Here is a 230686-nt window from a genome sequence, read left to right on the forward strand (position 1 = left end):
TACAGAGTCATCCCCCCCCAGAGCCCGTGACTGAAGGGATTGTTCCATGGGCCGCCAGCGTCTCCGCAGGACGGCATTCTGAAACGATCAGTTAGCCCGTCGAACGCCCGCGTGTACTCCCGAACATGATGCTCTCCCTCCAGGTAGACGGCGTCGGTGATGCCGTCCCGGTACACCAGGTCCGGCGCTTCCTGTGCCGGGAAGCCCAGCATGGTGAAGGACCCCGTGACCGGATAGGTGCCCGAGTCGAACGGCAGGACCTGCAGAGTCACCGTCGGCAACTCGGCTGATTCCAAGACGCGTTCGAGCTGACTTCGCATCAGGGCCCGATCCCCGATGACGTGGCGCAGCGCGGCTTCGTTCACGATGAACCAAGCGTCGGGGGCTTCAGCCTGCGACAACATGGTCTGGCGCTCCGCACGCACTCGTACGGCCCTGTCGATGTCCTCGACGGACATGTGGGCGCCGGTCGTGTGGAGTTCGCGAATGTACGGCTCGATCTGCATCAGGCCCGGGATCAACTCGCTCTGGTACTGCCGGAACGTGGAAGCGTCCTGCTCCAGGCCGATGTAGATGTTGAACCACTCGGGCACCCCGGCGCCGTGCACTTGCCACCAACCGCGCGTATTGGCCTGCCGGGCCAGTGACTTGAGGAACTCGCGAAGTTCATCGGTGGTGGCGTAGAAGCGGCACAGCGCGTCGATGTCGGACGGTTGGACCCTGCCGGTCCCCGTCTCCATCCGGTTCACCTTGGACCCACTCCAGTCCAAGGACTCGCCGACCTGCGCGCACGTCAGTGCGCTGCTCTCGCGGAGCTTCTTCAGCTCGATCGAGAGACGACGACGGCGCGCCGTCGGTGAACCGGACATCTCAACCATCCCTTGAGTAGTGGGTGTTCAGTCTCGCGCCAAGGCCTGGGCCTGCCAATCACTCGTAAGTGGGAATCCCGTCCTGCACATTGCATGACGGGATACGCGCGCGCCACTCTGATCCACGACGCAACTCACCGTGAGAATGCGTGACGCTCCGCTGGCCATGCGGAGATGGCATGCGACGAGAGGGGTCTTCGTGATCCAGGAAGCGTGTATGTCACGGAAGCCGTGGGACCTGGACTTCACCGCGGAACCCGAGGAAGTGGCCGCCTTGCGCCGCATCATCCGGCTGCACTTGGGCGTCTGGGGCCTGCACGAGGTCAACGACGCGGCCCAACTCTGTGTGAGCGAGTTGGTGTCCAACATCATCACGCACGTCGGCGCGGGCACCCCGGCCACGCTCGGCGTCTCGATGAACGGCACCCGTCTGCGTATCGAGATGCACGACCCGGACACGCGCGCTCTTCCCACCCTCGTCGCCGCGGGCTCCGACGCCGAGACCGGGCGAGGCATGGCCATCGTCGATGCGATCGCCGACCGTTGGGGTGTCCTGTTGCACGCCGACCGAAAAGTGACCTGGTGCGAGTTGGCGACGGGACTGAACACGCCGAACGGTCACGTGGACGGAACGGGGGTCGCGAGGGCCGAAGCACTGATGGGTCTCCGCGAGGCCACCGGACTGTTTTGCGAGGCGAGCCCGAACAGGCTGAGCAGGACGATCGCGGCAGAAGCCGCGAGCGACGTCATCGTCGACCTGCTCCACTGGCTACGTGCACACGGCTGCGACGAGGAGGAGGTCCTGGACAGATCGCAAACTCGCTTCGAGGCGCAGATCACCGAAGCCCCAGGCCGGCCTTGCCAGGTTCCGCGATGAGGAAGGCCGGTGAGTCGTGCGGGGTGCAGGCGAGGGCTGCTTCGAGGCTCTGATCGTGCACTCGAAGCAGCCTGACGCACCCACTTCGGCTGAAGCATCGGTGGCACAGGACCGCCGATCGCCGCCGAAGTCCGTCTGTCGGTCGGTATCAGTGGGCCACTATGTCTGCGAAGAAGCCCAGACGAGGATCATCCGGGGTGCCGACGAGCAGCGCGCGGTCCAACAGGATGTTGTTGTGCTCGCAGCTCGTCTCAGGAAGCATCACGCAGGCGTGGCAGGCGGCGAGGTTGGTGCCGCCGGTGCCGGACGCCTCGGACTCGACACACAGCGGGTCCGAGGAACACCACTCGGCGCGACGAACGGCCGAGCGGATCGTCCGGGCGAGGCGGTCCGGTTCCCCTTGGGCTACGAGCCCACCGAGGCTGCCCGCCGAGTCGCTCGTCGCGGTGTAGACGAGGATCCCCGCCATGTCGTCGTCGGCGTAGAGACGCTCGCGAAGCGCGGCGGCGGGGTAGCCGGCGTCGAGGCTCCATTCGTTGATGAGGACATGGGCCAGGGTGTGAAGCAGCACCATTCGGGGGCTCGCAGGAGAGGGCGGGACCCGGGTCGGGTCGGCTGCCCGCTGCTCCATGACCCTGTGGTGCGCGGTGCGCATCCGCTCGGCGCGCGCCGCCACGGCGGTCATGCGTTCCCAGGCGTCGAGTCGTTCGTCGTCCAGCCGGAGGAAGACGCCCTCGCCGCGGACCTCCATTGCGGGGAGCCAGGTCAGTTCCGAGGCGGAGAGCGCGGCCTCGTTGCCCTCGTTGCTCGAGTCGGGGTCAGCGAGCCGGGTGAACGCCTTGAGGGCGCGGACCTCGCGGAGCTTCTTCACCAACATGGGGCCCGTGACACCCAGAGGGCCGAGGGGGGCCGAGTCGCCGAGTGGGGTCTCGCAGATGAACTGTTCATCGCGGGAACGCTTGCTCTCGTCGTTGCCCGAGCGGAGGCGCTCGTATTCCTTGTTGCGCAGGGCGCGGTAGCGGTGGTCGAAGGCGGGGGCCTCGTCGCCGGTGGGGTCCTCCTCGCGTTCGGCATCGAGGAGTGCCATCACCTCGTCGACCGGTACCGGGCTCTCGCCCTTGAACGCGAACTTGAGGCACATCTCGACCTCCGCGCGACTGTTCAGCTTGCGGAGCTCGTCCCAGTGCTCGGCGAGCGGATCGGCACGTCCGTCGCTCCACGGCGGGATGGAGAGCGCCGACTTCAGCACCGGTTGCCACACGGTGGAGGAACCGCGCTGGAGGGTGCGGGGGGTCAGGCCGCAGGACTGGGCTGGGACGGAGGTGCCGAGCCACGGGCGCGTGCCGCGGCAGCGCAGGCCGAGATCCTTCAGGGCGTGCTTGCGGAAAGAGCCCTCCATCGAGACCTCGGAGACCCCACAGGTGCACGAGACGATGATCGAGCGGAGGGAGGAGCTGCGCCCGGAGGTGCGCAGCTTGAGAGTCCCGCCGCACTGGCCCGCGGTGGTCGTCCCGCTGCCGGTCGCGCGATGGACCCAGTGCCAGTACGGGAACTCGTCGAGGTGCCCGACCTCACAGGCGATGACGAAACGGGAGGGGACAAGGTCGGCCTCACACGTGCCGCAGACGCTCCTGCCGGGCGGCGGGGTGAAGTCGCGGTGTCGACGCAGCTCGCTGCATTCGGGGCAGGAGTGCATGACCGGGAAGCGGCGGACCCGGACACCGTCCTTGCTGCTGTCGTCGGAGGCAGGAGGCAGTCGGAAGTGCTGGACGCCCAGGAGACGGGCAAGGCGGCGTTCGTGGATCCTGGGGGATTCGTCGGCGCTCCACTGCGTGTCGGCCCCGTCCAGGCCGGAGACCACGAAGGACTCGTGGTCGACGGCGATGAGTGAGCCGACGCCGTACGTGGTGATCATCTGCGCGCGGCGGATCGCGCCCCGGCGGAGCAGGTTGTGGGCGGGAACCTGACGGTTCGTGCCGGTGCGGCGGGAGCGCGCGGGGGACGGGGTCATCGGGATGCCTCCATGAACAGGGCGGACTCGGCGTCGACGTCGCGCAGACTCCACAGGGTGGACCACGCCTCGGCCTCGGACTCGTCGTCGTACGACTTCAGGAGCGAAGGGGTGCGCTTGCCGTTGCGAGGCTCGAAGAGCAGACCGCTGTGCAGGTCGGCCTCCGCGCACCACCAGTCGACGAATTCGTCGAAGGCACGGGAGACGGCGTCGGTCTCCTCCTTGGTGACGCTGCCGACGCGATCGAGGAGGACGGGTTTGATGTCCTGGCGGAGCTGGTGCTCGTAGGAGTCGACCCGGCCCGCGGCCTCGTTGGGCCGGGCCGCCGGAATCAGGATGCGGGCCAGCGCGACGATCACCGCGTGCAGGCCGCGTTCGCGGGCGCGGGCGGAGAACGGGGTGACGGAGGTGGACTCCACCTCGCGGTAGAGGGCGGAGTGGAAGTGCTGGAAGCTCTCGTAATGGGAGCGGTCGCGGGAGCGGGTCGCGTTGAGCATCACGGCGACCAGCCCGGGGTGGGAGCGGCCGACGCGACTGGTGGCCTGGATGTACTCGGCGGTGGTCTGCGGCTGGCCCATCACGGCCATCAGACCGAGCCGGTCCACGTCGACGCCGACCGCGATCATGTTGGTGGCGAGGAGGACGTCCACTGTGTCCTCGTCGGGGAGCTTCCTCTCGATGCCCTTGAGACGGGTCGGGATCTCACTGGCGTCGATCCGGCTCGTCAGCTCCGAGTAGTTGGCGACGGAGCGGACGGCCACTCCTTCACGCTCGGCGAGCAATTCCAGGTAGGCCACCACGTCGTCGTGGACCTGAAGTTCCGCGGCGGACAGCAGCCGCAGGCTGTTGAAGTAACCGACGAGACTCCAGTACGCGTCGCGCACCTCGTCCCCGGTCCGCGCGTGCTTCGCCCGGTGCAGCAAGGTGGCGTAGGTACGGATGAGGAGGGTGGACTGACTGGTGCCTGGAGCCAGGAGGCCGACGTAGCGGCGGCTCGCCTTCTCCTCGCGAGGGGTCTCCACGGCGAACCACGAGTCCCGGGAGTCCAGGCCGGCCGGCGGGAACTGGCGCACGTCACGGTCGAAGAGGCTGCGCCCCTGGGAAGCGGCACGCCGGATGGTCGCCGTGGACGCGATGACCTTGGGGCGGCCCGCGAGCGCGTCCACGGCGGTCTCGTAGAGGCCGGTCAGCGTCCCCAACGGGCCTGATATCAGGTGGAGTTCGTCCTGGACGATGAGCTCCGGGGGCGGAGTGCCGTCGGCCGGGTTGTCGCGATTGAAGAGGGCGGCGGTGGCCGGACGCCACGGCATCGAGGCGAACTTGTCGACAGTGGCGATCACCAGGGTCGGGCGAGCGGCGTACACCGCCTCGTCGATCAGGTGGACCGGCAGGCCGTCGGCGAAGGCGCAGTCGACGCCGGGACAGCGGACGTGCATCCGCTTGTCGTCCAGGTCGACCTCGTAGGCGCGGGCGTCGAGGCGGGTGCCGCACCAGGGGCAGGCGTGCAGTTGGACCGGGTTCTCGGTGGCGAGGCGCTTCGTGAGGTCCCCGCGGAGCTCGGTGAGCTTCCGTTCCGCCTCCTCCAAGGTGTTGGGGGTGGCCGAGCGGCCGACCCACATGCCGAGGGAGAACTCCTCGAGGCCCAGCTCCGTCTGTGCGTCGCGCCGCATCCGCTCCATCGCGCAGAGCAGGATCGCGGCGCGCTCGAACTGTTGGAGGGTGAGCAGTCGCAGGGTGTAGCGCATGAGGACGGTGACGCCACCACCTCCCGCGCCACGCCGGATCCGTCGTAGGAAGGCGGTGAGGGCGATGAGACCGAGGTACGCCTCGGTCTTGCCACCACCGGTGGGGAACCACAGCAGATCGGAGATACCGCGGTCGGTGTGCTTCGGGTCGTCGATGCCGGCCAGGCAGAGCAGCACGAACGCGATCTGGAAGGGACGCCACTCGCCGCGCGCCGGGTCCGGGGCGCCAACCCGACCGCCCTTCACCCAGGCGCTGCGTGCCCGCTGATCGGCCATGGCCCGGTTGGCGAGCCGGAAGGCTCGCATCAAGTCGGGTTTGGCGGCCAGTAGTTCGATGCCCTCGCGAATGCGGCCGAGGGCCTCTCGGCAGGCCGCTACCTGGTGGCGGGCGGGCTCCTGGTGCGCGGCGTCGGCCAAGGCTTGTGCCTCCGCCTCCTTGCGGTCGATCCAGCGCTCGTAGCCCGTCGCCAGCGCTCTCAGAGCGGCCAGAACCTGGGTGTCGGTGTCTTCCGCCAGGCCGAGCATGGACAGGGCGGAACTGTCGATCTCCGGGTTGGAGTCGGTGAGCAGCACCTCGACGGTGGGCACGAACTCGCTGCGCACCTCGGTGACCGCGGCCGTCCTGGAGTCGGTCATGCCGATCGGCGGTGGCGTCCAGTCCCACTCGGCCGCGCAGCCGTGGCCGACGGCGAAGGTCGGGGCGTGGCGGTGGAGCAGGCGACTGGTGGCGACCTCGGGGTCGTGGGCGGCGGTCGGGGCAGGACGTTCGACGAAGGCGCTGGAGCCGTTGACCGCGCGAACCGCGAGTCCGCACTGGAACAGGGAGAAGGCGTCCTGGAGTTCCCGCTCGCCGACCTGTCGGGTGTTGACGAGCGTGATCGTCACGGTGACCGTGCCGGTGACCGCGTCGGGGCGGCGGACGTTGACGCGCAGCGCGGCTCCGGAACCGAGGTCCACCTTTCTGTCCGGATCGGGTGTGGTGACGTCGACCGTGGTGTCCGGGAGCGTGAGTTCCTTGCGTCGCCACTGTTCCCGCTGGTCGGAGGTGGTGCGAGCCTCGGCGCGGCGGGCCGGGACCGGCTTGCCCTCCGCATCGGTGGGCTCGTAGACGGCGGCGCGCGCCGAGACCACGATCGTGTCGCTTATGTCCGGGGCGACCGCGAAGGTGAGGCCCATCGACGAGGGGCGGCGGGAGCCGGCGGCTCCGACCTCCTGCGCCGTGCCCGACTCCTCGACGTTGTCGCGGGTGCGCAACAGGGCTGCGTCTGGGTCCTTGTGCTCTTCCTCGTCCTCACGGACCCTCTCCTCCGCGGCCGCGTCCGCCGGCCTCGGGTAGAGGACGCCGGTCAGGTAGCGGTCGATCGGTGCGTCCTGGGTGAGCACCTCGGCCCGGTCGTCCGGCGCGGCGTCGGGGACGGGACCGAGGAGCTCGCGGCGGAGGCCCACCAGGAGTTCCTCGTCCCGGACCCGGTAGTGCTCGGAGTGTCGGCCTTCCACGTGCGTCATGCGAGCTGCTCCTCATCGTCGTCGGCCCGCCGGTATCTCCCGATGCCGGTGATCCGGGGTGCGATCCACACACCCCGGTCACCGAGACCGGCATTGGCTCCGGCGGCGGCGCTGCCGGTCACGGTCTCCAGAGTGTCGATCCGTATGCCGCGGATCTCCTCGGGCCACCGGGGATCCCACGTCCGATTCACTTTCTGTACCTGGAAGAACTCCTCGCGGAACCGTTCCGACGCCTCACCGATCTCCCGCCCGTCGTGCGTCAGGGCGTACGGAGGGCTCTGGAACTCGCCCATCGGCAGGTCGTGCTGCTTGCGCCACACCACTTCCTGCCCAGGGCGGACCCGCTCCAGGAGATACGCCTGGGTCGCCAGGGCGTCGGCCTCGCGGCCGGGCGGGTTCTCCCGACAGACGTCGTCGGCCTCGGCCACGACCCCGTACCTGTCGTACGACCGCCACCCGCCCACGTACCGGCGGCCGTTCTTCCTACCACCAGCTCTTCTGAGAATCGGTACCTCGGGGGAGACCGCGTGGTAGAGATCCTGGCGGGCGCGCGTCATCGCCACGTACAGGGCCCGGGCCTCGGCCGGGAGGTCCAATTCGTCCTTGTACCGCTTGTGGAGCTCGGCGACGCTCGGCGGGGCCAGGACGATCACCCGGTCGAACTCCAGTCCCTTGGCGCGATGCACGGTGGAGACCACGATCCGGGCTGTCTCCGGGTCGGCCGCCTCGTCGGGGAATCTGCCGTCGGCGACCGAGCGGCGCAACCGCTCCAGATCGAGCACATTGCGCGCGGTCCCGCGTGCGGCCCGACGCAGCACTGTCCACAGGGCGGTCGGATTCGGCTCGTACCGCAGAGGGATCTCCGCGAGCAGAGAGCGGAACCGGTCCTCGGTGAGGCCGGTCGCCTCGGTGCGGCGCAGCAACTCGGCTACCCAGTACGGCACCGGACGTTCTTCGAGGGGGCGCCGCAGCCGGTGCTCGATGCCGTGCGCGTGCAGCAGACCGGAGACCACGAGTGCCTCCCGGTTGTCCCGGGTGAGAACGGCACACGTGTCCGAGAGGTCCCGCAGGCCGTCCAGGGTGAATCCGTCGCTGAGGTCGCCCATTGCGTTCGCCGGGTCCAGGAGGAGGTCGCGCAGTTCGTCGTAGAGCGTTGCCGCCTCGTCCGGATCGCTGAGCTGCTGGAGGCGTGAGCCGTGCGCCAGCGCGATCCGGGCCTCGGGGGTGACGGCGCGGAAGTTCCGGGTGAGACGCAGTTCCACGAGATCGTCGGGGTACGAGCAGCGCAGCCAGTCGAAGAACCGGCCGGTCTCGTCGGCGCGTTCGGTCAGGTTCTCGATCTGGAAGCCGTAGACGGACTGGGCGGCGTCGCCGACGACGGTGAAGCCGCAGCTGTCCTGGTACCGGTCGAGAAGCGTCTCCACCAGCTCGCGACGCCCGCCCAGCAGGTCCTGCACCTCGTCGATCACGACATGCGCGGGCGGAACGGCGTCGCCGGCCTCCAATGCCCCCTTCTCGATCGCCCGGGTCGCGGCGGCGATCCGTTCGTCGAAGCCGACCGCGTTCCAATCGCTGTCGGGATACGCCTGGACCAACACTCCGTACGCCCAGGCGTCGAAGGTCTGGGCGCGCACCCTCCGGGCCCGCTCGCCGTGCCCGGCGATGCGCTCGCGCAACTCGCGAGCGGCGGCCCGGGAGAAGGTGAGTACCAGGATGTCGGCGGCCTCCAGTGCCTCTTCGGGGTCCTCATGACCACACAGCGCGTCGAGCCGACGCACCAGGGTGTGCGTCTTTCCGGCTCCGGCACCGGCGGTGACCAGGACGCGCGCGTCCCAGGGTTGTTCGACCACGGTCCGCTGCTCGTCGGTGAGCAGGGGACTGTCGAGGTAGGCGTCGGTCACTTCCTGCTCCAGAGGTGCTCGAACTGGGTGAAGGCCAGCTGCGTGTCGAAGTTCGCGACGTTGTCGCTGACGTTGAGGATCAGACAGGTGTCCTCGCCGCCGTTCTTGGGGCCGCGCAGCCCGCGGCCGATCATCTGCTGGTAGACGTTGGCGCTGTAGACCGGGCGGGCCACCACCACGGCACGCGTGGAGGGAGCGTCGAACCCTTGTGTCAGGACGCCGTAGTTGGTGAGGACCTGGATGCGTCCCGCGCGGAAGTCCTCGACGCGTCGCCGGCGGTCCTGGCTGCTGGTGGTCGAGTCCACGGCGGCGGCCCGGATCCCGCGGTCGTTGAGCATGGCCGCGAGGTACTTGGCGTGATCCACGGAGGTGGCGAAGAGCAGCGTCGGCCAGCCCTCCGGAAGGTCGGTCACCGCGTCGACGATGCGGCGACTGCGTGCGTGGTCGTCGGCAAGTCGCTGCTCGGCGGCGCTGGAGAGCGTCGCCATCCGGACCGCCTGCGCCTTCTCCTCGGGCTTCAGCACGATCTGGCCGCCCTCCAGGGTGCGATGCTCCACCTGCGCCAGCATTCCCCACTCCTGGAGATCCCGGTACGGATCACCGGACGGGAAGACGCCCTCGTCGAGACGCCGGTTGCCGAACCGCGTGGCCAGTCGACGCGTCTCGTCCTCGTTGGTGTTGCGGAACGGAGTGGCTGTCAGGCCGAGCAGGTGTCGTCCGGTCTCGTACTGGGTGAGTCCCAACCGCGTCAGGATCTCGGTGTACCGCTTGGAGATGGCGGTGTGGGCCTCGTCCACGATCACCAGCGCGGCCTGCCGCAGCCAGGCGTACTGGTCGGTGCCCAGACACCGCTCCAGTTTGGCGTCCGTGGCCACCACCAGGTGCGGGTGCTCGACGACGTTCCCCACCTCGTTGCTGTTCCACAGCCGGCTGATGGTGAGCGGTCGCTCCGCGCCCACCTTGCTCCACACGAACCTCCAGCTCTGCACGGCTTGTTCGCACAGCTCCTCGGTCTGAGCGATCCACAGCAGCGGGCCTCCCAGGTCTCCCACCCGCTTCACCCAGCGGATCACGGCCTCGGACGTGACCCGTGTCTTGCCCGCGCCGGTGGGCAGCGACAACATGGCGCGCTGCGGGGCCAGTCGGTCGAGCAGCGTGGTGATGTTGCGGACCAGGTCCTCCTGGTAGTCGTGGAGCCGGGGGAAGTCCCGGGGTCCGTCCACCGTCTCGAAGGCGGGCGGCGAAGGGGTCCTGGAGCCGGCGAAGGCCACCGGCAGCTTCAGGTCCGACACGAACACGACGGCGGCCGACGAACCTCCGTAGGCCACGGGTGCGTTGGGGAATCGGGCCTGAATGTCGCGGGCGTGCTGATGGAGGACTCCGTCGCCGTGCGAGTTGAAGGCCATCTGCGCGATCCGATGCCCGGAGGGCTCGAGGCCGTCGGTCTCCTGGAGCTCGGCCTCCATCAGTTTGTCGGGCAGCCCGGTGCGCAGGGCGTCCGCACCGATCAGCAGCTCGATCTTGGCGACCACGTCCTCGGCGTCGCGCACGGCCGTCAGAGCCGCCTTCGCCTCGCTGTCCCGCGCCATGCGCTCCTGATGCGCGAGCACCGCCGCGCAGCCGTCCCGGCCGAGGCCGAGCGCCAGCTCGCGATCGATCAGCCGCAGCATCGGCTCAGGGTCCAGAGGCACGCTGACCTTGATCGTGCCGCCCTGGCGCACGGCGTCCAGGGGACGGGCCTTCGCGCCGTTCTCGGTCCGGGTCACCACTTCCAGCTCGGTGCACAGCTGCACCATCGTGTTCCGGTTGCCGCTGTTCAGTCGCTGACGCAGGGCGGGATACAGCTCCACGAGCGGAACCGGTGCACCGTCCGGGACCTCGCGGGTCTCCAGGGTTATGGCGTCGGCATAACGCTTCATGGCCCACTTGTCGACCATCAGCTCGGCGTCCGCCGGGGTCGCCACCAGCAGCGCGGGGAGCTGTTCAGCGCGCAGGGCCCGGTACTCGGTCGCGCCGACCGCGACGGTGATCTCCTCGTCGGGCCTGGTGCCCCAGGTGTCGCCGATCCTGCAGCGGGTCAGTGAGTCCTCGGGGAACTCCGCGCCGACTCGGGTCAGCATCACGTAGGTGTTGCCGACGAAGGCGTCGTCCTCGCTCCGGGCCACCTGTGCGAGGAAGGCCTTCCAACGTTCGGGAGGAACCTCGTCGGCCGTGGTCGGCAGGCGTAGCTTGCGGGCCTTCTCCGGGGAGATGTCGGCGACTGCCAGCACATCGCGGTAGGCGCCGAGCTGGGGCCCGACGGCCTCTCCCAGCGACTTGATGCCCTGGGAGGTGGCGACCGTCCCGTAGTTCCTGAGCATCCAGCGGATCGGCGATTCCACGGCCCGCCGGGTGTTCGCCTGGACGCCGATCTGTCGCGTCCAGCTGTCCACCACAGCCTCGTCCGGGAGCGCTTTCAGGAACGCCGCGCGGGACTCCTCCGAGAGCGATCGGAAGAGGTGCAGCGGACCCCCGATCGGGGACCCCTCCACCTTCATCCTGTTGAGAGTGGTCCGGGGAGCGCTCTGGCTCAGACCGCGCAGATAGGACGCGTGCACGGCCTGCCGGTACTCCTCGAACCAGGCCTCGCCCTCCGGAGGCGTCGAGGTCGAAGGCCGTTCCCGCAGGCCGATGTCGCGGAAGAAGGCGAGGTCGTCGGAGTGGAACCTGGTGTCGACGGCGATGCTGGGGTCACGTGCCGCGTCGACCACCGCGCCCGGCAGCATGCAGTCGCGCACCGGGCGGAACCTCCCGTCCGCCGTCCGCACATGCAGGGTCTCGCGGGCATTCGGCACGCTCTGGAGCACCGTGTGCGTCAGACGGCGTCCGCCGGCCTGGCGGAACAGGTCCCAGAAGCGCTTCCATTCGGCGTCGGCGTAGCCGTCGAAGCCCTGGTCGAGCACGCTGATGAACCGGCCTTCGACATCGGCCTCGCGGATGCCGAGGAGGTTGAGCGCGGAGGCGAGTCTCGGGTCCTGCGCGATCTCGCCGACGACGTACGTCAGGGACTCGCGGAGCCCGTCCTCGTCGGCGCGTCGGAAGACCTGACCGGGTACGGGTCTGACCAGGCCGTGCTCCTCGGTGAGCACGATCTTCGCCTTGCGTGCCTCCTCCGCGTACGGCGACCTGTTCTCGACCATGTCTGCGAGGATGCGGATCGCCGTGGCGGACGCCTCGGCCGTGCCGCTTTCGACCAGTGCCTCCAGCCACTCGCGCACGTCGGCCCGCCTGTGCCCGGCCGCACCGAGAATGTGCTCGACCTTGCCCGATCGCAACGTGTCGGCATCGGCGTTCGGGTGCAGCCAGTTCGACGGGCGGCCGGGGGACTCGTGCCACATCCGCAGCCAGCCGGCCATCCGCTCCTTGTCGAGACGCGGAGGGACGCGCAACTCGGTCGGGACGCGCAGTACGCCCTCCTGGTCGGGCAGCGACGGACGGAGAGCCGCCCGCTCCCAGATCTCTCGGGTCAGGAACTCGTCCGCCCAACTGATCGCCTCCTTCACCCGGCCGGGCAGCAACGGGAGGTACGCGGCCGGGTCCTCGGTGGGGGCCAGGCCGGGGAGGGAGTCGACGACCAACGCCGCCGAGACCTTGACCATCTCCTCGTTGAACGCCGACGAGTCGAGCAGGTTCTGCCGGTCCTCGTTGGTCTTCCAGGCGCCGTTGAGGATGCCGCTCAGGGACATCTCGTACTTGGTCGGGAAGAACGACCAGAAGCGACCTCGGCCCCGTGACTGCGGGCTGACGTGGAGTCCGCTCTTCTCGTCCTTCTCCAGCGCGGGCACTGCCCAGGCGAGGTCCAGGGTGAGCCGGTCGTGCAGTTCACCGGCGTCGGCCCGGGCAGCCGGCCCGGGTTCGTGCCTGGTGGAGAAGACCCGCCAGCCCGCGCTGACGGTCTGCCTCCCCGTCCGCTCCTCCACCACGGTGTGCAGATCCCCGGACTGCTTGTTGGTCAGCACGCGGCGGACGGCCGGGCGGGGCCGACGGTCCTCCAGGACGACCTTCGCCACGTGAGGGGAGAGGAGTTGGAACCCGAGCGGGAACTCTTCGCGGGCCGAACCGGCGGCTGTCCGCCCGCCGTGCATGTCCAGCGCCAACCTGCCGGCGGCGCCGTCGAGCAGCGGCAGACGGACGACGGTCGTGGCCCAACCCAACAACTCGTCGAGGACGGGATCCTGCGCGCGTTCGGCGGCCTCGTCGAGCGGGCGCGCCATGCGCAGCACCGGTGCCTCGAACCGCTCGCCCAGGCGCTCCCGCACACCAGGCACCGAACGGATCTTCTCGAGTGCCCATTCGCGGTCGAATCCGAAAGCGCCGGAGCTGCTGAAGAACTGCGGAGCGTCGGTGACGACCAGAACGGATTTCACACCCACGCCGAAACGGCCGATCTGGCCACCTCGCTTGCGCGACATGCTCATTCGGAGAATGGTCTCCGCGCCTTCCGGAGACACCGGTGCGCCCTCGTTTGCGCAGTAGAGATGCTTGTCGGTGAGGATGACCTGGACGGAACCCCCGGGCTCGCCGGTGATCTCGTCAGCCGCGTTCTGTACGAGTTCGAAGAGCTGACGGTCGCCGTACCCTCCCTGGGTGATGCGGCGTTCTCCGTTGGCGTGTTCCGGGACGAGACCAGGATCGACCTCGTACGTCTGCAGGACGCGAGAGGACTGTTCGATGACGGTGGGAGTGACCGGTGGCGGGGAAGCGGACATTGCTTCTTCACGGCTCCTGCGATGGGTGGCATGACGTAAGGGACGACGGAGTCGAGCGTGGTGCGGTCTTATCCCGTTTGACCTGCGGTGATGTTGCTTGACGCCGGGACACCGGCCGTCGTGGGGTCAGTCGTCTTCGGGCTCGATGAATCCGGAACTGTGGCCGAAGTGCTCGTCGAATTCCTCGATCGTCATACCGAGCGAGTCGAGGATCTGCTTTCTTTCCGTTTCGGAGCTGGCTAACGAAAGCTCTAAGGATACGGAGCTGATTTCGCGCGCCGAATGAGGGATGTCGTGGTACGGAGATTCACCCTCCCCGGGAGGGTCTTCCATGGGATTTTCGCGTCCTCCGGTTCTTGTCGAAAGATCCCCGTACCATCAGTACGTTCGGGGTTGTGTGAGCGAAAAATGGTACAACTCACCCGATGCCACACGGGAGTTCCCGAGTGGGGCGGACACTGCCGCCGTTGACGATCCTAGGGTGCGTCACCCGTTCGTGTCACTCCCAATTCCCTGACGAATTCCTGGAGTTGACGGCTCCGATTTGCAACAAGCGTTTGCGTTCGAGATTTTCAGGGTCGCCCCGCGGGTGACCCGTCCCTCATGGGCATTCTTCCCTTATGGTCACCGATCGGATGTATCGGGAAAAGTGGACAGTTGACCGTCGATGAGATGGATCCAGGTTGTGTCAAGCGGCAGTTGACGTTCGTGTCGGCGTCAAATTAGCCTGTGCTGACCGTGGACACAACGAAATACGGCGAGGTCTGGGAGGCCACATGGAGGTCGGTGAGGAGTTCGGGCCCTGGCTGTCCCGTCAACTCAAGCTCGCGGGCAGGACGCAGGCGGAACTGGCCGATGAGCTGGGGCTGACCAGGGCCGCGGTCTCGGCGTGGATCACCCGGCGTTCCGTCCCGCGCCCGACCGTCATGGGGGAGATCGCCAAGGCGCTCGGCACGGACCTGGGCACCGTGCACACCCGGACCACCGACACCCAGGCCGGCCTCCCGATCACCTGGTACCACCGGCCCGGTTACCAGGACGGAGGGCGTGACGGCGGAAACGCCGCGGCCTTCGCCTTCGACGCGGACGTCCAGGTGCTCGCTCGGGAGACCTGCCAGAACAGTCTCGACGAGCGACTCGTGGAGAACGGTCGTCCGGTCCGTGTGCGGTACACGATCCACGAGCTCACCGGCGAGACGCTGGACGCGTTCCGCGCCGCCGTCCTCTGGGACGAGCTCCAGCCGCACTACACGGCGGTCTCCGCGTCCGCCGCCGATCAGAAGGTCGGACGCGTCGTGGACGCCGGCGTGCGCGACATGTTCGAGAAGGGCCGCCTCGTCCTTCTCCGGATCGACGACTACAACGCCTCCGGTCTCACCGGCGACGACTACGACGACGGCAAGTTCGCGGCCGTCGTCCGACGGCAGCTCGAGAGCCTCAAGTCGGGTCGCGGCGCTGGCGGTTCCTACGGCCTCGGCAAGGCGACGCTCTGGGCGACCAGCGCGCTCGGCATGGTGCTGATCAACTCCATGCTCTCCGTCCCTCACGAAGGACGTACCGAGCGCCGTGTCATCGGACGGCTGGAGCTGCCCTGGCGTTCCGTCGACGGCAACTCGTACGCGGGCCCCGCCTGGCTGGGCCGCCCCGACCCCGAGACGACCGGCGCCGAAGTGGTCCGTTCCTGGTGGGCGGACGAGGAGACAGTCGAACGTCTGCACCTCACCCGGGACAGCGACGAGCCGGGCACCTCCTTCCTGATCGTCGGCGCCCATGATGTGGCGAGCCTCGAGCAGGGCGGTTCGGACACGACCGACGACGAGGACGAGAACGGGAGCGACGACGACGGGACCCGCGACATCCGCGCAATGCACCGACGCCTGGTCGAGGCGCTGGGGCGGGACTTCTGGGCGGCCATGACCGGCGGCGGCAGTAGGCTCCCGCTGTTGGAGACCTCGGTCCGCACGTTGCGCAACGGCGAAGTCGTCATCGAGGAGGAGAAGGTCGATCCCACCGGCACGCAGCCCTCGCGGACTCGGGCGCTGCGGGCCTTCTACGACGGGACCACCGTGGACCGACTCACCGAGGCCGGGCAGGTGGCACTCCGTACCGTCCCGCTCCGGCTGCCCCTGTCCGGAGGGCGGCGTGGCACGCTCGGCACGCACCAAGGGGTGCTCCTGGTCACGGAGGCGGAGGACAAGGACGGCACGCCGAACCAGGTCCACTCGCTGCGCGGCAACCGGATGACCATCAAGGAGTCGAGCGTCAACGGGCTTCCACTGGGCGTCAATTCCTTTCAGGCGGTTCTCCTGGTGGGGCACGCGGCAGGCGAGTCGGCGCCCTTCGCCGACGAGGCCGAGGAGTTCCTGCGTGCCGCCGAACCGCCCGAACACGACCGCTGGGGCCAGACCGAGGAACTGACCCTCCGTTGGTCACACAGCGCGCACCACCGCGTCTCCAGGTTGACCACCGAGGTCAACTCGGCGGTGAAGGACCTGGTCGTCCGGCCGAAGAGCACCGGTTCACAGGAGAGTGCCAAGCTGCGCAAGAAGCTCACCGTCCCGCGCAAGGGCGCCGCGCCCAAGCGTGTCTCCGGGCCGGCTCTGCCGGAACTGGACGGACTGGAGGGCGAGATCGGCGCTGGCGGGGAGTGGCGGATCACCGCCGAGGTGAAACTGCCACGGGCCGACGAACTGCCCGCCATGACACCGGTGGTCCTCCTCGACGTCCGGTCGGGCAGCCGACCCAGGCTCGACTGGGCGGATCTCGTCGGCCTGGAGGGCTGCGAGGTCGAGGACGGTGTGCTCCGCTTCACGCCGGGCGCGCGCCGAGCCGTCTTCCGGGGTTCCACCGACGCAACCAGCCATCCGGTTCGCACCGAACTCACGCGGCTCGTTCTCGAACTCCGTGCCGGGACAGGGGAGTGAGTCATGAAGTTCTATCCGTACAAACGACTCAACCGCCCGATCACACTGAGAGTGACCTCGGCCTCCCTGAAGCTGCCCGACGGTACTCGCGATCACCTGGACACCTCCGCGTACTCCACCCCTCAGCGGACGGTGGCCCTGGGCGTGGCGCAGCATGAGGAGTGGGTCTCGGCCAGGATCGGCCTGTCCGCCACCCTGCCTCCCGGCGCCACCGATCCCGACGGCCCGTGGAGCGATCTGAGGGTCCTGGCTGTCCTCACCGAAGGTGCCACCAATGTGCGTACCTCCATCGAACTGCGCCAGGACGCTCCGGACAGCAAGGAGTGGTCCGGTGAGATCGAGATGTTCCGGGGCGACCATGTGGGCCGTGCCTCGCTGGCCGTCTACGCGGTCGCCGAGGTCGGGGACGTGCCGGGCCGAGCGATCACGGAGACGGACAGCGACTGGACCGTCGACGTCACCGCCGAGGAGCCGCTCGGCGGCCTGCGCCTGGACGTGAAACAGGCGAGCTTCTCCAAGAGCGCGCGGGAATGGTTGCGACCCTACGCCGACGTGCCCTGGGTGATCGACGCCTCCGGCAGGGTGCCGTTGGTGATGATCAACACCGATATCGAGGGTTTCTCCGACCTCCTCGGCGGTGAGAGTGGGGGGATCGAGAACAAGGTCCACGAACTGTTGATCTCCCAGATGGCCACCGACGTGTGGACCGCCGTGTTCCACAGTGCCGTGGGTGACCTGGAGGTCGAACCCGACGGCTCGCCCGTCTTCCCCACCGACTGGCGAGGGGAAGTGCTGCGGGAGATGCTCCCCGACGTCGTGCCGGGTCTTCATGTCGAGGAGGCGCTCCGGCAGGTCCACCGTCGTCGGACCGGCGACGCGGGATGGGTGGAGCTCCAGACCCGTGTCCACTACGCCGCGGTGCGCCGCGCCGGCGCGAGCAAGGCGGTCGCCAACGCCCTGCGCGCGTTGCAGCAGATGAACAGAGAGGACAGCGCGTGATCGAGAAGCCGCATCACGTTCCCGAGCGGCTCGGCCTGCTCTCCGCGACGGCTGCCGACCCCTTCCTCACCGAGGACCTTCTCAAGGGTCTCCAGGGGCACGGAGGAGTCGACCTGGCCAAAGTCGTCGAAACCCTGCCGGAGGACGATGCCCGGTGGGCGGTCGAGCCGCTCAGGGACCTCATGGACGACGCGATCTACCAGTTCAAGGACAATCGGACGGAGGCCGACGGCTGGTTGGCGCCCCGGCTGCACGCGACACTGCGTCTCACCCGGCGCGAGGCGGCGGACCAGAGGTTGTGGAACCATCTCGCGCTGGCTGTCGCTCCGGATTATGTGGCTTTCCGGCATCCCCCGGTGCCCTCGACGCGCGGCGGCGGGGCGCCGCGTATCAACAGAGACCGTTTCAAAGGCCCGGCGGATCGACAGGCCTTCTCGCGTCTGTGGTGGGCGGCGGAAATGTTTCGCAATGGTGGGGACTACGCACCGGTGGTGGGCGCCTGTGCCAACCAGGACCTGATCCACAACGCACTGCGCCTGGACCTGCTCGACCACAGGCCCACCGCCCAGGCACTGGTACGTGTCCTGGAACGAAAGGTCGTCGGCAGCGGCCGCGAGATCAACGGTCTGATGGCGGCGATCAACACCGCCGGCGCCACCCTGGTCTACGACGCGTTGGCCCCGGACGAGGTGCGTGATCCCGAGGCGCTCCGCCGGTGGATCGCGGAGGCCGAATCGGCGCCGCCGGTGCCGCGCCATGACCTGCCGACCGGGCCCGACGAGGAGCCCGTCCCGGAGTACTCGGTGGCCGCGCTCACCGAGTACTTCACGGAACTCTTCGAGACGGCCCCGGTGAGGGGACGGGTACCCCAGGCCTGAACGGGCAGGGTCATCTGCCGGTGAGCGGGTGACCTTTCAAGTGCCTGTGCTCGCACACATCCACGGGCTCGCCGGGCTGCCAGGCCTCCAGATTCGCGACGGCCTGTTCCAGCCTGGCGTGGGCCTGTTCATCGTCCAGTTCCGGTTCGAGGACCTGCCGTAGCACGTGCAGGGCCAGCCGGGGCGGTACGGCGTTGCCGATCTGCTGTGAGATGTCGTTGCCGGTCCAGGGGTACGCGACGGGGAACGTCTGGAGCACCCCTGCCTCCGCTTTGGAGAAGCGATCGAGGTTCTCGTCGGTGCCCTTCTTGACTACGCGATTCCGTGACACCTTCCCCGTGATCGTGGCGGAAGGCACGTCGTGGTCGCGTCGGCCGCGCGCCTCGGGGTCACCTCCGGTCCCATAGTTCGAGATGACGGTAAAAGCAGGACGACGGGGGAGATCCATCCGGATCATCCGTGCTTGTTCGAGTGCCTTCTCCATGGAGACCCAATCCTCCCGTTGCCTGCCCTCGACCGTCTTCTCGGGCTCCAAGGGGAGGGTCTCGGCCTGACCTGCCCTCGGCGTCAGGGTTCCAGGCTGGTAGCGCTTGTGGGTTTCGGGCACCTCTGCCAGGGGTTCGGGGCGGAGCCTGTTCTCCTGAGCGGCATGATCGAGACGGGCCATCAATACCGCGCGCCGTCGGGTCTGTGGAACGCCGAAGGCCTCGGTGTGCATCAACTGTCGCTTGGTCCGGTATCCGAGGGAGGCGAGAACCTTGGCGTACTCCGTCCATACAGGCATCACTGCGGGAACCTGCTCCAGGACGACGGCTTCGTAGGGCTTCGAGCCGGGCCGCTTGCTTCGCTCGATCACCCACCACAGAGGTTGCAGGACCAACCCCGTGCGCTCGTCGCCCAACTCCTCGAGTTTGGCCTTCAACTTGTCGAGCCGGCCGTTCAGATCACCGAACTGCTTGAGCAGGTCCTCGAGCTCGTCGTCCGAGACGTCGAGATTCTGCGGAGCCTTGAGTTTCTTCAGGAACTTCGTGACTTCGTCCGTCGAGTTCCCGAGCTGCTCCAGTCTGTTCCTCATGGCCTTGCGCGTCGCGATCCTGAGCTCGTCGACCTCGCGCTTCTCGGCCTTGACCTCCTTGGCCTCGAGCTCCCTCAGCCTGAGCTCCTCGGAGATCTTTCGCCAGGTTCGGAAGATCTGCTTCCAGTCCTGGTCGTTCTCGGGGTGTACGGCCTGGTGCAAGCGCTCGATGTACTGGATCACCTTGTCCAGCGCCCTGCGGCCCGCTCCGTGTCCCGCGACGGTGAAGGTCTGGCAAGGAGGCCCACCGGTCAGCACGTCGGCATGGGGGAAGAAAGCCGCGCGGTACTTGCGGACGTCGCCTTGGAAGGTGTCCATCCCCGCCATGCTGCGGGTGGCGCACGCTCCCGCGTCCCATTCGATGCCGGTGACCTGGTGCCCCAGGACGTCTGCCGCCACATCCAGCCCACCCGGCCCCGCGAACAGGTCCAAGATACGGAAAACCGCAGGTGAGGGCGGTGCGTTTTCGATGTGGCTCATGGGCTTGAAGTGTAGCCGGCGATCGGGGGTGGCATTCCCGTCTTGCCTATGGACGGGCGGGCGACCGTAGAGCCGCGGCGATGGCCTCGCCCAGCGCGTTGCCCACCGGCGGAGGGGTGGCGTGACCGATCTGTCGGTACTTGGCGGTCTTCTGGCCCGTGATCCGCCATTCCGGAGGGATCGACTGCAGCACGGCCGCCTGGTCCACCGTGATCTTCAGCATCTGCGCCGCGTCGTCCGAACGCGGCCACTGGTAGTCCGGCCCCGGCACCTCGTCGGCGAACGCGCCACCGTTCACCCCCATCCGCGCCCAAGCCCGTTTCGTACCGGTCGGGCCGAGGTCCGCGCCGCCCCGGTTGTCCGAGCCCCCGACGAGGGTCGGAGCCACGGCCCGTGCCTGGTCCGCCCAGGCATCGGCCTCGGGCCAGCCCCGCATGCCCATCGAACGACGCAGCGCCCGACCGACCGAGATGTGCTCGCTCACCGTCGGCTCCGGCGGAACGAAGGCCTGGAACCACGGTTCTTTGAGCGCCACGAGAATGCCGTGCAGCCGCTCCTGCGGAACGCCGAAGTCCGCCGCGTTCAGCACGAACCAGCGGAACCGGTATCCGAGATGCGTCAGTTCGGCCTCGACGAACTCCCGGACCTCCGCGTATGCGGGCGAGTCGACGAGAGCGGGCAGGTTCTCCAGGAGCAGGGCGCGCGGCTGGATCGCGTGGACCAGGTAGACCGTGGCGGTGAGCAGACGCAGTTCGGGCTCGCTGTCCGACCGCCTCACCGCGGCCGAGGACTTCACCCGGGGCAGGCCCGCCGAGAGCAGATCGACGTCCAGGCTCTCCGGGTGCTCCTCCGGCAGGAAATCGATGAGATCGTCGCAGACGACCTTCCACTGCGGCCGGTTGGCCAGGATCGTCTCGCACGCCTGAGGCTTGTTGTCGAGCAGGAGCACCGGCGAGAAGCCCGCGCTCTCCAGTCCGGACGCCAAGCCGCCCGCACCGGAACAGACGTCCACGAAACCGAGTCGATCAGCCATGCGCTCCCCCTCGACCCTTCGGGCGGCCTTGCTCGCGTGCCCTCCGCGTGCGTCTGTCCCGATCCTGCTTTTTCCGGTCCACGGCAGCACCCACGGTCGCCGCGACCTCTTCCGCCGGCATGTGCTCCCAGAACCGCAGCACCGTCCACCCCTGCGCCATCAGGTGCTCCGTGGTCTCCCGATCACGCGCCATGTTCCGGTCCAGCTTCTCGCGCCACCACTCCGCGTTGGACTTCGGTTGCGTCGCGTGCAGCGGGCACCCGTGCCAGAAGCACCCGTCGATCAGGACGGCCACCTTGGCCCGGGTGAAGGCCACGTCGATCCGTCGTCGCGCCATGCCCGGCACCGGGTATTCCACGCGATAGCGCAGGCCGGCCGCATGCAGGAGGCGTCGCACGGCCAGCTCGGCGTTCGTGTCCTTGCTGGCCTGTCGGGACATGCGAGCGGAGACGTCGGGAGAGGAGGGCCTCACGTTGTTCAATGCTCTCGCGCCTCAAGAACGTACGTCGTCGCGGTCGATGACGATGGCATCCTGCCGGCTCGAGTCGATGGCACGGAACCGGACCAGCGGGCGCTCCGATCCCACCGACGACTTCGGGGCGACGAAGGAGAAGGCCATCACCAGGTCACCGGGGTCCAAGGTCCCGTCGGAGCCGAGTCGCGGCTCGGACTCGACCACGGGGTAGAGCAGCAATGCGCCTCGGCGCGGGCGGACGTGCTGCTCGACCGCCGTGTTCCCGGCCGTCTCGACGGCGCCCGCGACGCGCAGGGCGGCGGCGCGGTGCTTGGGCTCACTGAGCGCGCCGAAGAGGGAGCCCCGCCGGCGGGTACGGCGGGCCGGGGTGAACGGGCCGTGCCCCAGGATGCGAGCCTCGACACGCCTCGCGGAGGTCTGCAACGGAGTGATCACGAGCCAGTCGTCGATCGTCGTCTCCTGCTGCCCCGTCTCCAGCAGGAACTCCAGATGCGGCGAGAACTGGCTCGGGATCGACCACCGCAGGTCGCACAGCACCCTGGTCAGCGTTTCGTGCGAGACCGTCCCCACTCGCGCCTCGTACTCGGGGCCGTCCCCGACGGACAGACGCACCGGGTCCTGACCCAGCGCGGCGAGCACCGGCTCCCAGCAGTCGGTGTTGTGGGCCAACCCCGCTGGGGTGTCCGGGTAGGCGGTCGGTTCCACCCAGGTTCCGGGCGACCGCACCTCCACCAACTCTGTGTTGAACATTTTGTTCCGAGCCGACGGCTTCACCCACGGCAGGTGTTGGGTCACCAGGGGTGGGATCTGGGCGGGGGTGACCTGGGGCCGGCCGTCCACCAAGGGGGCGTAGCGGGCCAGTTCGGCGCGGAATAGTTCCTCGTCGCGGCAGATAGCCTCGAAGGCCTCGTACAGGTCGACGGTCTTGGCCTTGCGGCCGCGGCCGAGGGTCTCCTCGCGGCCGATGTACAGCCGCACCAGGTCCCGGTAGCCGGGGCGGAAGCCGAACCAGCGGCCCATCTGCATCAGGGTGTCGGCCTGCTGCGTCGTGCGGCGGTAGTACGTGATCGTCAGGCCCTCGACCGTGAAGCCCCGGGACAGCTTGGTGCCGCCGACGAGGATCTTCCAGACGTTCGGGGTGCGGTCGAAGTCCAGGTCGGGCTGGGCGTAGTCGCGCTCGCTCTCGCCGTTGACGACGATGATGGGGGTGCCGCCCCTGTTGATGCGTTGACGGGCCTCGAAGACGTACGGCTTGAGGTCCTCGTACGTGGCGGGAGTGGGCAGGGAGCCGTCCGCGTAGGTGTGGAAGTCCTTTTCGAAGAGGGACGCCAGACGAGTGCGGCCCTCCGGGCCTGTGTACGCGGAGTTGTCCCACAGGGCGTTGATGCGCTTGGCGAGCGCGGCGTGTTCGGCCATGCGGACCGATTCGTGCACGAGCATCGTGTGGTGCCGGAACGGGGCGGAGGGAACGCCGTGGTCCTTGCGGTAGAGCTTCAGAGCGCCCGTGAGGACGAAGGCGTCCAAGGCCTCCTGGAGACGGTCGCCCGTGGACTCCGCCTCCATGAGGGGGTCGCCCGTGTAGTCGCAGATGCTCCGGACATGCTTCCTCTCGGCCTCGCCCTCACCTTCGTCGAAGGCGTCGAGGTCGTGGAAGTCCTGGACACCCATGTAGTCGGTGGGCCGGGGGAGGGAGATCAGGAAGTCGCGCGGGAACAGGTCTTCCTCGTCGCTCGGGTCGACGAACACATTGGCGAACGGGGTCGCGGTGTAGCCGACGTACTGCGCACGGGGAAGCAGCTTGAGCAGGGCGCTTATCTGGCCGTTGATCGCGGTGCGGGTGACCTTGCCGTCCTCCCACTTCTTCGGGTCCGTCGTGTTCACCGAAGCCTGGTCCGACTCGTCGTCGATGATCAGGGTCGGTATCTCGCCGAGGATGGCACCCATCTTCTTGAGGTCCTTGACCAGCTTTTCCAGAACCGACTTGTTCTTCTTCACGACCATGACCCGTGCGCGGGCCGCATGCAGGTTCGCCGGGTCGTACAGGGGGCGGGCACGGTCCGGCTTTTCGAACTCCAGGGCGCTGATGCCGCGTTCCAGCGACATGTAGTCGCGGTCGCGCGAGGTCAGACGCTCGATGTCGAAGGCGCCGAGCAGGGAGGGGCGGGCACCGAACGAGACGAACTTCGCGGGCCAGTCCTCGTCGTCCTGGTAGTCGATGCCGACCAGGGCGTCCGGGTCCGTCGGGTCGGCGGCGCCCAGGATGTTCTCCTGGCCGATCAGCTCCATGTCGAGACGGCGCTGGGTCTGGCCGCGCAGCAGGTTCAGGGTGCCGCCCAGGACGATGACCAGGCGGTAGCCCGCGTCGATGGCCTTGGCGGTGACGCCGGTGAAGTTGGCGGTCTTGCCGGACTGTACGTAGCCGACGACCAGCCCGCGCGCGCCGTAGGGGTCGTCACGGGTCGGGTCGGCGAGCCGCTCGACGACCGCATGGGCGGATTCGTCGAGGCCGGAGACCGCCGCGTCGCTCCAGCCCTTGCGGCGCAACAGAGCCTCGTACGAAGCCCAGTAGAAGGAGCGGTTCGCCGCCTGCTCCCGGGTGTACCAGGCCTGGAACTCGCGGCTGATGGTGACAGGACCCGGTTCCACGTGGACCGGGACGGCCACGTCGAGCGCTTTACGGAGATCCGCGTTGAGCGCCAGTTTGTCGTGCACCTCGGCGCGGCGCTCCGGGGTGCGAGGCGCGGTGGTCGACCACGTGGGCGACTGTTCGAAGTCCCATGCGGTGAGCTTGCGGCGCCACAGGGCCAGCAGCTCGTCGCCGGGGGCCGCGGCCAGAATGCGGTCGTGGAAGCCGGTCACGTCCGTGTCCGCCGGTTCGTCGGCCTCGGCGAGCGCGAAGGCCAGCTTGGCGAAGTGCCTGGGGCCGCGCCGGCTCATCGCGTCGAGGATCTCGCCGTGGAGGTCGGTGAGGTGGTCGGGGGAGGGGGTGTTCTCGGCGGTCACGGCGGTCGGGTGGCCTCTCTGACGTACGGGTGGATGCTGAGGGGAGGGGGGTGGACTAACCCTCGACGCGGGCGAGTTCGGCCCGTACCGCGGTGACGAGCACGCTGTTCCACAGGGCGACCTTGTCGGTCTGATTGGCCCAGACCCGTTCCTTCTGGAAGATCTCGTTGAGCATCAGATAGAGAAGGCTCTTGAGGACCGGGGCGTCGTTCGAGCCCCCGCGTCGACCGCCGTTGAAGGCGTGCCGGTAGTCCTTGTTGAGGACGACCAGGCGCTCCTTGTGGTCGATCGTGAAGAGCAGCTCGGCGGAGTCGGTGCCGGGCGGCACGTCGAGCCTGGCCCAGCTGAAGGTGATGGGGTCATCGCCTTCCAGCTGCGGAAGTTCGTCCCTCAGCGTCCGCTTGAGCTTCGGGTCGATTCCCTTGCCGGGCGGGATGACGGCCGTGCGCTTGACCTCGGTACGCCGCTTGGCGGCTTCGCGATAGGTCGTCTCCGCATCACGGGTGTATTCGGTGAAGGTGTGGCCACTGGTGGTAGCTGCCGCCTTCTCCAGACCTCGGGCGAACGCGGGGGTGACCTGGACGCCGTCCTTCTTTACGGTCAGGGCGAACACGTCGTTGGGCTCGGGCGGCAGGTCCACGGCGATCCTGGCGAGGGCGAGATGGCCCTCCGCGCTGCGGGTGTCGTTCCAGCCGCCGGCCTGGACGAGTCGGTCGTTGCGGTAGAGGTAGAAGCCCTGGCGCTCGGCGAGCGGGCCGATGCCCCGGTACGCGACCAGCGGGGACTTGGGCGGCCATATGTGCGCGGTGAGCGCGACGTCGCCGACGCCCTCGACAGGGGCGACGTACGTACGGGGATATCCGGGGCGGCCCGGGACCCGATAGCCGAACGGGTCTATGTGCTCCACGCTCCGGTGGTCCAGTTCCTCCCGGGTGTGGACGTCCTCGACGACGATGTCCACGTGGAAGCCGTCGCGGGCGAGGAATCGGTGGAGGTAGAGGCCGAGGTGGGTCTCGAGTCGTTCGATCGCGTCATTGAGGTAGCGGTCGGTCTGACCGTCGGTGATGGTCTCGAACGCGCGGACCTGGTCCCAACGGACGATCGTCCCGTGCCAGTCGATGATCCCGTCGTAACGGTCGACCAGGTTCTGGCAGTACGTCGCGTCGACGATGTCGCAGGTGAAGTCGGCCTGCGCGCGGGCGGTGAGCCAGCGGCGGCCGGTCGACGGGCTGCGCTTGGTCCGGCTGATCACGGTGAGCGCGTCGGCGTGCGAGAGGGAGGCGGCCTTCAGCCCGGCACCGAAGTGTCCGAGGGCGCCGGCGGCGTACTTCGCGCGCCCGCCGACGGTCATCGCCGTGTCCAGGTCCGTCTCGTCCATGCCATGGCCGTCGTCGATGACGAGCAGACCGACGAGGCGGTCTCGTCCGCCGCGCTCACCCGTGTCCCGCAGGAAACTCACGACGACGTTGTGGGCTCCCGCGTCGATCGAGTTGTCGATCAGGTCGGCGATGGCCGCCTCGAAGCCGTAGCCCTGGTGCGCGAGCGATTCGAACGACCTGGCGGCCGGGGGGAGCCGCTTGCTTCCGCTGGTGGGTACGTCGAACTGCCAGTCCGAAGACGGCTGGTAGGGCGGCATACGTGTTCCTCGCGCAGGGACATGCCCGGGACGCGTGCGGGCAGGCCAATCAGCTGGTCACGTGTGACGTTAGCGTGCGCGAGTTGTGAAGGAATAGTGGGATCGGAATATATGTGTGCGACGCCCCCCGGACAAGTTCCGGGGGGCGAACCTCAAGGGCGGGACACCGTCTGCCTCAAGCCCCCGTGATCCCGTGGCATTCCTGGTACTGCCCGTCCGACCCGCACCAGCACTCGCTCCCCCGCTGCGGCGGCCAAGCCACCGCCAACCCCCGGGCCGCCAGCGTCGTCGCGTACTGGGGGAGCAGGATCGTGTCGGCCGGGGATGCGGCCTCTGAGGCGGCGAAGGCTTCGTAGGAGGGGACCGTGGCCGTCACGATGCCGAGGTTCGGGGTGCCGGAGGCGGCCAGTTCGCGGAGGGACGCCTCTATCGTGGCGAGGTGCTCCTCGTGGGAGGGGTACTCGGTGGTGAGGTCCGGGTACGCGGCGGTCAGTTCCGCGAGTTCGGGGGCCGACCAGTGCAGGACCGCCACCGGGAACGGGCGGGAGAGGGCCTCGCGGTAGGTGCCCAGTTCGGCCTGGAGGCGGCTGATCTCGGCCTGGAGTTCCGCCGGGTTGTCCGAGCCCAGGGACCAGACCCGCTTCGGGTCGTGGAGTTCGTCCAGGGAGATCGGGGACGAGTGCAGGGTGTCGGCCAGAGCGTCCCACTCGTCGTGGGCCGCGCCCAGCATGCGGCGCACGCGGTGGCGGCCGAACAGGAGCGGGAGCGTGGTGTACGGGGGCTCGGGTACGTCCGTCAGGAGCAGGACCGTTCCCTGCGTGAACGTGTCCTGCGCCGCTTCCAGCTCGTCGTGCGACTCCAGGGCCTCGGCCACGATCACCCAGGGGGCCGGGTCGCGGGGGGCCGCGGCCCTGACGCCGTCGATGATCGCGCGGGCCTCGGCCTCGTGGTCGTACTCCCACAGGTTCGACGCCTTGAGGGCGCGTACCAGATACGGCTTCTCCAGGGGAGCGTCCGAGGCGAGCAGGCGGTCGTAGAGAGTGGTGGCGCCGGGGCGGTCGCCGGACAGTTCGAGGTGGGCCGCGGCCTGCAGGAGCAGGTGCTCGGCGTCCTCCGGATACAGGCCGGCGGTCCGCTCCAGGCGAGCCGCTTCGGCGGTGTGGTCGACGTTCTCGGCAGGCGTGTCGGGGCGCATGGGGGACACCGTACTGCCGTCGGGCCGCCAAGGAGAGAGACCTGCAGGCCAGAGACGCGGGAGTCCCCGACGGCATATTCCGGAACGTGTCATCGGGGCATCGCGTCGGCCGAGCGCCCGGTCGGCCGACCCATCGGCCGACCGGGCCGTGGTGGCTTGTGCCGCCGCGACCCCTCAGGCCCGCCTCACACCACCACCCCGTCCACCTGCAACGTCTGTACCGCCCCCGCCGCGAACGGCACCGCGAGGGACTTGCCGCTGAGGTAGGTGTCCGAGTGGGACGCGTAGAGGTCGCCGCCGCCGGACGTCAGGGTGTTCCAGCGGGGGACCAGGCCGCCCGTGCCGCCGGAGACCGTGGTGAAGCGGGAGAGGTCGAAGGTCAGGGTCTGGGCGGACGTCGCCTTGTTCGCCGCGACGATCACCAGGCGCTTGGCCGTCGCGTCGTACGCCGCCGCCGCGTAGTCCACGCCCGTGTCCACGATCGTCATGCCCGGGCGGATGTGGCGGCTGAACTGGGCCATCACATAGAGCTTCGTCTCGACCGCGCCGGCTGTCAGGGTGCTCGCGTCGTACTTGACCATGCCCCAGCCCGCCGTCGGGTCCATCACCTGCCAGTAGACCCAGGCGGTCGGGTGCAGCCAGCGGAAGTCGAGGAGGAGGTTGCTCGCCAGGGTGAGGCCGGTGCCGTCGCCGTCGCCGTACTCGGAGTTCCACAGCGCCTTGCCGGAGGACGTCACGGCATCCGTGTAGAGAAGGTCCCGGCGGCCGCCCGAACCCTGGTAGCCGTGCACGTTGACCCGGTTGACCAGGCCCTTGGTCGTCGAGCTGAAGGAGCCCCACGTCGTACGGGCCAGGTCGTAACTCGTCTCGTCCGACGCGGAGATCTTGGTGGACGTCAAGCCCCGGGCGTTCAACTCGCTGCGCAGATACGGAAGTACGGCCGACTGGACGGAGGCGTCCATGTGGCAGCCCTCCTGGGTGCCGGTGGACGTCCACCAGTTGGAGGAGGGCTCGTTGAACGCCTCCACGGTGGCGAAGTTCACGCCCCAGTTCGTCTTGGCGTAGAGGGCGACCGCGGCGAGGTGGGAGGCGTGCTGGCGGTAGTTCCAGGACTGGAGGTTGTTGCCGCCGCCCGAGGCACCCGACGGATTGTGGTTCAGGCACATCCACCACATCGGAGAGTTGGCGAACAGCTCGCTCGTCGCACCGCGCGCCGTCGCCTTGGTGAGGGCGGCGCGCTGGGTGGCGTCCGCCGTCCACTTCCAGGCCGACGACGTCGGGTCCTCGTTGTTCCAGTCCTGCCAGTAGCCCTCGATCTGCTTGAACGAGGGGATGTTGGCGGAGGCGGCCATGCTCTCGCCGCCCACGCTGTTCCAGCTGCACGCGCCGAGGTTGTAGCGGGCGATGGTCAGTCCCAGACCTGGACGCGAAGCACCGTTGTACGTCGTCGACTTGGTGGTGAAGAAGAGATCGGCGAAGTCGTCGCGGGCGCCGAAGACGTTGGCCCACCACGCCAGTGAGGTGCCCCAGCCCTCCCATTTCCCGTACGTCGTGGCGGGGTTGACGGCGATCGTCGCGTCCGCGCGGGCGGTGCCCGTCGCCAGGGCGCCGCCGAGGACCGTACCGCCCGCGGCGGCCAGAAGTGTTCTGCGTCGGATCATGGCTGGCTTCTCCGTCCGTCTCCGCACAACTGCCGGTCGTCCCACCGGAGTTGGCCGTCGATTTCGACTCGACTTCGAACTCGGTCGCCGGCTCGTCCCCACCGGCGCTTGCCTGTCCCACTGATGCCATCAGGAAGCATCGGGTGTGGCGTGTGGGGTTGTCGAGAGTTGTGACAGCCCTTTCTAAAACCGGTGGAGGAAGCCCCGGTCGGCGCGAGCGGCGGTGGACGTGGCGGGTGCGCTGTCGGTGCGCCGAGGGGACTCGGTGCGTACGGGAGCCGCGCGGGGCTGGCGAGTTGGCGGGGCGGCGCTTATCGTGCGCCCGGCGAAGGGGGCGTACGGATGCGGGCTCCGGGGATCGTGCACCACGGCACGCGGCGACGTCGGGCCGCGTACCGGCGCGCGGTCTGGAGCGGCGCCGAGGTGCTCGTCACCGTCGGAGTGGTGCTGCTCCTGCTGGTCGTGCACCAGCTGTGGTGGACCAACCGCCAGGCGCAGCACGGCGCGGAGCGCAAGGTGCAGGCCTTGGAACGGGAGTGGGGGACCCCGGCCCCGGGTGCCGCCCCCGACGCGAGCACCGCCGAGGGCGCGAGCGCTGGTCCCGGCGCCGGGAGGCCCGGCGACGGCGAGACTGATGCCGGGGGCGCCGGAGGGTCCGCCGGACAGCCCTCCTCGTCCGGCGCCGACAGTGGTCAGGTGCGGCCCCGGTGGTCCCAGGCCTACGCCGTCCTCAGCATTCCCCGGCTCTCCCTCCGGGTGCCCGTCGCCGAGGGCGTCAGCAAGGCGGACGTCCTCAACAAGGGCTACGTCGGCCACTACAAGGGCACCCAACAGCCGGGCCAGGCAGGCAACTTCGCGCTCGCCGGACACCGGAACACGCACGGCGAGCCCTTCCGGTACCTTCCGAGGCTCCGGCGCGGCGACACGATCACCGTCGAGACGAGGACCGCCGTCTACACGTACACCGTCGACCGGACGCTTCCGCGGACCTCCCCGCGGGACGGCGGGGTGATCCGTCCGGTGCCGCACAGCACCGTCCGGCCGTCGTACGGGTACAGCGAACCGGGGTACTACATCACGCTCACCACGTGCACTCCCGAGTACACCTCCCGGTACCGCATGGCGGTGTGGGGGAAGCTCACCGCCATGCGGCCCCGCTGACTCGCGCCCTGCTCCGCGCCCTGCGCCCGCCGGGCCCCTTGCCGCGCCGCCGACCCGGCGGCTCACGGCGACCCGGCGGGCTCCCGCCCGATCCGCCAGGCTCACGCCCGGTCCCACAGCCTCACGCCCGGTCCCACAGGCTCACCTGTGGCGGTCTCGCAGGCTCACGCCCGGTCCCGCAGCACCAGGACGCTCGCGGCGGCCAGTGCGGCGAGCACCGCCGAGACGATGATCGCGATGTCCGAGCCACGCGCCGGACCGCCGGTGGAGGTGACCAGGGCGATCGTGAGGGCGACCCCGGCGCACGAACCGATGTAGCGGAAGGTCTGCTGGGCGCCGGAGCCCATCGCGGCGCGGGTCGCGGGCACGGACTCGACGGCGAGCAGCGGCAGCGCCGCGTTGAGCAGGCCGCTGCCCACCCCGGAGATCACGAAGCCCGGGAGCAGGCGGGGCCAGGAGCCGGCGCCGATCGCGCCGAGCATCGTCAGGACGCCGGCCGCGTGCAGGGCGAAACCGATGGCGAGCTGGTGGCGGTGGGAGACCCGGCCGGCGAGACGTCGGGCCTGGAGGGCGACCGTGAAGGAGAGGCCGGACCACAGCAGGAACAGCCACGCGGTGTCGATGGCGGACAGCCCGAGCGTCCGCTGGAGCAGCGCGGGAAGGAAGCTGAACAGGCCGATCACCGCGAGGCCCATGAAGAGCCCGCCCGCCGACGAGGCGAGGAAACGGCGGTGCCGGAGCAGTCCGAGGTCGATCATCGGCGTCCCGGTACGGCGTTCCACGGCGACGAACACGGCCATCAGGACGAGGAACGCCGCCAGCAGCAGCCCCACCGGCGCGCGCAGCCAGCCGTCGCGGCCGAGCGTCAGCGCGGCCACCAGCGAGACCAGCGCGAGGCCGAAGGTCAACGCTCCCGCGAGGTCGGGCCGGCCGCCGCGGGGTGCGCGGGACTCGGTCAGGGCGCGGGTGCCGAGGAGGGCGACGATCAGGGCGGCGGCGCCCAGGACGGCGTACGCCATCCGCCAGTTCCAGCCGGCTATGGCCCCCGCGAGGAGCGGGCCCGCCGCGATGCCGCCGCTGACGAACGCGCCCCACACCCCCGTCGCGTGCAGTCGCCCGCGTGGTGTGGGGAAGGCGTGCACGATCAGCCCCAGGCTGCTCGCGAGGATCGCCGCGCTCGCCGCGCCCTGCGCGATACGGGTCAGGGTGAACAGCCAGGTCGAGCCCGCGAGCGCGCCCAGGGCGGTGGTGACGCCGAGGGCGACGGTGCCGGCCATGAAGATCCGGCGGCGGCCGTAGTCGTCCGCGAGACTGCCCGCGACCAGGAGCAGCGCGGCCAGGCCCAGTGGGGTGCCGTTGAGCAGCCAGGCCTGGGCGGAGACCGAGGTGTGCAGCGCGGCCGCGGTGTCGGGGAGCGTGACCATCGGCGCCGTGTACGTCATCAGGGCCACGGCGGTGGCGGCACTGGTCAGGGCGAGGGTCGGGGTGGCCCGCGGGGCGCTCTCCGCCGGGGAGGCCGAGGGTGCCGAGGGTGCCGGGGAGGCCGGGGAGGCCGGGGAGGTCCTGGCGGCCGCCGGGACCCCGGGGACCGGTGGGGCGGAGGAAGGCGCGCGGGGCGAACCGGCCGGGGAGGCCGACGTCACAGCGCCCCCGGAGGGTGCGGTGGTGTGCGCGGGCTGCGTGCTGGTGTCGGTCGGGTCGAGCCGGGTCATGGCCTGCCTCTTCATTTCGTGAGTCGGTTCGGTCATTGAACCTTGCCTCGACCAGATCGTAACACCCTAGGTTCGTTCACTGAACCAACGTGTCGAAAAGTCGCTACAGTGGAGTCATGGCTCTGGGCAAGGACTACGCGACGCAGGAGTGCTCGATCGCCCGCGCGCTGGAGATCGTCGGCGAACGCTGGACGCTCCTGGTCGTCCGCGACGCGCTCTACGGCGTACGGCGCTACAACGACTTCCTCGTGCACCTCGGTATCCCGCGCGCCGTGCTCGCGGCCCGTCTCCAGGCGCTCACCGCCGAGGGCATCCTCGAAAAGCGCCGTTACCAGGAGTCGCCGCCACGTGACGAGTACGTCCTGACCGACCGCGGTATCGCCCTGTGGCCCACCCTGCGCTCGCTCGGCCTGTGGGGCCGCGAGCACTTCTCCGAAAGCCGTCTGCGTTACTTCCGTCACGCCGCCTGCGGCACGGAACTCGGCCCGTACGGCGAATGCCCCGCCTGCGCGATTGTCGTGCCCGTCCCGGACGTCGAGATGACACCGGGCCCCGGACTCGACCGGGACCCGGCGGACCCGGTCAGCCGCGCCCTGCTCGGGCCGAGGCGGCTGCTGGAGCCGGTCGACACGGGCGCCCAGAAGCCGACGGGGGCCGGGTCCCGCGAGCCGATCGGGGCGGACTCCCGAAAGGGCGCCGGGACGGCTGCCGGCGAGGACGCCGGGACGGATTCACGGGTGGATCCCGGGCGGTCGGTCGAGAAGCATCCTGTATAACGAACGGAAGGACACGCGCACCCTGTACGAGGGGCGCACCACGTACGAGAGGAGGGGCAGTCGATGATCCGGACCTGGGCCAACGCCCGCCCCGCCGCCGTACTGCTGCTCCTGCTCCTCGAGGTCGCCCTGCTCGACACCGGCAGCCTCACCGCCACCGTCGCGTTCGCCGCGACCGCCGCGGCCGGGTCCGCCTTTGCCGCCTGCTCCCTCATCGTGGCGCGCTGCGCGCCCGTCGTGCCGCCCACCCGGGTGCGTACGGCCATCCGCGACCGCGCCCGCCGCACGGCCTTCCTGCCGCAACGCGATCCGGACGCCAGTGGACGGCCGCGGCCCAGGGCACCCGGATACGCCCTCCCGGCGACCGCGTAGGGCACCCTTCACTCCTCCACCCCCGGTGACACTTCAGCCCGGGTGGCTCTTTCTCCCCGGTGACCTGCGCGGGTCGTCATGCCGCATTCCGTACTCCCGGCACGACGAGACCCCCGGAGGGCTCACCCATGTCCACGTTCATGTCCGTGTTCGCACACCTGGTCGAGCAGATCGCCGACCTGCTCCAGCCGCTGTTCCACGCCTCGGCGGCCGCTGCCGCGATCGTCCTGTTCACCGCGCTCGTACGACTGCTCGTGCATCCCCTGTCGCGGGCGGCGGCGCGCGGGCAGCGGGCGCGCGCGGCCCTTCAGCCGCAGATCACCGAGCTGAAGAAGAAGCACGGGAAGGACCGCGAGAAGTTCCAGAAGGCGCTGATGGAACTGCACGCCGAGGAGAAGGTGTCGCCGCTCTCCGGATGTCTGCCCAGCCTGTTCCAGATGCCGGCCTTCTTCCTGCTCTACCACCTGTTCTCCAGCTCGACGATCGGCGGCGGGGCCAACACCCTGCTCGGGCACAAGCTGTTCGCCGCGCCGCTCGGGGGCCGGTGGGCGGACGCGCTCGGCGACGGCGGGCTCTTCGGGCCGGCCGGTCTCGTCTACCTGGTCCTCTTCGCCGTCGTCGCGGTCGTGGCCGGCTTCAACTACGTGCGCACGAAGCGGATGACCGCCGCCGCGCCGCCGGTGGGCGAAGGCGAGCAGGCGGCCGCCCTCGCGTCGGTCGCCAAACTCATGCCGTTCATGTCGTTCTTCACGCTGTTCACCGTGGCCGTGGTGCCGCTGGCGGCCGCGCTGTACGTGGTGACCAGTACGGCGTGGAGCGCGGTGGAGCGAGCGGCGCTCTACCGGGACATGCCGGGGGCGGCGCCCGCGGCTATGGCTCTCGCCTGACGGCGGCCTGTCCCGCGGAGGCCCCGCGTCCGGTGCGGAAACCGGGCGCGGGCCGGTCCAGTCCGTGAACGGGGTCTTGCGGACTGGACGGCGAGCTTGGAGGATCGGCCGGTCCTCCGATGGCCGCACCCGTCGGTCGACGGCCCGCGATCGAGGGAGATGGTGACCATGAAGCTGCTGCGAGTCGGTACGGCGGGGTCGGAGCGGCCCGCGCTGCTCGACGCCGAGGGGACCCTGCGGGATCTGTCGGGCGTCGTCGCGGACATCGACGGGGCGCTGCTCGCCGACGACGCGGCGCTCGGCCGGATCCGGGCCGCCGTAGCGGCCGGTGAGCTGCCCGCGCTGGACGCGGCCGGACTGCGCGTCGGACCGCCGCTGGCCCGGATCGGCAAGGTCGTGTGCATCGGGCTGAACTACCACGACCACGCCCGGGAGACCGGAGCCGAGCCGCCCGCCGAGCCGGTGATCTTCTTCAAGGCGGCGGACACCGTGGTCGGGCCGAACGACACGGTGCTCGTCCCGCGCGGGTCGGAGAAGACCGACTGGGAGGTCGAGCTGGCGGTCGTCATCGGCCGTACCGCCCGCTACCTGGAGTCCGCGGAGGAGGCGCTCGCGCATGTCGCCGGGTACGCGGTGGCGCACGACGTCTCCGAGCGCGAGTTCCAGATCGAGCGCGGCGGCACGTGGGACAAGGGCAAGAACTGCGAGACGTTCAACCCGCTGGGCCCGTGGCTGGTGACGGCGGACGAGGTCCCGGACCCGCAGGCGCTGTCGCTGAAGCTCTGGGTGAACGGGGAGCTCAAGCAGGACGGTACGACGGCCGAGCAGATCTTCCCGGTCGCCGAGGTCGTCCGGTACGTCAGCCGGTTCATGACGCTGTACCCCGGCGATGTCATCAACACCGGGACGCCGGCCGGGGTGGCCCTCGGTCAGCCCGAGCCGAAGCCGTATCTGCGGGCGGGGGATGTCGTCGAGCTGGAGATCGCGGGGCTGGGGCGGCAGCGGCAGGAACTCAAGAACGCGTAGGCGCTCCGCTTGGTTCGCGGTTGGGGTCCGCTGGGGCTGGGGTGAGTCCTTTGCCGCGGGTGCGTTGTGGCTGGTCGCGCCGTTCCTCGCGCCCCTGATGGGGCCCTCCTGTCCGTCGTTCGCTGCGGGCCCTTTGTGGCTGGTCGCGCCGTTCCCCGCGCCGCTTTTGGGGCGCGGGGAAACGGCTTGCTAGGCGGAGAGGAGCTTCTCCAGGGCCTCCACCACCATCTTGTGGTCCTCGACCTGGGGCAGGCCCGACACCACTACCGTGCCGATGACGCCCGCGCCCGTGACGGCGATGGGGAACGCGCCCCCGTGGGCCGCGTACGCGTCGGGGTCGAGGCGCGAGGACTCCTCGAAGGTCGTGCCCTTGGCGCGGAAGCGCGAGCCGACCAGCAGCGAGGAGCAGCCGTACCGCTCGACGACGCGGCGCTTGCGGTCGATCCAGGCGTCGTTGTCCGGGGTGGAACCGGGCAGCGCCGCGTGGAAGAGCTGCTGGCCACCGCGGCGGATGTCGACGGCGACCGGCGCGCCCCGCTCGCGGGCGAGCTCGACGAGGAGCGTGCCGAGGGTCCAGGCGTCTTCGTGGGTGAAGCGGGGGAGCGTCAGACGGCGCTCCTGCTCCTCCAGCTCGGTGATCAGCTCGGCGATCTCCGGTTCGACGGGCGCGGTCACAGGGACACCACTACTCCCTCGTGGGCGGAGCGGCGGGCGGCTTCCAGGACGTCGAGGGCGGCCGCGGCCTCGTGGGCGCTGACCGGGTTGGGGCCGCCGTCACGGATGGCGGCGGCGACGGCCGCGTAGTACGCGGGGTACGCGCCCGGGACCGTCGGCTCGGGTCGGCCGCCGCCGGTCAGCGGGGACTCGCCGGAGCCGACGCGGCCCCACAGGGCCTCCGGCTCGATGCCCCACTCGGTCGTGACGCCGGGCCGCTTGCCGTCGCGCAGGTCGGCCTCCTGCGGGTCGAGGCCGTACTTGACGTAACCCGCCTGCGAGCCGAGGACGCGGAAGCGCGGGCCGAGCTGGGCGGTCGTCGCGGAGGCGAAGAGGTGGGAGCGGACCCCGCTCTCGTGCGTGATCGCGATGAGCGTGTCGTCGTCGGTCAGCGCGCCCGGACGGCGGATGTCCGACTCGGCGTACACCGAGGCCGCGGGGCCGAAGAGGACGAGCGCCTGGTCGACGAGGTGGCTGCCGAGGTCGTAGAGGAGACCCCCGATCTCCGCCGGGTCGCCGGACTCGCGCCAGCCGCCCTTCGGCTGCGGGCGCCAGCGCTCGAAACGGGACTCGAAACGCCAGACGTCGCCCAGCTCACCCTCGGCGAACAGCTTGCGCAGGGTCAGGAAGTCGTTGTCCCAGCGGCGGTTCTGGAAGACGGAGAGCAGCAGGCCGCGCTCGTCCGCCAGGGCGGCCAGCTCGCGGGCTTCCGCCGCCGTACCGGCGATGGGCTTGTCCACGACCACGGGGAGGCCCGCCTTCAGGGCGGCTGTCGCGATCGGGACGTGGGTCTTGTTCGGGGACGCGATGACGACCAGGTCGAGTTCGTCGGCGCGTGCCAGCAGTTCGTCGGGCGTGGCGGCGAACCGGAGTCCGTCGCCGAACTCGGCGCGGGCCTGCGCCTGACGCTCCGGATGGGTGGTGACGACCGTGTCGAGGGCGAGCCCCTCGGTCGTGGCGATCAGCGGGGCGTGGAAAACGGAACCCGCGAGGCCGTAGCCGACGAGACCCACGCGAAGGGGCGTACCAGTACCAGTCATGCCTGTCATGGGTCCTACTTTCGCAACGCTGTTGCCAAAGTGCAAGCGCGGGGGACAATGGGTGGTGTGAACAGGACCAATGTGGGTGGGGGCGGGATGCCGGGGACGCCTGGGAATCCAGGTGTACCCGGGACCTCCGGTGTTTTCGCGGATCAGGGTGGACCCGGGGCGTCCGGCGTTTTCACGAACCAGGGTGTGGTCGGGACCTACGGCGCCTTCGGGAATCAGGGTGTGTCCGGGACTCCCGGAACCGGCGCGGGTGCCGGGGTGAACCTGCCCGCCCTGCGCAGTCACAACGCCGCTCTGGTGCTCGATCTGCTGCGCACGGCGGGGGCGGCCGGCATCAGCCGCCTGGAACTCGCCGAGCGGACCGGACTGACCCCGCAGGCCGTCAGCAAGATCACCGCGCGGCTGAGGGCGGACGGTCTCGCGACGGAGGCGGGGCGCCGCGCGTCCACGGGCGGCAAGCCCCGTACGGTCCTGCGGCTCGTGCCCGAGGCGGGGCACGCGGTGGGGCTGCACCTCGACCGGGACGAGCTGACCGTGGTGCTCTGCGATCTCACCGGGGCCGTGGTGGCCGAGCGGCGCACGCCGCTGGACCTGGGGGCCGGGGCCGACGCGGTGGTCGAGGGGGCGGCCGGGGAGGTGTCGGCCCTGCTCGGCGGGGTGTCACCGCTGGGCGTGGGGGTCGCGCTGCCGGGGCCCCTCGATCACACCCTGGGGGTGCTGCACCGGGTCACGGGTTTCCCCGAGTGGGACGGGTTCGCGCTGCGGGACGCGCTGGCCGGGCGGCTCGGGCTGCCGGTGGTCGTGGACAAGGACACCAACGCGGCGGCGCTCGGGATCGCGGTGGGGACCGGCGCTCCGTCCGGCTCCGGCTTCGCGGGCGGCGGATCGTTCGCGTATCTGCATCTCGGTACGGGACTGGGAGCCGGGCTCGTGATCGGCGGGGTCGTGCACCGGGGGGCCCGTACCGGGGCCGGGGAGTTCGGACATCAGGTCATCCAGCTGGACGGGCCGCTGTGCGAGTGCGGGAACCGCGGGTGCATCGAGGTGCTCTGTCTGGACGCGGTGGGCCGGGGCACCCTGGCCGAGGCGGCCCGGGTGCTCGGGGCCGGTGCGGCGAATCTGGTGGGGCTGCTCGACATCGACCTCGTGCTGCTGGGCGGGCGTACGGTCGCCGCTCACGAGGAGGTTTTCGTACGAGGCGTCGGGGCCGTCCTGGAGGAACGGGCCCGGCGTGAAGGGGGCGGCGCCCCGGTGCCGGTTCGGGTGGCCCCCGGCGGAGCACGGGGAGTGGCCGAGGGCGCGGCCCAACTGCTGCTGGCCCCGCTGTTCGGGCGGGGAGAGGGCTGAACGAAGGGAGCGCCTGCTCGGCGAGGAACGCCCGCCGAGCTGGGGGAGTGCCCGCCGGGGGGAGGAGTGTGGGCCGGGGTGTGGTGTGCGGGCCAGGTGGGGGGAATTGGGGGGCCGAACGGGGGTGACTTCACGGGTGGCGGTCCGTCGGTGGGGGTGACGCGTGGCAGGGTCGCGAGGCCATTGCCCGGTACCGACTGACGCTTTCGATCCTCCCGATCCCCGCCCCCTCCCGATCGGCCAAAGGCTCCTCATGCGACTGCGTACGGCCCATCCGCTCGCTCCGACCGCCCTCGCCCCGACCGCTCTCGCCCTGTGCGTGACGCTCACGCCGACCCCGGCGTACGCGCTGGACCCCCGCCCCGCCTGTGTCTCGTCCGACACCCGTGACTTCCCGATCAAGACCCGTATCCACGGTGGTCCCGACGCCTACCAGGCCGGCGGCGACTTCGGGACCTGGTACATCGACCTCACCAACACCACGGCGCACCCCTGCGGCGCGATCCACCCGGTCGTCGTCCTCGTGGACGAGAAGCGGACGCTGCGGCCGGGGCAGGCGCGGCTGGAGTTCTACGAGGGGGAGCGGGCCCACACGGTGAAGTTCGAGCGGAGCGACGAGGCCGAGAACGTCGGGCCGTTCGACGACGGCTTCCCCGGGTTCACCGTGGCCCCCGGCCGCACCCTCACCGTGAAGGTGCGGCTGTCCCTGACCTCCGACGCGACCGCTCCGAACGCCGTCGTCGCGAACGCGGCCGTCGTACAGAAGCACGACGACGACGGCGACTGGGTGGGGGAGTCGAACCCTTACCGGTTCCGTGTCGAGGGCGATGCCAAGGACAAGGGCAAGTCCGCGGAGACGGGCGAGGACCAGGGCGGCACCGTGGACACAGGGACCGACGCCGACGCGAGTCCCGGTGCGAGTGCCGACCCCGGTGTGAGCGCGCGTGCCAGTGCCGGTACGGGCGCGGCGAGTGGGACGACCAGTGTCGGCGGCACCGCCGGGACCGGTATGGCGGCGCCCTCCGCGGACCAGTTGGCCAGCACCGGGCCCGGCAGGCCGAACCGGCTGGGACTGGCCGCGCTCGCGCTCGCGCTGGTCGCCGCCGGAGCCGGACTGCTCGCCCTGTCACGGCGGGTGCGCCCGCGCCGGCGCTGACACCTGGAAGCCGTGGCGGGAACGCCGTCTGCGACGATCGTTTCCGTGGACTATCCGAACGACCAGGCCCCCGGCGCCCCCGTGCGCTCCGGTATTCCGGAGCACGGCCGCATCCCGAAGTACTACGCGGTCAAGGCGCACATCGCCCGGCTCGTCGAGGAGCTGGGCGAAGGAGGGCTCCTGCCCACCGAACGCGATCTGTCCGAGAAGTACGAGGTCGCCCGCGAGACGGTGCGTCAGGCGCTTCGCGAGCTGCTGCTCGAAGGGAAGCTGCGGCGGCAGGGCCGCGGCACGGTGGTCGCCGGTCCCAAGCTGGAGCAGCCGCTCTCGCTGGCGAGCTACACCGAGGGCGTTCGGCGGCAGGGGCGCACCCCCGGTCGTACGCTCATCTCTCTCGACCGCTTCCCCTGTCCTGAATCACTCGCCACCGAGGCGGGGCTCCAACGCGGTGAGCCCGTCTGGCACATGGAGCGGGTGCTGCTCGCGGACGACGAACGGGTCGGCCTGGAGAGCACCTACGTGGCGGTGGGCCGGGTCCCGGACCTCGACCGCGACTTCGACCCCGACTCCTCGTTCTACGCGTACCTCCACGAGCGGCTCGGTGTCGCGTTCGGCGACGCCGACGAGCGGATCGAGACCGTGCTGGCCACTCCCCGCGAGGCGCTGCTCATCGGAACGCCGCCCGCGCTGCCGATGCTGCTGATCCACCGGGTCTCGCGGGACACGCAGGGGCGGCCGCTGGAGCGGGTGCGGACGCTGTACCGGGGGGACCGGTTCTCGTTCACCGCGCACCTCGGCGATTGATCCGGGCGATCGATTTCCAGCCAGGTCGAGGCGGGCTGGGCGGGCTTCGGTCCGCCCTCTTTTTGTAACGTATAGATAACGGGTCTAGCCCAAACGTGATGGGCAGTTCATCATCCGGTTGCTGTCCGGACCCTTCCGATTCCCCCGTCCCGAGGAGCGTTGCCGTCGTGAGAGTGATAGTCGTCGGAGCCGGCGTGGTGGGCACCCTGCACGCCTGGCATGCAATGGAGCGCGGCCACGAGGTCGTACAGATCGAGCGTGAGGCGGAGGCCCGTGGGGCCTCGCTGCGCAACTTCGGGCAGATCTGGGTCAGTGGTCGCGCCGGAGGAGAGGAGCTCGAAACCGCGCTGCGGGCGCGGGAGTTGTGGGAGGAGATCGGGACACGCGTCCCCGGTCTCGGCTTCCGGGCATGCGGATCGCTGACCCCGGTGCGCAACCGGCGCGAACTCGCCGTCGCCGAGGCAGCCCTGGCCCGCGATGACGCCGCGGCCCGCGGCTACAAACTGCTCACCGCGGGTGAGGCACGTGCGGTGAACCCCGCGCTGCGCGGCGCCTTCGAGGCGGCCCTGTACTGCGAGCGCGACGCGGCCGTCGAGCCGCGCACCGCCCAACTCGCCCTCCGTGCCGAACTGTTGAAATCCCCGAACTACACGTTCCGGCCGGGCCGCGAGGTCCGTGAGGTGATCGGCGAGCACGCTGTCCGCGACGACCACGGTGACATCCACAGCGGTGACGCCGTGGTGCTGTGCACGGGCGCCTGGCTCGGCGGTCTCGTACGGGAACTGGCGGGCCCCGAACTGCCCGTGCGGCGCGTACGGCTCCAGATGATGCAGACCGACCCGCTGGGTGAGCCGCTCACCACCTCCGTCGCCGACGCGGACAGTTTCCGCTACTACCCCGCGTACCGGAGCGGGGCGCTCGACGAACTCAACTCCGGTCAGCCGCAAGCGCCGATCGCCGCCGAACACCGTATGCAGCTGCTCATGGTGCAGCGCGCCGACGGCGGGCTGACCATCGGCGACACCCACGAGTACGAGCACCCCTTCGCCTTCGACACCCTCGAAGACCCCTACGACCACCTCACCGAGGTCGTCGAATCCTTCCTCGGCCGCCCGCTGCCGAAGATCCGGCGCCGCTGGGCCGGGGTGTACGCGCAGTGCACCGACGCGAGCCGGGTCGTGCACCGCCAGCGTGTGCGGGACGGGGTGTGGCTGGTCACCGGGCCCGGCGGGCGCGGCATGACCTGCTCACCCGCCATAGCCGAGACGACCGCCGACGAACTGGGATGGTGAACGAGTTGAACGACATACGCGACCTGCGACTTGTGGTGCTCGACATGGCCGGCACCACCGTCGCCGACGGCGGCCTCGTGGAGCGGGCCTTCGCCGTGGCCGCCGGGGAGCTGGGCGTCGAGCCCGGTTCCGCGGACCACGACAAGAAGCTCGACCACGTCCGCGCCACCATGGGCGAGTCCAAGATCTCCGTCTTCCGGCACCTGTTCGGCGAGGAGGCCCTCGCCCGGCGCGCCAACGCCACCTTCGAGAAGGCGTACGGGGAACTCGTCGACGGCGGGAGCCTCGCGCCCGTCGCCGGGGCCCGCGAGGCGATCGAGGAACTCCAGGGCGGCGGCCGGACCGTCGTCCTGACCACCGGCTTCGCCCGCGTCACCCAGGACGCCATCCTCGACGCCCTCGGCTGGCGGGACCTGGTGCCGCTCACGCTGTGCCCGGCCGACGCCGGAGGCCGCGGGCGCCCCTACCCCGACATGGTGCTGGAGGCGTTCCTGCGGACCGGGGCCGCGGACGGGGTCCGCCAGATCGCCGTCGTCGGCGACACCTCGTACGACATGCTCAGTGGTGTACGCGCCGGGGCGGGTGTCGTCGTCGGTGTACTCACCGGGGCGCACGGAGACGAGGCGCTGCGCGCCGCCGGGGCCGGTCACGTACTCGGCTCGGTGGCCGAACTGCCCGCGCTGCTCGGCGAATTCGCCGCCGGAGTCGGGCGATGAGCAGCGGCGTCCGCTTCGAGAGGGTGTCCGTCGCCTACGGCGGCACCACGGTTCTCGACTCCTTCGACCTGACCGTCGAACCCGGCGAGGTGATGGCCCTGCTCGGGCCGTCCGGGTCGGGGAAGACCACCGCGCTGCGGGCCGTCGCCGGATTCGTGCGGCCCGCCGCCGGACGGGTGTTCATCGGCGACCGCGACGTGACCGACCTGCCGCCCCACCGGCGAGGGATCGGCATGGTCGTCCAGCAGTACGCGCTCTTCCCGCACCTGCGGGTCGAGGACAACGTCGCCTTCGGGCTCAAGGCGCGGAAGGCGCCCAAGGGCGAGATCCGCGGGCGGGTGGCCGAGGCGCTGGAGATGACCGGGATGGCGGCGTACGCGCGACGCTACCCGCGCGAGCTGTCCGGCGGACAGCAGCAGCGCGTCGCCATCGCGCGGGCGCTCGCCATCCGGCCCGGGGTCCTCCTGCTCGACGAGCCCCTGTCCGCGCTCGACGCCCGGCTGCGCTCCGGAATGCTCGCCGAACTCGCTCGGCTGCACCGGGAGTTGCCGGACGTGTCGATCCTGTACGTCACCCACGACCAGGTCGAGGCACTGACCCTGGCCGACCGGATCGCCGTCATGGACAAGGCCCGGCTGCGGGACGTCGGCACACCGCGCGAGCTGTACCGGACGCCGAGCACCGAGTTCACCGCGGCCTTCGTGGGCGAGGCGAACCTGCTGCCGGTGAAGGTGCGGGCGGACGGAGTCACCTTCGCCGGGGCCGAGTTGAAGGTGCCGACGGGGGATGCCGCCGAGGGCGCGAGCGCCACCCTGTGCGTACGGCCGCACCTCGTCGGACTCGGCGAGGGGCCCAACGCCGTCAAAGGGGTGGTCGCCGAGGTGCAGTGGCGCGGTGCGACCCACCGGCTCCACGTCGACGTGGGCGGCCATCGGGTGATGGCCGACCTGCGTGAGCTGCGCACGACTCCGGCGCCGGGGGACTCGGTGGACCTGCACTTCGCGCCGGAGGACGCGGTGCTGCTCCCGGCGGGAGTCACCGCCGAGCGGGCGGCCGAGATCACCGGAGCGCGGACGGCCGAAATCAACGCCGAGCGGCCGGCCGGAGTCGCCGACAGGCAGACCGCAGGGATGGCCGAAGGGGTGACCCGGGATGGCTAGCGCCGCGGTCACCGCGCCCGCGAACACGGTCACCAAGTCCTGCACGGGAATGCCGTCCTGGGCGTGGGCCCTGCCGCCCGTCGCCGTTCTCGGCCTCGTCTTCCTCTACCCGCTCGCCCTCGTCGTCCAGCAGTCGTTCCGGCCGGACAGCGGCGGCACCTCGGCGCAGGCCTACGGGGACGTGTTCGCCTCCACGGCCTTCCGGGAGGCGCTCGGCACCACCGTGTGGCTCGCGGTGGGCTCCACGGCCGGATGCCTGGTCCTCGGATTCGTGCTCGCCCTGGTCATCGCCTTCGTGCCGTTCCCCGGCGCGAAGGCGGTCGCCCGGTTCATCGACGTCTTCCTGTCCTTCCCGTCCTTCCTGATCACACTCGCGCTGCTGTTCGCCTACGGGACCGTCGGCATGGCCAACGGACTCTGGACGGGCGCGACCGGGGCCACAGAGGGCCCGTTCCAGTTCCTGACCACGCCGTGGGGAGTGCTCCTCGCCGAGGTCACCTACTTCACCCCGTTCGTGATGCGGCCGCTGCTCGCCGCCTTCTCGGGGATCGACACCGGTCAGTTGGAGGTGGCGTCCTCGCTCGGTGCGCGGCCCGCGCGGATCGTGCGGCAGGTGATCCTGCCCGAGGCGCTGCCCGCGCTCGCGGCCGGCGGCAGCCTGGTCCTGGTGCTCTGCCTGAACGAGTTCGGGATCGTCCTGTTCACCGGGGCGAAGGGGGTCACGACCCTGCCGATGCTCGTGTACAGCAAGGCGATCCTGGAGTCGGACTATCCAGGAGCCTGTGTGGTCGCCGTCGTCAACGTCCTGATCTCCGTGGGCCTCTACGCCCTCTACCGGGTGGTGAGCCGCCGTGCTGGTGCATAGCCGCAAGGGGAAGTGGGCCTGCTGGGCCGTCTTCTTCGTCCTCTTCCTGCCCCTGTTCGCCCTGCCGCTGCTCGTCGTCCTCGCCGCGTCGTTCGCCACCAACTGGTCGGGCGCGCTCCCGTCCGGCCTCACCACCGGGCACTACACCGCCGCCACCCGCGGCGAATCCCTCCACGCTCTCACCACCAGCCTGGTCACCGCGGTCACCGCGAGTCTGCTCGCGCTGGTCGTCGGCACCTGGGCGGCGCTCGCCGGGCACGCCCTGGGCAAGCGCGGCAGACGTGTCCTGGACGCGCTGTTCATGCTGCCGGTCGCGGTGCCCTCCGTCGTCGTCGGGCTCGCGATCCTTGTCGCCTTCTCCAAGCCGCCGATGCTTCTGAACGGCACCCGCTGGATCGTCTTCCTCGCGCACGCCGTTCTCGTCACGGCGTTCGCCCACCGGTCCGTGTCGGCGGCCGTCGTCCGTCTCGACCCGGCCTACGAACAGGCTGCCGCCTCGCTCGGCGCCCGGCCCGCCTCCGTGCTGTGGCGGGTGCGGCTGCCCCTGCTGCTGCCCTCGCTGACGGCCGCCGCGGGGCTCTGCTTCGCCCTGTCCATGGGCGAGTTGAGCGCCACCATGATGCTCTACCCGCCCGACTGGACCCCGCTTCCCGTCCAGATCTACGCGGCCACCGACCGCGGTGCCCTCTTCACCGGGTCCGCGCTCGCCGTGGTCCTCATGACGGCGACGGTGCTCGTCCTGTTCGCCGTCTCCCGGATCCGCACCAAGGCCTCCTACCGCTGATCCGGCTCATCTTCAAAAGCTCTCGACAGTTACCAAAAGCCCTGACAACGCAAGGAGTTCACCTCGCCATGCCTGCAAACGCGCGTCCGCGGCACCTCACTCCGATCGCCGCCGTCATCGGCGTCCTCGCCCTCGCCGGCTCCCTCACCGCCTGCGGCGGGGACTCCGCCGCCTCCGACGCCAAGGTGGTCACCGTGTACAGCGCGGACGGCCTCAAGGGCGAGAACGGGGACGGCTGGTACGACCGGGTATTCAAGGACTTCCAGAAGGAGACCGGGATCAAGGTCGAGTACGTCGAGGGGGGTTCGGGCGAGATGGTCCAGCGGGCCGTCCGCGAGAAGACCAACCCGCAGGCCGACGTCCTCGTGACCCTCCCGCCGTTCATCCAGCAGGCCGACGGCAAGGGACTGCTCCAGAAGTACACCCCCAAGGGCTCGGAGCAGGTCGACGGTGCCGACAAGGCAGCCGACGCCACCTGGACCTCCGTCGTCAACAACTACTTCGGCTTCGTCTACAACAAGAAGGAACTGAAGCAGGCCCCCACCACCTGGGACGAGCTGCTGGCCGGGACGTACAAGAACAAGCTCCAGTACTCCACCCCGGGCGTCGCCGGAGACGGAACCGCCGTGCTCATCAAGGCGATCCACGACTTCGGCGGCAAGGACGCGGCGCTCGCCTACCTGAAGAAGCTCCAGGCCAACAACGTCGGCCCGTCCGCGTCCACCGGCAAGCTCGCCCCCAAGGTCGACAAGGGTGAACTGCTGGTCGCCAACGGCGATGTCCAGATGAACTACGCGCAGTCCAAGGACATGCCGAACCTGGGCATCTGGTTCCCGCGGGCCACCGGCAACGCCGCCGACGCCGCCGGGAAGCCGACCACCTTCGCCCTCCCGTACGCCGCGGGCCTCGTCACCGGGGCCCCGCACTCCGAGAACGGCAGGAAGCTCCTCGACTACATGCTGTCCGCCACGGCGCAGCGGCAGGTCAGCGAGATCGGCGGCGGCTTCTCCGCACGCAAGGACATCAAGACGACGGACGCGAACGCCATCGCCCTCACCGGGCTCATGGACGGCGTCGAGATCTTCGAGCCGGACTGGGCCGACATCGACAAGAACCTGACCACGTACGTCGAGGACTGGAAGTCCGCCACCGGCAGCTGACTCCTGTCCGGCGGGTGTACCCGGCCCCCGGCAGAACCCAGCCCCAGGACCGGACCCCGCGCGACGCCCCTGGAACCACCGGGGGCGTCGCCCTGCCCCGAACGCCTCACCCTCAGCTGTTCGTCCGTGCTGTTCCATCCGTGCCCCACACCTTCATCCCCCCTTCGGAGGATCACGTGTCGACACGCATGTCCCGTCGCTCGCTGCTCGCCTCGGCGGCCGGTCTCGCCCTCGCCGCCGACCCGTTCGCGGCCGTCGCCCGCGCCGCCGCCAGGACCCCCAAGGTCCTGGTCATCGGCCTCGACGGCACGCTGCTGAACCGCATCAAGGACGCCGACGCCCCCAACCTGGACGCCCTGATGGCCGCGGGCCTCACCGCGCCCAGCAGCATCTACGCCAACCCGCTCGCGCCCACGCTCTCCGGCCCCGGCTGGTCCACGATCATCACCGGCGTCTGGCCCGACAAGCACAACGTGAAGGACAACACCTTCACCGGCCAGAAGTTCGCGCGGTACCCGGACTTCCTCACCCGGATCGAGACCGCGAAGCCGTCCCTGAACACCTGTGCCGTCTCGTCCTGGGCACCTCTCACGGACACCGTCTTCTCCTCGAAGGTCGACACCCGCGTGTCCACCCCGAGCGCCGAGTACGACACCGGCACCACCTCGCGCGCGGTCGCCCAGCTGCGCGACGCCAACCCCGACGCGGTTTTCGTACAGCTCGACAACGTCGACCACGCGGGCCACAGCTACGGCGCCCGCCTACCCGGTCACCGGAGGCGCCGCGGCCACCCTCACGTACACCACTTACTACCGCCAGGAGTCCCCGCAGAAGGGCGAGGTGCTCGTCTCCTACGACGGCGCGGCGCCGGTCGGGGTGAAGGCGTACACCGCCGATGTCTCCTCCCGCGTCGAGAACGTGACCCTCCAGGTCCCGGCCGGTGCCACGACGGCGCGCGTGCGTTTCCGTTACACCGGCGGGAACAACTGGTACTGGGTGATCGACGGAGTATCGGTGAAACCGGTCTGACCAGGTCGGGATCGTGCGGTCCTGACTAGGCTGGGGGCGTCGGCACAAAGTCGTTCCGGCGCCCCCGGATCGAGTGCGTACGTACGCCAGGACGGCAGGAGACCCAGCACATGTCAGAGCGCAAGCCGATCGAGTCGTGGCTCACCGACATGGACGGTGTCCTCATCCACGAGGGTGTGCCGATCCCCGGCGCCGACGCCTTCATCAAGAAGCTGCGGGAGTCGGGCAAGCCCTTCCTGGTCCTGACGAACAACTCCATCTACACGGCCCGGGACCTGCACGCCCGGCTCAAGCGCATGGGCCTGGACGTGCCGGTCGAGAACATCTGGACCTCCGCCCTCGCCACCGCCAAGTTCCTGGACGACCAGCGGCCCGGCGGCACGGCGTACGTCATCGGCGAGGCGGGCCTGACCACCGCGCTGCACGACATCGGGTACGTCCTGACCGACCACGAACCGGACTACGTCGTCCTCGGGGAGACCCGTACCTACTCCTTCGAGGCCATGACCAAGGCGGTCCGGCTGATCAAGGGCGGCGCCCGGTTCATCGCCACCAACCCGGACGAGACCGGCCCCTCCACCGAGGGTCCGCTGCCGGCCACCGGCGCGGTCGCAGCGCTGATCACCAAGGCCACCGGCAAGCAGCCGTACTTCGCGGGCAAGCCGAACCCGCTGATGATGCGGACCGGCCTGAACGCCATCGGCGCGCACTCCGAGACCAGCGCGATGATCGGCGACCGCATGGACACCGACGTCCTGGCCGGTCTGGAGGCGGGGATGGAGACCTTCCTCGTCCTGACCGGGCTCACCACGCCGGAGGAGATCGAGCGCTACCCGTACCGTCCGTCGAAGATCGTCGACTCGATCGCGGATCTCGTTGACCGCGTCTGAATCCCCGGGGCGCGCCGACCGCATCCGAACTCCCGGGCAGCCCGGACAGCTCCTGGCGGATCCGAAACCCTCGGGGCCGCGGACAGACCCGTACGGAGCAGTGGCGGCCCCCTGGAGATGCGGGCCGCCGCCCCGAGGGGGAGTCTCCAGGTATCTGGAGGTTTCACGATGAGCTCAATGCGACTCACTCTCTGTGCCGGGGCGGTGGTCGCTGCCGCGTTCACGCCCGCCGCGTACGCGGCCGACGCGGGACCGGCCGGTGTTTCCGTCACCCCCGCGTTCCCCGCCGCCGGCAGCGACATCCAGTTGCGGGCGATGGGCTGCGCGGGCCGGACGGGCACCGCGGCCTCGGACGCGTTCGTCTCGGACGCGCGGCTGACCGGCGGGGGCGGCGGCGGACTGGTCGGCGAGACCCGCGTCCGTACCTCACTCCGCCCCGGCAGCTACGACATCCGGGTCGACTGCGACGGCCACCACGACCGGGTCAGGGGCACGGTCACCGTCCCGGCACCGGACTCCTCACCGAGCGCCTCCGCGCCCGCCTCGCCGATCGCGCCCGTGCATGCGGGCGGCGGTGGAACCGCCCGCCTCGCCACGGTGGGTGACGCCCGCGCGGCCGGACCCGGCACCAAGCAGGCGGTGGTCGGCCTGGTCCTCGCGGGCGTCGCCGCGGTCGCCGTGGCGATCCGCAGCGCGCGCCGGGGCCACGACGGCCGCGACTGACATGGCCGAACGGGAGCGTTCCCCGGGCGCCGGCCGTCTGCTGACCGGCGTGGCCTGGCTGGTGCTGCTGCTCGGGCTGTGGCTGTGGGGCCGCGAGGTGACGGATCTGCGGCTGGGGACATCGGCGCCGACCACGGGGGACATCGCGGCCGTCGGACGGCCGCCGGAGGTACGGCTGCCACCCGCGCTCAAGCCCCTCGGGAACGCCCGTCCGCAGCGCGTCGACATTCCCTCGATGGGCGTGCAGGCCCCCGTCGTGGCCCGCGGGCTCGACGGTCGGGGCGCGATCGATCCGCCGCCGTTCGATCAGCCGGGTGTCGTCGGTTGGTACGCGGCCGGGGCGCAGCCGGGCGCCGTCGGGACCGCGCTGATGGTCGGTCACGTCGACACCCGGACCCGCCCCGCCGTCTTCTACAAACTCAGCTCCGTCAAGCCCGGCGACACCATTCGGGTCATGCGTGACGACGGGACGGTCGCCGAGTTCACCGTGGACGACGTCCAGGTGCTGCCGCGCGACCATTTCGATGCCCAACAGGCTTACGGCGTACGGAAGTCGGGGCGGGCCGAGCTGCGGCTGATCACCTGCGGCGGAACCTTCGACAAGACGAGCGACAGCTACACGGCGAACGTGGTCGTCTCGGCGTATCTCACGGGGAGCGGACTGTGAGACAGGGCGCGGGTGTCGGTGCCGGTGCCGGTGTGGGCGCCGGTGCGGTCACCGGGCCCGGTCGACGACCCGCTCCCCCCGGAGCCGCCGACCGGGCTGATCCTCGACCGCGCGCGCACGGGTTGCGGGAGTAACCCGGCGCCGGCGCGGGAGGTTTGGGGCCCGCTCGCCGGGGTGAGGCGGTCAGGCCGGGCAACTGGCCGGGCAACGGGGCCACTTGAGGCCACCTTAGAACAGATGAGCGGTGCGGTTCATAGACCCTTTGACGCCAAGTCCACGACGGACGGCCGCAGATCCCGGCACGGCGTGCGTATCCGCGGTGCCGGGGCTGTAACAGCTCTCCGACAGGGGTCGCACGGTCTCGTGGGCGGTGCGGTAGGTATGTCAGGATTGAGACTTGGGACGGTGCACCCGAGGGGGAGTCGGATGGACGGCAACAGGGGTGCCGGGGCACGGGCGTCCATGGCGGTGCTGGGGGCGGCACTGCTGCTCGCGGGGTGTTCCTCCGGGGGCGACGGCGGCCAGGACGAGGGTTCCGGAGCCAAGGTCACACAACAGCCGAAGAACGCGGACCCGTTCTGGGTGAATCCGCACGGGAACGCGGCCGAGCAGGTCGCCGCCTACGTCAAGGCGGGCAAAGGCCCGGAAGCCGAGCAGATCCGCAAGATAGCCGAGCGGCCCACCGGTGAGTGGATCGGCCCGGAGAACCCGGAACAGGAGGCGCGCGGCTTCACCGAGGCCGCCGAGAAGTCCGACCGGGCCGCGATCCTGGTCCTCTACAACATCCCGCACCGCGACTGCGGGCAGTTCTCGCAGGGCGGCGCCGCCGACGGCAACGCCTACCGGACCTGGATCGACGGGGTGGCGAGGGGCATCGAGGACCGCCCCGCCACGGTGATCCTGGAACCGGACGCCATCCTGCACCTGGTCAACCAGTGCACACCCCAGCAGTACCAGGAGGAGCGCTACGACCTCCTCAAGGGCGCCATCGGCAAACTCAAGTCCCTGAAGAACACCAAGGTGTATCTGGACGCGGGCAACGCCGGCTGGGGTCACCCCGACCAGATCTTCCAGCCGTTGCAATCGGCGGGCATCGGCCAGGCCGACGGCTTCTCCGTCAACGTCTCCAACTTCTACTCGACCGAGGACTCCATCGCGTACGGCAAGCAGCTGGCCGCGAAGGTCGGCGGCAAGCACTTCGTCATCGACACCAGCCGCAACGGCAACGGCCCGTACACGGGCGGCAAGGCCGACGAGAACTGGTGCAACCCGCCGGGCCGCGCGCTCGGCGAGAGCCCGACGACCAGGACCGCCGACCCGCTCGTCGACGCGTATCTGTGGGTCAAGCGGCCGGGCGAGTCGGACGGAACCTGCAAAGGCGGCCCGAAGGCGGGCGATTGGTGGGCGGGCTACGCCCTGAAGCTCGCGCAGGCCTCCAAGTAGCGGAAGCCCGAGCAGCGGGGGCAGCCGGTAAGCGGTCCGGGCGGCGGCAGCCGGTACGGGGCCGGGGGCGCCCCCGCCTCTCGCGGAGGGCGCCCCCAGCCCCGTACAGAGATACTCGCCCGCCCACAACCTCCGCGAAATCAGGGCACCTTGACCCACTGGGCCTTGCTCGGGGTGCCCTGGTCGTCGGTCACGAACAGCATGTACCAGCCGGACTCGACGAGATTCCGGTTCTTCGGCACCGTCACCGAGATCCCGGTCTTCGTCTTCGTGAAGTCCAGGGCGATGGACCGCTGGTCGACGTCGGTGACATGGGTGGACGCGCTCGGCCGGATCAACCGGGCCGTCCTGATGGACGAGGTGTGCGCCGAGGTGAAGGACGCCGAGGCGCCGCGGGCGATCGTCTTCGGCCCGCCGGACAGCGAGGGCCGCGCGTCCCGGAACAGGTACGGCGGTGTGTAGATCTCGATGCGCTGCTCGAAGGTGGCCGGCTTGGTGTCGGCCTTGTCCGCGTAGAGCGAGTTGGAGCCGAAGAACATCACGCGCCCGTCCGGCAACAGGATCGAGCCGGAGTGGTAGTTGCGGCCCACCAGCGGGTCGGCCACCCGGTCGAAGGTGTTCGCCTTCGGGTCGTAGATCCGCGCCTGGAGGATGTTCGAGTCGCCGCGCCCGCGGTAGTCCTCGGAACCGCCCGAGACCAGGACGGTGTCGTCGGGCAGGATCGAGGACTGCGGATAGCGGGTGCCCTTCTCCAGCTCGGGCCCGTCCACGAACCTCGGCTTCCTGTCCAAGAGGTCGATCAGCCGGGTCCTCCTGCTCGACAGCTTGGACTCCCCGACCCCGCCGCCGCCGATCACCAGGTACTTCTCGTTCTGCGCGGGCGGCAGCAGCACGGTGCCGGACGTCTCCATCATGTTCGGGTCGCTCAGACCCTGGAGCTTGGTGAACCTGTTGCTCGCCAGGTCCCAGACACCGGGGTCGCGGCCCACGTCGTCGGGGCCGTAGCCGGCGTTCGAGCCCGAGTAGAAGAGCTTGCCGTTCTGCATCAGCGAGATCGCCGGGTAGGTCGGGAACTGCCGGATGCCCTTGGTGTACGTCCACTTCCTGGTCTTCGGGTCGAAGATCTCGTTCTTGCCCGGGACGAGCTGGCCGATCTCGTCCAGGCCGGAGAGGCTGAGAACCTTGCCGTCGCTGAGGGTGGTCAGCGTCGGGTACCAGCGAGCCTCGTTCATCGGGTCGACCTTGATGTACTTCTCGGCGACCGGATCGAACTCGTAGGCATCCCGGATGCCCTGGAAGTCCTTCTTGTCCAGGGCGAGCTTCTGCGCGATGCCGTAGGTGTTGCGGGCGTCGGCGCCGGTCAGGCCCTGTATCCGGTAGTTGTCCTGGGTGCCGGTCTCGTACCGCCGGCCACTTCGGTGCGCCTCGACATAGATGCGGCCGAGGCCCGGGTCGTTGTGCAGGAACGCGCCGGTCGCCTTGTCGAAGACCTTCCTGGCGCGCGGGACGAGCACCGGGTCCTTCGACACGAACGTCTTGCCGTTCTTCCTGCCGGTGAACTTGCTGCCCGCGGGCAGCGTGATGGGCCGGTCGGGGTTCTCGTTGTGGACGACCATCAGCCCGCCGGCCTTGGTGACATCGCCCTTCAGCGTCTCGTACCGCTTGGTGCCGCCGGCGATCAGCAGATTGCCGTTGGCGAGCTGGGTGTGTCCCGTGCAGAACAGGTCCGCGGGCGTCGGGATCTTCTTGATCGTGTCCTTGACCGGATCCCAGACCCGGGTGTCGAACCTCTTCGCGTCGAAGTTGTCCTGGTTGTTGCCCGAGCCCGCGATGAGCAGGATCTTGCCGGTGTGCAGCAGGGCCGCGTGGATCGTGTTGAGCCGGTACTCCGCCGGGAAGTCGATGATGTCCCAGTGGCCGTTGTCGGCTTTGTACTCCGGCTTGTTGATCGTGTACTGGTGGTACTTGTCCGTTCCGAAGCGGTACAGCCACGGCCCGTTCATCCCGGCCAGCACGAGCACCACCGCCCCGGTTATGCCGAGGCGGCGGACCCGGCGGCGACGGCCACCGTCCTCCTTCATTTCTTGTGTCCCCCAAGGGCGATCCGCACGGTCTGGTCGCTCTCGCCGTTCGCGGCGGCCCAGCTGGGCTTGTGCTGCGGCGCGTGCGGGGCGTGCTGCTCCTGTCGCGGCGCCACGGCCTGCTGCGGAACGCGGACGTCCTCGGGCGCCGCGGGCGGCCGCTTCCGCTCCTGGCGCACGGTCCAGCGCCAGGCGAGGATCGGCGAGGCGGTGATCAGCAGGGCGACGGCCCCCCAGGTGACCATCGCGGGGTGGGAGTGCCCGAGAACGAAGCCGGCGATGATCGAGCCCGCGAAGACCAGGATGAAGAACAGATGGATCCGGAAGGTCCCGAAGAGCGTGTCGGGGCTGGCCGAATCGCCCTTGGGTGTGACCACGAACGTGCTCTTGCGGCGCAGCACGGCGTCCATCAGCGACCGTGCGTAGATCGGGGCGGACAGCGCCGACATCACCATGCCGGCGACACCGCCGGAGCCCTCCGGCTCGTGCGGCGAGACGTTGTGGCGGCGGTTCCAGATGTACAGCCCGATCTGGAGCGCCGAGGCGTTGCCGTACAGCATCAGCCAGACCGTCGGGTCGATGTTCACGCCCGACGCTCCGAGTCCGAGGAACAGGGCGCAACTCAGGGCGGCGAGGATCCAGTTGAGCGCCGACATCGGGTAGAAGACGATCATCATGGTGTAGTTGAAGAGCCTGCCCGGAGGCATCGTGACGAAGCCCTTCCAGTACTGCTTGAGGATCGTCTCGTAGGTGCCCCGTGACCAGCGCAGCTGCTGGGTGAAGAAGTCCGTCCAGGCGCCCGGTCCCTCCCCGACGGCCAGGACGTCCGGGGTGTACACGGACTTCCACTTCCTGCCGGTCTCCGGATTCCTGGCGCGGTGCATCTCGAAGCCGGTCGCCATGTCCTCGGTGATCGAGTCGTACAGGCCGCCGATCTGCTTCAGCGCCTTGATGCGTACGGCGTTGGAGGTGCCCACGAACATCGGCGAGCCGTAGAAGTTGCCGGCCCGCTGGATAAGGGCGTGGAACAGGAACTGCTGCGACTCGGCGGCCTTGGTGATGGGGTTGTCGTAATTGCCGTACACCTGCGGGCCGATGACGAAGCCGACATCCGGGTCGCGGAAGAAGCCGAGCATCCGCTCCAGGTAATTGGGCAGCGGTACGTGGTCCGTGTCGACCGAGGCGAAGTAGTCGTAGTCGTCGCCGTGGGCCTGCAGCCAGGCGTTGTAGTTGCCGTGCTTGGTCCTGACGCGGTGCGGGCCCTTGGCCCGGTTCCACTCGGCGACGCCCTTGCGGGTGAAGTGGTGCACGCCCAGGCGTGCGCAGACCTCCTTCACCTCCGGGTCGTCGCCCTCGTCGAGGAGCCAGATGTGCAGCAGTCCCCGGTGGCGCAGTTCGACGGCGGCCTCCAGGGTCTTCGTCACCATGGAGAGGGGTTCCTTGCCGGGTACGAAGGAGGTCAGGAAGGCGACTCTCGTGCCGGATTCGGGCACCACCGGGATCGGGTCGCGGGCGACCAGGGTGGCGTGCGCGTTGGACAGTACGTTCATGCACCGGAAGAACTCGATCAGGCCGATCGACACCAGCATCACGGTGTCCAGTACCGGCAGGAAGTCGTAGGCGGGATAGTCGCGTTCGGTCCAGTGCACGGGCTGGAGCAGCCAGCCGAGCAGGATCAGCGAGAGAAGCGGAGCCGCGCCCAGCATGAGTGCCGCCCGTACGCGGTGCGGCTCCTGCGACAGCAGGGAGCGGTACCGCACCTTGTACGGCTTGCCGGGATCGGGCTCGGTGAGCGGACCGGCGAGCCGGCTGTAGTGCTCGTAGTCGTACCTCGGCAGCGTCTTCCTGATCTTCCGGAAGCTGTTGGTGCGGTGGTTCGGCAATCGGAGCTGGGTCGTCTCCGTACTGTCGAATTCCTTCCGGGCGCCCGTCGGCGTCGACGTCATGAGTCATCCCCCCGCACGCACGCTCGGGTGCGTGTTCGTCGGTTCTCGTCCGCCCGCCCGGCCCCCTGGACCGTCACGGACGCGTTCACTGGCCGGCCGGCGTCGCATCGCCTCATTCACACCATACGGACATGAAACGACGGCTCTCCGGTTGCGCGACGCCCCCCTCGGCATCGTTCATGAGTGGGCCCCCAGCCCCTCACAGTCGCAACCGGCCCCTACTCCAACTATCCCAACTGCCCTAAATCGACAGCCCTTTGCAGCACAGGGTTCTATGTCGTCCGTCATGATCGCAAGATGCGAAACGCGGTGTTAACCGGTCATACGCGTTTATTGGGACGCGAGTACGAAAAGGGGACCGACGTCGGCTCCGGTCCGGGCTCCGACGCCGGCTCCGACGCCGGCTCCGATACCGGCTCCGCTCAGGGGTCCGATGTCGGCTCCGAGGCAGGCTCCGGTACGGGCGTCGGTGAGTGGCTTCCCGGGCATGACGAAGGGCCCCCTCGTTCGTCACGAGGAGGCCCTTCGGTCGGTGCGCCGCCAGGGACTCGAACCCCGGACCCGCTGATTAAGAGTCAGCTGCTCTAACCAACTGAGCTAGCGGCGCCTGCTGACGCGAAAACTCTACCCGACCCGCGGGGGTGCTCCTGACCAGGCGGGAGGCTCCATGCCAGGTGGGGGCGGTCCCGTACATCATTCGGACCGTCAACGTGCGACACCGGATGACAGTTGAGAAACTGACGAATGTGCAGAATTGCGGACATTTCCATCTGGAGTACGAGGGGCATCGCATGAAGACTCCGGTATTCGAGGAACTCGATCCCGCGAGTGACTGTGACTGCCCCGGATGCGTTCACTGGCGGCGCGTCCTGCCCTTTTCCTCGCGGTTCGGCCCGTCCGGCCCGCTGAGCCGTCCGGCGTCCCTCGCCCACGTCCTCGGCCTCGCGGGGGTGGCGCGAACCCCCATGGCCCTCGCGCTGGCCGCCACGGCGGGCACCGTCCTCGGCGCGGTGCCGGCGGTCGCGGCCGTGCACGGACCCGCCCGGCCCGGCCTTCCCCCGGCCGACGGGCACGACACCACCCCCCAGGGCCACAGGGCACCGCTGCACGGCCCGGCGGGGAAGCCGGCGCTGCCGGCCAGGCCGGGGAAGGAGGTCAGGGCACCCGCCACCACCCGGGCCGAGATCTACAAGCGGGTCATGACATGGATCAATGCGCAGGTGCCGTACAGCATGGACGACTACTGGCGGGACGGGTACCGGCAGGACTGCTCCGGCTTCGTCTCGATGGCCTGGAACCTGCCGGGCAACGAATGGACCGGCAGCCTCGACAGCTTCGGCGTGAAGATCACCCGGGACCGGCTCCAGCCGGGCGACATCCTGCTCTTCCACAACCCCGACAACCCCGAGAAGGGCTCGCACGTCGTCATCTTCGGAGGCTGGACCGACTACACCCACACCCAGTACGTCGCCTACGAGCAGACCCCGCCGCACGCCAGGAAGAAGTCCACCCCGTACGCGTACTGGACGAACTCCGGCCATTACGTGCCCTATCGCTACAAGGGGATCGCGGAGGGCGCGGGCGGTCCGCTGCCCTCGACGTCGACCCGCTACCCGGGCGTCGCGTACTTCGGGACCGGTGCGAACAACGCGTACGTCAGCCAGCTCGGCCGGCTCCTGGTGGACCGGGGCGCTCGCCGCTTCTACACCAAGGGACCGGGGCCGCGCTGGTCGGCCGCGGACCAGCGGGCCACCCAGGCGTTCCAGCGGGCGCAGGGCTGGACGGGGGCGGACGCGGACGGGCTGCCGGGGCCGAAGACCTGGTCGTACCTGGTCGGGAAGAAGGGCAGGAACATCCCCGCCGTGACGGCGGGTCCGGGTTCCTCGCACACCGTGCCCGGCTATCCGGGGCGCGCGGTGTTCCGGCCCGGGGCGAACTCCGCCCATGTCACCCAGCTCGGAAAGCAGCTGGTCAAGAAGGGGTTCGGCGCCTACTACAAGACCGCCCCCGGGCCGCGCTGGGGCGAGGCGGACCGGCGCAACGTCGAGGCGTTCCAGCGGGCCCAGGGCTGGCGCGGCGGGGCGGCGGACGGATATCCGGGACCGGAGACCTGGCGGCGTCTCTTCTCCTGAGCGGGCCGGGTCCACCACGGCTCGTGAACACACTTCCAGGCGCGGAGGCATGGAGGCAGCTATGAGTACGACGACGTCCGACACCCCGGAGCCCGAGGGAGAGCCCTCGGCGGAACCCCGGTCCGACACGGCGGCCGAGTGCGGCGGCGGTCACCGGTCCGGCCGGCTCATCCAGAACGAGGCGACCACCGAGATCCCCGTCCATCTGCTCTTCCGTGACGACCCCGACCCGGTGTCCGTGCCGCTCGCGCCCGCGGTCGTGGGCCGTCGGCGCGGCACCGGCGAGCAGCCGAGGATCCGGCGGCCCGTGCCCGGCAGACCTCCGCGCCCGGTGCCGGAGGTCGACCCCGAACTGGTGGAGCGGCCCGCACGGGTGCTGCCCGGAGCGGCGGGTGTGCTGGCCGGGGCCTGTGGTGTGGCCGGATGTGCCCTCACCACCTGGTGGGCGGGTGTGCTGCCGTCCGCCGTGCAGGAGGCGCTGGAGCTGCACGCGCACATGGGCGCCGGGCTCGGACCCGCGCAATGGGCGGCGTACGCCGGAGCGGGCGCCCTCGGTCTGTTCGGCTTCGGCGGTCTCGCTCGCGGCCGGACCGGGCGGGCCTGGGTGCTCGGTCTGTTCGGGCGCTATCGCGGCACGGTCCGGCGCACCGGTCTGATGTGGATCAACCCGCTCGTGCTGCGCCGCCGGGTCGACGTACGGCTGCGGCACTGGCGCAGCGAGCCGATGTCCGTGGTCGACGCGAACGGGGTCGAACTGCGAGTGGTCGTGCTCGTCGTGTGGCGCGTCAAGGACACCGCGCGGGCCACGCTCGCGGTCGACGACCACAGGACGTATCTGCGCGAGTGTGTGGAGGCGGCGCTCTCGCGGGTGCTCTCGCAGTTGCCGGCCGAACTGCCCCCCGCCGTGATCAGGGACCTGACCCTGCGCAACACGGACGCGGTCGGCGAGGCGCTGACCCGGATGGTGGCCGCGGACACGGCCCCGGTGGGGCTGGAGGTGTTCTCCGCGCAGCCGACCCGGATCGAGTACGCGCCGGAGATCGCCGCCGTGATGCAGCGCCGCCGGATCGCGGCCCTGGACGCCCAGCACCGCGACAGTGTGCTCGGCTCGGTCGTCGACTCGGTGGAGGACACGGTGACCCGGCTGACCCTGCGGGGGCTGGTCGAGCTGGACGACTACGAGCGCAAGGCGTTGGTGAAGGACCTGACGGTTGCGTTCTGCACGGGGCGCGGGGAGGTGTCCTCGTAGACCGCCGGGAGGTGTTCGCGTGGACCGCCGGAAGGCGTCCTCGTGGATCACCGGGCGGGGCGGACAGGTCCGCTATTGGTATGGACATGTTCAACTACCCGCAATAATCTGGTACTTGGTCTAGACCTGAACATCGCGCGCACGGCTCACGGGAACATCCCCCACGTCCTCCAGGAGCGGCAGCATGCGCACACGGACGAACCAGTCCCGCACCAGCAGAAAAGTGAAGTTGTACGCGGCGGCTCTCGGCCTCGCCACGGCGGGCACCTTCGTGCTCTCCACCGGCGGAGCCAGCGCCCACGGCTACACCGACCAGCCCCTCAGCCGGCAGAAGATGTGCGCCGCGAACGGCGGCATCGTCGCCAACTGCGGTGACATCCAATGGGAGCCGCAGAGCGTCGAGGGCCTCAAGGGCTTCCCGGCGGCGGGCCCGGCCGACGGTCAGATCTGCTCCGCGAACCACACCAACTTCGGCCAGCTCGACCAGCCCAGGACCCCCGCGGGTACGGCCTGGCCGACGACCAAGGTGACCGCGGGGCAGACCTACACCTTCCGCTGGCAGTTCACCGCCATGCACGCTACGACCGACTTCAAGTACTTCATCACCAAGACCGGCTGGAACCAGAACCACGCGCTGACCCGCGCGGACCTGGAGACCAACCCGTTCCTGACGGTCCCCTACAACGGACAGCGCCCCCCGTCCACGCTCTCGCACACCGGCACCCTGCCGAGCGGCCGAACCGGACACCACCTCATCCTCGGGGTGTGGACGGTCGCGGACACGACGAACGCGTTCTACTCCTGCGCGGACGTCACGTTCTGAGGCCTGCGGCCCGAGGCCCGGGATCGTGTGGCCCGGAATGCCGGAGCCCGGAGTTCTGAGCCTCCCTTGAGGCGCCGGCGCCCACGGCGAGGGTATGTTCCCCGCACGTCGACATGACCACGTCGGCGTGCGGGGAGCAGTATCCGACCACCGGGGGACCGTCATGAGTGTGTTTTTCTATGCCCTGCCAAGCCTGATCATCTTCGTCGTACTGATCGCGGCGGCCAAGGTGGTGCGCCGCTCGCTGGAGCTGCGCAGCGCCTGGAACAGCGGACTGACCGCGGAAGCGCGCTGTCTGCGCTCGTACACGACGGTCGGCGGAGGCGGCAACGACAGCTCCGTCACCACGACCCTGCACCACGTATACGAGTTCACCACGCGCGACGGCCGTGCGATCCGCTTCGAAGAGGCGAACGGCCGCCCGACGATCGTGGAGGGCGACATCGTCACGGTGCACTACACCGCCCGGCACCCCGAGAAGGCCACGGCGCAGGCGCCGAGCCCCGCCAAGGCGGCCGTGGGAACCGTCGTCATGCTGGCGTTCTTCGGTGTGATCGTCGCCTTCTGCGTCGGCTTCATGATCACCTACCACCAGGTCTTCGCGGACAGTGACGGGTTCTTCGGCGGGATCTAGGAGGAGTTGGCGAGGGGCAGCGGGGGGAGAGGGGGCCGGCCGGGGGTGGATGGGGCCGGCGGGCTCGGCCCGAGTCGGGGTGTGCACAGCCCTCCCTATCTGACGGACCGTCAATTACCGTACGCCTTCATGGGGTCCAGTAGGCGTACCGTCGGGGAGCTCGTGCGGGAGCGGTGGGGCGACCACCGGCCGGGGCTCTGGTTCGAGGGCCGGGTCGTCAGCCACCACCAGGTGGCGGCGGGCGCGGCGGCGCGGGCGGCGCTGCTCGCCGAGCTGCTGCCGCCCGGCGCCGAGCCGCATGTGGGGGTGCTGCTCGACAACACCCCCGAATATCCCCTGTGGTTGAGCGCGGCCGCCCTCGCCGGTGCCGCCGTCGCCGGGATCAACCCGACCCGGCGCGGCCCCGAACTGGCCCGCGACATCCTGCACACCGAGTGCCGTGTCCTGATCACCGAGCGGGCCCACCTGCCCCTCCTCGACGGACTCGAACTCCCGGGCGTACGCGTCCTGGTGACCGACACGGACGCCTACGCCGAGCTCCTCGAGGCCTACGAGGGCGCGAAGCCGGACGCCGGCGGGGCGAGCGCGGACAGCCGCTTCCTGCTGCTCTTCACGTCCGGTTCGACCGGCGCGCCCAAGGCCGCGATCTGCACCCAGGGCAGGATCGCCGCCGCCGGACGCTCGCTCGTCGATCACTTCGGCGTGCGCGCGGACGACACCCACTACATCTGCATGCCGATGTTCCACGGCAACGCGTTGATCGCCGACTGGGCCCCCGCGCTGGTGGCCGGCGCGGGGATCGCGCTTCGGCGCCGCTTCTCGGCGTCCGGGTTCCTCCCCGACGTTCGGGCCTGCGGGGCCACGTACTTCACCTACGTCGGCCGTGCCGTGCAGTATCTGCTGGCCACGCCCGCCCGTCCCGACGACCGTGACAACCCGCTGCGCAGGGGATTCGGCACGGAGGCCGGCGCGGTCGACGCGGCCGCCTTCGAGAAGCGGTTCGGGGCGCGGCTGATCGAGGGGTACGGCTCCTCGGAGGGCGGCGCCGCCATCCAGCGCACGCCCGGCACCCCGGCCGGGGCGATCGGACGGGCGGCGCCCGCCGACGACCTCGCGGTGATCGACCAGAGGACCCGGCGCGAGTGCCCGGCCGCCGTCTTCGCCGAGGACGGGCGCCTGCTCAACGGCGCGGACGCGATAGGGGAGTTGGTGAACCGGGGCGCCAGTCCCTTCGAGGGGTACTGGCGCAATCCCGACGCCGAGGCCGCCCGGCGCCGCGGCGCGTCCCCTCGGCCCGGGGAGGGCCGGGCGGGGGACGGTGAGATGGGCGAAGGCGAGCTGGTGAAAGTCGAGACGAGGAACGGTATGCAGGGGAACGGTACGGCGGGGAGCGGTCCTGCGGGGAAGGAGCGGACGGGTAAGGAGCGGACGGGGGCAGGTCGGGCGCGAGAAGGGGAGGCGGGGAAAGCCGAGGCGGGGAAGGGGCGGGCGGGAGAAGCTGAGGCGGGGGAGGGCTGGTACTGGACCGGGGATCTCTTCTACCGCGACGCCGACGGCTTCCTCTACTTCGCCGGACGCACCGACGACCGGCTCCGCGTCGACAGCGAGAACCTCGCCGCCGCGATGATCGAGAACATCCTCGCCCGGTACGCGGACGCCGCCGCAGTCGCGGTGTACGCGGTACCGGATCCGGTGGCGGGCGACCAGGTGATGGCGACGCTGGCCCTGAAGGAGGGGGCCCGCTTCGACCCGCTGTCCTTCGCGGAGTTCCTGCTCGCCCAGCCGGATCTGGGCACGAAGATGGCACCCCGGTTCCTGCGGATCGTGGAGCGGATGCCCGTCACCGCCACCAACAAGATCCACCGGGTGGGCCTGAGGCGTGAGGGATTCCGCTGCCCGGACCCGGTGTGGTGGCGGCCCCCGGGCGAACCGGCGTACCGGCCCCTGACGCCGGCTGACCTGGACGGGCTGGTGACCCAGTACCGGGCGTACGGCCGGGAGGAGTTGCTGACCCGGTAGCTGTCCGGACGGACCCCGGACAACACTCCCGCGCCCACCCGACGGTGTCCTCCCGCTCCGCGCCGTTCCCGCTCCGCGCCCTTGCCGCTCCGCGTACCCCCGCCCGCTCGCCCCCCCGCCGACCGCTCGCCCCCCTGCGACCGTTCGCGCTCCGCGCCCGGAGTGCCGCGTCGCTCTTGCTCCGTGCTCTGGTCGCCGTGCTGCTCGGCTCCCTGCCCGGGGCCGCGCCGCTCGTGCTCCGCGCTCGGGTGCCGGGTTGCTCGGCTTCGTGCCCGGATCGCCGTGCTGTCGGTTCGGCGCCGGGGGTCGTCGCGCTGTTCGGCTCCGCGCCGCGGGTCGCCGCGCCGCTCTTGCCCGGCCGGCGGCCGGAGTTGCCTCCTTCGAGGGTGCCCACTGGCGGGTGGTGGCCGGAGTTGCCTCCTTCGAGGGTGCCCACCGGCGGGGGATGGCCGGAGCTGCGCCTGACGCGGGATCCGCATCACCGGCTGCCGACCGGAGTTGCCTCCGTGCAGGACCCGCAGCGCCGGGTCTCGGCCGGAGTTGTCTTCGCGCAGCACACGTACCGCCGGTCGTACCGGACTGCCCGCGTCGGTGGGTGACGCGCGCCCGGCGTCTTTCGAACGACGGTCGGGTGAGGCATCCCGGCCGCTTTCCGCGGGGAGGATATCCGGGCACATGCGCCGAGAGGCCTGCGCGCCAGGGGCCCGAGCCGAGGGAAGAAGGGCGTTGCGTTGCCTGATCCGGGTCGCGGACACGGAAGCCGCGGGGCGGTGTCGCCCCGGCTCACGTCCGCGCCGGTGACGCCGGTGACGCCAGGGTCAGGGCCCAGCTGGGGACTTGTCATGCCCCTGCGGTCCAGGCCGCCTCCCGGGCGGACCGTCGACCCGGCCGAACCGTGCGCCCGGCCGGACGGTCCCGACGCCCCCCACCCCAACCCTCGACAACACCCGAAAGGCACTCATGTCCCCCACGCATGACACGCTCGACCGCGGACACAACGACGACCTGTTCAGCTTCGTCAGAGCCAGCCCCTCGCCGTACCACGTGGTGGCGAGCGCGGCGCAGCGCCTGGAGAAGGCGGGTTTCGCGGAGTTGCGGGAGCGGGACGACTGGACGGCCGGAGCCGAGGGAGGCCGCTACGTCGTCCGCGGGGGAGCGCTGCTCGCCTGGTACGTCCCGCCGGGCGCCCCCACCCACACCCCGTTCCGGATCGTCGGCGCCCACACCGACTCACCGAACCTGCGGGTCAAGCCCACGCCGGACACCGGCTCGGCGGGGTGGCGGCAGATCGCCGTGGAGGTCTACGGCGGTGTGCCGCTCAACACGTGGCTCGACCGCGATCTCGGCGTCTCGGGACGGCTGGCCCTGCGCGACAATTCGACCCGGCTGGTCTGCGTCGACAAGCCGCTGCTGCGGGTGCCGCAGCTCGCCATTCACCTCGACCGCACCGTCAACGAGGGGCTCGCCCTGGACCGGCAGCGGCACATGGCCCCGCTGTGGGGGCTCGGCGGCCCCCGGCCCGGAGCCCTGCTCGGCCGGATCGCGGACGAGGCGGGCGCCGACGCCACCGAGATCCTCGGCTGGGACCTGATGCTGCACGACATCCAGCCGCCCGGGTACCTGGGCGCGGACGAGGAGTTCATCGTCTCGTCGCGCCTCGACAACCAGATCTCGGTGCACGCCGGCGTCACCGCCCTGGTCGCCGCGGCCGGTGCCGCCCGGCCGCCCGCGTACATCCCCGTGCTCGCCGCCTTCGACCACGAGGAGGTCGGCAGCGGATCGGAGTCCGGCGCCCAGGGCCCCTTCCTGGAACGGGTGCTGGGCCGGGCCGTGACCGCCAGGGGCGGCGGGGCCGAGGACTTCAACCGTGCCCTCGCCGGCGCCCTGTGCGTCTCCTCCGACATGTCCCACGCCGTCCACCCCAACTACGCGGAGCGCCACGACCCGGACCACCGTCCGCTGCCCAACGGCGGCCCCGTGATCAAGGTCAACGTCAATCAGCGGTACGCCACCGACGGCACCGGTGTCGCGGCCTTCGCCGCCGCGTGCGAACGGGCCGAGGTGCCGTGGCAGCCGTTCGTCTCCCACAACGCCATGCCGTGCGGGACGTCGATCGGCCCGATCACCGCGGCCCGCCTCGGCGTGGCGACGGTCGACGTGGGCGTGGCCGGGCTGTCGATGCACTCGGCGCGCGAGCTGTGCGGGGCACGGGATCCGGGGCTGCTGGCGCGGGTGCTGACGGAGTTCGTCACGTCGGAGTAGGCCGGGCTCCCGGCGTCCAGGGGTCGCGCGCGGGTTCCGGCGTCGCGCTGGTCCCGGCGTCCAGGGTCGCGCGAGGCTCCTCCCGTGTCCAGGGCTCGCGCGAGGGGCACCGGAACATGCGTGAAGGCCCCCCACGGAGTGGAGGGCCTTCACCAAGGTGCGCCGCCAGGGACTCGAACCCCGGACCCGCTGATTAAGAGTCAGCTGCTCTAACCAACTGAGCTAGCGGCGCATGACTCTCGCCTCCCGCTTCCGCGGGCGGCGACAAAAGAAATACTACCTGGTCCGCGGGGGTGCTTCCGACCACCCGCACGGCCACCCGCCCGACCGTGCGGCCGCCCCCCGGCCCCGGCCGACGGGCGGATCGGCCCGCCGGCCCTGTGTGGGCCCGGTATGCGCCCTGTGCGGGTCCGGTGCGGCGGCTGTCAGATCGCGAGGGAGAGCAGTACCGGGGTCGCTCCGCGGTTCAGCGTGTCCGCGGCGCGGCGGAGCCGGTGGGCGTGCTCGACGGGGAGGGAGAGGGCGAGACAGCCGACGGAGGAGCCGGCCGTGATCGGTACGGCCGCGCAGACCGTGCCGATCGCGTACTCCTGGAGGTCGAGCACGGGCACGGTGGCCGGCTGGGAGTCGAGGCGGGACAGCAGAAGCCGCTCGCTGGTGATGGTCCGCGAGGTGAGGCGGGCCATCTTGTGGCGGGCGAGGTGGTCGCGGCGGCCGTTGTGGTCGAGCTGGCCGAGCAGGCTCTTGCCGACGGCGCTGGCGTGCGCGGAGGAGCGGAAGTCGACCCATTCGTTGACCGCGGGGGTCGACGGGCTCTCCGCGTACTGGGTGACGTGCACCTCGCCGTCGATGTAGCGGCTGATGTAGATCGCGGCGCCGACCGAGTCGCGGAGCCGGTCGATCGTCTGCTGGAGTTTGTCGCGCAGGGCCTGGTCGCGGCCCTGCGTGGCACCGAGGCGGCTGAGGGCGGCGCCGGTGACGTACGCGCCGTCCGTGACCTGTTCGACGTAACCCTCCCGGCGCAGCATGCGCAGCAGTGCGGTCAGCCGGTCGGCGCCGAAGCCGGCCTGGCGGGTGAGTTCGGCCTCGGTGACGCCGGTGGTGTGTTGCGACACCGCCTCCAGGACGCGCAGCGCGTCCTGGGCCGAGTGGTACGGCGCGGTCGGCTCGTTCATCAGCGCCACGGTTTCCCCCTGCGCTTCATGGCCCGGCTCAAAAATGACGTCGGTCCGGACAGCTGGGCTCACTCCACGATAACCGTCAAGCAGCCATCTGTGGGCGTCTGTTGACGAGATTGGTGGTGCGCTCCATGCCTCTCAGCAGGAACGCACCACTCTGGCATATGCCAAAGGCATGGCACCTGGGGCATGCCCCAATGACCGGACCTCGCGCCTTCCCGTACGTGCCCCCCTCCGCCCCTCGTTCGCTCCCGGACTTCAGAGGACCGCGCCGAGGAATTCCCTGGTCCGTTCGTGCTCCGGGTCGCTGAAGATCTTCTCCGGGGGGCCGGATTCGATGACATGGCCGGAATCGAACATCAGGACCTGGTCCGAGATGTCCCGGGCGAAATTCATCTCGTGGGTCACGCAGAGCATGGTGATGTCCGTGGTGTGAGCGATGTCACGCAGGACGTCGAGGACCCCCGCGACCAGTTCGGGGTCGAGCGCGGACGTCACCTCGTCCAGCAGCAGTATCTGCGGCCGCATCGCCAGCGCGCGGGCGATGGCCACGCGCTGCTGCTGGCCGCCGGACAGCCGGCCCGGCCGCTCGTCGCACTTGTCCGCGAGGCCGACCAGGTCGAGCAGTTCGCGGGCCCGTTCCTCGGCCTCGTCCCGGGAGAGGCCGAGGACGGTGACGGGCGCCTCGGTGACATTCCTCAGCACGCTCATGTTCGGGAACAGGTTGAACTGCTGGAAGACCATCCCGATCTTCTTGCGGACCTCGCGGACCCGCTTCTCGTCGGCGGGGAAGAGCCGGTCCCCGGCGACCGTGATCGTGCCCTCGTCGGGCCGGGTCAGCGTCATCAGCAGACGCAGGATCGTCGTCTTGCCGGAACCGGACGGGCCGATCAGCGTGACGTGCTTGCCGGAGTCGACGCGGAAGTCGAGCCCGTCGAGGACGGTGTTGTCCCCGAAGCGCTTGGTGACCTTGTCGAAGCGGATCAGTTCGCTGCCGTCCACCGGCGGATTGGCAAGGTCCTTCAGGGGGTTGGTCTCGGCGTTCGTGCCGGTGTTCGTGGCGGTGTTCGTGTCAGCGGACAAGGCGTCGCTCCAGGGCTCGCAGCAGCAGGGAAGCCGGGTAGGAAATGAGGATGAAGGCCACACCGATGACCGTGAGCGGCTCCGTGAACTGGAAGTGCTGCTGCGAGTACAGCCGCGCCTCGCCGAGCATCTCCAGCACGGTGATCGTCATCAGCATCGGGGTGTCCTTGAGCATCGCGATGACGTAGTTGCCGAGCGCCGGCACCACGCGGCGGACCGCCTGCGGCAGGATCACCGCCGTCCAGGTGCGCCGCACGGGCAGGCCGAGCGCCGTGGCCGCCTCCCACTGGCCGGCGGGCACGCCCTCGATACCGGCCCGGTAGACCTGCATCGTGTACGTCGAGTAGTGCAGCCCGATCGCGATCACACCGGTGGTCAGCGCGGAGAACGTGATGTTCCACTCGGGCAGCACGTAGAAGAGGAAGAACAGCTGCACCAGCAGCGGGGTGTTGCGTACGAACTCGGTGGCCACCCCGACCGGCCAGCGCACCCAGCGCGTCGGTGCCCGCATGAGCAGCGCCCACACCAGTCCCAGGGTGAACGAGATCACCGACCCGAGGGCCAGCGCCTTCAGGGTGACCAGCAGGCCGTCCCAGAAGTGCGGCATGAAGTCGCCGACGGCGTTCCAGTCCCACGTCATGAGGCACCTCCACTCGCGGCGGCTTCGGCTCCGGCACCGGCGCCCACGCCCGTCGTCCCGGCCCGCTTCGGCTCACGCGCCGCCGTGCCGCGCTGCGGTTCCCTGCCGATCCCGGCCTTGAGCCGCCTCTCCAGGCCGCGCATCAGCCGGGTGAGCAGGAAGGCGATGACGAAGTAGATGAGCAGGACGTACGTGTAGACCTCCGCGCTCTGCTGGAGCGCGAGCCGCACCAGGTTGGCGCTGAACGTCAGATCACCCATGCCCATCACCGAGACCAGCGCCGTGCCCTTGAGCAGCTCGACCAGCAGGTTGCAGAAGGGCGGGATCATCTCCGGCACCGCCTGCGGCAGCAGGATCAGCCGCATCCGCTGCCAGGGTGTGAAGCTGAGCGCGATCCCGCCCTCGCGCTGCGCCGGGTCGACCGCGTTCAGCGCGCCGCGCACGATCTCGGAGCCGTACGCCCCGTACGTCAGCCCCAGCGCCAGCGTGCCCGCCCACAGCGGGACGAGCTGCCAGCCGAAGGCGAGCGGCAGCACGAAGTACACCCAGAAGATCATGATCAGCGCGGAGGTGCCGCGGAACACCTCGGTGTAGAAGCCGGCGAGGAAGCGGACGATCCACCGCCGCGAGGTGCGCGCGATTCCGGCAAGGAAGGACATGGCACCGGCCAACAGAGCGCTGAAGAACAGCAGTTGGACGGTGACCCAGATCCCTTCGAGTACGAGTTTCCACAGTCCCGATGTCATCCGCGGCACAGCTCCTTCGCGGTCATGTCGGTCATCTCGGCCCTGGTGAAGCCGAACGGCCGCAGGATGCGGAAGAGTTCGCCGCTCTCCTTCATCTTCCGCAGCTCGACGTTGAAGGCGTCCCGCAGCCTCGTCTCCGGCGAACGGAACGCGAAGCCGCCGCCGTCGACGTGCGGCTTGCCCTTGACCAGGGGCGTGAAGGGCTTCGTGCTCTCCGCCTTGCTGGACTTCCTCGCCACCTCACGGGTGGTCAGCGCGGTCCCCGCGAAGACATCGGCACGCCCCGCCTCGACCGCGTTCAGCCCGGCCACCTGGTCGGGCACGATCAGGATGTCGCTCTCCCTGTACCCGGCCTCGATCGCGTACTGGATCTCCGCGTAGCCGGTCCCCGTCGCGAACCTGGCCTGCTTCGCCACGACGTCCTTGTAGTCGTGCAGCCCCTTCGGATTGCCCTTGCGCACGATGAACGCGTCGAGCATCTGGTAGTCGGGGTCGGCGAAGATGACCTGTTGGCAGCGCTCCGCGTTGATGTACATCCCGGCGGACACGACGTCGAACTGCTGGGAGTTGAGCCCGGGTATGAGCGAGCCGAACTCGGTCGGCACCGGCTGGACGCGCTCGACGCCCAGCCGTTTGAAGACTGCTTTCGCCAGTTCCGGTGCCTCGCCGGTCAGTCGGCCGTCCCGGTCGATGTAGCCGAAGGGGATCTCGCCCGCGATGCCGAGGCGTACGACGCCCTGCGCCTTGAGCCGGTCGAGGAGATCACCGCCGTCCGTCCCGGCCGCCGTGGCCACGCGGCTGCAGCCGGCGGCGCCGATCGCACCGAGCGCCGCGACCCCCGCGAGCAGCGACCGGCGGGTCGTCCCGGACGGGTGTCTGTCATTTCCACGTGCGTTCCCACGTGCTGTTCCAAGTGGTGGAGCCATGGCCGCGCGGCTACCCGGGACCATGCGATGTATTCGGACCGGTTCCGGCCCCGCACGGTCCGGTGCGCACGTGACCGCCGGGGGTGATGGCCGTCGTGGAACTCTCTGCCTGCTCCTGCTCCTGCTCCTGCTCCTGCTCCTGCTCTTGTTCTTGTTCCTGCTCCTCAGCGGCTGCGTGGGCCGGGTCCCGGGCGTCGTCCGGGCCGGCTGGTCGACGGCCTCGACGTGATGGCCGAGGTCCGCGACGACCGGTCCCTCAGGACAGTTCAGTGTCCGGGCACGTACCCGCGCTTCTTGTCGACCACGTTCGACAACGGCTTGCCCGCCGCCCAGCGCTCGTACAACTCCACGAACTGCTCGCCCAGTTCGTCCCGCCAGCCGACCGTGTCCCCGCTCATGTGCGGCGACACGATCAGCCCCGGGACCTCCCACAACGGGCTGTCACGGCCCAGCGGTTCGTGCTGGAAGACATCGAGGGCCGCACCCGCGATCCACCGCTTCGACAGCGCCTCGGCGAGCGCCTCCTCGACGACGAGCTGCCCGCGCCCGACGTTGATGAAGCGGGCCGAGGGCTGCATCATCCCGAAGCGCCGCGCGTCGAACATGCCGTGCGTCTCCGCGGTGAGCGGCGCCGCGGACACCACCCAGTCGGCGCGCGCCATCAGCCGGTCCAGCTCCGACGGACCGTGGATCCCGGTGCGCGGGACGCGCCCCACCAGCGCCGTGGTGACGTCGAGCGCCTTGAGAGTGCGGACGATCGCCCGCCCGATCGGCCCGGATCCCACCACGCAGGCGCGGGTCCCGGCCACCCGCTGCGACTCGCGGTGCCGCCATTCGTGGCGCCGCTGAAGGTCCCAGGTCCGCGGGAGGTCCTTCGCCATGGCGAGGACCAGGGCGGCGACGTACTCGGCGATCGGCCGGTCGAAGATGCCACGCGCGTTGGTCACCACCGTGTCGGAGGCGGCGAGCTCGGGACACATCAGATGGTCCACGCCCGCGCTGGCGGTGTGCACCCAGCGCGGCCGCGGCCCCTCGCCCGGCCAGGCACGGCGCACGGCGTCCGAGGTGAAGTCCCACACGAGCAGCGCGTCCGCGTGCGGCAGCCGCTCCGCGAGCGTCGACTCGTCGGCGTGCTCGATCCGCACGCGACCGGTGAGCCGGCCGAGCCGGGGGAGCGGGTCGGCGTCCAGGACGAGGAGGGTGGCCGGGGCCGACGGGCGGGGCGTGCCGGGGGACATACGGGCGTTCACCGGGCGAAACCGTTTCGCAATGCGAGTCCGCTTCTCTGGGGAGATCCTGGGGCGAAATGACCGGGGAGACGTGCGGGCGAACGGGTGCCGAGCCGTCTGAGATGCGCGGATCGACCCCGCTCGCACCCGAACCTACCTTCGTCAACACGGGCTCGCATACGGTCCGTTGCCCGCCTGTTTCCCTCTCCGAGGTTCCGTGGGTGGAGTCTCCGTCACCGCGGGCTGACCCCTTCGGGTGAATGCGGGTAGGTCCGTGGAGCCGACGCAGGACTGCCGGGCGGCACACCGTCCCATGCGGCGTGATCCCGCGGTTCACACGGAACTGCGGGGCAGGGCGCCCATACGGGTACGGGTAAATGTGGGCGTGCCCGCGTCACCTGGGTACCCGGGCGGTAGGTCCCTTTCAGCGGCTGATTGACCAGGCCGTCCGCCGGGGACCCGTACTGCCAGAAGAACAGGAAGGTTGGGCATGACCGCACTCGGATTCCTCTACCCCGGCCACTCGGCCGAGGACGACTACCCGCGCATGGAGCAGTTGCTCGGCAGCGACATCCGCCTGACCGTCGTCCATACGGACATGGGGGAGGACGCCCACGGCGTGGACGCGCTCCTCGAAATGGGCTCGGCGCAGCGTCTCGCGGCGGGCGTCGAGGAGCTGCGCCTGTCCGGCGCGGAGGCCGTGGTCTGGGCGGGCAGCAGCGGCAGCTTCGGGCACGGACCGCAGGGCGCCCATGAGCAGGTCCGGGGCCTCGCCAGGGCGGCCGGCCTGCCCGCGTCCTCGACGTCCTTCGCCTTCGCGCACGCGGCGCGGGAGATCGGGGCCCAGCGGGTCGCGATCGGGGCGGCCTACCCCGAAGACGTGGCCGCGCTCTTCGCCGCGTTCCTGAAGGAGGCGGGCACGGAGGTGGTGGCGGTGCGCGGCTCCGGTGTCGTCACCACCGCCGAGGTCGCCGGCTGGGACTTCGAACAGGTTCTCGCGCTCGCCCGCGAGGCGGACCACCCGGACGCCGACGCGATCCTCCTCCCCGACACGGCCCTGCACACCGCCTCCCACCTCCTGGCCCTGGAGAAGGCCCTGGCCAAACCGGTCCTCACCGCGAGCCAGGTCACGGTCTGGGAAGCCCTGCGCCTGGCCGGCCGCCGGGTGAACGCTCCCGAACTCGGCACCCTGTTCACGAGGGAGCCGATCGTCCAGGCGTGAGAAGTCAGCCCCTCCGGCCGGAAAATCCAGCCCTCCGGCGTTTGCGGAGCGGGGTCCGGGGGCGGAGCCCCGGTGACGATGGGGTCTCCCTGGTCGAGTGAAGTCGAGACCTTGGGGGAGGGGCAGGGGCGGAGGGGGCGAATCACCTCGTCCCCAGCCCCCGCCCGCCGGGGGAAAGCCGCCCGCCAGGGGAGCCCCTGCCCTTCACCGGGGAAGCCTCCCGGGGAATAACCGGAGCCACCCTCCTGTTCGTAACCCCAGGACATGGACGCGTACGCAACAGGAGGCACCCCGGTGGACGAGACGGCCGAGACGGGCGAGATCCGAGGCACGGCACAGGGCACCGCCCCCGTGCCCCTGTCCGTACTGGACCTGGTCACCGTGGGCGCGGGCCGCACCGCGACCGACGCCCTCCGCACCAGCGTCAAGATCGCCCGCCTGGCGGAATCCCGCGGCTTCCACCGCTACTGGGTGGCCGAACACCACTCGATGCCCGGCGTGGCCAGCTCCTCGCCCGCGGTGATCCTGGCCCACCTGGCCGCCCACACGGACCGCGTCCGGCTGGGCTCCGGCGGAGTGATGCTCCCCAATCACGCCCCCCTGGTCATCGCGGAGCAGTTCGGCACCCTTGAGGCGATGGCTCCGGGCCGCATCGACCTGGGCCTCGGCCGGGCCCCGGGCACGGACGGCGCGACGGCCGCCGCGCTGCGCCGCACCCAGCGCCTCAACGAGGGCGCCGACGACTTCCCCGAGCAGCTCGCGGAGCTCACCCGCTTCCTGGACGACGACTTCCCCGACGGCCACCCCTACGCCCGTATCCACGCCGTTCCCGGGCCCGTCCAGTCGACCTCGCCCGGCGGCGTCCAGTCCCCGCACCGGCCCCCGATCTGGCTGCTCGGCTCCTCCGGCTTCAGTGCCCGTCTCGCCGGAGCCCTCGGCCTCCCGTTCGCCTTCGCTCATCACTTCTCGGCGCAGAACACGATCCCGGCGCTCGACCTCTACCGCGAGTCCTTCCGGCCGAGCGCGGTCCTCGACGCCCCGTACGCCCTCATCGGTGTCTCCGCCCTCGCCGCCGACGAGGAGAAGGAGGCGCGCCGCCAGGTGCTGGCCGCGGCCCTGAGCATGGTCCGCCTGCGCACCGGGCGCCCCGGTCTCGTGCCGACCCCGGAGGAGGCGGAGGCCTACGAATTCAGCGCCATGGAGCGGGAGTTCGTCGGTTCCTGGAACGCCAACGTCATCCACGGCACCGCCGACGAGGTCCGCGCCGGCCTCGACGACCTCCAGAAGCGCACCGGCGCCGACGAGTTGATGATCACGGGCAACGCGCACAGCGGCGACGTACGGCTGCGCTCGTACGAACTGATCGCGGACGCCTACGGGTTGCCGAAGGAGCAGAGCCCTCGTGCCTGAGGCCCGGGACGCGAAGGTCTGAAGAACCCTCCGTGCCTGAGGCCCGGGACACGCAGGTCTGCAGAACCCTCCGCGCCTGAGCCTCGGGACGCGCAGGTCTGAGGAACAGAACGCGCAGGTCTGGAGGACCCGGACGCTCAGGTCGGAGAACCGAGGCGCTCAGGTCCGAGGGCAGGCCGCCGACATCAGAAGCGCGGAGATGCGCTCCGGCGCCACCGGCCGGGAGTACAGCCAGCCCTGGCCGGTGTCGCAGCCGATCCCGCGCAGCCGGGACGCCTGTGAGGCGGTCTCCACGCACTCGGCGGTGACGGTCAGGCCGAGCCGGTGGGCGAGTTGGATGAGCGCCTCGACGATGACCTCGTCGGCGGGGTTGGGGTGGGCGGACGAGCCGTCGGCGTTCTCGTACTGGAAGCCGCGGACGAAGGAGCCGTCCAGCTTCAGCACGGACACCGGGAGCCTGCTCAGGTAGGCGAGGTTCGAGTAGCCGGTGCCGAAGTCGTCGATGGCGATGCGGACCCCCATGTCGCTGAGGGCCTGCAGCGCCTGGAGCGGCCGGCCCGCCGAGCCCATCACCGCCGACTCCGTCAGCTCCAACTGGAGGAGATGCGGGGCCAGTCCCGTCTCCGCCAGGATCTCCGCCACGTCCGCCACCAGGTCCGAGTCCCAGACCTGACGCACGGCGACGTTGACGCTGACGAAGATCGGCGGGGCGTCCGGCCGGTCCAGCTGCCAACGGCGGGCCTGGCGGCAGGCGGTGGCCAGCACCCATCGGCCGAGCTGGACGATGGAGCCGTTCTCCTCGGCCAGTCCGATGAACCGGTTCGGCGTGAGCGTCCCGAACCGCGGGTGGTTCCAGCGGACGAGCGCCTCGACCCCGTGCACACCGCCGTCCTCCATGCCCACCAACGGCTGGTACTCCAGGGCGAATTCACCCCGCTCGACGGCCGCGCGAAGGGTGGACGACAGGGCCTGGCGCGTCATGCGGTGCGCGTTGCGCTCCGGGTCGAAGAGCGTCCAACGGCCCTTGCCGTCCGCCTTCGCCCAGTACAGCGTGGTGTCCGCGGCCTGCATCAGACCGGTCGCGGTCGTGCCGGTGGCACGCCGCTCGACCACCCCGATGGACGCCGACAGCGACAGCCGCTGCCCCGACAGATCGAACGGCGCCTGGAGTGCCTTCAGTACGGACTCGGCGAGGTCCGCCAACTGGTCGGTGCCCGTGGAGTCCTCGACGAGCAGCGCGAACTCGTCCCCTCCCAGCCGCGCCACCAGGGGAGTGGCCGCCCTGGTGAGGCCGGCCTCCTCCGCGCAGCGCGTCAGGCGCTCCGCGACGGCCGCGAGCAGGCGGTCCCCGACCCGGTGGCCGAGAGTGTCGTTGACCGCCTTGAACCCGTCCAGGTCCAGATAGCAGAGCCCGATCCGGCCGGTGCCGCCCTCGTCGTACGCCTCCGCCTCCAGAGCCGCCGACAGGCGCTCGAAGAACAGCGTGCGGTTGGGCAGCCGGGTCACCGCGTCGTGCATCTGCAAGTGGCGCAGCCGTGCCTGGAGTTCACGCCTCGCGCCGATGTCGGTGACCGAGATCAGGACCGCCCGCTCCTGCGGGGGCAGCGGCGCGACCGTGACCTGCGCCCAGATCACATGGCCGTCCGGGTGCTTGAGCCGGCGGGTGCAGCGCAGCCGGGCCTGGCTGCCGCCCAGCACCTCGCGGTACGCGTGCCAGGTGCGGGCGTCGGAAGCCAGGTCCACCAGGTCGGCGGCGACCCGCCCGACGAACGTCCGCGCCCCGGCACCGAGCAGCACGCCCAGCGACTCGTTGGCGGTGACGACGAGACCCTCGCGGTCGACGACGGCCATCGCGAGAGGAGCGGTGGCGAAGGCCGCTCGGAAGGTACGGGGTGACGTTCCGTCGGGAATCGCCATGGGCGCGGGCGCCCCGGACGACGACCCCGGCGGTACGGGAGACACGGAGGGGACGGGTGGGCCGGGAGAGGTCCCGGCGGACGTACGAGAAGACGTGTCGACGTGACGTTCTGTGACGGTCGGCCGGACGAGGTCTCCCGCGGGCGCCGGCCCTTCGGACGTTCCGCTCACCGCTCGCTCCCGCAGTGCACTCGTTCTTCGTATGGGTCTCTCGGGGCGGTCGGCCGGTGATGGACCGCCGCACAAGCCGTGTCCGTGCAGGAAAGTGTGCCGATCATAGAGGCTGACCTCGAACGGTGCAGCCACTGTCCAGTGTCCAGGAACAACCACCCGTTCTGACAGATCGTTTCTGCCTGTATCTGGATGGGTTCTCTCCCCAGTCGACCGCATGTGACGTTCCGTGAAGGTCCGGGGGTGTCGGTCGGTATGCCCTCTCACTCTTCCGGTGCAGACAAACAGGGCGAAGTATTACAAATTGGATGAGGCTGGGTGCGGTGTCCCGAAATCCGCATCCGGAGGTCGACGTGCCGCGTCCGCTCCCCCTCAGGGTTCTCACTCGCGAGGCTCCGCGCGGCCTCGCCCGTGACGGGGCACCGCGTTGGCGCAGCACCGCGGCCGTGTTCACCTCGATGACCGCGCTCGCCGCGACCTCCTTGGTGCCGGCTCATGCGCTCGCCGAACCTCTCGCGTCCCCCTGTGCCCTGACGCGGACCGCGGCGCACCACTCGGAGGGTGTCGACACCTGGAACTCCTCCTATGCGCGCCCCACCCGTCCCCTCGACGCCGTGATGGTCTTCCTGTCCTTCCCGGACTCCACCCCACGCACCACGCCCGCCGAACTGACCGGCGACTACTTCCCCGCCACCAGCCGCTTCTTCGAGCGTGCCTCGTACGGCAAGTTCACGGTACGCCCGCATCCGCAGCGCACCTGGATCCAGATGCCGCATTCCTCCACGTCATACGCCATACAGCGCGACTGGAACGCCGCCGACCGCGCCGCCTATCTGCGCGACGCCCTCTCCGTGGCCGACCCGCAGGTCGACTTCTCGCGCTACGACGTCATCTACTTCATCGCGGATCCGGACGCGCCCGGCGTCGACTCGGACGCCACCAAGGTCGTCAACCTGGACACACCCCTGCGCGCGGACGGAAAGGACATCCGGCGCGTCGTCACGGTCTTCGAGAAGCATCCGCCGGACCGCCTCGTCCTCGCGCACGAGACCGGCCATGTCTTCGACCTGCCCGACCTCTACCACCGCCCCTCCGACGGCAAGGGCGACTGGGACACCTATGTGGGTGACTGGGACCTCATGGGCAGCCAGTTCGGTCTCGCCCCGGACCTCTTCGGCTGGCACAAATGGCGGCTGGGGTGGCTGGAACCGCACCAGGTGGCGTGCGTGCTGGGCTCCGGCATCACCCGTCTGACGCTGGAGCCGCTGGAAGCCGGACCCGTCAACTCCGCGGTCGGTTCGGCCGGCGCGAGCGCCGCGGGGGCGGCCGGCTCCGGGGTGCTGGCGACCCGTTCGGCCGCGCCGAGCGGAACGGGTGCGCCCCTGCAGGGGCCACGGGTGTCCTCGCGCGAGTCGGATGCCTCCTCTCCCGGGCCGCGGGCGGCCTCCTTCGGTCCGCGGGTGCCCTCCAGCGGGGCGCGGACGTCCTCGCGCAGTTCGGGCGGGCCGGGCGCGACCTCGGACGCGCTGGGCGTGGCGGCTCCCCCCGGCTCGCAGACCTTCGGCGTCGGCCGGGGCACCAAGTTGGCGGTGGTCCCGACGGGCCCCGACAGCGCGGTCGCCTTCGAGGCGCGCGGTTCGACGGGCAACGACGGCTCGACGTGCGAGCAGGGCGTCCTCGTCTACCGGGTCCGCAGCGAGACCGAGTCGGGCAGCGGTCCCGTCCAGGTGCTCGACGCCCACCCCCACACCGAGTCCTGCTGGGAGGACTCGGTGTACCCGCCGCTCGCGGACGCGCCGGTGAGCCTCGGCGAGAGCTTCAAGGTGCCGGGCGCGAAGGTCCGGGTCCAGGTGGAGGACCGGACGGCTTCGGGGGCCTGGACAGTGAAGATCACGACAGGCTGAGCCGCCTTCGTGACACCGGCCGCAGCGACACGCGTGGCAGGTGAAGGCAACGGAGGGCAGGCGTCGGAGGGCAGGCGAAAGATGGCGGGTGCCGGGTGACGCGCGGCCGGCGACGGGCGGCCGGCGACGGGCGGCCGGGCGACGGGCGGCCGGGGCTCCGTGGTGTCCGGAAACGACGAGAGCGGGATGCTCGCGTTTCCGCGAATCATCCCGCTCTCGTTGGCGTGCGCCGCCAGGGACTCGAACCCCGGACCCGCTGATTAAGAGTCAGCTGCTCTAACCAACTGAGCTAGCGGCGCCTGCTGACGTCGTAGACCTTAGCATCCTGATCGGCGCGAGGAAAAATCGATATCCGTACTGCCGCGGACGCCGCCACCCGGGCCGCCCGTACGGCCGCCCACAGCAGGATTTCGGGGCCGGGAAGCCAGGGCTGCCGCGTGTCGGGAGCGACCAGCCAGCGGGAATCGGGCCGGACGGCCTCCGGTCCGCCGTCGCCGACGCTCAGCGCGGGCACGGTGACCGCGTCCCCCGTACCGTGGCAGAGGAGCGGCGGCACCTCCCGGCACCGCCCCACATGCCCACCGTGTCCCACGGCCTCACGCCCTGCTTGCCCGCCGTGCTCCGTGGCGGCCGCACGCCCCGCGGCGGCGCCCGAGCCCCACTCCTCCCACTCCATCAGCGAGGGGAGCCGCTGGGCGGTGCCGGGCGCGGCGAACAGCAGCATCCGCCCGCGGTGCGCCGCCACCGGGCCCGAGCCCGGTCCGTCGTCCCAGAGCCGGTCGAGCATCCGCCGTCCGAACAGCGCCGGCGCGCTGACGACGTCGAAGGCGCTGCCGCAGGGCAGGACGACCGGCGCGTTCGGCCGTTCGCGCCAGAGGGCGAGCATGCTCCGGGGATACGTTCCCGCCGAGGCGAGCCAGGCGGCTCCCTCGGACGTGACACCCGAGACGTCCAGCCGCTCGGGAGACGGCACTCCGGGGCTGTGGGGGGTGCTGCTCGGCGGGTTCCGTGTGCTGCTCATGCCGGATACATCTACCGGTGGTGAGTGCTCGGTCCCGGAGGGTTGCCGGAAATCGGGACAGGAGCGGGTGAGGTGCAGTATCTTGCCCGGCTGGCATATGCCAATGGGGCCCAGGTCCGTGGCGGAACTCTCCCTCTGCCACGTTCTCTCGGGGTCCTTGTATCGGTTCGCTCGCCGGTTCGTTTGCCGGTCGCAGAACCGGCCCCTGGGCCCGGTCCGTCTGCCGGCCGCAGAACCGACCCCCGGTCCCGGTCCGTCTCCCGGTCGCAGAACCGACCCCCGCTCCTGGTCCGGCCCCGGCCCTCGTCAGGCCCCCGGTCCCGGTCCGGCCCACGGTCCCCGTCCCGGGCGTGCGGGGCAGAGCGCGGCAGGGGTCCGGGCGGGCAGCATGGGTCCGGGCGGGTCAGAGCGGGTCGGTCACCCCGTGACCGTGTCCGTTGCCCTCCGTGCCCCGCAGCAGGCCCTCGCCGAACTCGACCATCTTCTTCGCGTAGTCCTCGGTCCACTCGGCCCGCTCGGCGATCGAGGCGGCGGTCAGCCGGTCGAAGCGGCGCGGATCGGCGAGCTGCGCGGCGGCGATGGCCTGGAACTCGACGGCCCGGTCGGCGGCGGCGCGAAACGCCTGCGCCAGCTCCGTGGACCGGTCCAGCAGTGCGCGGGGATCGTCGATCGACTCCAGGTCGAAGAAGTGCTCCGGATCCCCGGCGGCTTCCGCGGGCTCGAAGAGCAGGGGCGCGGGGCGTAGCCGCGGTTCGTTCCGACGCGGCGTGGGCTCCGCCATGTCTTCTCCTCCTCGTACGGTTCAGGGGCCCCTCTCGGTAAAGGGCCACCGTCCATTGTCTCGCGCCCGCGCAAGTGGGCCCGAAGGGGCGAGCGCGCCCCGCAGGGCAGGCACGTTACCGGGCCGGGTGCGCCCGGAACGGGGCTCAGGGCCGCCACGCCACCCGATGCTCCGCCAGATGGGACAACACCGAATGATTGGCCTCCCAACCATCCGGAAACTTCACGGTCACTCCCAGCTGTACGGGCTCGGTCGACGGGTGGTCGTCCAGCAGTTCCGTGATTCCTTCCCGGCAGATCACGATGCACGCGTGCCGGTGCCGTGAGGCGAGCACGCACAACCGTCCGGTCTCCAGGTGGAACGCCGTGGCGTCGGGCCGCCCCGACAGCGGATGCAGGACGACCGTGACGTCGAACTCCCGTCCCTGGAGCCGGTTCGCCGTGTCGACGGTGACATCCGTGACCCCGAGGCCGGCCAGCGCCGCCCGCACGGCCGCGGCCTGGTCCCGGTGCGCCGTGCCGACGGCGATCCGGTCGGCCGTCAGCGGCACCGGATCCTCCGCCCGCTCCGACGTGGCCGCGCCGCCCCGGTCGAGCAGCCGCCGTACGACCTCGGCCACCGCGCGCACCGCCTCCGGGTCCGTCCGCGGCGTGTGCCGGGCGGGCAGCTCCAGCAGACCCCAACCGGACTCGGCCGCCTCGTCGATGACCCGGTCGGTTCCCGAACCGTCCGACGGGACACCGAAGTTCAGCCGCCGGTCGCCGTGACCGGTGCCGCTGCGGAACGGCGTGTACGGATAGAAGGCGTGCGAGACCAGTGGCGCGGCCGACGCGGGCAGCCGCCAGGAAACCGGCAGCCGGTGCTGCGGCAGGTGCGGATTGTGCGCGAGCAGGGTGGTCACCGCGGACGCGGACGGGTCGTAGGACAGTCCCGCCCACTGCTCAGAACCGACGATCGCGAACGGGTCCAACTGCCCGGGGTCGCCCACGAACAGCGCCCGCTCGAAGAGCCCGGCCACGGCGAGCAGCGCGTCCGAGCGCATCTGGTACGCCTCGTCGACGATCGCGTGCCGCCAGGGCTCGACGCCCTTGACGTGGGCCCACTTCGCGGCGGTGGAGATGACGACGTCCAGGCCCGCGAGGTCGGCCGCCTTCGTCGACTTGCGCACGTGATCGAGACCGTCGAGCGCCTTGTCGTACGGGTCGGAGTCGCTGCTGTGCAGCCGTCCCACGGGCAGCTCCGGGGCCTTCTCGGCGAGCCGCAGCACCAGGTCGTCGACCTGGGCGTTGGTCTGCGCGATGACCATCAACGGGCGTCCCGCGGAAGCCAGTTCGAGCGCGGCCCGGACGACGAGGGTCGACTTGCCGGCGCCCGGCGGGGAGTCCACCACGACACCGCGGTCGGTGCCGTGCAGGGTGTCGCGCAGGATCGCGTCGGTGGCGTGGGCGGCCTCGGCGCCCGGGTCGAAGACGGCGGTCACAGGGTTCCTCCGAGGTAAACTGCATGCCGTGCGGTGCGAGAACCAAGCGCGCACACCGTGCTGATCGAGAGCCAAGGCAGCACATGCACCTCCAAGCTTTGCTGTATCAAACCGGGCTGGTTTCAACCCGGCTGGTGTTGATCGCAGAAGACCTGTTGGGTCGCTGACCCGCAGGCAGCGTGAGCCAGGAATCCCCCTGCTTCAGCTGGGGGAGGATTCAAAGGACGTCCTCCTCGGTCACCGGGTCCGGCAGCGGCAGGGCGTCGGGCTCACCCGGCGGCCCTCCGTGCGTCCACGGTGTCTCCTCCGGGTCGGGCAGCTTGGCGCCGCCGCGTTGCTCGTGCTCGAAGAGGGTGAAGCAGACGAGGTCCCCCTTCTCCGGCAGGGACCCGGCCTCGGGTTCCTTGCCGCGCCCCATCTTGTCGACGATCCGCAGCACCACGGCGGCGCCCTCGTCGTCGTACTCCACGAACTCCGCGGCCTGCGGCTTCCCGCCGAGCGAGCGGTACACCTTGGCCCGTTCCGCCAGGTGCGGACGGTCGTCCGTGCGGACGGTCACCAGGGGGCGGGGGCTCGGCCGCTTGCCCTTGCTGTACGCCATCACGACATCGGTGACCTCGCCGGCGAACGCCTCTCCGGCGAGCCGCCGGCCGGCCATGACCAGCGGGTCGTCGAGGGCCTCCTGTGCTTCCAGGCGGGCCTGTTCACGCTCGCGGGTGGCCAGCTTGTTCGCGGCGGTGACCGCGTCGTCGCGGCGCGGCTGCGGTGGCTCGCCCGCCGCGACCCGGTCGCGGTGTCCGGTGAACGACCAGCGGTCGCGGGTCCACCGGTCGGCGGCGTGCGCCCCTTCCGGCAGCGTGCGCAGCAGGTCGAGTCCCCGCCAGACCGCGTCCCAGGTGGGCCGGGTGACGCGCTCGACGAGTTCGCGGATCTCCCGCTCCGCGGCGGTGAGTTCACCGAGCCGGTCGTCCGCCTCGATGCCGTCCTCGGCGGCGGCCAGCGCGGTGCGCGCGCGGTCGTAGCGCTCGATGGCGGGGGCCAGCAGCTGGTTGTCGAAGGCGGGGTCGGTGGCCGGTCCGGCGGGCGGGCAGACGAGCTGGCCCCGCGCGTCCCGCTGGAGCTCGGCCCGCACCGCGGCCTCGGCGCCCGGCTCGCCCTCCGGCGGATCGAGCCAGGCGAGGAGCGCGCCGAGATGCTGGTCCTCCAGGCTGCTCTGGCCGGTGGCCCAGTGCCGGGCCAGCACGTCGGTGAGGGCGAGGAGCAGGGCGGAGCCGGGCACTCGGGCGCGCTCCCCGAAGTGGGTCAGCCAGCGCCCGAACAACGGCACCCGGGGCGGTGCCGGATGCGGTGTCTCGGGATCCTGCTCGGCGGTGCGGCGAAAACGGGTGGAGCGCCCGAGGAGGCGGACGAACTCGATGCCCGCGCGGCCCGGCACGATCAGCTGCGGTGCGTCCGCGCACAGCTCCACCTCGACCTTGACGCGCTTGCCGGTCTCCGGATCGGTCTCGCTGCGCTCGGCCGCCTCGACCACGTCCGCGTACGAGTCGATGTAGGGCAGGACGACGTCCGCCAGCTCGGCGAGGAAGGCGAAGCGCAGGTCGCGGTCGCGGGGCTGCGGCACGACCAGCAGCCGGGGCGCGTCCCGGTCCGTGCCGACGAGCGCGCCGAGGGGTGCTCCCGCCTCGCCCGCGGTGGTGAGCGGCACGAACACCAGGGGTCGTTCGACGAGATGGCGGTGGAGCTTGGTGGCGGCGGGCTGAGCCCGGCCGCTCTCCACGGCCTCCAGCCGCGCGAGGGTGGCGATCAGCGACATGAGCCGACCCCCCGCCCGTCCGAGACACCGGCCACCGGCACCGGGGCTTTCGACGCGGAGGTTCCTGGCACCGGCGCTCCGGGTGCGTGGGTTTCCGGTACCGGGGTTCCGGGTGCGGGAACGCCGGACGTGGGAACTCCGGGGCCGGGGTTTCCTGGGAGAGGCGCTCCGGGTGCGTGGGTTTCCGGTACCGGGGTTCCGGGTGCGGGAACTGCGGGCGCGAGGTCTTCCGGTACGCGGGCTCGCGACGCCGCTACGACCGGCACCCGGGCCTCCCTGGCTCGGGCGTGGGTCTCCGACGCCGTGCCGCGCAGGGCCTCCGCTCGGAGCAGTGCCGCTCTCCGGAGGGCCGCGACGGCGGGGTCCTCGGGGTCGCCCGCCCTCCCGTGTGCCGCCGCCAGCACGTCCGGGACGCTCGTCAGACCGCCCAGCTCCGCGCGCAGCGAGCGGCCGAGCGACGTCACCGCGCCCTCGGCGCGTGCGCGGGCCCGGCAGTGGAAGGCCAGTTCGCAGGCGGACAGGCACTCGGGGGCGTAGGTCGCGGGGACCGCCTCGACGGCCGTGATCAGCTCCTCCGCCGGAAGGGCGGGGGAGAAGCAGCTGCCCTCGGGGAGGGCGGCCGCGATGTCCTCGACGCGGGTGAGCCGGGCGAGCTGGCGGCGGGTGACCGCGCGCTGCTTGCGGACGTCGACGGCCGAGGCGGCCGGGAGGTTGGAGAAGTCCTTCGGGCAGACCAGCAGGACGCGGTGGCGGACCTCGGGGGCGGGATCGAGGCGGGCGGCGACCTCCTCCAGGGCCAGCACGTACACCGCGGACTGCCGGGCGGCGGCGCCCACCTTGGCCGGGTCGGCCGAACCGTCCAGCATCGGGAACGACTTGATCTCGACGACCGTCCAGCCGCCGTCGGGGTGCACGACCACGGCGTCCGGCTCCAGGAAGGCGGCGGAGCCCGCGACGTCGAGGGCGAGCATGGGGTGGTCGAGCAGGGTCCAGACGCCGGCCTCGGTGGCCTCGCGCAGCGCCAGCGCCGTACGCGCGGCCCGCCCCTCGGGGCCGATCGCGCTCAGGTCGGGCACGGCACCGGCGCCGGGCGGCTCGGCGCCGGGGTCCAGCTTCTCGTGCACCAGCCGCAGCAGCTCGGCGCCGCCGTCGGCCTTGACCCGCGCTTCGAACGCGTTGCCCCGCATGAAGGCGAACTGCGACATACCGAACGCGGACGGCGCGCCGAGCGCACTCGCCAGCTTCGCCTTGTCCACGCCCGCCCCGTCCAGCAGGGCGCGGCGGTCGCACCCGGGGTTGGCCGCGAGCGCCGCGAGGGCGCGCGCGTCGAGCGCCTTCGGTGCGACGTCCGGACCGCGCAGCTCAGCGAGCTGCTGTCGCAGCGCTGTCCCCCGCGTCCGTGGGAGAGGCACCCTGCTCGGCTCCCGGCCCGGTTCGGGACTCGCGCTGTCGGGGAATTCGTTCACCCGTGGAAGTCTGGCACCCCGCACTGACAATCGTGGAACCCTCGCCCCGCGAGGCACCCGCGACCCACGGGACGCGGCCCTCCAGCAGCGTCCGCAGACGGTTCGCCGCCCGCATCACGAACGGGGTCAGGAGCAGGCCGGCCCCCATCACCGCGACGCCGGCGACGGCGTCCAGGAAGTAGTGGTTGGCCGTGCCCATCACGACGATCGTGGTGAACAGCGGGTAGACGACAGCGGCGACCTTGGCCGCGGGCGTACGGCCGTGGCGCCACAGCATCACTCCGCACCACAGCGCCCAGCCCACGTGCAGGCTCGGCATCGCCGCGTACTGGTTCGTCATCCCGCCCATACCGCGCGGCGCACTCGCCTCGCCGCCCCACCAGCCGTAGGAGCTGTACTGGGCCATCGTGTCGACGAAGCCGTGGCCGGGCGACAGCAGCCGGGGCGGACAGGTCGGCAGCAGGGTGAAGCCGATCAGGCCGATGAACGTGGAGGTCATCAGCCAGGTCCGAGCGGCGCGGTAGCGCACGGTCCGGGAGCGGAAGAGCCAGATCAGGATCGCGGGCGTCACCAGGTAGTGCAGCGACGCGTACCAGAAGTCGGCGGGCACGCCCAGCCAGGCCTCACGCGTGAACAGCCGGTTCAGCGGATGTTCGGCGTTGAGGTGAAGCAACTTCTCGATCCGCAGGATCGACAGGCCGTGGCCGACGGCGCCGTCGGTGTCGCCCCGGGCGAGCAGCCGGCCGGCCGTGTACGACGCGTACACGAGCAGGATCAGCGGGACCTCGGTCCACCACCGGAGCCGTGCCCGATCCGCCGCGGACGTGCGCGGCTCGGTCCACCGGCGCGACCGGGTGCGCGGTGCCGCTTCGGTACGCGGTGCATCGGTCTGCGGCATCCGATCGCCCTCCCCCATCTGCTCGTGCCCATCTGCTTGTGGTGACCCGACAGTCCGCTGTCCGCTGACGACGGTCCGTGGCCACGCCGGGATTTTACGGTGTACGCGAATGCCCCGAAGGGGCGCCCCGGATCTCAAAGACGCGGAGATCGCCCCCCGGGTTGCCCGGACCAGTGGTGAGCGATGATGGAATCACCCACTCCTCAAGTCGTCATCGAGTGAGCCATCTCTCACTCGTGCCGCCCGTTCCGGAAAGGCTCTTCTCAATGGCACCGCGCATCCTGCTGGCCCGGCACGGACAGACCGAATGGTCGCTGTCCGGAAAGCACACCGGCAGGACCGACATCCCGCTCCTGGAAGAGGGCCGGCGCGGTGCCAAACTGCTGGGCGAGCGGCTCCACCGGGCGCCCTTCGACGGGCTCCCCGGTGTCGAGGTGCGCACCAGCCCGCTCACGCGCGCGCACGAGACGTGCGACCTCGCCGGTTTCGGGGAGCGCGCGAGTACCTGGGACGTGCTCATGGAATGGGACTACGGCGCCTACGAGGGCATGACCCCGGCGGAGATCCAGGGCATCCGGCCCGGCTGGTTCATCTGGCGCGACGGCGTCCCTGAGGGGGAGACCCTGGAGCAGGTCACCGCGCGCGCGGACGAGGTCGTCTCACGGGCCCGCTCCGAGGACCGTGATCTGCTGATCTTCGCCCACGGCCACATCCTGCGTTCCATAGGCGCCCGCTGGCTGGGCCTTCCGCTGGACTTCGCGGCCCGTATCCGCCTCAACCCGACCTCTCTTTCGGTGCTCGGCTGGGCCTACGGGGAGCCCGCCGTCGAGGTGTGGAACGACTGCGGACACCTGAGCGCCTGACCGGTACCCGCGACGGCCCTCACGCCGTGCGCGGCAGGTTCGCGTGGCGGTCGAGGAACGTGGAGACGCCCGAGGCCCTGCGGTGCGGGAGCAGCACGCGGGCCGTTCCCGCCAGCATGGTCTGGATGCGGGAGGACTGGACTTCGTTCAGCAGGTCCAGGACGCGCAGACCGGCGAGGGCGGCCTCGTCGGGGCGGCCGCCGCGGGCCAGGTCGTCGGCGAGTTCGGCGGTGTAGAGGGCGATGTTGCGGGTGAAGTGCGGGTCCTGGAGGTGGGCGGCGCGGCGTGCGTGGCGGGCCGCCCGGGGCCAGTCGCCCAGCGTCGACCAGCACTGCGCTTCGAGACCCTCCAGTTCGGCCTCTCCGTAGAAGGTCATCCACTCGGGGTCGGTCTCCGAGGGGCCCCGCTCGTAGAGGGCCTGGGCGCGCGCCATCGCCTGTTCGCATCCCTTGCGGTCGGCGAGCCCGGCCCAGCCGCCCGCCTCGCGCAGCGCGAGCAGGGAGAGCAGGCGGGGGGAGCGCAGGGGGCGGGCGGCGCGCTGGGCCGCCTGGGCAGCGCGCACGGCCTCACGTGGGCGCCCCGCGTCGCGTGCGAGGAACGCCGTGTTGCAGAAGGCGTGCGCCTCGAGGCCCGGGTCGCCCGCCATCCGGGCGGTCGCGAGGGCCTCCGCGTAGTGCGAGCGCGCGTCGTCGAAGCGTCCCGAGTCGTGTGCCAACCAGCCCACCGAGATGGCCAGTTCACCGGCGCCGGAGTACAGCCGGTCCGCGGTGGCCTGCCGGGTGGTGCCGGCGTCCAGCAGCGCGTACGCCGTACGCAGGGGAGTCGCGGCGCGCCGGTAGAGGCCGTCGGCCCCGTGCCGGTCGTCGAGCAGCCGGATCTTGCGGACGGCCTCTTCGAGGGCGCCGGCCTCGGACGTGCCCGCCCGGTGGACGCGCCGTTCGGCCGCCGCGGCGCTGCCGCCGAAGGCGCCCGCGAAGGGTCCGAGTGAGGCCGCCGCCGCGGTGGCGGTGCCTCCGGTCATGAATGCGCGACGCTGCACGTCGCTCTCCTCGTGGTTCTGATCGCGTTTCTCGTACGGGTCGTACGGGTCGTACGAGTGGTGCGGGTCGTACGGGTCATGGGGGTCGTACGGATCGTGGGGGTCGTACGGATCGTGGGGGTCGTACGGATCGTGCGGGTGGTGCGCGGTGCGCGGGGCCCCGGGGTGGTGCGGACCCGGCATCTCATACGGCTCGTGCGCCCCGTCCGTCTCATATGGGGCGTGCGAGCGGTTGGTGGTGTGCGTGGGGGGTGCCTCGTCCATGTCGCGCGCCCCGCGTCCGCGAACCCATGAGCGGGGAGTGAAACCGAGGTCGGTCAACGTGCGGCCGGGGAACATGTGCAGGAACACCCGCTCGTACGCGTAGTTGGGACAGCGGATCTCGCCCGCCTCGACGCGCCCGATGTAGCGCGCGTCGCAGCTGACCCGCTCGCCGATCTCGCGCGCGGCCCTCCGCACCGCCGCGGCGAACTCGCCCGGGGAGCGCTGGCCGCGCAACCGCCGGAAGGCGAGATTCGGCCGTGGTGGCCGGGGGGACGGGGACGAGGTCACCGTTGACGACGCCATGGCCGGGCCCTCTCTTGCGAACCGTCGAACCATGCCGGAATCCGGGCCGAGTTGACCGGGTTGTGCCCAGTAGGTGCCCTGCTTCCGGCGGGGCAAGAACGTACCTGTTGTGACAACGCCGCCACGCTGGGTTTGGCTACAAAACGGATATCTCATCCACGATCTGCCATGAACTGCCATCCTTTGTGGCGGAGTTTCGCCGTAGCCGTTGACGTCCTGGCGCGTTGAACCGGGTGGACCGGGAGCCGCCCGAACTCCCGACCCACTCGTCATGAGGAGGGGTTCCGTTGGAGGCCGGGATGCAGATCACGCAGAGCACCGAGTTCCGTACACCGCCGTCGACCGCGCAGCACAGGCCGTCCCCGGAGTGCGGTGTTCCGCTGCGGCCGCCCACCGAGTGCGACTTGGTGACCGTGCCGGCCCGCCAGGGGCTGGAGGCGGTCGACATCCTGCGCCGGGTCGCGGCCGACTACGTAGGTCCCGTCCTGCACGATGGCGGCTGCGACACCCTCGGCTTCCTCGTGCCGCCCGGCACCGCTGACGCCTGGGACGTGCCCGGCAGCACCTGTACGCAGACCAACGGCCGCGGCCTGCGGCAGGCCCCCGAGCCCCCGGTCGAGGGCTCGGACTGGCTCCTCCCGCCCGGCGAGGCGGATCTCGCGACCGACCCGGCGGTGCTGCGGGCCGCGCTGGGCGAGGCCGCGCGGCTGATCGAGGCGGCGGACGGCTGCCGGTGAGCCCGCCGGGCCGTGACCGGTGACCGCCGCTCCCCGAGGCCCGTGCGCGGCCGGTCAGTGGACCCGGGACAGCTCCCGCGAGCCCTGCGGACGCCGGCCGGGGCGCCTCGGAGACGGCGCCGGAATTCTGCCACCGCCGGTCCGGGGCACCCCGCGGACCGCACCCGTGAGCCCTGGCGATCCTCCTTCGTGCACGCCGGTGACGGCATCCGTGAGCTGTCCCGGCGCCGGTCCGGGCACCCCGGGGACCGGTCGCTGAGCCGAGGCGTCGCCGGGCCCCGATAATGGCGGGATGGCAAGGGCGAGGAATCAGCGGGCGGACGACGGCCGCGACACGGGGCGGGGCGGGCGGCGCGGGCAGGCGGCGGCCGAGGCGGTCGTGGAGGCCGTGGACGGCGGGCTCGCCGAGCTGCTGCCCGACCGTGACCGGGCGCGCGCCTGGACCCTGCTCATCGACGGCGCCCCGCAGTCCCACGTCGATCTCGACGACCCCGCCTTTCTGAGCTTCGAGTACCAGCGCCGCCTCGGGCATGTCATCGACCTCGTCGCCCCGCCCGGCAAGCCCGTGCAGGTCGTGCACCTCGGCGGCGGCGCCCTCAGCCTGGCCCGCTACACGGCCGCGACCCGCCCCCGGTCCACCCAACAGGTCGTCGAACGCGACGCGGCCCTCGTCCGACTGGTGCGCCGCGAGCTGCCGTTGGATCCGAACGCCCGGATCAGGGTGCGTTCCACGGACGCCCGGGAAGGTCTCGCCAAGATCCCTGACGGATGGGCGGACCTGGTCATCGCGGACGTGTTCAGCGGCGCGCGCACCCCGGCACACCTGACGTCCGTCGAGTTCGTCATGGACGTCCGCCGGACGGTGAAGGACTCCGGGGTCTATGCCGCGAACCTCGCCGACGGCCCCCCGCTCGCCCACCTCCGGGGCCAGATCGCCACCGTGGCCTCCGTCTTCCCCGAACTCGCCCTCGTCGCCGACCCGACGGTGCTGCGCGGCAAACGCTTCGGGAACGCCGTCCTCGTCGCCTCGGGACGGCCGCTGCCGGTCGCCGAACTGACCCGCCGCGCCGCTTCCGACCCGCATCCCGCCCGGGTCGAACACGGCAAGGAGCTCATGGACTTCACGGGCGGCGCGTCCCCGGTCACGGACGCGGTGGCGGTCGCGTCACCGGCGCCGCCGCCGTCCGTCTTCCGCTGATCCGGCGTCAACACACCCTGCGTCCGCCGCTCGGGCACGTACGCCCGCCGGCCCGGTCCTGCCTGCTCCGGCCGCGTGCGTGCGCCCGCTCGCCGTGTCCGTCGGGTCAGTACGTCCCGATGTCCACATGCGGCGGCCCGTCGTGCCAGTCGCAGAACACCGACACCCGGTCGGCGCCCGAGCTGAACTCCACGCGGATCCACGTGTCCGTCTTCCACACCTGCATCGACCAGCCGGTGTTCGGCGTCGCGGACACCAGCGTCCCGTACGTGGCCGTGATGTCGAAGACCACCCGACCGCCGTCGGAGTCGTAGCTCTTGACCTGTCCGGAGGAGGTCGGGGAGGCCGTCGAGGCAGGGGAGGTGGGTGACGGACCACCGCTCGCCGGTGCGGACTTCGAGGGTGCCGCGCTCGGCTTCGGGCTCGTGGACGGCAGGTTCGGCGCGCCCTTGGACGGCTCGGGCCGCCGCGTCGAGGACGCCAACGGAGTCGTCTCCCGCGTCGTCGCACCGACCGCCGTGATGGGCAGGGCCCGCGGAGGGTCGTACGCCGTGCCCGTCATGACGGTGTGGACACCCCACCACGACAGCGTGACCGCCGCGCCCGTGGCGAGCGACCACGCGAGTACGTGTACGAGTCCTCTGCGCATCGCGGCCATACTGCACCACGAGCACCACGGGTGTCTCACGGCCCTGCCAAGATCCGGAATGTCCCCGGAGGGCGGGCCGGGATTGTCCACAGGCGCCCAACAAGGGTTGTCCACAGGCACCGGACGGCATCGCCCGGATGGCGTACGGTGCCGCCCATGGCAAGTGTGCTCGTTGTCGAGGACGACCAGTTCGTACGCTCGGCCCTCATCCGGCATCTGACCGAGGCCGCACACATCGTGCGCAGCGTCGGCACCGCCCTGGAGGCGCTGCGCGAGGTCGCCCATTTCTCCTTCGACGTCGTGATTCTCGACCTCGGACTGCCCGATCTGGACGGGTCCGAGGCCCTGAAGATGTTGCGCGGAATCACCGACGTCCCGGTGATCATCGCCACCGCGCGGGACGACGAGACGGAGATCGTCCGACTGCTGAACGCCGGCGCGGACGACTATCTGACAAAGCCGTTCTCGGTCGAGCACCTGTCGGCGCGGATGGCCGCTGTGCTGCGCCGCTCGCGCACCACCGTGGGTGACGCGCCCGTGTCGACGGTCATCCGCGTCGGCGGGCTCGCCATCGACCCGCTGCGCCGCCAGGCGGAACTGGACGGCGTACGACTCGACCTCACCCGGCGCGAGTTCGACCTGCTCGCGTTCCTGGCCGGGCGCCCCGGAGTCGTCGTGCCGCGCAAGGAACTGCTCGCCGAGGTGTGGCAGCAGGCCTATGGCGACGACCAGACCATCGACGTCCATCTGTCGTGGCTGCGAAGGAAGTTGGGGGAGACGGCGGCGCGTCCGCGTTATCTGCACACCCTGCGGGGCGTCGGCGTGAAGCTGGAGCCGCCGAGAGTGGAGCGGCCGCTATGAGGTGGGCACTGGTCAAGGTGTGCGTGGCGGTGACGACGATGGTCGTGGTCGCCTTCGCGGTCCCGCTGGGCCTGGTGATCAAGGAGATGGCGCGGGACCGGGCGTTCTCGAACGCCGAGCGGCAGGCCGCCGCCATCGCGCCCGCGCTCTCCATCACCACCGAACGGGACGAGCTGGAGCGCGTCGTCGCCTCGGCAGGCTCGGACGCCGGGATAGTCGTGCACATCCCCGCCGCCGACGGCAAGCCGGCGGTCGAGATCGGCAAGCAGCGCGCCGACGGCAAGGACATCGCCATGACCCGGCGGCTGGGCCGGGCCTCCACCACGGAAGTGCCCGGCGGATCCACGCTGCTCCAGCCCATCGCGCTCAGCTCCGGCGAGATCGCGGTCATCGAGGTGTACGTCCCCGAGGCCGAGGTCAGCAACGGCGTGGGTACGGCCTGGGCGGTCCTCGCCGCGGTCGGTGTCGCCCTCATCATCGGCTCCGTCGCGGTCGCCGACCGGCTGGGCGTGCGAATGGTGCAGCCCGCGCAGCGCCTCGCCGAGAGCGCGCACGAGCTGGGCGAGGGGAAGCTGGGCTCCCGTGTTCCCGAGGAGGGACCGACCGAACTGCGGCTGGCCGCCGTGGCCTTCAACTCCATGGCCGACCAGGTCGTCCAACTGCTCGCCAACGAACGGGAGCTCGCCGCCGACCTCTCGCACCGGCTGCGTACACCGCTGACCGTGCTCCGCCTCAACACCGCCTCGCTCGGCGACGGGCCGGCCGCCGAGCAGACCCGGGCCGCCGTCGAGCAGTTGGAGCGTGAGGTCGACACGATCATCCGGACGGCCCGGGAGGCCAAGCCGCAGACCGCGGCGATCGGCATCGGTGCCGGGTGCGACGCGTCCGAAGTCGTCCGGGAGCGCATGGACTTCTGGTCGGCGCTCGCCGAGGACGAGGGCCGCAAGGTGCGGGTGGCCGGAGTGGACCGGCCGGTCCGCATACCCGTGGCGCGCGCCGACCTGGCCGCCGCGCTCGACGCCCTCCTCGGCAATGTCTTCCGCCACACCCCCGAGGGCACGGCCTTCGCGGTCGATGTGCACAACGCCGAGGACGCCGTGATCATGCTGGTGTCGGACGCGGGCGCGGGAATAGTGGATCCGGTGGCGGCGATGGCACGCGGACGGGGCTCGGGCAACGACGGGTCGACCGGCCTCGGCCTCGACATCGTGCGTCGGCTCGCGGAGTCGACGGGCGGGGACGTACGGATCGGTTCCTCCGTGCTCGGCGGAACCGAGGTGCGTATCTGGATCCAGCTGGACGGGAGAGCGCCGGTCCGGAGCGGGCACCGGGGCAGGGTACGGCGCCGCAGGCGCGGTGCGGGCGTGCGCTGAGCCACGCCCGCGGGACGCGCCAAACCGCCCACATTGGTCTCGACCTTTAACGGCTCCCGATGCCTTCCTTAAGCGCGCCCTAAGATCCCCGACCTGCGTCCGGATCAAGCGGTTTGACCGATTCGCGATGGCTAGCGTGATGCCCGCACCCCCTGGGACGTCCCCAGCGAACCCCGTGAATCCGCGAAGGCAGGCACACGCGATGAGCAGTACGCACCGGCGCAAAGTCAGTGGCAGGAACAAGGCGATAGGCGGCATCGTCGCGGCGGCCGTGGCCGGTGGTGGCGCCTTCCTGTTCACCGGTATCGCGAACGCGGCGAGCGTCGGCGCCGCGTACACCAGGACCAGCGAGTGGTCCACGGGGTACACCGCGCAGTACGTCGTCTCCAACGACACGGGTCAGGCGAAGCCGGACTGGACGCTGGAGTTCGACCTGCCCTCGGGCTCCAAGCTCAGCTCGCTGTGGGACGCCACGTCGACGGTGAGCGGGCAGCACGTCACCGTGAAGCCGCCGTCCTGGGACAAGGACGGTCTGGCGGCCGGCGAGTCCGTCACCGTCGGCTTCGTCGTGAACGGCACCGCGAACCCGACGGGCTGTGTCATCGACGGCACCAAGTGCTCGGTGGACGACGGCGCGACGCCGGAGCCGAGCGGCCGTCCGACGCAGACCGCGACCCCGACGGCCACGCCCACCGCGACCGCGAGCGCGACGCAGAGCGCGATCCCGAAGCCGACGGCGACCGCCACCGCCACGGCCACCCCGACCCCCACGCAGACCTCGGGCGGCGGCACCACGACGTCGGCGGGCTTCGCGCCCTACGTCGACACCTCCCTCTACCCGGCCTTCGACCTGGTCAAGGCGGCCGACGCCACCGGCGTGAAGAACTACAACCTCGCGTTCATCACCGACGGCGGCGGCTGTACGCCGAAGTGGGGCGGCGTGAGCGACCTCGCGAGCGACGCGGTGGCGGCGCAGATCGGCGCGCTGCGCGCCAAGGGCGGCGACGTCCGGGTCTCCTTCGGCGGAGCCTCCGGCTCGGAGCTGGCCACGACCTGCTCCTCGGCGGACGCGCTGGCGGCGGCGTACGGCAAGGCCGTGGATGCCTACAAGCTCACGAAGGTCGACTTCGACGTCGAGGGCGGCGCGCTGCCCAACGCGACCGCGAACACGAACCGTGCGAAGGCAATCGCCAAGCTCCAGCAGCAGCACCCGGGCCTGGACGTCTCCTTCACCCTGCCGGTCCTGCCCCAGGGCCTCACCCAGGACGGCGTGAACCTCCTCTCCGACGCCAAGTCCAACGGCGTGAAGATCAACACCGTGAACATCATGGCGATGGACTACGGCCCGGCGTTCAGCGGTGACATGGGCGACCTTGCCCAGCAGGCCGCCACGGCCACCCAGGCGCAGATCAAGAGCGTCCTCGGCCTCTCCGACAGCGCCGCGTGGAAGACCGTCGCCATCACCCCGATGATCGGCGTCAACGACGTCGCCTCGGAGATCTTCAAGGTCGACGACGCCTCGCAGCTGGTGACCTTCGCGCAGGCCAAGGGCATCGGCTGGCTCTCCATGTGGTCCGCCGCCCGTGACAAGCAGTGCGCCGGCGGTGCCAAGAACTCCGCCGACGCGGTCTGCAGCTCCATCCTCCAGAGCGACGGCGCCTTCTCGAAGGCGTTCGCGGCTCTCAAGTAGCCACTGCGAAACGGGGGTTGCGCGCCCCGGCCGGACTTCTCCACCCCCCACCCGGCCGGGGCGTCGTAGTCGGTTCGCGAAAAGAGCCTGGGCCGTGTCCGGTGATCTTCCGGACGCGGCCCAGGCCCTTTCTCTTCCTCACTGTCTCCGATGCGGCCCCCAGGGGTCGTCCTTGAGCGCGCGGAGCAGACCGGCCAGCGCGTGCGGCGTGGAGGTGGCGACGTCACAGGGCTGGTCGCTCTCGCGGAGGTGGATGTGACCGGACACCGCCGCCGCCAGTTCCACACAGTTGCCTTCGCCGCCCGTGCTGAACGAGGACTTCTGCCAGACGAGTCGGGGCATGGGGGGTTCCTTTCACAGGGCGTACATGACGTGCTGGATCAGGCTCAGGGAGTCGCGTGACGCGTGCGATTCCGGGGCCGACTCGGGGTCGACCGGCGCCAGCGCCAGCTCCGACAGCCGCTCGAACATTTTTGTGTACTCATCGAGATGGTTCGCATCCCGGAGGAAGAGGGAGTTCGTCGGGTGCTCCAGGTAGACCGTCTCCAGTTCGGGCGCGGCGCTTCCGTAGAGGACGAACGACTGGGTGTGGGCCGCGTAGATCCCCGCCTGGAACGGGTACACCTGTACGGCCACGTTGGGCAGCCGCGATATCTCCATGAGCCGCAGCAGTTGCCGCCGCATGACCGCCGAGCCCCCCACGTGCGTGTGCAGCGCGGCTTCGTGAACCACGGCCCGGTACGTGACCGGGGACCCGCCGGTGAGCACGCGCTGCCGGGCCAGGCGGAACTCCGCGTAGCGGTGGGCGCGTCGACGGTCTCTCTCGGTGGCTTCCAGCACCGCGCGGGCGTATTCCTCGGTCTGGAGCATTCCGGGGATCACGAGCGGTTCGTGCGTCCGCAGCACCGTCGACAGGGATTCCAGTTCCGCCAGGTCCCGGGCCGCCGGTCCGATGGTGTCGTTGAACTCGTCCCACCACCCCTTGCCGTTCTCCTGGGACATCGCCATCAGCGCGTCGAAGTAGGGACCGGCCGGGCAGCCGTACTCCTGGAGAACCTTGTGCAGGCGGTTGCGCGAGACATCGATGCGTCCGGTCTCGATATTGCTGATGCGGGCACGGTCGGCGTCGAGGATGGCCGCCGCGCGCTCGCCGGAGAGCCCGGCGCGGACGCGCAGTTTGCGCAGCTCCGCACCGAGCCTGCGCTGGCGCTCGCTCGGGTTGCTCCTGGGTGCCATGGCCGACCTCCTCGCGGAGCAGTCTGCCGATCTCGACGCCTGCGAGTCGCCGACGCGTCGGCACGTCACCCGCGTGGGTGACATAAGGGGGAGACGCTTGCGCCGGAGGAAAACATTTCCCTACCGTCGAGGCGATCCACCTCGCCTCCGCGCCCGAGGAAGTACCCCCGATCTCAACGGAGTTGAGGACCAAGGGCCTGGTCACCGCGGCGCGCAACCCGAAGGAGCCCCCTCCGATGGAGGATCACCGACGCCCCACCGACGTCTCCCTCGTCTTTCCGCCCCACCCCGTCTGGGTGCGCACCGCCCGGGAGACGGTCCGCACCCTCCTCACCGCGTCCCACCGGCCCGAACTCACCGACATCGCGGTGCTCCTGACCTCCGAGGCGGTCACCAACGCCGTCAACGCGTGTACCGGCCGGGGCTGTTCGGCGCCGGTGACGCTGCGCGCCGGCTGGGCCGGCCCACGCCGCCTCCGTGTCCTCGTCCACGACGAGGCTCCGGGTCTTCCCGACTGCCGTACCCCCGGCCCCGATGAAGAGGGAGGCCGGGGGATGCAGCTCATCTCGAACGGTGCCGACGCCTGGGGCGTGTGCGGGCATGGGCCGGGGCGGGGCAAGGCGACCTGGTTCGAGCTGGGCCGGTCAGACCTCCGCGGGTGACCGTCCGGGGGCGGGGGCGGACGTCTCCTCGGGAGACGGGCCCTCGCTGAGGCCGAGCCGTCCGTGCACCGCGCGCAGCGGCTTCGGGGCCCACCAGGCGGCGCGGCCCAGCAGCCGCATGGCGGCCGGGACGAGCACTCCCCGTACGGCCACCGCGTCGATCAGGATCGCCAGACCGCTGCCGAGGCCGAACATCTGGATGAAGCTGACGTGCGCCGTGCCGAAGGCGAAGAAACTCACCGCGAGCAGCCCGGCGGCCATGGTCACGATCCGGCCGGTGTGCGAGAGCCCGCTGGTGACCGCGGTCTCGGTGTCGGCTCCCGCGTCGTGGAGCTCCTTGATACGGCTGGTCACGAACACCTCGTAGTCCATGGACAGACCGAAGGCGATGCAGAACATCAGCACGGTCATCGAGGTGTCCATCGGCTGTGGCGTGAAGCCGAGCAGGGAGGACAGATGGCCGTCCTGGAAGATCCACACCATGACACCGATGGCCGCGGTGAGGCTGACGGCGTTCAGGACCAGGGCCCGCAGGGGCTGGACCACGCTGCCGGTGAAGAGGAACAGGATCAGGAAGGTGCTGCCGGCGACCAGGCCGATGGCGGCCGGGAGCCGGTCCGCGATCGAGGACTTGGAGTCGACCAGCCGGGCGTCCGTGCCGCCGACCAGCGCCTCGGTCCCGCCGGGCGCGTCGACGGCCCGTACGGCTTTGACCAGGTCCTGGGCCTCGTCCGATTTGGGGGTGAGGCCCGTGACGACGCTGATCCGCTGGGCGTCGGGGCGGCCGAGCGAGGCGGCGGCCGGTCCGGGCGGACCGGAACGGCCGTCGGTGTAGGTGCCGGCGGAGGTCTCGACCCGGGCCGCGCCGTCGAGCCGCGACAGCGTGGTCGCGTACGTGCTGAGTTCGCCGCGTGACACCGGACCCGTCGTCACGATCTGCACCGCCGACTCGTCGCTGCCGGTGAAGTCGTGCTGCACGGCGGTGGCGACCTGCCGGCTCTGCGCGCTCTCGGGCAGGACCCGTTCGTCGGGTGTGCCGAAGACGACGCCGAGCAGTGGGGAGGCCGCGAGCAGCAGGACGGCCAGGACCGGGAGCGCGGTCAGGGCGGGCCTGCGCATCACCGTGCGGGACAGCCTCGCCCAGAGCGGGGCCTCGGCGCTGCGCACGGTCTTCGCCCAGGGCAGACGGCCCTTGTTGACGCGGTGGCCCAGCAGGGCGAGCAGGGCCGGCATGACCAGCAGCGCGCTCAGGGCGGCGATGGCCACCACGCCGATGCCCGCGTAGGCGAAGGAGCGCAGGAAGAACTGCGGGAATACCAGCAGCGCGGCGAGCGCGGCGGCGACGGTCGCGGCGGAGAAGGCGATGGTGCGTCCGGCGGTGCGGACCGTGTGCCGCAGGGCGTCCGGGACCTCGGCGCCCTCCGCGAGGTGTTCGCGGAAGCGGCTGATCATGAGCAGCGCGTAGTCGATGCCGAGGCCCAGGCCCAGCGCGGTGGTGAGGTTGATCGAGAACACCGAGACGCTGGTGAGGCTGCCCAGCACGTAGAGCTCGGCGAAGGTGCCGACGATCGCGATCAGCCCGATGGCCAGCGGCAGCATGGCCGCCACGACACTGCCGAAGGCGATCACCAGCAGGACGAGGATCAGCGGTACGGCGATGGCCTCGGCCACCGCCAGATCCTTGGCGACCTGGGTGGGTACCTCGTCGCCGACCGCTGCCTCGCCGCCGGCCCGCACGGTCAGCCCGTTCCGGTCGCCGGTGTACCGGCCGATGACCGCCGAGGCGTTGTCGCCCTGCTGGGTGTCGTCGCCCTTGACGTGGGCCAGTACGAGGGCCTGCCTGCCGTCCCGGGAGGCCAGCGCGGAGGCGCCGGTGTCCCAGTACGAGATCACGTTCGACAGGGCGGGCTCGTTCTTGAGCCGGGAGGTCAGGTCGCGCCCGGCGCGGTCGGCGGCCGGGGAACCGATGGCCCCGCCGTCGTCGGACCGGGCGAGCAGGACGAGGTTGCTCTCGCCGCCGAACTTCTGGTCGATGAGGGCCTGCGCGCGGGCCGAGGGTGCGCTCGGATCCTCGAAGCCGCCGCTCTGGAGCTTGCCGAACGCCCCGAGTCCGACGGCGGCCATGGCGACCACGGCCACCGCGGCGAGGGCGAGCAGAAGTCGGCTCCGATGGAGGGCCAGCTGCGCGATGCGATTGAACACGGTGATCGCCTCCGAATGTTTACGCCGTTAACATCGACGATGGCATAGGATGTTAACGGCGTCAACTTCAAAAGGGAGAGGCGCGGCGGGGGTCGGAACGGGGGTGCGGGTGGAACCACCGATTCGGGCAGGATGGAGTCATGGAATCGATCACGGGCGGCAGAGCGGACACCGGCGGTGACGCGAGGGCCGAGGGCGACACCGGCCCCGGCGCGGGAGTCGACGGCGGCTCCCGTACGGGTGGGACGGGCGCCCCGGGTGCGGATGCCGGCCCGGGTGCCGACGAAGGCTCCGGTGCGGACGGCCGGCGGAAGGCGGGTGCCCCCACGCGGCCCGGTGGCGGCAAGTCGCGGTACCACCACGGCGATCTCCGCAACGCCCTGATCGAGGCCGCGGTCGAACTCGCGAAGGAGGGTGGCCCCGAGCGGGTCGTGCTGCGGGAGGCCGCCCGCAGCGTCGGCGTGTCACCCACCGCCGCCTACCGCCACTTCGAGGGCCAGGGGGAACTGCTGGAGGAGGTGAAGAGCTACGGCCAGCAGGCGCTCGCCGCCTCGATGAAAGCGGCCGTACGCGCCCTGCCCGCATCCGACGACCCGGGCGAGGCGGCGGTGCGCAGGACCGAGGCCGTCGGGCGCGGCTACGTCCGCTTCGCGATCGAGCACCCCGGCCTCTACCGCGCCGCCTTCTGCCGCACCGCGGCGGCGGCGGAGCACGACTTCACCGGCCTCGGAGTGCCCGACACGGGGGCCGAGTTCGCCGCGTTCAGGGAACTCTGCGACACCCTCGACGCCCTGGTCGCGACGGGCCGGATGCGGCAGGAGAACCGTCCCGCCGCCGAGGCGGCCGCCTGGGCGACCGTGCACGGCCTGTCCCTGCTCATCCTCGACGGCCCACTGGCCCTCCTGCCGCCGGACCAGCGCGACGCGGTGGTGGAACGAACCCTGACCACGATCGTCGCGGGGCTCATCCGCTAGAACCTGTCCCAGGGGGTGACCGACAGCCGGGCGCCGCCACCGGCCGGGTGTGATGCGTGCTCGTACCGGGTGTGATGCGTGCTCGTACGGACAGCGGGGCCGGGTGGTGCGACAGGCGATGCGGCAGGTCTGTGACTCAGCTCACCAGGAAAAGGTGACAGGACGTTGTCGCGGACGGCTGCGACTGTCGACAGCATGACGATCACAGACGAGGACTGCCTCGCCGAGACCCTGAAGTTCAACGAGTGCTTCGCCGCCGCCGCGAGCCGCCCGGCGCGCGAAGGGGTGCCGGACGCAACCCTGCTGGCCGCCCTGCGGCGCAACCGGCTCGCCGGCGACACGCCACCAGTGAGACTGCCGCAGGGCCAGGACCGCGTCATTGCGGGCGGGGTGAAGGTCCGCGTGTTCGTACCCGACCACATCGACGGCGTGTACCTGCACATACACGGAGGCGGCTGGGCGTTCGGCTCCGCGGACGGGCAGGACGAGAGGCTGTGGCGGCTCGCCGAGCAGGCGCGGTTGGCCGTGGTCGGCGTGGAGTACCGCCTCGCGCCGGAACATCCGTTCCCGGCCGGGCCCGACGACTGTGAAGCGGCCGCCCGATGGCTGGTGGACCACGCCGCCGCCGAGTTCGGTACTCAACGGCTCCTGATCGGTGGCGAGTCGGCCGGTGCCCACCTGAGTGTCGTGACACTGCTGCGCCTTCGCGACCGGCACGGCATCACCGGCGCGTTCCGGGCGGCCCACCTGCTTTTCGGCCCCTATGACCTGTCGATGACACCGAGCCAGCGATTGTTCGGATCGAAGCGGCTGCTGAGCAACACCGAAACGCTGCGCGGCAGTTATGAGCTGTTCACACCGGGAATGGGGACGGAACAGCGCCGCGATCCCGAAGTCTCACCGCTGTTCGCCGACCTGGCAGGCCTGCCGCCCGCCCGAATCGTCGTCGGCACCGAGGATCCGCTCCTGGACGACTCGCTGTTCCTGGCCCAACGCTGGCAGGCGGCGGGTGCGCCTGTGCAGCTCGGTGTCGTCGCCGGCGCGATGCACGGCTTCACCCTGTTCCCACTGACCATCACCGAGCGGGAACTGCGGCGCGAGCGGGACTTCCTGTCCACCGCGGGAGGGTAGCGTCGGCAGCGTGAACCGCACTGCTCGGCTCTATGCGCTGGTGGAAGAGTTGCGTGCGGCGGCGCCCAGGCCGCTGACGGTCGCCGCGCTCGCCGCGCGATTCGAGGTGAACGCCCGCACGGTGCAGCGTGACCTCCAGGCGCTGATGGAGGCCGGTGTCCCGGTACGCGCCACCTCCGGGCGGGGCGGTGGCTGGTCGATCGACCCGGAGATGACCCTGCCCCCGATCCGTTTCACCGCCGCCGAAGCCTCGGCACTGGCCGTCGCGCTCGCCGCGGCGGACGCCTCCGCCCCGTACGCCGGTGCGGCCCGCACGGCGGCCCAGAAGATCGCGGCTTCGATGACCGGTCCCGCCTCGGCGGCGGCGCAGGAACTCGCCGAACGGATCGTCACACTGTCCACCCCGACCGACTCCACGGTCCGCGCCGCAGTGGAGCAGGCACTCACCACGAACTCGGTCCTGCGGCTGTCCTACATCGACGCGGCAGGACGCGAGAGCGACCGAGTGGTGGAGCCGGCCGGACTGCTGACCGTCGACGGCCGGTGGTACCTCATCGCCTGGTGTCGCACGCGACAGGCCGGCCGGGGCTTCCGGCTCGACCGCATCACCGCGGCGGCTCCAGCCGATGAGCAGGCGCAGCCCCATGATCTGACCCGGCTGCTGCTCGGCTCGGCCGCGGCGGGCGCGGTGCGGCCCACCGCGCTGGCCTCGCTCGCGCACCCGCCCAGGAAACGGAAGGCACCGCCCCGGTGAACCGTCCCGTCACCGCACCAGGGGTGTCGTTCGGATCGCCCGGGGCCGAGAGGGATCGCGTGGGCGAGGTCCGTGCGGTGGGGGAACGCGGTCGAACGTGCCGGGGCGCGGCACCCCCCTCGGGTGTCGCGCCCCGTCCCCCGTGGCCCCCGGACCCCGTGGCCCCGGCGATGGCCTACTCGGCGGGCGTCACCGGCGCCAGCGTTCCCGTGCGGGCCGCCCGGCTGTACCAGTGGGCGCTCGACTTCGGGGTGCGGATCTGGGTCGCGTAGTCGACGTAGACCGCGCCGAAGCGCTTGCCGTAGCCGTAGGCCCACTCGAAGTTGTCCATGAGGGACCAGAGGTAGTAGCCGCGGACGTCCGCGCCGTCGGCGATCGCGCGGTGCACGGCGGACAGGTGGCCGTTGAGGTAGGCGATGCGCTCGGGGTCGTGGACGCGGCCGTCCGGGTCCGGCTTGTCGTCGTAGGCCGCGCCGTTCTCCGTCACGTACAGGGGCAGGCCCGGCGCCGCACGGGTGTACCGCATGATCAGGTCGTGCAGGCCCGTCGGGTCGATCGTCCAGCCCATCTCCGTGCGCTCGCCCGGGGTCTGGTGGAACGCGACGTCGTCCGCGCCCGGCCAGGGGGAGTGCGAACTGGCGCCGTGGCCGTCCGCGCGCGGACCGTCCGCGGGAGCGGCGGACGCCGAAACCAGCGTCGGTGTGTAGTAGTTGAGGCCGAGCGCGTCCAACGGCTGGTGGATCGCCGCGAGATCGCCGTCCTGGACGAACGACCAGTCGGTGATCGACCGCGTCGCCGTGAGCAAGGTCTGAGGGTAGGCACCGTGCAGCATCGGGCCGTGGAAGACGCCGTTGGCCAGGTCGTCGATGCGCTGGACCGCGTCCAGGTCCGCCGGATCCTGCGAAACCGGCCTGACCACGGAGGAGTTGAGGCTCACCGCGACCGAATTGCGGGCCGGCATCACGGAACGGAGCGCCGAAGTGCCGAGCCCGTGCGCCAGGTTCAGATGGTGGGCCGCGCGCAGCGCCGCCGCCGGGTCCGTCCGGCCGGGGGCGTGCACCCCGGAGCCGTACCCCAGGAAGGCGCTGCACCAGGGCTCGTTCAGCGTGATCCACTGCTCCACGCGGTCGCCCAGCGCCTCGCCCACGATCTGCGCGTACTCGGCGAAACGCAGCGCCGTCTCGCGCTCGGGCCAGCCGCCCGCGTCCTCCAGCTCCTGCGGCAGGTCCCAGTGGTAGAGGGTGACGGCCGGCTTGATGCCGTGCGCCAGCAGCTCGTCCACCAGACGCCGGTAGAAGTCCAGGCCGCGCTGGACCGCGGGGCCCCGGCCGGTCGGCTGCACCCGCGACCAGGAGACCGAGAAGCGGTACGCGCCCAGTCCGAGGTCCGCCATCAGGGCCACGTCGTCGCGGTAGCGGTGGTAGTGGTCGACAGCGATGTCACCGTGCTCGCCACCGGCCGTCTTGCCAGGCGTATGGCTGAAGGTGTCCCAGATCGAGGGCGTGCGGCCGTCCTCCCGTACCGCCCCTTCGATCTGGTACGCGGAGGTCGCCGCGCCCCAGAGGAAGGCCGGAGGGAAAGTCACGGGCGTTACGGACTCAGGCATGGAAGCGCTCCCAAGGGGGGTCGTGAAGACCGACGGGTTGGAGGAGGGGAGAAGCGGCGGGACTGAGGGGGCCGAGGCGGCGGTGACCCGGCCCCCTGGAGGGCGGTCAGCCCTTGATCGCGCCCTGCATGATCCCGCCCACGATCTGCTTGCCGAACAGGAGGAAGGCGATGAGCAGCGGCAACGTGCCGAGCAGCGCGCCCGCCATGATCACGGCCTGGTCGGGGATGTAACCGGTTCCCAGCGCCATGAGGGCGACCTGCACCGTCGGTTCCTGCTGGTTCAGGGCGATGATCGGCCACAGGAAGTCGTTCCAGGCCATCACGAACGTCAGCAGTCCGAGCACCGCCATCGCCGGGCGAGCCGCCGGGAAGACGACGTGCCACACCACGCGCAGACTGCTGGCGCCGTCGACCCGTGCCGCCTCGATCAGTTCGGTGGGCAGCGCCTGCACCAGGTACTGCCGCATGAAGAACGTGCCGAAGGCGCTCACCAGGGTGGGCAGGATGACTGTCTGCAGCTGGTTCGACCAGCCCAGGTCGCTCATCCACAGATACAGCGGTACGACGGCGAGCTGCGGCGGGATCATCATCGTGCCGATGGTCAGCAGCAGAAGAAGACCGGAGAACTTGAACCGCAGCTTGGCGAAGGCGAACCCGGCGAGCGTGGAGAACACGACCGTACCGACGGTGATGGTTCCGGCGACGATCGTGGAGTTGACCATCGCGGTGCCGAGCCCGGCCTGTTCCCACGCGGCCTGGAGGTTCTTGAACAGGTTCCCGCCGAACCACAGCGGCGGCGGTGTCTGCGCCAGCCGCTGGTTGTTGCGTGACGCCGCGATGGCCGTCCAGACCAGCGGAGCGAGCGAGACCAGCGCGAAGACGATCAGGACGCCATAGGTGACCGGGCCCGCATGCAGTTGCTTGCCCGCGCCGAGCACCCGACGGCGTCCGGGGACCCGGCCGGCCCGGGTTCCCTTCGCCTCCGCCTGAGGGGAAGTCAGTTCAGTGGTGGTCATTGGGATTTCCTCAGCCGTCGGGTGATCAGCAGGTTGATCGCGGCGACGATCAGCAGGATCAGGAACATCGTCCATGCGATCGCTGATGCCTTGCCGAGGTTGCCGATGCCCCAGCCCTGGTCGTACATGTACAGGCCGAGCGTCTGGTACTGGTGCGCGGAGCCGCCCTTCGAGCCGCTGACACCGCCGAACAGGAGCGGCTCACCGAACAGCTGCGTCGCGCCGATCGTGGACACGACCACGGTGAAAAGGATCGTCGGCCGCAGCATGGGGATCGTCACGTGGCGGAACTGCTGCCAGCGGCCCGCGCCGTCGAGAGCCGCCGACTCGTACAGGTCGGCGGGGATCGCCTGCATCGCCGCGAGGTAGATCAGCGCGTTGTAGCCGGTCCACCGCCAGATCACGATCGAGGAGACGGCGAACTGTGAACCCCAGTCCGACTCACGCCAGTTGATCGGATGGACCCCGACGAAGTGCAGCAGCCAGTTGATCATGCCGCCGTCCCACGAGTACAGCAGCGTGAAGACGAGCGTCGCCGCCGCCACCGAGGTGGCGTACGGGGTGAGCATCACGACCCGCCACACGGTCGAGCCGCGCAGCCGGTAGTTGAGCAGGTGGGCGATCCCCAGTGCCATGAGCAACTGCGGGACCGTGGAGATCACGCCGATGGTGAAGGTGTTCTCCAGAGCGTTCCAGAAGAACTCCGAGGACAGCAGGTTCTTGTAGTTGTCCAGGCCGGCCCAGGTCTGGTGGTCCAGGCCGGACAGCTGCACGCTGTGCAGCGAGTACCAGGCCGTGTAGAGCAGCGGTACGAGTCCGAAGGCACCGAAGATGATGAAGAAGGGGGCGATGAACGCGTACGGCGACGCCTTCATGTCCCAGCGGTACAGCCGGCTGCGCCAGGAATCCGGACCGGGCGCCGGCGTACCGCGACCCTGAGCGCCCCGGGCCGCGCCCGGCTGTGAGCCGGGCGCGGCGTCGGCGCTCGTCGCGGTCTGCGCGAGAGCCTGCTTGGGGCTGGTCACTGGCCGAGCACGTCCTTGATCTCTGCCTTTGCCGCGTTCCAGCCCTGGTCGGGCGTCTTGCCCTTCTGCTCGACCTGGAGGATGCCCACGTCGGTGATCGCGGTGCCGATCGGCTGGTCCTTGGTGCCGAAGATCTGGACCGGGATGGTCTTCGCCGAGTCGGCGAAGATCTGCGTGATCGGGGCATCGGAGAAGTACGCCGTGGTGTCGGCGGCCGGCTTCAGGGTCGCGTACGCCGCCGGGGTCGACGGGAAGCTGGCCTGCTTGGCGAAGACCTTCGCCTGCTGCTCGGGAGCGGTCAGCCACTTGGCCAGCGCGACGGCCTCCTTCTGGTGCTTGCCCGCCACCGGCACGCCGATGAACGAGCCGCCCCAGTTGGCCGCGGTCGGCGCGGCCGCCACGTCCCACTTGCCCTTGCCCGAGTCACCGGACTTCTGCTCGATGTAGCCGATCATCCACGCGGGGCAGGCCACCGTCGCGAACGAGCCCTTGGCGAAGCCCTGGTCCCACGTCGGGTCGAACTGCTTCAGCTTCGCCGACATGTTGCTGGTCGCCACCGCCATCGCGGCGTTCCAGGACTTCTTCACCCCCGAGGACTTGTCCCAGATGACGTTGCCGTCCTTGTCGTAGTACCGCTCGCTCTCGCCACCGAGCGCCGCGTTGTAGACCGAGGAGGCGGAGTCCACGAACTTGGTGCCGCTCGGCGCCTTCTTCATGTAGTCCTTGCCGACGGCGACGTACTTGGACCAGTCGCCCTTCCACTGCGCGGCGAGCTTGGTGCGGTCCGTCTCCAGACCGGCCTTCGCGAACAGGTCCTTGCGGTAGCAGATCGCCATCGGACCGATGTCGGTGCCGAGCCCGATCGTCTTGCCGTCCTTGGTGGTGGCCTGGGCGGTCTTCCAGTCCAGCCACTGCGACTTGTCGACCTCCTTGCCGAGGTCGACGAACTTGTCGGCCTGGGTCTGGACGGCCTCGGTGATGTTGCCGATCTCGATCGCCTGGATGTCGTCCGTGCCGGAACCGGCCTGCAGACGGGTGAGCGTCTTGGGCCAGTAGACGTCGGTACGAGTGGTGACGTTCTCCTTGATCGAGATGTTCGGGTGCAGCTTCATGTACTCGTCGTAGAGGCCGGCCTCCTTGTAGCCGAACACCCCGAACGTGCCGATGGTCAGCGTGGTCTTGCCCTTGCTTCCCCCGTCCGCGTTCGAACCGCTGTCCGAGTCCTTGGAACAGCCGGCCAGCAGCCCTGCGGTCATCGCTGCGACGGCCGCGATGGCCCCCAGCCTGCGGGACCGGCGGGTACTCGTGCGCATTGCGTCCTCCTGTTGCCTGACGTGCCGACCCCCCGGCCAACTGCATTGGTGGCGCCCGTTGTTACTCGCTGCGGCTCGGGCGGGGAACGTGCGGGTTGTGTATGTGTCAGGTACTGTGGGAGCGCTCCCACCAGTGATGTGTTGAAGAGTCGTCGGTTCGGGCGGGGGTGTCAAGGGTGGGAGAGCGGAGAGATGCGTTCAGTTATCGGCCTGTTAGCTGAAGATGTCATTCCGCCACGTGGCCAGAAGAGTCTCATGGCCCGTCCGGCGCCCGAAGACGGCCGCCCGGTGCGACAAGGGCTTCCGGGGTGGTGGCCCAGTGTCGCTCGGTTCGCCGGACGAGGCTGTTAGATTCCAGGCCAACTTGGTGTCGACGGGAGGTGGAGCCCATGGCAGTCCACGGAGCGCGGGGCCGCAGCGGTGGGCGGCCGACCCTCGAAGAGGTGGCAGCGCGCGCAGGAGTGGGCCGCGGCACGGTCTCCCGGGTGATCAACGGCTCGCCGCGGGTCAGCGACGCGACCCGCGCCGCGGTCGAGGCGGCGGTCGCGGAGCTCGGGTACGTCCCGAACACGGCGGCCCGCGCCCTCGCGGCCAACCGCACGGACGCGATCGCCCTGGTCGTCCCCGAACCCGAGACCCGGTTCTTCGCGGAACCGTACTTCTCGGACATGCTGCGCGGTGTCGGTGCCGAACTCTCCGAGACCGAAATGCAGTTGTTGCTGATATTCGCGGGCAGTGACCGGGAGCGGCAGCGCCTCGCCCAGTACCTGGCGGCGCACCGGGTGGACGGTGTCCTGCTCGTCTCGGTGCACGCCGACGACCCGCTCCCCGACCTGCTCTCCCAACTGGAGATCCCGGCGGTGATCAGCGGCCGGCGCTCGGCGGAGGAGACGCTTCCGTCGGTGGACTCCGACAACTTCGGCGGCGGGCGCGCGGCCGTGGAGCACCTGATCGCCCGGGGCCGCCGCTCGATCGTGCACCTGGCCGGCCGCATGGACGTCTACGGCGCCCAGCGACGCGTCGACGGCTACCGCCAGGGCCTGCTCGACGCGGGCCGCGTGGTGGACGACCGGCTGATCGTCCCCGGCGACTTCACCGAGGAAGGGGGCCGGCGCGCCATGTCCCTGCTGCTGGAGCGCTGCCCCGACCTCGACGCGGTCTTCGCCGGCTCCGACGTCATGGCGGCGGGCGCCCGGCAGGTGCTGCGCGAGAGCGGCCGCCGCATCCCGGACGACGTGGCGCTCATCGGCTACGACGACTCCGCCATCGCCCGGCACATGGATCCGCCCCTCACCAGCGTCCGCCAGCCCATCGAGGAGATGGGCCGCGCGATGATCGACCTCCTCCTCGGCGAGATCGCGGACCGCCGCCCCGCGGTCTCCCGGGGGCTGGAGAAGCGGCAGCTGGTGCTGCCGGCGGAACTGGTGGTGCGGGCATCGTCGTAGGGCGCCCGGATTCACTCGGGTCGTCCGGCCTGCGGCTTCTGTCCTTCGCGGGCGGCCGGGTAGGGCAGGCTGGCGTTCATGGTCCTCCATCCCTTGCTCGGAGTCGATGAAGTGCCCGCCGTGGAGCCGTATCTGGGCCGGGTGGGCGAGGTGTTCAGGGTGTTCGGGGAGCAGGACTCGGGGTGTGTGTCGTACGGAGTGCGACTGCTCGACGGGGCCCGGTGGTTCGTCAAGGAGGCGGTCAACGAACACGGTCGCTGTTCACTCGAACGAGGATGGGCTTTTCACCGGGCCGTCCGGCACACGGCGATCGTCCCGCAGGTCCACCGGATCGCCGTGCGGGACGGCTGGGCGGTGGTCATGCCCTGGCGCGCGGGCGAGGTGCTGTACCACTCCACCGCGGGCGGGCCGCACGACCGCATGAGTCCGGGCAGTCCGATGTCCCGCTTCCGGTCGCTGCCCGCCGCCGAGGTGCTGCGCGCCTTCGACCGGGTCCTCGACGCCCACCTCGCCGTGGAGGCCGCCGGCCATGTCGCCGTCGACTTCTACGACGGCGCGCTGCTCTACGACTTCACCGCCGGCTCCGTCCACCTCATCGACCTCGACGAGTACCGGCCCGGCCCCTTCGTCCTCGACGACGAACGGCTGCCGGGCTCACGACGGTTCATGGCCCCCGAGGAGTTCGTGCGCGGCGCCGTCATCGACACCCGTACGACCGTGTTCACCCTCGGCCGCACCGCCCGCGTCCTGCTCGACGCGGGTGACGAGGGACGCGCCTGGCGCGGCACCGCGCGGCAGTTGGCGGTCGTCGAACGGGCCACCTTCCCCGCTCCGGACGACCGCTTCGCCGACGTGCACCGCTTCGCGGCCGCCTGGCGGGCGGCCGGGGCGTCCCGGGAGCGTTGAGGTCACCGTCCTGCCGTCAGCTCCCAGCGGACCTCGCCGTCCTGGAGGGCGTCGGTCGCGGTGAGTCCCGCCGCCGCGGCGACGGCGGCGGACGCGTGGTGAGCGGGGTGCACATGCGCCACGACGGTTCCGACGGGGAACGCGCGGACCACGTGCCGGACCAGCGCCCCCGCCGCCTCCACCGCGTATCCCCGCCCCTGCCAGGGCGTGCCCACCACCCAGGCGACCTCCGCGACCTCTCCCGAGACGGTCGCCTGGACCGTCCCCACCAGGCATCCCCGCGTACGCTCCCGCAGCACCCAGTTGCACCAGAGCACGGCGGGATCGGGTGAGCCCGCGACGAGCCGCTCGTACCGTGCCCGCAGCGCCTGCGGAGTGTCCGGCGCCCCGCCGATGAACACGTGCAGCGCCGGATCCGACAGCACCTCGGCCATCTCCTCGGCATGCTCGACACGCAACGGGAGGAGATCGAGCCGGGCGGTGGCGGTCGTCGGCTCGGTGACCGGGCCGGGGCCGGCCTCGGCGGGGTGACCTCGGCGGAGGGCTGCGGGGGCGGAGGGTTCTTCGGGGTGACGCACGAGGGGAGCGTACGGGCTGTGGGCTTGCGCCTGCTTTCCCGGATCCAGGCTCCCGGGCTCCCGGAGCCCCGGCGGAACGATGCCGACGAGGCGTCCGGGAACGCAATCAGCCGGTGACCTGTTCAACAGGTCACCGGCTGATTACTCAGGGTGAGTGACGGGACTTGAACCCGCGGCCACCTGGACCACAACCAGGTGCTCTACCAACTGAGCTACACCCACCATGTCCGGTCTTCGTGTTTCTCCGACCGGCCGAGAAAAAGTGTACAGGGTCCGAAGGGGTGCTCGCGCACGGCTTTTTCCGGGGCCCATCAGGGCCCCGTCAAAGGCCTATTCGGTGGGCAGGACGTACTTGGCCGCGATGGTGCGGGCGGTGTCCGAGTCGGGGCCGGGCTGCGGGACGAAGACCGCCTCGCGGTAGTAGCGGAGCTCGGCGATGGACTCGCGGATGTCGGCCAGGGCGCGGTGATTGCCGTTCTTCTCCGGGCTGTTGAAGTACGCCCGGGGATACCAGCGGCGGGCCAGCTCCTTGACGGAGGAGACGTCCACGATCCGGTAGTGGAGATAGCCCTCCAGCGTCGCCATGTCGCGCAGCAGGAAACCGCGGTCCGTGCCGACGGAGTTCCCGCAGAGCGGGGCCTTGCCCGGCTCCTTGACGTGCTCACGTACGTAGGAGAGGACCTGCGCCTCGGCGTCCGCCAGGGTCGTGCCCCCGGCGAGCTCCTCCAGGAGGCCGGAGGCCGTGTGCATCTGGCGCACCACCTCGGGCATCGTCTCCAGGGCCGCGTCCGGCGGGCGGATCACGATGTCCACACCTTCGCCGAGCACGTTCAGCTCAGAGTCGGTGACCAGCGCGGCCACTTCGATGAGCGCGTCATCCGACAGCGAGAGTCCGGTCATCTCGCAGTCGATCCACACCATGCGATCGTTCATGTGTCTCACCCTACGGCCCGCCCCGGTCCGGTGGACCCGCCCGTGCGCCCCGCCGGGGCGGCGGATCGCGTCGGGGCCCGGCCCACGTGCGAAGAGGCCCGCACCCGAAGGTGCGGGCCCCGCGCGTCTTCCTGCCGCCGGACTACGGCGCGCTGCGCTGTCCGGGCAGGCTCGGCCTGCTCGCCGCGTACAGCTCCGCCCGCTCCCGCATCGCCTCCGCGGAGAGCGACGCGGCCGCGCCCAGGGAGCCGGCCGCCGCGGTGCGGCGGGTCTGCATCGGGACCGGGCCCGAGTGCTCCTGGTGCAGCGACGGTGGCGGTCCGACCGGACCTGTCGGGCCGTCCGGATCCGTGGACCGGTCGGCCTGCGGCCTGCGAGCGCGGTACGCCGCCCGGTACGCGGCCGGGGACGAACCCAGCTGCCGCCGGAAGTGACCCCGCAGCGCCACCGGCGAACGGAAGCCGCAGCGGCCCGCGACCTCGTCGACCGAGTAGTCGGACGTCTCCAGGAGGCGCTGCGCCTGCAGGACGCGCTGAGTGATCAGCCACTGCAGGGGAGCACTTCCGGTGAGCGAGCGGAACCGGCGGTCGAAGGTGCGGCGGCTCATGTAGGCGCGAGCCGCCAGCGTCTCGACGTCGAACTGCTCATGGAGATGCTCCAGCGCCCAGGCGACGACCTCCGCGAGGGGGTCGGCGCCGATCTCTTCCGGCAGTGACCGGTCGAGGTAGCGCTCCTGGCCGCCGCTCCGCCGTGGTGGGACCACCAGGCGCCGGGCGAGCGCGCCGGCCGCCTCGTTGCCGTGGTCCGTCCGCACGATGTGGAGACAGAGGTCGATTCCGGCCGCCGTACCCGCCGATGTCAGCACGTCGCCGTCGTCCACGAAGAGCTCGCGGGGGTCGACGTGCACCGACGGATAGCGCTTGGCCAGGGTCGGTGCGTACATCCAGTGGGTGGTCGCCGGACGGCCGTCCAGTAAACCGGCCGCCGCGAGCACGAAGGCGCCGGTGCACAGCCCGACTATGCGGGCGCCCTCCTCGTGAGCGCGGCGCAGTGCGTCGAGCGCCTCCTCCGGTGGTGGCGAGGTGATCGACCGCCAGGCGGGCACGACCACCGTGCCGGCCCTGGAGATCGCTTCCAGGCCATGTGGTGCGGTGAGTTCCAGGCCCCCTGTGGTCCGCAGCGGGCCTTCCTCGCCGGCGCACACCAAAAGGCGGTAGCGCGGCACGCCGGCGTCCTGGCGGTCAATCCCGAACACCGACAGCGGTATGGAACTCTCGAAAATGGGGCCGCCGCTGAACAGCAGCACCGCGACGATCTCCTTGCGGCGTCGCCCGGACAGCTTCCGGGCCGCGGCTTCCGGCGCGGCAGTGGAGTCGTGGCTCATCCTGCTAAGCCCCCCTCGGTGGTCGCGGCTCCTCGGTTGTGTCGCTCCTGCACGTTTCCCCTCGGTCCTGCACGAGTCCCCCGCCGTAAGACAAGATCGAATCTACTGTGTCGACTGGCGCCAAGGTGACCAGTTCGGTACTCCGCAGAATGTCGACATGGCAACTTGGCGTGAAGCATTCGATCACGAAGCGTTGCACTCGTGGGCGCCGCAGGGAAGTGCGCCTCGTGGCAGTGGCCAATCCACGTAGGGTGCGCGCGCCCTCCGTACCCCTTTAGGTGCAGGTCGAACGGGGGTTGGGGGGTCGTTCGAGCAAGGGATGGGCCACAGCCGGAAGTTGGCTGAAAAGAAGCGTAGCTGTACGCGCAAACCGGTCAGTCGACCGGCTTGTTTCCCCCACTGTGACGACCGCCTCGGTGAACTCCCGTGCCGCTTCTGCCACGCGGGTCGGCCCTCGGTCCCGTTCCGCTCCGGCGCCCCGCGTCCCCCGTGCTTCCCGCGCTCCCCGGGCCGGTCCTCACGTGCCGTCCGTGCTGCCGCGGGGTGCGCTGTCGTGCGCGCGAGCGTGACGCGCCCCGTCGCTCCTCGGCCAGGATCGCCGCCCCCCGCTCGGACTGGCGCAGCAGGACCAGACAGATCCCGGTCACGGCCGCGAGACCCAGGGCCGTGCCGGCCGCGCCGGCGAGCGAGGTGCCGTACCAGAGGAGAACGACCGGGACCAGGACGCAGCTGAACGCCGCCCAGCGGACCACATCGCTCACCGTGTCCGCCGCGGGTGGCGCCGAGGGGTGCGATCCGGATCGTGTTCCCGATCCGGACGGGGGTGCCGCGTGCGACGGGGAGGGGCTGGAGGGAGCGGGCGGGGCGGAGGGGGCGGAGGAATGGGGGGCGGTGTCGGGTCCGGGCACGTGCTGCTCCCTAGTACTCCGGTGTTCTCCGTGTTCTCCATGGCGGGTGTTCTCCATGGCGGTGGCTGCGACCGGTTCAACGCGTGTTCGACCGGCCGGTCACTGCCCGGCCGGTGCCGCGTGTGTCCGGAAGGGGGGCGCCCGGCTCCGTACGGCGACGGGAGTTCCCGTTCGCGGGAAGCCTGAGCAAATTCCCGGGGGGCCTTGCGCAAACCGCCTGTACGGGGCAGCAACCATTGCGTTACGGGCGCCCTCTCGTGCATGCTCCCTGGAATGCCGTGTAAGGCGCGCGGGATCTGGGCAGAGGAGGCGTGCCGCCGTACCCTTGGGGGTATGGGGTTGGGAAGATGTTTCCCAGACACAGCTCTGCCGTTCGTTGTCGTCCCCACCACGAGGATCCAAACGCCGAGACACCCATGGCCGGTCACGAATTCTTCGATCCCGCGGACCGCAAGCGCCCGCTCGCCGATCCCACGGCGGCCGAGCCCCTGGCGGCGGAAGAACCCCGCCACTCCTGCGATCCCGCCTTCAAGCACGGCGTCGTCGTCGGTTTCGACGGTTCGACGTCCAGCGAGCGTGCCCTCGCCTACGCGATCGGGATGGCCCACCGCTCGGGCTCGGGCCTGATCATCGTCCATGTGGCCAACCGGCTGCCCACCACGGTGTGGGCGGGCTGCGAGCCACCGGTCTTCGTCGACGTTCCCGACCACCGCACCGAGGTGCTGGGGCTGGAGCTCGCCTGCGCCGAATATCTCTCCGAGGTGCCCTGGATCCTGGTCGAGCGCGGCGGTGACATCTGCCACGAACTCGAAGAGGTGGGCCGGGAGTACGAGGCGGACGCGATAGTGGTCGGCTCCACGCACGGCATCGTCGGGCGCATCTTCGGCTCGGTCGCGGGACGGCTCGCCAAGCGCGCCAAGCGGCCCGTCATCGTCATTCCGTGACGCACCGTCATCCCAGGTCGGACGGCCCCGGGGAAGCGTTCGGCGTTCCGCGTGCAGTGCGTGAACCTACTGGCGCGTAGAGGTGTTTGTGCCTTTGTGAAGGGCATATACGGGACGCCGGTCCTACGCGGCGACCGGTATGGCGCAGCACAACTGCACACGCACGAAGGGAGCCCGCCGTGGACAACGACGTCTCTGCGGGAAGCACCACCACGATCGTAGGAAGACTCGCGCTCGGCGTCACCCTGCTGGCCTTCGGCCTGGGGTACACCGACCTGATCGACGGAGTGACGGCGGCTGACGCCGTGTCACTGGCCCACTACGTAGGCGGCGTCGCGCTCTTCGTCGCCGGTCTGCTCGCCTTCCGCGACCGTGACACGGCCACCGGCACGGCCTTCACGGGACTCGGTGCCCTCTGGTTCACCTGGGCCGTCTCGGCCGGTGGCCAGGTCTCCGACAACGCGGCGGGACTCTTCCTGCTGCTCTTCGCACTCGTCGTGCTGTCACTCGCCCTCGCGGGCGGGGATGTGCTCGGCCAGGGCACCTACGGACTGTTCTTCGTCTCCCTGCTGCTTCTCGCCATCGGCCGCTTCGCGGACAACGCCGACCTGGCCAAGGCCGGCGGCTGGTTCGCCGTCGCGGCCGGCGCGGTCGCCTGGTACGCGGCGACCGCGGCGCTCGCCCACTGGCCCACAGCACTTCCGCGACGCGCCGCCGGCCGGGGAGTGACGGCCACCGGCTGACCTCGGCGCAGGCCGGGGCATTGGGCGGCTCCGGCCCTTCAAGAACGATCCCCGTGCGCGGGTGGTGCGCACGGGGATCGTTCATGTCCGGCCGCGGGCAGGGGACATGCGCGGCTGTGGATCATTCGGTGGTGGAACGTTCGGCGGCGGACCGCCCGGCAGTCGACTACTCGACGGTGACCGACTTGGCCAGGTTGCGCGGCTTGTCGATGTCCCGGCCGAGCGCCAACGCCGTGTGGTAGGCGAGGAGCTGGAGCGGGATGCCCATCAGGATCGGGTCCAGCTCGTCCTCGTTCTTCGGGACGAGGATCGTCTGGTCGGCCTTCTCCTGGTGGCGGTGCGCGACGGCGAGGATCTGGCCGCTGCGGGCCTTGATCTCCTCCAGCGCGGCGCGGTTCTTCTCCAACAGGTCGTCGTCGGGGACGATCGCGACGGTCGGCAGCGCCGGCTCGATGAGCGCCAGCGGGCCGTGCTTGAGCTCGGACGCCGGGTAGGCCTCGGCGTGGATGTACGAGACCTCCTTGAGCTTCAGCGAGGCCTCACGGGCCACCGGGTAGCCCCGGACGCGGCCGATGAAGAGCATCGAGCGGGCCTCGGCGTACGCCGCGGCCAGCTTCTTGATCTCGTCCTCCTGCTCCAGGATCTCGGCGATCTGCGCGGGCAGCTTGCGCAGGCCCTCGATGATCCGCTTGCCGTCGCGGACCGACAGGTCGCGGGTGCGGCCGAGGTGCAGGGCGAGCAGCGCGAAGGCGACGGTGGTGTTGGTGAAGCACTTCGTCGAGACGACGCAGACCTCGGGGCCCGCGTGGACGTACATGCCGCCGTCCGCCTCGCGGGCGATCGCCGAGCCGACGACGTTGACCACGCCCAGCACCCGGGCGCCCTTGCGCTTCAGCTCCTGGACGGCCGCCAGCACGTCGTAGGTCTCACCGGACTGGGAGACCGCGATGTACAGGGTGTCGGGGTCGACGACCGCGTTGCGGTAGCGGAACTCGGAGGCCGGCTCGGCGTCCGCGGGGATACGGGCCAGCTCCTCGATCATCTGGGCGCCGATCATGCCCGCGTGGTACGAGGTGCCGCAGCCGAGGATCTTCACGCGGCGCACCGCGCGCGCCTCGCGGGCGTCCAGGTTCAGACCGCCGAGGTGGACCGTCGAGAACCGGTCGTCGATACGGCCGCGCAGCACACGGTCCACGGCCTCGACCTGCTCGTGGATCTCCTTGTGCATGTACGTGTCGTGGCCGCCCATGTCGTACGAGGCCGCCTCCCACTCCACGGTGGTCGGCTCGGACGTCGTACGGGTGCCCTCGGTGGTGTACGTCCGGAAGTCGTCGGCCTTGAGCGTGGCCATCTCGCCGTCGTCCAGCGTGACTATCTGGCGGGTGTGGGTGACCAGGGCGGCGATGTCCGAGGCGACGAACATCTCCTTCTCGCCGATGCCGAGCACGACGGGGGAGCCGTTTCGCGCCACCACGATGCGGTCGGGGAAGTCGGCGTGCATCACCGCGATGCCGTAGGTGCCCTCTATGACACGCACCGCCTCGCGGACCTTGTCCTCCAGCTTCTCCTGCTGGGAGCGGGCGACCAGGTGGGTGAGGACCTCGGTGTCGGTCTCGGAGAGGAACTCGACGCCGTCGGCCTCAAGCTTCTTCCGCAGGTCGGAGGCGTTGTCGATGATGCCGTTGTGGACGACCGCGACCTTGTTGTCGCCGGACATGTGGGGGTGCGCGTTCACGTCGGAGGGGGCGCCGTGCGTGGCCCAGCGGGTGTGGGCGATGCCCGTGGTGCCGGCGAAGCGCTTGGGGACCTTGGCCTCCAGGTCGCGGACCCGGCCCTTGGCCTTGACCATCTTCAGGCCGGCCGACTTGGGGGAGGTCACGACTATGCCCGCCGAGTCGTAGCCGCGGTACTCCAGGCGCTGAAGGCCTTCGAGGAGCAGCGGGGTCACATCACGCCTGCCGATGTATCCGACGATTCCGCACATATACGTAGAGTCCCTCAGCCGTAAACGATGCGGCGCAGCTGCCTGAGCGTGAGCTCCGGCGGCGCCACCGCGCGATATTTCAGGTCCGCCTCGATCCGCTCGAAGATCGACGCGTTCACCAGGCCCTGGGCCTGGAGTTCGCGGTGGCGGCGACGGACGAAGTCCTGGGTCGTCTCGTCGAAGTAGGCGAGCACGTCCTGGATCACTCGCAGCGCCTCGCCCCGGTTCAGGGGGGTCGACCGCGTCAAATGATCAACGAGTTCGTCGTGCACCCGATGATCCTGAGGTACCGGAAGGCGTTTCGCAAGAATCCTGCCCGATATCGGGCAAGGAGGTGTTGGATCTCTTATGGTCCGCTGTTTACAGGCTGTCCATCCTGCGTCTTGCGCCGCGTCGATTGCCAGGAGCAACTTCTGGTGCCATGGACATTCCACGCATGGGCGTACCCGAGCAGCTCGCCGAGAAGATGACGATGGCCGAGCAGCACGAGTACCTTCGCGCCAAGTTCTCGCGGCGCAACATGATCAGAGGCGGCGCCGTCACCATCGGTGCCGTCGCCGGCGGTGCCTTCGTACCCGGCGCCGCACAGGCCGCGGTCCCGACGCAGCGGACGGCCGCCCCGACCTCGACGGAGAAGGTGGACGGCGCGCTCGTCGCCCCCTTCGGCCGTCACCTCGCCTTCGGCAACGACCCGCGCACCGAGATGACCGTCTCCTGGCAGGTCCCGGCCGCGGTCGGCAGACCCTACATCCGTATCGGCGCCCACCCCTGTGACCTCTCGCGCAAGATCGAGGCCGAGGTGCGCACCCTCTACACCCCGGCCGGTGTGGGCGCGAGCGGCGACCACACCCAGTACTACCTGCACGCCAAGCTCACCAACCTGCGCCCCGGCAAGACCTACTACTACGGCGTCGGCCACGCGGGCTTCGACCCGGCCGAGCCCCACCTCCTCGGCACGCTCGGCACCTTCACCACCGCGCCCTCGCACGCCGAGCCGTTCACTTTCACCGCCTTCGGCGACGAGGGCGTCGGCTACCACGGCCTCGCCAACGACGCCCTGCTGCTCGCCCAGAACCCCGCCTTCCACCTGCACGCAGGCGACATCGCGTACGCGGACCCGGCGGGCCAGGGCAAGGCAACCGACACCGGCTTCGACTCGCGCATCTGGGACCAGTTCCTCGCCCAGACCGAGACGGTCGCCAAGCAGGTGCCGTGGATGCCCGCGTACGGCAACCACGACATGGAGGCCTGGTACTCGCCCAACGGGTACGGCGGCGAGGAGGCCCGCTGGACGCTTCCGGACAACGGCCCCGACAAGGCCAACCTGCCCGGCGTCTACTCCTTCGTCCACGGCAACACGGCGATCATCTCGCTCGACGCCAACGACATCTCCTTCGAGATCCCGGCCAACCTCGGCATCTCCGGCGGCACGCAGACCAAGTGGCTGGAGGCCCAGCTCAAGAAGTACCGCGCCGCGCGGGACGTCGACTTCATCGTGATCTTCTTCCACCACTGCGCGTACTGCACCTCCACGGCGCACGCCTCGGAGGGGGGCGTGCGACAGGAGTGGGTGCCGCTGTTCGAGAAGTACACCGTCGACCTGGTGATCAACGGCCACAACCACCAGTACGAGCGCACGGACGTCATCAAGGCGAACACGGTCACCAAGAAGCTGCCGATCGGCGGCACGGCGTACCCGGAGACCGACGGTGTCGTGTATGTGACGGCGGGCGCGGCCGGCCGCAGCCTGTACGCGTTCAGCGCCCCGGAGTCCTACGAGGGCAAGGAGAACGAGGTCGAGTCCGTCGCCTCCTTCATCAACCTCAAGGACGGCAAGCAGAACGAGACGGTCGCCTGGTCGCGCGTGCGCTACCTCAACTACTCGTTCCTGCGCGTCGACGTGCAGCCGGCCCCGAAGGGCCGCCTCGCGACCCTGAAGATCCGCGGCATCGCCGAGACCGGTGCGGAGGTCGACCACTTCACGATCGCCCGCCGGGCCAAGTAGCACACAGGCACACAGGTACGCCCGGAAGGCGGGGCGTACCGCCTCCCTGGCCGGCGGCCGGCTCCGCGAGCGGTGGTCCTCGAGCGTCCGTTCCTACAGGCGCTTGAGGACCGCCTGCTTGGCCAGGGTGAACTCCTCGTCCGTCAGGACGCCCTCCTTGTGCAGCTCGCCGAGTTCGCGCAGCCTGCGCAGGAGGGCGTCGTGGTCGGCCTCGGGTCCGGGCTCGGGGGCCGCCTCCCAGGCCGGCTCCTCGGTCGTCCGGTCCTCCACCGCCGCCGGATGCGGCAGCCTCGCCTGCACCGCCGCCGCGACCAACGCCATCAGCGGGTCCTTCTTGAAGCCCCACAGCTCCACGGAGTTGGGGTCGTACTTCGGCGGCGCCTTGGTGTCGGCGCCGCGCACGGTGAAGCGCAGGCAGCCGTTCTCCAGCCCGGCCGCCGGACGCCACTCGACGGCCGTGATGTCGTCGAGGGCGAGGGTCCGGGCGCCCGACGCGGACTTCGCGTCCTCCGTCTTCCAGTTCCACTCCAGGCGTACGCGTTCGCCGTCGAAGCTCGCCGTGCCGTCACCGGCGCAGGCGGACAGCGGCACCGCCGGGCCGGGCAGCAGATAGCCGCCGACCGCGTCGGACGGAACCTGATCGAGGAGCAGCGCGCCCCGGACCTCGTCCACGAAGTACTCGGCGACGCCGAAACGGTCGGCCTCCACCGTGAGCTGATACGGGTCGTTGGGCTCCGCGAGCTTGCCGTTCGTCGCCTGGAGCAGCGGGTCGGCGCCGTCGCGCAGCCGGAGCCTGAGCCGCCCGGCCTTCCTGCCCTGCTCCAGCGAGACACCCGCCAACGCGCCGAGCGGCACGGTGAGTTCACCCAGCGTCCGGCGCAGCAGGCTGACGTTCTTGTCCCGCCCGGGGGTAAGCCGTAAAGCGTCCCCGTCGAAGATCCACGTGCCGTCCCGCTGGATGATTTCCGCCATGACGGGGATTGTTCCACCGCGTCTGCGGGAGAGTGGTCTCGACCAATTCGAAGGGCACGGCGAAGGGCGCGGCCGAGGACGGGCCGAGGGCCTTCGCCGGGCACCGAAGGGAGCGCATGTGAGACAGCACCACAGAACGCCCCGCCTTCTCGGTACGCTGCTGCTCGTGGCGGCGGCCGGTATCTCCCTCGTCGGCGCGGCACCGCACACCCGGGCCGCCGCTCCGCTCGGCCGTGTCGTCCCGGCCCCCGCCTCCGTCGAGCCGGGCGGATCCCCGTACCGCATCACCGGCGACACCCGTATCCGCGTCGACGACTCGCGCGAGGTCCGCACGGTCGGCGACTACCTCGCGGACATCCTGCGGCCCTCCACCGGCTACCGGCTGCCGGTCACCTCGCACGGCGCGGGAGCGATCCGGCTCCGGCTCGGCGGCAGGGGACTGGGCGCCGAGGGGTACCGCCTCGACAGCGGCAGGTCGGGCGTCACGATCACGGCCGGCCGGCCGGCGGGTCTCTTCCACGGCGTGCAGACCCTGCGTCAGCTGCTGCCCGCCGCCGTCGAGAAGAACTCCGTCCAGCGCGGACCCTGGCTGATCGCCGGCGGCGCCATCGAGGACACCCCGCGCTACGCCTACCGCGGCGCGATGCTCGACGTCTCCCGGCACTTCTTCACCGTCGCCCAGGTCAAGCGCTACATCGACGAACTGGCGCTCTACAAGGTCAACAAGCTGCATCTGCACCTGAGCGACGACCAGGGCTGGCGCATCGCCGTCGACTCCTGGCCGCGGCTGGCGGCCCACGGCGGCTCCACCCAGGTCGGCGGCGGACAGGGCGGCTTCTACACCAAGGCCGACTACCGCGAGATCGTCCGGTACGCCGCCTCGCGCTATCTGGAGGTCGTCCCGGAGATCGACATGCCCGGACACACCAACGCGGCCCTCGCCTCGTACGCCGGACTGAACTGCGACGGCGTCGCGCCGCCGCTCTACACCGGCACGGACGTCGGCTTCTCCTCGTTGTGCGTGAACAAGCCGCTGACGTACGACTTCGTGGACGACGTGATCCGCGAGCTGGCGGCGATCACCCCGGGCGCATACCTCCACATCGGCGGTGACGAGGCGCACTCCACCAGCCACGCCGACTACGTGACCTTCATGGACAAGGTGCAGCCCCTCGTCGCCAAGTACGGCAAGAAGGTGATCGGCTGGCACCAGCTGACCGGGGCCACCCCGGCCAAGGGCGCCATCGCGCAGTACTGGGGGCTCGACGACACCAGCGCCGAGGAGAAGGCGCAGGTCGCCCGGGCCGCTCAGAACGGGACCGGGCTCGTGCTGTCGCCCGCGGACCGGCTCTACCTCGACATGAAGTACACCGCCGACACTCCGCTCGGCCAGGACTGGGCCGGTCTGGTGGAGGTGCGGCGGGCGTACGACTGGGACCCGGGGAACTACCTCCCCGGCGTGCCCGCCTCGGCCGTCAAGGGCGTCGAGGCGCCGCTGTGGACGGAGACGATCGTGAACTCCGCCGACATCGACGTCATGGCCTTCCCGAGGCTCCCCGGGGCCGCCGAACTCGGCTGGTCGCCCGCGTCGACGCACGACTGGGACACCTACAAGGTGCGGCTCGCCGCCCAGGGACCGCGCTGGGACGCCCTGGGCATCGGCTACTACCGGTCACCGCAGGTTCCCTGGCCGACCCGCTAGCGGGCATGCCGACGGGCGCCCCGGAGGACCGTACTCCGGGGCGCCCGCCTGTCCGTGGGGCTCCTCGCGGAGCCCGGTGCTCAGAACCCGGCGATCGGGTTCTTCAGGGTGCCGACCAGTTGCAGCGCGCCCGACGGATCCGCCAGGTCGACCATCTGCCGGTTGTCGCGCAGCTGGAGCCGGTTGAGGCAGGACAGCGCGAACTCGGGCGCGAACAGGTCGTACTGCCGGAACCTGTCGTCGAGTTCGGGTGTCGCCTGCTGGTACGCGCGCACCGACTCGGCGACCGTCCGCCAGAAGTCCTCCTCGCCGAGGACGCCCTCGTCCGCCAACTGGGCCGCCAGGAAGCGGAAGAAGCAGTCGAAGACGTCCGTGAAGATCGACAGCAGCTTCGTGTCCTCGGGGACCTCGACCCGGATCCGCTCCACCGCGGGCGGCAGCACCGCCTGCGGGTCCATGACCGCGATCTCCTCGGCGATGTCCTTGTAGACCGCCCGCTGCACGGCGCCGTCCTTCAGCACCAGGATGACGTTCTCGCCGTGCGGCATGTAGACCAGGTCGTACGCGTAGAAGCTGTGCAGGAGAGGGGTGAGGTAGGCGCGCAGATAGCGGCGCAGCCACTCCACCGCCGTCAGGCCCGACCGCTCGATCAGCGCGCCCGCGAACGAGGCGCCCTCGTGGTCGACATGGACGAGGGACGCCATCGTCGCGAGGCTCTCGCCCTCCTGGAGCGAGGGGACCGGACTCTCGCGCCACAGCGCGGCGAGCATCTTGCGGTACGGGGAGTAGCGGTCGGTGGCCGCCTCGTACTCCAGGTGCCGGTAGCCGACGGCCGCCCGCTCACGGATGACCGACAGGCCGGTGGACTTCAGCACCGGGTCGTTCTCGACGAGCCGGGCCAGCCAGTCGTTGATGGCCGGGGTCGCCTCCATGTAGGCGGCGGACAGACCGCGCATGAAGCCCATGTTGAGGACGCTCAGCGCGGTCTTCACATAGTGCTTGTGCGGGCTGCTGGTGTTGAAGAACGTCCGGATGGACTGCTGGGCCAGATACTCGTCGTCGCCCTCGCCGAGACAGACCAGGCGCCGCTCGGCGACCTCGGCGGCGAACGTCACGGACAGCTTGTTCCACCACTGCCAGGGGTGCACCGGTATGAGCAGGTAGTCCTCGGGGTCGAGACCCTGGCCGGTCAGCGTCCGGGCGAACCGCTCGACGGTGTCCACGCCCAGCTCCTCGCGTACGAAGGACTCGTACTCGATACCGGCCCCGGCCGTGAACGCGGCCCGTGAGCGGTGAGCCGCCAGCCACACCAGCCGGACCGGGCTCGCGGTCTCGGGGGCGTGGGCGAGGTACTCGTGCACACCGAAACCGAGCCGCCCGTTGTTGGCGACGAAGCAGGGGTGCCCCTCGGTCATGCCGGTCTCGATGGCCTGGAAACCGGCACCGGCCAGCTCACGGACCGGGATCCGCGGCTTGGTGAGCTTGAAGCAGGTGCCCGAGAGGGTGGAGGAGATCTCCTCCAGATAGACCGGCAGGACCTCGTCGCTCAGGCCGAGCGACTCCTTCAGCTCGATGAAGAAGTCCAGCGCGGACAGCGGGAGTTCGGCGCCGTCGCGGTGCCGCGTGATCGACTCGGCGGCCACCTGCCAGTGGTCGAGGGAACGCAGCACGGCGGTGAACCGGTAGCTCGTCAGCCCGTCGTCGCAGCGGACCTCGTACCGGCCGTCCGGCAGGCTCCGCGGGGTGATCAGCCGCTCGTGGGCGAACTCGGCGAGCGCCTTGCGGACGAGGAGGCGGTTGGCGAGGGCCCAGCGCTCGGGGGAGAGGTGGGCGACGCTCCCGGCCAGGCTCATGCCGCCACCGCCTTCGCGAACCGCTCCCGGGTGCAGAAGCTCAGCAGAGCCTTCTTCTCCGGCTTCTGGATCTCCCGCTCGGGCATGAAGCCGACGGCCTCGTTGAGGGCGTGCACGGCCGTGTTGGCCACGTCGGGCTCGACGACGACCCGGCGGGTGGCCGGGTCGGCGAACAGGTGCTCCATCACCGCGGTGATCACGGCCCGGGTGAAGCCGTGCACGGGAGTGTCGCTCGGCGCGACCAGGAAGTGCATGCCGACATCGCCCGGCTCCGGCTCGTACAGGCCGACGAGTTCGACGTGGTCGGGGTCGTAGCGCTCCATCAGGAAGACGGGCTCGCCGTCCAGCACTCCGATGAACGCGTCGTGGTGCTCGCTCGCCGCGATGGCCATGTACGCGCGCTCCACGTCGTGCAGTCCCGCCTCCTGCATCATCCAGAAGGCGGCCTTGGGATGCGTCACCCACCCGTGCAGCAGCCGGGCGTCCTCGACGGGGTCGAGGGGGCGGACGGTGAAGGTGCCGATGGCGGTCGTGGTGGTCATACGGCGAACTCCTGGAACGCGATGGTCTTCTCGACCGGGTAGTACTCGGTGCCGAGCAGCTCACGGATGATGGACGCGTTGCGGTACGGGCCCATGCCGAGGTCCGGTGAGGTGATCGAGTGGGTGTGGACGCCCGCGTTCTGCAGGAAGATCCCGCTCCCCGTGATGTCGATGGCGTAGTTGCGGGCCACGTCGAAGTTGCCCCGGGTGTCGTAGCGGAGCCGGTCGCGGACCGGTGCGAGGAACGCGGGCTCGGCGTACCGGTAGCCCGTGGCCAGGACCAGGCCGGCCGAGCGCAGCTCGTAGTCCTTGCCCTGTTCCTGCTGACGGAGGCCGAGGGTGTACGTGCCCCCGTCGTAACGCGCGCTTTCGAGCGAGGAGTTGGTGAGCAGCCGCGCCGGGACCGGGCCGCCGAGGTTCTTCTGGTAGAGCAGGTCGAAGATCTCATTGATCAGTTCGCCGTCGATGCCCTTGAAGAGGCCCTTCTGCTCCGACCGGAGGCGGTAGCGGGTCGCTTCGGGCAGCGCGTGGAAGTAGTCGATGTACTCCGGGGAGGTCATCTCCAGGGTCAGCTTGGTGTATTCGAGGGGGAAGAAGCGCGGCGAGCGGGTCACCCAGTTCAGCCGGTAGCCGTGGACGTCGATCTCGCTCAGCAGGTCGTGGAAGATCTCGGCGGCGGACTGGCCACTGCCGACCAGGGTGATCGACTCCTTGGCCTGCAGTTCCCGCTTGTGGTGCACATAGCGGGAGTTGTGGATGAAGTCTCCGCCGAGGTCAGCGCAGGCGTCCGGGACGTGGGGCGAGGTGCCGGTGCCGAGGACCAGATGCCGGGCCCGCAGCAGCTCACCGGCCTCCGTCCGTACGACGTACACCTCGTTCTCGTACGTCACCTCCGCGACCGTCGTCCCGAAGCGGACGCTGCTCAGCCGCGAGGCGGCCCAGCGGCAGTAGTCGTCGTACTCGACGCGCAGCGGGTAGAAGTTCTCGCGGATGTAGAACGCGTACAGACGGCCCGATTCCTTGAGGTAGTTGAGGAAGGAGTACGGGGAGGTCGGGTCGGCGAGGGTGACCAGGTCCGACATGAACGGGGTCTGCAGGTGCGCGCCTTCCAGGAACATGCCGGAGTGCCACTCGAAGTGGGGCTTGGACTCCAGGAAGACGCCGCTGAGTTCGGCGATCGGCTCGGTCAGGCAGGCGAGGCCGAGATTGAAGGGGCCGAGCCCGATGCCCACGAAGTCGTAGGTCCTGTCCGTGGATTCAGCAAGCGCGGTCAAGGGACTCTCCCAGGTACTGCTCGGCATGGCCGGCGATCAGATCGAGGACGGCGGCGATGTCGTCCGTCGTGGTCTCGGGGTTGAGCAACGTGAACTTCAGGTAGTGGCGTCCGCCGACCTTGGTGCCCGCGACGACGGCGTCGCCGGAGGCGAACAGGGCCTTGCGGGCATACAGGTTGGCGCGGTCGATCTCGGCCGGGTCGGTGACGACGGCCGGGATGTGCCGGAAGACGAGGGTGGAGAGCGAGGGCCGCACGACGACGTCGAAGCGCGGGTCGGCGGCGAGCAGCCGCCAGCCCTCGGCGGCCAGGTCGCAGACCTCGTCGAAGAGTTCGCCGATGCCGTCGGCGCCCATCACGCGCAGCGTCATCCACAGCTTGAGCGCGTCGAAACGGCGGGTGGTCTGGAGGGACTTGTCGACCTGGTTGGGGATGCGCTCCTGGACCGTGCGGCGCGGGTTGAGGTACTCCGCGTGATAGGTCGCGTGGCGCAGGGTCGAGGCGTCCCGGACCAGCACGGCCGAGGAACTCACGGGCTGGAAGAAGGACTTGTGGTAGTCGACGGTGACGGAGTCGGCCCGCTCGATGCCGTCGAGGCGGTCCCGGTTCTTCAGCGAGGTGAGCAGCCCGCAGCCGTAGGCGGCGTCCACGTGCATCCAGGCGCCGAACCGGGAGCACAGTTCCGCGATTTCGGGCAGCGGGTCGATGGAGCCGAAGTCGGTGGTGCCCGCGGTGGCGACGACGGCCATGGGGACGAGGCCGTCCCGTTCGCAGCGTTCCAGCTCGCGGGCGAGGGTGACGGTCTGCATGCGCTGGTCGTGGTCGACGGGAATCGAGACGACGGCATCCGCGCCGAGGCCGAGGAGTCCGGCCGACTTCCTGACGCTGAAGTGGCTGACCTCGGAGGCGAAGACGCGCAGTCTGCCGAGGTCGGTCGCCGCTCCCTCGCCCTCCCGTCCCTCCCCGCCGGGCTTGGCCTCCTCACGGGCCAGCAGCAGGGCCTGGAGGTTGGACTGGCTGCCGCCGCTGGTGAACACACCGTCGGCGGCCGGGCCGAGGCCGATCCGCTCGTTGGTCCAGTCGATGAGCTTGCGCTCGATGAGGGTGCCGCCGGCCGACTGGTCCCAGGTGTCCAGCGAGGAGTTGACGGCGGAGAGGACGGCCTCGCCGAGCAACGCCGGGATCAGGACCGGGCAGTTGAGGTGGGCGAGGTAGCGGGGGTGGTGGAAGTAGATCGCGTCCTGGAGGTAGACCTCTTCCAGCTCGTCGAGGACGGCCGTGGTGTCGTGCAGGGGCTCGTCGAGGTCGATCCGCTCGATGCGGGGAGCGAGGTCGTCGACCGTGACACCCGTGAACGGTCGGTCGGTGGTGGCGAGTCTGGCCGCCACCCGCTCGACGCCTTCGGTCACGGAGCGGCGGTACCCGTCCGCGGTGGTGTCATTGAGCAGGTGCGAGCGCATGTGGGGGTCCTCCGTGCGGGGGAGAGTCCGAGCGGGACAGGAGAAAGGTCGGAGCCGCGAGGTTCAATTTAGGTTAGCCTAACCTAAGTCGGCCGTGCGACCCCGCCCCACCTGTGTCTTTCGTGACGCAGGCCCCGGATCGGCGTCGGAGCGTTCCGGACCTCCGGCGGGCGCCGCGGGTGCCGCGAACTACTCCCCCCGCACCCGCAGTTGCTCCTCGCTCAGGCCCTGCCGCCAGTAGCCCACGAAGGTGACCCGCCGGCGGTCGATGCCGCGCTCGTGCACGAGATGGCGGCGCAGTTCCTTCACGCGGCCGGACTCGCCCGCGATCCAGGCGTACGGGGCCCGGGCGGGCGGGAGTCGAGCGGCCCGCAGGGCGTCGAGGGCCATGGAGGGGCTCGGAGTGCTCGCATCGGGGCGTCCGCCCCGGACGAGCCAGGTGATCTCGGCGTCGGAGGGGGTCGTCAGGTCCTGGATGTCGGCGGCGTGGTGGACCTCCAGCCAGGCGCGGACGCGCAGCCCCGCCGGCAGCGATTCGAGGATGGCCGAGGCGGCGGGGACGGCCGTCTCGTCGCCCCACAGGACGACGAGGTCGGTGTCCGCGGGTGGGCGGAACCGGATGGCCCGGTTGTCCTCGACGGCGGGCCCGAGCAGTACGACACGGTCACCGGCCCGCGCGCCGGACGCCCAGCGCGAGGCGGGCCCCGCGGAAGTGGCCGTGCTCGGCTCCAGGCCGTGCAGCGCGAAGTCGATGTCGATCTCGTCGGGGTCGCGGCGCAGCTCGCGCAGGGTATACGAGCGCATCACCGCCCGTACGCCGTCGGGCAGTTCGCGCCAGCCCTGCCACCAGTCGTCGCCCAGCTCGATCGGTACGGCCGGCTCGTTCTGGCCGGGGTGCGGCAGGAACAGGGACAGCGACTGATCGCGCCCGTCGGAGTGGAACGCCTGCAGATCGGGCCCGGCGAAGGTCACCCGGAGCAGGGACGGGCCGAGCCGCCTCGTCCGTACGACCTGGAGGGAGAAGAAACGGAACGGGGCGGCTACGGCCGTCGTCATGAGTGCTCCTGAGTCATCGTCAGGTGGTCACGGAGGGGATGTCAGGCGACCTTTTTCGCGGTCTCGATGGCCTCGGCGAGCTTGTCGAGGATCGGGGTGCACTTGTCGTACGACAGGATCGGTTCGGGGGTCCGGGCGATGACCTGGCCGGCCTTGACGGCGGGCAGCTTCTTCCAGGTGGCCTCGGTGATGTCGGCCGGCTGGATGGTCGAGGAGCGGTCGTCCATGATGATGAGGTCGGCCGGGTACTTGTCTACGTTCTCCCAGCTCAGGTTCTCGAACCAGCCACCACTGGCCTTCAGGGCCTTGGCGGAGGGCTCGACGATGTTCACGCCGAGCGTCTTGAAGTACTCCAGGTCGATGGAGAGGTTGGAGCCGGAGACGTAGAAGATGTCCTGGCTCGCGCTGCCGGCGAGGACCTTGATCTCCGGGCGGGCCCTGGCGGCCTTGCGCAGCCGCTCGGCGGCCGTCTCGAACTTCTTCTTCGACTCGACGATCTTCGCGGACTTCACGTCGGCGCCGAGGGACTCGGCCAGGTCGAGCATCCGCTGCAGGGGCTTGGGCATCTGGATGTCGAAGACGGAGATGCCGACGCTCGGGGCCAGCTTGAGGATCTTGTCCTTGGATTCCTCGGGGACGTACCAGAGGGTGCCCGCGTCGTCGAACATCGTCGAGACCAGGACGTCGGGCGCGAGGCCCGCGTACTTCTCGATGTTGAACTGGCCCCACTCGTTGCCGAGGATCGTCAGCTTGGTGATGTCCATGTCGCCGGCCTGGACGTCGGCCTTGCCGTCCTTGGTCTTCGTCGGGCCGAACACGCCCTTGACCTCGATGCCGTAGTCGAACAGGGCGGCGGCGACACCGGTGAAGGCGACGATGTTCGCCGGAACCCTGTCCAGCTTCACCGTCGTGCCGCGATCGTCCTGGAACGTCCACGGGCCGGACTTCTCGGCGGCCTTCGTCGAGTCCGAGCCACCGTTCTTCGAGGCGCTGTCGTCGCCGCAGGCCGCGAGGACGGCACCGAGGCCGAGGGCGCCGCCCGAGGCGAGGATGCCGCGACGGGTGAGGTGGGTGGCACGGGCGTTGGGCATGAGTGTGGCTGCTTTCGGCACGGGGCGGGAGCGCCCACCGGACGAGTTCGAAGGTAGGTTAGCCTAACCTCACTTCTTGTCCAGGGGGCGGGGCGCGCAGAGGTCGAATGGGCGGCCCGCCGGTGCGGTGTGGTGGACGCGACGACGCCGTGGTCCCCGGTCCGGGCCGGCAACCGCGACGCCTCAACTCGACTGCCGATCCAGCTCGGTTCGGCGAGGTGGCGAACGGTGAGGCCTTGCCCCGGGTGACCACCCAGTGGCCCTTCACCCAGTTGCCTGCCTGTACTTCGCCGGATCGGCGGGCGGTGCTCCACTGTCGATTCCGGGGCGGCGCCGGACGCACCGCGGCCACCGGCGGGCGGGTGCCCGGCGGTGGCCGCGGTGTGCTGGTCCTGCGCGAAGGGTCAGCCCGTGAGCCCCAGTTCACGGGCGATCAGCATCCGCTGCACCTCGCTCGTGCCCTCGCCGATCTCCAGGATCTTGGAGTCGCGCCACATACGGGCGACCGGGTACTCGTTCATGAAGCCGTAGCCGCCGTGGACCTGGGTGGCGTCACGGGCGTTGTCGACGGCGATCGTGGAGGAGTACAGCTTGGCGACCGCCGCCTCTTTCTTGAAGGGCTCGCCCGCGACCAGACGGGACGCGGCGTCGCGCCAGCCGACGCGGGCCATGTGGGCCTTCATCTCCATGTCGGCGATCTTGAACTGGATCGCCTGGTTGGCGCCGATCGGGCGCCCGAACGCGTGCCGCTCCTTGGCGTACTTGACCGACTCGTCGACGCAGCCCTGAGCGAGACCCGTGGCCAGCGCCGCGATGGCGATGCGGCCCTCGTCCAGGATGCGCAGGAACTGCGCGTAGCCGCGGCCCTCCTCGCCGAGCAGGTTGGCCGCCGGTACGCGCACGTCCGCGAAGGACAGCTCACGGGTGTCTGAGGCGTTCCAGCCGACCTTCGAGTACGGGGCCGCGACCGTGAAGCCCGGGGTGCCGGAGGGGACGATGATGGCCGAGATCAGCGGCTTGCCGTCGGGCTTGCGGCCGGTGACCGCGGTGACCGTCACCAGGCCCGTGATGTCCGTGCCGGAGTTGGTGATGAAGCACTTGCTGCCGTTGATGACCCACTCGTTCGTCTCGGGGTCGAGCCGGGCCGTCGTACGGGTCGCGCCCGCGTCCGAGCCGCCGTCCGGCTCGGTCAGGCCGAAGGCACCCAGGATCTCGCCGGAGCAGAGGCGGGGGAGCCACTCCCGCTTCTGCTCCTCCGTACCGAAGAGATGGATCGGCATGGCGCCCAGCGAGACGCCCGCCTCCAGGGTGATGGCCACGGACGAGTCGACCCGGGCCAGCTCCTCCAGGACGATGCCGAGGGCGAGATAGTCGCCGCCCATGCCGCCGTACTCCTCGGGGAACGGCAGCCCGAACAGGCCCATGCGGCCCATCTCCCGCACGATCTCGTACGGGAATTCGTGCCGCTCGTAGAAGTCGCCGATCTTCGGCGCCACGACGTCATGGGCGAACGCCTCCACCGTACGGCGGAGTTCTTCGAGTTCGGGGGAGAGGCGGTGGTCCAGGGACATGCGGATCACTCCTGGTGGGACTGAGTCGTATTACCGAGTGCTTTGACGGTGCGGGACGGGCTGGGTCGGCCCAGTTGTCCGGCCATCCACACGCTGGTGGCGGTGAGGCGGCCGAGGTCGACCCCGGTGTCGATACCGAGGCCCTGGAGCATCCATACGAGGTCTTCCGTGGCGAGGTTGCCCGTCGCGGACTTCGCGTACGGGCAGCCGCCGAGGCCGCCCGCGGAGGCGTCGACGGTGCTGACGCCGTGCTGGAGGGCGGCCAGCGTGTTGGAGAGCGCCTGGCCGTAGGTGTCGTGGAAGTGCACGCCGAGCGCACTGGTGGGCACGCCCTCCTCGTTCAGCTCGGCGAGCAGGGCCTGCACATGGCCCGGCGTCGCCACGCCGATCGTGTCGCCGAGGCTCAGCTCGTCACAGCCCATGTCCGTCAGCGCCTTGCAGACGCGGACGACCTGATGGACCGGGACCGGGCCCTCCCACGGGTCGCCGAAGCACATCGAGATGTAGCCGCGGACCGTGAGGTCCGCGGCCTTCGCGCGCCTCACCACCGGTTCGAACATGGCGAGCGACTCGTCGACCGTCCGGTTGAGATTGGCCTTCGCGAAGGACTCCGTCGCGCTGGCGAAGACGGCCACGTGCCGGGCGCCGAGCGCCAGCGCCCGCTCCAGCCCGCGCTCGTTCGGCACGAGGACCGGAAGCGCCACCGGCAGGTCGGCCACCTGCGGGAACAGCTGCTCCGCGTCGGCCAGTTGGGGAACCCACTTGGGGTGGACGAAGCTGGTCGCCTCGATCGTGGTCAGTCCCGAGTCCGCGAGGCGCCGGATGAACTCCGCCTTCACCTCGGTCGGTACGGTCCCCTTCTCGTTCTGCAGCCCGTCGCGCGCGCCGACCTCGTAGATCCGCACCCGGGCGGGCAGGTCCTGGGCGGGTACGGCCATCGGCAGGCCGAGTTCGGAAGTGCTCATGCCGTCTCCTCCGCGGGAGTGATGACCGCCAGTACCTGGTCCATGGCGACCGTCGTGCCCGGCGTGACGTCCAGCTCGCTGACCGTTCCGGCGTGCGGCGCGGAGATGACGTGCTCCATCTTCATCGCCTCGACCACCAACAGGCTCTGGCCGGCGGTCACTTCGTCGCCGACGGCGACCTTCACGACCGTCACCGTGCCCGGCATGGGGGCGGTCAGCGAATCGGCACCGGCGTGCGCGGCGCCGGTGAGCGACGCGGCCACCGGGTCGTGATCGCGCACATGCCAGGCGTCGCCGTCGCGGCCGATCCAGTCGGCGGCGCGGTGGAAGGTGTGGCGCACCCCGTCGAGGGTCACCGAGACCCGGTCGGCGGTGACCGTGTGGCTGCCGCGCGGGGTGTACTCCACGGGGTCGAGGACCCGCAGGGAGAAGCCCACCGGCCGGGGGGTACCGCCGAGCCGCCAGCCGCTGGGCACCGAGAACGGGTCGGTCCAGCCGTCGCCCGCCGGAGCCAGCTCGGCGAGCCGGACGGCCGCCGCCGCCTCGTACACCTCCTCCGGCACCCCCTCCGGGACCAGCCCGGCCGCCTCCCGCTCGACAAGACCGGTGTCCAGGTCGCCCGCCACCACGTCCGGGTGGGCCAGCAGACGGCGCAGGAAGCCCGCGTTCGTCTGGACCCCGAGCGTGACCGTCTCGGCGAGGGCGGCCCGGAGCCTGCGCAGCGCCGTCGGGCGGTCGGGGCCGTACGCGATGACCTTGGAGAGCATCGGGTCGTAGAGGCTGCCGACCTCGGTGCCCTCGGAGAGACCCGAGTCGGTGCGCACTCCGTCGCCCTGCGGCTCGTGCAGGGCGAGGACGGTGCCCCCGGAGGGGAGGAAGCCGCGCGCCGGGTCCTCGGCGCAGATCCGGGCCTCCACGGCGTGCCCGGTGAGGGTGATGTCCTCCTGCGCGTAGGGCAGGTGCTCGCCGGCGGCGACCCGAAGCTGCCACTCGACGAGGTCGAGGCCCGTGACGAGTTCCGTGACCGGGTGCTCCACCTGGAGGCGGGTGTTCATCTCCATGAAGTAGTACGAGGACGGGTCGCCGCCGGGGACGATGAACTCGACCGTGCCCGCGCCCCGGTAGCCGCAGGAGCGGGCCGCCTGGACGGCCGCCTCGCCCATCGCGGCGCGCGTGGCCTCGTCGAGGAGCACGCTGGGCGCCTCCTCGATGATCTTCTGGTGGCGGCGCTGGAGGGAGCACTCGCGCTCGCCCAGGTGCACTACCTGGCCGTGCCCGTCCGCCAGGACCTGGATCTCGATGTGCCGGGGCCGGTCGACCCAGCGCTCGACGAGCAGGGTGTCGTCGCCGAAGGAGGCCCGCGCCTCGCGCCGGGCGGCGGCGATCTCGTCGGCCAGGACCGTGAGGTCCCGCACCAGGCGCATGCCCTTGCCGCCACCGCCGGCGCTCGGCTTCAGCAACACCGGCACGCCGATCTCGCGGGCGGCCGCGATCAGCTCCGCGTCCGTCAGACCGCTGCCCGAGGAGCCGGGGACGACCGGGACGCCGGCCGCCTTCACCGTCTCCTTGGCGCGGATCTTGTCGCCCATCAGGGAGATCGCCTCGGGGGACGGCCCGATGAAGACGAGTCCGGCCTCCGCGCAGGCCCGCGCGAACGCGGCGTTCTCGGCGAGGAAGCCGTACCCCGGGTGCACCGCCTGGGCGCCGGTCCGGGCCGCCGCCTCCAGCAGCCGCTCCACCGACAGATAGCTCTCCGACGCGGGCGCCGGTCCGATCCGTACGGCCGTGTCGGCCTCCCGGACGTGCCGGGCGTCCGCGTCCGCGTCCGAGAAGACGGCCACCGAGCGCACGCCGAGCGCGCGCAGGGTACGGATGACGCGTACGGCGATCTCACCCCGGTTGGCCACAAGCACCGTGTCAAACATGGGTCCCCTCACATCCGGAAGACGCCGAACTGGGGGTCACCCAGGGGCGCGTTGGCGCAGGCGGTCAAGGCGAGTCCGAGGACCTGCCGGGTCTCCATCGGGTCGATCACGCCGTCGTCCCAGAGCCGGGCCGTCGCGTAGTAGGCGTTGCCCTGCCGCTCGTACTGCCGGCGGATCGGGTCCTTGAAGTCCTCTTCGTCCGAGGCCGGCCAGGACTCGCCGCGCGCCTCGATCTGGTCGCGCTTGACGGTCGCGAGGACCGAGGCGGCCTGCTCGCCGCCCATCACGGAGATCTTGGCGCCCGGCCACATCCACAGGAAGCGGGGCGAGTAGGCCCGGCCGCACATCGAGTAGTTGCCCGCCCCGTACGAGCCGCCGATCACGACGGTCAGCTTCGGCACGCGGGTGCAGGCGACGGCCGTCACCATCTTGGCGCCGTGCTTGGCGATGCCTCCGGCCTCGTACTGGCGCCCCACCATGAACCCGGAGATGTTCTGCAGGAACACCAGCGGGATGCCGCGCTGGTCGCACAGCTCGATGAAGTGGGCGCCCTTCTGGGCCGACTCGGAGAACAGGATGCCGTTGTTGGCGACGATCCCGACCGGGTGGCCGTGGATCCGCGCGAAGCCGGTGACCAGGGTCTGCCCGAACTCGGCCTTGAACTCGGCGAAGCGCGAACCGTCGACCACGCGCGCGATGACCTCGCGCACGTCATAGGGGGTACGGGAGTCGACCGGCACCGCGCCGTACAGCCCGTACGGGTCGACCTTGGGCTCGGCCGACGGCTCCACGGACCAGGGGAGCTGCCCGCGCGCGGGCAGCGTGGCCGCGATGTTGCGGACGATGCGCAGCGCGTGCGCGTCGTCCTCCGCGAGGTGGTCGGTGACGCCCGACACGCGTGCGTGGACCTCGCCGCCGCCCAGCTCCTCGGCCGTGACGACCTCGCCGGTGGCGGCCTTCACCAGCGGTGGGCCGCCGAGGAAGATCGTGCCCTGGCCGCGCACGATCACGGCCTCGTCGCTCATCGCCGGCACGTAGGCGCCGCCCGCGGTGCAGGAGCCGAGGACGGCCGCGATCTGCGGGATGCCCGCGCCGGACATCCGTGCCTGGTTGTAGAAGATCCGCCCGAAGTGGTCGCGGTCGGGGAACACCTCGTCCTGCATCGGCAGGAAGGCGCCCCCGGAGTCGACGAGGTAGATGCAGGGCAGGCGGTTCTCCAGCGCCACCTCCTGGGCGCGCAGGTGCTTCTTCACCGTCATCGGGTAGTACGTGCCGCCCTTGACGGTGGCGTCGTTGGCGACGATCACGCACTCGCGCCCGCTGACCCGGCCGATCCCGGCGATGACGCCGGCGGCCGGGGCCGCTCCGTCGTACATCCCGTCGGCGGCGAGCGGCGCCAGCTCCAGGAACGGTGAGCCGGGGTCGAGAAGGGCGTCCACGCGGTCGCGGGGCAGCAGCTTTCCGCGCGCGGTGTGCCGGGCGCGTGCCTTCTCGCCGCCGCCGAGCGCCGCCGCGGCCAGCTTCCGGCGCAGCTCCTCGCCCAGCGCGCGGTGTGCCGCCTCGTTGGCCCTCCAGGCCTCCGACGCGGGATCTGCCGCGCTCGTCAGCTCCGGTGCCTCTTGCATCCTGCGGTCCCCTCACCAGGTGGTCGACCAGTTAATGAGCGTTAACGCAACTCCTTCAGGTTAACGACCGCTAACCGCCGTGTCTAGAATTGTTTTCATGGCCACCAGAACCGACGCCCCCACCCGGCGCGAGCAGATCCTCAGGGAAGCGGCCCGGCTCTTCGCCGAGCGCGGTTTCCACGGTGTGGGAGTGGATGAGATAGGAGCGGCGGTCGGCATCAGCGGCCCCGGTCTGTACCGGCACTTCCCCGGCAAGGACGCGATGCTCGCCGAACTGCTGGTGGGGATCAGCGGTCAGCTGCTCACGGGCGGCAGGCGCCGGGTGGCGGAGGCCGAGGGGGGTGCGGAGACGCTCCTCGACTCGCTCATCGAGGGGCACATCGACTTCGCGCTCGACGACCGCCCCCTGATCACCCTGCACGACCGCGAGCTGGACCGCCTGCGGGACAGCGACCGCAAGCTCGTGCGGCAGCTCCAGCGCCAGTACGTCGAGCTGTGGGTGGAGGTGGTCCGCGAGGTGTACCCGGAGCTGACCGAACCCGCCGCCCGTTCGGCCGTGCACTCGGTCTTCGGCCTGCTGAACTCGACCCCGCACCTGGGGCGGCCCGGCGCGCTCCCGGGGCGCGCGGGAACGGCGGAGCTGCTGCACCGGATGGCGCGGGGGGCCTTCGGAGCGGCTGCCGTGACCCCTGACACTTCCGTGGCGCCCGGGGTGGCGGCAGTGGCTCCTGAGGCTCCCGTGGCCCCCGGGGCGTGACGAGCGTCTCGGGCGGTGACCTCTGGACGGCGCTCGTGACCGGCGGGTAACCTCAGGTTCTGAGCAAGCGCTTAGAAATGACCCAGGTATCCAGGCGGAGGTGGCGGCGGTGCGCCGTACTGTGTTCAACGAGGACCACGAGGCGTTCCGGGAGACCCTGCGCGCCTTCATCGAGGCCGAGGTCGTCCCGGTCTACGACGAGTGGTTCGCCGCCGGCCAGGCGCCGCGCGACTTCTACTACAAGCTCGCCGAGCTCGGCGTCTTCGGCATCCGCGTGGACGAGGAGTTCGGCGGCGCCGGCATCGACTCGTACAAGTTCGAAGCCGTGATGTACGAGGAGACCTCGCGCGCCGGTGTCCAGTTCGGCGGCTCCGGTGTGCACGTGCTGCTCGGCCTGCCCTACATCAAGATGCTCGCCACCGACGAGCAGAAGAAGCGCTTCCTGCCGAAGTTCGTCAGCGCCGAGGAGATGTGGGCCCTCGCGATGACCGAGCCGGGCACCGGCTCCGACCTCGCGGGCATGAAGACCACCGCCAAGCTCTCCGAGGACGGCTCGCACTACGTTCTCAACGGCTCCAAGACCTTCATCACCGGTGGCGTCCACGCCGACCGCGTGATCGTCTGCGCCCGCACCTCCGCGCCCACCGCCGAGGACCGCCGCTACGGCATCTCCCTCTTCGCCGTGGACACCAAGTCCGAGGGCTACTCCATCGGCCGCAAGCTCGACAAGCTCGGCCTGAGGACCTCCGACACCGCCGAGCTGGCCTTCGTCGACGTGAAGGTGCCCGTCGAGGACCTCCTCGGCGAGGAGAACAAGGGCTTCTACTACCTCGGCCACAACCTCGCCTCCGAGCGCTGGGGCATCGCCTTCGGCGCCTACGCGCAGGCCAAGGCCGCCGTCCGGTTCGCCAAGGAGTACGTCCAGGAGCGCACCGTCTTCGGCAAGACCGTCGCCTCCTTCCAGAACACCAAGTTCGAGCTGGCCGCCTGCCAGGCCGAGGTGGACGCGGCCGAGGCCGTCGCCGACCGCGCCCTGGAGGCCCTCGACGCCGGTGAGCTGACCCCGGCCGAGGCCGCCAGCGCCAAGCTGTTCTGCACCGAGGTCGCGCACCGCGTCATCGACCGCTGCCTCCAGCTGCACGGCGGCTACGGCTTCATGAACGAGTACCCGATCGCCCGTCTGTACGCGGACAACCGCGTCAACCGCATCTACGGCGGGACCAGCGAGATCATGAAGTCGATCATCGCCAAGGACATGGGCCTGTAAGGTCCGCGAAAAGACTGCGCGGTACAACTGCCCCATGAGTGAGGCACTTCAGAGTCTCCTCGATCTGCTCGACCTGGAGCGGATCGAGGAGAACATCTTCCGCGGCCGGTCCCGGTCCGCCGTCGTCCCACGGGTCTTCGGCGGACAGGTGGCGGCGCAGGCACTGGTCGCCGCCGGGCGCACGGTCCCCGAGGACCGGCTCGCCCATTCCCTGCACGCGTACTTCCTGCGGATCGGGGACCCCGGCGCACCCATCGTGTACTCCGTGGACCGCATCCGCGACGGCCGCTCCTTCACCACCCGCCGGGTGGTCGCGGTCCAGCACGGACAGCCGATCTTCCACCTCTCCGCGTCCTTCCAGGCGTACGAGGAGGGCATGGAGCACCAGGCCCCGATGCCGCCCGCGCCCGACCCGGAGACGCTGCCCACGGCCGCCGAGCTGCTTCCGCTGTACGCCGACGTCTTCACCGATGCCGACGTGGTGGAACGCATCCTGGAGGCCCGTGAGTCCGTCGACCTGCGCTATGTCGACGCGCCCCCGTACGGCACCGTCGGCGAGGCCCGCGAGCCGCGCTCCCAGGTGTGGTTCCGCACCAACGGCAAGCTCGCGGACGACCCGCTGCTGCATGTCGTCCTCGCGACGTACGTCTCGGACATGACGCTCCTCGACTCCATCCTGCTCGCCCATGGGCGCGGCGGCTGGGTGACCGGCGACGTCGTCGGAGCCTCCCTCGACCACGCGATGTGGTTCCACCGCCCGTTCCGCGCCGACGAATGGCTGCTGTACGACCAGGAGTCGCCGTCGGCATCCGGCGGCCGCGGCCTCGGGCAGGCCCGGATCTACACCCAGGACGGCCGGCTGGCCATCTCGGTGATCCAGGAAGGCGTGGTCCGCGTCCCGCGATAGCGACGCGTTCCCCGTTGCGGACCCGTTCCTCGGTAAGACTGAGCCATGACTGAAGCAGCAGCACGGAACGAGGACAGCGGGGACGGCGGCGACGGCGCCGGTGAGAGCGTCTTCACGGTGATCGTCGCCGCCGCCGCCAATCTCGGGATCGCCCTCGCCAAGGCGGTCGCCGGTGTCATCAGCGGCTCCAGCGCGATGCTGTCGGAGGCCGCCCACTCCGTCGCCGACACCGTCACGGAGCTGCTGCTGCTCACGGCGCTCAAACGCAGCGAGAAACCGGCCGACGAGGACCATCCGCTGGGCTACGGCCCCGAGCGCTACATCTGGGCGCTGCTCGCCGCCGTCGCCACCTTCGTCGGCGGCGCGGTCTTCTCGATCTACGACGGCATCCACACCCTGGTCGCGGGCGAGAAGCTCGGCGACCCGCTCGTGTCGTACATCGTGCTGGCCGTCGCCTTCCTCCTGGAGGGCTTCTCCCTGCGGACGGGACTGCGGCAGGCGCGCGGTGAGGCCGCCCGGGTCGACGCCCCCTTCACGACCTACCTCCGGCGCACGCCCGACACCGCCGTGAAGGCCGTCGTCATGGAGGACTCGGCCGCGCTGGTCGGACTGGTGTTCGCCGCGGGCGGCCTGCTCGGCGGCCAGCTGACCGGATCGGGCGTCTGGGACGGCATCGCCTCGCTCCTCATCGGACTCCTGCTGCTCTACGTCGCCTGGGTGCTCGGCCGTTCCAACGCGGAGCTGCTGATCGGACGGCCGCTGCCCCGGCCGATGCGGGAGCGGATCCGGGCCGAGCTGCTGGAGCTGGAGCACGTGGACGCCGTACTGGAGCTGATCACGCTCATGCAGGGGCCGCGTGAGGCGCTCATCGCCGCCAAGGTCGACTTCCGGGACGCGTCGACCGCTGCCGAGATCGAGTGGGCCTGCGAACAGGCCGAGGACCGGCTCCGGGCGGTGTTCCCCTCGGTGAGCAGGGTGTACCTGGACCCGACACCGGGGTACGCCCAGCGGCGGGACGAGGGGCTGAATCCCTGGCCGTGAAAGGCAGTTGAGGTGGTCGGGCGGCGAGAGGTTGGATGGCCGCCATGAGCTATGCGGAAGAGTCGTGGAACTGGCGCGGGGCACGCGTCCGGGAAGTCTTCCTGGAGGCCGCGGACACGGTCGTCGGGCTGCTCGCCGAACCCTCCGTCGCCGCCGCCTGGGAAAAGCCCAGCGCGCTGCGGGACTTCGGCGTCGGCGGCCTCGCGGCGCACACCGTCTGGCCGGAACTCGCCCTGCCGGACCTGCTGGCACAGCCGCTGCCGGTGGAGCCGGTGGTGTCGCTGCGGGAGTACTACGTGGAGCGGGTGACCTGGCTCGACGCGGGCGTCGACGGCGCGGTCAACATCCGTATCCGGCGCAGCGGGGAGGCGACGGCGGCGGACGGGCACGAGGTGCTCGTGGGGCGGGCCCGCGAGGCCGTCGAACGGCTGCGGACCGCGCTGCCCGAGGCCCCCGCCGTGCGGCCGGTCCGGATGCCGTCCTGGGGCGACTGGTCGCTGGGCCTCGACGACTTCCTGCTCACCCGGCTGATGGAACTCGTCGTGCACGCCGACGACTTGGCGTACGGCGTGGGCCTGCCGGCACCGGACTTCCCCGAGCGGGTGACCGCGCCTGTGGTCGACCTGCTCGCCCGCCTCGCGGTCCGGCGGCACGGGACGGTGAACGTCGTCCGGGGGCTCGCCCGCGCCGAGCGCGCCCCCGGGTCGATCGCCGGGATGTAGGGGCTCCCAGGGGAGCCGGAGCTCAGGCCAGGCCCGCTTCCTTGAGCAGATACGCCGTCATCGGGTCGTAGTGGCGCGGGCTGAGAACGTGGTCGTCGAGCGGGACCACGACCTGGAGCGTGCCCTCCGACTCGCCGAGGAAGAGCGCCGGGTCGTTGCTGTCGGCGTATCCGACGGAGTCCAGGCCCTGCTGGCCCGCGAAACCGGCCCAGCCGTGGTCGGCCACGACCAGGTCGGGCAGCGGACGGCCCGCCCGCTCCAGACCGGTGAGGATCGCGCGCATCGGCTCGCCCGAGTGGGTGTGCCACAGCGTGGCGCCGTGCTCCAGGACCGCGACGTCCGCGAACTGCATGATGTAACCCTCGCCCGTCTGCAGGCCGTCGGGGATCACCACGATCTCGCAGCCGGCGGAGCGCAGGGCCGCCGCCGTGGCACGGTGCACGTCCAGCAGCCCGCCCGGGTGGCCGGTCGCGAACAGCACCCGCTGCCGGCCCTCGGCCGCCTTGCGCAGCCGGGCCGCGAGGCGGTCCAGCGCGTCCAGGGTCAGCTCGGGGTCGATGGTGTCCTGGCCGTAGCGGTACTCCGGGTCGTCGTTGACGCCGACCCGCTCCGCCATCACCGCGAGCACGTCCTGCTCGTCGCTCCAGCGGTCGCCGAGTTCCAGACCGAGCCACCAGTTGCGCTCGCCGTTCGCCAGCTTGCGGTAGTGGGAGAGGTTGTTCTCGCGGGGCGTGGCGACATCGCCCGCGATACGGGTCTTCACGAGATGGTCGACAAGTTCGGCGCGGCTGGGCGTCCCGGGTATCGGCATACCCCCATTGTGCCGGTGCGATCCGGCCGGGGGCGCGGCCGTCCCGGTCGCTGGGATGTGCGTCACTCAGGTGTACGGGGACCCGGGGCCGGGTCCCGGCGCCGTGCGCTCAGTCGTGTCGGAGCGCGAACCACAACTCCATCCGTACGTCCGGGTCGTCGAGGTCCGCGCCCAGCAACGCGGCGCAGCGGGCGATGCGTTGGCGGACGGTGTTGCGGTGGACGGAAAGGGCCACCGCGGTGCGGTCCCAACTGCCGTGCAGGGAGAGCCAGGTGCGCAGGGTCTCGGTCAGGGCGGGGGTCCCGGCGACAGGCGCGAGCAGGGCGTGGGCGTGGGCCTCGGCGTCGGCCGGGGGGACGAGGTCCGCGAGCGCGGGGCGGTCGCCGTGGCGGACCAGGGGAACCCGGGTGGCGCGGGCACGGGCCAGCGCGCGGGCCGCCTGGGTGTCGGCGGCGGCCCACGCGTGCGGGCCCGCGGGCGCGCTGACCCCGCAGGTCCAGCCCGGCTGTGCGGTGGGCTCGCGGTCGCCGGGGACGAGGACGCGGACGACGTCGCCGCCGACGTCCACCAGCGCGGAGCCCAGCGCGGCCGCCAGCGCGGACGCGGAGACGGCGTCCGGGGCGGGGCCGTCCCCGGCGGGACGGGCGTGCACGACCACCCACCGTGCGCCGCCGAGAAGCGGTGCCACCGTCTCCGGCGCGGCCCCGAGCAGCAGCCGCACCAGCGCAGCCGACCGAGCGGCCCCGCTCCCGCTCTGGTGCTCCCCGGTGAGGAGGGAGAGCAGCACGGCCGCGACGGAGGCGATCGTGTGGTCGCCGGGGTCGCGGCGCGGCGTGGCGACACCCAGGACGAAGCCCTGGCCGCTGCCGAGGGCGTAGGCCGCGAGATGGACGCCGCCCACGGTGTCGGTGGCGGAGGACGGGGCGGGCCCCTGAGCCCCCCGGGGCCGCACGACACCGGCAAGCTCGACGAGCACCTCCTCGGGAGCCGTCACGACGGGGAGCGCGTCGGCGGAGCCGGGTCCGGTCGTCGGCGTCCCGGCCGCGTGCGCCACGGGCGAGGGTGCCGGGTCCGGGGGTGCCGGGTCCGGGGCGGGCCCGGTCCCGGGCGTCCGGCTCGCGGGGCCGCCGACCGTGGGCGCCGCTTCTGCCGGGCGAGCCGCGTCCGTCGGCCGCGCCGTCCCGGCCGGGGCCGTGTCCGCCGGGGCGGCAGCGTCGGCCGGCCTTGCGATGTCTGCCGGGCGGCCAGTGGTCGCGGAGGGGGTCCTGGCGTGGGCTCCGGCGTGGGCCGTCTCCGCCGGGTCGGCCCGGTTCGCCGGCCGCGTCGCTTCCTGCGGGCCGGACGGCGGGAGTCTCCCCGCGTGGGCCAGTTCCGTGCCCTCCGGCCCGTACAGAGCCGCCCAGCCGCCCAGCCGCTGGGCCAGCTGCCGGAGTACCGCCGGTACCGGATCGGGGCGGGCGGCGGCGGCGGCCAGACTCTGCTGGGCCTCGGTCACCCGGCGGAGTTCGGCCAGCCGGGCCTGGGCCATGAGCTGCCAGACCGCGCGGGCGACCCCGGAGAACGTCGTCCGGGGCGGGACCTCCAGCAGGGGCAGCCCGTAGGTGTCGCAGGCCGCGACGAGGGCGCTCGGGACCGTGTCGTGGACCGGCGCCAGGCCGAAACCGAGCGCCGCGCCGCCCGCCGCGACGATGCGGGAGACATAGCCGTCGAAGTAGTCCGCGGAGCCGTCGGTCTCGTCCGATCCGGGGGTGCCCGCGTCGGGGCCGGCCGCCGCGGGCACGTGGACCCCGGCCGTCAGCAGCAGCTCGCCGCCCAGCAGGTAGGGGTAGGGGTCGGCCATCTCCGAGGTGTGCGCCCAGTGGATCACCGTGTCGGGCTCCGCCGGCCCGGCGATCAGGCGCAGGGCCAGGTCCTCACGGGCGAGCAGCGCCGACAACGGCACCGGAGGAGTCGGCGGTACGGCGGGGGCGGACGGTGACTGCGGTTCCGGCATGGTGGACAGTTCCTCCATCCCGTTCGGGTCGAATGGATGAAACGTACACTTCGCAGCCGCTTTCCGGCCACCTAATGTCGGTCCCGACCAGCAGCCACGGGTACGGGCGGATGTCCCCGTGATCAGTTGCCGGCCGTCCCCACATCCCCGCACGACACGCCACAGAGCACCCTGAGGAGACCCATGGCCGTCGACTACACAGTGATCGTCGTCTATCTGGCCGGCATGCTGGCCATGGGCTGGTGGGGCATGCGCCGTGCCAAGTCCAAGAGCGACTTCCTCGTCGCGGGGCGGCGGCTCGGACCCGTCATGTACTCCGGCACCATGGCCGCCATCGTGCTGGGCGGCGCGTCCACCATCGGCGGTGTCGGCCTCGGCTACCAGTACGGACTCTCCGGAGCCTGGATGGTCTTCACCATCGGCCTCGGCCTGCTGGCGCTCAGCGTCTTCTTCTCCGCCCGCATCGCCCGCCTGAAGGTCTACACCGTCTCCGAGATGCTCGACCTGCGCTACGGCGGCCGGGCCGGTGTCATCTCCGGTGTCGTCATGTGGGCGTACACCCTGATGCTCGCGGTCACCTCGACCATCGCGTACGCCACGATCTTCGACGTCCTCTTCGACATGAACCGGACGCTCGCGATCATCCTCGGCGGCTCGATCGTCGTCGCGTACTCCACGCTCGGCGGCATGTGGTCGATCACCCTCACCGACATGGTGCAGTTCGTGGTCAAGACCGTCGGCGTGCTGCTCCTGCTCCTGCCCATCGCGGTCGTCAAGGCCGGCGGGTTCAGCGCGATGAAGGCCAAGCTCCCCACCGAGTACTTCGACCCGCTGGGCATCGGCGGCGAGACGATCTTCACCTATGTACTGATCTACACGTTCGGCATGCTGATCGGTCAGGACATCTGGCAGCGCGTGTTCACCGCGCGCGGTGACAGGACCGCCAAGTGGGGCGGCACCGTCGCCGGCACCTACTGCCTGGTGTACGCCCTCGCCGGCGCCGTCATCGGCACGGCGGCCAAGGTCCTCTACCCGAAGCTGCCCAGCGCCGACACCGCCTTCGCGACCATCGTCAAGGACGAACTCCCGGTCGGTGTGCGCGGACTGGTGCTCGCCGCGGCCCTCGCCGCTGTGATGTCCACCTCCTCCGGCGCCCTGATCGCCTGCGCCACCGTCGCCAACAACGACATCTGGTCGAGGCTGCGCGGCGCTGTGAAGCGCGACACCGGGGACCACGACGAGGTCAAGGGCAACCGCCTCTTCATCCTGGTCATGGGCATAGCCGTCATCTGCACGGCGATCGCGCTGAACAACGTCGTCGAGGCGCTGACCGTCGCGTACAACCTGCTCGTCGGCGGCCTGCTCGTCCCGATCCTCGGCGGTCTGCTGTGGAAGCGCGGCACGGTGCACGGCGCGCTCGCCTCGGTCGTCGTCGGCGGAGTCGCCGTCATCGGCCTGATGGCCACCTACGGCATCCTCGCGAACGAGCCCGTCTACTACGGCCTGCTTCTCTCCCTGGCCGCGTACGTGATCGTCTCGCTGGCCACGCCGGCGACCGACGCCGCGGTGCTGGCCGCATGGCGGGAGCGGCTCGCGGGCCGTGACGCCGAAACCTTGTCCGAACCGGTCCCGGTTCACCAGTAGAGTCGTAGTACTTGTACTTAGTTGTACATACGCGACGAAGTGTAGGAAAGAAGGCAATACCCCATGAGCAGCAACGAGACGCCCCGCGGCCCCGTCGATTCGTCCCGCATCCCGCGGTACGCCGGCCCCGCGACCTTCGCCCGGCTGCCCCGCCTCGACGAGGTCGGCACCACCGATGTCGCCGTGGTCGGTGTGCCGTTCGACTCCGGCGTCTCGTACCGGCCGGGCGCCCGCTTCGGCGGCAACGCGATCCGCGAGGCGTCCCGGCTGCTGCGCCCCTACAACCCCGCGCAGGACGCCTCCCCGTTCGCCCTCGCGCAGGTCGCGGACGCCGGTGACATCGCGGCGAACCCGTTCAACATCAACGAGGCCGTCGAGACGGTGGAGGCCGCCGCCGACGAGCTGCTCGGCACCGGCGCCCGCCTGATGACCCTGGGCGGCGACCACACCATCGCGCTCCCCCTGCTGCGCTCCGTCGCCAAGAAGCACGGCCCGGTCGCGCTGCTCCACTTCGACGCGCACCTCGACACCTGGGACACGTACTTCGGCGCCGAGTACACCCACGGCACCCCGTTCCGCCGCGCCGTCGAGGAAGGCATCCTCGACACCTCGGTGCTCTCCCACGTCGGCATCCGCGGGCCGCTCTACGGCAAGCAGGACCTCACCGACGACGAGAAGATGGGCTTCGGCATCGTCACCTCGGCGGACGTCTACCGCCGCGGCGCCGACGAGGTCGCCGACCAGCTGCGCCAGCGCATCGGCAACCGCCCGCTCTACATCTCCATCGACATCGACTGCCTCGACCCGGCGCACGCGCCCGGCACGGGCACCCCGGAGGCGGGCGGCATGACCTCCCGCGAGCTCCTGGAGATCCTGCGCGGCCTGTCGTCCTGCAACCTGGTCTCGGCCGACGTGGTCGAGGTCGCCCCGGCGTACGACCACGCCGAGATCACCGCGGTGGCGGCGTCCCACACCGCGTACGAACTGACCACCATCATGTCCCGCCAGATCGCGGAGGCCCGGAGCAAGTGACCCACGACCACGACCTGGTTCTCCGTCCGTCGGCGGCACAGACGGAGGCCGCGCTCAACCCGCCCCCCGGCCGCAACGGCGGAGACCTGGTCGTGGAGACCCTCTCCGGTCTCGGCGCGACGACCGTGTTCGGGCTGCCGGGTCAGCACGCGCTCGGCATGTTCGACGCGCTGCGCCGCTCCTCGCTCCAGTACGTCGGCCTGCGCGTCGAGAACAACGCCGGCTTCGCGGCGGACGCCTACGGCCGGATCACCGGCGAGGCCGCGCCGCTGCTGCTCTCCACCGGCCCCGGGGCGCTGACCTCGCTCGCCGCGCTCCAGGAGGCGCGCGCCGCCTCGGCGCCCGTCCTCGCCATCAGCAGCCAGATCCCGACCGCGGGACTCGGCGGCGGCCGGCACGGCTATCTGCACGAACTCCCCGACCAGCAGGCCTCGTTCCGGGGCGTGGTGAAGTCGGTCCACACGGTCCGTACGCAGTCCCAGATCCCCTCCGCCATCGCGGCGGCCTGGGAGTCGGCGCTGACCGCCCCGCACGGACCGGTGTGGGTGGAGATCCCGCAGGACGTGCTCCTCGCCGAGACGAGCCTGCCGATGGTGACGGCGATGGACGCGACCCCCGAGGACGTCGTCCCGCGCCCCGAACTGACCGCGCTGGCAGCCCACTTGCTGTCCTCGGCGGCCCGCCCCGCGATCATCGCGGGCGGCGGTGTCGTCCGGTCGGACGCGTCCGGCAAGCTGCGCGCGCTCGCCGAGAAGCTGAACGCGCCGGTCGTCACCACCTTCGGCGGCAAGGGCGCCTTCCCCTGGGAGCACCCGCTGTCCCTCCAGTCCTGGCTGGAGGACCGGTACACGACCGACTTCCTGGAGGACGCGGACGTCCTGCTGGTGGTGGGCTCGGGTCTCGGCGAACTCTCCTCGAACTACCACACGTTCAGGCCCCGCGGCCGGGTGATCCAGATCGAGGCCGACCTCGGCAAGCTGGAGTCCAACCACCCGGCGCTGGGCATCCACGCGGACGCGCGCCTCGCGCTGTCCGCGCTCCTGGAGACGGTGGAGGAACGCCCCGACCCGACGGCGCCGGACCGCGTGAGCACGGTCCTCGCCCGGGTGGCGGAGCGCATCGCCGCCCAGGAACTCACCCTGGAACAGGACGTGCTGGCGTCCGTCCGCCGAGCCCTGCCCGCCACCTCCCCGTCCTTCTGGGACATGACGATCCTTGCGTACTGGGCCTGGTCGGCCTTCGACCCGCGCGGCGCCAACACCATGCACTCCGCCCAGGGCGCCGGCGGCCTCGGCTACGGCTTCCCGGCGGCGCTGGGCGCGGCGGCCGCCGACCCCTCCCGCCCGGTCCTCGCGGTCTCCGGCGACGGCGGCGCGCTGTACTCCATCGCCGAGCTGGCCACGGCGAAGCAGTGCGACCTCCCGGTCACCTGGCTCATCGTCGACGACGGCGGATACGGCATCCTGCGCGAGTACATGACCGGCGCCTTCGGCCGGGCGACCGCCACGGAACTGTCCCGTCCGGACTACGTGGCCCTCGCCGAGTCGTTCGGCGTGCCGGGCGTCCTCACGAGCCCCGAGAGGCTGGAGGAAGACCTGGCCAAGGCGCTGGCCGCGCCCGGCCCATCGGTGGTCGTCCTCCCGGCGGTACTGCGGATGTTCGCGCCGACCCACCTGGACTGAGCGTCCGGCCCGGGACCCTCCCGCGGGGGAAGAGGTCCCGGGCCGACCCGTCGTCTACCAGATCGCCTCGACCCACTCCGGGTGGTCGATGAACGGGTTGCGGTTGTGCTGGTAGGTGTCGTAGATGACCTGGTTGCGCTTCTCCTCGAAGGCGCTCGGCGGGTCCTCGTCGTTCCACGCCTTGAGCACGGACAGCTTGCCGATGTACGGGGCGCTGCCGTTGTTGACCTTCTCGTCGGGCTCCAGGTTCGCGAAGCCGTCGTCGCCCTCGTAGCGGACCGCCATGTAGAGGATCATGCGGGCCACGTCGCCCTTGTCGGCGTCGCGCGGCTCGAAGGAGTCGGAGTCGACCTTGCTGCCGCCCCCGTTGGTGACCGCGCTGCCGCCGTTGTCGAAGTCCAGGTTGCCCCGGATGCTGTTGACCTGGACGTCCGCGGGGCGCAGATGGTGCAGGTCGGTGCCGGGACCGGTCACCTCGCCGAAGTCGCCGTGCGACTTGGCCCAGGTGTGCTCGCGGTTCCAGTCGCCGACGTCGCCGCCGTTGAGGGACTTGGCGCGCGAGACACCGCTGTACAGCAGGATCACGTTGCTGCTGTTGTTCGGGTCCTGGTCGGTGGCCATCAGCGCGTTCCAGACCGCGGAGTACGAGATCTTGGTCTGGCTGCTGATGATGGTGTGCAGCGAGGACTTCAGGCTCGTGCCGGTCTTGCCGATCGCGTTCTTGTAGTACGTGCTGTCGTACGCGGTCGTGGTGGCGCTCGCGGGGGTCGCGGTCAACGTCGGGAGGGTGATGCCGACGAGGATCGCGGAGGTACTCAGCGCCAGGATCTTCCAGCGGTCAATGTGCGTGGCGGGCATCGTGGGGTGTCCGTTCTACGCGGGTTGAATGGAGCGGATAACCGGGAGCGTGACATGGACATGAGGTTCCTGGGGTTAAGGAGAGGTGTCGGTTCCGTGTCGGGATTCAACAACTCGCCCGGTGCGTACGAGACATGACATACCGGACGCCTCCGGCCGGGACCGCGAGCGGCCCCTGACCGGGTGGGGTCAGGGGCCGCCGGGTGTCGGGAGCGGGGTCAGCCGAGGTCGGAGGGGTCGAGCCGGTAGAGTGTGGAGGTCGACTGGCCGCTGCTCTGCGTGCCGGTGCCGGTGCCGGTGCCGGTGCCGGTGCCGGAGGCGGAGGCGGAACCCGAGCCCGCGCCGGAGTTGGAGCCGGACCCTGAGCCGGACCCGGCAGCGGACCCGGACCCGGCAGTGGAGCCGGACTCCGAAGTGGAGCCCGACGACGCGGACTTGTCGTACGCGCTCTCCTTCACCGCCGTGCCGTTCTTCTCCACCCACGCGGTGATCTGCGAGTTGAGCGTGTTGTTCCCGCCCATCCCGCCGCCCATGCCGCCGCCGAGCTGGATGTAGTGCAACTCGCCCTTGCGCACCAGCTCCTTGAGCTTGGCGAGGGTCATGGCCTTGTCGGAACCGGTGAAGCCGAACATGGAGATGACGGGTTTGCCGGTGCTCACGATCAGCTGCGCCGCACCCTGCGAATTGGATACGGCCAGCAGCCACTTCGCGCCGTCCTGGTGCTTCTCCAGATAGGAGACCAGGGCGCTGCTGGTGCTGCCGCCCATGCCGCCGCCCCCGCCGAAGCCGCCCGCGCCACCGGGCTGGTCCCCGGTACCGCCCGGGGCGGTACCGTTCCCGCCCTCCGCCTGGCCACCGCCGGGGAACTCCCCGTTCCCGCCGCCCGGTTGGCCCGCGTCCTGGCCGCCGCCTGGGAAGCCGCCCTCGGGCAGTTCGCCGTTCCCGCCGGGTGCCTGGCCGCCGCCGGGGAAGCCGCCGGCCTGCCCTCCGGCCTCGGCGTCCGGACCACCCTGCCGGGTGGCGCCGGGGCCGCCCCGGCCGCCGCCCGGACCGCCGCCGAAGCCGCCGCTGCCGGTGCTCGGGCCCGCCGTCGGATTGGTGCCGCCCATGCCACCGCCACCCTGGCCGCCACCGGCCGCCAGGGGTTCGGCGACGGCGTACGCCGTCGGGCCGGCGAGGGCCGCGACGACCGCCGCGGCCACGGATGCGGTGAGCAGCCGGGCCCGGTTGGCGGAGCCGAACCGGGCCCGGCTGCCGGAACGGAAGGCGATCAGACCCGCGATGGCCAGTGCCATGACCACCGCGACGGCCGGCCACAGCCAGCCGTTCCAGTCGTCGGCCCGGCGCAGCAGGACGACCGACCAGATCGCGGTGACCGCGAGTCCGGCGGGCAGCACCCACACCCAACGGGCGTCCTGGCCGCGGAAGGCGCGCAGCAGCAGGACACCGCCCGCGCCGGTCAGGGCCGCGATGCCGGGAGCGAGCGCGGTCGTGTAGTAGGGGTGCATCGTGCCCTCGGCCATGCTGAACGTCAGATAGTGCAGGACGGTCCAGCCGCCCCACAGCACCAGCGCGGCCCGCTTCGGGTCGGTGCGCGGCGCACGTCCGCACAGCACCAGGCCGCCCACGAGCGCGATGCCCGCGAAGGGCAGCAGCCAGGAGATCTGGCCGCCGAGGATGTCGTTGAACATCCGGCCGAGGCCCGCGGTCCCGGCGAAGGTGCCGCCCCCGCCGCCCCCGCCGCCTCCGCCGTTGCCCTCGCCGCCCAGCACCCGGCCCAGGCCGTTGTAACCCATGATCAGGTCCCAGGCGGAACCGTCCGTGGAGCCTCCGATGTACGGGCGGTCGTCGGCCGGTACGAGCGAGACGGCGGCTGCCCACCAGAAGCTCGCGACGGCCAGCGTCACGGTGGCGAGGAGCAGGTTGCGGACCTTCTTCGCCCAGCCGAGCCGGGAGGCGTACACGTACACGGCGAAGACCGCGGGGAGGGCGATGTAGGCCTGGAGCATCTTGGTGTTGAAGGCGAGCCCGAAGCACACCGCCGAGCCGAGCAGCGACAGCAGCCTGCCGTCACGGGTGGCCCGCAGGCCCAGCGCCGCGCCCGCGACCATCAGCAGGACGAGCGTGGTGTCCGGGTTGTTGTCGCGGTTGATGGCGACCGTGATCGGGGTCAGGGCCAGGACCAGTGCGGCCACCGCGGCCGCCGGATGGCCGAAGACCCGCTTCACGGAGGAGTGCAGGATCCAGATCGTGCCGAGCGCGGCGGCGACCATGGGCGCCATCATCTGCCAGGTGCCGAAGCCGAAGACCCGGCAGGACAGACTCATGATCATGAGAGCGAACGGCGGTTTGTCGACGGTGATGAAGTTGCCCGCGTCGAGCGAGCCGAAGAACCAGGCCTTCCAGCTCTGCGTACCGCTGAGCACCGCGGCGCTGTAGAAGCTGTTCAGGCCGGCGGCCGACAGGTTCCAGGAGTACAGGACCGCGGCGAGTACGAGGATCGCCACCAGCGCGGGCAGCGACCAGCGGGGTGCGGCCGCCGGCGCCGTCCCCGCGGGCCCGGCCGGCGCGGGAACCGGCGGCGGGGCGGGGGGAGTCGTGGGGGCGTCGGGCGATGGGTCAGTGGCAGACGTCACCATCGAACCCTGACGCGAGGTGATGGGTGCGCACTGTGCTCCGGCTGGGGGTGAGCTGTGCATCCGGCCTCCGCCCCCGGGCTTCCGTCCCCGGGCCTCCGCCCCCAGGCCTCCGAACGCCGGGTTTCCGCCCCCGGGCTTCCGTTGCCGGGCCTCCGTCCCCAGGCCTCCGAACGCCGGTCTCTGCCCTCGGGCCTCTGTACGCAGGGCTTCCGGCGCCCCGGGTTTACGTGTCCCGAGTCTTCGCGCCCGGACTCGTCGCTGGAGCCCCCGCGTCCCGAACCCCCGTACCTAGAACGCCCGTACAACTTTCGGACGCCCCTGTGAGTCATCTGAGGTGAGCGCGCCCGTGGCGCGTTCGTATCGCTTCAAGGGGATGGGAAGCCTCCATGATTCACCGGATATCCCGGGGTGCCCGTGTGCTCGCAGTGAGCCTCGGCGCCGGGGTCATCGTGCCGCTCGCGGTCGCCGCGGCCCCCGCCGCCGCCACGCCGGCGCCGACGGTCAGCTGCACGTCGGGCAAGGCCGGCCTGGCCGCCAAACTCCAGACGGACATCACCGCGGCGCTCGCGAACCGCAAGGGCACCGTCGCGGTCGGCCTGTACGACCGCTCGACCAACACCACCTGCACACTCCGCGCCACCACCTCGTTCGACTCGGCCAGCACGGTGAAGGTCACCGTCCTCGCCACGCTGCTGTGGGACGCGAAGAAGCACAACCGCTATCTGACGAGCACCGAGACCTCGCTCGCCACCAAGATGATCACCCAGTCGGACAACGCCTCGACCACCAAGCTGTGGAACCAGCTCGGTCTGACGAAGATCAAGGGCTTCCTGACCGCGGCGGGGATGACGAAGACCACGCCGGGCACCGGCGGCTACTGGGGTCTGACGCAGATCAACGTCACCGACGAGCAGAAGCTGCTGAAGCTCATCACCGCCAAGAACACGGTGCTGAGCGACAACTCCCGCGCGTACATCCTGAAGCTCATGGGCCAGGTCATCTCCTCGCAGCGCTGGGGGACACCGGCCGGGGCGCCCTCGACGGTCGCCGTGCACGTCAAGAACGGCTGGCTCTCGCGCTCCACGAACGCGTGGCGGGTGCACAGCCTCGGCACCTTCAACGGCGGCGGCCACGACTACATGATGTCGGTGCTCACCGTCGGCAGCAGCACCATGGACTACGGCGTCGCCACCATCCAGGCCGTCGCCAAGGTCATCCACAAGGACCTCGTGCCGGTCACCGTCGCCGCCCAGCGGTTCACGCCGACCTCGCAGCCGTCGGAGGCCTTCCCGGCCGTCCCGGCCAGCTGACCGAGGCCGCTCCCCCGGGCATCCGTACGCCCGCACTCCCGCGTTCGCACGCCTGCACATCCTCTTCCGCCCGCCCGGCCACCGTGCCCGGCGGGCGGAAGATTGTTGCGGAGGGATGAAATCCGCTCCGTCCGGCGTTGGTGCATTCCGGCGGAGTGAGATCTACGGAAGGTACCGGAGTGGCGACGGAACGGGGATGGGCACGGCGGCTCGCCGGGTACGCGTGGCGGTACCCGAAGGACGTGCTGCTCGCGCTCGGCTCCTCGCTGGGCGGCATGGCCCTCATGGCGGTGGTCCCGCTGGTCACCAAGGTGATCATCGACGACGTCATCGGCGACCACAGCAGAGGCATGGCCCCCTGGGCGGGCGCGCTGCTCGGCGCGGCCGTCCTCGTCTACGTCCTCACCTACATCCGCCGCTACTACGGCGGTCGGCTCGCCCTCGACGTCCAGCACGACCTCCGTACCGACATGTACGAGACGATCACCCGGCTGGACGGGCGGCGCCAGGACGAGCTGTCCACCGGGCAGGTCGTGGGCCGCGCGACCAGTGACCTCCAGCTGATCCAGGGCCTGCTCTTCATGCTCCCGATGACCATCGGGAACATCCTGCTCTTCCTGATCTCCCTCGGGATCATGGCCGCGCTGTCCCTGCCGCTCACCCTGGTCGCGCTGGCCGTCGCCCCGGCCCTCTGGTTCGTCGCCAAGCGCAGCCGCTCCCGGCTGCACCCCGCGACCTGGTACGCACAGGCGCAGGCCGCCGCCGTGGCGGGTGTCGTCGACGGAGCCGTCAGCGGCGTCCGCGTGGTGAAGGGCTTCGGCCAGGAGGACCAGGAGACCGGCAAGCTGCGCGAGGTCGGGCGGCGGCTCTTCGCGGGCAGGCTGCGGACCATCCGGCTCAACGCCAAGTACACCCCCGCCCTCCAGGCCGTGCCCGCCCTCGGCCAGGTCGCGATGCTCGCGCTCGGCGGCTGGCTGGCCGTGCGCGGCCAGATCACGCTGGGCACCTTCGTGGCCTTCTCCACGTACCTCGCGCAGCTCGTCGGACCGGTGCGGATGCTGGCCGTCGTCCTCACCGTCGGACAGCAGGCCCGCGCCGGCGCCGAGCGGGTCCTCGAACTGATCGACACCGAGCCGTCGATCAAGGACGGCACCAAGACCCTGCCGGCCGACGCGCCCGCCACCGTCGAGTTCGACGACGTGTCGTTCGGATACGCGGAGGGCCGGCCGGTCCTGGACGGGCTGAGTTTCGAGATCCGGCCCGGCGAGACCCTCGCCGTCGTCGGCTCGTCCGGCTCCGGCAAGTCGACGGTCTCGCTGCTGATGCCCCGCTTCTACGACGTGACGCACGGCGCCGTCCTCATCGGCGGGCACGACGTCCGCGAGCTGACCACCCAGTCGCTGCGCGCCGCGATCGGGCTCGTCCCCGAGGACTCCTTCCTCTTCTCCGACACCGTGCGCGCCAACATCGCCTACGGCCGCCCCGACGCCACCCAGGACGAGATCGAAGCGGCCGCGCGCGCCGCCCAGGCGGACCGTTTCATCGCGGAGCTGCCCGGCGGCTACGACACCAAGGTCGGCGAGCACGGCCTCACCCTCTCCGGAGGCCAGCGCCAGCGTGTCGCGCTCGCCCGCGCGATCCTCACCGACCCGCGGCTCCTCGTCCTCGACGACGCCACCTCCGCCGTGGACGCCCAGGTCGAGCACGAGATCCACGAGGCGCTGGGGCACGTCATGCAGGGCCGCACGACCCTGCTGATCGCGCACCGCCGCTCCACCCTCAACCTCGCCGACCGCATCGCCGTCCTCGACGGCGGCCGGCTCGCCGACATCGGCACCCACGAGGAGCTCCAGAACCGCTCCGCGCTCTACCGGCGGCTGCTCACCGACCCCGACGAGCTGGGCGGGGTCTCCCCGGGCCACGCCCTGCCGACGGCGCCGCGGGAGGACAGTTCCGTACGCGAGGAGCTGGACGCCGAGTTCGACGCCGAGCGCGGGGTGACGCCGCACCTGTGGACCGGCGACCGCGAGCCCAGGGACAACGCGCTCGAAGGAATGCCCGCCACCCCCGGACTCCTAGCCCAGGTCGAGGCGCTGCCCCCGGCCACCGACGTCCCGGACGTCGACGAGGCCCGCGCGGTCGGGGCCGAGGACTCCTACGGACTGCGCAGACTGCTGCGCGGCTTCGGGGCCCCGCTGCTCATCAGCCTGGCGCTGGTCGCCGTCGACGCGGTGATGACACTGCTGCTGCCCATCCTGATCCGGCACGGCATCGACCAGGGCGTCACACGGCTCGCGCTCGGCGCGGTGTGGGCGGCGGCCGCGCTCGCGCTGGTCACCGTGCTCGTCCAGTGGGCGGCGCAGATCGGCGAGACCCGGATGACGGGCCGTACCGGCGAGCGGGTCCTGTACGCGCTGCGCCTGAAGATCTTCGCGCAGCTCCAGCGCCTCGGGCTCGACTACTACGAGCGGGAGCTCACGGGCCGGATCATGACCCGGATGACGACCGACGTCGACGCCCTGTCCACGTTCCTGCAGACCGGGCTCGTCACCGCCTTCGTCTCCGTCGTCACCTTCTTCGGCATCATGGTCGCCCTGCTCGTGATCGACGTACAGCTGGCGCTGGTCGTCTTCGTGACGCTGCCGCCGCTGGTCATCGGCACGTTCTTCTTCCGCAGGGCGAGCGTCAAGGCGTACGAACTGGCCCGCGAACGCGTGTCCGTGGTCAACGCCGATCTCCAGGAGTCGGTGTCCGGGCTGCGGATCCTCCAGGCGTTCCGGCGCGAGGACGCGAGCGCGCGGCGGTTCGCCGAGGGCAGCGACAGCTACCGCAGGGCCCGGATCCGCGGACAGTGGCTGATCTCCGTCTACTTCCCGTTCGTCCAGCTGCTGGCCTCGGGGGCCGCGGCGGCCGTGCTGATCGTGGGCGCCCACCGGATCGACTCCGGCACGCTCACGGCCGGCGCGCTGGTCGCCTACCTCCTCTACATCGACCTGTTCTTCGCGCCCGTGCAGCAGCTCTCGCAGGTCTTCGACGGTTACCAGCAGGCCACCGTCTCGCTGGGCCGCATCCAGGAACTGCTCCGGGAGCCGACCTCGACCAAGGCCGCCGTCGAACCGCTGGAGATTTCGTCGCTGCGGGGCGAGATCGCGTTCGAGGACGTCGACTTCGCGTACGGCCCGGCGGACGAGGCCGAGGAGGCGCTCAGCGCGGTGTCGCTGCGCATCCCCGCCGGACAGACCGTCGCCTTCGTCGGCGAGACCGGCGCGGGCAAGTCGACGCTCGTGAAGCTGGTCGCGCGGTTCTACGACCCGACGGGCGGGCGGGTGACGGTCGACGGCACGGATCTGCGCGACCTCGACATCACCTCCTACCGGCACCGGCTGGGCGTCGTCCCCCAGGAGGCCTACCTCTTCCAGGGGACCGTCCGCGACGCCATCGCCTACGGCCGTCCCGGCGCCACCGACGCCGAGGTGGAGGCAGCCGCCCGCGCGGTCGGCGCGCACGAGATGATCGCCACGCTGGACCGCGGCTATCTCCACGAGGTCGCCGAGCGCGGCCGCAACCTCTCCGCAGGACAGCGCCAGTTGATCGCGCTGGCCCGCGCGGAACTGGTCGATCCGGACGTGCTGCTCCTCGACGAGGCGACGGCCTCGCTCGACCTGGGGACGGAGGCCCTGGTCAACCAGGCCACCGACCGGCTGGCGGGCCGCCGTACGACGCTGGTGGTCGCCCACCGGCTGACGACGGCCGCCCGCGCCGACCGGGTCGTGGTGATGGACCACGGCCGCGTCACCGAGGACGGCACCCACGACGAACTGCTCCGCCTCGACGGCCGTTACGCCGCGCTGTGGCGGACCTTCGTGGGTTCCCCGGAGCCCGAGGAGCCGGTCAGCTCCTCGGCCTGACGTCAGCTTCTCGGCCTCATGTCAGCTCCTCGGCTTGATGTCGGAGATCTTCTTCGTCGCCAGATCCGACTGCACCGTCAGATAGGTGTACGTCGGGTGCTGGACGGAGCCCCAGGTCAGCCGGACCGTCGACCAGGTGTGCCCGGCGCCGCTGTCGCCCGGCGTCACCTTCCAGGCGCTCGGCACGTCCTGGGCGCGCAGCACCCCGTCGGCGTGCTGGTGGTTCTCCCAGCCGGCGAGCCGGGTGCGGAACCCCGGGGTCAGGTAGAAGGACCGGAGTTGGGTGCTGAGACGGCCGGAACCGGCGTCGGTCACGGCGTCGATGTAGGCGCCGTAGAAGTCGGCCACACGGTCGTAGACAGGACCGTTGCTCCCGCTGCGGGCGGGCGGTGGAGCGGTGGAACTCGCGACGGCGGGCACCGCGGCTCCGGCGGTGATCAGAAGGGCCGCGGCCACGAGTGCGCGGCTGGACGTGCGGGATGACTTGATGCCGGACATGAACTACCACCTTTCGTCTTCTGATCAGTTGGACCCCGGGTAAACGGGCACGGTTGCCCTGAAAAAGGAAAAAACCTCTCACGAGTGAGGTGGCACCGACAGCGATGTCGTAGCGGTACGCAACCATCCGCCGTACGTCCTGCGTCCGTACACCAGTACGCTGATTGCTGCGGGAGGGACAACAGTGGACAGTGGTGCGATACGCCGACGGCTGGCGCTGGGTCTGGCCGTACTGACCGCGGCCGGACTGCTCGCGTTCATGAGTCCGGGCAGCGCCCAGGCCGCCCCCTCCTCCTGCGCGGGCCGCAAGGTCCGCACGCTGCCCTTCTCGACCGGCTCCGTGCAGGTGTACAAGCGCAGCGGTTACGTCTGCGCCGTGACCTTCCCCGGGGCGCGGGGCTCGCGCAAGCGGATGTCCGTCAGCGTGCAGGCGCGCGGTGGCCGGCCGGTGATGGACTCCGGGCACTTCGCGCATCACGCGGGCCCGGTCACCCTGTACGCGGGCCATCGCTGTGTCCGGATCAAGGGCTCGGTCGGTTCGGGATCGGTGAGTTCCGGCTGGATCCTCTGCTGAGTCGTGCATGACCCAAGAACCCCTGGTGTCACGGGAGTTGCTCCGTTAGGTTCCGGCGGACAGCTGCGTATTCCCAGGGGAGGGTGCATGCGCAAGGCGCTCAGATGGCTGCTCGCGCTCACGGTGCTCATAGGCACGCTGAGCACGGCGGGGGCGGCCACCGCCGCCCCCAAGCTCTCGGCTTCGCTCGAGCAGGGGAGACCCCCATCGCCGGAGGCCCAAGGCACGACCGGCACGACCAGCACGACCGACGGGGACATCCTGGACCGGCTTCTCGCGATTCCGGGCATGAGCCTGATCCAGGAGAAGCCCTACACCGGCTACCGGTTCTTCGTCCTGGACTACACCCAGCCGATCGACCACCGGCATCCGTCCAAGGGCACGTTCCAGCAGCGCATCACCGTGCTGCACAAGGACACCGCGCGCCCGACGGTCTTCTACACCGGCGGCTACAACGTCTCCACCACCCCGAGCCGGCGCGAGCCGACCCAGATCGTGGACGGCAACCAGGTCTCGATGGAGTACCGCTTCTTCACGCCGTCCCGGCCCGACCCGGCCGACTGGTCCAAGCTCGACATCTGGCAGGCGGCCAGCGACCAGCACCGCATCTTCCAGGCGCTGAAGCCGGTCTACGGCCAGAAGTGGATCTCCACCGGTGGCTCGAAGGGCGGCATGACCGCCACGTACTACGAGCGCTTCTACCCGCGCGACATGGACGGCGTCGTCGCCTACGTCGCGCCCAACGACGTCGTGAACGACGAGGACTCGGCGTACGACCGCTTCTTCGCGGGTGTCGGCACCAAGGAATGCCGCGACAAGCTGGACGCCGTGCAGCGCGAGGCACTCGTGCGCCGTGAGCCGCTGGAGAGCAAGTACGCGGCGTACGCCGCCGACAACGGCTACACCTTCACCACGATCGGCAGCCTCGACAAGGCGTACGAGGCGGTCGTGCTCGACTACGTCTGGGGCTTCTGGCAGTACAGCCTGCTGAAGGACTGCGACACGATCCCGGCGGACGCCGCGCACGCGAGCGACGACGACATCTGGAACTCCGTCGACACCATCTCCGGCTTCTCCGCCTACACCGACCAGGGCCTGGAGACGTACACCCCGTACTACTACCAGGCGGGCACCCAACTGGGCGCGCCCACCATCCACTTCCCGTACATCGAGAAGAAGTACATCCGCTACGGCTACCAGCCCCCGCGCAACTTCGTCCCGCGCGCCATCCCGATGCGGTTCCAGCCGTCGGCGATGCGTGACGTCGACGGCTGGGTCCGTCACCACGCGCACCACATGCTGTTCGTCTACGGCCAGAACGACCCCTGGGGCGCCGAGCGGTTCCGCCTCGGTTCCGGGACGCGCGATGCCTACGTCTTCACGGCGCCGGGCCTCAACCACGGCGCCAATGTCGCGGGGCTCGTCGCCGACCAGAAGGCGCTCGCCACCGCCCGCATCCTGCAATGGGCGGGCGTCGCCTCCGCGACGGTCCGGGCGAACCCGTCGGCGGCCCGGCCGCTCGCGAGGTTCGACGCGCGGCTGGACCGGCGTGACGTCGAACGCGAGATGACGCTCCGTCCGTAACCGGATGCCGGCTGCGCCCGTCCCCGGTCACACCGGGCGGGCGCAGCCCACCGGCCTGGTGCCGCCGAGTTCGACGTAGAGCTCCGTGCCGGACGGGCACTTGGAGCGGGCCGTCACCGCCGACGTCACCTTGTACTCCGGGCGCTTCTCGCCCGTGCCGTCGCACGCCGTCTCGCGGACCTGCCCGCGGCCCGATCCGTAGACGCAGTCGCCGACGATGGTCCGGGGGCCTCCGCCGCCGCCCGGGTCGCCGGGGTGCGGGGGTTCGAGCTTGCGCATGCAGGCGTAGCCCTGCGGGACGGCGGCGTCGCCGCTCTCGTCGGAGGGGGGCTCGGTCTCGCTGATGTGCAGCACGAAGTCCGTGGTCGCCGGGCAGGACGGACCGTCCGCGACGCTGCCGTCGTAGCGGGCGATCACCCGGGCGGCGGCCCGTTCGCTGCCGCAGGGCACCTCGGTGAAACTGGTCGTGCCGAAGGAACTGCACTCGCCACGGCCGAGGAAGACCGATCCGTAGCCGGAGGGGCGCGTCGAGGCCGCCGCCGGGTCGGGGGCGGCGGCTCCGGAGCCGGACCAGTGGTCGCAGCCCGCGAGGGCGGCCCCGGCCAGCAGCAGGGCGCACACCATTCCCGCGGAACGCCGACACACCGAGCTGGCTCGCATGGCTTCCCCCCGACCCCCGCCCAGCGTGACCCGCCGAAGCAGGCACACGCCAGACGTGCGGGGCCCTTTGGCTCACTTGGGGGTGGCGCGCCCGGTGGGCTGCGTACGGCTAGTACGTCAACCCGTACCCGATCGGATACAGCACCTGCGCCGGGTCGTCCGCCCGCTGCACCGCCACCGGCAGTTTGCCCCGCGGATCCACCCGGCCGGCGATCACCCGGGCGGCGGCGCGCACTTCGACATCGGTCCAGGAGTACGAGGCCAGGCACGCGCCGACACCCGGGAGCAGGGCGATGTCGTACGGGTTGCGGATGGCGACGGCGATCACCGGGACACCCGTGGCGAGCAGACGCTCGACCAGGGTCTTCTGGGACCCGGCCGCCGTCAGGTTGTACGTCGCGACGACCACCGCGTCCGCGTCGGCCGCCGCGGCGACGGCCTTGGCGATCGTCGCCGCCGAGGGTGCCGTACCGGTGGACAGGGCCGTCGCCGTGAAGCCCAGCTCGGTCAGCGCGCCGGCCAGAACAGTGGTGGGCGGCCCGTCGGACAGCGACGGCGAGGCGGGATCGGCGCCCACCACCAGCACCCTCGGGGTACTCCGCCGGGACAGCGGGAGCAGCCCCTCCTTGTTGACCAGCAGTGTGGTGGTGCGCTCGGCGATCCGGTCGGCCGCCCTGAGATGCGCCGGGATGCCGACCACCCGGTCGACGCCCGCGTCACGCACGTACGGGTCGCTCAAGACGCCGTGCTTCGACTTGAGCCGCAGGATGCGCAGGATCGATTCGTCGAGGCGGGCCTCGGTCAGCTCGCCGCCGCGTACGGCGTTCAGCACCGCGTTCCACGCGACGCTCAGGTCGGGCGGGTTGAGGAGCTGGTCGACACCGGCCTTGAGGGCGAGGACGGGGACGCGGTCGTCGCCGTACTTCGTCCGGACGCCCTCCATGCCCAGCGAGTCCGTCACCACGACGCCGTCGTAGCCCAGTTCGCCGCGCAGGATGCCGGTGAGGATCGGGTGGGAGAGGGTGGCGGGGTCGCCGGCCGGGTCGAGCGCCGGGACCATGATGTGCGCCGTCATGATCGAGTCGATGCCGGCGCGGATCGCCGCCCGGAAGGGCACCGCGTCGAGGGCCGACCACAGTTCGCGGCTGTGGGTGATGACGGGGAAGCCGAAGTGGCTGTCCACTGCGGTGTCGCCGTGGCCGGGGAAGTGCTTGGCCGTGGCCGCGACGCCGGAGCTCTGGTACCCCTTCACCTCGGCGGCCACCATGCCCGCCACCGCGTCGGGGTCGGCCCCGAAGGAGCGGACGCCGATCACCGGGTTGGCCGGGTTGACGTTCACGTCGGCGTCGGGGGAGTAGTCCTGGTTGATGCCGATCGCGCGCAGTTCGGCGCCGCTGATCCGGCCCACCGTCCGGGCGTCGGCCCGCGAGCCGCCCGCGCCCAGCGCCATGGCGCCCGGGAACAGCGTCGCGGGCTTGCCCACCCGAGCCACTATCCCGTGCTCCTGGTCGGTGGAGATCAGCAGCGGCAGCCCGCGCGGCTGCTCCAGCGAGGCCCGCTGGATCCCGTTCGACAGATCGGCGATCTGATGCGGATCGCGGGTGTTGTGCGCCCAGGCGAAGTAGATGATGCCGCCGACGCGGTACTTGGCGATCAGATCGGCGGCCGTCCGGACGCCGATCTCCTTGAGGTTGGCGTCGATGTCGGCCTGGTCGGGCGCGGTGGCCGAATGGCCGTACACCCGCATGACGAAGAGCTGGCCGACCTTCTCCTCCAGGGTCATCCGGGAGATCAGGGCGCGCAGTCCCTTGTCGCCGTGCGGTCGGGCGTCGGCCGCGTGGGCGCGGGGTCCGGCGGCCAGCGCGGCGGTGATGCCCGCCGTGGCGGCGAGAACCGTACGCCGGGAGGGCCTTGACGGTCTGTCCGGCTCGGTCGGCCCGGACGGTCTTGCGGTGCTTCCCGTGCTGGAGTCGCGCACGAGCGCTCCTTCCCTCGTGAAGGAAACTTCCGAGGAGTCACGAATATCCGGGAAGTTTCTTCCAGTCAAGGGTGTGCACAGTATCCGGGAAGGGGCCGCCACCGGCGCAGTTGGAGGGGGGCGCGCCGGTGACGGCGTGCTGCCGGCCGCAGGCGGCGGAGAGGGTTGGTCAGCGATCGCAGCCAGCAGCGAAGCCGACACCGCACTGCGGAGACTCGTCCGGCAGCATGCGGATGTGACGAAGCGGGAGGGGCCCGGGTTCCCGGGATCCGGGGGATCGCCGGAAGTCGGTGCAGGTGGGGTGGATGAGTTGGCTGGGCCCTCTCAGCCGCGCGCCGCCGTCGACGGCCAGTGCGCCTGGACGGTGCGGACCGTCTCGGCGATGGCCGGCCGGCGCGCCGCCCCCGAGCGCCACAGAGCGTACAGCCGGCGAACGGGCAGCGAGTCGAGCGCTACCTCCACCACCCCTTCCGGGAGGGGGCCGCGGCCGAGGCGCGGGACGAGGGCGACGCCGAGGCCGGCGGCGACGAGGGCGATGAGGGTCGGGTTCTCCTCGGCCTGGTGGACGATGTCCGGCTCGCAGCCCGCCTCGCGCAGGGTGCGCACCAGCCAGTCGTGGCAGACCCGCCCCGGCGGCTGGCAGATCCAGCGCTGGCCGCCCAGGTCCTCCCGCCGCACCGAGGGCCGCCCGGCGAAGGGGTGTCCGGCGGGGACGAGCAGATCGCACAGGTCGGCCCCGTCTTCGGGATGTCGTCGGCGGCACTGTTCCTGCACGAGTCGATCAGCCCGCTGAGGTGGGCGGCGGCGGCCCTCCTGGTGGGCGGGGTGGCGCTTACCTCACGGTCGCCACGACAGGTCCAGTCGGCGGACGTTCCAGCGCCGGAGCGGGCCGGGGCGCCAGCATGACCCCATGGCCGTTGTCGACATTCCCGGTTCCAAGTCCATCACCGCCCGCGCGCTCTTCCTGGCCGCGGCGGCCGACGGGGTCACCCGCCTCGTCCGCCCGCTCCGCTCCGACGACACCGAGGGCTTCGCGGAGGGCCTGACCCGGCTCGGCTACCGCGTCGGCCGGACCCCGGACAGCTGGCACATCGACGGCCGTCCGCAGGGTCCGGCCGTGGCACGGGCCGACGTGTACTGCCGGGACGGCGCGACCACGGCCCGCTTCCTGCCGACGCTCGCCGCGGCGGGCCACGGCACCTACCGCTTCGACGCCTCGGCCCAGATGCGCCGGCGCCCGCTGGGCCCCCTGTCGAGGGCGCTGCGCGACCTGGGCGTGGACCTGCGGCACGAGGAGGCGGAGGGCCACCACCCGCTGCGTATCGCGGCGTCCGGGGTGGAGGGCGGCGCGGTCACCCTCGACGCCGGCCAGTCGTCCCAGTACCTCACCGCCCTGCTCCTGCTCGGCCCGCTGACCCGCAAAGGCCTGCGCATCGAGGTCACCGACCTCGTCTCCGCCCCCTACGTCGGGATCACCCTCGCGATGATGCGCGCGTTCGGGGCGGACGTACGGGTGGAGGGCGACGTCTTCGAGGTGGCGCCCGGCGGCTACCGGGCCACCACCTACCCGGTCGAGCCCGACGCCTCCACCGCGAGCTACTTCTTCGCGGCGGCCGCCCTGACCGGCCGCGAGGTCACCGTCCACGGCCTCGGCGCGCGGGCCCTCCAGGGCGACCTCGGCTTCGTGGACGTCCTGCGCCGGATGGGCGCGCACGTGGAGACCGGGCCCGACCGCACGACGGTGCGCGGCACCGGTGAACTGCGCGGCCTCACCGTCAACATGCGGGACATCTCCGACACCATGCCGACGCTCGCCGCGATCGCGCCCTTCGCCACCGGCCCGGTCCGCATCGAGGACGTCGCCAACACGCGGGTCAAGGAGTGCGACCGTCTCGAGGCCTGCGCGGAGAACCTCCGGCGGCTCGGCGTACGGGTGGAGACCGGCCCCGACTGGATCGAGATCCATCCGGGCGTCCCGTCCCCGGCCGAGATCAGGACGTACGGCGACCACCGCGTCGTCATGGCCTTCGCGGTGACGTCCCTGCGCACCCCGGGCATCGGCTTCGACGACCCGGGATGCGTACGCAAGACGTTCCCGGCCTTCCACGAGGTGTTCGGGGCCTGGGCCGCCGCCGGGGAGAACGGCTGAGCGGGACCGGAGAGCACCGCGGGCGTCTTGTCGCGGAGATCCCGGGCGGCTAACTTCCCGACGGGCAGCGCCAACCGCGCCTGCGATCCGACTGGGAAAGCGGTCCACAGATGCACTCCGTCGCCTCCGTTGTCACACTCGCCGTCGTCGGTGCCGGGGACCGGGGGACCGGCCACGCACGCTGGGCCCTCGACCATCCCGACCGGGCCAGGGTGGTGGCCGTGGCCGAACCCAGGGAGACCCGGCGGCGCCGGTTCGCCGCCGCCCACGCCCTGGAGCCGGGCGCCGCGGTGGACGACTGGCGGGTGCTGGCCGCCCGCGGCCGGATCGCGGACGCCGTGCTGATCTGCACGATGGACCGCGAACACCTGGAACCCGTACTGGAGTTCGCGGCCCTCGGCTACCACATCCTGCTGGAGAAGCCGATGGCCCTGACCGAGGGCGAGTGCCGGCGGATCGTCGACGCGGTGGAGAAGGCCGGGGTGACCCTCGCGGTCGGGCACGTCCTGCGCTACACCCGCTACACCCGCGCCGTGAAGGAGGTCGTGGACTCCGGCCGGATCGGGGAGATCCTCAATGTCCAGCACCTGGAACCCGTCGGCTTCTGGCACCAGGCCCACTCCTTCGTCCGCGGCAACTGGAGCCGTACGGACCGGGCGACGTCCATGCTCATGGCCAAGTCCTGCCACGACATCGACTGGTTGCAGTACATCCTCGGGCAACCCCCGGTCCGCGTATCCAGTTTCGGACGTCTCTCGCACTTCCGGCCCGAGAACAGGCCCGAGGGCGCCGCCGACCGCTGCCTGGACTGCGCGGTGGAGAACACCTGCCCCTACTCCGCCCGGCGCGAGTACGGCGACCGGCTCGCCCGCGGCGAACACCACTGGCCGCTGAGCGTGCTGGTCGACGACTTCACCCCCGAGGCGCTGGACACCGCCCTGCGCGAGGGCCCGTACGGGCGATGCGTGTACGCCTGCGACAACGACGTGGTCGACCACCAGGTGGTGTCGATGGAGTTCGCCTCCGGGGCCACCGCCACCTTCACCATGACCGCCTTCACCGAACAGGCCGACCGCCGGACGCGGATCTTCGGGACCCGCGGCGAACTGCGCGGCGACGGCGAGAGTCTGAGCGTCTACGACTTCCTGACCCGGACCGAGGAGGCCGTCGACCTCGCCGCCGCGGGTGCCATGGACGCAGGGGGCGGCCACGGCGGAGGCGACGCCGGTCTCATGGACGCGTTCGTCGCCGCCGTCGCGACCGGGAACCCCGATCTGGTGAAGTCCGGCCCGCGGGAGTCCCTCACCAGCCATCTCACCGTCCTGGCCGCCGAACGCGCCCGGCACGCCGGCACCGTGGAGGCCGTATAACCGCTGGACACGCGCCGCCCCGACCGCATAGGAATCGCAGCGGACACATACCGGGCGGCGAAGGGGTGCGGGGCGTTGGGTTTCCAGATGCAGGGGCCGGTTCTCGAAGGCGAGTTGGTGCGGCTGGAGCCGCTCGGTCACCGGCACACGGCCGACCTCGCCGAAGCCGCCGAGGAACACCGGGACTCCTACGCGTTCACCTGGGTGCCCCGGGCCGACGAGGTCGGGGACTACGTCGACGCGCAGCTCGCCCGCGCCGCGACGGGCATGCTCGCCCCCTACGCCCAGGTGTCCCTGGCCTCCGGACGGGCGGTCGGCGCCACGTCGTACTGGGAGCCGCGTTGCTGGCGCACGGACGACCGGCTCGACGCCGTCGAGGTCGGGTTCACCTGGCTCGCCTCCTCCGCGCAGGGCACGGGCCTGAACGCGGAGTCGAAGCTCCTGCTCTTCCGGCACGCCTTCGAGGAGTGGGGCGTCTCCCGCGTCGACCTGAAGACCGATGCCCGCAACTCCCGCTCCCGCGCCGCGATCGAGCGCACCGGCGCCCGCCTGGAAGGCGTCCTGCGCAACTGGTCCCGCTCCTGGGCGCCGGGCGAGGACGGTCTGCTGCGCGACTCCGCGATCTATTCGGTGACGGCGGCGGAATGGCCCGAGTGCCGGGACCGGCTGGCCGCGAGGGTACGCAGAGCGACCCTCGCGGCCACGGAGACCGTCCGCTAGGGCGACACCCCCGCCGGGGCGCTCGCCGGGCCGAGTGACGGGACGGCGGCGGTCACCGCCCGCGCTGGGTGGCGCGCCGGCCCGCCCGCTGGTCCCGGGGGTCGAAGAGGGACTCGGCGCGCTGGGGGTGCACGGGGCGCTCGGGGATGGCGGCCGTGGCGCGGCGCCGACGCGGGGTGGACCGGCTCCAGTCCCCGTCGCCCAGGACGAGCTGGGGGTCGAACATGACCACCACCCCGGCCAGGATCAGGAAGACGACCGGTCCGATGAGCATGGGCAGCAGGATCGAGGCCGGCGACGCGTCGCCGTACATCCCGGTGATGTACGACGCGTCGGTCGCGCCGCGCAGGTGCACCCCGAGGGCGGCCATGCCCGTGTAGTGCATGCCGGTCAGGGCGATACCCATGAGGAGACTGGCGCCGAGGGCGGCCGGGAAGCCCCGGTAGGCGGCGGCGGTCCACAGGGCGGCGGTCGCGGCGACGACGGCGATCAGTACGGAGGCCCCGACGGTGAGCGAGTCGTACTGGAGGGACCCGTTCAGCTGGAGCGCCGCCATGCCCAGGTAGTGCATGGCGGCCACGCCGAGCCCGGTGAAGATCCCCGCGGTGGTCAGGGTGGCGGTGGTGGCTCCGCGGTATCCCACGGCGAAGACGCCGACGCCGACCACCACGATCGCCACGACGAGACTGAGCGCCGTCAGACGGGCGTCGTAGTCGATCTGGATCCCCTGGATCCGGAAGCCGACCATCGCGACGAAGTGCATGGTCCAGATGCCGCAGCCGATGGTCGCCGCCCCGAGCGCCAGCCAACCGGGCTTCCACGACTGCCGGTTGTGCAGGGAACGGATGACGCAGCGCAGCCCCAGAGCGCTGCCCAGACAGGCGACGAGGTAGGAGACGACCGGAGTCACCCACCCGTATCCGAAGCCGTCCACGGTGCCTTGCATATATGCCAACTCCCCCTGAGAACAGGCTACTTGGGGGAGTACGGTCCCGCACTCAGGTTGCGCGAGCGGTCACGTATGGTAGGCATTTGAGTTAACTCTGTGATGCGGCTTCGCTCAGCGGGCGGACGAGCTGTTCACATCTTGGGATCGGCAGACGTCTCCCCGCGCCCTCTCGGACGTCCCTCCGCGCCCTCCCGGACGCCCGCCCGCGCCCGCCGGCGGGCGTCCCGGCCGCGTCACTCCGGGCCGACGCGCAGGTCCAGTCGCCAGTCCTGACCCACCAGATCCGCGCCGAAGGACCTGTGTGGTTTCTCGGCGACCAGGACGAAGCCGTGGCGCAGGTAGATGCGGCGAGCGGCGGCCAGGACGTCGTTGGTCCACAGGACGAGCTCGTGATAGCCGACGTCGCGCGCGAACTCGGTGACGGCTCCGACGAGACGGTCACCGATGCCGAGACCCCGCGTCTCCGGCTCGACCAGCAGCAGACGGAGACGGGCCGTGCCGGGAGCGTCGTCCCGTACGCACATCACGCATCCGACGGGCCGCCCGTCGAGCTCGGCGATCCACACCCGCTCCAGGTGGGGGTCGTGATCCTCGGCGAAGTCGGCGACGATTCTCGCGACCAGGCCCTCGTAGTCGGTGTTCCAGCCGTACTCGGCCGCGTACAGCGCCGCGTTGCGCTGCACGATCCAGCCGAGGTCGCCGGGGCCCGGTTCGCGCAGGACGACGTCCTCGCGGCGGGGCGCGGCCCGCCCGTCGCCCAGGAGCGTCCGCACCGTGCGCATCGCCTCCGCGAGCCGCGGCCGGTCGGCGGGGGCCACGGTCGCCAGCAGGGAACCCACGGTCTGGCGCGCCCGCTCGTCGAGCAGACCGGCGGCCTCCCGGCCGCGCGCGGTGAGCGTGATCCGCCGACGCCGGGGGTCCTTCTCGGACGCGGCGCGCTCGACCAGCCCGTCCTGCTCGAACTTGTTCAGAATCCGGCTCAAGTAGCCGGAATCCAGGGAGAGTTCGGTCCGGAGATCGGCGGCGTCCACCTGGGGCGTGTGCGCGAGTTCGTAGAGGACACGGGACTCGGTCAGCGTGTACGGCGCGTAGAGATGGCGGCCGTAGTCGAGCGCGCCGATGACGTTCGTGTAGAAGCGGTTGAAGGAGCGGATGTCCTGCACGGTCATGATCGGCCCCGGAGGTCGGCTCTGGATGGTCAAGGTGGCCTGTTCGGCCCGGATGGCTGACTCAGTCAGAGAAGCAACTCGCCCCGAGCATAGAACGCCCCACCGCGGGCTGCCACCCCCTCCGCGCACCCCCGTGCCCCCCGCCAACGCGCGCGGGATCCGGTTCCGGCCCACCACGCCGCCTACCTCCACCCAGGACCCCCTCCGCCCACCTCACGACCGACCCCACTCCCCACCCGCCCCTGGTACGCCGACCTCCGACGGTCCGCCCACCCTGGTCCGCCCGCCCCCATTGCGCCGACCCCTGCTGCGCCTCCCCCTGGTCCACCTGCCCCCGGTGCGCCCGCCCCGTTTGGCCCACCCCTGGTCCGCCCGCTCCACGGTGCGCCCACCCTGGTGAGCCTGCCTCTGGTGCGCCAACCCCCGCTCCACCCGCCCCCTGGTCCGCGCGCCCCTGGTGCGCCGCCCCCTGGTCCGCGCGCCCCTGGTGCGCCGACCCCTGGTCCGCGCGCCCCTGGTGCGCCGACCCCCGGCGCGCCTGCCCCTGTTGCGCCGACCCCCGGTGCGCCCACCCCTGGTCCGCCGACCCCTGGTCCGCGCGCCCCCGCTCCGCCCGGCCTCACCCACCCGCCCCGGTCCGGCCGACCCTCACCGCGCGGCCCGCCCGGCCCCCAGCCGGTTCCGGCCCACCGCGCCTGCGTTCCAGGAGCCCTGGGGTGCACGCCGGCCCGCAGGATGCCCAGCAAGCCCGGAGAGGCGCACGTCAGGTGCATCAGTCCGGGCGTCCAGGGAGGGGGGAGGCCAGTCCTGGGGTGCCCGGGAAAGGGTGGGTCGGCCCAGGGCGCCCCCGGGGAAAGGGACGTCAGCCCCGGGGAACCCCCGGGAAAAGGGAGGTCAGCCCCGGGGAACCCCGGTGGACCCCCGCACCATCAGTTCCCCCCGCGCCGTGGCGATCCCGCCCGGCGGCGGCTCCTCGCGGCCCATGGCGATCCGCCCGGCGCGGGCGCCCGCCTCGGAGAGCGGCAGCCGTACGGTCGTGAGCGCGGGCACGGCGTCGACGCTGAACGGCAGATCGTCGAAGCCCGCGACGGACACGTCGTCCGGGATGCGCAGCCCGGAGTCGCGCAGGGCCGCGCAGGCGCCCAGCGCCACGGTGTCGTTCGCCGCCACGACAGCCGTCAACGACGGGTCGCGGCGCAGGAGTTCGAGCGTCGCCTCGTAACCGGAGCGGCGGTCGTAGCGGCCGTGCACGGTGTGCCGCGGGTCATCCTCGATGCCGTGGGCGTCGAGCGCGGCGCGGTGGCCCTCCAGGCGGTGGCGGGTCGTCGTGCGTTCCTCGGGGCCCGCGATGTAGCCGAGCCGCCGGTGGCCGAGGCCGATCAGATGCTCGGTGAGCTGCTTGCCGCCGCCGCGGTTGTCGAAGGTCAGCGCGATCGCCTCGGACGTGTCCGGCGCGGGCGGCCTTCCGCACAGCACGACCCGGGTGCCCGCCTCCGTCAGCCTGCGCAGCTTCGCGGCGACGGCGGCGGCGTGGGCGGTGTCCTCTATGGCGCCGCCGGTGAGCACGACCGCGGCGGCGCGTTGGCGCTGAAGGAGCGTGAGATAGGTGAGCTCGCGCTCCGGGGAGCCGCCGGTGTTGCACACGACGCCGAGGCGCTCTCCGCCCGCGCGCCCCCCGGGACCGCCGATCTCCGACTGGATCGCCGCCGCCATGATCCCGAAGAAGGGGTCGGCGATGTCGTTGACCAGGATCCCGACGAGGTCGGAGGTCGCCGCGGCCAGCGAGCTCGCGGGCCCGTTCAGCACGTAGTCCAGCTCGTCCACCGCGCGCAGCACCCGCTCACGCGTGGAGGAGGCCACGGGATAGTTCCCGTTCAGTACGCGCGACACCGTCGCGGGAGAGACCTGCGCGCGGGCTGCCACGTCCGCCAGGGTCACCGTCATCTCGTCGTCCTCCGGTCGCGCGTCGCGTCGTACCACTTCGTACGTCTCGTACGTCGTCGTGCCTGGTCATGCCTCGGCGTACGGCGTCGAACACCGAGTCGAAGGCCGAGTACGCCGCTTCCTGTGGGCAGGGTCCGTGCAGACCATACGGCCAACGGCCCGAGTTGTTCGCTCCCTCGAACAACTCGACTTCGCGGTGGTCTTGTCCGGACCGCTGCACAGAGGCTAGCTTCTCAGGGATAGAAAGCGCTTGCTGCCACGCTCACCTGTGAGCGCGCTCGGCGCCTGACGCGTACGAAGGGAATGACGTGACACGCAAGACGGTGCGGATCGCCATGAACGGCGTGACGGGACGCATGGGTTACCGCCAGCACCTGGTCCGCTCGATCCTCGCCCTGCGCGACCAGGGCGGCCTCGACCTCGGCGACGGCACCGTGCTGTGGCCCGAGCCCGTACTCGTCGGCCGCCGCGAGCATGCCGTGAAGGCGCTCGCCGAGCGGCACGGCCTCGACCACTGGTCGACGGACCTGGACGCGGTGCTCGCCGATCCGTCCGTCGACCTCTACTTCGATGCCCAGGTGACCTCCGCCCGTGAGGAGGCCCTCCGGAAGGCCGTCGCCGCGGGCAAGCACATCTACACGGAGAAGCCGACCGCCACGGGCCTCGACGGGGCGCTCGAACTGGCCCGCCTCGCGAACGCCGCCGGCATCAAGCACGGCGTCGTGCAGGACAAGCTCTTCCTCCCCGGCCTGCTCAAGCTGAAGCGGCTCGTCGACGGCGGCTTCTTCGGGCGGATCCTGTCCGTCCGCGGGGAGTTCGGCTACTGGGTCTTCGAGGGCGACTGGCAGCAGGCCCAGCGGCCCTCGTGGAACTACCGCGCCGAGGACGGCGGCGGCATCGTCGTCGACATGTTCCCGCACTGGGAGTACGTCCTGCACGAGCTGTTCGGCCGCGTCACCTCCGTGCAGGCGCTCACCGCCACCCACATCCCGCAGCGCTGGGACGAGCGGGACAAGCCGTACGACGCCACGGCCGACGACGCTGCCTACGGCATGTTCGAGCTGGAGGGCGGCGTGGTCGCCCAGATCAACTCCTCCTGGGCGGTGCGCGTCAACCGCGACGAACTGGTCGAGTTCCAGGTCGACGGCACGGAGGGATCGGCCGTCGCCGGGCTGCGCAACTGCCGTGTCCAGCACCGCAGTTCCACCCCCAAGCCGGTCTGGAATCCGGACATCCCGGCTACCTATTCCTTCCGCGACCAGTGGCAGGAGGTCCCCGACAACGCCGAGTTCGACAACGGGTTCAAGGCCCAGTGGGAGCTGTTCCTGCGGCACGTCTACGCCGACGCCCCCTACCGCTGGGACCTCCTCGCGGGCGCCCGCGGTGTCCAACTCGCCGAGCTGGGCCTGAAATCCTCGGCCGAGGGCCGCCGCCTCGACGTACCGGAGATCTCGCTGTGACCATCCGACTCCCGGGCGCCGACGGCCGGTTGAGAACCTACGAGCCGCGCACCGATCCCCTCGCCCTCCTCCCCGCGGGCGAGCCCTTCACCTCCCGTACGGTCTTCTCGGCCGCGCATGTCGTCGCCGACCCGTACGCGGACGTCTCGCCCGACTCGCCCGCCGCCGTCGACTGGGACGCCACGCTCGCCTTCCGGCGCCATCTGTGGTCGCACGGCCTCGGTGTCGCCGAGGCGATGGACACCGCCCAGCGGGGGATGGGCCTGGACTGGCCCGGGGCGGCCGAACTCGTGCGCCGGTCCTCCGCGGAGGCCAGGGCCGTCGGTGGCAGGATCGCCTGCGGTGTCGGCACCGACCAGCTCACGGCGCCCGCGACACTCCACGAGGTGCGGGCCGCTTACGAGGAACAGCTCGCCTTCGTCGAGGAGTCGGGCGCGCAGGCGATCCTGATGGCCTCCCGCGGGCTCGCCGCGACGGCGGCCGGGCCCGAGGACTACCTCGACGTCTACGGCCATCTCCTGCGCCAGGCTGCCGACCCGGTGATCCTGCACTGGCTGGGCCCGATGTTCGACCCGGCCCTGGAGGGCTACTGGGGTTCCGGCGACCTGGACGCGGCGACGGAGGTGTTCCTGGAGGTGATCGCCGCCCACCCCGACAAGGTGGAGGGCGTCAAGGTCTCCCTGCTGGACGCCCGCCGCGAGGTCGAACTGCGCCGCCGCCTCCCGGACGGCGTCCGCTGCTACACCGGCGACGACTTCAACTACCCCGAGCTGATCGCGGGCGACGAACGGGGCTTCAGTCACGCGCTGCTCGGCATCTTCGACCCGCTCGGTCCCCTGGCCGCCCGGGCCGTAAGAGTCCTGGACACCGGAGACGTCAAAGGCTTCCGCGAACTCCTCGACCCCACCGTCGAGTTGTCCCGCCACCTCTTCCAGCCCCCGACCCGCTTCTACAAGACGGGCGTCGTCCTGCTGGCCTGGCTCGCGGGCCACCAGGAGCACTTCGCGATGGTGGGCGGCCTCCAGTCGGCGCGCTCGCTGCCGCACCTCGCGCGCGCCTACGAACTGGCCGACGGACTGGGCCTGTTCCCGGACCCCGAACGCGCCGAGACCCGGATGAAGACCTTGCTCGCCCTGTACGGAGTGATGACCTCATGAGCAGCCTCGCCCGCTTCTCCGTCAACCAGATGACGGTCAAGCAGTTGTCGATGCCCGAACTGGTCCAAGCCTGCCTGGAGACGGGCGTCCCGGGTGTCGGTCTCTGGCGCGAGCCCGTGCGGTCGTACGGCCTCGACGCCACCGCGAAACTCGTCCACGACGCGGGCCTGGCCGTCACCACCCTCTGCCGGGGCGGCTTCCTCACCGCGATCGACCCGGGGGAGCGACAGCGCGCCCTGGACGACAACAGGGCGGCCGTCGACGAGGCCGCGACCCTGGGCACCGACACCCTCGTCCTGGTCTCCGGCGGCCTGCCGCCCGGCTCGAAGGACCTGCACGGCGCCCGTGAGCGCATCGCCGACGCGCTCGGCGAACTGGGCCCGTACGCGGCCTCCCGCGGCGTACGGCTGGCCGTCGAACCGCTCCATCCCATGTACGCCGCCGACCGCTGCGTGGTCTCCACGCTCGCCCAGGCGCTGGACCTCGCGGAACGCTTCCCCGCGGACCAGGTGGGAGTCACCGTCGACACGTACCACCTCTGGTGGGACGACACCGCCCCCGCCCAGATCGCCCGCGCGGGGGCCGGGGGCCGCATCCACACCTTCCAGCTCGCCGACTGGACCACCCCGCTTCCCGAAGGCGTCCTCAACGGCCGCGGCCAGCTCGGCGACGGCTCGGTCGACCTCCGCGCGTGGCGGAGCCTCGTCGAGGCGGCGGGGTACACCGGACCCATCGAGGTCGAACTCTTCAACGACGCGCTGTGGGCCCGGGACGGACGCGAGGTGCTGGCCGAGACGGCGGCACGGTTCCTGGAGCACGCCGGACAGTGCCCCGAAGTGCCGTCGGACCAGCAGTGATTCCGTACGGCCGCGGTCGGCCGAAAAAATCTTCAGAAGTCCGTGCAACCCTTTCCCGACCTCGCGGGTCGTACGTGGCATCAGGACCTTTGGAGGGGGATCCGGGGGGATCGCGGGGGTTCTGATACGGAGGGGAAAGCCGAGGGGCCCGGTCGACGGACCGGGCCCCTCGAAGTTTTCCGCGGGCCCCGACCGGGTGAGTTGTCCCCAGCGCCGGAGCGCTGTCGGAGGCGGGCGGTACCGTCGGATCATGTCCAATCAGGCGGGGGCCGCCCAGACGAGCGAGCGGCGACTGGCCACGCTGGAAGGCGTGCTCGAACGCATCACCTACGCCAACGAGGAGAACGGATACACGGTCGCCCGGGTCGACACCGGCCGCGGCGCCGGCGATCTGCTCACCGTCGTCGGCTCGCTTCTCGGCGCCCAGGTCGGCGAGTCCCTGCGCATGGAGGGCCGCTGGGGCTCCCACCCGCAGTACGGCAAGCAGTTCACCGTGGAGAACTACACGACGGTGCTCCCGGCCACCGTCCAGGGCATCCGCCGCTATCTCGGATCCGGCCTGGTCAAGGGCATCGGCCCGGTCTTCGCCGACCGCATCACCCAGCACTTCGGACTGGACACCCTGCGGATCATCGAGGAGGAGCCCAAGCGGCTCATCGAGGTCCCGGGACTCGGCCCCAAGCGCACGGGGCGGATCGCCGACGCCTGGGAGGAGCAGAAGGCGATCAAGGAGGTCATGCTCTTCCTCCAGACCGTCGAGGTGTCCACCTCCATCGCGGTCCGCATCTACAAGAAGTACGGCGACGCGTCGATCTCGGTCGTGAAGAACCAGCCCTACCGCCTGGCGTCCGACGTATGGGGCATCGGCTTCCTCACCGCCGACAAGATCGCCCAGTCCGTCGGCATCCCGCACGACAGCCCGGAGCGCGTCAAGGCCGGCCTTCAGTACGCCCTGTCGCAGTCCACCGACCAGGGCCACTGCTACCTCCCCGAGGAGCGGCTGATCGCGGACGCCGTGAAGCTGCTCCAGGTCGACACCGGCCTGGTCATCGAGTGCCTGGCCGAGCTGGCGGCCCCCGCGGAAGAGGGCGAGGATCCCGGTGTCGTACGGGAGAGGGTTCCGGGCCCCGAAGGCGGCGACCCGGTGACGGCCGTCTACCTGGTGCCCTTCCACCGCGCCGAACTCTCGCTCTCCGCACAGTTGCTGCGCCTGCTGCGCACCGACCGGGACCGGATGCCCGGCTTCCACGACGTGGTCTGGGACAAGGCACTGGCCTGGCTGAAGGGGCGTACGGGCGCGGAGCTGGCCCCCGAGCAGGAGGCGGCGGTCCGGCTCGCGCTCACCGAGAAGGTCGCCGTGCTCACCGGAGGCCCGGGCTGCGGCAAGTCGTTCACGGTCCGCTCGATCGTGGAGCTGGCCCGCGCCAAGGGGGCCAAGGTGGTTCTCGCCGCGCCCACCGGCCGTGCCGCCAAGCGTCTCGCCGAGCTGACCGGAGCCGAGGCCTCCACGGTGCACCGGCTCCTGGAGCTCAAGCCGGGCGGCGACGCGGCCTATGACAAGGATCGCCCGCTGGACGCCGACCTGGTCGTGGTGGACGAGGCCTCCATGCTCGACCTGCTGCTCGCCAACAAGCTGGTCAAGGCGGTGCCCCCGGGGGCCCACCTGCTCTTCGTCGGCGATGTCGACCAGCTGCCGAGCGTCGGCGCGGGCGAGGTGCTGCGCGATCTGCTCGCCGACCGCGGCCCGGTCCCGGCGGTGCGCCTCACCAAGGTCTTCCGCCAGGCCCAGCAGTCCGGGGTGGTGACCAACGCGCACCGGATCAACTCCGGGCAGCACCCGGTCACCGACGGCATGAAGGACTTCTTCCTGTTCGTCGAGGACGACACCGAGGAGGCCGGGCGGCTCACCGTCGACGTGGCGGCCCGGCGGATTCCGGCCAAGTTCGGTCTCGACCCCCGCCGGGACATCCAGGTCCTCGCTCCCATGCACCGGGGCCCGGCCGGCGCGGGTCACCTGAACGGACTGCTCCAGCAGGCCATCACCCCCGGCCGCCCGGACCTCGCCGAGAAGCGGCTCGGCGGTCGTGTCTTCCGGGTCGGCGACAAGGTCACCCAGATCCGCAACAACTACGACAAGGGCGAGAACGGCGTCTTCAACGGCACCGTGGGCGTCGTCACCTCCCTCGATCCGGTCGAACAGCGCCTGACGGTGCGCACGGACGAGGACGAGGAGGTGCCGTACGAGTTCGACGAACTCGACGAGCTCGCCCACGCCTACGCGGTGACCATCCATCGCTCCCAGGGCAGCGAGTACCCGGCGGTGGTGATCCCCGTGACCACGGGCGCCTGGATGATGCTTCAGCGCAATCTGCTCTACACGGCGGTCACCCGGGCCAAGAAGCTGGTCGTCCTCGTCGGTTCGCGCAAGGCGATAGGCCAGGCGGTGCGTACGGTGTCAGCGGGACGCCGGTGCACGGCCCTGGACTTCCGGCTGTCCGGCTCGTGAACCACCGCCTCCTCGCGAGGCGAACCGGCCCGTTCGAGCGCTGAACGGGGCCTTTCGGGCACGAGACGCGGTCCATCACAAAAAATGATCGATCAAACGAGTCATGAAGGTCACAGAGCACTTCCAGTTGCGCGACGAGCGGGGCAGGATGAGCAGGTTGGCGGCACTGAGTGCCGCCGATAGGCCCAATGGTCGACCCCGAGTGCACTCTCCAGGGCCAAATGGGGGATGGTAGAGACAGTCAGGGCACCTCGAAGAAGAGGCACAACGTCGGTGAGGGATGACGTGAGCGACAACTCTGTAGTACTGCGGTACGGCGATGGCGAGTACACCTACCCGGTGATCGACAGCACCGTCGGCGACAAGGGCTTCGACATCGGCAAGCTCCGCGCCCAGACCGGTCTGGTGACGCTGGACAGTGGGTACGGCAATACGGCCGCCTACAAATCCGCGATCACCTATCTCGACGGTGAGCAGGGCATCCTCCGCTACCGCGGCTACCCGATCGAGCAGCTGGCCGAGCGTTCCACCTTCCTGGAGGTGGCCTACCTGCTGATCAACGGCGAGCTCCCGAACGTCGACGAGCTCTCCACCTTCAAGAACGAAATCACGCAGCACACCCTGCTGCACGAGGACGTCAAGAACTTCTACAGGGGCTTCCCGCGCGACGCCCACCCGATGGCGATGCTGTCCTCGGTCGTCTCGGCGCTGTCGACCTTCTACCAGGACAGTCACAACCCGTTCGACGAGAAGCAGCGCAACCTTTCCACGATCCGGCTGCTCGCCAAGCTCCCGACGATCGCGGCGTACGCGTACAAGAAGTCGATCGGCCACCCCTTCGTCTACCCGCGCAACGACCTCGGGTACGTCGAGAACTTCCTGCGCATGACCTTCTCGGTCCCCGCGCAGGAGTACGAGCTCGACCCGGTGGTCGTCTCCGCGCTCGACAAGCTGCTGATCCTGCACGCGGACCACGAGCAGAACTGTTCGACGTCCACCGTGCGTTTGGTCGGCTCCTCGCAGGCGAACATGTTCGCCTCGATCTCCGCCGGCATCTCCGCCCTGTGGGGCCCGCTGCACGGCGGCGCCAACCAGTCGGTCCTGGAGATGCTGGAGGGCATCCAGGCCAACGGCGGCGACGTCGACTCCTTCATCCGCAAGGTGAAGAACAAGGAGGACGGCGTCCGCCTGATGGGCTTCGGCCACCGGGTGTACAAGTCCTTCGACCCGCGCGCCAAGATCATCAAGGCGGCGGCGCACGACGTCCTCTCCGCTCTCGGCAAGTCCGACGAGCTGCTGGACATCGCCCTGAAGCTGGAGGAGCACGCGCTCTCCGACGATTACTTCGTCTCGCGCAACCTCTACCCGAACGTGGACTTCTACACGGGCCTGATCTACCGCGCCATGGGCTTCCCGACCGAGATGTTCACGGTCCTGTTCGCCCTCGGCCGGCTGCCGGGCTGGATCGCCCAGTGGCACGAGATGATCAAGGAGCCCGGCTCCCGCATCGGCCGCCCGCGTCAGATCTACACGGGTTTCGTCGAGCGCGACTTCGTGCCGGTCGAGGCCCGCTGAGGCTCGCACGGAACCACCGGGCTCCGTAGGCGGAGCCCGGTGAAGCACGTACCAAAGCAGAAATACGGAAAGCGCCCTGCTACTGGTCCCCCCACGGGCCGGCAGTCAGGGCGCTTTCCTTGTCCCGGTGCGGATTCCCCCCACGGGATCCGGCCGGGCGTCTGCGGGACAGCGCCTGAATCGCTGTGTGCCGGCACGGGGCCGGCGGTGCAGCCGAGCGAGCGGAGCTCGCTGTACTGCGGTGGTGCGGTGCGATCTGCCGGGACGCGTACGGATCGGGAGGGCCGCTCAAAGCTCCCCGCTGTACGTGCCCCGGCGACGCAATTTCCGGGAACGTCCCCCAAGACATCCCCAGATGCCAGTCACGCCCCCCAAGACGCTTCTGACATCGCCAACTTAGACTGACGAACCCCTTCGGTGGTTACGTTCACATCACTGTGATCTGAGTCTCTTGCATATGTCCTGAAGATAGGCAAGAGACCCGGTATGGGAATCGAGGACCAAGCGTAAGGAAGATGCGCGAGCCTTGTGAAGAGCTTATGTGAGGCTCGCGTTGGACTCTAGGGGGACTCCATGTCCGTCGTCACGCGAATGCTCTCAGTCGAAGGCTGTTCGTGACCACGAAGACGGACGAGAAGGCCATCGCCGCTCCCGCGATCATGGGGTTCAGCAGGCCCGCGGCGGCCAGCGGAAGCGCCGCCACGTTGTAGCCGAAGGCCCAGAGCAGGTTTCCCTTGATAGTCGACAAGGTGCTGCGCGCCAGCCGGATCGCGTCCGCGGCCACCCGAAGGTCCCCGCGCACGAGCGTCAGATCGCTCGCCTCGATCGCCGCGTCCGTCCCCGTGCCCATCGCGAGGCCCAGATCAGCGGTGGCGAGCGCCGCCGCGTCGTTCACCCCGTCGCCGACCATCGCGACGGTCCGTCCCTCGCGCTGCAGCCGCTGGACCACGGCGACCTTGTCCTCGGGCAGCACCTCGGCGATCACGTCGGCGGAGCCGATGCCCACCGCCCGTGCCACGGCCTCGGCGACCGCCCGGTTGTCCCCGGTCAGCAGCATCGGTGTGAGCCCGAGGGCGCGCAGTTCGCGTACGGCCTCGGCGCTGGTCTCCTTGACCGTGTCGGCGACGGTCACGACACCCACCGGCGCCCTGTCCAGGGCGACCACGACGGCCGTGCGGCCCGCCGCCTCGGCCACGTTCTTCGCGTCCGCAAGCGCTTCGGGGAGCGCGCCCGGGAACCGGCCGACGGTGACGTCGTGGCCGTCCACCCGGCCGCGTACGCCGCGGCCCGGCACGTTCTCGAAGTGTTCCGGCACGGGAAGGCCGCCTGTGCGCTCCTGAGCGCCTGCCGCGATCGCTCGGGCAATGGGATGCTCGGAGGCGTGTTCCAGGGCTCCGGCGAGCCGCAGGACGTCCTTCTCGGCGGTGCCGTCGACGACGTACACCTCGTGCAGGCTCATGCGTCCCGTGGTCACCGTGCCGGTCTTGTCCAGCAGGACGGTGTCGACGCGGCGCGTGGACTCCAGGACCTCGGGTCCCTTGATGAGGATGCCGAGCTGGGCGCCGCGGCCCGTGCCGACCATCAGGGCGGTCGGGGTGGCCAGGCCGAGCGCGCACGGGCAGGCGATGATCAGCACCGCGACGGCGGCGGTGAAGGCCGCGACCGTGTCGCCGGTGACCGCGATCCAGGCCGCGAAGGTGCCGAGCGCGATGAGCAGCACGACGGGCACGAAGACCCCGGAGATCCGGTCGGCGAGACGCTGCACCTCGGCCTTGCCGTTTTGCGCGTCCTCGACGAGCCGGGCCATCCTCGCGAGCTGGGTGTCCGCGCCGATCCGGGTGGCCTCGACGACGAGCCGGCCCCCGGCGTTCACGGTCGCACCCGTGACGGTGTCCCCGACGGTCACGTCCACCGGCACCGACTCGCCGGTCAGCATGGACGCGTCCACGGCCGACGCGCCCTCGACGACGGTCCCGTCGGTGGCGATCTTCTCGCCGGGCCGTACGACGAAGCGGTCGCCGACCGTCAGCTGCGCCACGGGGAGGCGGACCTCACGGCCGTCCCGCAGGACCCATACGTCCTTGGCGCCGAGTTCCATCAGCGCCCGCAGCGCCGCTCCCGCGCGCCGCTTGGAGCGGGCCTCCAGGAAGCGCCCCAGCAGGATGAACGCGATGACGCCCGCGGCGACCTCCAGGTAGAGCGTGGACGCCCCGTCCGTACGGGAGACGGTGAAGTCGAAGCCGTGCCGCATGCCCGGCATCCCCGCGTCGCCGAAGAACAGCGCCCACAGGGACCAGCCGAACGCGGCGAGGGTGCCGACCGAGACCAGGGTGTCCATGGTGGCCGCGCCGTGCCGCGCGTTCGTCAGGGCGGCCCGGTGGAAGGGCAGTCCGCCCCAGACCACTACGGGCGCGGCGAGCGTCAGCGAGAGCCACTGCCAGTTGTCGAACTGGAGGGCCGGGATCATCGACATGAGGACGACGGGCAGGGCGAGCAGCGCGGAGACGGTCAGCCGTTGGCGCAGGGAGGCCGTTTCGGGGTCGTCGTCGGCGGGCGGTGCCGCCTCCGGGGGCGCCGCCGGCGGCGGGGGCTCCTCGGCGGTGTAGCCCGTCTTCACCACCGTGGCGATCAGATCGGCGACCTGTACCCCCGTGGGGTAGGAGACCTTGGCCTTCTCCGTCGCGAAGTTGACGGTGGCGGTGACGCCGTCCATGCGGTTGAGCTTCTTCTCGACGCGGGCCGCGCAGGAGGCGCAGGTCATCCCGCCGATGGAGAGTTCGATGTCCGAGGTCGTGCCTATGGGCGTCTCGGGTGCTGCGGTGGTCATGGTCCGGCTCCAGGAATGAGCCGGGCCGCGCGGAGCCGGTATCAGCCGGTCGGCACGGCCCGGTGCGGAGGAGAAGAGCTGCTGGGTCCCGCTCAGGCCGGGCCGACGAGCTCGAAGCCCGCCTCGTCGACGGCGGCGCGGACGGCGTTCTCGTCGAGCGCGGTCTCGGAGACGACCGTGACCTCGCCGGTCGAGGCGACGGCCTTGACCGAGCTCACACCGGAGATCCCGGAGATCTCGCCGCTGATGGAGCCTTCGCAGTGTCCGCAGCTCATGCCGCTCACCTGGTAGACGGTGGTGACGGAACCCGGGGTGCCGGTCTGGGCGGTCATGGCGTTACTCCTCGTCGAGGCGTCCGGTGCGTGCGGGTGCGGGAGGGATCCCTGGGAACCCAGGGTTCCCCTCGATGTTCACCACACTATACCCCTAGGGGGTATTTCTCCAAGTGGTGTCGCGGCGCGCCAGCGAGCGCGCCCAGGCCACCCCCGCGAGCGAGACGAGGAACAGGCCGCCCAGCGAGAACAGCGTGAAGAGGTGGTCCTGTCCGCCGGGCGGCCGCGGCAGCCGGCCCGGACCGAACAGCGTCCGGTCGAGTCCCGCACGGCTCAGCCGGGACACCAGCCACAGCGCGATCCCGTGCGTGGAGTCCCACAGGGCGTGCAGCACGCAGACGCCGAGGCAGCTGCCGAGCACCGGAGCGGTGAACCGGAAGTGCCCGTTCGGGCGGCGGTACGCCAACAGCGCCGCGCCCGTGACCGCGGTCCACAGGCCGTGTCCGAAGGGAGTGAGCACCCCGCGCAGGATCTCGGTCTCCAGGAGCGTGCGCAGATCGACGCCCTGGAGGGACACGGCCGCGTCGAAGGCGTGGCCCGCGCTCTCCAGGGCCGCGAAGCCGAACCCGAGTGTCGCGCCGAGCGCCAGGCCGGCCCGCGGCCCGCGGATCCGGGTGTGCCGGCGCAGCACGTACATCAGCGCGCCGAGTTTCACCGCCTCCTCGGTCAGTGCGGCTCCGGCGTACATCCACAGCGAGGGGCGCGGCAGTTGGTACTCCATCACGGACGCGCCGAGCACCCCCAGGGTGCCGCCGGTCAGGAAGCAGCCGAGGATCAGGTTCACGCCCAGGTCGCGGCCGTGCCGCTCGTACGCCCAGAGCACGAAGACGACGGGAACCAGAAAGCTGCCGAGCAGGATCAGGGTCGGCAGCGGCGTGGCGCTCTTCGTGGCGTACGTGACGATCGCGGTCAGCGCCCAAAGGGCCAGCCCGGCGCCGAGGAAGCGCTTCCAGAGGCCGACGCGGATCCGGGGGTACGACGGCGGGGGCTGCTGCGGTCCGGGAATGCGGGCCCGTGGTGCGCCCGGTGGCTGATTCTGGGTCACGGCCATCCCTTTGTCCCTCGGGGGCTGACCCGCGGGCTCGGACGGGGGACCCGCGTTCCGACGCGTCGGGGCACCCCCGTGGGTGTGTGGCACAGGGGCGCGTGGACGGATCGATACCGCGGATCACTGATCGATTTGTCCGAACCTTATGGCACATGTCCCCGATGTCGCAGGCCGGAACGCTGGTGCCGCCCCCGTCCGGCGCGGCTCAGCGACCGGCGGGCAGCCCGCCTTCGAGGAGCGGCTCCAGATAGCGGTACATGACCGTCTTCAGCTCCGCGATGTAGGCGTCCCGTTCGGTGTCCTCGTGGGACATGATCAGCGTGAGGCCGGCCTTGAAGAGGTGGAGCGCCATGTTCGCCGTACGGGTGCGCTGGTCGGACGGCATGTCCGGCACGCGGGTCGCGATCATCTCCTCGACGCGGGCGAGGAGGGTGCAGTGGACGGTGCCGATCTCCTCGATGATCGCTCCCGGTACGTCGGGGCCGTGCATCAGGACGGCGAAGGCCGGGTTCTCGACGTTGAAGGCGATCAGCGGGTCGAGGATCGCGTCGAGCATCCGGTCCAGCGGGAGGCCGATGTTCTCCGGGGCGAGCGCCTGTCCGTGCGACTGTGCCCAGTGCTCCAGCAGCTGGTCGCTGAGGCCGACTGCGATGGCCTCCTTGTTCGGGAAGAACTGGTAGAGCGTGCCGGGTGAGACGCCTGCCTCGCGGGCGATGGCGTTGGTGCTCGCCGCCGTGTAGCCGGACTGGCAGAACACCGAGGCCGCCGCTTCAAGGAGCTGGGCGATGCGGCGCTCGCCGCGGGCCTGGCGGCGGCGCGGCTTCTCTTCGGCGCGCTGCTGCCGTGTCGGCGACTCCTCGGTCTGCTGCTTCTCGGGCACGGGTTATCCCCAGCTTCTCGGGACGCGATTGACAAATACGAGTGGTCGCTCGCATTCTTGAAAAACGCGAGCGATGACTCGTGTTTGCCATTCTATGGCAATGGGCGATCCATGACGCCTGCACGGATGCGGGTCATCGGATCACGGTGAAGGGGACACCGCATCATGTCCGAAGTCAACGGCGCGGATGACGGGCCCGGGGCGAGGCCAAGCGAGGGCGAGGGCTCGGGCGGGGGTACGGGCAGGAGTACGGGCGACGGCTCCCGTGGGGGTACGGGCGGGGGTGCGCGGCTCGGCGGATGGACCCGGTTCGTCACGGCGCGGCCACGGCTCTCCCTGCTCGTCGCCCTCCTGCTGACCGCGCTCGCCGTGGTCGTCGGCAGCGGGGTCGCGGACCGGCTCGGCAGCGGCGGCTGGGAGGACCCGACCGCGCAGTCGACCTACGCGACCAAGGCGCTGGAGCGGGAGTTCCCCGCCTCGCAGCCCAATCTGCTGCTCCTCCTCGACGCGGGCGGAGCCTCGGTCGACGACCCCGCGGTCGCCGCCGAGGCCAAGCGGATAACGACGCGCCTGGCCGCCGAGCACGGCGTCACCGGCGTCGGCTCCTACTGGCAGTCCGGTTCACCCGCGCTGAAGGCGCGCGACGGCCACGAGGCGCTGATCGCCGCCCGGATCACCGGCGACGAGACGGCCGCGGCTGGCACCCTGGACCGACTCGCACCCTCCTACCGGGGGAAGAGCGGCCCCGTCGAGGTCGAGATCGGCGGACCGATCGCCGTGCGGCACGAGATGCAGACGACCATCAAGGAGGACTTGACCCGGGCCGAGATGATCGCCCTTCCGGTGACCCTCCTGCTGCTGGTCATGGTCTTCGGGAGCGCTGTCGCGGCCCTGCTCCCGCTCGGGGTCGGGATCATCGCGATCCTCGGCACCAACGCCGTGCTGCGCGGACTCACCGAGGTCACGGACGTCTCGGTGTTCGCGATGAACCTGACGACGGCGCTCGGTCTCGGTCTCGCCATCGACTACGCCCTGTTCATCGTCCGCAGGTTCCGCGAGGAACTGGCCACCGGCGCCCCACCGCGCACCGCGGTCGGCATCACCCTGCGCACCGCGGGCCGGACCGTTCTCTTCTCCTCCCTCACGGTGGCCGTGTCGCTGGCCGCGATGCTGGTCTTCCCGCAGTACTTCCTGCGTTCCTTCGCGTACGCGGGCATCGCCGTCGTGCTGCTGGCCGCGGCCGCAGCCCTGATCCTGCTCCCCGCCGCACTGATGCTCCTCGGCGACCGGGTGAACTCCCTGGACCTGCGGCGCCTGTTCCGGCGCGGAAGGCCGGATCCGGCCGGCGGCGGGGCCCTCTGGGGACGTATGGCCTCCCTCGTGATGCGCAGGGCACCGCTCTTCGCGGTGGCCACCACGGCCGGCCTCATCGTCCTCGGACTGCCCTTCGTGGGCGTGAAGTTCGGCACGGCCGACGACCGGCAGCTGCCCTCCGGCGCGGAGTCGCACATCGTCCAGCAGCACATCCGCGACGGCTTCCCGGGAAGCCCCGGCGGCGCTCTGGAGGTCCTGGCCGAGGGCCCGGCCACCGACACCCAGTACGCCCGGTACAGGGAGCGGATCGCCGCGCTGCCCGAGGTGCTGCGCGTGGACGGGCCCCTGGTGAAGGGCGACGCCGCGTACTTCTCGGTGCTGCCGAAGGGTGAGGCCGTGGACGAGGGGGCCCAGCGGCTGGTGGGCGAACTCCGGGCGGCGGACGCTCCGTTCGACACCTCCGTGACCGGCACGGCGGCCGTCCTGGTCGACTCCAAGCACGCGATAGCCGACCGGCTCCCGTGGGCGGCCGCGTTCATCGCGATCGTCACGCTGTTCCTGGTGTTCCTGCTGACCGGGAGCGTGCTGATCCCGGTCCAGGCGGTCCTGCTCAACGCGCTCAGCCTGACGGCGATGTTCGGTGCGGTGGTCTGGGTCTTCCAGGACGGCCACCTCTCCGGCCTCCTCGACTTCACCAGTTCCGGTTCGATCGAGACGACCCTCCCGGTCCTGATGTTCTGCGTCGCCTTCGGCCTCTCCATGGACTACGGCGTCTTCCTTCTCTCCCGCATCAAGGAGGAGTACGACCACACCGGCGATCACCGGGAGGCGGTCCGTTTCGGGCTCCAGCGCACCGGCGGGCTGATCACCGCCGCCGCGGTCATCCTCGCCGTGGTGATGGTCGCCATCGGCACCTCCCGGGTGGCCAACACCAAGATGCTCGGACTGGGCGTCGCGCTCGCCGTGCTGATGGACGCGATGGTCGTCCGCAGCCTGCTGGTCCCGGCGGTCATGCGTCTGACCGGCAGGGCCACCTGGTGGGCGCCAGGACCCCTGCGGCGCTTCCACGACCGTTTCGGACTCAGCGAGGGGGCGGCACGGGAACCGGCCCCGGACGCGGCATCGGCGGCGGACCCGGACGGGGAGTCGGCATCGGCGGCGGACCCGGACACGGAGTCCGTACCGGCGGCGGAGTCGGTGCCGGACGCGGAGGCGGAGCCGGGTCGGGACAAGGCCGAGGCGCGCGGATAGCGTTCGCCGCGGAAGCTGATCTCCGAGCGGAGGGCGGGAGCCGATGCGGGCAGTGGTGTTCGAGCGGTACGGGGAGCCGGCCGAGGTGCGGGACGCGCCGGACCCGGCGCCCGCGGAGCACGGGGTCGTGGTGCGGGTCGAGGCCACCGGGCTGTGCCGGAGCGACTGGCACGGCTGGATGGGCCACGACCCGGACATCACGCTGCCGCATGTGCCGGGCCACGAACTCGCCGGGGTGATCGAGGCGGTGGGCGCCCGGGTGACGGGATGGCACCCCGGCGACCGGGTCACCGTCCCGTTCGTCTGCGCCTGCGGAAGCTGTCCCGCGTGTGCGGCGGGCGACCAGCAGGTGTGCGAGCGGCAGACCCAGCCGGGATTCACGCACTGGGGCTCCTTCGCCCAGTACGTGGCGCTCGACCACGCCGAGGTGAACCTGATCGCGGTGCCGCCGGAGTTGTCCTTCGCGACGGCGGCCTCGCTGGGCTGCCGGTTCGCCACGGCGTTCCGCGCGGTGGTCGCGCAGGGGAGGACGGCCGCGGGGGAGTGGGTCGCGGTCCACGGCTGCGGCGGCGTCGGCCTCTCGGCGGTGATGATCGCGGCGGCGTCCGGTGCACGAGTGGTGGCAGTCGACGTGTCACCCGCGGCGCTCGACCTGGCACGGAAGTTCGGGGCGGCGGAGTGCGTGGACGCCTCCGCCGTGGCGGACCCGGCACAGGCGGTCCGCGAACTGACCGGCGGTGGCGCGCATGTGTCGCTGGACGCCCTCGGGTCGCCCGTCACCTGCGCGGCCTCGGTCAACGGTCTGCGCCGTCGAGGCCGCCACGTCCAGGTCGGCCTGCTGCCCTCGCCGACCGGCGCCACCCCGGTCCCGATGGCCCGGGTGATCGGGCTCGAACTCGAAATCCTCGGCAGCCACGGGATGGCGGCCCACGCCTACCCGCCCCTGCTGGAACTGGTCCGCGCCGGCGCACTGCGCCCCGACCTCCTCGTGACCGCCACCATCCCGCTGGACGCCGCACCCGCCGCCCTGGCCGCCATGGGATCGGCGCCGGGTGCGGGGGTGACGGTCATCGAGCCGTGGAGGTGACGGTCGTCGAGCAGTGAGGGTGCCGGGAATCAAGCCGGCGTGAGGGCAGTCCGGTCGGACGGTGCCCCACCCTGGGTGGGGCACCGGTTTCGCCGGGATCCGGTCAGGCGTCCCTTCTGCCTCGGTTTCCTGGGCGGGAGGCGACCCAGGCGCGGACGGTGTCGGCGTACCAGTAGGGCTTTCCGGCCTCGACGTGGTCGGGCGGCGGCAGCAGCCCGTGCTTGCGGTAGGACCGGACGGTGTCCGGCTGCACCTTGATGTGCGCGGCGATCTCCTTGTACGACCAGAGCCTGCGGTCGGTCATGAGTGGCACCTCCCTGCGCGCACCGCGGCGGCGGCCTGGGACGGTCGTCGGGGGAGCCGGGCGCTGCGCTGGTGATCACAAAGCGTGTGCCAGGTGAACGACGCAGAGTGAGCGCTGGGCTGTGGCTGTTGACCGGGTGTGACGTAAGACCCGCGTATACGCGACATGTGTGACACAGGCGTGGTTTTTGTGACACGAGTGACGCATTGGCCGCCGAGGGGCGGAGAGTCGCCGGTGCCGTCCTCGGTGGACGGTTTCTGCCGTTGTTGTCCGCGCAACGGTCTCTGTGCTCGCCCGCGAGAAGACTTCCGTGACTCCTCGCGGGCCGATGCCCGACGTCGTCCGCCTCTCCGCCGGCCGCCACCGCCCGGCGCCGGCAGGGGCGCGCGGGAGGAGCGGGAGGAGCAGGCGGGAGAGGCGGGCGACCCGCCGGGTCCGAGCGCTCGGCGGGTCGGCGGGGTGTGGTTCTCACGCCCCGCAGGACCTCAGGAACGCCCGGGTGCGCCGGGCGATCGGGAGTGGCTTGTCCGGCGGGCACGGGTACATGTCCTGCTCGACGATCGCGAAGAGCTCGACACCGAGCTGCTGCGCGGCGGCGAGGACGGGCTCCAGCGCCGGTACGCCGGACGGTGGTTCGCACATCACGCCGCGCGCGACGGCGGGCCCGAACGGCAGCTCCTCGGCCCGTACGCCGGCCAGCACCAGCGGGTCCACCTGCTTGAGGTGGAGGTAGCCGATGCGTTCGCCGTACGTCTCGATGAGCTTGACGCTGTCGCCGCCGCAGTAGGCGTAGTGGCCCGTGTCCAGACACAGCGACACCAGCGAGGAGTCGGTCGCGTCGAGGAAGCGCGTGACGTTCTCCTCGCTGTCGATGTGCGTGTCGGCGTGCGGATGGACGACGATCCTCAGCCCGTAGCGCTCCCGCACCTCATGGGCGAGCCGCTCGGTCTGGGCGGTCAGATGGCGCCACTGGGTCGGCGTCAGCCTGCGGTCCTCCAGCACCGCGCCGGTCTTGTCGTCCCGCCAGAAGGCCGGGATGACGACGAGATGCCCCGCGCCCGTCGCCTGGGCGAGCGCCGCGATGTCCGAGACGTGCGCCCAGGTGGACTCCCACACGTCGGGACCCCGGTGCAGCCCGGTGAAGACCGTGCCCGCCGAGACGCTGAGCCCGCGCCGGGCGGTCTCCTCCCTGAGGATGTCCGGATCGGTGGGCAGGTAGCCGTACGGGCCGAGCTCGATCCACTCGTAGCCGGATCCGGAGACCTCGTCGAGGAAGCGCTGCCAGGGGACCTGCTGCGGGTCGTCGGGGAACCAGACGCCCCAGGAGTCGGGAGCCGAACCGATCCGGATGCGCGACAGTGAGGACGGAGGCGACGACCTCGGTGACGACTCCGACGAGGGCTCGGGCTGTGACCGCGGCGATGACTGAGGTGGCAACGACGTCATGGGCGTCAGCTTCGGGCGGCTCCGGAGAGGTGTCAAGCGTCGTCCGAATGTCTGGACAAAACGTTGACAGGCTTCGCGTGCGGCACTAGACCTGGGGGCAGCCGCAGGGACCGCAGGGAAGGGAACTCGATGGCGTACGAGCTGATCACCATGGGGCGGATCGGTGTGGACCTCTACCCGTTGCAGACGGGGGTCCCACTGTCCCGGGTGACCTCCTTCGGCAAGTTCCTCGGCGGCTCGGCGACCAATGTCGCGGTGGCCGCCGCGCGGCTCGGACGGCGTACGGCCGTCATCACCCGGACGGGTGCCGATCCCTTCGGAACCTATCTGCACGAGGCGCTGCGCGACTTCGGCGTCGACGACCGCTGGGTCACCGCGGTCCCCGGGCTGCCGACCCCCGTCACCTTCTGCGAGATCTTCCCGCCGGACGACTTCCCGCTCTACTTCTACCGACAGCCCAAGGCCCCCGACCTGGAGATCGAGGCCCGCGAACTCGACCTCGACGCCGTGCGTGACGCCCGCGTCTTCTGGATGACGGGCACGGGACTCTGCGCGGAGCCCAGCCGCACGGCCACGCTCGCCGCACTGGCCCACCGGGCGCGGTCCGGTACGACGGTCTTCGACCTCGACTGGCGCCCCATGTTCTGGAACGACACAGCCTGGAACGGCACAGGCCCGAAGGACGCGGCCTGGAGCGATCCCGCGGCGGCGCGTCCCTTCTACGCCGAGGCCCTGCGCCACGCGACCGTCGCCGTCGGCAACGTCGACGAGGTCGAGATCGCCACCGGAGAGCGTGAACCGCACGCCGCTGCCGCCGCCCTCCTCGAAACCGGTGTCGAACTCGCCGTGGTGAAACAGGGACCCAAGGGCGTCCTCGCCGTCCATCGCGACGGCACCACCGCCGAGGTCCCGCCCCTCCCGGTCGAGGTCCTCAACGGCCTCGGCGCGGGCGACGCGTTCGGCGGCTCCCTCTGCCACGGACTGCTCGCCGGCTGGGACCTGGAACGGATCATGCGCCACGCGAACGCGGCGGGCGCCATCGTCGCCTCCCGCCTGGAGTGCTCCTCCGCGATGCCCACCCCGCACGAGGTCGAACAGGCCCTCACCGCCGGAGCGGTGCGATGAGGGCGGGCCAGGTCGGGGGAGCCCACCACGAACAGGGTGGCGACACACCTCCGGCCGCCGAGACGGCCGATCGGGCCCGCACGACAGCCCCCGCGCACGAGGAGTCTTCCGGCACCCCCGCGCACAGCCCCTCACCCGCCACCCCCGCGCGGCGGGCCGCCGCCGGTACCCCGCCCACCGAACCGCTCACCGCCACCCCCGTCACCCCCACCACCTACGACCGTCTGCGCCTGCCGTCCCCCCGCGTCGACGTCCTCGCTCTCGTCCAGGTCCGGGCCCGTCACCCCGAGGCGATCGCGGAGGCCGCCGCGCGACGGGTGCGGCGGCCGCTCGTCGACGGCTCGGGGCGGCTGATGATCGTCGCCGCGGACCACCCGGCGCGCGGCATGCTGTCCGTCGGCGACCGGAAGCTGGCCATGGCGGGGCGCGCCGATCTGCTGGAGCGGCTGTGTCTCGCGCTCTCCCGCCCAGGGGTCGACGGCGTGCTCGCCACCGCCGACATACTCGACGACCTGCTGCTCCTCGGCGCGCTCGACGGCAAGGTGGTCATCGGGTCGATGAACCGGGGCGGACTCGCGGGCTCCGCCTTCGAGCTGGACGACCGGTTCACCGGGTACCGCCCGAAGGACATCGAGCGGCTCGGCTTCGACGCGGGCAAACTGCTGCTGCGCATCGACTACGACGACCCGGGCTCGCTGCGCACCCTGGAGTCCACCGCCCGGGTGATCGACGACATGGCCGAACGGCAACTCCCGGTCTTCGTCGAACCGTTCCTCTGCCGACGCCGGGCCGACGGCACCCTGCGCAACGATCTGAGCGCCGAGGCCGTCACCAAGTCCATCGCCATCGCCGGCGGCCTGGGCGGCAGTTCGGCGTACACCTGGCTGAAGGTCCCCGTCACCGAGAACCCCGACGACATGGCCCGCGTCATGGAGACCTCCACGCTGCCCGCCGTCCTGCTCGGCGGCGATGTCGGCGAGGACCAGGAGGGCGCCTACGAGAAATGGCGCGGGGCGCTCCAACTCCCTACCGTGCAGGGCCTGGTGGTGGGCCGTTCGCTGTTGTACCCCGCGGACGGCGATGTCGCCGCGGCCGTGGACACCGCCGTAGGACTTCTGTGAGGGCCGCATGAGTCGTCCGAGCAACGAGCTGTACGTGCCCAAGGGCACCACCGCCGACACCCACTACGCCCTCGACATCGACCCCGTACGGGCCGGCTGGACCCACAGCAGCCTGCGGATCGTGGAGCTGGCACCCGGCGGCACCCACACGTTCACCACCGGGGACAGCGAGTGGATCGTGCTCCCGCTCGGCGGCGCCTGCACGGTGCGCACCAAAGACGGCATGGACGAGGAAGAGTTCCAACTCCTGGGCAGACGGAGTGTGTTCGACGGAGTCTCCGACTTCGCGTACGTTCCCCGTGAGGCCCGGGCCCAGATCGCCTCCGGCGCGGGAGGCCGCTTCGCCCTGGCAGGAGCGAAGTGCGAGCGCCGACTCCCCGCCCGCTACGGCCCCGCGCCGGAGGTTCCCGTCGAAGACCGCGGCAGCGGCAACTGCGCGCGCCAGGTGCGCAATTTCGCCGCCGCGGACGTCTTCGACTGCGACCGGCTCATCGCCGTCGAGGTGATCACCCCCGGCGGCAACTGGTCCTCGTATCCGCCCCACAAGCACGACGAACACCTCCCCGGCGTCGAGTCCCGGCTGGAGGAGATCTACTACTTCGAGATCGACGGCCCGAACGGTTTCGGCTATCAGCGCGTATTCCCTTCCCGTGAGGGCGGTTCGGACGTCCTCGCCGAGGTCCGCTCCGGCGATGCCGTCCTCGTCCCCGACGGATGGCACGGCCCGTCCATCGCCCAGCCCGGTCACGCCATGTACTACCTCAACGTCATGGCGGGCCCGGGAGGGGACAGGGAGTGGCGGATCCGCTTCCACCCGGGACACGCAGAGAGCACAGGGGGATACCGATGACCTCGACGACGAGGCTGACGGTCGCGCAGGCGCTGGTGCGGTTCCTGGCCGCGCAGTACACCGAAAGGGACGGAGCGCGCCGCCGGCTGATCGGCGCCACCTGGGGCATCTTCGGCCACGGGAACGTCGCCGGGATCGGCCAGGCGCTCGTCGAGTACGCCGACGAGATGCCGTACCACCAGGGGCGCAACGAACAGGCCATGGTGCACGCGGCGGTCGGCTACGCGCGTCAGTGCGGCCGGCTGTCGGCGCACGCCGTGACCACCTCCATCGGGCCCGGCGCCACCAACCTGGTCACCGGCGCCGCGCTCGCCACCATCAACCACCTCCCGGTGCTGCTCCTGCCCGGCGACGTCTTCGCGACCCGCCCCGCCGATCCGGTGCTCCAGCAGCTCGAGGTCCCCTTCGCCGGGGATGTGTCGGTCAACGACTGTCTGCGCCCGGTGTCGAAGTACTTCGACCGGATCACCCGCCCCGAGGCCCTGATCCCGGCGGCCCTCCAGGCGATGCGCGTGCTCACCGACCCCGTCGACACCGGCGCCGTCACGCTCGCGCTGCCCCAGGACGTGCAGGCGGAGGCGTACGACTGGCCCGAGGAGTTCTTCGCCGAGCGGACCTGGGCCGTGCGGCGCCCGGCGGCCGACGCCGGCGAACTGGCGCGCGCCGTCGCGGCGGTCCGCGAGGCCCGGCGCCCGCTGATCGTCGCGGGCGGCGGTGTCCACCACAGCCGCGCCGAGGAGGCGCTCGCCGAACTCGCCTCCGCCACCCGCATCCCCGTCGCCTCCACCCAGGCGGGCAAGGGCTCGCTGCGCTGGGACCACCCCCAGGACGTCGGCGGCGTCGGCCACACCGGCACGGCGACCGCCGACGAGCTCGCCCGCACCGCCGACCTGGTCATCGGAGTCGGCACCCGCTACACCGACTTCACCACCGCCTCCGGCACCCTGTTCGGCGCGTCGGGCGTCCGCTTCCTCAACCTCAACATCGCTCCGTACGACGGCCACAAGCTCGCCGGCATACCGCTGATCGCCGACGCGCGCGCCGGTCTGGAGGCGCTCACCGAGGCGCTGCTGATGCACAAGCACCGCGCCGAGCCCGCGTACGTCACCGAGTACACGGACGACAAGGAGCGCTGGGAGTACCGCGTCGACGCGGCCTACGAGGCCGAGGACATCGACATCCGGCCCACCCAGCCGCAGGTCCTCGGTGTCCTGGACGAGCTGGTCACCGAGGACGACATCCTGATCAACGCGGCCGGGTCGCTCCCCGGCGACCTGCACAAGCTGTGGCGGGCGCGGTCGCGGGACCAGTACCACGTCGAGTACGGCTACTCGTGCATGGGCTACGAGATCCCGGCCGCGATCGGGGTACGGATGGCGGCCCCGGACCGGCCGGTGTGGGCGCTGGTCGGTGACGGCACGTATCTGATGATGCCGACCGAGATCGTCACCGCCGTCCAGGAGGGTGTCGCGATCAAGGTGATCATCCTCCAGAACCACGGGTACGCCTCGATCGGCGGTCTCTCCGAGTCCGTGGGCGGCGAGCGGTACGGCACGGCGTACCGCTACCGGGCCGAGGACCGCAGATACACGGGGGCACCGCTGCCGGTGGATCTCGCGGCCAACGCGGCAAGCCTGGGCATGCGGGTCCTACGCGCGAAGACCGTGCGTGACCTGCGGGCGGCCCTGGCCGAGGCGCGCGAGGCGGACACTCCCACTTGTGTCTACGTGGAGACCGAAACGGCAGACACAGTGTCGGGCGCGCCTCCGGCCCAAGCCTGGTGGGATGTACCTGTGGCCGAGACCGCGACCCGATCGTCGGCGGTCAAGGCACGTGAGGAGTACGACCGGCACGTCGCCGCCCGACGCCGCCATCTGTGAAGGAGTGCATGGCCATGACGAAGACCGTCGACCACTGGATCGGTGGCAAGACCGTCGAGGGTGCGTCGGGTACGTACGGGCCGGTCACCGACCCGGCGACCGGCGCCGTGACCACCAAGGTCGCGTTCGCGAGCGTCGACGAGGTCGACGCCGCGGTCGCCGCCGCGAAGGACGCGTACGCGACCTGGGGACAGTCCTCGCTGGCCAAGCGGTCCACGATCCTGTTCAAGTTCCGCGCGCTGCTCGACGCCAACCGGGACGCGATCGCCGAGCTGATCACCGCCGAGCACGGCAAGGTGCACTCGGACGCGCTCGGCGAGGTCGCGCGCGGTCTGGAGATCGTCGACCTGGCCTGCGGCATCACCGTGCAGCTGAAGGGCGAGCTGTCGACCGAGGTGGCCTCCAAGGTCGACGTGGCGTCGATCCGGCAGCCGCTCGGTGTCGTCGCGGGCATCACGCCGTTCAACTTCCCGGCCATGGTGCCGATGTGGATGTTCCCGCTCGCCATCGCGTGCGGCAACACCTTCGTCCTCAAGCCGTCCGAGAAGGATCCGTCGGCCGCCATGAAGCTCGCCGAGCTGCTGGCCGAGGCCGGTCTGCCCGACGGTGTCTTCAACGTCGTGCACGGGGACAAGGTGGCCGTCGACCGGCTCCTGGAGCACCCGGACGTCAAGGCGGTGTCCTTCGTCGGCTCGACCCCGATCGCCCGCTACATCCACACCACCGCCGCCGCGAACCACAAGCGGGTCCAGGCCCTGGGCGGCGCCAAGAACCACATGCTGGTCCTGCCGGACGCCGACCTGGACGCGGCCGCGGACGCCGCCGTCTCCGCCGCGTACGGCTCGGCCGGCGAGCGCTGCATGGCGATCTCCGCGGTCGTCGCGGTCGGCTCGATCGGTGACGAGCTGGTGGCCAAGATCCGCGAGCGCGCCGAGAAGATCAAGATCGGTCCCGGCAACGACCCGACCTCCGAGATGGGCCCGCTCATCACGGCCGCCCACCGCGACAAGGTGGCGTCGTACGTGAAGGGCGCTGCCGGCCAGGGCTCCGAGGTCGTCCTCGACGGCACGGGCTACACGGTCGAGGGGCACGAGGACGGCCACTGGATCGGCCTCTCGCTCCTGGACCGGGTACCGGTGACGGCGGACGCGTACAAGGACGAGATCTTCGGCCCGGTGCTGTGCGTGCTGCGCGTGGACACCTACGACGAGGGAGTGGCGCTGATCAACGCGTCCCCCTTCGGCAACGGCACCGCGATCTTCACCCGGGACGGCGGCGCCGCCCGCCGCTTCCAGCTGGAGATCGAGGCGGGCATGGTCGGCGTGAACGTGCCGATCCCGGTGCCCGTCGGCTACCACTCCTTCGGTGGCTGGAAGGACTCCCTCTTCGGGGACCACCACATCTACGGCAACGACGGCACGCACTTCTACACCCGCGGCAAGGTCGTCACCACCCGCTGGCCGGACCCGTCCGAGGCGCCCGCAGGCGTCGACCTGGGCTTCCCGCGCAACCACTGAGGCGTCACCCCGGTGCCCCGCCCCCGTCCGGGGGCGGGGCACCGTCGTGTTCCGGGCCTCCCGCCGTCCGGGGCCTACTGCTGCTGAGCGGCGGCCTTCTTCATCAGCTCGGTGACGTCACCGGTCTGCGCGGCCGGCGGGGCCTTCACATCCGCGGTGGCGCCGAACTTCTCGAAGTCCATGGTGATCGTCACGGCGCCGAGCACATCCTTCAGGCGGACCGGCAGGTCCTTGGCGCCGACCCAGACGTCCATCGTGATCGAGTCTGCGCCACCGGTCACCGAGTCGAAGAGGGTGTTCTCGTCCCCGGACGCGAGGGCGTCCTTGGCCTTGCCCATGTGGTTCTTGTCGATCACGGCCCGGTAGTGGGTCGTGCGCTTTCCGTCGACGGTCTCCTTGCCGAGGTCCTCGACGTCGTTCGCGTACTTCAGGCCCTTCATGATGGCCGCCGGGCTGCCGTTGTTCGAGCTTCCGCTCAACGCCTGGGCGCCCTTCTCGCCGAAGACGGCCGACCCGTCGACCTTCATCCACTCCTTGCCCTTGAGCGGGCCGGAGGGCTGCGGGTCGGTGTCGTAGTAGTAGGCGCCGTCCACGAGGAGCGTGCGGATCGACGGTGCGTCCGTCACCGCCTCCATCTTCGCGGCCTTGGTGTCCATCTCGACGTCGTACGCGAAGCCGTCTCCCCAGGAGTAGGTGCCCTTCGCGGCTATGGGGGCGCCGCCGTTCACCTCGGTGGTCATCTTGACCTGGGCCGAGCCCAGGGCCTCCGTCCGGTCCGTCGCCCGCCCCAGCGCCGCCATGATCGCGTCGGCGTGGCTGACCACCTCGGCCGTCTTCTTCGTGGTCTCCGCACTGCATCCGGTCGTCCCGGCCAGCGCCGCCGCGGCCACTCCGGCCCAGACCACGCCCCGCACGTAACGCATGTTCCCCACCCCTGTCCGTGCTTCTTCTGTGGAGCAGGACTCTATGGGCAGGCACTGACACGGTTACGCGCCGGTAGCCGTCCGGAATGCGGACCAATTCTGGCGAGTTTCAGCGCCGCGACTGCTGTTCTCGTCATGTGGTGACGAAACGGGTGATGCAGGTAACTGATTGATGTTCCCTTCGAAAGCAAGGTCATACGCCAGCAAGTCTTGTTGATTGCAGCATCGCGGCGTTGCTGCCTGGGAAAGCGATGTGACGTGCGTCGCTCCGCTGCTGCGGATTCCGTAGGTAAACGGCCATTGACGCAACGGTTTCCGTCAAGGTTCCATCAGCGCGGGAGCGGACGAGAAAGCAGTACGACGCGATCCGCCGGAGGCGATATCGCTCCCGCCCGAACACCCTGACGCACGAGTCGATCGGAACCGCTTCATGACCGACACGCTCCGCCCTGTAGAGACCGCCGTCCTGGACGCCGCCCCAACGGAGACCAGGAACCCCAAAACGCTCAAGCGCTCCATCGGCGTCGTCGGCGGCACCCTGCTGACCCTCTCGTGCGTGACACCCGCGTCGACCCTGTTCGTCGTGGTGCCCGACCTGTTCTCCTCGCTCGGCACCGCGACCGCGCTGACCATCGCGATCGGCTCACTGCTCTGTGTCGCCGTGGCGTTCTGCTACTCGGAGCTGGGCACCCTCATCCCCAGCGCGGGCGGCGAGTACGCCATGGTCTCCACGATGGCCGGACGCCTCGCGGGCTGGCTCGTGTTCGTGCTCTCCCTGCTGGTGGTCATGATCGTGCCGCCGGTGATCGCGATGGGCACGGCCGACTACCTGGCGCCCATCGTCCATCTGAACCCGGCGATGGCCGGCGCCGGCGTGATGCTCCTGGCCACTCTCGCGGGCCTGCTCGACCTGCGCGCCAACGCCTGGATCACCGGCATCTTCCTGGTCCTCGAAGTCATCGCCGCCGCGCTCGTGGCGGTCCTGGGCTTCGCGCACAGCCGGCGCGGCGCCGGCAGCCTGGTGTCGATGCAGGTCGCGGACTCCGGCGGCCACACGAACACCGTGACGGCCATGATGGTCGTCTCCGGGCTCGCCATCGCCCTCTTCATCACCCAGGGCTTCTCGACCGCGGTCTACCTCTCCGAGGAACTGGAGAACCCGCGCCGCAACGTCGCCCGTACGGTCCTGGCCACCCTCGCCATCTCCACGGTCATCATCCTGGTCCCGGTCGTCGCGATCACCCTGGGCGCCTCCGACCTGCCGGCGCTGAGCGGCGGCGACATCAGCAGCATGGTCACGGCCTGGTCCAACTCGGCCGTCGGCACCTTCGTCAGCCTGTGCGTGGCCCTCGCGATCATCAACGCGGGCATCGTCATGGTCATCCAGAACTCGCGCGTCCTGTTCGCCTCGGCCCGTGACAAGGCGTGGCCCGCACCGGTCAACAACGGCCTGTCCCGGCTCGGCCGGTTCGGTTCCCCGTGGGTCGCCACGCTGCTGGTGGGCGTCCCCGGCGCCGCCCTCTGCTTCGTCAACCTCGACACCCTGTACGGCGTGACGGGCGTGTCGGTGACCGCCATGTACCTCCTCGTCGCGGTCGCCGCCCTGCTCGCCCGGCGCGGCCACCACCGCCACACGCCCGCCTGGCGGATGCCGCTGTGGCCCGCGATGCCGATCGTGCTGATCGCGGTCCTCGCCTACGTCCTCAGCCAGCAGGAGACGGTCTATCTGGTGTGGACCGGCGGCATCACCGCCGTCGCCACCCTGTACTGGGCCTTTTACCTGCGGCCGCGCCGCGACACCCGCTGGCTGGTGTCGATCCCGGAGGACGCGCAGGCGTAACCGCGCGGTCCGCCCGGCCCGACCCCCACGCGCCGGGCCCCGCCCCTCGCGGAGGCCTCAGCCGAAGTCCCACGTCACCACCGTGCACGTCCCGTCGTCCTTGCCACCCGCGCTGCGGTACGTGGCAAGGGCGACGTCGTTTCCGGTGTCCACCCCCACCCACATCCCGTAGCAGCCGCGTTCCCGTGCCAGGGCGGCGAGTTCGCGGACCAGCGCCCGCCCGGTGCCGCGCCGCCGGAACGGCTCGGCCACCGCCAGCTCGTACAGGAACATCTCGGTGCCCTTGTCGGGGTGGACCGTCTCGACGCCACTGACGAAGCCGACCGGGACCTCGCCCTCGTAGGCCAGGTACAGGTGATGGCCCTGGGTGTCCAGGAACCGCCGGGCCCACTCGGGACGCACGGGATGGTCGAAGAGGTACTCGGCGGCGGTCAGTTCCCCGACGGTGACGGCGCGGCGCATCTGCATGGGGGGTTCGTACCACGGACGCGGTACACGAAAGCGGTGCCGTACTCCCGTGGGAGGGGTGCGGGTTCACCCCGGCGGCTGCCCCGGTTGTCGGTGGGCGCCCGTACCGTTGAGGCATGGATCTTCGACTGCCCCGGCCGCGCGGGCCGCGCCGGGGGCAACTCCCCGCTCGCACGACGGCGCGAGCCCGCGGGAGATGGGCGGCCGCCGCGGTGGCCGTCGTGCTGCTCGCGGGCGCGGGCACCTGGACGGCCGTCGCCTCCGACGACGCTCCCGCTGTGCACCGCGCCGACCGCGTCATGGCCATGGACGGCGGAGTGCGGCTCGACACCTCGTACTTCACCGCGGGCCCGGCCACCGTGCGCCGCCCCGCCGTCCTCCTCGCGCACGGCTTCGGCGGCAGCAAGGCGGACGTACGCGACGAGGCGGAGAAGCTCGCCAGCGACGGATACGCGGTGCTGACCTGGTCGGCGCGCGGCTTCGGCAAGTCCACCGGAAAGATCGGGCTGAACGACCCCAAGGGCGAGGTCGCCGACGTCTCCCGGCTCATCGACTGGCTCGCCCGACGGCCCGAGGTCCGGCTCGACAGGACCGGCGACCCGCGCGTGGGCGTGGCGGGCGCCTCCTACGGCGGGGCGATCTCGCTGCTGGCCGCCGCGAACGACCCGCGCGTCGATGCCATCGCCCCGTCGATCACGTACTGGAACCTCGCGGACGCCCTGTTCCCGAACGGCGTGTTCAAGAAGCTCTGGACGGGCATCTTCATCAACTCCGGCGGCGGCTGCGCCCGGTTCGAGACCGAGCTGTGCGCGATGTACAACCGGGTCGCGGAGTCCGGGAAGCCGGACGCGGCGGCGACGAAGCTGCTCCAGGAGCGCAGCCCCTCCGCCGTCGGCGACCGCATCAAGGTGCCCACCCTCATCGTGCAGGGCCAGTCCGACTCCCTCTTCCCGCTCGGCCAGGCCGACGCGATGGCCAAGGCCATCAAGGCGGGCGGCGCACCCGTGGACGTCGACTGGATCTCGGGCGGGCACGACGGCGGCGACCTGGAGACGGGCCGCGTCACCTCCCGGATCAACTCCTGGTTCGACCGCTATCTGAAGGACGACAAGGGCGCCGACACCGGCCCCGCCTTCCGCGTCACCCGCACCGGGGGCATCGACTCCACCGACGGCGCCGCCCTGCTGCGCGGCGCGAGCGCGGACACCTACCCCGGACTGGACAGCGGCCGGCACACCGTCGCGCTGACCGGCCGCGAGCAGAGCTTCCAGAACCCGGCCGGCGCCAGTCCGCCCGCCATCTCGGGCCTGCCGGGACTCGGCGGCTCGGGCGGTCTCGCCCAGCTCTCCACCCTCGGCGTCGGGATCTCCCTCGACTTCCCCGGCCAGTACGCCCGCTTCGACTCCGCACCGCTCCGTGCCGACCTGCCGATCACCGGCTCGCCGACCGTGACGGTGCACGTCCGGTCGAGCACCGACGAAGCGGTCCTCTTCGCAAAGGTCTACGACGTCGGTCCGGGCGGCACCCAGCAGGTACTGCCCTCCCAGCTGGTCACCCCGGTCCGTGTCGAGGGCGCCAAGAGCGGCAAGGACGTGTCCCTCACCCTTCCCGCCATCGACCACGAGGTCCAGAAGGGCCACCGGCTGCGTCTGGTCCTCGCCACGACCGACCTCGGTTACGCCTCCCCGGCGGCCCCGGCGACGTACACCGTGTCCCTCAGGAGCGACCTCCAGGTGCCGACGGCCCCCGCGGTGAAGACCGCCGCCTCGGCGCTGCCCGCCTGGGTCTGGTGGCTGCCCCTCGCCGGCGCGCTCGCCGCACTGGCACTGCTTGTGACCGGCCGCCGCCGCACGAGCGCCCCGGCACCCGATCCCGGGCTGGCCGAAGTCCCGCTCCAGATCAGCGGCCTGAGCAAGCGCTACGCCAAGTCGGCCGACCGGTACGCGGTACGGGAGCTGTCGTTCCGCGTGGAGAAGGGCCAGGTCCTCGGCCTGCTCGGACCGAACGGCGCGGGCAAGACGACCACGCTGCGCATGCTCATGGGCCTCATCAAGCCCGACGAGGGCGAGATCCATGTCTTCGGGCACGCGATCCGTCCCGGCGCGCCGGTCCTCTCCCGGGTCGGGGCGTTCGTCGAGGGAGCGGGCTTCCTCCCGCACCTCTCGGGCCGCGAGAACCTGGAGCTGTACTGGCTGGCCACCGGCCGTCCCCCCGAGGACGCCCATCTGGAGGAGGCCCTGGAGATCGCCGGACTCGGCGACGCGCTGGCCCGCGCGGTGCGCACCTACTCCCAGGGCATGCGCCAGCGCCTCGCCATCGCCCAGGCCATGCTCGGCCTCCCGGACCTGCTGATCCTGGACGAACCGACCAACGGCCTCGACCCGCCACAGATCCGCGAGATGCGCGAGGTGATGATCCGGTACGCCGCCGCCGGCCGCACGGTCATCGTCTCCAGCCATCTCCTCGCCGAGGTCGAGCAGACGTGCACCCATCTCGTGGTCATGGACCGCGGCCGGCTCGTGCAGGCGGGCCCGGTGTCCGAGATCATCGGCTCCGGCGACACCCTGCTCGTCGGCACCGCTTCACCCGTCGACGAGCCGGTCGTCGAGAAGGTGGGCGCCCTGCCGGGCGTGCTCTCGGCCGTCGCGACCGAGGAAGGGCTGCTGGTCCGCCTCGACGCCGACGGCAGCGCGCAACGCCTGGTCGTGGAGCTCGTACGCCTCGAAGTACCCGTAGCGGCGGTGGGCCCCCACCGCCGTCTGGAAGACGTGTTCCTCACCCTGATCGGAGGCTCCGCATGAGCACGCTCCTCGAGCGGACCGAGACGGCGGACGGGTACCGGGCGCGCCGCACCCTGCCGCTGCGCGTCGAGCTCGTCCGCCAGCTCAAGCGCCGCCGCACCCTGGTCATGGGGGCGGTCCTCGGGGCCCTGCCCTTCGTCCTGCTCGTGGCGTTCGCGATCGGCGGCCAACCGGGCGCGCGGAACGGCCGGATCACCCTGCTGGACACGGCCACCGCGTCGGGCGCCAACTTCGCCGCGGTGAACCTGTTCGTGTCGGCGGGCTTCCTCCTGGTGATCCCGGTCGCGCTGTTCTGCGGCGACACCATCGCCTCCGAGGCGAGCTGGTCCTCCCTGCGCTATCTGCTGGCGGCACCCGTGCCCAGAGCCCGGCTGCTGTGGTCCAAGCTCACCGTCGCGCTCGGTCTCAGTCTCGCGGCGATGGTCCTGCTGCCGGTCGTCGCGCTGGCGGTGGGCACCGCCGCCTACGGCTGGGGCCCGTTGGAGATCCCCACCGGCGGCGCGCTCTCCGCGGGTACCGCCGCCCAGCGGCTGCTCGTGGTGATCGTGTACATCTTCGTCTCCCAACTGGTCACCGCCGGGCTCGCGTTCTGGCTGTCGACGAAGACGGACGCCCCGCTCGGGGCGGTCGGCGGAGCGGTCGGCCTGACGATCGTGGGCAACGTCCTGGACGCGGTCACCGCCCTCGGCCACTGGCGCGACTTCCTGCCCGCCCACTGGCAGTTCGCCTGGGCCGACGCCGTCCAGCCGAATCTGGAGTGGAGAGGGATGATCCAGGGCGCGGCGATTTCGGTAACGTACGCGCTCGTCCTGTTCGCCCTGGCCTTCCGCGGTTTCGGGCGCAAGGACATCGTGTCGTAGGTCTCCGGAAGATCACCCACCGGTCTCGACGGGCCTCCGCCGTGGCCGCTTCGAAATCCTTCCGCAACGCATCCGAGCGCTCGTCCCGGCCCCCTCGGCCGTCACAGTCACATATATCGGCCCACACAAGGGCCGTACGCCGAGGGGGCACAGATGGGGAAGAACCACATACGGACGGCGGCCGACGCGGGCCGCCCAGGCGACGGCGCGCGGACGGCGACCCGTCGACGGATCGGCGTCTCGCTGCTCGCCCTGACGGTGGCGGGCACGGTGCTGCTCACGGGATGCGGCGCGGGCGGCGGCAACAACTCCTCGGACGGCGCGGACAAGTCCGGCGGCCGCAACCTTCCGCTGCCGGCCCCCGTCCAGCCGACGGGCGGCCCGGCCAAGGGTGATCAGCAGGGCGAGCAGTCGGACGCCCCCGATGTCACGCCGTCGCCCGACTACCTCTCCACCTTCGCCCTCGACGTCGACACGGCGTCGTACGGGTATGCCCGCCGCACCCTCGCGAGCGGCGGTGTCCCGGACCCCACCACGATCCGTCCCGAGGAGTTCGTCAACAGCTTCCGCCAGGACTACCGGCGCCCCGAGGGCAACGGCTTCACTGTCACCGTCGACGGCGCCCGCACCGACGACGGACGCTGGTCCCTCCTCCGGGTCGGCCTCGCCACCCGGGCCGCCGACAGCGAGAGCGAACGCCCGCCCGCCGCCCTCACCTTCGTCATCGACATCTCGGGCTCCATGTCCGAGCCGGGGCGCCTCGACCTGGCCCAGAACTCGCTCGACGTGATGACGGACCGGCTGCGCGACGACGACTCGGTCGCCCTGGTCACCTTCAGCGACGAGGCCAGGACCGTGCTGCCGATGACCCGGCTCGGCGACCACCGGGGCCGCGTCCACCGGGCGATCGACAGCCTGGAGCCGACCGACTCGACCAACCTCGGCGCGGGTGTGAAGACCGGGTACGCGACCGCCGTCGAGGGACTGCGCAAGGGTGCCACCAACAGGGTCGTCCTGATCTCCGACGGCCTCGCCAACACCGGTGACACGGACGCCGACAGCATCCTCGAACGGATCTCCGCCGCCCGCCGCGAGCACGGCATCACCCTCTTCGGCGTCGGTGTCGGCAGCGACTACGGCGACGCCCTCATGGAGCGCCTCGCCGACAAGGGCGACGGCCACACGACGTACGTCTCCAGCCGTGACGACGCTCTCACCGTCTTCTGCGACCAGCTTCCGCAGAACATCGACCTCACGGCACGCGACGCCAAGGCGCAGGTCGCCTTCGACCCCGAGACGGTCGAGCAGTTCCGGCTGATCGGCTACGACGACCGCAAGGTCGCCGACCAGGACTTCCGCAACGACCAGGTGGACGGCGGCGAAGTGGGTCCCGGCCACACCGTCACCGCGCTCTACGCCGTGCGCACCCGCCCCGGTGCCTCCGGCCATCTGGCCACCGCGAGCGTCCGCTGGCTCGACCCCGACTCCCGCGCCCCGCACGAGGAGTACGGCAGCCTGGAGACCGTCGCCCTGAGGTCCGGAGTCTGGGCCTCGTCCCGCTCCTTCCAGGTCACCGCCGTGGCCGCCTACTTCGCCGACGCCCTGCGCTCGGGCGATGCCCGCTGGAGCTCGCTGCCCGGTGCCCTCCCGCTCGGTGAACTCGCCTCGCACGCCCACGGTCTGGCGAAGGACACCGAGGACAACGACGTGGCGAATCTCGCCACCGCCATCGACCAGGCCGACGGATTGAACATCTGTGACGCGGACTGCGACAGGTAGTTCGTCTGCCTGCCCGCCTGCCCGCCTGCCCGCCTGCCCGCCTGCCCGCCTGCCTGCCTGCCTGCCGGTCTGCCCGCCCGCCGTCTGTTCGTCGGTCGGCGGGCGGACGGCGGGACCGGCCCGCCGGGGACGAATCGTGCGCGGCCCATTGAATTTCTGTTACGCACGGGTAAGTTGACTCGGCGGTAACGACCCTGCGAACGGGAGCCGTGATGGGCGTACGCAAGGATCTGAAACGGGCGAAGCGGCACGCGGACCTGGCGAGCCGCAGCCAGGTGGAGCTGGTCAGGGACGAGAGCGGTACGGTCCGCGAGGCGCGCACCGCCCCGCTGGCACCCACCCCCACCACCGGCAGCACGGCCGACCTGCCGTTCACCAACGCGGCCGAGGCACCCGACGCGGTCGTGCTGCGCCGGCCGCGGGACGGCGGCGGCTGGGCGCCGGTGACCGCGGCCGCCTTCGCCCGCGAAGTCACCGACGTTGCCAAGGGGTTGATCGTGGCGGGCCTCGAACCGGGCGGCCGGGTCGCGGTGATGTCCCGCACGCGCTACGAGTGGACGGTCCTCGACTTCGCCGTCTGGGCGGCCGGCGGCCAGACCGTCCCGGTCTACGCGACCTCCTCCGCCGAACAAGTGGATTGGATCGTCCGGGACTCGGGCGCCCGCTTCGTGGTCGTCGAGACCCCCGGGAACACGGAGACCGTGGCCACCGGCGTCGTCCGCCACCCCGAACCCCCGCGTGTCTGGCAGCTGGACGCGGGCGCCCTCGCCGAACTCACCTCCCTGGGACGGGGCATCACCGACGAGGAGGTCGCCAAGCGGCGCGCCGCGCTCGCCCCCGAGACGGTCGCGACGATCTGCTACACCTCCGGGACCACCGGCAGACCCAAGGGCTGCGTCCTCACCCACGCCAACCTGTACGCCGAGGCCGCCAACACGGTCGAGCTGCTGCACCCCGTCTTCCAGCAGGTCACCGGCCGGACCGCTTCGACGATCCTCTTCCTCCCGCTCGCCCACATCATGGGCCGCACCCTCCAGATCGCCTGTCTGATGGCCCGCATCGAGCTGGGTCACTGCCCGAGCATCAAACCGGACGAACTCCGGCCCGCACTGCGGGAGTTCCGGCCCACCTTCCTGGTCGGCGTCCCGTACCTCTTCGAGAAGATCCACGCCACCGGGCGCGCGACCGCGGAGAAGATGGGCCGCGCCGCCTCCTTCGACCGCGCCGACCGCGTGGGCGTGCGCTTCGGAGAGGCGTATCTGAACCGGTTCCTCGGCACGGGCAAGGGCCCCGGGCCCGGCCTGTACGCGGCCTGGGCGTTGTACGACCTGCTGGTCTACCGACGCATCCGCAAGGAACTCGGCGGCCGCGCCCACTACGCCATCAGCGGCGGCTCCCCGCTCGACCGCAACCTCAACCTCTTTTTCTACGCCGCCGGAATCATCGTCTACGAGGGCTACGGGCTGACCGAGACGACCGCCGCCGCCACCGTCGTCCCGCCTCTCGGCCCCCGCCCCGGAACGGTCGGCCTGCCGGTCCCGGGCACCGCCGTCCGGATCGCCGACGACGGAGAGGTACTGATCAAGGGGGGTGTCGTCTTCGGCGCCTACTGGAACAACCCGGCGGCTACCGACGCCGTCCTGACCGAGGACTGGTTCGCCACCGGCGATCTCGGCGCGCTGGACCAGGACGGCTATCTCACGATCACCGGCCGCAAGAAGGACATCCTCATCACCACGGGCGGCAAGAACGTCTCGCCCGCCGTCCTGGAGGACCGGCTGCGCAGCCGCGCACCCGTCGGACAATGCCTCGCCGTCGGCGACAACCGCCCGTTCGTCGCGGCCCTGATCACCCTCGACACCGAGGCGGTCGCCCACTGGCTCGCCGTCCGCGGACTCCCCGCGGACACCCCGCTGTCGGACGTTGTCCGCGACCCCCGCATGCGCGCCGAGGTCCAGAAGGTCGTGGACTACGCCAACGAAGCGGTCTCCCGGGCCGAATCCATTCGCGCGTTCGCCTTGGTGGAAGGCGAGTTCACCGAGGACAATGGCCTGCTCACCCCGTCCCTCAAGGTGCGGCGGCACGCGGTGACGGCGGTGTACGCGGCCGACATCGAGGCGCTGTACGGGAGTTGAGCGCCCGGCACCGGACGGTGAGAAGACCCTGGCACCGGACGTCGGGAAGATCCCCGTACTTGACGCCGGGCAGGCCCTGGCGGCGGACACGGGAACAGCGGGCCGCTCCGAGGAGTGACCCGCTGTCCGTGGTACGCCGAAGGGGTTCAGCTGCGGTTGGCGCCGTTGCCCGACAGGACCGGGATGTTGTCCAGGATGTGCGAGAGGGGCTCGTCGCCCTTGGCCTGGGTGGAGTTCTCGGTGCACTGCTGGTTCTGCGGGGCCGACAGGATCGGGACGTCCTGGACGCCGATCGGCGCCGCGCCGACGAGCGACTGGGTGTTGAGCTTGGCCGGCAGGCCGATGCAGGGCTTGTTCAGGGAGCCCTGCACCAGCGAGAGCTGGGGGCTCATGTCGCCGTGCGTGGCCTGGTTGCCGTACTTCTGGACGGCGTCGTTGCCGTTGAGGGTGGTGACGCCGCCGTCGTTGCCGATGGCGAGTGCCTGGGGCGCGGCGGCAGCCGCGACGCCGACGAGGGAAGCGGCAACGGCCGCGGTCGCCCAGAGCTTCTTCATGTTCGTTTGCCCTTTCGGAGAGCGGACTCCGACAGGAGCCGCGTCATGATCAACAGTGCTGCGGATGGTGTGGTTGCGGGTGTCCCCCGAATGGCCCGAGGAGTTCCCGGGTCGGTGCGTCGCCGCCGCTGCCGTCGTGGAGGTGGCAGCGGCAGCGGGCCGCCGGACGCGCCGGCGGCCCACTGTGCGCGGCGGTGGGTCAGCTGCGGCTGGCGCCGTTGCCCGACAGGACCGGGATGTTGTCCAGGATGTGCGAGAGGGGCTCGTCGCCCTTGGCCTGGGTGGAGTTCTCGGTGCACTGCTGGTTCTGCGGGGCCGACAGGATCGGGACGTCCTGGACGCCGATCGGCACCGCGCCGACGAGCGACTGGGTGTCGAGCTTGGCCGGCAGGCCGATGCAGGGCTTGTTCAGCGAGCCCTGGATGAGCGCCATCTGCGGGCTCATGTTGCCGTACGTGGCCTGGTTGCCGTAGATCTGCGCGGCGTGGTTGCCGTTGACGGTGGTGACACCGTCGTCGTTGCCGAGGGCCAGCGCCTGGGGCGCGGCGGCAGCCGAGGCTCCGACGACGGAAGCGGCGATCGCCGCAGCAGCCATAACCTTCTTGATCACTTGCTGATCCCTTCTGGAGAAACCCCGTCCACCGGAGCGACCTGGACAACTGGGCCTGGGGCGCATAGTTGCTCCGATTCACCCCAATGGCCTATATGGGTGGTGCGACGGTCAAATTCTCGGGCCATAGGTTCCATGAATTCGGACGGGCTGAGCAGCCCGATCGGGTGACGTCACGGAACGAATCCCGCCGGCTCCGGTTGAGGGGGAGCCGGAATGTGTGTCACGACCGAGAAGGGCCCGGAGAAATGCCGGCCAAGGGGGACATGAGCCCCCAGCTCTCGCTCGCCCAGGGCACGCTCGACAAGCTCTGGGTCGGCCTGCCGGCCAAGGCCGGCGTGGGCTCGGTCCTCGGCGGCATCCCGATCACCGCTGCTCAGGACGTCTCGATCTCCTCTGCGCCGCAGAACCGGCAGTGCGCCGAGAACTCCACCCAGGCCAAGGATGACGAGCCGGCTGTTCCACATGGCGGACAGCATCCCGGTCCTGTCGGGCAACGGCGCCGGCCGCGGCTGACCCTCCGGTCCGGGCCCCGACGCGTGTTCTCGTCGTTCATATGAATTCCGCCTCTGCCGAGTTGACATTCCCGCCCCGGGCGAAACGCTCCTTCTTGAAGGAGCGTTTCGCCTGATGTGAAGCTTCCGTGTCGATTCCGCGCAGGGCGATTCGAGTGAATTCCCAATTGGCGTACGGTCCGCAGTTTCTTCGGTCGTCCGTCCCTCGTTTGCAGCCTGTAGGTCATGGTGCGAGCCAATCAAGTTGTGCTCGCTCGGTTTCGGCCGACAAAGGGGCATGACCCAGAGAAGGGAAAGCACGTGAAGCACAAGAAGAGCGCTGCTGTCGTCGCCGGCGCGATCATGGCGCTGGGCATGGCTGCCCCGGCCTTCGCGGACGCGGGTGCCGAGGGCGCCGCCGTTCACTCTCCCGGTGTCCTCTCCGGGAACGTGGTCCAGGTCCCCATCCACGTCCCCGTCAACGTGTGCGGCAACTCGGTCAACGTGTTCGCCCTGCTGAACCCGGCGATCGGCAACGTCTGCGTCAACCACTGACGCCTCGGCACTTCAGCCGCCTCCGGCTGTGCCACGGCCGGCCTGGGACCACCTCTTGGTCCCAAGGCCGGCTTCCTCACTTCTACCAGCAGGAAGACAAACAAGAGTGCGACAGAACCTGAGTAGGGGAGTGGTCCTGGCCGCGGCTGCGACGGGCATCATGTCCCTGTACGCCAGTCCGGCCTTCGCGGACTCGAACACGACCGCGACCGCTTCGGACTCACCCGGCGTAGCGTCGGGAAACAACGTCCAGGTTCCGGTGAACGTGCCGCTGAACGTCTGCGGCAACACGGTCGACGTCGTCGCCGCCCTCAACCCGGCGTTCGGCAACTCCTGTGCCAACGGCTCGGGTTCGCACGGCCGGCACGCCGCACCGCACCACCCGGCCCAGCACGACACCGGCTCCACGCATGGTTCGGGCCCCGCCGCCGGCCACAGCGGCACCGACCACTCGGGCGGCGGCTACGGCAGCCACGGCGGTGAACACGGCCGCCACGGCGGTCTCTCGGGCGGCGGTCACAGCGGTGAGCACGATGGCCGGGGTGGATACGGCGGTCATGGCGGTGAACCCGGCGGCTACGGCGACTCGGGATACGGCCACTCCGGATACGGGGACTCCGGTCACGGCCACGGTCAGGGGTACGGCGACTCCGGTCACGGAGGTCCGGGTTCCGGCGACTCGCGTGCCCACCACGGGGGTTGGAGCGGCTCGTCGTCGTACGGCGGGACGCAGGGCTCGCCCGGTGTCCTGTCGGGCGACCACGCCGCTGCTCCGGTGGACGTGCCGGTCGAGCTCTGCGGGAACACCGCGGACGTGATCGCTCTGTTGAACCCCGCCATCGGCAACGAATGCGGCCATCACCACGCGCCGGAGGGCCACGCGACGACCCCGCACCACTGCACTCCGCCGCCGCCCCCTCCGCACACGCCCCCGCGGACGGTCCACGAGCACCCGCCGACGCGGACTCCGCACACGCCTGCCGTGTACACCCCGCCCGTGAAGGTCCACGAGCAGCCCCCCGGGCCGCCCGTCATGGTGCACCAGCGGTACACCCCGCCCGCGACGCTGGCGGAGACCGGTAGTGAGGGACTGCTCGCCACCACGGCGGCCAGTGCCGCCCTGCTGGCCGGCGGCACCGTGCTGTACCGGCGAAGCCGGGCCGCGTCCCGTCCGTGACGCTCCGCTCCGGGTGCCGGACGCGTCAACGCGCCCGGCACCCGGAGCGGTCCGCGCGCTCCCCCCTGCGCCGCCGGAGTCAGCGCCCGGGGCCGAGCCCCTGGTCAGATCCCTGCCGACGGCGATCCCCGGGCGCCGGAATCCGTCCGCCGCCCGGCCCCGTGCGCAGCCGCCGTCGTACACCGCGCACCAGCGTGTCCGCGGTGAAACCGGCGCCCTGCACGAAGCGCATGGCCGGACCGAAGCCGGAGGCGGTGATCAGGCCCGCCATGAAGAGCCCTGGCACCGACGTCTCGAAGTCCCGGCCGATCTCTGGAGAACCGTCGGGCGCCGCCGCCAGAGGGGCCCGCAGCTCTTCGGCGAGCAGACCGAGCCGCTCGCGCCGCGCCCTGAACCCCGTGGCCGCGATGACGTGGTCGGTCTCCAGACAGGTCGGCGTGCCGCCCCGGTCCACCGTTTCGAGCCGTACGCCGATGCCCGAGGTGTAGGCCGACGTGACCTCGTGACCCAGCATCAGCTCGATCACCGGTTCGACGCGGTCGCGCACCCACCAGGCACCCGCCGGGCCCAGCGCGGTCGCCGCGATCCGCGTCCGGGTGGGTTCCGGGAGCCGGCGGAAGAGTCCGGGGCGCTCGGCGTAGAACCAGTTGCGCCAGCCGCAGCCCAGACCGCTGTGCGGGGCGCGGGCCGACCGCCACCACGGCCGTTCCCAGGCGGGCGGCACGTCGTTCCAGTACAGCCGGTCTGCACGGGCCACGACCCTTGTCCGGGTGCCCTGTTCGGCGAGCAGGGCCGCTGTCTCCAGGGCGGCCTGGCCGCCGCCGATCACCGTGACGTCATGGCCCCGGAAGCGGGAGAGGTCACCGTGCCGGCTGCTGTGCGACACCTGCTCGGGCCCGAGGCCGTTCAGCGCGGCCGGCACCTCGACGAAGGGCATCACACCGATGGCCAGGGCGACCGTGCGGGCGCGCAGCACCTCGCCGTCGTCGACCAGGGCCTCGAAGCCTCCCGGGCACGCCCGCACGCGGACGACCATGCGTTCGTCGACGTCGGGCACGGCGTTGCGGGCGAACCACAGGCCGTAGGACGCGAACAGCTCGACCGGGATCGGCTCGCCGTGCCGGGCCGCGACACCCCGGCCCGCGCAGTACGTCTCCAGGCGCCAGCGGCCTTCGGGGTCGGAGAGGCTGGACGCCCACGGCTCCGACTTCAGGAACATGCCGTGCGGCATGTGGTCACGCCAGGACGCCATCGGGCGGCCGAGGACGCGCAGGCTCAGCCCGGCCGCCGCGGCGTGGGACGCGATGGACAGGCCGTAGGGGCCGGCTCCCACCACCAAGAGGTCGTACATCAGCAGTTGCTCGCTTTCTCGTCGTCGGCAAGGGGGTGGGCCGGCGGGCCCGCCGGCAGGGCGGTCAGGTGGGCGGACATCCGGTCGAAGCGGGGGTCGGCGCGCGGAACCGGCCCGCCGCGCGGTCGTAAGACGGTCGAGTCCGCGCTCGCGGCGACCGGTTTCTCCACCTCGGCCGTCACTGTCTCGGCCGCCGCTGTCCCGGCCGCCGCCGTCTCGGGAGGGCCGACCGGCATCCGGGTCGTCACCCCGGCCCCCTCCCGCGGCCCGGTCGTCGTCCCGAAGGACTCCACCGTCCCGGCCGTCTCTACCGCCCCGGTCGCCTCTGCCGCCCCGGCCCTGTCCGCCGCGACGAGCGGCCCGCGCAGCCGGCGGCCGACGCGCTGCGCCAGGCGCAGGGACACATGGCGGGCCCACAGACCCCACATCGCCCGACCGGGGGCGCGGTCGTCCACCGCGTGCCAGGCCAGTTCGCGCCCCGCGGACGGGGGACGCAGCGCGTCGAGCGGCGCGTAGTTCTCCACCACGAACACCCGGCCCGGCAGGGGTGCCGGTTCGGGCATCGGACGGTCGGTCAGATCCAGGTGCAGGGCGCGTACGACGTCCAGGCCCGACCCGTCCTCGAAGAGCCGGAACTGGGCGCCGGGGCGGGGGTTGAAGTCGAGCAGGTGGTAGCGGCCCGTCGTGGCGTCCCGGCGGAAGTCGAGGTCGAAGATGCCGCGATAGCCGAGGGCCCCGGTGAGCCGTTCGACGAGGGTCTGGAGCTGCGGGTTGGGTGTCCAGCGGCCGACCACGGTGAGACCCGCGCCGCGCGGCCAGGCGCGGTGTTTGCGCCCTGCGCCGCCGCCGTGTGTCACACCGGACCGGTCGACGTAGCCGTGGAAGAACCAGTCGCCGTCGGGCCCGGGCGGCAGGAAGGCCTGGAGAAGCAGCCGGCTGCCCGCCTCCGCGGTGCGCAGATACAGGGCCTGCGCCTCCTTCGCCGAGCGGACCAGCACCGTGCTGCGCAGATCCCTTCCGGCCGGGATCAGCCAGGGGCGGCTCCACTTGGCCACCAGCGGCAGCCCCAGTTGCCAGGCCGCCGCGGCCGCCTGCGCCGGGCTCTGCGGCATCAGTGTCACCGGGTGCGGTACGCCCACGCTCTCGCAGACGGCGGCCAGTTCGGCCTTGTCGGCGACGCGTTCGGCGAGGGCGCCGGACTGCCGGGGCAGCAGGTACCCGCCGGCGAGTTCCTCGCCCAGACGGCTCACCGCGAGGGCGCTCGCGTCATCCATCGGGACCAGTACGGCACGTCGGGAAACCCGGGCGGCCACTCGGCGCAACACCGCGGCGATGTCCGCGAGGGACGAACCGGGTGGCGGCGGAGGGTGCATCTCGCACACAAAACGCGAACCGCGGACGGGACTTCCCGCCGAATCGGCGACGAGGTGGACCTCCACACCGGCTCGGCCGAGTGAGCGTACGGCTCCCAGCGTTCCGTGGTGAAAGGGATTCCGGTCGATGCGCAGCAGCACGGCGGGGACCCGGTTGTCGAGATGCGGCACGGGCTCTTCCTTCGGGTCGGCGACCCGGTCGGCGAAGGAACGGGATCGGTGACGGGATCTGAACGGGGAACTGAATGGGATCGGGATCGGGATCGGGGACGCGGTCGGGAGGGAATCCGGGACGGGCGCGGTGACCACAGGGCGGGTCACCCGTGCGAGTGATCATCAGGAGTGGAGGCCGGAACCCCCGTTGGCTGAATAGGTATTTATATGACTGAGTGTCAGTAATCGGACATGGAAATCCGAGGATCAAGAGGGAGAGAGGAGCAGGCATGGCCCCACAGCAGCAGCGGCCCCGAAGCGGAAGGCTGGCGTTCATCGCGGCCGGCATCGTCACGTCGGTCGCTCTTGTGTCCGGTCCGGCATACGCCGTGGGCGCCGGGGCGGTGCGGGTCGGTGACCCGCCGGCTCCGACACCCAGGGCGGCGACACCGCCCGCGAACTCCTCGGCCATCGGCGGCGTTCCGACTCCAAGCCCGACCGTGCCCCAGAGCCAGAGCCAGAGCCAGAGCCAGAGCCAGAGCCAGACCCTGCCGTCGGCGTCGCCGTCCACCGAGCCGACCGCGACCGCCGCCGTACCCACGGGGCCCGTCGCGACCGGGGTGAAGCCCGCGCTGCCCGTCAAGCAGGCCCTCGCGGCGCCGCCCGCCTTCGGCGCCTATCTCGACTACGGTGCCGGGGCTATCGCCCGCATCGAGCAGCTCAGCCAGTGGCTGGGCGGCACCGAACTGCGGGTCGGGCACACGTATCTGCCCGGCGACCGCTGGAGCAACATCGAGGGCGCGCCCGGATTCCTGGACGCCTGGGCGGACTGGCGCCGCCGACGGGACGACCGGATGCTTGTCCTCAACGTCCCGATGATGGAGCACAACGAGGAGGGGCTGTCCGACGACCAGGTCCGCCTGCTGCTGCGCGAGGCCGAGACCGGAGCCTTCGACCACCATTTCCGCGCGCTCGCCGAGCGGCTCGTCGAGCTGAAGGTGCCCGACACCGTCATCGTGCTCGGCTGGGAAATGAACGGCATCACGTACACCCATCGCTGCGGTCCCGACCCGGAGGCCTGGAAGCGGTACTGGAACAGAATCGTCACCGCCATGCGGGCGGTGCCGGGACAGAGATTCCGGTTCGATTTCGCCCCGAGCCGCGGCCGGGACGGCATTCCCTGGACCCAGTGCTATCCGGGGGACGACACGGTCGACGTCATCGGCATGGACACGTACGACCAGCCGTCGGGGCTCTCGTTCGACGAGCAGGTGAAGGAGCCGTACGGGCTTCAGGACCAGGTGAACTTCGCGAAGGCCCACGGCAAGTCCATTTCCTATCCCGAATGGGGCCTCTTCCAGAACGGCGACAACGCGGCGTACATGAAGGACATGCTCGCGTGGATCGACGAGCACAAGCCGCTGTACAACACGCTCACCGACTACTGCCCGCACGGCGTGTGGCAGTGCGAGGACAATCCCCTGGCGGCCCAGGCGTACCGCGCCGCGCTGTCTCATTTCACCGATCCGACGACGACGGTTCCGGAGCCGGACGCGACGCCGACGTCCGACCCGGCTTCGACGCCGACGTCCGAGTCGACACCGCCGTCCGACCCGGTCTCGACGCCGACACCTGAGCCGGCTTCGACGCCGACCCCGACGTCCGACCCGGTCTCGACGCCCAAGCCCACGCCGCCGCCTACGCCCGAACCGGCTTCGACGCCCAAGCCGACCCCGACCCCGCCGCACGAGCCGGTCTCGACCCCGACCCCGACTTCGACGCCCACGTCCGAGCCGGCTTCGACGCCGACACCCACACCAACGCCCAAGCCGGCCCCGACCTCCGAGCCGGCGCCGACGCCCACGCCGGCCAAGACCCCGACGCCCAAGCCGGCTTCGACTCCGACTCCGATTCCGGCCTCCACGCCGACCCCGATGCCCGAACCGGCCTCGAATCCGACACCCGAGCCGGTCTCGACGCCGACCCCGACGCCCGAGCCGGCCCCGGCACGTGAGCCGGCCTCGAATGCGACGCCGGACCCGGACACGTCCGCGTCGCCGGACACCTGTTCGTCGCTGGACCTCGGCGACTGGGTGGAGTCCTGGATCGGCGGGAAGGTGTGCGTGCGTCTCGACGGGTGGTCGCGCGACTGGTGGTCGGGCGACTGGTGACACCCCGGTGGCGGCGGGTCGTTCAGGGCCTGCCGCCACCGCGCTCCTTCCAGCTCCGCAGCAACTCCTTGCCCCGTCGGCGCGCGGCGACGTCGCAGACGACCGCCGACATCAGCGGCGCCGTACGCCGACGGGCGAGAAGCAGCCGCTGGTTGACGACGGGATCCGGGCGCCAGTGGTGCTTGTAGGGCTCGTCGCCGCGCAGCAGGCTCAGCGTCCCGCGGTCGCCCGCCTCGGTGTGCCGGGAGCAGGCGTCGAGCAGTATCACCGCCACGTCCGCCTTGCGCTCGCGCAGCCGCGGATGGGCCCCGTACAGATAACCGCCCGCCAGGCGCCGCGACAGCAGGGTGAGGTCCACGGCCATCACGGTGTCGTCGAGCCGGAACTCCGTGACCACCGCATCCCCGGACCGCACCATCGGGCCCACCGAGCGGACCAGATGCTCCGAGAACCGCTCATGGAGGTGTTCGGACGTCACCTTCCGGCCCTCCCACTGCAACCGGTGCAGTTCGAGCAGCCGGCCGAGGGCCGCGTCCACCTCGTCGTGGGCCACCACCCGCTGTTCGACCCCGAGCGCGGTGAGTTTGCGCAGCTTGGCCCGGACGCGCTGGGCCTTGGACGAGGGGAGGCGCTCCACCAGCTCGTCCATCGAGGTGGCCGGCAGCTCCAGACACAGGGAGTCCTGGAGCCGGCGGCGCGGTCCGAGCCAGTGCTCGTAGATCCGCTCCACCGCGCCGCCGGGGCGGACCTCGCGGAAGTCGATCAGCGCGGTGCGGGCCGCGGCCGACAGGCCCTCGGTCAGTGTCGCCGCCGCCCGGTCGGCGTGCTCGTCGTCGAGGAGCACGTCCGCGTAGTCGGAGATCGCCCCGCCGAGCGGTACGAGGGTCGGCAGTGGACGGCGGGTCCGCATCAGGGGCGCGACCGCGAGCAGTTCATCGCCCTCGCGCACGACCACCAGACGCAGTCGCCCCGGCGTCCCGTACGACAGCCACCAGGAGTGCAGCCAGGCGTGGCTCTGGAACGCGGTGGCGGCGCCGCAGCGGCGGTACAGGCGCCCCCAGGCCGCCGACAGCTCGGCGAACTCCCGCTCGCCGCTGACGAGTTCGGCTCGTGCGGTGCTCCGTACACCGGCCTGGAGCGTCCCGCTCACAGCTGGCCGTGCACATCGGCGGCGGTCGCCGGGCTCGGCACCGAGGCCGGGCGGGCGGTGTCGTCGGCCCGCCGGGGACGGACCAGCAGCACGAGCCCGCCGAGCAGCCCGCCCGCGCTCGCGCCGACCAGACCCGTCACCGTCGGGGATGCCGAGGACGCCGAGGTCGGCTTCATCGCGCGGGAGAACGACACGAGTTCGACGTGGGTGCTCTTCTGGCTCGCGTTGGCGTGCTGGGTCAGCGAGCGGGTGACGGCGTTGGCCATGTCGGCGGCCCGGTCGGGGCGCGAGGAGGTGGCCGAGACGGCGACCATCGGAGCGTCCGGGGAGGTCGCCGTCCGCACGCTCGTCTCCAGGGTCTTCACCGGCACACCGGCCCACACCTGCGCGTCCCCGAGCACCGCGGGCTGCGTGGCGACCCGGCCGTAGGCCTGGGCGAAACCGAGCGCGGCCGACGGATCACCCTTCTCCGTCGGTACGGCGATGACATAGCTCGTGGCCGTGTAGGTCGGGGTCTTCACCACGCCGTACGCGCCGCCGAGCACGCCGCCGAGCACGGCTCCGGCGGCGAGCAGCGACCACGGCGGCATGGTCCTCGCCCAGGAAAGGGCCGAACCCGAGGAGCTGTGGCCCCTGGTGAGGTTTTCGGACATGTGGAACTCACTCCAGTCAGGTGCGCGAGACAGCGGCCGCGTAGACGTCCATGAGCTGTGCGGCGCTGCGGGTGATGCAGTAGTGGTGGGCCGCCTCCGCGGCCGAGCGAGGGGCGGGGCCCTCCGCCCGGACACCGGTCAGGGCGCGGGCGAAGGAGTCCGCGTCGCCCCGGACCCGGACGGCACCGCGGGCGGCCCCGGGCGGCAGGTCCTCGACGGCCGGGCAGGAGGCGTACAGCACCGGGAGTCCGGCCGCCAGCGCCTCCACGACGGCCAGCCCGAACGCCTCCTCGGGGCTGGGCGAGGCGAGGACGTCCATGGCCCCTATCAGCGACGGCAGATCGGCGCCGGGAAGGCCGCCGGTGGGGCGCTCGCCGGTGAACAGGACCCGGTCCGCGACCCCGGCGTCGTGCGCCGCGCGCCGCAGCACGCTCTCCTCCGTGCCGCCGCCGACCAGCAACAGCCAGCATTCGTGGGGCAGTTCGGCCAGCGCGCGGATCAGGACGTCGAACCGCTTGCCCGCCGTGAGCCGGCCGACGCCGCCGACGACGTAGGCGCCCTCCGGCAGTCCGAGCCGGCGGCGGGTGCGTTCGCGGAGCACCGGGTCGAAGCGGAAGCGGGCGATGTCGACGCCGTTCGGCACGATCTCGATGCGCGGTCCGGGCACGCCCCAGCGGCGCAGCCGTTCGGCGACCGTGGGCGAGACGGCGACGGTGGCGCGGCCGAGCCGCTCACTGGCCAGATACAGGGCGCGTACGCCCGAGCTGAGCCGGCGGCCCTCCATCTGCGAGTCGCCGAGCGAGTGCTCGGTGGCCACGACGGCCCTCACCCCGGCCAGTCGGGCGGCGAGCCTTCCGTACACGCAGGCCCGGTAGAGGTGGGTGTGCACGAGGTCGTAGCGGCCCGCGCGGATCACCCTCACCAGGCGGGGGAGCGCACCGAGGTCGCGGTTGCCGGACATGCCCAGATGGATGACGCGCACACCGTCGTCGGTGAGCCCGTCGGCGACCGCGCCCGGGTTGGTGAGCGTCACGACGTCGCATTCGACGGGCAGATGCCTCAGCAGCAGCCGCAGTTGCTGCTCGGCGCCGCCGACGCCGAGACCGGTGATGATGTGCAGCGCCTTCATCGGCCCGCCTCGACCGGGCGTCGGCGCAGCCGGTGCAGTTTGTGCTTCAGGAACAGGCGTACGGGGGTGTCGTTCTCGCCGATGTGCACGCGGGGGAGGGCGTACGGGCCGGTCAGCGGGCCGGGGTCGATCGCGCAGCCGTAGCTGTATCCGGCCTCGCGGACGGCGTCGACGACCCGGCGGTCGACGGTCCCGTACGGGTAGCAGAAGCCCCCGACCGGAGCACCGATCAACTCTGAGAGCACCGCTCTGCTTTCCGTGACCTCGGCACGCAGCACGGCGTCGTCGGCCTTCGTCAGATCGACATGGGTGAGTCCGTGCGAGCCGACCTCGATGCCCTCGGAGGCGGCGGCGAGCCGGATGCCCTGCTTGCTCAGCAGCGGCTTGCGGGGGCCCAGCGGATCCCAGGCGTTCTCGCCGCCGAGCCGGCCGGGCAGGACGAAGAGGGTGGCGCCGAAGCCGTGGCGCCGCAGGAGGGGGAGGGCGGTCTCGACGAAGTCGGCGTATCCGTCGTCGAAGGTGAGGCCGACCAGATCCCGCCCCTGGCCGCGGGCGCGGGCCGCGAGCAGGTCCGTCATGCGCACCCCGCGCAGACCGCGCCGGCGCAGCCAGCCCAGCTGCTGATCGAGTCGGTCAGGGGAGACCGTGATGCGGTACGGGTCGTCGGAACAGTCCCCGACGGAGTGGTACATCGCCACCCAGGGCGGCGCGTCGAGGGAGCTCGCGCCGGTACGTCTGCTGCTGTCAGCGGAAACGGGCATAGGGAACCCTTCGTGTGACGGAACGGAGTGCGGATGCGAACCCCTCGACCCGGAAGGCCCAGGCCAGCAGGGTGAAGACGACGGTCACGACCGTGCCGCCGACGACGAGTCCGAGCAGCGGGGATTCCACGCGGCTCGCGCACAGACCACCGGCCACCGTGGCGGCCGCCGCGGCCCGCAGCGGTTTGCCGATCTCGGCCACCACCTTGCGGATGCGGATCGGCACACTGCGCGGCCCCATGCCGTACAGCAGGAGCAGGGCGCTGAGAGTGATGCCGGTCGCGTTGGCGGCGGCGATCCCGCACACCCCCCAGGGGCCGACGGCCAGCACACCGATCCAGCAGGTTGCGACGATCCCGGCGGTCATCGCGAACAGCGGGTACCAGGTGGGCCGTCCCGAGGAGAAGTACGAGCGCACGAGCGCGCCGACCAGGGTGTGGCCCAGCAGCCCGAGGGCGTACACGCGCATGACCGCCGCCGTCGCCGCCGTGTCCTGGGCGGTGAACGCACCTCGCTGGAACAGCAGTTGGATGATCTGCGGGGCGCACGCGACGACCGCCGCCGTGCCGAGGAGCACCGTGCAGGAGACGAGCGCCAGATCGCGCTCCACCCGGTCGCGGGCCCGTTCGGTGTCGCCCTCGGCGATGGCCTGCGCGACCACCGGGAAGGTGACCGTGCACAGCATCAGCGAGAGCACCATCGGCATCTGCGCCACCTTCTGGGCGTAGTTCAGATGCGAGATGGCCCCGGCGGGCAGCGACGAGGCCAGGAAGCGTTCGACGAGGACCTGGGACTGCCGGCACAGCGCGAAGAGCAGGACCGTGCCGATGAGGGTCAGATCCATCGGGCGGGCCGGCTCACCGGCCGGCGCCTCGCCCGTCGACTCCCCGCGCCGCAACTGCCGCCACAACGAAGGTCCCTGCGCCACCACCATGAGCGCGCCGCCGACCGCGACACCGAGGGCCGCCGACCGCACGCCCCAGCGGGTGCCGAGGACGAACATCGCCGCGATGATCCCGGCGTTGTACGCCACGTAGATCGCCGCCGGCGCGACGAAGCGCCGGTGCGCCCGAAGGGCCGCGCTGCAGTACCCGGCGAGTCCGAAGGAGAACACGCAGGTCGCGGTCAGCCGGGTGCAGTCCACCGCGAGCCGGGGATCGGGCAGGCCGGGCGCGAGCGCCTCGACCAGGAAGGGCGCCCCCGCGATCAACAGCGCCCCGACGGCGGCGAAGGCGAGCGTCAGCCGGGGCAGGGTGGCGGCGACCAGCGCGCGTACGGGATCACCGGCGGCCCCCTGCGCGCGCCGCGTCACGGCCACGCTGAACGCCGGGATCAGCACGAAGGCCAGCCCGTCCTCGATCAGCAGCGTCGCCGCGAACTCCGGCAGCGTCCACGCGACGAGGAACGCGTCCGTGTCCGACCCGGCCCCGAACAGATGCGCCAGAGCCTGATCCCGGCCGAGACCCAGCAGTGCTCCGGCGATCGAGAGGGCGACGGTGACGAGAGCGGCTCTGGCGAGAAACCGGTTGGAGGCAGGTCCGGCGTGATCCTGACACTCCCGGAGGCCGGTGGGCCGTGCGGCGACGGAGGCCGGTGGGCCGGGGGGAGCTCCGGCGGGGGTTGCCCCGGAGGTTCCACCGGGAGTCCCGACAGGACCCCCGCCGGGAGAGACAGGGGGCGAGCCGGTGGGAGAACCGGACGTCCGGGCGGGGGGCAACGGGACGGCGAAGTCGTCGACGGCCCGTGCCCCCGCGCCGGCGGCTGTGCCCGCCCAGGCGGCTGTGCCCGCGCCGGTCGCTGTGCCCGCTCCGTTCGCTGTGCCCGCCCCGGCTCCTGTGTCGGCCGGGGCTCCTGTGCCCGCCCCAGTTCCTGTGCCCGCCGGGGCTCCTGCCCCCGTGTCTGCCCCTGTCCCCGTGTCTGCCCCTGTCCCCGTGTCTGCTCCTGTCCCCGTGTCTGCTCCTGCCCCCGTGCCGGCCCTTGTCTCCGTGCCGGCCCTTGTCTCTGCGCCGGCCCCTGTCCCCGTGTCCGTCCCCAGCCCCGTGTCCGCCGCTGTCCCTGTGCTCATCGCCGCGCCCCCCGTCGCCGCACTTGTCCCCGTCCCCACACCCATGTCCGTCCCCGTGTCCGCGCCCGTCCCGTAGCCCGGGTTCGTGTCCGGGCCTTCCCCCGCCCTGGGAGGCGTCACCGTCATCGCGCCGCGGCCTCTTCCCTTACGGAAGGGGCCGGTGCCGTCGCGACGGTGCCGGCCGGTGTCGACGGATCCATGAGTGCCCACCAGCCGATGACGCCGAAGACGACGGCCGTCAGGACCGTGGAGGGGCCGCCGATGTCCGCGTACACGAAGTCGACCAGCTGCCAGACGATCAACCCGCACGCGACGAGCGCGCAGTCCGTGCCGGGCGGGGTCCGGCCCGGGGCGAGGCCGGGCCCCGCGGCGCTCGGCGGCGCCCGGCGTACGCGGATGAGCCCGCGCAGCGCGCACACCAGGAGCGCGAGCCAGCTGCCCGCGAGGGCGAGCAGCCCGATCAGGCCCTGTTCGCCGAGGACGAGGAGATACATGTTGTGCGGCGAGAGCAGCGGCTGCTTGTGGAAGGCGGTGCCCACACCCGCGATGTCGCTGCCCGAGGAGAGAGCGAGCGAGGCATGACCGTCCCGGTTGTCCGGGAAACCCTTCAACCCGACGCCCGTCAGCGGGTGTTCGCGCCACATGTCGGTGGCCGCCGCCCACATCGTGTACCGGTCGGTCACCGACTGGTCCGGTGCGTCGGTGACTTGAGTGATGCTGGCGATGCGTTCCTGGAGCATCGAGGTACCGACACCCAGCCCGCCCACGAGGATCATCCCGGCCGCGGCCACCGCCGCGCCCACCTTCACCGCGCGCCGCAGCCCCGCCAGCACCAGTTGCGCGCCGCAGGCCACGGCCGTGGCGATCCACGCGCCCCGGCTGAACGACAGCGCGAGCGGCGGCAGCAGGGCCAGCGCGCACAGCACGGCGACGGCACGCTGCCGCGCCTCATCCGTCCCCAGGGCCAGCGCCACCGCGCACACCAGGCCGAACGCGACCACGGTCGCCATTCCCATCACGTCGGTCGGCCCGAAGGTGCCGACCGCCCGGACGTCCTCGCCCTGGTACGAGGCGCCGGTCCCGGTGACGTACTGCCGCACCCCGATCGTCCCCTGCCACAGCGCCAGGGCGACGAACGACCAGGCCAGCAGACGGAAGTCGCGCCGGTCGCGCACGAGCAGCAGGACCGCGGCCGGTACCAGAACGAAGATCTGCAGATAGCGGGTGAGGCCGGTGATCCCGGCCCCCGGGTCCGCCGCCCCGGCCGCCGAGACCGCGATGCCGATCACCGGGAGCCCGATGACCAGGGCGGCGGTCGCGGACAGGGGGCGCCGCCGGGCCCGTACGAGATGGATCGCGCAGCAGAGCACCACGAGACCGGACATGGCGTCCGCGATGTTCGCGCCGCCCTCACCGCTCGGCGCGATCGGCAGTCCGAGCAGCGCGATCACCGCGACGACGGGCAGCACCGGCAGCGCGCGCCGGAGGGCGGCGGTCAGGGTGTCCAGGGGAGTGACGGGCGGGGCGGGGCTCACCGGCTCAGCTCCCCGTCGGGCGCACGAGCGCGGCGGCCGTGCGCAGCAGGATGCAGATGTCCTGCCACAGCGACCAGTTGTCGATGTACGCGTTGTCGAACCGGCAACGGTCCTCGATCGAGGTGTCGCCGCGCAGCCCGTGCACCTGGGCGAGCCCGGTGATGCCGGTCTGCATCCGGTGACGGGCCGCGTAGCCGGGATAGGTCTGGCTGAACTTGGCCACGAAGTACGGCCGTTCGGGGCGCGGACCGACCAGGCTCATGTCGCCCCAGAGGACGTTCAGGAGCTGGAGCAGTTCATCGAGCGAGGTGCGTCTGAGGAAGTGGCAGAAGCGGCTCATCTCCTGCTCGTTGGCCACACTCCAGCGGGTCGCGGCCTCGTGCGCGTCGACCGGGCGGTGGGTGCGGAACTTCAGCAGCGTGAACGGCCGCCCGTCCTTGCCGATGCGCTCCTGCCGGAACACCACACCGGGCCCGTCGGTCAGCCGCAGGACGACCGCGCACAGCAGGAGCAGCGGACTGACCAGCAGCAACAGCGTTCCGGAGACGGCGACATCGAGGAACCGCTTGCCGAAGCTGGCGCGCCGCCGGCCGATCGACAGGCGTCGGCAGGCGAAGCCGGCCAGCGTTTGCCGGCTCTCCCGGTCGTACGAAGGGGAGTCCGGGTCGAGCTCCCACAGCTCGCAGCCCGCGAGGGCCAACGCCCGCAGCATCGGCCCGCGTTCGCTCGGCGGCTCCACCACGAGCACGGCCCGCACACTGTTCTGGATGAGCGCCCGCTGCACTTCCTCGCCGGTGGTGAGGACCGGGAGCCCGTCCAGGCCGGCCGGCTGGTCGGAGACGACACCGACCGGCCGTACCCCGCAGTTCGGATGGCGCAGGAAGGCCGCCGCCACCCGCTGCGCCGTTCCCGCGGGACCGATCACCAGGGCGGCGCCGGGGCGCTGCACGAGGGCCCGGCGACGCCGCCAGTGCACCGTGCCGCGGCCCGCGCAGCTGATCGCCGACTGTGCGGCGCACCCCAGGGCCAGCGTCTGTGCCGACAGCGCGCCGTCCGGGGCGAACGCGGCGAGCACGGCGGCCAGCGTGCACCAGGTGACCGCGATCCGCGCGCAGACGGCGGGCAGTTCGTCGAGCAGGGCGGGCAGCGGCGACGGCCGGTACAGTGACGCCCGCGCGTTCAGAGCGACCACGCCGAGCAGCAGCGCGACGACGAACAGCGGATGGCGCTGGATCTCAGTGAGCGTCTGCCCGGCCGCCAGCGCCGCGACGGCGTCCATGGCGGCCAGCGGCAGCCAGGAGGCACTCCGGGGCGCGGTCCGCGGCCCGGCCGGGAACCTGAAACCGCCGTCGGTCTCGCGCGAAGGCATGACCGAGACGGGCGAGTATCCGTACTCCCGGGGCTGTCCGCCGGGGGAGGGAACGGTGCTTTCCGCAGTCACGAGTGGATGGGCTCCCTGCACTCGGTGTGGTCCGCGCACATGACGCTCCCGGCGTGCTGCGGCTGTCGGCCGGCCAGCAGTTCGCGGTACACCCCCGCGACCGCGTCGGCCGTGAGGCGCACGTCGTGCGTGGTCAGTACATGGCTGCGCCCCTGGTGGCCGAGCGATTCGCGCAGCAGCGGATCGGACAGCAGCGCGCCGATCGCCTCCGCCAGCGGTTCCGGCTCCGGCGAGGGCACCAGGCAGCGGACGTCATGTCCCGGCGGCAGGCTCTCGCGGGCGCCGTCCACGTCCGTCATGACGACCGGGCGCCCGCAGGCCATGGCCTCCAGCGGAGCCAGCGCCATGCCCTCCCAGCGGGACGGCAGCACCACGAGATCGGCGGCCTGGTACCAGGGCACGGCGTCGGCGGCGGCCCCGGCGAACAGCACGTCACGCGGCGCCCCGGCGCGCAGCCGCGCGGCGTCGGGCCCGTCCCCGACGAGCACGAGCCGGGCGGTGGGCACCCTCCGCAGCACCGAGGGCCACGCCTCCAGCAGGATGTCCTGCCCCTTCTGCCGGCACAGCCGTCCCACGCACACCACCAGCGGTGCCGCCGGGTCGCCCCCCGCGAGCAGCGGAATCCCGGCTCGTACGGTGTCCACGGACGCGGGGTGGAAGCGCTCCGGGTCGACGCCGTTGGGGATCACCCGCCAAGGAGCGCGCACTCCGGCGCGTACACCGGTCGCGCGCTCTGCCTCACTCACGCACACGACCCGGGACGCCCAGCGCGCCCCCCACCGCTCCCACCGCAGCGCGAGGGCCGCGGCGGCACCGTCGACGGCCTCGAACGACCAGGCGTGCGGCTGGAACACCGTCGGCACCCGTCCGCGCAGCGCGAGCCGGGCCGCGAGTCCCGCCTTGGCGCTGTGCGCGTGCACCACATCGGGCCGCACCCGCGCCAGGACACGGCCGAGCCGCCGTACCTCCTGAGCCAGCTGCGGCCCCGGCGCACGTGTCGCGTGCCAGGGCCGTACGTCCGCGCCGAGCTCCCGTACCTCGCGGGCGAAGTCGTTGCCGTCCGGGCAGGCGACAGTCACCCGCGTACCGGCCGCCAGCTGTGCCCTGACGAGGTCGGTGACCACCCGGGCGACGCCGCCGTCGATCGGCTGCGTGACATGAAGGACCCGCGGCAGAGGGTCTGTTGGCAGATGCATGCGCGGTTCCTTGCTCACGGGCGGCGCGCCGGGGCGCGCGTCACTGCTTCGCGTCGACGGCGGCGAACAGTGCTCCGACCCAGGCCGCGTCCCGCTGCGAAACGATCCGGAAGGCCAACTGGTCACCCCCGCGACGGATCCCCTTGCCAAGTTCGAGGACGTCCGAGTCGTAACCGAGCGTGTTCGCGTACGCGGGTACCCGCTTGATCGCACGGGGTCCGGGCTCGCCGATCGTCGAATTCAGTACGTCGTCCCGGGGGTTGGCGGAGTCGCTCAGCACGGTCGGAGCACCGCGGCCCGTCGAGACGGACAGCGAGTCGCCCCTGCGTCCGCGGTCGCCGTTGTACGCGACCAGGCCCACCCGGCCCCGCACGATCCCGGGGAGGTTCAGCCTGCCGAGCGGGACCACGCGTTCCTCGCCGGGGCCGAGCACCCCGAAGCCGTCCCACATCGACAGATGTCTGAGCGGCTCCGACTTCTTCTCGTACGCCACCATCAGCGTCCAGCCGCCCCACGCCCCGGTGGCGGACCTGCCCTTCGCCACGTTGACCTGGGCCACCGTGTAGAGCCCCGAACCGCTCGCCCGCACCAGCCTGGTGACGTCCGCGGAGGCCTGGAACGCGTCGGCCCCGCGGGCCACCCGGTGCCCGACCACCCGGTCCGCGCGCAGATCCTTGTAGGCGCCGCCGGGCTCGGCGATCAGCACCCGCCCGTTGTCCTTCGGCGGCTTCTGCTCTCCGACACGGAGGTTGCCGCCCCAGTACAGCCGCGCGTACGTGACATGCGCGCCCTTCGGCAGACGGACCTCCGCACGGCTGGAGTTGTAGGTGTTCGGGTCGTTGTCGACGTCGATGTAGAACATGTCGAAGTCGCCGTTCGCGACCGGGCCGCCCCGGCGCGCCGTGGGGCACGTGGGCGCCGTGGCGCGGGTGGCCCCGGCCGTCCTCACGGGGCCGTGGGGCAGGGCGGACTTCGTGGAACTCCGGCAGCTGATCGAGGAGTTCGCGGCCCGCACGATTCCGCCGTGCTGGAGCGCGTGGTAGCGCTGCGTGAACGCCTGCGTCTCCGCCTCCGCGGCGGGTGCCCTGTCGGTGGGCGCCCCCGCGGACGCGGGGCCACCGGGCGCCCAGAAGATGGCGAGGGCGGAGCAGCCCACGATCGCACGGCGCAGCAGCACGCCCGGGGAAGTACGCATGACCGGCGGTGCCCTTTCGGGGAAAAGGTTCTGGACCAGCGGAAGGACGGAAATCTGAAGATCAGATGGGTGCGCGTCGGCTCCCCGTCCGCTCCCGACGCCGGTCGACGCCTGCTTCCAGACGCCCTTGGAGGAGCCCGACTCTAGCCGGTGTCCGTATTTATCAGGGAAAGCTGGCATGTGTGTCGGAATCGTGAAGCTCGACCGTTTGCGAGATCACCCCTTTGGAGGCACAACCCGCGGGTGCGCCGCGCGTTGAATCCAGAGCCGGGCATCCCGCCCGGATGTTGTGTCGATTTCCAAGGAGCACTTCTCCATGTCGCGTATCGCGAAGGGCCTGGCCCTGACCTCCGTTGCCGCCGCCGCAGTGGCCGGTACCGCCGGCATCGCCGCCGCCGACAGCGACGCGCACGGCGCGGCCGCCCACTCTCCGGGCGTCCTGTCGGGCAACGTCCTGCAGGTTCCCGTTCACATTCCGGTCAACGTCTGCGGGAACACCGTCAACCTCCCCGGTCTGCTGAACCCCACGTTCGGCAACGCCTGCGTCAACGGCTGACGTCATCGCGGACCCTTCTGCAGGCCGTCCTCCCGAAAGGGAGGGCGGCCGGTCTGCGTTGCCGCACGCGGCTGCCGCCGTTCGCGCGTGGGGTCCTATAGGAGGATGAGACTCGCTGTTCATTCGGGTGGGGTGCAGGAATTTTCTGCACGTGGAGTTTCCGTCGCGTTCGGTGCTCGTTAGGCAGCGCAAAGCGGAATTCCCTCCGGTGACATCGGTCGCCGAAGAAAGGAACACGATGAAGTCCCTCAAGGCCGCCGCGGTAGTCGCCGGGTCCATGGTCGTCGCCGGTGCCGCGGCGCCCGCGTTCGCCGCCGGAGCCTCCGACCTCACGCCCTCCAGCCTCAACGGCGCCCTGGAGACGGTCACCAGCCAGCGTTCGCTCAGCGTGCAGGACGTCCTTCCCCTGCAGCACCAGTCGAACGCGCTGGACACCGAGAACAAGAGCTCCCTGCTCAACGGCGTGAACGGCGCGACGAAGACGCTCAACACGGCCGGCGGCCCCCAGCAGCTTCTCGGCGGGCTTCCCCTTCAGGGTTAGTCGCATCCATTACTCGCGTGTCTTTCCGTAAAGCCCGCGGGCATTTCCCTAGGCTCTGGAGAAAATCTCTGAGGAAAGGGCTGGCAATGAATACTGCCAAGAAGGCTGCGCTGATTTTCGCTACCGCCGGAATGGCCGCTGGTGCCGCCGCGGGCAGCGCCGCCGCGGACTCAGGTGCCCAGGGTGCGGCGGTCCATTCCCCCGGCGTCCTGTCGGGCAACGTCATTCAGGTTCCCGTGCACGTCCCGGTCAATGTCTGCGGCAACACGGTCGACTTCGGCGGCCTGCTGAACCCGACTTTCGGCAACGCCTGCGCCAACGGCTGACGTCGTACGGCCGATGCGGCGGAAAGGGCCGATTCCGCGGGCGCGGAATCGGCCCTTCGTGCTGTTCGAGCGACGTCCCTCGTTCGTGTGGTCACGCTCCAGGCCATCGCCCGGTCGGGTGATAACGGGTCAGAACCCGAACGGGCGCATCGATAAGGTTCCGCGGTGACCTCAACCTCAAGCGAAATGCGCCCTCTTCGGGTCGCCGATCTCGGCACGCTCGCCGTCATGGCTTTCAGCGGTGACACCCCCGACGGCGACATGCCCTATCTCCTCGCCTACTCGCTGGGCGACGGCGAAGGCGGCCCGGAGGGATCAGCGGCCGCCATCCGGCAGCTGCTGATCGACAACGGACTGCCCGTGGGCGACACGCTCATCGACGGTTCCCGGCAGCCGAGCCTGCCGCTCACCCTGCTCGTCGAGGCCGGCCAGGCCGTCGTGAGCATGCCGTACCTCAACGCCCAGTGCGCCGCTCCGCCGGAGTGGCTCGCCGCGGTGGCCCAACGCGGCTACGCCTACTTCCTGTTCGCCACCCGCGCCTGGCCCGTGGCCGAGCCCGGAAAGCCCGTCGCGCCCGAGAACCTGACGGCTTTCGCGGGCGACGAGGAGACCCTGCTCAGCGCGGCGCACGTGCTGCTGCCCGCGCGCAGCCTGCGCGGCTGATGACGGCCGCCGCGGGACGGGGGACGGGCAGCGGCAGCGGTGCGCACGGGCGCACCGCCGGCGCCGGCCGCGCCCTTGCCCTGCTGCTCGTGATCACGGGGGCGGCCGGCCTGCTGGCCGCGTGGGTCATCACGATCGACAAGTTCAAGCTGCTGGAGAACCCGAACTTCGTTCCGGGATGCAGCCTGAACCCGGTGGTCTCCTGCGGCAACATCATGAAGAGCGAGCAGGCCTCGGCCTTCGGGTTCCCCAACCCGATGCTGGGCCTGGTGGCGTACGGCATCGTCATCTGCGTCGGCGTGAGTCTGCTGACCGGTGCGGGATTCCCGCGCTGGTACTGGCTGACCTTCAACGCGGGCATGCTCTTCGGCGTCGGATTCTGCACCTGGCTCCAGTTCCAGTCGTTCTACCGGATCAACTCACTGTGCCTGTGGTGCTGTCTGGCATGGGCCGCCACGATCATCATGTTCTGGTACGTCACATCCTTCAACGTACGGAATGATTTTCTGCCCGCACCGGAATGGCTGAAGGTATTTCTCGCAGAATTCACCTGGGTTCTTCCGGCGCTGCACATCGGCGTCATCGGAATGCTGATCCTCACCCGTTGGTGGGATTTCTGGACGGGCTGATTCTCCCTATCGGACGACTAATGGGTCCGTCGGGGGAATCTTGAGCTGATGACGTCCCCGGAATCGTTACGCGGTACGGACGCTGCGCCCCCGAATCCTGAAAGGGACCGTACCTGAGATGAAGCCGACCACACGAGGAACTCTCGCCGCCGTCATGACCGGTGTGGCGGCGGCGGTGGGTGCCGCCGTCGCGGCCCCCGCCGTCGCGGCCGACGCGGTCCCCGTCCCGGTGCCGCTGAACGGTGTCGAGCAGTCCCTCGACCTGAAGGCGCCCAGCGTCGCGGGTGAACTGCCGTTGCCCCTGCCGGGTCGGCTGGAGGGGCCCCGGTACGTCGAGGGCCGGATGATTCCCGACCATGCCGTTCCGCAAGTGCCCCTCAGCGGCGGGCTGCCCGGGGCGGACGTCCGTACGCCCCTCCCGCACGTCCTCGGTGACGGATTCGACCACCTCGGTCTCTCCGCACCGGCGGCCGACCTGCGGACCCTGACCCCCGGAGCGTCCCTGGACAGCCCGCTCGGCGCACCGAACCCCGACCACCTCGGCCTTCCCGATCTGAAGCTGCCTCAGGCCGCCGTGCTCACACCGCTGCTGAAGACCGTGCCGGGGGCGAACCTGGAGATGGGCTCGGGGTCCTAGCCGGCCCCGTCCGGGGGAGCAGGCCCGGGAGTCCGGACCGGGCCTGTCGACCGAACCATCGGGGGCCGCCGTCGTTGATCCCGCTGAAGCAGACCGGAGCGGCCGGACCGAGGCGGCCTGAACTCGTCGAGGAGAGAAGCATGTTCGTCAGCTGGGTGTCGAGCAGAGTGCCGAGGCGCCGACCGGGCCGGGTGCCGGCCGGCCGAGGGCGCGGCGGAGGGGCGGAGCGTGTGGCGGGGGGAGTGGCGGTGTCCCGGCGCGGCGCGATGCGGGGTCTGCTCGTGTCGGCCGTCGGCGTGGCACTCGCCCCCGTCGTCGCGGCCTCTCGGCCGCCGCGCAAGCTCCGCCCCCAGGACCTCTCCTTCGACGAGGTGTACCGCGGCAGGCACATCCTCGGCACGAAGGGCGGTTCGGACGGGCGGGCCGCGTTCGGCGGCGGTGAGTGGCAGGTCACGGTGGACGGCCGGCCGCTGCATCTGATGCGCCGCGCGGACGGCAGCTATCTCAGCATGGTGGACCACTACGAGTCCTATCCGACACCGCTGGCGGCGGCGCGCGCGGCCGTCGACGAGCTGGGCCCCGCCGAGCACCTCAGGGGCATGGACGGCAAGGCGGGCGGGGCCGCGCGCGGTGCGCGGGGGACCGGCGCACGGGAGAGCGGTGCGGAGGGGAGCGGCCACCACCATGGTGTACACGCGTAAGAACGTCAGCACCCTCACGAGCGCGGAGCGACGCCGCTTCGTCACCGCGATGCTGGAGGTCAAACGCCGCGGAGAGTACGACGAGTTCGTCCGGACGCACATCGAGTACTACGTCTCGGACGGCGACGGCGGGCTGCGCGCCGCGCACATGGCGCCCTCGTTCCTGCCCTGGCACCGGCGGTTCCTGCTGGACCTGGAGCGGGCGCTGCGCCGCGTGGACCCCGGGGTGAGCGTGCCGTACTGGGACTGGACCCGGGACCGCACGCCGACCTCCGCGCCGTGGACCAAGGATCTGCTCGGCGGCAACGGGCGGCGTTCGGACCGGCAGGTCATGACCGGACCTTTCGCCTACGCGCAGGGCAAGTGGAAGATCAACGAAGGGGTGACCGACGGCGCGTTCCTCACGCGCGAGTTCGGCCGCCCGCGGAAGCCGATCCAACTGCCCACACGGGGCGAGCTGGACTCCGCCCTGGACGACCCCGTCTATGACACGGCTCCCTACGACTCGACGTCCACGCGCGGCTTCCGTAACCGGCTGGAGGGGTGGGGGCACGGGCCCGGGAACGCCACCTGGGGCAACCACAACCGCGTCCACCGCTGGGTCGGCGGCCACATGCTGGGCGGCGCCTCCGTCAACGACCCCGTCTTCTGGCTGCACCACGCCTTCATCGACCTCCAGTGGTCCCGCTGGCAGAAGCGGCACGGAGGCGCCCGCTATCTGCCCGAGCGGCCCCCGGGTCCACGTGACTCCCAGTACCGCCGCATCGTCGCCCGGCACGAGAAGATGCCCCCGTGGGGCGTGACGCCGGAGGCGATGGAGGACCACAGCGGCATCTACCGGTACGCGTAGCGGGCATCCACCGGTACGGGTGACGGACATCTACGGGTGCTGGCTCCACGGGTACCGGCATCCAGGGTTACCAGCACCCGCGGGTACGGCGAACGGGCGTCACCGGTGCGCGTACCGGGTACGGCGAGGCCCCCGGCAGTGACTTCCTGCCGGGGGCCTTTCGCGTGCTGGGCTCAGTTGCCGTAGCCGTGGTCGCCGTGGTGCTCCTTGTGGTGCCCACCGCCGTTCACGCAGGTGTTGCCGAAGGTCGGGTTCAGCAGACCGACGACGTTGATCGTGTTGCCGCACACGTTGACCGGCACGTTGATCGGGGCCTGGATGACGTTGCCCGACAGGACACCGGGTGAGCCGACGGCCCCGCCCTGGGCGCCGGCGTCAGCCATGGCCAGACCGGCCCCGCTGAGCGCCACGGCACCCGTGCCCACGACGACTGCGGCGGCCTTCGCGATGCGAGACATCACGTTCTCCTTTGACTCGACGAGTGCGGTGGCACGGACGCGACCGCACTTCCCCTTCAACGCGTCGACCCACACCTGGTCACGGGCATTCACCAGGGGATCCCTCTTCGAACGGGGGTCGGACGGGCGGCCGTTCATTCGGTTGGGGCCGCGCGCCCTCAACGGGCGTACGGGGCATGCCTGCTGGGTGGACAGGCGGCGAGCAGCGACCAGCCGCGCGGCCGACCGAGCGGGCCCGGTCAGCCGAGGCGGCGCAGTGGTGTGCCCGCCAGGAACGCCTGGATGTTCTCGACCGCCGCGCCGTAGTACGTCTCGTAGTTGGAACGCGACACATAGCCGAGGTGCGGGGTGGTCAGCAGACGGGGGGCCGAGCGCATCGGATGGCCTGCGGGCAGCGGCTCGACGTCAAACACGTCGAGGCCCGCTCCGGCGATCCGCCCGGCGTGCAGCGCGGCCAGCAGGGCCTCCTGGTCGATGATCGCCGAGCGCGAGGTGTTGACGAGGAAGGCGGTCGGCTTGAGGAGGGCCAGTTCGGCGGCGCCGACAAGACATCCGGTGCGGTCGCCGAGCGCGAGGTGGACGGAGACGAAGTCGCTGCCCGCCAGCAGCTCTTCCTTGGAAGGGGCGAGCTCCACCCCGACCTCCTCGGCCCGCTTTTCGGTGAGGTTCTGGCTCCAGGCGCTGACCCGCATGCCGAAGGCGAGACCCACCTGGGCCACCCGGCCGCCGATCTTGCCCAGCCCGAGCAGGCCGAGCCGGCGGCCGTGCAGATCGGCGCCGACGGTGCTCTGCCAGGGGCCGCCCGCCCGCAACGCGTTGTGCTCCGTGACGATTCCCCGCGCGAGGCCGAGCAGCAGCGCCCAGGTCAGTTCGACCGGGGGTGTCGAGGAACTCGGCGTGCCGCACACGGTCACCCCGTGCGCCTCGGCGGCGGTGTAGTCGATCACCGTGTTGCGCATCCCGGAGGCGATCAGCAGCTTCAGTCTGGGCAGCCGGGCCAGCAGGGAGGCCGGAAAGGGCACGCGTTCGCGCAGCGTGACGACGATGTCGAACTCCGCCAGCGCGGCGGCCAGTGCGTCCTCGTCGGCGAAGTGCCGGTCGAAACCGGTGACTTCCACGGTGCCGGCGACGGGCGACCAGTCGGCGATCTCGGTCGCGACACTCTGATAGTCGTCCAGCACGGCACAGCGAAGTCGCATGTCGGGTTCCTCCCAGGCTCAGCCGGGACCCTACCCGAGCGGTGGCCGGGGGAGCCGGACGGCCCGTGACGGACGGCTCCCCGGGGAAGCCGCGACGGTCGCTCGCTCCCCATGGCAGTATCTGGGCTCCATGAGTGCGTCCCTGGCGGTACGGAGTCTGCGCGCGGCGGTGTTCGCCGTGCTGTGCGTTCTGCTGGCCGCCGGGGGGCACGTGCTCGCCACCGGGCAGGCGCCGCCGCGCTGGGCGGAAGCTGTGGGACTCCTCGCCGTCTTCGCCGTCGGCTGTGCGCTGGGCGGTCGCGAACGGTCCCTGTTCGGGATAGGCGGCGCGATGCTGGTCGCGCAGGCCGGACTCCACCTCGGCTTCGAGGCCGCCCGGCCGCGCATGGCGATGGACATGCACGGGGCGTCCATGATGTCCCCGCACGCACACGCCCTGACGCCCCATGCCACGGCCGCGCATGTCGCCGCGGCCCTGCTGACGACCTGGTGGCTGCGGCGCGGCGAAGCCGCCCTGTGGTCCCTGCTGCGCCGGGCCGTGGCGTTCGTGCCGGGTCTCGCCGCGTGGTGGAGGGCGCGGACGGGACCGCCTCCCGTACGGCCGCACGGCGATCCCTCGGGCCGGACACCGGCCGAGCCGTGGCGGCTGCGGCAGGCACTCCTGCGTCACGCCGTTTCGCGCCGGGGACCGCCGGCAGGGCCCGCGTACACGCCCTGACCACGTTCCCATCAGTACGGAGTTCCCCAGATGTCCCCGATGAGCACCACCCTGCGCCGCACCGGCACGGTCGCCGCCCTCGCCACCGCGGGCCTCCTGACCGCCGCAGGCGCGGCCTTCGCGCATGTGACGGTCCATCCCGAGAGCTACGCCAAGGGAGCCACGGACGGTCTCCTGAGCTTCCGGGTCCCCAACGAGGAGGACACCGCCAGCACCACCAAGGTGCAGGTCTTCCTGCCCACCGATCACCCGGTCCTGGGCGTCCTGGTCACCCCGCAGGCGGGCTGGACCGCCAAGGTGACGACCACCAAGCTGAAGAAGCCCATCAAGACGGACGACGGCACGATCACCGACGCCGTCTCCGAGATCACCTGGACCGGGGGCAGGATTCGCCACGGCCAGTTCCAGGACTTCGAGGTCGCGTTCGGTCAACTGCCGGACGACACCGACCAGCTGAGCTTCAAGACGCTCCAGACCTACTCGGACGGCAACGTGGTCCGCTGGATCGAGGAGCCTCAGAAGGGCGCGGAGGAGCCGGAGAGCCCGGCTCCGGCGCTGACCCTCACCGCCAAGGGAGCGGGTGAGGACACCTCTTCGACCGGGACCGGGACCGGGACCGGGGCCGCAGGCTCCGACTCGTCCTCGTCCTCGTCCTCGTCCTCGGCGGCCAAGGAATCGACCGCGAGCGACAAGAGCAGCGACTCCACCGCGCGCGCCCTGGGTGCGGCAGGCCTGATCGTCGGTGTCCTCGGCCTGATCGCGGCCGGATTCGCCGTCGTACGCGGCCGGAGCGCCGCCCGCTCCTAGCGCCTGTGCGACCGCCGCCCCGCCGCTGTCAACTCCCGTCGGCGGGGCGGAAGGTCTCTATGGCCGCACTCCCGCACCCCGCGGATCACCACGCACGATGCCGCGGCCGTACCCTCCCCGGTGTCCCGGTGTCCCGGTGTCCCGGTGTCCCGGTGTCCCGGTGTCCCGGTGTCCCGGTGTCCCGGTGTCCCGGTGTCCCGGTGTCCGGGGAATGCCGGGGTGGCAGAGCAGCTGTGCGGCCGGCGAGGCGAGCGGTCGGCGAGGTGCCGGGCCGATCAGACCTGCGGCGGTGTCTGCTTCCTGCGGAAGAGGACCACCACGGCCCCGCCGATCAAGACGAGGGCGATGGCCGCACCCGCGATGATCGGAGTCGCACCGGAGCCGCCGGTCTCGGCGAGGTCGGTGCCCCCGCTGGAGCCGCCCACCGACGCCGGGCTCGGCTCGCTGAGCGTCTGCGTCGAGACGTCGCTCGCGACGCCCTGGGTCTTGCAGTCCAGCACGCCCTTGAACCGCTTCGCGACGCCGCTCGGGCCACCGATCGTGAAGTCGTACGCCTGGTCCTCCTGCAGCGGGATGGTGACCGTCTGGGACACGCCCGCCGCGATGGTGTGCTCGACGCCCATCAGCTCGAACGTGAACGCCTCGTCGCCCTTGTTGGCCGCCGTGATGTCCACGCCGCCCTTGGCGCAGTCCTTCTGCGCGGACAGGGCCGGTATCGCGCCCTTCGCCGCCCAGTTCGCGGTCGCCGTGGCGGAGACGGTGGACTCGCTGGAGCCCGCGAGGATCTGCGTCTGGCTGCGGGTCTCCGAGGTGAAGGCGCGGCCGACCGGCACGGTCGTGGAGGCCTGCACGGTGAGCGAGGCGGAACCGTCCGTGCTGTCCTTCGGCACGTCGAAGAAGAGCCGGCTGCCGTCCGCCGCGGAGGTGACCGCCTTGCCGTCCTTGTCGACGACCTTCACCCCGCTGGCTGCGGTGTCCGTGGGCGG

The 230686-nt window shown here is 71.0% G+C and carries 182 protein-coding genes, 4 tRNA genes and 7 pseudogenes (1 of these 193 cut by a window edge); 97 read left to right on the top strand and 96 right to left on the bottom strand.

Annotation, left to right across the window (positions count from 1 at the left end; genetic code table 11):
* Positions 1–869: helix-turn-helix domain-containing protein (locus tag ACZ4N5_RS14540; protein ID WP_467757696.1), on the bottom strand; the 869-nt coding region annotated here is incomplete at its 3' end.
* 217 nt (positions 870–1086) lie between these two features.
* Here ACZ4N5_RS14540 and ACZ4N5_RS14545 point away from each other — a divergent pair.
* The gene (locus ACZ4N5_RS14545) at positions 1087–1746 is read left to right on the top strand and encodes an ATP-binding protein (protein WP_467757434.1); all 660 of its coding nucleotides are present in this window, start codon (positions 1087–1089) and stop codon (positions 1744–1746) included.
* A 148-nt stretch (positions 1747–1894) separates the two neighbouring features.
* On the opposite strand, the gene drmB is transcribed toward ACZ4N5_RS14545, so the two are convergent.
* The 5 genes from drmB to ACZ4N5_RS14570 all read right to left on the bottom strand — a co-directional run bounded on the left by drmB (position 1895) and on the right by ACZ4N5_RS14570 (position 13990).
* Positions 1895–3757: a DrmB family protein gene (drmB, locus tag ACZ4N5_RS14550; protein WP_467757435.1), complete on the bottom strand. Its 1863-nt coding sequence runs from the start codon at positions 3755–3757 to the stop codon at positions 1895–1897.
* On the bottom strand, positions 3754–7008 hold the full coding sequence (locus ACZ4N5_RS14555; protein ID WP_467757436.1) for a helicase-related protein: 3255 nt from the start codon (positions 7006–7008) through the stop codon (positions 3754–3756). The genes drmB and ACZ4N5_RS14555 overlap by 4 nt, the downstream gene beginning before the upstream one ends.
* A complete protein-coding gene (locus tag ACZ4N5_RS14560) occupies positions 7005–8909 on the bottom strand; it encodes a UvrD-helicase domain-containing protein (protein ID WP_467757437.1) in 1905 nt (634 codons plus the stop codon). The genes ACZ4N5_RS14555 and ACZ4N5_RS14560 overlap by 4 nt, the downstream gene beginning before the upstream one ends.
* A complete protein-coding gene (locus ACZ4N5_RS14565) occupies positions 8906–13657 on the bottom strand; it encodes a DEAD/DEAH box helicase (protein WP_467757438.1) in 4752 nt (1583 codons plus the stop codon). Before ACZ4N5_RS14565 ends, ACZ4N5_RS14560 begins: the two co-directional genes overlap by 4 nt.
* A 126-nt stretch (positions 13658–13783) precedes the next feature.
* A complete protein-coding gene (locus ACZ4N5_RS14570) occupies positions 13784–13990 on the bottom strand; it encodes a hypothetical protein (protein ID WP_467757439.1) in 207 nt (68 codons plus the stop codon).
* Positions 13991–14433: 443 nt separating this feature from the next.
* Here ACZ4N5_RS14570 and ACZ4N5_RS14575 point away from each other — a divergent pair, with 443 nt between their 5' ends.
* From ACZ4N5_RS14575 to ACZ4N5_RS14585, 3 genes are read left to right on the top strand one after another with little or no spacing between them, the layout of a single operon-like run.
* The gene (locus ACZ4N5_RS14575) at positions 14434–16581 is read left to right on the top strand and encodes a helix-turn-helix transcriptional regulator (protein ID WP_467757440.1); all 2148 of its coding nucleotides are present in this window, start codon (positions 14434–14436) and stop codon (positions 16579–16581) included.
* Positions 16582–16584: 3 nt separating this feature from the next.
* On the top strand, positions 16585–17580 hold the full coding sequence (locus tag ACZ4N5_RS14580; RefSeq protein WP_467757441.1) for a hypothetical protein: 996 nt from the start codon (positions 16585–16587) through the stop codon (positions 17578–17580).
* The gene (locus ACZ4N5_RS14585; protein WP_467757442.1) at positions 17577–18458 is read left to right on the top strand and encodes a DUF6339 family protein; all 882 of its coding nucleotides are present in this window, start codon (positions 17577–17579) and stop codon (positions 18456–18458) included. The genes ACZ4N5_RS14580 and ACZ4N5_RS14585 overlap by 4 nt, the downstream gene beginning before the upstream one ends.
* A gap of 10 nt (positions 18459–18468) precedes the next feature.
* Here ACZ4N5_RS14585 and ACZ4N5_RS14590 read toward each other — a convergent pair whose 3' ends face one another.
* The 7 genes from ACZ4N5_RS14590 to ACZ4N5_RS14620 all read right to left on the bottom strand — a co-directional run bounded on the left by ACZ4N5_RS14590 (position 18469) and on the right by ACZ4N5_RS14620 (position 29016).
* Complete coding sequence (locus tag ACZ4N5_RS14590; RefSeq protein ID WP_467757443.1) at positions 18469–20013, bottom strand: DNA cytosine methyltransferase; 1545 nt, start codon at positions 20011–20013, stop codon at positions 18469–18471.
* A 46-nt stretch (positions 20014–20059) separates the two neighbouring features.
* The gene (locus ACZ4N5_RS14595) at positions 20060–21046 is read right to left on the bottom strand and encodes a DNA cytosine methyltransferase (RefSeq protein ID WP_467757444.1); all 987 of its coding nucleotides are present in this window, start codon (positions 21044–21046) and stop codon (positions 20060–20062) included.
* Positions 21039–21485: a very short patch repair endonuclease gene (locus ACZ4N5_RS14600; RefSeq protein WP_467757445.1), complete on the bottom strand. Its 447-nt coding sequence runs from the start codon at positions 21483–21485 to the stop codon at positions 21039–21041. The genes ACZ4N5_RS14595 and ACZ4N5_RS14600 overlap by 8 nt, the downstream gene beginning before the upstream one ends.
* A gap of 54 nt (positions 21486–21539) precedes the next feature.
* A complete protein-coding gene (locus ACZ4N5_RS14605) occupies positions 21540–24458 on the bottom strand; it encodes a Z1 domain-containing protein (RefSeq protein ID WP_467757697.1) in 2919 nt (972 codons plus the stop codon).
* Between the two features lie 121 nt (positions 24459–24579).
* Positions 24580–26160 carry an ATP-binding protein gene (locus tag ACZ4N5_RS14610; protein ID WP_467757446.1) on the bottom strand — a complete coding sequence of 527 codons (1581 nt, stop codon included), beginning with the start codon at positions 26158–26160 and terminating at the stop codon, positions 24580–24582.
* A gap of 175 nt (positions 26161–26335) precedes the next feature.
* Positions 26336–27355 carry a hypothetical protein gene (locus ACZ4N5_RS14615; protein ID WP_467757447.1) on the bottom strand — a complete coding sequence of 340 codons (1020 nt, stop codon included), beginning with the start codon at positions 27353–27355 and terminating at the stop codon, positions 26336–26338.
* 185 nt (positions 27356–27540) lie between these two features.
* A complete protein-coding gene (locus ACZ4N5_RS14620) occupies positions 27541–29016 on the bottom strand; it encodes a glycoside hydrolase (protein ID WP_467757448.1) in 1476 nt (491 codons plus the stop codon).
* Positions 29017–29358: 342 nt separating this feature from the next.
* Here ACZ4N5_RS14620 and ACZ4N5_RS14625 point away from each other — a divergent pair, with 342 nt between their 5' ends.
* Complete coding sequence (locus ACZ4N5_RS14625; protein WP_467757449.1) at positions 29359–30177, top strand: class E sortase; 819 nt, start codon at positions 29359–29361, stop codon at positions 30175–30177.
* Positions 30178–30341: 164 nt separating this feature from the next.
* Here ACZ4N5_RS14625 and ACZ4N5_RS14630 read toward each other — a convergent pair whose 3' ends face one another.
* Entirely contained in the window at positions 30342–31925 is a 1584-nt protein-coding gene (locus ACZ4N5_RS14630; RefSeq protein ID WP_467757450.1) for an MFS transporter, read from the bottom strand.
* Between the two features lie 80 nt (positions 31926–32005).
* Between ACZ4N5_RS14630 and ACZ4N5_RS14635 the strand changes: the two are divergent.
* The 4 genes and pseudogenes from ACZ4N5_RS14635 to ACZ4N5_RS14650 all read left to right on the top strand — a co-directional run.
* Positions 32006–32521, top strand: a pseudogene (locus tag ACZ4N5_RS14635) (winged helix-turn-helix transcriptional regulator); the annotation flags it as partial.
* Positions 32522–32728: 207 nt separating this feature from the next.
* Positions 32729–33037: a DUF6412 domain-containing protein gene (locus ACZ4N5_RS14640; RefSeq protein ID WP_467757451.1), complete on the top strand. Its 309-nt coding sequence runs from the start codon at positions 32729–32731 to the stop codon at positions 33035–33037.
* 140 nt (positions 33038–33177) lie between these two features.
* The gene (locus ACZ4N5_RS14645) at positions 33178–33924 is read left to right on the top strand and encodes a YidC/Oxa1 family membrane protein insertase (RefSeq protein ID WP_467757698.1); all 747 of its coding nucleotides are present in this window, start codon (positions 33178–33180) and stop codon (positions 33922–33924) included.
* 168 nt (positions 33925–34092) lie between these two features.
* On the top strand, positions 34093–34950 hold the full coding sequence (locus tag ACZ4N5_RS14650; RefSeq protein ID WP_467757452.1) for a fumarylacetoacetate hydrolase family protein: 858 nt from the start codon (positions 34093–34095) through the stop codon (positions 34948–34950).
* 189 nt (positions 34951–35139) lie between these two features.
* Here ACZ4N5_RS14650 and ACZ4N5_RS14655 read toward each other — a convergent pair whose 3' ends face one another.
* Together ACZ4N5_RS14655 and ACZ4N5_RS14660 are read right to left on the bottom strand one after the other, a co-directional pair.
* Entirely contained in the window at positions 35140–35625 is a 486-nt protein-coding gene (locus ACZ4N5_RS14655) for a heme-degrading domain-containing protein (protein ID WP_467757453.1), read from the bottom strand.
* Complete coding sequence (locus ACZ4N5_RS14660; RefSeq protein ID WP_467757454.1) at positions 35622–36713, bottom strand: Gfo/Idh/MocA family oxidoreductase; 1092 nt, start codon at positions 36711–36713, stop codon at positions 35622–35624. Before ACZ4N5_RS14660 ends, ACZ4N5_RS14655 begins: the two co-directional genes overlap by 4 nt.
* A gap of 222 nt (positions 36714–36935) precedes the next feature.
* On the opposite strand from ACZ4N5_RS14660, the gene ACZ4N5_RS14665 reads away from it, so the two are divergent.
* The 14 genes from ACZ4N5_RS14665 to ACZ4N5_RS14730 all read left to right on the top strand — a co-directional run bounded on the left by ACZ4N5_RS14665 (position 36936) and on the right by ACZ4N5_RS14730 (position 50749).
* Positions 36936–38060 carry an ROK family transcriptional regulator gene (locus ACZ4N5_RS14665; protein WP_467757699.1) on the top strand — a complete coding sequence of 375 codons (1125 nt, stop codon included), beginning with the start codon at positions 36936–36938 and terminating at the stop codon, positions 38058–38060.
* Positions 38061–38313: 253 nt separating this feature from the next.
* Complete coding sequence (locus tag ACZ4N5_RS14670; RefSeq protein ID WP_467757455.1) at positions 38314–39216, top strand: hypothetical protein; 903 nt, start codon at positions 38314–38316, stop codon at positions 39214–39216.
* 45 nt (positions 39217–39261) lie between these two features.
* Positions 39262–40020, top strand: coding sequence for a GntR family transcriptional regulator (locus ACZ4N5_RS14675; protein WP_467757456.1), 759 nt, complete (start codon positions 39262–39264; stop codon positions 40018–40020).
* A 167-nt stretch (positions 40021–40187) separates the two neighbouring features.
* Entirely contained in the window at positions 40188–41312 is a 1125-nt protein-coding gene (locus ACZ4N5_RS14680) for a TIGR03364 family FAD-dependent oxidoreductase (protein WP_467757457.1), read from the top strand.
* 5 nt (positions 41313–41317) lie between these two features.
* Positions 41318–42028, top strand: coding sequence for an HAD family hydrolase (locus ACZ4N5_RS14685; protein ID WP_467757458.1), 711 nt, complete (start codon positions 41318–41320; stop codon positions 42026–42028).
* The gene (locus ACZ4N5_RS14690) at positions 42025–43188 is read left to right on the top strand and encodes an ABC transporter ATP-binding protein (RefSeq protein ID WP_467757459.1); all 1164 of its coding nucleotides are present in this window, start codon (positions 42025–42027) and stop codon (positions 43186–43188) included. Before ACZ4N5_RS14685 ends, ACZ4N5_RS14690 begins: the two co-directional genes overlap by 4 nt.
* Positions 43181–44053, top strand: a complete 873-nt coding sequence (locus tag ACZ4N5_RS14695) for a 2-aminoethylphosphonate ABC transporter permease subunit (RefSeq protein WP_467757460.1) — start codon at positions 43181–43183, stop codon at positions 44051–44053. The genes ACZ4N5_RS14690 and ACZ4N5_RS14695 overlap by 8 nt, the downstream gene beginning before the upstream one ends.
* A complete protein-coding gene (locus ACZ4N5_RS14700) occupies positions 44040–44837 on the top strand; it encodes an ABC transporter permease (RefSeq protein WP_467757461.1) in 798 nt (265 codons plus the stop codon). The genes ACZ4N5_RS14695 and ACZ4N5_RS14700 overlap by 14 nt, the downstream gene beginning before the upstream one ends.
* A 68-nt stretch (positions 44838–44905) precedes the next feature.
* A complete protein-coding gene (locus ACZ4N5_RS14705) occupies positions 44906–45997 on the top strand; it encodes a 2-aminoethylphosphonate ABC transporter substrate-binding protein (protein WP_467757462.1) in 1092 nt (363 codons plus the stop codon).
* 176 nt (positions 45998–46173) lie between these two features.
* Positions 46174–47055 (top strand): alkaline phosphatase family protein, encoded by an 882-nt coding sequence (locus tag ACZ4N5_RS14710; protein WP_467757463.1) that lies wholly within the window; start codon positions 46174–46176, stop codon positions 47053–47055.
* A gap of 81 nt (positions 47056–47136) precedes the next feature.
* The gene (locus ACZ4N5_RS14715; protein WP_467757464.1) at positions 47137–47916 is read left to right on the top strand and encodes an HAD-IIA family hydrolase; all 780 of its coding nucleotides are present in this window, start codon (positions 47137–47139) and stop codon (positions 47914–47916) included.
* Positions 47917–48084: 168 nt separating this feature from the next.
* The gene (locus ACZ4N5_RS14720; RefSeq protein ID WP_467757465.1) at positions 48085–48639 is read left to right on the top strand and encodes a hypothetical protein; all 555 of its coding nucleotides are present in this window, start codon (positions 48085–48087) and stop codon (positions 48637–48639) included.
* A 1-nt stretch (position 48640) separates the two neighbouring features.
* Positions 48641–49306 carry a class F sortase gene (locus ACZ4N5_RS14725; protein WP_467757466.1) on the top strand — a complete coding sequence of 222 codons (666 nt, stop codon included), beginning with the start codon at positions 48641–48643 and terminating at the stop codon, positions 49304–49306.
* A 426-nt stretch (positions 49307–49732) separates the two neighbouring features.
* Positions 49733–50749 carry a glycoside hydrolase family 6 protein gene (locus ACZ4N5_RS14730; RefSeq protein WP_467757467.1) on the top strand — a complete coding sequence of 339 codons (1017 nt, stop codon included), beginning with the start codon at positions 49733–49735 and terminating at the stop codon, positions 50747–50749.
* Positions 50750–50889: 140 nt separating this feature from the next.
* Here the strand turns inward: ACZ4N5_RS14730 and glxA are convergent, their stop codons facing one another.
* From glxA to ACZ4N5_RS14745, 3 genes are all read right to left on the bottom strand, one after another.
* Positions 50890–52830, bottom strand: coding sequence for a radical copper oxidase GlxA (gene glxA / locus ACZ4N5_RS14735; protein WP_467757468.1), 1941 nt, complete (start codon positions 52828–52830; stop codon positions 50890–50892).
* Positions 52827–54776: a glycosyltransferase family 2 protein gene (locus ACZ4N5_RS14740; RefSeq protein WP_467757469.1), complete on the bottom strand. Its 1950-nt coding sequence runs from the start codon at positions 54774–54776 to the stop codon at positions 52827–52829. Before ACZ4N5_RS14740 ends, glxA begins: the two co-directional genes overlap by 4 nt.
* A gap of 533 nt (positions 54777–55309) precedes the next feature.
* Positions 55310–55383: transfer RNA gene (locus ACZ4N5_RS14745), tRNA-Lys, on the bottom strand.
* A 184-nt stretch (positions 55384–55567) separates the two neighbouring features.
* Here ACZ4N5_RS14745 and ACZ4N5_RS14750 point away from each other — a divergent pair.
* The 6 genes from ACZ4N5_RS14750 to ACZ4N5_RS14775 all read left to right on the top strand — a co-directional run bounded on the left by ACZ4N5_RS14750 (position 55568) and on the right by ACZ4N5_RS14775 (position 63895).
* Positions 55568–56908 (top strand): peptidoglycan-binding protein, encoded by a 1341-nt coding sequence (locus tag ACZ4N5_RS14750; protein ID WP_467757470.1) that lies wholly within the window; start codon positions 55568–55570, stop codon positions 56906–56908.
* A gap of 61 nt (positions 56909–56969) precedes the next feature.
* A complete protein-coding gene (locus ACZ4N5_RS14755; RefSeq protein WP_467757471.1) occupies positions 56970–58157 on the top strand; it encodes an SPFH domain-containing protein in 1188 nt (395 codons plus the stop codon).
* 184 nt (positions 58158–58341) lie between these two features.
* The gene (locus tag ACZ4N5_RS14760) at positions 58342–58980 is read left to right on the top strand and encodes a lytic polysaccharide monooxygenase auxiliary activity family 9 protein (RefSeq protein WP_467757472.1); all 639 of its coding nucleotides are present in this window, start codon (positions 58342–58344) and stop codon (positions 58978–58980) included.
* 163 nt (positions 58981–59143) lie between these two features.
* The gene (locus ACZ4N5_RS14765) at positions 59144–59614 is read left to right on the top strand and encodes a DUF3592 domain-containing protein (RefSeq protein ID WP_467757473.1); all 471 of its coding nucleotides are present in this window, start codon (positions 59144–59146) and stop codon (positions 59612–59614) included.
* 129 nt (positions 59615–59743) lie between these two features.
* Entirely contained in the window at positions 59744–61633 is a 1890-nt protein-coding gene (locus ACZ4N5_RS14770) for an AMP-binding protein (protein ID WP_467757474.1), read from the top strand.
* Positions 61634–62593: 960 nt separating this feature from the next.
* Positions 62594–63895, top strand: coding sequence for a M18 family aminopeptidase (locus ACZ4N5_RS14775; protein WP_467757475.1), 1302 nt, complete (start codon positions 62594–62596; stop codon positions 63893–63895).
* Between the two features lie 158 nt (positions 63896–64053).
* On the opposite strand, the gene ACZ4N5_RS14780 is transcribed toward ACZ4N5_RS14775, so the two are convergent.
* The 6 genes from ACZ4N5_RS14780 to ehuB all read right to left on the bottom strand — a co-directional run bounded on the left by ACZ4N5_RS14780 (position 64054) and on the right by ehuB (position 68468).
* Positions 64054–64127: transfer RNA gene (locus ACZ4N5_RS14780), tRNA-Lys, on the bottom strand.
* Positions 64128–64320: 193 nt separating this feature from the next.
* Positions 64321–65079, bottom strand: coding sequence for an IclR family transcriptional regulator (locus ACZ4N5_RS14785; protein ID WP_467757476.1), 759 nt, complete (start codon positions 65077–65079; stop codon positions 64321–64323).
* Between the two features lie 252 nt (positions 65080–65331).
* Positions 65332–66099, bottom strand: a complete 768-nt coding sequence (gene ehuA, locus ACZ4N5_RS14790) for an ectoine/hydroxyectoine ABC transporter ATP-binding protein EhuA (RefSeq protein WP_467757700.1) — start codon at positions 66097–66099, stop codon at positions 65332–65334.
* Between the two features lie 46 nt (positions 66100–66145).
* Positions 66146–66796 carry an ectoine/hydroxyectoine ABC transporter permease subunit EhuD gene (gene ehuD, locus ACZ4N5_RS14795; RefSeq protein ID WP_467757477.1) on the bottom strand — a complete coding sequence of 217 codons (651 nt, stop codon included), beginning with the start codon at positions 66794–66796 and terminating at the stop codon, positions 66146–66148.
* A complete protein-coding gene (gene ehuC / locus ACZ4N5_RS14800) occupies positions 66793–67542 on the bottom strand; it encodes an ectoine/hydroxyectoine ABC transporter permease subunit EhuC (protein ID WP_467757478.1) in 750 nt (249 codons plus the stop codon). Before ehuC ends, ehuD begins: the two co-directional genes overlap by 4 nt.
* Positions 67539–68468, bottom strand: a complete 930-nt coding sequence (gene ehuB / locus ACZ4N5_RS14805; protein ID WP_467757479.1) for an ectoine/hydroxyectoine ABC transporter substrate-binding protein EhuB — start codon at positions 68466–68468, stop codon at positions 67539–67541. The genes ehuC and ehuB overlap by 4 nt, the downstream gene beginning before the upstream one ends.
* A 70-nt stretch (positions 68469–68538) precedes the next feature.
* Between ehuB and ACZ4N5_RS14810 the strand changes: the two genes are divergently transcribed.
* A complete protein-coding gene (locus ACZ4N5_RS14810; RefSeq protein ID WP_467757480.1) occupies positions 68539–68697 on the top strand; it encodes a hypothetical protein in 159 nt (52 codons plus the stop codon).
* 37 nt (positions 68698–68734) lie between these two features.
* On the opposite strand, the gene ACZ4N5_RS14815 is transcribed toward ACZ4N5_RS14810, so the two are convergent.
* The gene (locus ACZ4N5_RS14815; RefSeq protein WP_467757701.1) at positions 68735–69706 is read right to left on the bottom strand and encodes a D-2-hydroxyacid dehydrogenase; all 972 of its coding nucleotides are present in this window, start codon (positions 69704–69706) and stop codon (positions 68735–68737) included.
* Between the two features lie 368 nt (positions 69707–70074).
* Between ACZ4N5_RS14815 and ACZ4N5_RS14820 the strand changes: the two are divergent.
* From ACZ4N5_RS14820 to ACZ4N5_RS14830, 3 genes and pseudogenes are all read left to right on the top strand, one after another.
* Positions 70075–70191, top strand: a pseudogene (locus ACZ4N5_RS14820) (maleate cis-trans isomerase family protein); the annotation flags it as partial.
* Positions 70188–70919 (top strand): maleate cis-trans isomerase family protein, encoded by a 732-nt coding sequence (locus ACZ4N5_RS14825; RefSeq protein ID WP_467757481.1) that lies wholly within the window; start codon positions 70188–70190, stop codon positions 70917–70919. The pseudogene ACZ4N5_RS14820 and the gene ACZ4N5_RS14825, both read left to right, overlap by 4 nt.
* Positions 70920–71183: 264 nt before the next feature.
* A complete protein-coding gene (locus ACZ4N5_RS14830; RefSeq protein WP_467757482.1) occupies positions 71184–72329 on the top strand; it encodes an LLM class flavin-dependent oxidoreductase in 1146 nt (381 codons plus the stop codon).
* 159 nt (positions 72330–72488) lie between these two features.
* Here the strand turns inward: ACZ4N5_RS14830 and ACZ4N5_RS14835 are convergent, their stop codons facing one another.
* Entirely contained in the window at positions 72489–74417 is a 1929-nt protein-coding gene (locus ACZ4N5_RS14835) for a putative bifunctional diguanylate cyclase/phosphodiesterase (RefSeq protein ID WP_467757483.1), read from the bottom strand.
* 308 nt (positions 74418–74725) lie between these two features.
* Between ACZ4N5_RS14835 and ACZ4N5_RS14840 the strand changes: the two genes are divergently transcribed.
* Positions 74726–76321 (top strand): M6 family metalloprotease domain-containing protein, encoded by a 1596-nt coding sequence (locus ACZ4N5_RS14840; protein ID WP_467757484.1) that lies wholly within the window; start codon positions 74726–74728, stop codon positions 76319–76321.
* Between the two features lie 225 nt (positions 76322–76546).
* On the opposite strand, the gene ACZ4N5_RS14845 is transcribed toward ACZ4N5_RS14840, so the two are convergent.
* The 7 genes and pseudogenes from ACZ4N5_RS14845 to ACZ4N5_RS14875 all read right to left on the bottom strand — a co-directional run bounded on the left by ACZ4N5_RS14845 (position 76547) and on the right by ACZ4N5_RS14875 (position 83780).
* Positions 76547–76620 (bottom strand) — tRNA-Lys (locus tag ACZ4N5_RS14845).
* Entirely contained in the window at positions 76611–77342 is a 732-nt protein-coding gene (locus ACZ4N5_RS14850) for a bifunctional DNA primase/polymerase (protein ID WP_467757485.1), read from the bottom strand. Before ACZ4N5_RS14850 ends, ACZ4N5_RS14845 begins: the two co-directional genes overlap by 10 nt.
* A gap of 403 nt (positions 77343–77745) precedes the next feature.
* On the bottom strand, positions 77746–78123 hold the full coding sequence (locus ACZ4N5_RS14855; RefSeq protein ID WP_467757486.1) for a hypothetical protein: 378 nt from the start codon (positions 78121–78123) through the stop codon (positions 77746–77748).
* A 145-nt stretch (positions 78124–78268) separates the two neighbouring features.
* Complete coding sequence (locus ACZ4N5_RS14860) at positions 78269–79603, bottom strand: AAA domain-containing protein (RefSeq protein WP_467757487.1); 1335 nt, start codon at positions 79601–79603, stop codon at positions 78269–78271.
* 217 nt (positions 79604–79820) lie between these two features.
* Complete coding sequence (locus tag ACZ4N5_RS14865) at positions 79821–81416, bottom strand: hypothetical protein (RefSeq protein WP_467757488.1); 1596 nt, start codon at positions 81414–81416, stop codon at positions 79821–79823.
* A 299-nt stretch (positions 81417–81715) separates the two neighbouring features.
* A pseudogene (locus ACZ4N5_RS14870) lies at positions 81716–82828 on the bottom strand (hypothetical protein); the annotation flags it as partial.
* Entirely contained in the window at positions 82779–83780 is a 1002-nt protein-coding gene (locus tag ACZ4N5_RS14875) for a phosphatase PAP2 family protein (RefSeq protein WP_467757489.1), read from the bottom strand. The gene ACZ4N5_RS14875 and the pseudogene ACZ4N5_RS14870, both read right to left, overlap by 50 nt.
* 266 nt (positions 83781–84046) lie before the next feature.
* On the opposite strand from ACZ4N5_RS14875, the gene ACZ4N5_RS14880 reads away from it, so the two are divergent.
* The gene (locus ACZ4N5_RS14880) at positions 84047–84643 is read left to right on the top strand and encodes a histidine phosphatase family protein (protein WP_467757490.1); all 597 of its coding nucleotides are present in this window, start codon (positions 84047–84049) and stop codon (positions 84641–84643) included.
* A gap of 19 nt (positions 84644–84662) precedes the next feature.
* On the opposite strand, the gene ACZ4N5_RS14885 is transcribed toward ACZ4N5_RS14880, so the two are convergent.
* Entirely contained in the window at positions 84663–86249 is a 1587-nt protein-coding gene (locus ACZ4N5_RS14885) for a hypothetical protein (protein WP_467757491.1), read from the bottom strand.
* A gap of 299 nt (positions 86250–86548) precedes the next feature.
* Here ACZ4N5_RS14885 and ACZ4N5_RS14890 point away from each other — a divergent pair, with 299 nt between their 5' ends.
* Both ACZ4N5_RS14890 and ACZ4N5_RS14895 read left to right on the top strand, forming a co-directional pair.
* Entirely contained in the window at positions 86549–86986 is a 438-nt protein-coding gene (locus ACZ4N5_RS14890) for a hypothetical protein (protein ID WP_467757492.1), read from the top strand.
* A gap of 292 nt (positions 86987–87278) precedes the next feature.
* Entirely contained in the window at positions 87279–88184 is a 906-nt protein-coding gene (locus tag ACZ4N5_RS14895; RefSeq protein WP_467757493.1) for a spermidine synthase, read from the top strand.
* Positions 88185–88290: 106 nt separating this feature from the next.
* On the opposite strand, the gene ACZ4N5_RS14900 is transcribed toward ACZ4N5_RS14895, so the two are convergent.
* Complete coding sequence (locus ACZ4N5_RS14900) at positions 88291–88833, bottom strand: hypothetical protein (RefSeq protein ID WP_467757494.1); 543 nt, start codon at positions 88831–88833, stop codon at positions 88291–88293.
* Between the two features lie 156 nt (positions 88834–88989).
* Here ACZ4N5_RS14900 and ACZ4N5_RS14905 point away from each other — a divergent pair, with 156 nt between their 5' ends.
* The 3 genes from ACZ4N5_RS14905 to ACZ4N5_RS14915 all read left to right on the top strand — a co-directional run bounded on the left by ACZ4N5_RS14905 (position 88990) and on the right by ACZ4N5_RS14915 (position 92757).
* Entirely contained in the window at positions 88990–89694 is a 705-nt protein-coding gene (locus ACZ4N5_RS14905) for a response regulator transcription factor (RefSeq protein ID WP_261703598.1), read from the top strand.
* Positions 89691–91067 (top strand): sensor histidine kinase, encoded by a 1377-nt coding sequence (locus tag ACZ4N5_RS14910; RefSeq protein ID WP_467757495.1) that lies wholly within the window; start codon positions 89691–89693, stop codon positions 91065–91067. Before ACZ4N5_RS14905 ends, ACZ4N5_RS14910 begins: the two co-directional genes overlap by 4 nt.
* Before the next feature lie 202 nt (positions 91068–91269).
* A complete protein-coding gene (locus ACZ4N5_RS14915) occupies positions 91270–92757 on the top strand; it encodes a glycoside hydrolase family 18 protein (RefSeq protein WP_467757496.1) in 1488 nt (495 codons plus the stop codon).
* A 138-nt stretch (positions 92758–92895) separates the two neighbouring features.
* On the opposite strand, the gene ACZ4N5_RS14920 is transcribed toward ACZ4N5_RS14915, so the two are convergent.
* On the bottom strand, positions 92896–93099 hold the full coding sequence (locus tag ACZ4N5_RS14920) for a DUF397 domain-containing protein (protein WP_467757497.1): 204 nt from the start codon (positions 93097–93099) through the stop codon (positions 92896–92898).
* 12 nt (positions 93100–93111) lie between these two features.
* The gene (locus ACZ4N5_RS14925) at positions 93112–93993 is read right to left on the bottom strand and encodes a helix-turn-helix domain-containing protein (protein ID WP_467757498.1); all 882 of its coding nucleotides are present in this window, start codon (positions 93991–93993) and stop codon (positions 93112–93114) included.
* A 236-nt stretch (positions 93994–94229) separates the two neighbouring features.
* Between ACZ4N5_RS14925 and ACZ4N5_RS14930 the strand changes: the two genes are divergently transcribed.
* Entirely contained in the window at positions 94230–94655 is a 426-nt protein-coding gene (locus ACZ4N5_RS14930; RefSeq protein WP_467757499.1) for an ATP-binding protein, read from the top strand.
* On the opposite strand, the gene ACZ4N5_RS14935 is transcribed toward ACZ4N5_RS14930, so the two are convergent.
* Positions 94638–96857: an MMPL family transporter gene (locus tag ACZ4N5_RS14935; protein ID WP_467757500.1), complete on the bottom strand. Its 2220-nt coding sequence runs from the start codon at positions 96855–96857 to the stop codon at positions 94638–94640. The genes ACZ4N5_RS14930 and ACZ4N5_RS14935 overlap by 18 nt on opposite strands.
* Positions 96858–96997: 140 nt before the next feature.
* On the opposite strand from ACZ4N5_RS14935, the gene ACZ4N5_RS14940 reads away from it, so the two are divergent.
* From ACZ4N5_RS14940 to ACZ4N5_RS14950, 3 genes are all read left to right on the top strand, one after another.
* Positions 96998–97831: a TetR/AcrR family transcriptional regulator gene (locus ACZ4N5_RS14940; protein ID WP_467757501.1), complete on the top strand. Its 834-nt coding sequence runs from the start codon at positions 96998–97000 to the stop codon at positions 97829–97831.
* A gap of 195 nt (positions 97832–98026) precedes the next feature.
* A complete protein-coding gene (locus ACZ4N5_RS14945) occupies positions 98027–98962 on the top strand; it encodes an alpha/beta hydrolase (RefSeq protein WP_467757502.1) in 936 nt (311 codons plus the stop codon).
* Between the two features lie 10 nt (positions 98963–98972).
* On the top strand, positions 98973–99716 hold the full coding sequence (locus tag ACZ4N5_RS14950; RefSeq protein ID WP_467757503.1) for a helix-turn-helix transcriptional regulator: 744 nt from the start codon (positions 98973–98975) through the stop codon (positions 99714–99716).
* Positions 99717–99891: 175 nt separating this feature from the next.
* Here the strand turns inward: ACZ4N5_RS14950 and ACZ4N5_RS14955 are convergent, their stop codons facing one another.
* The 4 genes from ACZ4N5_RS14955 to ACZ4N5_RS14970 all read right to left on the bottom strand — a co-directional run bounded on the left by ACZ4N5_RS14955 (position 99892) and on the right by ACZ4N5_RS14970 (position 104678).
* Entirely contained in the window at positions 99892–101322 is a 1431-nt protein-coding gene (locus ACZ4N5_RS14955) for a GH1 family beta-glucosidase (protein WP_467757504.1), read from the bottom strand.
* 106 nt (positions 101323–101428) lie between these two features.
* Positions 101429–102340 carry a carbohydrate ABC transporter permease gene (locus ACZ4N5_RS14960; RefSeq protein ID WP_467757505.1) on the bottom strand — a complete coding sequence of 304 codons (912 nt, stop codon included), beginning with the start codon at positions 102338–102340 and terminating at the stop codon, positions 101429–101431.
* A complete protein-coding gene (locus tag ACZ4N5_RS14965; protein WP_467757506.1) occupies positions 102337–103365 on the bottom strand; it encodes a carbohydrate ABC transporter permease in 1029 nt (342 codons plus the stop codon). The genes ACZ4N5_RS14960 and ACZ4N5_RS14965 overlap by 4 nt, the downstream gene beginning before the upstream one ends.
* Positions 103362–104678 (bottom strand): ABC transporter substrate-binding protein, encoded by a 1317-nt coding sequence (locus tag ACZ4N5_RS14970; RefSeq protein ID WP_467757507.1) that lies wholly within the window; start codon positions 104676–104678, stop codon positions 103362–103364. The genes ACZ4N5_RS14965 and ACZ4N5_RS14970 overlap by 4 nt, the downstream gene beginning before the upstream one ends.
* Before the next feature lie 389 nt (positions 104679–105067).
* On the opposite strand from ACZ4N5_RS14970, the gene ACZ4N5_RS14975 reads away from it, so the two are divergent.
* Both ACZ4N5_RS14975 and ACZ4N5_RS14980 read left to right on the top strand, forming a co-directional pair.
* Entirely contained in the window at positions 105068–106123 is a 1056-nt protein-coding gene (locus ACZ4N5_RS14975) for a LacI family DNA-binding transcriptional regulator (protein ID WP_467757508.1), read from the top strand.
* Positions 106124–106201: 78 nt separating this feature from the next.
* On the top strand, positions 106202–107029 hold the full coding sequence (locus ACZ4N5_RS14980; RefSeq protein ID WP_467757509.1) for a serine/threonine protein kinase: 828 nt from the start codon (positions 106202–106204) through the stop codon (positions 107027–107029).
* A gap of 2 nt (positions 107030–107031) precedes the next feature.
* Here ACZ4N5_RS14980 and ACZ4N5_RS14985 read toward each other — a convergent pair whose 3' ends face one another.
* The 5 genes from ACZ4N5_RS14985 to ACZ4N5_RS15005 all read right to left on the bottom strand — a co-directional run bounded on the left by ACZ4N5_RS14985 (position 107032) and on the right by ACZ4N5_RS15005 (position 110685).
* A complete protein-coding gene (locus ACZ4N5_RS14985) occupies positions 107032–107607 on the bottom strand; it encodes a GNAT family N-acetyltransferase (protein WP_467757510.1) in 576 nt (191 codons plus the stop codon).
* A gap of 149 nt (positions 107608–107756) precedes the next feature.
* A tRNA-His gene (locus ACZ4N5_RS14990) sits at positions 107757–107829 on the bottom strand.
* Between the two features lie 108 nt (positions 107830–107937).
* Positions 107938–108540 carry an oligoribonuclease gene (orn, locus tag ACZ4N5_RS14995; RefSeq protein ID WP_467757511.1) on the bottom strand — a complete coding sequence of 201 codons (603 nt, stop codon included), beginning with the start codon at positions 108538–108540 and terminating at the stop codon, positions 107938–107940.
* Positions 108541–108682: 142 nt separating this feature from the next.
* Positions 108683–109924, bottom strand: a complete 1242-nt coding sequence (locus ACZ4N5_RS15000; protein ID WP_467757512.1) for a helix-turn-helix domain-containing protein — start codon at positions 109922–109924, stop codon at positions 108683–108685.
* 374 nt (positions 109925–110298) lie between these two features.
* Complete coding sequence (locus ACZ4N5_RS15005; RefSeq protein ID WP_467757513.1) at positions 110299–110685, bottom strand: hypothetical protein; 387 nt, start codon at positions 110683–110685, stop codon at positions 110299–110301.
* Between the two features lie 563 nt (positions 110686–111248).
* Here ACZ4N5_RS15005 and ACZ4N5_RS15010 point away from each other — a divergent pair.
* Complete coding sequence (locus ACZ4N5_RS15010; protein WP_037619095.1) at positions 111249–111776, top strand: universal stress protein; 528 nt, start codon at positions 111249–111251, stop codon at positions 111774–111776.
* A 179-nt stretch (positions 111777–111955) separates the two neighbouring features.
* A complete protein-coding gene (locus tag ACZ4N5_RS15015; protein WP_467757514.1) occupies positions 111956–112519 on the top strand; it encodes a GPR1/FUN34/YaaH family transporter in 564 nt (187 codons plus the stop codon).
* A 166-nt stretch (positions 112520–112685) separates the two neighbouring features.
* Here ACZ4N5_RS15015 and glmS read toward each other — a convergent pair whose 3' ends face one another.
* Both glmS and ACZ4N5_RS15025 read right to left on the bottom strand, forming a co-directional pair.
* On the bottom strand, positions 112686–114503 hold the full coding sequence (gene glmS / locus ACZ4N5_RS15020) for a glutamine--fructose-6-phosphate transaminase (isomerizing) (RefSeq protein WP_467757515.1): 1818 nt from the start codon (positions 114501–114503) through the stop codon (positions 112686–112688).
* 14 nt (positions 114504–114517) lie between these two features.
* Positions 114518–114775 (bottom strand): hypothetical protein, encoded by a 258-nt coding sequence (locus ACZ4N5_RS15025; RefSeq protein WP_355850850.1) that lies wholly within the window; start codon positions 114773–114775, stop codon positions 114518–114520.
* A gap of 149 nt (positions 114776–114924) precedes the next feature.
* Between ACZ4N5_RS15025 and ACZ4N5_RS15030 the strand changes: the two genes are divergently transcribed.
* Positions 114925–116508, top strand: a complete 1584-nt coding sequence (locus ACZ4N5_RS15030) for a purple acid phosphatase family protein (RefSeq protein ID WP_467757516.1) — start codon at positions 114925–114927, stop codon at positions 116506–116508.
* A 93-nt stretch (positions 116509–116601) separates the two neighbouring features.
* Here the strand turns inward: ACZ4N5_RS15030 and ACZ4N5_RS15035 are convergent, their stop codons facing one another.
* Positions 116602–117480, bottom strand: a complete 879-nt coding sequence (locus tag ACZ4N5_RS15035; RefSeq protein ID WP_467757517.1) for a DUF4429 domain-containing protein — start codon at positions 117478–117480, stop codon at positions 116602–116604.
* Positions 117481–117598: 118 nt separating this feature from the next.
* Here ACZ4N5_RS15035 and ACZ4N5_RS15040 point away from each other — a divergent pair, with 118 nt between their 5' ends.
* The gene (locus tag ACZ4N5_RS15040) at positions 117599–119182 is read left to right on the top strand and encodes a beta-N-acetylhexosaminidase (protein ID WP_467757518.1); all 1584 of its coding nucleotides are present in this window, start codon (positions 117599–117601) and stop codon (positions 119180–119182) included.
* Positions 119183–119262: 80 nt separating this feature from the next.
* On the opposite strand, the gene ACZ4N5_RS15045 is transcribed toward ACZ4N5_RS15040, so the two are convergent.
* The 10 genes from ACZ4N5_RS15045 to ACZ4N5_RS15090 all read right to left on the bottom strand — a co-directional run bounded on the left by ACZ4N5_RS15045 (position 119263) and on the right by ACZ4N5_RS15090 (position 132543).
* The gene (locus ACZ4N5_RS15045) at positions 119263–121035 is read right to left on the bottom strand and encodes an IucA/IucC family protein (RefSeq protein ID WP_467757519.1); all 1773 of its coding nucleotides are present in this window, start codon (positions 121033–121035) and stop codon (positions 119263–119265) included.
* Positions 121032–121577, bottom strand: a complete 546-nt coding sequence (locus tag ACZ4N5_RS15050) for a GNAT family N-acetyltransferase (protein WP_467757520.1) — start codon at positions 121575–121577, stop codon at positions 121032–121034. Before ACZ4N5_RS15050 ends, ACZ4N5_RS15045 begins: the two co-directional genes overlap by 4 nt.
* A complete protein-coding gene (locus ACZ4N5_RS15055; RefSeq protein WP_467757521.1) occupies positions 121574–122878 on the bottom strand; it encodes a lysine N(6)-hydroxylase/L-ornithine N(5)-oxygenase family protein in 1305 nt (434 codons plus the stop codon). Before ACZ4N5_RS15055 ends, ACZ4N5_RS15050 begins: the two co-directional genes overlap by 4 nt.
* Entirely contained in the window at positions 122835–124310 is a 1476-nt protein-coding gene (gene desA, locus ACZ4N5_RS15060; protein WP_467757522.1) for a lysine decarboxylase DesA, read from the bottom strand. Before desA ends, ACZ4N5_RS15055 begins: the two co-directional genes overlap by 44 nt.
* Positions 124311–124499: 189 nt before the next feature.
* Entirely contained in the window at positions 124500–125366 is an 867-nt protein-coding gene (locus ACZ4N5_RS15065) for a siderophore-interacting protein (protein WP_467757523.1), read from the bottom strand.
* Between the two features lie 41 nt (positions 125367–125407).
* Positions 125408–126457, bottom strand: coding sequence for an ABC transporter substrate-binding protein (locus tag ACZ4N5_RS15070; protein ID WP_467757524.1), 1050 nt, complete (start codon positions 126455–126457; stop codon positions 125408–125410).
* A gap of 404 nt (positions 126458–126861) precedes the next feature.
* On the bottom strand, positions 126862–128022 hold the full coding sequence (locus ACZ4N5_RS15075; protein ID WP_467757702.1) for an acyl-CoA dehydrogenase family protein: 1161 nt from the start codon (positions 128020–128022) through the stop codon (positions 126862–126864).
* A gap of 11 nt (positions 128023–128033) precedes the next feature.
* Entirely contained in the window at positions 128034–128993 is a 960-nt protein-coding gene (locus tag ACZ4N5_RS15080) for a hydroxymethylglutaryl-CoA lyase (protein ID WP_467757525.1), read from the bottom strand.
* On the bottom strand, positions 128990–130918 hold the full coding sequence (locus ACZ4N5_RS15085) for an acetyl/propionyl/methylcrotonyl-CoA carboxylase subunit alpha (RefSeq protein ID WP_467757526.1): 1929 nt from the start codon (positions 130916–130918) through the stop codon (positions 128990–128992). Before ACZ4N5_RS15085 ends, ACZ4N5_RS15080 begins: the two co-directional genes overlap by 4 nt.
* A gap of 8 nt (positions 130919–130926) precedes the next feature.
* A complete protein-coding gene (locus ACZ4N5_RS15090; RefSeq protein WP_467757527.1) occupies positions 130927–132543 on the bottom strand; it encodes a carboxyl transferase domain-containing protein in 1617 nt (538 codons plus the stop codon).
* A gap of 97 nt (positions 132544–132640) precedes the next feature.
* Here ACZ4N5_RS15090 and ACZ4N5_RS15095 point away from each other — a divergent pair, with 97 nt between their 5' ends.
* The 5 genes from ACZ4N5_RS15095 to ACZ4N5_RS15115 all read left to right on the top strand — a co-directional run bounded on the left by ACZ4N5_RS15095 (position 132641) and on the right by ACZ4N5_RS15115 (position 137237).
* Positions 132641–133300: an SACE_7040 family transcriptional regulator gene (locus ACZ4N5_RS15095; RefSeq protein ID WP_467757528.1), complete on the top strand. Its 660-nt coding sequence runs from the start codon at positions 132641–132643 to the stop codon at positions 133298–133300.
* Between the two features lie 109 nt (positions 133301–133409).
* Positions 133410–134567: an acyl-CoA dehydrogenase family protein gene (locus ACZ4N5_RS15100; RefSeq protein WP_467757529.1), complete on the top strand. Its 1158-nt coding sequence runs from the start codon at positions 133410–133412 to the stop codon at positions 134565–134567.
* Positions 134568–134601: 34 nt separating this feature from the next.
* Entirely contained in the window at positions 134602–135474 is an 873-nt protein-coding gene (gene tesB, locus ACZ4N5_RS15105) for an acyl-CoA thioesterase II (protein WP_467757530.1), read from the top strand.
* Between the two features lie 45 nt (positions 135475–135519).
* Positions 135520–136515 (top strand): cation diffusion facilitator family transporter, encoded by a 996-nt coding sequence (locus ACZ4N5_RS15110; RefSeq protein ID WP_467757531.1) that lies wholly within the window; start codon positions 135520–135522, stop codon positions 136513–136515.
* A 44-nt stretch (positions 136516–136559) separates the two neighbouring features.
* A complete protein-coding gene (locus tag ACZ4N5_RS15115) occupies positions 136560–137237 on the top strand; it encodes a maleylpyruvate isomerase N-terminal domain-containing protein (RefSeq protein ID WP_467757532.1) in 678 nt (225 codons plus the stop codon).
* A 22-nt stretch (positions 137238–137259) separates the two neighbouring features.
* Here ACZ4N5_RS15115 and ACZ4N5_RS15120 read toward each other — a convergent pair whose 3' ends face one another.
* Together ACZ4N5_RS15120 and ACZ4N5_RS15125 are read right to left on the bottom strand one after the other, a co-directional pair.
* Positions 137260–138048 (bottom strand): phosphatase, encoded by a 789-nt coding sequence (locus ACZ4N5_RS15120; RefSeq protein ID WP_467757533.1) that lies wholly within the window; start codon positions 138046–138048, stop codon positions 137260–137262.
* 109 nt (positions 138049–138157) lie between these two features.
* Positions 138158–140041, bottom strand: coding sequence for a PucR family transcriptional regulator (locus tag ACZ4N5_RS15125; RefSeq protein WP_467757534.1), 1884 nt, complete (start codon positions 140039–140041; stop codon positions 138158–138160).
* 183 nt (positions 140042–140224) lie between these two features.
* On the opposite strand from ACZ4N5_RS15125, the gene ACZ4N5_RS15130 reads away from it, so the two are divergent.
* The 3 genes from ACZ4N5_RS15130 (at position 140225) to ACZ4N5_RS15140 (ending at position 144399) form a co-directional block, all read left to right on the top strand.
* Entirely contained in the window at positions 140225–141685 is a 1461-nt protein-coding gene (locus ACZ4N5_RS15130; RefSeq protein ID WP_467757535.1) for a sodium:solute symporter family protein, read from the top strand.
* Positions 141686–141748: 63 nt separating this feature from the next.
* The gene (gene speB, locus ACZ4N5_RS15135) at positions 141749–142717 is read left to right on the top strand and encodes an agmatinase (protein ID WP_467757536.1); all 969 of its coding nucleotides are present in this window, start codon (positions 141749–141751) and stop codon (positions 142715–142717) included.
* Positions 142714–144399, top strand: coding sequence for a thiamine pyrophosphate-binding protein (locus tag ACZ4N5_RS15140; protein ID WP_467757537.1), 1686 nt, complete (start codon positions 142714–142716; stop codon positions 144397–144399). The genes speB and ACZ4N5_RS15140 overlap by 4 nt, the downstream gene beginning before the upstream one ends.
* 54 nt (positions 144400–144453) lie before the next feature.
* Here ACZ4N5_RS15140 and ACZ4N5_RS15145 read toward each other — a convergent pair whose 3' ends face one another.
* Positions 144454–145257 (bottom strand): endonuclease I family protein, encoded by an 804-nt coding sequence (locus ACZ4N5_RS15145; protein WP_467757538.1) that lies wholly within the window; start codon positions 145255–145257, stop codon positions 144454–144456.
* A gap of 218 nt (positions 145258–145475) precedes the next feature.
* Positions 145476–147893, bottom strand: a complete 2418-nt coding sequence (locus ACZ4N5_RS15150; protein WP_467757539.1) for an ArnT family glycosyltransferase — start codon at positions 147891–147893, stop codon at positions 145476–145478.
* Positions 147894–148282: 389 nt separating this feature from the next.
* Between ACZ4N5_RS15150 and ACZ4N5_RS15155 the strand changes: the two genes are divergently transcribed.
* Positions 148283–149206, top strand: a complete 924-nt coding sequence (locus ACZ4N5_RS15155; RefSeq protein WP_467757540.1) for a serine hydrolase — start codon at positions 148283–148285, stop codon at positions 149204–149206.
* A gap of 179 nt (positions 149207–149385) precedes the next feature.
* The gene (locus ACZ4N5_RS15160) at positions 149386–153114 is read left to right on the top strand and encodes an ABC transporter ATP-binding protein (RefSeq protein ID WP_467757541.1); all 3729 of its coding nucleotides are present in this window, start codon (positions 149386–149388) and stop codon (positions 153112–153114) included.
* Positions 153115–153135: 21 nt separating this feature from the next.
* Here ACZ4N5_RS15160 and ACZ4N5_RS15165 read toward each other — a convergent pair whose 3' ends face one another.
* Positions 153136–153612, bottom strand: coding sequence for a hypothetical protein (locus ACZ4N5_RS15165; protein ID WP_467757542.1), 477 nt, complete (start codon positions 153610–153612; stop codon positions 153136–153138).
* A 184-nt stretch (positions 153613–153796) separates the two neighbouring features.
* Between ACZ4N5_RS15165 and ACZ4N5_RS15170 the strand changes: the two genes are divergently transcribed.
* Both ACZ4N5_RS15170 and ACZ4N5_RS15175 read left to right on the top strand, forming a co-directional pair.
* Positions 153797–154186 carry a hypothetical protein gene (locus ACZ4N5_RS15170; RefSeq protein WP_467757543.1) on the top strand — a complete coding sequence of 130 codons (390 nt, stop codon included), beginning with the start codon at positions 153797–153799 and terminating at the stop codon, positions 154184–154186.
* Positions 154187–154273: 87 nt separating this feature from the next.
* Positions 154274–155770: a S28 family serine protease gene (locus tag ACZ4N5_RS15175; protein ID WP_467757544.1), complete on the top strand. Its 1497-nt coding sequence runs from the start codon at positions 154274–154276 to the stop codon at positions 155768–155770.
* Positions 155771–155797: 27 nt separating this feature from the next.
* Here ACZ4N5_RS15175 and ACZ4N5_RS15180 read toward each other — a convergent pair whose 3' ends face one another.
* From ACZ4N5_RS15180 to ACZ4N5_RS15190, 3 genes and pseudogenes are all read right to left on the bottom strand, one after another.
* Complete coding sequence (locus ACZ4N5_RS15180; RefSeq protein ID WP_467757545.1) at positions 155798–156430, bottom strand: hypothetical protein; 633 nt, start codon at positions 156428–156430, stop codon at positions 155798–155800.
* A gap of 109 nt (positions 156431–156539) precedes the next feature.
* On the bottom strand, positions 156540–158408 hold the full coding sequence (locus ACZ4N5_RS15185) for a glycoside hydrolase family 3 protein (protein WP_467757546.1): 1869 nt from the start codon (positions 158406–158408) through the stop codon (positions 156540–156542).
* Between the two features lie 324 nt (positions 158409–158732).
* A pseudogene (locus ACZ4N5_RS15190) lies at positions 158733–159146 on the bottom strand (LysR substrate-binding domain-containing protein); the annotation flags it as partial.
* On the opposite strand from ACZ4N5_RS15190, the pseudogene ACZ4N5_RS15195 reads away from it, so the two are divergent.
* From ACZ4N5_RS15195 to ACZ4N5_RS15210, 4 genes and pseudogenes are all read left to right on the top strand, one after another.
* Positions 159144–159314, top strand: a pseudogene (locus ACZ4N5_RS15195) (EamA family transporter); the annotation flags it as partial. The pseudogenes ACZ4N5_RS15190 and ACZ4N5_RS15195 overlap by 3 nt on opposite strands.
* 4 nt (positions 159315–159318) lie before the next feature.
* On the top strand, positions 159319–160557 hold the full coding sequence (gene aroA, locus ACZ4N5_RS15200; protein WP_467757547.1) for a 3-phosphoshikimate 1-carboxyvinyltransferase: 1239 nt from the start codon (positions 159319–159321) through the stop codon (positions 160555–160557).
* A 110-nt stretch (positions 160558–160667) separates the two neighbouring features.
* Entirely contained in the window at positions 160668–161927 is a 1260-nt protein-coding gene (locus ACZ4N5_RS15205) for a Gfo/Idh/MocA family protein (RefSeq protein ID WP_467757548.1), read from the top strand.
* A gap of 87 nt (positions 161928–162014) precedes the next feature.
* Entirely contained in the window at positions 162015–162647 is a 633-nt protein-coding gene (locus tag ACZ4N5_RS15210) for a GNAT family N-acetyltransferase (protein ID WP_467757549.1), read from the top strand.
* 52 nt (positions 162648–162699) lie between these two features.
* Here the strand turns inward: ACZ4N5_RS15210 and ACZ4N5_RS15215 are convergent, their stop codons facing one another.
* The 3 genes from ACZ4N5_RS15215 to ACZ4N5_RS15225 all read right to left on the bottom strand — a co-directional run bounded on the left by ACZ4N5_RS15215 (position 162700) and on the right by ACZ4N5_RS15225 (position 166709).
* On the bottom strand, positions 162700–163593 hold the full coding sequence (locus ACZ4N5_RS15215) for an MHYT domain-containing protein (protein ID WP_467757550.1): 894 nt from the start codon (positions 163591–163593) through the stop codon (positions 162700–162702).
* 236 nt (positions 163594–163829) lie between these two features.
* Positions 163830–164765 carry a bifunctional helix-turn-helix transcriptional regulator/GNAT family N-acetyltransferase gene (locus ACZ4N5_RS15220; protein ID WP_467757551.1) on the bottom strand — a complete coding sequence of 312 codons (936 nt, stop codon included), beginning with the start codon at positions 164763–164765 and terminating at the stop codon, positions 163830–163832.
* A gap of 894 nt (positions 164766–165659) precedes the next feature.
* A complete protein-coding gene (locus ACZ4N5_RS15225) occupies positions 165660–166709 on the bottom strand; it encodes a LacI family DNA-binding transcriptional regulator (protein WP_467757552.1) in 1050 nt (349 codons plus the stop codon).
* 308 nt (positions 166710–167017) lie between these two features.
* On the opposite strand from ACZ4N5_RS15225, the gene ACZ4N5_RS15230 reads away from it, so the two are divergent.
* The 5 genes from ACZ4N5_RS15230 (at position 167018) to ACZ4N5_RS15250 (ending at position 174264) form a co-directional block, all read left to right on the top strand.
* Positions 167018–168169, top strand: coding sequence for a Gfo/Idh/MocA family protein (locus ACZ4N5_RS15230; RefSeq protein ID WP_467757553.1), 1152 nt, complete (start codon positions 167018–167020; stop codon positions 168167–168169).
* A complete protein-coding gene (locus tag ACZ4N5_RS15235) occupies positions 168166–169326 on the top strand; it encodes a dihydrodipicolinate synthase family protein (protein WP_467757554.1) in 1161 nt (386 codons plus the stop codon). Before ACZ4N5_RS15230 ends, ACZ4N5_RS15235 begins: the two co-directional genes overlap by 4 nt.
* Positions 169323–170183 carry a sugar phosphate isomerase/epimerase family protein gene (locus ACZ4N5_RS15240; RefSeq protein WP_467757555.1) on the top strand — a complete coding sequence of 287 codons (861 nt, stop codon included), beginning with the start codon at positions 169323–169325 and terminating at the stop codon, positions 170181–170183. The genes ACZ4N5_RS15235 and ACZ4N5_RS15240 overlap by 4 nt, the downstream gene beginning before the upstream one ends.
* 250 nt (positions 170184–170433) lie before the next feature.
* On the top strand, positions 170434–172689 hold the full coding sequence (gene recD2 / locus ACZ4N5_RS15245) for an SF1B family DNA helicase RecD2 (RefSeq protein WP_467757556.1): 2256 nt from the start codon (positions 170434–170436) through the stop codon (positions 172687–172689).
* A gap of 285 nt (positions 172690–172974) precedes the next feature.
* Positions 172975–174264 (top strand): citrate synthase, encoded by a 1290-nt coding sequence (locus ACZ4N5_RS15250; protein ID WP_467757557.1) that lies wholly within the window; start codon positions 172975–172977, stop codon positions 174262–174264.
* 583 nt (positions 174265–174847) lie between these two features.
* Here the strand turns inward: ACZ4N5_RS15250 and ACZ4N5_RS15255 are convergent.
* The 4 genes from ACZ4N5_RS15255 to ACZ4N5_RS15270 all read right to left on the bottom strand — a co-directional run bounded on the left by ACZ4N5_RS15255 (position 174848) and on the right by ACZ4N5_RS15270 (position 179351).
* A complete protein-coding gene (locus ACZ4N5_RS15255) occupies positions 174848–177091 on the bottom strand; it encodes a heavy metal translocating P-type ATPase (protein WP_467757558.1) in 2244 nt (747 codons plus the stop codon).
* Positions 177092–177183: 92 nt separating this feature from the next.
* Positions 177184–177423: a heavy-metal-associated domain-containing protein gene (locus tag ACZ4N5_RS15260; protein WP_467757559.1), complete on the bottom strand. Its 240-nt coding sequence runs from the start codon at positions 177421–177423 to the stop codon at positions 177184–177186.
* A gap of 94 nt (positions 177424–177517) precedes the next feature.
* Positions 177518–178468: a PrsW family intramembrane metalloprotease gene (locus ACZ4N5_RS15265; RefSeq protein ID WP_467757560.1), complete on the bottom strand. Its 951-nt coding sequence runs from the start codon at positions 178466–178468 to the stop codon at positions 177518–177520.
* A 208-nt stretch (positions 178469–178676) separates the two neighbouring features.
* On the bottom strand, positions 178677–179351 hold the full coding sequence (locus ACZ4N5_RS15270; protein ID WP_467757561.1) for a TetR/AcrR family transcriptional regulator: 675 nt from the start codon (positions 179349–179351) through the stop codon (positions 178677–178679).
* A gap of 165 nt (positions 179352–179516) precedes the next feature.
* Here ACZ4N5_RS15270 and ACZ4N5_RS15275 point away from each other — a divergent pair, with 165 nt between their 5' ends.
* Complete coding sequence (locus ACZ4N5_RS15275) at positions 179517–181916, top strand: MMPL family transporter (protein ID WP_467757562.1); 2400 nt, start codon at positions 179517–179519, stop codon at positions 181914–181916.
* Between the two features lie 43 nt (positions 181917–181959).
* Positions 181960–183003: a zinc-dependent alcohol dehydrogenase family protein gene (locus tag ACZ4N5_RS15280; RefSeq protein WP_467757563.1), complete on the top strand. Its 1044-nt coding sequence runs from the start codon at positions 181960–181962 to the stop codon at positions 183001–183003.
* Between the two features lie 103 nt (positions 183004–183106).
* On the opposite strand, the gene ACZ4N5_RS15285 is transcribed toward ACZ4N5_RS15280, so the two are convergent.
* Both ACZ4N5_RS15285 and ACZ4N5_RS15290 read right to left on the bottom strand, forming a co-directional pair.
* Positions 183107–183307: a helix-turn-helix transcriptional regulator gene (locus ACZ4N5_RS15285; protein WP_467757564.1), complete on the bottom strand. Its 201-nt coding sequence runs from the start codon at positions 183305–183307 to the stop codon at positions 183107–183109.
* A 468-nt stretch (positions 183308–183775) separates the two neighbouring features.
* A complete protein-coding gene (locus tag ACZ4N5_RS15290) occupies positions 183776–184753 on the bottom strand; it encodes a sugar phosphate isomerase/epimerase family protein (RefSeq protein ID WP_467757565.1) in 978 nt (325 codons plus the stop codon).
* Between the two features lie 129 nt (positions 184754–184882).
* Between ACZ4N5_RS15290 and iolC the strand changes: the two genes are divergently transcribed.
* From iolC to mmsA, 5 genes are all read left to right on the top strand, one after another.
* Complete coding sequence (gene iolC, locus ACZ4N5_RS15295) at positions 184883–185878, top strand: 5-dehydro-2-deoxygluconokinase (RefSeq protein ID WP_467757566.1); 996 nt, start codon at positions 184883–184885, stop codon at positions 185876–185878.
* Positions 185879–186108: 230 nt separating this feature from the next.
* The gene (locus tag ACZ4N5_RS15300) at positions 186109–186999 is read left to right on the top strand and encodes a Cgl0159 family (beta/alpha)8-fold protein (protein WP_467757703.1); all 891 of its coding nucleotides are present in this window, start codon (positions 186109–186111) and stop codon (positions 186997–186999) included.
* 7 nt (positions 187000–187006) lie between these two features.
* Entirely contained in the window at positions 187007–187849 is an 843-nt protein-coding gene (iolB, locus tag ACZ4N5_RS15305) for a 5-deoxy-glucuronate isomerase (RefSeq protein ID WP_467757567.1), read from the top strand.
* Positions 187846–189729, top strand: a complete 1884-nt coding sequence (iolD, locus tag ACZ4N5_RS15310; RefSeq protein WP_467757568.1) for a 3D-(3,5/4)-trihydroxycyclohexane-1,2-dione acylhydrolase (decyclizing) — start codon at positions 187846–187848, stop codon at positions 189727–189729. The genes iolB and iolD overlap by 4 nt, the downstream gene beginning before the upstream one ends.
* 14 nt (positions 189730–189743) lie before the next feature.
* The gene (gene mmsA / locus ACZ4N5_RS15315; RefSeq protein ID WP_467757569.1) at positions 189744–191246 is read left to right on the top strand and encodes a CoA-acylating methylmalonate-semialdehyde dehydrogenase; all 1503 of its coding nucleotides are present in this window, start codon (positions 189744–189746) and stop codon (positions 191244–191246) included.
* Between the two features lie 74 nt (positions 191247–191320).
* On the opposite strand, the gene ACZ4N5_RS15320 is transcribed toward mmsA, so the two are convergent.
* A complete protein-coding gene (locus ACZ4N5_RS15320) occupies positions 191321–192169 on the bottom strand; it encodes an SCO4651 family lipoprotein (protein ID WP_467757570.1) in 849 nt (282 codons plus the stop codon).
* 430 nt (positions 192170–192599) lie between these two features.
* Here ACZ4N5_RS15320 and ACZ4N5_RS15325 point away from each other — a divergent pair, with 430 nt between their 5' ends.
* Entirely contained in the window at positions 192600–194009 is a 1410-nt protein-coding gene (locus ACZ4N5_RS15325) for an APC family permease (RefSeq protein WP_467757571.1), read from the top strand.
* A gap of 57 nt (positions 194010–194066) precedes the next feature.
* On the opposite strand, the gene ACZ4N5_RS15330 is transcribed toward ACZ4N5_RS15325, so the two are convergent.
* Positions 194067–194477: a GNAT family N-acetyltransferase gene (locus tag ACZ4N5_RS15330; RefSeq protein WP_467757572.1), complete on the bottom strand. Its 411-nt coding sequence runs from the start codon at positions 194475–194477 to the stop codon at positions 194067–194069.
* Between the two features lie 116 nt (positions 194478–194593).
* Between ACZ4N5_RS15330 and ACZ4N5_RS15335 the strand changes: the two genes are divergently transcribed.
* The 4 genes from ACZ4N5_RS15335 (at position 194594) to ACZ4N5_RS15350 (ending at position 202052) form a co-directional block, all read left to right on the top strand.
* The gene (locus ACZ4N5_RS15335; protein ID WP_467757573.1) at positions 194594–197278 is read left to right on the top strand and encodes an alpha/beta fold hydrolase; all 2685 of its coding nucleotides are present in this window, start codon (positions 194594–194596) and stop codon (positions 197276–197278) included.
* Positions 197275–198138 carry an ABC transporter permease gene (locus tag ACZ4N5_RS15340; RefSeq protein ID WP_467757574.1) on the top strand — a complete coding sequence of 288 codons (864 nt, stop codon included), beginning with the start codon at positions 197275–197277 and terminating at the stop codon, positions 198136–198138. Before ACZ4N5_RS15335 ends, ACZ4N5_RS15340 begins: the two co-directional genes overlap by 4 nt.
* Positions 198139–198291: 153 nt before the next feature.
* On the top strand, positions 198292–199917 hold the full coding sequence (locus ACZ4N5_RS15345; protein WP_467757575.1) for a vWA domain-containing protein: 1626 nt from the start codon (positions 198292–198294) through the stop codon (positions 199915–199917).
* 212 nt (positions 199918–200129) lie between these two features.
* Entirely contained in the window at positions 200130–202052 is a 1923-nt protein-coding gene (locus ACZ4N5_RS15350; protein ID WP_467757576.1) for an AMP-dependent synthetase/ligase, read from the top strand.
* Between the two features lie 146 nt (positions 202053–202198).
* Here ACZ4N5_RS15350 and ACZ4N5_RS15355 read toward each other — a convergent pair whose 3' ends face one another.
* Both ACZ4N5_RS15355 and ACZ4N5_RS15360 read right to left on the bottom strand, forming a co-directional pair.
* Positions 202199–202606, bottom strand: a complete 408-nt coding sequence (locus tag ACZ4N5_RS15355) for a rodlin (RefSeq protein ID WP_467757577.1) — start codon at positions 202604–202606, stop codon at positions 202199–202201.
* A gap of 199 nt (positions 202607–202805) precedes the next feature.
* Positions 202806–203216, bottom strand: coding sequence for a rodlin (locus tag ACZ4N5_RS15360; RefSeq protein WP_467757578.1), 411 nt, complete (start codon positions 203214–203216; stop codon positions 202806–202808).
* A gap of 257 nt (positions 203217–203473) precedes the next feature.
* Between ACZ4N5_RS15360 and ACZ4N5_RS15365 the strand changes: the two are divergent.
* From ACZ4N5_RS15365 to ACZ4N5_RS15375, 3 genes and pseudogenes are all read left to right on the top strand, one after another.
* Positions 203474–203732 (top strand): annotated as a pseudogene (locus tag ACZ4N5_RS15365) (rodlin); the annotation flags it as partial.
* A gap of 341 nt (positions 203733–204073) precedes the next feature.
* Positions 204074–204265: a chaplin gene (locus tag ACZ4N5_RS15370; protein WP_467757704.1), complete on the top strand. Its 192-nt coding sequence runs from the start codon at positions 204074–204076 to the stop codon at positions 204263–204265.
* A 106-nt stretch (positions 204266–204371) separates the two neighbouring features.
* Positions 204372–205442 carry a chaplin gene (locus tag ACZ4N5_RS15375; protein ID WP_467757579.1) on the top strand — a complete coding sequence of 357 codons (1071 nt, stop codon included), beginning with the start codon at positions 204372–204374 and terminating at the stop codon, positions 205440–205442.
* Positions 205443–205521: 79 nt separating this feature from the next.
* On the opposite strand, the gene ACZ4N5_RS15380 is transcribed toward ACZ4N5_RS15375, so the two are convergent.
* A complete protein-coding gene (locus ACZ4N5_RS15380; protein WP_467757580.1) occupies positions 205522–206793 on the bottom strand; it encodes an FAD-dependent oxidoreductase in 1272 nt (423 codons plus the stop codon).
* A complete protein-coding gene (locus tag ACZ4N5_RS15385; protein ID WP_467757581.1) occupies positions 206793–208337 on the bottom strand; it encodes a carboxylate--amine ligase in 1545 nt (514 codons plus the stop codon). Before ACZ4N5_RS15385 ends, ACZ4N5_RS15380 begins: the two co-directional genes overlap by 1 nt.
* Before the next feature lie 272 nt (positions 208338–208609).
* Here ACZ4N5_RS15385 and ACZ4N5_RS15390 point away from each other — a divergent pair.
* Positions 208610–209992, top strand: a pseudogene (locus ACZ4N5_RS15390) (glycoside hydrolase family 26 protein); the annotation flags it as partial.
* Positions 209993–210512: 520 nt separating this feature from the next.
* On the opposite strand, the gene ACZ4N5_RS15395 reads toward ACZ4N5_RS15390, so the two are convergent.
* From ACZ4N5_RS15395 to ACZ4N5_RS15435, 9 genes are all read right to left on the bottom strand, one after another.
* Positions 210513–211640: a GNAT family N-acetyltransferase gene (locus ACZ4N5_RS15395; protein ID WP_467757582.1), complete on the bottom strand. Its 1128-nt coding sequence runs from the start codon at positions 211638–211640 to the stop codon at positions 210513–210515.
* Positions 211637–212293 carry a YveK family protein gene (locus tag ACZ4N5_RS15400; protein ID WP_467757583.1) on the bottom strand — a complete coding sequence of 219 codons (657 nt, stop codon included), beginning with the start codon at positions 212291–212293 and terminating at the stop codon, positions 211637–211639. The genes ACZ4N5_RS15395 and ACZ4N5_RS15400 overlap by 4 nt, the downstream gene beginning before the upstream one ends.
* Positions 212294–212309: 16 nt before the next feature.
* Positions 212310–213422, bottom strand: coding sequence for a glycosyltransferase (locus ACZ4N5_RS15405; protein ID WP_467757584.1), 1113 nt, complete (start codon positions 213420–213422; stop codon positions 212310–212312).
* Positions 213419–214114, bottom strand: a complete 696-nt coding sequence (locus tag ACZ4N5_RS15410) for a polysaccharide deacetylase family protein (protein ID WP_467757705.1) — start codon at positions 214112–214114, stop codon at positions 213419–213421. Before ACZ4N5_RS15410 ends, ACZ4N5_RS15405 begins: the two co-directional genes overlap by 4 nt.
* A 52-nt stretch (positions 214115–214166) precedes the next feature.
* Entirely contained in the window at positions 214167–215900 is a 1734-nt protein-coding gene (murJ, locus tag ACZ4N5_RS15415) for a murein biosynthesis integral membrane protein MurJ (RefSeq protein WP_467757585.1), read from the bottom strand.
* A gap of 470 nt (positions 215901–216370) precedes the next feature.
* A complete protein-coding gene (locus ACZ4N5_RS15420; protein WP_467757586.1) occupies positions 216371–217783 on the bottom strand; it encodes an O-antigen ligase family protein in 1413 nt (470 codons plus the stop codon).
* 4 nt (positions 217784–217787) lie between these two features.
* Positions 217788–219224: a sugar transferase gene (locus tag ACZ4N5_RS15425; protein WP_467757587.1), complete on the bottom strand. Its 1437-nt coding sequence runs from the start codon at positions 219222–219224 to the stop codon at positions 217788–217790.
* Positions 219221–220420: a glycosyltransferase family 4 protein gene (locus tag ACZ4N5_RS15430; protein WP_467757588.1), complete on the bottom strand. Its 1200-nt coding sequence runs from the start codon at positions 220418–220420 to the stop codon at positions 219221–219223. The genes ACZ4N5_RS15425 and ACZ4N5_RS15430 overlap by 4 nt, the downstream gene beginning before the upstream one ends.
* Before the next feature lie 40 nt (positions 220421–220460).
* A complete protein-coding gene (locus ACZ4N5_RS15435) occupies positions 220461–221615 on the bottom strand; it encodes a DUF3344 domain-containing protein (protein ID WP_467757589.1) in 1155 nt (384 codons plus the stop codon).
* Between the two features lie 316 nt (positions 221616–221931).
* On the opposite strand from ACZ4N5_RS15435, the gene ACZ4N5_RS15440 reads away from it, so the two are divergent.
* The 8 genes from ACZ4N5_RS15440 to ACZ4N5_RS15475 all read left to right on the top strand — a co-directional run bounded on the left by ACZ4N5_RS15440 (position 221932) and on the right by ACZ4N5_RS15475 (position 226518).
* Positions 221932–222171, top strand: a complete 240-nt coding sequence (locus ACZ4N5_RS15440) for a chaplin (protein ID WP_467757590.1) — start codon at positions 221932–221934, stop codon at positions 222169–222171.
* A 238-nt stretch (positions 222172–222409) separates the two neighbouring features.
* On the top strand, positions 222410–222712 hold the full coding sequence (locus ACZ4N5_RS15445) for a hypothetical protein (RefSeq protein ID WP_467757591.1): 303 nt from the start codon (positions 222410–222412) through the stop codon (positions 222710–222712).
* Positions 222713–222798: 86 nt separating this feature from the next.
* The gene (locus tag ACZ4N5_RS15450) at positions 222799–223038 is read left to right on the top strand and encodes a chaplin (RefSeq protein WP_467757592.1); all 240 of its coding nucleotides are present in this window, start codon (positions 222799–222801) and stop codon (positions 223036–223038) included.
* Positions 223039–223203: 165 nt separating this feature from the next.
* A complete protein-coding gene (locus tag ACZ4N5_RS15455) occupies positions 223204–223701 on the top strand; it encodes a DUF5949 family protein (RefSeq protein WP_467757593.1) in 498 nt (165 codons plus the stop codon).
* Positions 223701–224330, top strand: a complete 630-nt coding sequence (locus ACZ4N5_RS15460) for a vitamin K epoxide reductase family protein (RefSeq protein ID WP_467757594.1) — start codon at positions 223701–223703, stop codon at positions 224328–224330. The genes ACZ4N5_RS15455 and ACZ4N5_RS15460 overlap by 1 nt, the downstream gene beginning before the upstream one ends.
* 118 nt (positions 224331–224448) lie before the next feature.
* On the top strand, positions 224449–224967 hold the full coding sequence (locus ACZ4N5_RS15465) for a hypothetical protein (RefSeq protein WP_467757595.1): 519 nt from the start codon (positions 224449–224451) through the stop codon (positions 224965–224967).
* A 230-nt stretch (positions 224968–225197) separates the two neighbouring features.
* Entirely contained in the window at positions 225198–225668 is a 471-nt protein-coding gene (locus ACZ4N5_RS15470; protein WP_467757596.1) for a tyrosinase cofactor, read from the top strand.
* Positions 225652–226518 (top strand): tyrosinase family protein, encoded by an 867-nt coding sequence (locus tag ACZ4N5_RS15475; protein WP_467757597.1) that lies wholly within the window; start codon positions 225652–225654, stop codon positions 226516–226518. Before ACZ4N5_RS15470 ends, ACZ4N5_RS15475 begins: the two co-directional genes overlap by 17 nt.
* Positions 226519–226691: 173 nt before the next feature.
* Here ACZ4N5_RS15475 and ACZ4N5_RS15480 read toward each other — a convergent pair whose 3' ends face one another.
* Together ACZ4N5_RS15480 and ACZ4N5_RS15485 are read right to left on the bottom strand one after the other, a co-directional pair.
* Positions 226692–226976: a chaplin gene (locus ACZ4N5_RS15480; RefSeq protein ID WP_467757598.1), complete on the bottom strand. Its 285-nt coding sequence runs from the start codon at positions 226974–226976 to the stop codon at positions 226692–226694.
* 239 nt (positions 226977–227215) lie between these two features.
* A complete protein-coding gene (locus ACZ4N5_RS15485) occupies positions 227216–228175 on the bottom strand; it encodes a D-2-hydroxyacid dehydrogenase family protein (RefSeq protein ID WP_467757599.1) in 960 nt (319 codons plus the stop codon).
* 130 nt (positions 228176–228305) lie between these two features.
* Between ACZ4N5_RS15485 and ACZ4N5_RS15490 the strand changes: the two genes are divergently transcribed.
* A complete protein-coding gene (locus ACZ4N5_RS15490) occupies positions 228306–228893 on the top strand; it encodes a hypothetical protein (RefSeq protein ID WP_467757600.1) in 588 nt (195 codons plus the stop codon).
* Positions 228894–228923: 30 nt separating this feature from the next.
* On the top strand, positions 228924–229700 hold the full coding sequence (locus ACZ4N5_RS15495; RefSeq protein WP_467757601.1) for a YcnI family copper-binding membrane protein: 777 nt from the start codon (positions 228924–228926) through the stop codon (positions 229698–229700).
* A gap of 275 nt (positions 229701–229975) precedes the next feature.
* On the opposite strand, the gene ACZ4N5_RS15500 is transcribed toward ACZ4N5_RS15495, so the two are convergent.
* Positions 229976–230686 carry the 3' portion of a Cys-Gln thioester bond-forming surface protein gene (locus ACZ4N5_RS15500; protein ID WP_467757602.1) on the bottom strand. 696 nt of this gene lie beyond the right edge of the window, so the window shows 711 of its 1407 coding nt (coding positions 697–1407); its start codon lies off the right edge, out of view; its stop codon occupies positions 229976–229978.

The organism is Streptomyces sp. NPDC026500 (genome assembly GCF_055567635.1).

Excerpts from the sequence above, each read along its gene's own strand:
- ACZ4N5_RS14545 (WP_467757434.1), top strand. The coding sequence starts at position 1,087 with ATGTCACGGAAGCCGTGGGACCTGGACTTCACCGCGGAACCCGAGGAA.
- drmB (WP_467757435.1), bottom strand. The coding sequence starts at position 3,757 with ATGACCCCGTCCCCCGCGCGCTCCCGCCGCACCGGCACGAACCGTCAG.
- ACZ4N5_RS14555 (WP_467757436.1), bottom strand. The coding sequence starts at position 7,008 with ATGACGCACGTGGAAGGCCGACACTCCGAGCACTACCGGGTCCGGGAC.
- ACZ4N5_RS14565 (WP_467757438.1), bottom strand. The coding sequence starts at position 13,657 with ATGTCCGCTTCCCCGCCACCGGTCACTCCCACCGTCATCGAACAGTCC.
- ACZ4N5_RS14570 (WP_467757439.1), bottom strand. The coding sequence starts at position 13,990 with ATGGAAGACCCTCCCGGGGAGGGTGAATCTCCGTACCACGACATCCCT.
- ACZ4N5_RS14575 (WP_467757440.1), top strand. The coding sequence starts at position 14,434 with ATGGAGGTCGGTGAGGAGTTCGGGCCCTGGCTGTCCCGTCAACTCAAG.
- ACZ4N5_RS14580 (WP_467757441.1), top strand. The coding sequence starts at position 16,585 with ATGAAGTTCTATCCGTACAAACGACTCAACCGCCCGATCACACTGAGA.
- ACZ4N5_RS14590 (WP_467757443.1), bottom strand. The coding sequence starts at position 20,013 with ATGAGCCACATCGAAAACGCACCGCCCTCACCTGCGGTTTTCCGTATC.
- ACZ4N5_RS14595 (WP_467757444.1), bottom strand. The coding sequence starts at position 21,046 with ATGGCTGATCGACTCGGTTTCGTGGACGTCTGTTCCGGTGCGGGCGGC.
- ACZ4N5_RS14600 (WP_467757445.1), bottom strand. The coding sequence starts at position 21,485 with ATGTCCCGACAGGCCAGCAAGGACACGAACGCCGAGCTGGCCGTGCGA.
- ACZ4N5_RS14605 (WP_467757697.1), bottom strand. The coding sequence starts at position 24,458 with ATGAGCCGGCGCGGCCCCAGGCACTTCGCCAAGCTGGCCTTCGCGCTC.
- ACZ4N5_RS14610 (WP_467757446.1), bottom strand. The coding sequence starts at position 26,160 with ATGCCGCCCTACCAGCCGTCTTCGGACTGGCAGTTCGACGTACCCACC.
- ACZ4N5_RS14615 (WP_467757447.1), bottom strand. The coding sequence starts at position 27,355 with ATGCGCCCCGACACGCCTGCCGAGAACGTCGACCACACCGCCGAAGCG.
- ACZ4N5_RS14620 (WP_467757448.1), bottom strand. The coding sequence starts at position 29,016 with ATGATCCGACGCAGAACACTTCTGGCCGCCGCGGGCGGTACGGTCCTC.
- ACZ4N5_RS14625 (WP_467757449.1), top strand. The coding sequence starts at position 29,359 with ATGCGGGCTCCGGGGATCGTGCACCACGGCACGCGGCGACGTCGGGCC.
- ACZ4N5_RS14630 (WP_467757450.1), bottom strand. The coding sequence starts at position 31,925 with ATGACCGAACCGACTCACGAAATGAAGAGGCAGGCCATGACCCGGCTC.
- ACZ4N5_RS14640 (WP_467757451.1), top strand. The coding sequence starts at position 32,729 with ATGATCCGGACCTGGGCCAACGCCCGCCCCGCCGCCGTACTGCTGCTC.
- ACZ4N5_RS14645 (WP_467757698.1), top strand. The coding sequence starts at position 33,178 with ATGTCCGTGTTCGCACACCTGGTCGAGCAGATCGCCGACCTGCTCCAG.
- ACZ4N5_RS14650 (WP_467757452.1), top strand. The coding sequence starts at position 34,093 with ATGAAGCTGCTGCGAGTCGGTACGGCGGGGTCGGAGCGGCCCGCGCTG.
- ACZ4N5_RS14660 (WP_467757454.1), bottom strand. The coding sequence starts at position 36,713 with ATGACAGGCATGACTGGTACTGGTACGCCCCTTCGCGTGGGTCTCGTC.
- ACZ4N5_RS14670 (WP_467757455.1), top strand. The coding sequence starts at position 38,314 with ATGCGACTGCGTACGGCCCATCCGCTCGCTCCGACCGCCCTCGCCCCG.
- ACZ4N5_RS14690 (WP_467757459.1), top strand. The coding sequence starts at position 42,025 with ATGAGCAGCGGCGTCCGCTTCGAGAGGGTGTCCGTCGCCTACGGCGGC.
- ACZ4N5_RS14695 (WP_467757460.1), top strand. The coding sequence starts at position 43,181 with ATGGCTAGCGCCGCGGTCACCGCGCCCGCGAACACGGTCACCAAGTCC.
- ACZ4N5_RS14705 (WP_467757462.1), top strand. The coding sequence starts at position 44,906 with ATGCCTGCAAACGCGCGTCCGCGGCACCTCACTCCGATCGCCGCCGTC.
- ACZ4N5_RS14715 (WP_467757464.1), top strand. The coding sequence starts at position 47,137 with ATGTCAGAGCGCAAGCCGATCGAGTCGTGGCTCACCGACATGGACGGT.
- ACZ4N5_RS14720 (WP_467757465.1), top strand. The coding sequence starts at position 48,085 with ATGAGCTCAATGCGACTCACTCTCTGTGCCGGGGCGGTGGTCGCTGCC.
- ACZ4N5_RS14725 (WP_467757466.1), top strand. The coding sequence starts at position 48,641 with ATGGCCGAACGGGAGCGTTCCCCGGGCGCCGGCCGTCTGCTGACCGGC.
- ACZ4N5_RS14730 (WP_467757467.1), top strand. The coding sequence starts at position 49,733 with ATGGACGGCAACAGGGGTGCCGGGGCACGGGCGTCCATGGCGGTGCTG.
- glxA (WP_467757468.1), bottom strand. The coding sequence starts at position 52,830 with ATGAAGGAGGACGGTGGCCGTCGCCGCCGGGTCCGCCGCCTCGGCATA.
- ACZ4N5_RS14740 (WP_467757469.1), bottom strand. The coding sequence starts at position 54,776 with ATGACGTCGACGCCGACGGGCGCCCGGAAGGAATTCGACAGTACGGAG.
- ACZ4N5_RS14750 (WP_467757470.1), top strand. The coding sequence starts at position 55,568 with ATGAAGACTCCGGTATTCGAGGAACTCGATCCCGCGAGTGACTGTGAC.
- ACZ4N5_RS14755 (WP_467757471.1), top strand. The coding sequence starts at position 56,970 with ATGAGTACGACGACGTCCGACACCCCGGAGCCCGAGGGAGAGCCCTCG.
- ACZ4N5_RS14760 (WP_467757472.1), top strand. The coding sequence starts at position 58,342 with ATGCGCACACGGACGAACCAGTCCCGCACCAGCAGAAAAGTGAAGTTG.
- ACZ4N5_RS14765 (WP_467757473.1), top strand. The coding sequence starts at position 59,144 with ATGAGTGTGTTTTTCTATGCCCTGCCAAGCCTGATCATCTTCGTCGTA.
- ACZ4N5_RS14770 (WP_467757474.1), top strand. The coding sequence starts at position 59,744 with ATGGGGTCCAGTAGGCGTACCGTCGGGGAGCTCGTGCGGGAGCGGTGG.
- ACZ4N5_RS14775 (WP_467757475.1), top strand. The coding sequence starts at position 62,594 with ATGTCCCCCACGCATGACACGCTCGACCGCGGACACAACGACGACCTG.
- ehuD (WP_467757477.1), bottom strand. The coding sequence starts at position 66,796 with ATGACGTGGGACTGGAACGCCGTCGGCGACTTCATGCCGCACTTCTGG.
- ehuC (WP_467757478.1), bottom strand. The coding sequence starts at position 67,542 with ATGACATCGGGACTGTGGAAACTCGTACTCGAAGGGATCTGGGTCACC.
- ehuB (WP_467757479.1), bottom strand. The coding sequence starts at position 68,468 with ATGGCTCCACCACTTGGAACAGCACGTGGGAACGCACGTGGAAATGAC.
- ACZ4N5_RS14815 (WP_467757701.1), bottom strand. The coding sequence starts at position 69,706 with ATGTCCCCCGGCACGCCCCGCCCGTCGGCCCCGGCCACCCTCCTCGTC.
- ACZ4N5_RS14825 (WP_467757481.1), top strand. The coding sequence starts at position 70,188 with ATGACCGCACTCGGATTCCTCTACCCCGGCCACTCGGCCGAGGACGAC.
- ACZ4N5_RS14830 (WP_467757482.1), top strand. The coding sequence starts at position 71,184 with ATGGACGCGTACGCAACAGGAGGCACCCCGGTGGACGAGACGGCCGAG.
- ACZ4N5_RS14840 (WP_467757484.1), top strand. The coding sequence starts at position 74,726 with ATGAGGCTGGGTGCGGTGTCCCGAAATCCGCATCCGGAGGTCGACGTG.
- ACZ4N5_RS14850 (WP_467757485.1), bottom strand. The coding sequence starts at position 77,342 with ATGAGCAGCACACGGAACCCGCCGAGCAGCACCCCCCACAGCCCCGGA.
- ACZ4N5_RS14855 (WP_467757486.1), bottom strand. The coding sequence starts at position 78,123 with ATGGCGGAGCCCACGCCGCGTCGGAACGAACCGCGGCTACGCCCCGCG.
- ACZ4N5_RS14865 (WP_467757488.1), bottom strand. The coding sequence starts at position 81,416 with ATGTCGCTGATCGCCACCCTCGCGCGGCTGGAGGCCGTGGAGAGCGGC.
- ACZ4N5_RS14875 (WP_467757489.1), bottom strand. The coding sequence starts at position 83,780 with ATGCCGCAGACCGATGCACCGCGTACCGAAGCGGCACCGCGCACCCGG.
- ACZ4N5_RS14880 (WP_467757490.1), top strand. The coding sequence starts at position 84,047 with ATGGCACCGCGCATCCTGCTGGCCCGGCACGGACAGACCGAATGGTCG.
- ACZ4N5_RS14885 (WP_467757491.1), bottom strand. The coding sequence starts at position 86,249 with ATGGCGTCGTCAACGGTGACCTCGTCCCCGTCCCCCCGGCCACCACGG.
- ACZ4N5_RS14890 (WP_467757492.1), top strand. The coding sequence starts at position 86,549 with ATGCAGATCACGCAGAGCACCGAGTTCCGTACACCGCCGTCGACCGCG.
- ACZ4N5_RS14895 (WP_467757493.1), top strand. The coding sequence starts at position 87,279 with ATGGCAAGGGCGAGGAATCAGCGGGCGGACGACGGCCGCGACACGGGG.
- ACZ4N5_RS14900 (WP_467757494.1), bottom strand. The coding sequence starts at position 88,833 with ATGCGCAGAGGACTCGTACACGTACTCGCGTGGTCGCTCGCCACGGGC.
- ACZ4N5_RS14905 (WP_261703598.1), top strand. The coding sequence starts at position 88,990 with ATGGCAAGTGTGCTCGTTGTCGAGGACGACCAGTTCGTACGCTCGGCC.
- ACZ4N5_RS14910 (WP_467757495.1), top strand. The coding sequence starts at position 89,691 with ATGAGGTGGGCACTGGTCAAGGTGTGCGTGGCGGTGACGACGATGGTC.
- ACZ4N5_RS14915 (WP_467757496.1), top strand. The coding sequence starts at position 91,270 with ATGAGCAGTACGCACCGGCGCAAAGTCAGTGGCAGGAACAAGGCGATA.
- ACZ4N5_RS14920 (WP_467757497.1), bottom strand. The coding sequence starts at position 93,099 with ATGCCCCGACTCGTCTGGCAGAAGTCCTCGTTCAGCACGGGCGGCGAA.
- ACZ4N5_RS14925 (WP_467757498.1), bottom strand. The coding sequence starts at position 93,993 with ATGGCACCCAGGAGCAACCCGAGCGAGCGCCAGCGCAGGCTCGGTGCG.
- ACZ4N5_RS14930 (WP_467757499.1), top strand. The coding sequence starts at position 94,230 with ATGGAGGATCACCGACGCCCCACCGACGTCTCCCTCGTCTTTCCGCCC.
- ACZ4N5_RS14940 (WP_467757501.1), top strand. The coding sequence starts at position 96,998 with ATGGAATCGATCACGGGCGGCAGAGCGGACACCGGCGGTGACGCGAGG.
- ACZ4N5_RS14945 (WP_467757502.1), top strand. The coding sequence starts at position 98,027 with ATGACGATCACAGACGAGGACTGCCTCGCCGAGACCCTGAAGTTCAAC.
- ACZ4N5_RS14955 (WP_467757504.1), bottom strand. The coding sequence starts at position 101,322 with ATGCCTGAGTCCGTAACGCCCGTGACTTTCCCTCCGGCCTTCCTCTGG.
- ACZ4N5_RS14960 (WP_467757505.1), bottom strand. The coding sequence starts at position 102,340 with ATGACCACCACTGAACTGACTTCCCCTCAGGCGGAGGCGAAGGGAACC.
- ACZ4N5_RS14970 (WP_467757507.1), bottom strand. The coding sequence starts at position 104,678 with ATGCGCACGAGTACCCGCCGGTCCCGCAGGCTGGGGGCCATCGCGGCC.
- ACZ4N5_RS14975 (WP_467757508.1), top strand. The coding sequence starts at position 105,068 with ATGGCAGTCCACGGAGCGCGGGGCCGCAGCGGTGGGCGGCCGACCCTC.
- ACZ4N5_RS14980 (WP_467757509.1), top strand. The coding sequence starts at position 106,202 with ATGGTCCTCCATCCCTTGCTCGGAGTCGATGAAGTGCCCGCCGTGGAG.
- orn (WP_467757511.1), bottom strand. The coding sequence starts at position 108,540 with ATGAACGATCGCATGGTGTGGATCGACTGCGAGATGACCGGACTCTCG.
- ACZ4N5_RS15000 (WP_467757512.1), bottom strand. The coding sequence starts at position 109,924 with ATGAGCCACGACTCCACTGCCGCGCCGGAAGCCGCGGCCCGGAAGCTG.
- ACZ4N5_RS15010 (WP_037619095.1), top strand. The coding sequence starts at position 111,249 with ATGGCCGGTCACGAATTCTTCGATCCCGCGGACCGCAAGCGCCCGCTC.
- glmS (WP_467757515.1), bottom strand. The coding sequence starts at position 114,503 with ATGTGCGGAATCGTCGGATACATCGGCAGGCGTGATGTGACCCCGCTG.
- ACZ4N5_RS15030 (WP_467757516.1), top strand. The coding sequence starts at position 114,925 with ATGGACATTCCACGCATGGGCGTACCCGAGCAGCTCGCCGAGAAGATG.
- ACZ4N5_RS15035 (WP_467757517.1), bottom strand. The coding sequence starts at position 117,480 with ATGGCGGAAATCATCCAGCGGGACGGCACGTGGATCTTCGACGGGGAC.
- ACZ4N5_RS15045 (WP_467757519.1), bottom strand. The coding sequence starts at position 121,035 with ATGAGCCTGGCCGGGAGCGTCGCCCACCTCTCCCCCGAGCGCTGGGCC.
- ACZ4N5_RS15050 (WP_467757520.1), bottom strand. The coding sequence starts at position 121,577 with ATGACCACCACGACCGCCATCGGCACCTTCACCGTCCGCCCCCTCGAC.
- ACZ4N5_RS15055 (WP_467757521.1), bottom strand. The coding sequence starts at position 122,878 with ATGCCGAGCAGTACCTGGGAGAGTCCCTTGACCGCGCTTGCTGAATCC.
- desA (WP_467757522.1), bottom strand. The coding sequence starts at position 124,310 with ATGCGCTCGCACCTGCTCAATGACACCACCGCGGACGGGTACCGCCGC.
- ACZ4N5_RS15065 (WP_467757523.1), bottom strand. The coding sequence starts at position 125,366 with ATGACGACGGCCGTAGCCGCCCCGTTCCGTTTCTTCTCCCTCCAGGTC.
- ACZ4N5_RS15070 (WP_467757524.1), bottom strand. The coding sequence starts at position 126,457 with ATGCCCAACGCCCGTGCCACCCACCTCACCCGTCGCGGCATCCTCGCC.
- ACZ4N5_RS15080 (WP_467757525.1), bottom strand. The coding sequence starts at position 128,993 with ATGAGCACTTCCGAACTCGGCCTGCCGATGGCCGTACCCGCCCAGGAC.
- ACZ4N5_RS15085 (WP_467757526.1), bottom strand. The coding sequence starts at position 130,918 with ATGTTTGACACGGTGCTTGTGGCCAACCGGGGTGAGATCGCCGTACGC.
- ACZ4N5_RS15090 (WP_467757527.1), bottom strand. The coding sequence starts at position 132,543 with ATGCAAGAGGCACCGGAGCTGACGAGCGCGGCAGATCCCGCGTCGGAG.
- ACZ4N5_RS15095 (WP_467757528.1), top strand. The coding sequence starts at position 132,641 with ATGGCCACCAGAACCGACGCCCCCACCCGGCGCGAGCAGATCCTCAGG.
- tesB (WP_467757530.1), top strand. The coding sequence starts at position 134,602 with ATGAGTGAGGCACTTCAGAGTCTCCTCGATCTGCTCGACCTGGAGCGG.
- ACZ4N5_RS15110 (WP_467757531.1), top strand. The coding sequence starts at position 135,520 with ATGACTGAAGCAGCAGCACGGAACGAGGACAGCGGGGACGGCGGCGAC.
- ACZ4N5_RS15115 (WP_467757532.1), top strand. The coding sequence starts at position 136,560 with ATGAGCTATGCGGAAGAGTCGTGGAACTGGCGCGGGGCACGCGTCCGG.
- ACZ4N5_RS15120 (WP_467757533.1), bottom strand. The coding sequence starts at position 138,048 with ATGCCGATACCCGGGACGCCCAGCCGCGCCGAACTTGTCGACCATCTC.
- ACZ4N5_RS15125 (WP_467757534.1), bottom strand. The coding sequence starts at position 140,041 with ATGCCGGAACCGCAGTCACCGTCCGCCCCCGCCGTACCGCCGACTCCT.
- ACZ4N5_RS15130 (WP_467757535.1), top strand. The coding sequence starts at position 140,225 with ATGGCCGTCGACTACACAGTGATCGTCGTCTATCTGGCCGGCATGCTG.
- speB (WP_467757536.1), top strand. The coding sequence starts at position 141,749 with ATGAGCAGCAACGAGACGCCCCGCGGCCCCGTCGATTCGTCCCGCATC.
- ACZ4N5_RS15145 (WP_467757538.1), bottom strand. The coding sequence starts at position 145,257 with ATGCCCGCCACGCACATTGACCGCTGGAAGATCCTGGCGCTGAGTACC.
- ACZ4N5_RS15155 (WP_467757540.1), top strand. The coding sequence starts at position 148,283 with ATGATTCACCGGATATCCCGGGGTGCCCGTGTGCTCGCAGTGAGCCTC.
- ACZ4N5_RS15165 (WP_467757542.1), bottom strand. The coding sequence starts at position 153,612 with ATGTCCGGCATCAAGTCATCCCGCACGTCCAGCCGCGCACTCGTGGCC.
- ACZ4N5_RS15175 (WP_467757544.1), top strand. The coding sequence starts at position 154,274 with ATGCGCAAGGCGCTCAGATGGCTGCTCGCGCTCACGGTGCTCATAGGC.
- ACZ4N5_RS15180 (WP_467757545.1), bottom strand. The coding sequence starts at position 156,430 with ATGCGAGCCAGCTCGGTGTGTCGGCGTTCCGCGGGAATGGTGTGCGCC.
- aroA (WP_467757547.1), top strand. The coding sequence starts at position 159,319 with ATGGCCGTTGTCGACATTCCCGGTTCCAAGTCCATCACCGCCCGCGCG.
- ACZ4N5_RS15205 (WP_467757548.1), top strand. The coding sequence starts at position 160,668 with ATGCACTCCGTCGCCTCCGTTGTCACACTCGCCGTCGTCGGTGCCGGG.
- ACZ4N5_RS15210 (WP_467757549.1), top strand. The coding sequence starts at position 162,015 with ATGCAGGGGCCGGTTCTCGAAGGCGAGTTGGTGCGGCTGGAGCCGCTC.
- ACZ4N5_RS15215 (WP_467757550.1), bottom strand. The coding sequence starts at position 163,593 with ATGCAAGGCACCGTGGACGGCTTCGGATACGGGTGGGTGACTCCGGTC.
- ACZ4N5_RS15220 (WP_467757551.1), bottom strand. The coding sequence starts at position 164,765 with ATGACCGTGCAGGACATCCGCTCCTTCAACCGCTTCTACACGAACGTC.
- ACZ4N5_RS15225 (WP_467757552.1), bottom strand. The coding sequence starts at position 166,709 with ATGACGGTGACCCTGGCGGACGTGGCAGCCCGCGCGCAGGTCTCTCCC.
- ACZ4N5_RS15240 (WP_467757555.1), top strand. The coding sequence starts at position 169,323 with ATGAGCAGCCTCGCCCGCTTCTCCGTCAACCAGATGACGGTCAAGCAG.
- recD2 (WP_467757556.1), top strand. The coding sequence starts at position 170,434 with ATGTCCAATCAGGCGGGGGCCGCCCAGACGAGCGAGCGGCGACTGGCC.
- ACZ4N5_RS15255 (WP_467757558.1), bottom strand. The coding sequence starts at position 177,091 with ATGACCACCGCAGCACCCGAGACGCCCATAGGCACGACCTCGGACATC.
- ACZ4N5_RS15260 (WP_467757559.1), bottom strand. The coding sequence starts at position 177,423 with ATGACCGCCCAGACCGGCACCCCGGGTTCCGTCACCACCGTCTACCAG.
- ACZ4N5_RS15275 (WP_467757562.1), top strand. The coding sequence starts at position 179,517 with ATGTCCGAAGTCAACGGCGCGGATGACGGGCCCGGGGCGAGGCCAAGC.
- ACZ4N5_RS15280 (WP_467757563.1), top strand. The coding sequence starts at position 181,960 with ATGCGGGCAGTGGTGTTCGAGCGGTACGGGGAGCCGGCCGAGGTGCGG.
- ACZ4N5_RS15285 (WP_467757564.1), bottom strand. The coding sequence starts at position 183,307 with ATGACCGACCGCAGGCTCTGGTCGTACAAGGAGATCGCCGCGCACATC.
- ACZ4N5_RS15290 (WP_467757565.1), bottom strand. The coding sequence starts at position 184,753 with ATGACGTCGTTGCCACCTCAGTCATCGCCGCGGTCACAGCCCGAGCCC.
- iolC (WP_467757566.1), top strand. The coding sequence starts at position 184,883 with ATGGCGTACGAGCTGATCACCATGGGGCGGATCGGTGTGGACCTCTAC.
- iolB (WP_467757567.1), top strand. The coding sequence starts at position 187,007 with ATGAGTCGTCCGAGCAACGAGCTGTACGTGCCCAAGGGCACCACCGCC.
- iolD (WP_467757568.1), top strand. The coding sequence starts at position 187,846 with ATGACCTCGACGACGAGGCTGACGGTCGCGCAGGCGCTGGTGCGGTTC.
- mmsA (WP_467757569.1), top strand. The coding sequence starts at position 189,744 with ATGACGAAGACCGTCGACCACTGGATCGGTGGCAAGACCGTCGAGGGT.
- ACZ4N5_RS15320 (WP_467757570.1), bottom strand. The coding sequence starts at position 192,169 with ATGCGTTACGTGCGGGGCGTGGTCTGGGCCGGAGTGGCCGCGGCGGCG.
- ACZ4N5_RS15325 (WP_467757571.1), top strand. The coding sequence starts at position 192,600 with ATGACCGACACGCTCCGCCCTGTAGAGACCGCCGTCCTGGACGCCGCC.
- ACZ4N5_RS15330 (WP_467757572.1), bottom strand. The coding sequence starts at position 194,477 with ATGCAGATGCGCCGCGCCGTCACCGTCGGGGAACTGACCGCCGCCGAG.
- ACZ4N5_RS15335 (WP_467757573.1), top strand. The coding sequence starts at position 194,594 with ATGGATCTTCGACTGCCCCGGCCGCGCGGGCCGCGCCGGGGGCAACTC.
- ACZ4N5_RS15340 (WP_467757574.1), top strand. The coding sequence starts at position 197,275 with ATGAGCACGCTCCTCGAGCGGACCGAGACGGCGGACGGGTACCGGGCG.
- ACZ4N5_RS15345 (WP_467757575.1), top strand. The coding sequence starts at position 198,292 with ATGGGGAAGAACCACATACGGACGGCGGCCGACGCGGGCCGCCCAGGC.
- ACZ4N5_RS15350 (WP_467757576.1), top strand. The coding sequence starts at position 200,130 with ATGGGCGTACGCAAGGATCTGAAACGGGCGAAGCGGCACGCGGACCTG.
- ACZ4N5_RS15355 (WP_467757577.1), bottom strand. The coding sequence starts at position 202,606 with ATGAAGAAGCTCTGGGCGACCGCGGCCGTTGCCGCTTCCCTCGTCGGC.
- ACZ4N5_RS15370 (WP_467757704.1), top strand. The coding sequence starts at position 204,074 with ATGGCGCTGGGCATGGCTGCCCCGGCCTTCGCGGACGCGGGTGCCGAG.
- ACZ4N5_RS15380 (WP_467757580.1), bottom strand. The coding sequence starts at position 206,793 with ATGTACGACCTCTTGGTGGTGGGAGCCGGCCCCTACGGCCTGTCCATC.
- ACZ4N5_RS15400 (WP_467757583.1), bottom strand. The coding sequence starts at position 212,293 with ATGTCCGAAAACCTCACCAGGGGCCACAGCTCCTCGGGTTCGGCCCTT.
- ACZ4N5_RS15405 (WP_467757584.1), bottom strand. The coding sequence starts at position 213,422 with ATGAAGGCGCTGCACATCATCACCGGTCTCGGCGTCGGCGGCGCCGAG.
- ACZ4N5_RS15410 (WP_467757705.1), bottom strand. The coding sequence starts at position 214,114 with ATGTACCACTCCGTCGGGGACTGTTCCGACGACCCGTACCGCATCACG.
- ACZ4N5_RS15430 (WP_467757588.1), bottom strand. The coding sequence starts at position 220,420 with ATGCATCTGCCAACAGACCCTCTGCCGCGGGTCCTTCATGTCACGCAG.
- ACZ4N5_RS15435 (WP_467757589.1), bottom strand. The coding sequence starts at position 221,615 with ATGCGTACTTCCCCGGGCGTGCTGCTGCGCCGTGCGATCGTGGGCTGC.
- ACZ4N5_RS15440 (WP_467757590.1), top strand. The coding sequence starts at position 221,932 with ATGTCGCGTATCGCGAAGGGCCTGGCCCTGACCTCCGTTGCCGCCGCC.
- ACZ4N5_RS15445 (WP_467757591.1), top strand. The coding sequence starts at position 222,410 with ATGAAGTCCCTCAAGGCCGCCGCGGTAGTCGCCGGGTCCATGGTCGTC.
- ACZ4N5_RS15450 (WP_467757592.1), top strand. The coding sequence starts at position 222,799 with ATGAATACTGCCAAGAAGGCTGCGCTGATTTTCGCTACCGCCGGAATG.
- ACZ4N5_RS15460 (WP_467757594.1), top strand. The coding sequence starts at position 223,701 with ATGACGGCCGCCGCGGGACGGGGGACGGGCAGCGGCAGCGGTGCGCAC.
- ACZ4N5_RS15465 (WP_467757595.1), top strand. The coding sequence starts at position 224,449 with ATGAAGCCGACCACACGAGGAACTCTCGCCGCCGTCATGACCGGTGTG.
- ACZ4N5_RS15475 (WP_467757597.1), top strand. The coding sequence starts at position 225,652 with ATGGTGTACACGCGTAAGAACGTCAGCACCCTCACGAGCGCGGAGCGA.
- ACZ4N5_RS15480 (WP_467757598.1), bottom strand. The coding sequence starts at position 226,976 with ATGTCTCGCATCGCGAAGGCCGCCGCAGTCGTCGTGGGCACGGGTGCC.
- ACZ4N5_RS15485 (WP_467757599.1), bottom strand. The coding sequence starts at position 228,175 with ATGCGACTTCGCTGTGCCGTGCTGGACGACTATCAGAGTGTCGCGACC.
- ACZ4N5_RS15490 (WP_467757600.1), top strand. The coding sequence starts at position 228,306 with ATGAGTGCGTCCCTGGCGGTACGGAGTCTGCGCGCGGCGGTGTTCGCC.
- ACZ4N5_RS15495 (WP_467757601.1), top strand. The coding sequence starts at position 228,924 with ATGTCCCCGATGAGCACCACCCTGCGCCGCACCGGCACGGTCGCCGCC.